The organism is Glaciecola sp. XM2, from assembly GCF_018595715.1.
Classification (GTDB): Bacteria; Pseudomonadota; Gammaproteobacteria; order Enterobacterales; family Alteromonadaceae; genus Glaciecola.
In genome coordinates this window covers 519,044-749,729 of sequence record NZ_JAHEOJ010000020.1, presented here as the reverse complement: position 1 = coordinate 749,729, position 230,686 = coordinate 519,044, and the positions used below count along the sequence as shown (strand labels likewise).

Annotated in this window: 187 protein-coding genes, 1 tRNA gene and 3 pseudogenes (1 of these 191 only partly in view); 78 read left to right on the top strand and 113 right to left on the bottom strand. The window is 44.1% G+C overall.

The genetic code is table 11. From position 1 onward, the window contains the following. From KJ365_RS07885 to KJ365_RS07830, 12 genes are all read right to left on the bottom strand, one after another. Positions 1-1,510, bottom strand: the 5' portion of a protein-coding gene (locus tag KJ365_RS07885) for a FlgK family flagellar hook-associated protein (RefSeq protein ID WP_214451067.1). It extends 638 nt beyond the left edge of the window; only the first 1,510 of its 2,148 coding nucleotides appear in the window; it begins with the start codon at positions 1,508-1,510; its stop codon lies beyond the left edge, outside the window. Continuing rightward, on the bottom strand, positions 1,507-2,457 hold the full coding sequence (gene flgJ / locus KJ365_RS07880) for a flagellar assembly peptidoglycan hydrolase FlgJ (protein ID WP_214451326.1): 951 nt from the start codon (positions 2,455-2,457) through the stop codon (positions 1,507-1,509). The genes KJ365_RS07885 and flgJ overlap by 4 nt, the downstream gene beginning before the upstream one ends. Positions 2,458-2,476: 19 nt before the next feature. Further along, positions 2,477-3,544, bottom strand: coding sequence for a flagellar basal body P-ring protein FlgI (locus KJ365_RS07875; RefSeq protein ID WP_502793486.1), 1,068 nt, complete (start codon positions 3,542-3,544; stop codon positions 2,477-2,479). 59 nt (positions 3,545-3,603) lie between these two features. Next, positions 3,604-4,290, bottom strand: coding sequence for a flagellar basal body L-ring protein FlgH (flgH, locus tag KJ365_RS07870; RefSeq protein ID WP_214451065.1), 687 nt, complete (start codon positions 4,288-4,290; stop codon positions 3,604-3,606). 10 nt (positions 4,291-4,300) lie between these two features. Continuing rightward, positions 4,301-5,089: a flagellar basal-body rod protein FlgG gene (gene flgG, locus KJ365_RS07865; RefSeq protein WP_214451064.1), complete on the bottom strand. Its 789-nt coding sequence runs from the start codon at positions 5,087-5,089 to the stop codon at positions 4,301-4,303. Between the two features lie 31 nt (positions 5,090-5,120). Further along, a complete protein-coding gene (gene flgF, locus KJ365_RS07860; protein WP_214451063.1) occupies positions 5,121-5,864 on the bottom strand; it encodes a flagellar basal-body rod protein FlgF in 744 nt (247 codons plus the stop codon). Between the two features lie 161 nt (positions 5,865-6,025). Then, positions 6,026-7,411, bottom strand: coding sequence for a flagellar hook protein FlgE (flgE, locus tag KJ365_RS07855; RefSeq protein ID WP_214451062.1), 1,386 nt, complete (start codon positions 7,409-7,411; stop codon positions 6,026-6,028). Between the two features lie 10 nt (positions 7,412-7,421). Next, positions 7,422-8,114, bottom strand: coding sequence for a flagellar hook assembly protein FlgD (locus KJ365_RS07850; RefSeq protein ID WP_214451061.1), 693 nt, complete (start codon positions 8,112-8,114; stop codon positions 7,422-7,424). A gap of 31 nt (positions 8,115-8,145) precedes the next feature. After that, positions 8,146-8,568 carry a flagellar basal body rod protein FlgC gene (gene flgC, locus KJ365_RS07845; protein WP_214451060.1) on the bottom strand — a complete coding sequence of 141 codons (423 nt, stop codon included), beginning with the start codon at positions 8,566-8,568 and terminating at the stop codon, positions 8,146-8,148. Then, the gene (gene flgB / locus KJ365_RS07840; protein ID WP_214451059.1) at positions 8,568-8,987 is read right to left on the bottom strand and encodes a flagellar basal body rod protein FlgB; all 420 of its coding nucleotides are present in this window, start codon (positions 8,985-8,987) and stop codon (positions 8,568-8,570) included. The genes flgC and flgB overlap by 1 nt, the downstream gene beginning before the upstream one ends. Positions 8,988-9,086: 99 nt before the next feature. Next, positions 9,087-9,917 carry a CheR family methyltransferase gene (locus KJ365_RS07835; protein WP_214451058.1) on the bottom strand — a complete coding sequence of 277 codons (831 nt, stop codon included), beginning with the start codon at positions 9,915-9,917 and terminating at the stop codon, positions 9,087-9,089. Beyond that, complete coding sequence (locus KJ365_RS07830; protein ID WP_214451057.1) at positions 9,918-10,856, bottom strand: chemotaxis protein CheV; 939 nt, start codon at positions 10,854-10,856, stop codon at positions 9,918-9,920. A 129-nt stretch (positions 10,857-10,985) separates the two neighbouring features. Between KJ365_RS07830 and flgA the strand changes: the two genes are divergently transcribed. From flgA to KJ365_RS07815, 3 genes are all read left to right on the top strand, one after another. Beyond that, positions 10,986-11,693: a flagellar basal body P-ring formation chaperone FlgA gene (gene flgA, locus KJ365_RS07825; RefSeq protein ID WP_214451056.1), complete on the top strand. Its 708-nt coding sequence runs from the start codon at positions 10,986-10,988 to the stop codon at positions 11,691-11,693. Positions 11,694-11,972: 279 nt separating this feature from the next. After that, positions 11,973-12,299, top strand: a complete 327-nt coding sequence (gene flgM / locus KJ365_RS07820; RefSeq protein ID WP_214451055.1) for a flagellar biosynthesis anti-sigma factor FlgM — start codon at positions 11,973-11,975, stop codon at positions 12,297-12,299. 12 nt (positions 12,300-12,311) lie between these two features. Beyond that, positions 12,312-12,743 (top strand): flagella synthesis protein FlgN, encoded by a 432-nt coding sequence (locus KJ365_RS07815; RefSeq protein WP_214451054.1) that lies wholly within the window; start codon positions 12,312-12,314, stop codon positions 12,741-12,743. 73 nt (positions 12,744-12,816) lie between these two features. On the opposite strand, the gene KJ365_RS07810 is transcribed toward KJ365_RS07815, so the two are convergent. Then, positions 12,817-13,320: an LPP20 family lipoprotein gene (locus tag KJ365_RS07810; protein WP_214451053.1), complete on the bottom strand. Its 504-nt coding sequence runs from the start codon at positions 13,318-13,320 to the stop codon at positions 12,817-12,819. Between the two features lie 168 nt (positions 13,321-13,488). Here KJ365_RS07810 and KJ365_RS07805 point away from each other — a divergent pair, with 168 nt between their 5' ends. Continuing rightward, a complete protein-coding gene (locus KJ365_RS07805; protein WP_250884072.1) occupies positions 13,489-14,709 on the top strand; it encodes a flagella assembly protein FlgT in 1,221 nt (406 codons plus the stop codon). Positions 14,710-14,726: 17 nt separating this feature from the next. Here the strand turns inward: KJ365_RS07805 and KJ365_RS07800 are convergent, their stop codons facing one another. Further along, the gene (locus tag KJ365_RS07800; protein ID WP_214451052.1) at positions 14,727-16,361 is read right to left on the bottom strand and encodes a polysaccharide lyase family 7 protein; all 1,635 of its coding nucleotides are present in this window, start codon (positions 16,359-16,361) and stop codon (positions 14,727-14,729) included. A gap of 556 nt (positions 16,362-16,917) precedes the next feature. Between KJ365_RS07800 and KJ365_RS07795 the strand changes: the two genes are divergently transcribed. From KJ365_RS07795 to KJ365_RS07785, 3 genes are all read left to right on the top strand, one after another. After that, positions 16,918-17,961 (top strand): polysaccharide lyase family 7 protein, encoded by a 1,044-nt coding sequence (locus tag KJ365_RS07795; RefSeq protein ID WP_250884071.1) that lies wholly within the window; start codon positions 16,918-16,920, stop codon positions 17,959-17,961. A 233-nt stretch (positions 17,962-18,194) separates the two neighbouring features. Further along, a complete protein-coding gene (locus KJ365_RS07790; protein WP_214451051.1) occupies positions 18,195-21,218 on the top strand; it encodes a TonB-dependent receptor in 3,024 nt (1,007 codons plus the stop codon). A 163-nt stretch (positions 21,219-21,381) separates the two neighbouring features. Continuing rightward, positions 21,382-25,032: a VCBS domain-containing protein gene (locus tag KJ365_RS07785; RefSeq protein WP_214451050.1), complete on the top strand. Its 3,651-nt coding sequence runs from the start codon at positions 21,382-21,384 to the stop codon at positions 25,030-25,032. Between the two features lie 306 nt (positions 25,033-25,338). Here the strand turns inward: KJ365_RS07785 and KJ365_RS07780 are convergent, their stop codons facing one another. The 4 genes from KJ365_RS07780 to uxuA are packed head-to-tail and all read right to left on the bottom strand — an operon-like array spanning position 25,339 to position 30,428. Next, the gene (locus KJ365_RS07780) at positions 25,339-26,616 is read right to left on the bottom strand and encodes an Nramp family divalent metal transporter (RefSeq protein ID WP_214451049.1); all 1,278 of its coding nucleotides are present in this window, start codon (positions 26,614-26,616) and stop codon (positions 25,339-25,341) included. A gap of 24 nt (positions 26,617-26,640) precedes the next feature. Further along, positions 26,641-28,119, bottom strand: coding sequence for a mannitol dehydrogenase family protein (locus tag KJ365_RS07775; RefSeq protein ID WP_214451048.1), 1,479 nt, complete (start codon positions 28,117-28,119; stop codon positions 26,641-26,643). 13 nt (positions 28,120-28,132) lie between these two features. Then, positions 28,133-29,230, bottom strand: coding sequence for a class I mannose-6-phosphate isomerase (locus tag KJ365_RS07770; protein WP_214451047.1), 1,098 nt, complete (start codon positions 29,228-29,230; stop codon positions 28,133-28,135). Continuing rightward, positions 29,223-30,428 carry a mannonate dehydratase gene (gene uxuA / locus KJ365_RS07765; protein WP_214451046.1) on the bottom strand — a complete coding sequence of 402 codons (1,206 nt, stop codon included), beginning with the start codon at positions 30,426-30,428 and terminating at the stop codon, positions 29,223-29,225. Before uxuA ends, KJ365_RS07770 begins: the two co-directional genes overlap by 8 nt. A 494-nt stretch (positions 30,429-30,922) precedes the next feature. Here uxuA and KJ365_RS07760 point away from each other — a divergent pair, with 494 nt between their 5' ends. The 13 genes from KJ365_RS07760 to lldD all read left to right on the top strand — a co-directional run bounded on the left by KJ365_RS07760 (position 30,923) and on the right by lldD (position 48,046). Further along, entirely contained in the window at positions 30,923-33,955 is a 3,033-nt protein-coding gene (locus KJ365_RS07760) for a TonB-dependent receptor (protein ID WP_214451045.1), read from the top strand. Positions 33,956-34,061: 106 nt separating this feature from the next. Beyond that, entirely contained in the window at positions 34,062-36,311 is a 2,250-nt protein-coding gene (locus KJ365_RS07755) for a heparinase II/III domain-containing protein (RefSeq protein WP_502793483.1), read from the top strand. Between the two features lie 250 nt (positions 36,312-36,561). Continuing rightward, on the top strand, positions 36,562-37,440 hold the full coding sequence (locus tag KJ365_RS07750) for an NAD(P)-dependent oxidoreductase (protein WP_214451044.1): 879 nt from the start codon (positions 36,562-36,564) through the stop codon (positions 37,438-37,440). A 6-nt stretch (positions 37,441-37,446) separates the two neighbouring features. Next, on the top strand, positions 37,447-39,699 hold the full coding sequence (locus KJ365_RS07745; RefSeq protein ID WP_214451043.1) for a polysaccharide lyase 6 family protein: 2,253 nt from the start codon (positions 37,447-37,449) through the stop codon (positions 39,697-39,699). Between the two features lie 24 nt (positions 39,700-39,723). Then, complete coding sequence (locus KJ365_RS07740; protein ID WP_214451042.1) at positions 39,724-40,068, top strand: cupin domain-containing protein; 345 nt, start codon at positions 39,724-39,726, stop codon at positions 40,066-40,068. Beyond that, positions 40,061-40,996, top strand: a complete 936-nt coding sequence (locus KJ365_RS07735; RefSeq protein ID WP_214451041.1) for a sugar kinase — start codon at positions 40,061-40,063, stop codon at positions 40,994-40,996. Before KJ365_RS07740 ends, KJ365_RS07735 begins: the two co-directional genes overlap by 8 nt. 36 nt (positions 40,997-41,032) lie before the next feature. Next, positions 41,033-41,653, top strand: coding sequence for a bifunctional 4-hydroxy-2-oxoglutarate aldolase/2-dehydro-3-deoxy-phosphogluconate aldolase (gene eda / locus KJ365_RS07730; RefSeq protein ID WP_214451040.1), 621 nt, complete (start codon positions 41,033-41,035; stop codon positions 41,651-41,653). A 189-nt stretch (positions 41,654-41,842) separates the two neighbouring features. Beyond that, on the top strand, positions 41,843-42,838 hold the full coding sequence (locus KJ365_RS07725) for a TRAP transporter substrate-binding protein (RefSeq protein ID WP_214451039.1): 996 nt from the start codon (positions 41,843-41,845) through the stop codon (positions 42,836-42,838). Continuing rightward, positions 42,835-43,401 (top strand): TRAP transporter small permease, encoded by a 567-nt coding sequence (locus tag KJ365_RS07720; RefSeq protein ID WP_214451038.1) that lies wholly within the window; start codon positions 42,835-42,837, stop codon positions 43,399-43,401. The genes KJ365_RS07725 and KJ365_RS07720 overlap by 4 nt, the downstream gene beginning before the upstream one ends. Next, positions 43,401-44,690 carry a TRAP transporter large permease gene (locus tag KJ365_RS07715; protein ID WP_214451037.1) on the top strand — a complete coding sequence of 430 codons (1,290 nt, stop codon included), beginning with the start codon at positions 43,401-43,403 and terminating at the stop codon, positions 44,688-44,690. The genes KJ365_RS07720 and KJ365_RS07715 overlap by 1 nt, the downstream gene beginning before the upstream one ends. Before the next feature lie 323 nt (positions 44,691-45,013). Further along, a complete protein-coding gene (locus KJ365_RS07710; RefSeq protein ID WP_214451036.1) occupies positions 45,014-45,751 on the top strand; it encodes a FadR/GntR family transcriptional regulator in 738 nt (245 codons plus the stop codon). Positions 45,752-46,108: 357 nt separating this feature from the next. Further along, positions 46,109-46,184: transfer RNA gene (locus KJ365_RS07705), tRNA-Arg, on the top strand. A gap of 722 nt (positions 46,185-46,906) precedes the next feature. Then, positions 46,907-48,046: an FMN-dependent L-lactate dehydrogenase LldD gene (lldD, locus tag KJ365_RS07700; protein ID WP_214451035.1), complete on the top strand. Its 1,140-nt coding sequence runs from the start codon at positions 46,907-46,909 to the stop codon at positions 48,044-48,046. 103 nt (positions 48,047-48,149) lie between these two features. Here the strand turns inward: lldD and KJ365_RS07695 are convergent, their stop codons facing one another. Next, a complete protein-coding gene (locus KJ365_RS07695; RefSeq protein ID WP_214451034.1) occupies positions 48,150-49,121 on the bottom strand; it encodes a peptidylprolyl isomerase in 972 nt (323 codons plus the stop codon). A gap of 306 nt (positions 49,122-49,427) precedes the next feature. Between KJ365_RS07695 and KJ365_RS07690 the strand changes: the two genes are divergently transcribed. Then, positions 49,428-51,662: an NADP-dependent isocitrate dehydrogenase gene (locus KJ365_RS07690; RefSeq protein ID WP_214451033.1), complete on the top strand. Its 2,235-nt coding sequence runs from the start codon at positions 49,428-49,430 to the stop codon at positions 51,660-51,662. A 122-nt stretch (positions 51,663-51,784) separates the two neighbouring features. Here KJ365_RS07690 and KJ365_RS07685 read toward each other — a convergent pair whose 3' ends face one another. The 4 genes from KJ365_RS07685 to KJ365_RS07670 all read right to left on the bottom strand — a co-directional run bounded on the left by KJ365_RS07685 (position 51,785) and on the right by KJ365_RS07670 (position 55,678). Next, the gene (locus KJ365_RS07685) at positions 51,785-53,452 is read right to left on the bottom strand and encodes a bifunctional protein tyrosine phosphatase family protein/NAD(P)/FAD-dependent oxidoreductase (protein WP_214451032.1); all 1,668 of its coding nucleotides are present in this window, start codon (positions 53,450-53,452) and stop codon (positions 51,785-51,787) included. Between the two features lie 9 nt (positions 53,453-53,461). Next, positions 53,462-54,316, bottom strand: coding sequence for an MBL fold metallo-hydrolase (locus KJ365_RS07680; protein WP_214451031.1), 855 nt, complete (start codon positions 54,314-54,316; stop codon positions 53,462-53,464). Between the two features lie 13 nt (positions 54,317-54,329). Further along, entirely contained in the window at positions 54,330-55,142 is an 813-nt protein-coding gene (locus KJ365_RS07675; RefSeq protein WP_214451030.1) for a sulfite exporter TauE/SafE family protein, read from the bottom strand. Positions 55,143-55,429: 287 nt separating this feature from the next. After that, entirely contained in the window at positions 55,430-55,678 is a 249-nt protein-coding gene (locus KJ365_RS07670) for a hypothetical protein (RefSeq protein ID WP_214451029.1), read from the bottom strand. A gap of 207 nt (positions 55,679-55,885) precedes the next feature. On the opposite strand from KJ365_RS07670, the gene KJ365_RS07665 reads away from it, so the two are divergent. Continuing rightward, a complete protein-coding gene (locus KJ365_RS07665; protein ID WP_250884069.1) occupies positions 55,886-58,405 on the top strand; it encodes a CehA/McbA family metallohydrolase in 2,520 nt (839 codons plus the stop codon). A 292-nt stretch (positions 58,406-58,697) separates the two neighbouring features. Here the strand turns inward: KJ365_RS07665 and KJ365_RS07660 are convergent, their stop codons facing one another. Both KJ365_RS07660 and KJ365_RS07655 read right to left on the bottom strand, forming a co-directional pair. After that, positions 58,698-60,653, bottom strand: coding sequence for an alkyl/aryl-sulfatase (locus tag KJ365_RS07660; protein WP_214451028.1), 1,956 nt, complete (start codon positions 60,651-60,653; stop codon positions 58,698-58,700). 164 nt (positions 60,654-60,817) lie between these two features. Beyond that, a complete protein-coding gene (locus tag KJ365_RS07655) occupies positions 60,818-63,805 on the bottom strand; it encodes a TonB-dependent receptor domain-containing protein (protein WP_214451027.1) in 2,988 nt (995 codons plus the stop codon). A gap of 382 nt (positions 63,806-64,187) precedes the next feature. Between KJ365_RS07655 and KJ365_RS07650 the strand changes: the two genes are divergently transcribed. Both KJ365_RS07650 and smrA read left to right on the top strand, forming a co-directional pair. After that, entirely contained in the window at positions 64,188-64,832 is a 645-nt protein-coding gene (locus KJ365_RS07650) for an HAD family hydrolase (RefSeq protein ID WP_214451026.1), read from the top strand. A gap of 113 nt (positions 64,833-64,945) precedes the next feature. Continuing rightward, positions 64,946-65,530 carry a DNA endonuclease SmrA gene (gene smrA, locus KJ365_RS07645; protein WP_214451025.1) on the top strand — a complete coding sequence of 195 codons (585 nt, stop codon included), beginning with the start codon at positions 64,946-64,948 and terminating at the stop codon, positions 65,528-65,530. Positions 65,531-65,560: 30 nt separating this feature from the next. Here smrA and purL read toward each other — a convergent pair whose 3' ends face one another. Continuing rightward, entirely contained in the window at positions 65,561-69,439 is a 3,879-nt protein-coding gene (gene purL, locus KJ365_RS07640) for a phosphoribosylformylglycinamidine synthase (RefSeq protein WP_214451024.1), read from the bottom strand. 172 nt (positions 69,440-69,611) lie between these two features. Here purL and mltF point away from each other — a divergent pair, with 172 nt between their 5' ends. Continuing rightward, on the top strand, positions 69,612-71,093 hold the full coding sequence (mltF, locus tag KJ365_RS07635; RefSeq protein WP_214451023.1) for a membrane-bound lytic murein transglycosylase MltF: 1,482 nt from the start codon (positions 69,612-69,614) through the stop codon (positions 71,091-71,093). A 278-nt stretch (positions 71,094-71,371) separates the two neighbouring features. Then, positions 71,372-71,506 carry a hypothetical protein gene (locus KJ365_RS16905; RefSeq protein WP_284731258.1) on the top strand — a complete coding sequence of 45 codons (135 nt, stop codon included), beginning with the start codon at positions 71,372-71,374 and terminating at the stop codon, positions 71,504-71,506. A gap of 29 nt (positions 71,507-71,535) precedes the next feature. On the opposite strand, the gene tadA is transcribed toward KJ365_RS16905, so the two are convergent. Further along, on the bottom strand, positions 71,536-72,075 hold the full coding sequence (gene tadA, locus KJ365_RS07630; protein WP_284731257.1) for a tRNA adenosine(34) deaminase TadA: 540 nt from the start codon (positions 72,073-72,075) through the stop codon (positions 71,536-71,538). 270 nt (positions 72,076-72,345) lie between these two features. Here tadA and KJ365_RS07625 point away from each other — a divergent pair, with 270 nt between their 5' ends. Then, positions 72,346-72,582 carry a hypothetical protein gene (locus KJ365_RS07625; RefSeq protein ID WP_214451022.1) on the top strand — a complete coding sequence of 79 codons (237 nt, stop codon included), beginning with the start codon at positions 72,346-72,348 and terminating at the stop codon, positions 72,580-72,582. A 9-nt stretch (positions 72,583-72,591) separates the two neighbouring features. On the opposite strand, the gene KJ365_RS07620 is transcribed toward KJ365_RS07625, so the two are convergent. Then, positions 72,592-73,161: a demethoxyubiquinone hydroxylase family protein gene (locus KJ365_RS07620; protein ID WP_214451021.1), complete on the bottom strand. Its 570-nt coding sequence runs from the start codon at positions 73,159-73,161 to the stop codon at positions 72,592-72,594. 151 nt (positions 73,162-73,312) lie between these two features. Continuing rightward, on the bottom strand, positions 73,313-75,280 hold the full coding sequence (locus KJ365_RS07615) for a monovalent cation:proton antiporter family protein (RefSeq protein ID WP_214451020.1): 1,968 nt from the start codon (positions 75,278-75,280) through the stop codon (positions 73,313-73,315). Positions 75,281-75,452: 172 nt separating this feature from the next. Between KJ365_RS07615 and KJ365_RS07610 the strand changes: the two genes are divergently transcribed. Continuing rightward, entirely contained in the window at positions 75,453-76,355 is a 903-nt protein-coding gene (locus KJ365_RS07610; RefSeq protein ID WP_214451019.1) for a GGDEF domain-containing protein, read from the top strand. A gap of 12 nt (positions 76,356-76,367) precedes the next feature. On the opposite strand, the gene tilS is transcribed toward KJ365_RS07610, so the two are convergent. From tilS to rpsB, 17 genes are all read right to left on the bottom strand, one after another. Then, positions 76,368-77,747, bottom strand: a complete 1,380-nt coding sequence (tilS, locus tag KJ365_RS07605; protein WP_214451018.1) for a tRNA lysidine(34) synthetase TilS — start codon at positions 77,745-77,747, stop codon at positions 76,368-76,370. 16 nt (positions 77,748-77,763) lie between these two features. Further along, positions 77,764-78,720, bottom strand: a complete 957-nt coding sequence (accA, locus tag KJ365_RS07600) for an acetyl-CoA carboxylase carboxyl transferase subunit alpha (protein ID WP_214451017.1) — start codon at positions 78,718-78,720, stop codon at positions 77,764-77,766. Between the two features lie 35 nt (positions 78,721-78,755). Beyond that, entirely contained in the window at positions 78,756-82,220 is a 3,465-nt protein-coding gene (dnaE, locus tag KJ365_RS07595) for a DNA polymerase III subunit alpha (protein ID WP_214451016.1), read from the bottom strand. Positions 82,221-82,238: 18 nt separating this feature from the next. Next, a complete protein-coding gene (rnhB, locus tag KJ365_RS07590; protein WP_214451015.1) occupies positions 82,239-82,844 on the bottom strand; it encodes a ribonuclease HII in 606 nt (201 codons plus the stop codon). Next, positions 82,841-83,998, bottom strand: a complete 1,158-nt coding sequence (gene lpxB / locus KJ365_RS07585) for a lipid-A-disaccharide synthase (RefSeq protein WP_214451014.1) — start codon at positions 83,996-83,998, stop codon at positions 82,841-82,843. The genes rnhB and lpxB overlap by 4 nt, the downstream gene beginning before the upstream one ends. 14 nt (positions 83,999-84,012) lie before the next feature. After that, a complete protein-coding gene (gene lpxA / locus KJ365_RS07580) occupies positions 84,013-84,783 on the bottom strand; it encodes an acyl-ACP--UDP-N-acetylglucosamine O-acyltransferase (RefSeq protein WP_214451013.1) in 771 nt (256 codons plus the stop codon). 1 nt (position 84,784) lies between these two features. Continuing rightward, positions 84,785-85,231: a 3-hydroxyacyl-ACP dehydratase FabZ gene (gene fabZ, locus KJ365_RS07575; RefSeq protein WP_214451012.1), complete on the bottom strand. Its 447-nt coding sequence runs from the start codon at positions 85,229-85,231 to the stop codon at positions 84,785-84,787. Positions 85,232-85,358: 127 nt separating this feature from the next. Beyond that, positions 85,359-85,874 (bottom strand): OmpH/Skp family outer membrane protein, encoded by a 516-nt coding sequence (locus KJ365_RS07570; RefSeq protein ID WP_250884068.1) that lies wholly within the window; start codon positions 85,872-85,874, stop codon positions 85,359-85,361. Between the two features lie 88 nt (positions 85,875-85,962). Next, a complete protein-coding gene (bamA, locus tag KJ365_RS07565; RefSeq protein WP_214451011.1) occupies positions 85,963-88,434 on the bottom strand; it encodes an outer membrane protein assembly factor BamA in 2,472 nt (823 codons plus the stop codon). Between the two features lie 44 nt (positions 88,435-88,478). Further along, positions 88,479-89,825, bottom strand: coding sequence for a sigma E protease regulator RseP (rseP, locus tag KJ365_RS07560; protein WP_214451010.1), 1,347 nt, complete (start codon positions 89,823-89,825; stop codon positions 88,479-88,481). After that, positions 89,825-91,027 (bottom strand): 1-deoxy-D-xylulose-5-phosphate reductoisomerase, encoded by a 1,203-nt coding sequence (ispC, locus tag KJ365_RS07555; RefSeq protein WP_214451009.1) that lies wholly within the window; start codon positions 91,025-91,027, stop codon positions 89,825-89,827. The genes rseP and ispC overlap by 1 nt, the downstream gene beginning before the upstream one ends. Before the next feature lie 5 nt (positions 91,028-91,032). After that, positions 91,033-91,896, bottom strand: coding sequence for a phosphatidate cytidylyltransferase (locus tag KJ365_RS07550; protein WP_214451008.1), 864 nt, complete (start codon positions 91,894-91,896; stop codon positions 91,033-91,035). Then, on the bottom strand, positions 91,890-92,624 hold the full coding sequence (uppS, locus tag KJ365_RS07545; RefSeq protein WP_214451319.1) for a polyprenyl diphosphate synthase: 735 nt from the start codon (positions 92,622-92,624) through the stop codon (positions 91,890-91,892). Before uppS ends, KJ365_RS07550 begins: the two co-directional genes overlap by 7 nt. Before the next feature lie 52 nt (positions 92,625-92,676). Then, positions 92,677-93,234, bottom strand: a complete 558-nt coding sequence (frr, locus tag KJ365_RS07540) for a ribosome recycling factor (protein WP_214451007.1) — start codon at positions 93,232-93,234, stop codon at positions 92,677-92,679. Positions 93,235-93,243: 9 nt separating this feature from the next. Beyond that, positions 93,244-93,987: a UMP kinase gene (gene pyrH, locus KJ365_RS07535; RefSeq protein WP_214451006.1), complete on the bottom strand. Its 744-nt coding sequence runs from the start codon at positions 93,985-93,987 to the stop codon at positions 93,244-93,246. A gap of 182 nt (positions 93,988-94,169) precedes the next feature. Continuing rightward, entirely contained in the window at positions 94,170-95,042 is an 873-nt protein-coding gene (gene tsf / locus KJ365_RS07530) for a translation elongation factor Ts (protein ID WP_214451005.1), read from the bottom strand. A gap of 70 nt (positions 95,043-95,112) precedes the next feature. Continuing rightward, entirely contained in the window at positions 95,113-95,841 is a 729-nt protein-coding gene (gene rpsB / locus KJ365_RS07525) for a 30S ribosomal protein S2 (RefSeq protein ID WP_214451004.1), read from the bottom strand. A 353-nt stretch (positions 95,842-96,194) separates the two neighbouring features. Here rpsB and map point away from each other — a divergent pair, with 353 nt between their 5' ends. The 4 genes from map to KJ365_RS07505 are packed head-to-tail and all read left to right on the top strand — an operon-like array spanning position 96,195 to position 100,966. Continuing rightward, complete coding sequence (map, locus tag KJ365_RS07520; protein ID WP_214451003.1) at positions 96,195-96,992, top strand: type I methionyl aminopeptidase; 798 nt, start codon at positions 96,195-96,197, stop codon at positions 96,990-96,992. A gap of 6 nt (positions 96,993-96,998) precedes the next feature. Next, a complete protein-coding gene (glnD, locus tag KJ365_RS07515; protein WP_214451002.1) occupies positions 96,999-99,632 on the top strand; it encodes a [protein-PII] uridylyltransferase in 2,634 nt (877 codons plus the stop codon). Next, positions 99,629-100,453 (top strand): 2,3,4,5-tetrahydropyridine-2,6-dicarboxylate N-succinyltransferase, encoded by an 825-nt coding sequence (gene dapD, locus KJ365_RS07510; RefSeq protein WP_214451001.1) that lies wholly within the window; start codon positions 99,629-99,631, stop codon positions 100,451-100,453. Before glnD ends, dapD begins: the two co-directional genes overlap by 4 nt. Before the next feature lie 60 nt (positions 100,454-100,513). Continuing rightward, positions 100,514-100,966 (top strand): acyl-CoA thioesterase, encoded by a 453-nt coding sequence (locus tag KJ365_RS07505; RefSeq protein ID WP_214451000.1) that lies wholly within the window; start codon positions 100,514-100,516, stop codon positions 100,964-100,966. Between the two features lie 8 nt (positions 100,967-100,974). Here the strand turns inward: KJ365_RS07505 and KJ365_RS07500 are convergent, their stop codons facing one another. The 3 genes from KJ365_RS07500 to truC form a co-directional block, all read right to left on the bottom strand. Then, entirely contained in the window at positions 100,975-102,018 is a 1,044-nt protein-coding gene (locus KJ365_RS07500; RefSeq protein ID WP_214450999.1) for a GGDEF domain-containing protein, read from the bottom strand. Positions 102,019-102,235: 217 nt separating this feature from the next. Beyond that, entirely contained in the window at positions 102,236-102,685 is a 450-nt protein-coding gene (locus KJ365_RS07495) for a flavodoxin domain-containing protein (protein ID WP_214450998.1), read from the bottom strand. Positions 102,686-102,772: 87 nt separating this feature from the next. Further along, positions 102,773-103,615: a tRNA pseudouridine(65) synthase TruC gene (gene truC / locus KJ365_RS07490; RefSeq protein ID WP_250884067.1), complete on the bottom strand. Its 843-nt coding sequence runs from the start codon at positions 103,613-103,615 to the stop codon at positions 102,773-102,775. Here truC and KJ365_RS07485 point away from each other — a divergent pair. Together KJ365_RS07485 and KJ365_RS07480 are read left to right on the top strand one after the other, a co-directional pair. Beyond that, complete coding sequence (locus KJ365_RS07485; RefSeq protein ID WP_214450997.1) at positions 103,614-104,663, top strand: DUF3549 family protein; 1,050 nt, start codon at positions 103,614-103,616, stop codon at positions 104,661-104,663. The two genes, truC and KJ365_RS07485, sit on opposite strands and share 2 nt — an antisense overlap. After that, on the top strand, positions 104,663-104,986 hold the full coding sequence (locus KJ365_RS07480; RefSeq protein WP_214450996.1) for a DUF3301 domain-containing protein: 324 nt from the start codon (positions 104,663-104,665) through the stop codon (positions 104,984-104,986). Before KJ365_RS07485 ends, KJ365_RS07480 begins: the two co-directional genes overlap by 1 nt. A gap of 504 nt (positions 104,987-105,490) precedes the next feature. On the opposite strand, the gene KJ365_RS07475 is transcribed toward KJ365_RS07480, so the two are convergent. Together KJ365_RS07475 and KJ365_RS07470 are read right to left on the bottom strand one after the other, a co-directional pair. Continuing rightward, the gene (locus KJ365_RS07475; protein ID WP_214450995.1) at positions 105,491-106,132 is read right to left on the bottom strand and encodes a GNAT family N-acetyltransferase; all 642 of its coding nucleotides are present in this window, start codon (positions 106,130-106,132) and stop codon (positions 105,491-105,493) included. A gap of 231 nt (positions 106,133-106,363) precedes the next feature. Further along, complete coding sequence (locus KJ365_RS07470; protein ID WP_214450994.1) at positions 106,364-106,738, bottom strand: DUF3192 domain-containing protein; 375 nt, start codon at positions 106,736-106,738, stop codon at positions 106,364-106,366. A gap of 187 nt (positions 106,739-106,925) precedes the next feature. On the opposite strand from KJ365_RS07470, the gene KJ365_RS07465 reads away from it, so the two are divergent. Then, positions 106,926-107,231, top strand: a complete 306-nt coding sequence (locus KJ365_RS07465) for a hypothetical protein (RefSeq protein WP_214450993.1) — start codon at positions 106,926-106,928, stop codon at positions 107,229-107,231. Here KJ365_RS07465 and syd read toward each other — a convergent pair. Further along, positions 107,188-107,757, bottom strand: a complete 570-nt coding sequence (gene syd / locus KJ365_RS07460; RefSeq protein ID WP_214450992.1) for a SecY-interacting protein — start codon at positions 107,755-107,757, stop codon at positions 107,188-107,190. The genes KJ365_RS07465 and syd overlap by 44 nt on opposite strands. Positions 107,758-107,942: 185 nt before the next feature. Here syd and queF point away from each other — a divergent pair, with 185 nt between their 5' ends. The 5 genes from queF (at position 107,943) to KJ365_RS07435 (ending at position 113,287) form a co-directional block, all read left to right on the top strand. Next, a complete protein-coding gene (gene queF, locus KJ365_RS07455) occupies positions 107,943-108,752 on the top strand; it encodes an NADPH-dependent 7-cyano-7-deazaguanine reductase QueF (RefSeq protein ID WP_250884066.1) in 810 nt (269 codons plus the stop codon). Between the two features lie 20 nt (positions 108,753-108,772). After that, positions 108,773-110,287: a GGDEF domain-containing protein gene (locus KJ365_RS07450; protein WP_214450990.1), complete on the top strand. Its 1,515-nt coding sequence runs from the start codon at positions 108,773-108,775 to the stop codon at positions 110,285-110,287. Then, positions 110,288-111,658, top strand: coding sequence for a nucleotide 5'-monophosphate nucleosidase PpnN (gene ppnN, locus KJ365_RS07445; protein ID WP_214450989.1), 1,371 nt, complete (start codon positions 110,288-110,290; stop codon positions 111,656-111,658). It abuts the gene before it with no gap. A gap of 110 nt (positions 111,659-111,768) precedes the next feature. Next, positions 111,769-112,776 (top strand): isocitrate dehydrogenase, encoded by a 1,008-nt coding sequence (locus KJ365_RS07440; RefSeq protein ID WP_214450988.1) that lies wholly within the window; start codon positions 111,769-111,771, stop codon positions 112,774-112,776. A 208-nt stretch (positions 112,777-112,984) separates the two neighbouring features. Further along, positions 112,985-113,287, top strand: coding sequence for a ComEA family DNA-binding protein (locus KJ365_RS07435; RefSeq protein WP_250884065.1), 303 nt, complete (start codon positions 112,985-112,987; stop codon positions 113,285-113,287). Between the two features lie 84 nt (positions 113,288-113,371). On the opposite strand, the gene galU is transcribed toward KJ365_RS07435, so the two are convergent. From galU to KJ365_RS07330, 21 genes are all read right to left on the bottom strand, one after another. Continuing rightward, positions 113,372-114,262: a UTP--glucose-1-phosphate uridylyltransferase GalU gene (galU, locus tag KJ365_RS07430; RefSeq protein WP_214450987.1), complete on the bottom strand. Its 891-nt coding sequence runs from the start codon at positions 114,260-114,262 to the stop codon at positions 113,372-113,374. 22 nt (positions 114,263-114,284) lie between these two features. After that, entirely contained in the window at positions 114,285-115,628 is a 1,344-nt protein-coding gene (locus KJ365_RS07425; RefSeq protein WP_214450986.1) for a UDP-glucose dehydrogenase family protein, read from the bottom strand. Positions 115,629-115,754: 126 nt separating this feature from the next. Then, positions 115,755-117,713 (bottom strand): polysaccharide biosynthesis protein, encoded by a 1,959-nt coding sequence (locus tag KJ365_RS07420; protein WP_214450985.1) that lies wholly within the window; start codon positions 117,711-117,713, stop codon positions 115,755-115,757. 136 nt (positions 117,714-117,849) lie between these two features. Next, positions 117,850-119,061, bottom strand: coding sequence for a DegT/DnrJ/EryC1/StrS family aminotransferase (locus tag KJ365_RS07415; RefSeq protein ID WP_214450984.1), 1,212 nt, complete (start codon positions 119,059-119,061; stop codon positions 117,850-117,852). A 45-nt stretch (positions 119,062-119,106) separates the two neighbouring features. Next, positions 119,107-119,745, bottom strand: a complete 639-nt coding sequence (locus KJ365_RS07410; protein WP_214450983.1) for an acetyltransferase — start codon at positions 119,743-119,745, stop codon at positions 119,107-119,109. Next, on the bottom strand, positions 119,738-120,334 hold the full coding sequence (locus KJ365_RS07405) for a sugar transferase (RefSeq protein ID WP_214450982.1): 597 nt from the start codon (positions 120,332-120,334) through the stop codon (positions 119,738-119,740). The genes KJ365_RS07410 and KJ365_RS07405 overlap by 8 nt, the downstream gene beginning before the upstream one ends. After that, positions 120,318-121,556 (bottom strand): glycosyltransferase family 4 protein, encoded by a 1,239-nt coding sequence (locus KJ365_RS07400; RefSeq protein ID WP_214450981.1) that lies wholly within the window; start codon positions 121,554-121,556, stop codon positions 120,318-120,320. Before KJ365_RS07400 ends, KJ365_RS07405 begins: the two co-directional genes overlap by 17 nt. A 53-nt stretch (positions 121,557-121,609) precedes the next feature. Then, positions 121,610-122,722 carry a glycosyltransferase gene (locus tag KJ365_RS07395; protein WP_214450980.1) on the bottom strand — a complete coding sequence of 371 codons (1,113 nt, stop codon included), beginning with the start codon at positions 122,720-122,722 and terminating at the stop codon, positions 121,610-121,612. Then, positions 122,715-123,869, bottom strand: coding sequence for an N-acetyl sugar amidotransferase (locus KJ365_RS07390; RefSeq protein WP_214450979.1), 1,155 nt, complete (start codon positions 123,867-123,869; stop codon positions 122,715-122,717). The genes KJ365_RS07395 and KJ365_RS07390 overlap by 8 nt, the downstream gene beginning before the upstream one ends. Continuing rightward, a complete protein-coding gene (locus tag KJ365_RS07385; protein ID WP_214450978.1) occupies positions 123,866-124,624 on the bottom strand; it encodes an AglZ/HisF2 family acetamidino modification protein in 759 nt (252 codons plus the stop codon). Before KJ365_RS07385 ends, KJ365_RS07390 begins: the two co-directional genes overlap by 4 nt. Then, positions 124,611-125,249 (bottom strand): imidazole glycerol phosphate synthase subunit HisH, encoded by a 639-nt coding sequence (gene hisH, locus KJ365_RS07380; protein ID WP_352109353.1) that lies wholly within the window; start codon positions 125,247-125,249, stop codon positions 124,611-124,613. Before hisH ends, KJ365_RS07385 begins: the two co-directional genes overlap by 14 nt. 8 nt (positions 125,250-125,257) lie before the next feature. Continuing rightward, positions 125,258-126,400 (bottom strand): glycosyltransferase, encoded by a 1,143-nt coding sequence (locus KJ365_RS07375; RefSeq protein ID WP_214450976.1) that lies wholly within the window; start codon positions 126,398-126,400, stop codon positions 125,258-125,260. Between the two features lie 33 nt (positions 126,401-126,433). Beyond that, entirely contained in the window at positions 126,434-127,534 is a 1,101-nt protein-coding gene (locus KJ365_RS07370; RefSeq protein WP_214450975.1) for a hypothetical protein, read from the bottom strand. 361 nt (positions 127,535-127,895) lie between these two features. Next, on the bottom strand, positions 127,896-129,011 hold the full coding sequence (locus tag KJ365_RS07365; protein WP_214450974.1) for an N-acetyl sugar amidotransferase: 1,116 nt from the start codon (positions 129,009-129,011) through the stop codon (positions 127,896-127,898). Between the two features lie 19 nt (positions 129,012-129,030). Further along, complete coding sequence (locus tag KJ365_RS07360; RefSeq protein WP_214450973.1) at positions 129,031-130,275, bottom strand: lipopolysaccharide biosynthesis protein; 1,245 nt, start codon at positions 130,273-130,275, stop codon at positions 129,031-129,033. 3 nt (positions 130,276-130,278) lie between these two features. Then, positions 130,279-131,343, bottom strand: coding sequence for a DegT/DnrJ/EryC1/StrS family aminotransferase (locus KJ365_RS07355; protein ID WP_214450972.1), 1,065 nt, complete (start codon positions 131,341-131,343; stop codon positions 130,279-130,281). A 6-nt stretch (positions 131,344-131,349) separates the two neighbouring features. Next, the gene (locus KJ365_RS07350) at positions 131,350-131,931 is read right to left on the bottom strand and encodes an acyltransferase (protein ID WP_214450971.1); all 582 of its coding nucleotides are present in this window, start codon (positions 131,929-131,931) and stop codon (positions 131,350-131,352) included. Continuing rightward, entirely contained in the window at positions 131,928-132,890 is a 963-nt protein-coding gene (locus KJ365_RS07345; protein WP_214450970.1) for a Gfo/Idh/MocA family oxidoreductase, read from the bottom strand. The genes KJ365_RS07350 and KJ365_RS07345 overlap by 4 nt, the downstream gene beginning before the upstream one ends. 14 nt (positions 132,891-132,904) lie before the next feature. Beyond that, on the bottom strand, positions 132,905-134,185 hold the full coding sequence (gene tviB, locus KJ365_RS07340; RefSeq protein ID WP_214450969.1) for a Vi polysaccharide biosynthesis UDP-N-acetylglucosamine C-6 dehydrogenase TviB: 1,281 nt from the start codon (positions 134,183-134,185) through the stop codon (positions 132,905-132,907). Between the two features lie 258 nt (positions 134,186-134,443). Beyond that, positions 134,444-135,391: a Wzz/FepE/Etk N-terminal domain-containing protein gene (locus KJ365_RS07335; RefSeq protein WP_214450968.1), complete on the bottom strand. Its 948-nt coding sequence runs from the start codon at positions 135,389-135,391 to the stop codon at positions 134,444-134,446. Further along, complete coding sequence (locus KJ365_RS07330) at positions 135,391-138,000, bottom strand: SLBB domain-containing protein (RefSeq protein ID WP_214450967.1); 2,610 nt, start codon at positions 137,998-138,000, stop codon at positions 135,391-135,393. Before KJ365_RS07330 ends, KJ365_RS07335 begins: the two co-directional genes overlap by 1 nt. 260 nt (positions 138,001-138,260) lie before the next feature. Between KJ365_RS07330 and KJ365_RS07325 the strand changes: the two genes are divergently transcribed. From KJ365_RS07325 to KJ365_RS07310, 4 genes are all read left to right on the top strand, one after another. After that, positions 138,261-139,751: a peptide MFS transporter gene (locus KJ365_RS07325; protein WP_214450966.1), complete on the top strand. Its 1,491-nt coding sequence runs from the start codon at positions 138,261-138,263 to the stop codon at positions 139,749-139,751. Between the two features lie 86 nt (positions 139,752-139,837). Beyond that, on the top strand, positions 139,838-140,140 hold the full coding sequence (locus tag KJ365_RS07320; RefSeq protein WP_214450965.1) for a DUF6170 family protein: 303 nt from the start codon (positions 139,838-139,840) through the stop codon (positions 140,138-140,140). Then, the gene (gene galE / locus KJ365_RS07315; protein WP_214450964.1) at positions 140,137-141,162 is read left to right on the top strand and encodes a UDP-glucose 4-epimerase GalE; all 1,026 of its coding nucleotides are present in this window, start codon (positions 140,137-140,139) and stop codon (positions 141,160-141,162) included. The genes KJ365_RS07320 and galE overlap by 4 nt, the downstream gene beginning before the upstream one ends. Before the next feature lie 287 nt (positions 141,163-141,449). Then, positions 141,450-141,659, top strand: coding sequence for a cold-shock protein (locus tag KJ365_RS07310; protein ID WP_214450963.1), 210 nt, complete (start codon positions 141,450-141,452; stop codon positions 141,657-141,659). A gap of 94 nt (positions 141,660-141,753) precedes the next feature. Here the strand turns inward: KJ365_RS07310 and KJ365_RS07305 are convergent, their stop codons facing one another. The 10 genes and pseudogenes from KJ365_RS07305 to ccmA form a co-directional block, all read right to left on the bottom strand. Beyond that, the gene (locus KJ365_RS07305) at positions 141,754-142,560 is read right to left on the bottom strand and encodes an MlaA family lipoprotein (RefSeq protein WP_352109338.1); all 807 of its coding nucleotides are present in this window, start codon (positions 142,558-142,560) and stop codon (positions 141,754-141,756) included. Further along, positions 142,560-143,843, bottom strand: a complete 1,284-nt coding sequence (ccmI, locus tag KJ365_RS07300) for a c-type cytochrome biogenesis protein CcmI (protein ID WP_214450962.1) — start codon at positions 143,841-143,843, stop codon at positions 142,560-142,562. The genes KJ365_RS07305 and ccmI overlap by 1 nt, the downstream gene beginning before the upstream one ends. Further along, positions 143,844-144,359: a cytochrome c-type biogenesis protein gene (locus KJ365_RS07295; RefSeq protein ID WP_352109336.1), complete on the bottom strand. Its 516-nt coding sequence runs from the start codon at positions 144,357-144,359 to the stop codon at positions 143,844-143,846. It lies immediately after the preceding gene. Beyond that, positions 144,352-144,960 (bottom strand): redoxin family protein, encoded by a 609-nt coding sequence (locus KJ365_RS07290; protein WP_214450961.1) that lies wholly within the window; start codon positions 144,958-144,960, stop codon positions 144,352-144,354. The genes KJ365_RS07295 and KJ365_RS07290 overlap by 8 nt, the downstream gene beginning before the upstream one ends. Beyond that, the gene (locus KJ365_RS07285; protein WP_214450960.1) at positions 144,957-146,984 is read right to left on the bottom strand and encodes a heme lyase CcmF/NrfE family subunit; all 2,028 of its coding nucleotides are present in this window, start codon (positions 146,982-146,984) and stop codon (positions 144,957-144,959) included. Before KJ365_RS07285 ends, KJ365_RS07290 begins: the two co-directional genes overlap by 4 nt. Further along, positions 146,984-147,451: a cytochrome c maturation protein CcmE gene (ccmE, locus tag KJ365_RS07280; protein WP_214450959.1), complete on the bottom strand. Its 468-nt coding sequence runs from the start codon at positions 147,449-147,451 to the stop codon at positions 146,984-146,986. The genes KJ365_RS07285 and ccmE overlap by 1 nt, the downstream gene beginning before the upstream one ends. Next, entirely contained in the window at positions 147,448-147,651 is a 204-nt protein-coding gene (gene ccmD, locus KJ365_RS16765; RefSeq protein ID WP_284731271.1) for a heme exporter protein CcmD, read from the bottom strand. Before ccmD ends, ccmE begins: the two co-directional genes overlap by 4 nt. Positions 147,652-147,789: 138 nt before the next feature. Further along, a pseudogene (locus KJ365_RS07275) lies at positions 147,790-148,515 on the bottom strand (heme ABC transporter permease); the annotation flags it as partial. Next, positions 148,515-149,180, bottom strand: a complete 666-nt coding sequence (ccmB, locus tag KJ365_RS07270) for a heme exporter protein CcmB (RefSeq protein ID WP_214450957.1) — start codon at positions 149,178-149,180, stop codon at positions 148,515-148,517. The pseudogene KJ365_RS07275 and the gene ccmB, both read right to left, overlap by 1 nt. After that, entirely contained in the window at positions 149,180-149,809 is a 630-nt protein-coding gene (gene ccmA, locus KJ365_RS07265; protein WP_214450956.1) for a cytochrome c biogenesis heme-transporting ATPase CcmA, read from the bottom strand. Before ccmA ends, ccmB begins: the two co-directional genes overlap by 1 nt. 159 nt (positions 149,810-149,968) lie before the next feature. Between ccmA and fliK the strand changes: the two genes are divergently transcribed. Next, a complete protein-coding gene (gene fliK, locus KJ365_RS07260; RefSeq protein ID WP_214450955.1) occupies positions 149,969-152,329 on the top strand; it encodes a flagellar hook-length control protein FliK in 2,361 nt (786 codons plus the stop codon). Positions 152,330-152,337: 8 nt separating this feature from the next. Beyond that, complete coding sequence (locus tag KJ365_RS07255) at positions 152,338-152,655, top strand: EscU/YscU/HrcU family type III secretion system export apparatus switch protein (protein WP_214450954.1); 318 nt, start codon at positions 152,338-152,340, stop codon at positions 152,653-152,655. Positions 152,656-152,663: 8 nt separating this feature from the next. Here the strand turns inward: KJ365_RS07255 and recA are convergent, their stop codons facing one another. Then, positions 152,664-153,707: a recombinase RecA gene (gene recA / locus KJ365_RS07250; RefSeq protein WP_214450953.1), complete on the bottom strand. Its 1,044-nt coding sequence runs from the start codon at positions 153,705-153,707 to the stop codon at positions 152,664-152,666. Between the two features lie 325 nt (positions 153,708-154,032). Next, positions 154,033-154,533, bottom strand: a complete 501-nt coding sequence (locus KJ365_RS07245; protein WP_214450952.1) for a CinA family protein — start codon at positions 154,531-154,533, stop codon at positions 154,033-154,035. A gap of 178 nt (positions 154,534-154,711) precedes the next feature. On the opposite strand from KJ365_RS07245, the gene mutS reads away from it, so the two are divergent. From mutS to KJ365_RS07215, 6 genes are all read left to right on the top strand, one after another. Further along, positions 154,712-157,360, top strand: coding sequence for a DNA mismatch repair protein MutS (gene mutS, locus KJ365_RS07240; RefSeq protein WP_502793482.1), 2,649 nt, complete (start codon positions 154,712-154,714; stop codon positions 157,358-157,360). A gap of 269 nt (positions 157,361-157,629) precedes the next feature. After that, positions 157,630-159,261 carry a CTP synthase gene (gene pyrG / locus KJ365_RS07235; RefSeq protein WP_214450951.1) on the top strand — a complete coding sequence of 544 codons (1,632 nt, stop codon included), beginning with the start codon at positions 157,630-157,632 and terminating at the stop codon, positions 159,259-159,261. 66 nt (positions 159,262-159,327) lie between these two features. Continuing rightward, positions 159,328-160,620 (top strand): phosphopyruvate hydratase, encoded by a 1,293-nt coding sequence (gene eno / locus KJ365_RS07230; RefSeq protein WP_214450950.1) that lies wholly within the window; start codon positions 159,328-159,330, stop codon positions 160,618-160,620. A 135-nt stretch (positions 160,621-160,755) separates the two neighbouring features. Next, on the top strand, positions 160,756-161,385 hold the full coding sequence (locus KJ365_RS07225; protein WP_214450949.1) for a hypothetical protein: 630 nt from the start codon (positions 160,756-160,758) through the stop codon (positions 161,383-161,385). A 27-nt stretch (positions 161,386-161,412) separates the two neighbouring features. Then, positions 161,413-163,167 (top strand): ABC transporter transmembrane domain-containing protein, encoded by a 1,755-nt coding sequence (locus KJ365_RS07220; protein WP_250884062.1) that lies wholly within the window; start codon positions 161,413-161,415, stop codon positions 163,165-163,167. A 166-nt stretch (positions 163,168-163,333) separates the two neighbouring features. After that, positions 163,334-165,898, top strand: coding sequence for a zinc-dependent metalloprotease (locus KJ365_RS07215; RefSeq protein ID WP_214450948.1), 2,565 nt, complete (start codon positions 163,334-163,336; stop codon positions 165,896-165,898). Positions 165,899-166,017: 119 nt separating this feature from the next. Here the strand turns inward: KJ365_RS07215 and KJ365_RS07210 are convergent, their stop codons facing one another. After that, complete coding sequence (locus KJ365_RS07210) at positions 166,018-166,647, bottom strand: hypothetical protein (RefSeq protein WP_214450947.1); 630 nt, start codon at positions 166,645-166,647, stop codon at positions 166,018-166,020. Positions 166,648-167,164: 517 nt separating this feature from the next. Here KJ365_RS07210 and KJ365_RS07205 point away from each other — a divergent pair. Next, positions 167,165-167,731 (top strand): hypothetical protein, encoded by a 567-nt coding sequence (locus KJ365_RS07205; protein WP_214450946.1) that lies wholly within the window; start codon positions 167,165-167,167, stop codon positions 167,729-167,731. A gap of 97 nt (positions 167,732-167,828) precedes the next feature. Here the strand turns inward: KJ365_RS07205 and KJ365_RS07200 are convergent, their stop codons facing one another. Together KJ365_RS07200 and KJ365_RS07195 are read right to left on the bottom strand one after the other, a co-directional pair. Next, on the bottom strand, positions 167,829-168,845 hold the full coding sequence (locus KJ365_RS07200; protein ID WP_214450945.1) for an NAD-dependent epimerase: 1,017 nt from the start codon (positions 168,843-168,845) through the stop codon (positions 167,829-167,831). A gap of 101 nt (positions 168,846-168,946) precedes the next feature. Beyond that, positions 168,947-170,194, bottom strand: a complete 1,248-nt coding sequence (locus tag KJ365_RS07195; protein ID WP_214450944.1) for a nucleotide sugar dehydrogenase — start codon at positions 170,192-170,194, stop codon at positions 168,947-168,949. A gap of 276 nt (positions 170,195-170,470) precedes the next feature. Between KJ365_RS07195 and KJ365_RS07190 the strand changes: the two genes are divergently transcribed. From KJ365_RS07190 to asnB, 3 genes are all read left to right on the top strand, one after another. Beyond that, positions 170,471-171,619, top strand: a complete 1,149-nt coding sequence (locus tag KJ365_RS07190; protein ID WP_214450943.1) for a glycosyltransferase — start codon at positions 170,471-170,473, stop codon at positions 171,617-171,619. After that, on the top strand, positions 171,598-172,785 hold the full coding sequence (locus KJ365_RS07185; RefSeq protein WP_214450942.1) for a DegT/DnrJ/EryC1/StrS family aminotransferase: 1,188 nt from the start codon (positions 171,598-171,600) through the stop codon (positions 172,783-172,785). The genes KJ365_RS07190 and KJ365_RS07185 overlap by 22 nt, the downstream gene beginning before the upstream one ends. A 94-nt stretch (positions 172,786-172,879) precedes the next feature. Next, positions 172,880-174,850, top strand: coding sequence for an asparagine synthase (glutamine-hydrolyzing) (asnB, locus tag KJ365_RS07180; protein ID WP_214450941.1), 1,971 nt, complete (start codon positions 172,880-172,882; stop codon positions 174,848-174,850). 67 nt (positions 174,851-174,917) lie between these two features. Here the strand turns inward: asnB and xrt are convergent, their stop codons facing one another. The 6 genes from xrt to KJ365_RS07150 all read right to left on the bottom strand — a co-directional run bounded on the left by xrt (position 174,918) and on the right by KJ365_RS07150 (position 181,961). Beyond that, entirely contained in the window at positions 174,918-176,411 is a 1,494-nt protein-coding gene (gene xrt / locus KJ365_RS07175; RefSeq protein ID WP_214450940.1) for an exosortase, read from the bottom strand. A 181-nt stretch (positions 176,412-176,592) separates the two neighbouring features. Then, complete coding sequence (locus tag KJ365_RS07170) at positions 176,593-177,828, bottom strand: glycosyltransferase family 4 protein (protein WP_214450939.1); 1,236 nt, start codon at positions 177,826-177,828, stop codon at positions 176,593-176,595. A 1-nt stretch (position 177,829) separates the two neighbouring features. Continuing rightward, positions 177,830-178,939, bottom strand: a complete 1,110-nt coding sequence (locus tag KJ365_RS07165) for a glycosyltransferase family 4 protein (protein ID WP_214450938.1) — start codon at positions 178,937-178,939, stop codon at positions 177,830-177,832. 3 nt (positions 178,940-178,942) lie between these two features. Then, positions 178,943-180,061, bottom strand: coding sequence for a glycosyltransferase (locus KJ365_RS07160; protein ID WP_214450937.1), 1,119 nt, complete (start codon positions 180,059-180,061; stop codon positions 178,943-178,945). A 195-nt stretch (positions 180,062-180,256) separates the two neighbouring features. Next, entirely contained in the window at positions 180,257-181,345 is a 1,089-nt protein-coding gene (locus KJ365_RS07155) for an acyltransferase family protein (RefSeq protein WP_284731270.1), read from the bottom strand. Continuing rightward, a complete protein-coding gene (locus tag KJ365_RS07150) occupies positions 181,335-181,961 on the bottom strand; it encodes an SGNH/GDSL hydrolase family protein (RefSeq protein WP_214450935.1) in 627 nt (208 codons plus the stop codon). Before KJ365_RS07150 ends, KJ365_RS07155 begins: the two co-directional genes overlap by 11 nt. 298 nt (positions 181,962-182,259) lie before the next feature. Between KJ365_RS07150 and wecB the strand changes: the two genes are divergently transcribed. The 6 genes and pseudogenes from wecB to KJ365_RS07125 form a co-directional block, all read left to right on the top strand. Beyond that, positions 182,260-183,387, top strand: coding sequence for a non-hydrolyzing UDP-N-acetylglucosamine 2-epimerase (gene wecB, locus KJ365_RS07145; protein WP_214450934.1), 1,128 nt, complete (start codon positions 182,260-182,262; stop codon positions 183,385-183,387). Further along, a complete protein-coding gene (wecC, locus tag KJ365_RS07140; RefSeq protein WP_214450933.1) occupies positions 183,388-184,665 on the top strand; it encodes a UDP-N-acetyl-D-mannosamine dehydrogenase in 1,278 nt (425 codons plus the stop codon). 200 nt (positions 184,666-184,865) lie between these two features. Continuing rightward, positions 184,866-184,943: pseudogene (locus KJ365_RS17020) on the top strand (hypothetical protein); the annotation flags it as partial. Positions 184,944-185,252: 309 nt separating this feature from the next. After that, positions 185,253-185,540 carry a hypothetical protein gene (locus tag KJ365_RS07135; protein WP_214450932.1) on the top strand — a complete coding sequence of 96 codons (288 nt, stop codon included), beginning with the start codon at positions 185,253-185,255 and terminating at the stop codon, positions 185,538-185,540. Positions 185,541-185,602: 62 nt separating this feature from the next. Further along, positions 185,603-187,255, top strand: coding sequence for an asparagine synthase-related protein (locus KJ365_RS07130; protein WP_214450931.1), 1,653 nt, complete (start codon positions 185,603-185,605; stop codon positions 187,253-187,255). 121 nt (positions 187,256-187,376) lie between these two features. Further along, positions 187,377-187,526 (top strand): annotated as a pseudogene (locus tag KJ365_RS07125) (IS66 family transposase); the annotation flags it as partial. Between the two features lie 116 nt (positions 187,527-187,642). Here KJ365_RS07125 and KJ365_RS07120 read toward each other — a convergent pair. The 9 genes from KJ365_RS07120 to KJ365_RS07080 form a co-directional block, all read right to left on the bottom strand. Beyond that, positions 187,643-188,893, bottom strand: coding sequence for a glycosyltransferase (locus tag KJ365_RS07120; protein ID WP_214450930.1), 1,251 nt, complete (start codon positions 188,891-188,893; stop codon positions 187,643-187,645). A gap of 76 nt (positions 188,894-188,969) precedes the next feature. Then, positions 188,970-190,103: a glycosyltransferase family 4 protein gene (locus KJ365_RS07115; protein ID WP_214450929.1), complete on the bottom strand. Its 1,134-nt coding sequence runs from the start codon at positions 190,101-190,103 to the stop codon at positions 188,970-188,972. Positions 190,104-190,436: 333 nt separating this feature from the next. Further along, the gene (locus KJ365_RS07110) at positions 190,437-192,290 is read right to left on the bottom strand and encodes a DUF5123 domain-containing protein (RefSeq protein WP_214450928.1); all 1,854 of its coding nucleotides are present in this window, start codon (positions 192,288-192,290) and stop codon (positions 190,437-190,439) included. Between the two features lie 173 nt (positions 192,291-192,463). Further along, positions 192,464-193,714 carry an O-antigen ligase family protein gene (locus KJ365_RS07105; RefSeq protein WP_214450927.1) on the bottom strand — a complete coding sequence of 417 codons (1,251 nt, stop codon included), beginning with the start codon at positions 193,712-193,714 and terminating at the stop codon, positions 192,464-192,466. 41 nt (positions 193,715-193,755) lie between these two features. Further along, entirely contained in the window at positions 193,756-195,210 is a 1,455-nt protein-coding gene (locus tag KJ365_RS07100; protein WP_214450926.1) for a lipopolysaccharide biosynthesis protein, read from the bottom strand. A gap of 52 nt (positions 195,211-195,262) precedes the next feature. Then, positions 195,263-196,267, bottom strand: coding sequence for a polysaccharide deacetylase family protein (locus tag KJ365_RS07095; RefSeq protein WP_214450925.1), 1,005 nt, complete (start codon positions 196,265-196,267; stop codon positions 195,263-195,265). A gap of 90 nt (positions 196,268-196,357) precedes the next feature. Continuing rightward, on the bottom strand, positions 196,358-197,761 hold the full coding sequence (locus KJ365_RS07090) for a FemAB family XrtA/PEP-CTERM system-associated protein (protein ID WP_214450924.1): 1,404 nt from the start codon (positions 197,759-197,761) through the stop codon (positions 196,358-196,360). A 90-nt stretch (positions 197,762-197,851) separates the two neighbouring features. After that, the gene (locus KJ365_RS07085; RefSeq protein ID WP_214450923.1) at positions 197,852-199,228 is read right to left on the bottom strand and encodes a glycosyltransferase family protein; all 1,377 of its coding nucleotides are present in this window, start codon (positions 199,226-199,228) and stop codon (positions 197,852-197,854) included. Between the two features lie 670 nt (positions 199,229-199,898). Continuing rightward, the gene (locus tag KJ365_RS07080; protein ID WP_214450922.1) at positions 199,899-200,996 is read right to left on the bottom strand and encodes a glycosyltransferase; all 1,098 of its coding nucleotides are present in this window, start codon (positions 200,994-200,996) and stop codon (positions 199,899-199,901) included. A 433-nt stretch (positions 200,997-201,429) separates the two neighbouring features. Between KJ365_RS07080 and KJ365_RS07075 the strand changes: the two genes are divergently transcribed. Beyond that, positions 201,430-202,167, top strand: coding sequence for a hypothetical protein (locus tag KJ365_RS07075; RefSeq protein WP_214450921.1), 738 nt, complete (start codon positions 201,430-201,432; stop codon positions 202,165-202,167). A gap of 255 nt (positions 202,168-202,422) precedes the next feature. Then, entirely contained in the window at positions 202,423-202,785 is a 363-nt protein-coding gene (locus tag KJ365_RS07070; RefSeq protein ID WP_214450920.1) for a fibronectin type III domain-containing protein, read from the top strand. A 156-nt stretch (positions 202,786-202,941) separates the two neighbouring features. Here the strand turns inward: KJ365_RS07070 and KJ365_RS17015 are convergent, their stop codons facing one another. Next, positions 202,942-203,337 (bottom strand): hypothetical protein, encoded by a 396-nt coding sequence (locus KJ365_RS17015; protein ID WP_214450919.1) that lies wholly within the window; start codon positions 203,335-203,337, stop codon positions 202,942-202,944. On the opposite strand from KJ365_RS17015, the gene KJ365_RS07060 reads away from it, so the two are divergent. Further along, a complete protein-coding gene (locus KJ365_RS07060; RefSeq protein WP_214450918.1) occupies positions 203,327-204,295 on the top strand; it encodes an immunoglobulin-like domain-containing protein in 969 nt (322 codons plus the stop codon). The genes KJ365_RS17015 and KJ365_RS07060 overlap by 11 nt on opposite strands. A gap of 11 nt (positions 204,296-204,306) precedes the next feature. Here KJ365_RS07060 and KJ365_RS07055 read toward each other — a convergent pair whose 3' ends face one another. From KJ365_RS07055 to KJ365_RS07045, 3 genes are read right to left on the bottom strand one after another with little or no spacing between them, the layout of a single operon-like run. Beyond that, positions 204,307-205,440 (bottom strand): GNAT family N-acetyltransferase, encoded by a 1,134-nt coding sequence (locus KJ365_RS07055; protein ID WP_214450917.1) that lies wholly within the window; start codon positions 205,438-205,440, stop codon positions 204,307-204,309. Between the two features lie 8 nt (positions 205,441-205,448). After that, positions 205,449-206,273 (bottom strand): XrtA system polysaccharide deacetylase, encoded by an 825-nt coding sequence (locus KJ365_RS07050; RefSeq protein WP_214451312.1) that lies wholly within the window; start codon positions 206,271-206,273, stop codon positions 205,449-205,451. Positions 206,274-206,311: 38 nt separating this feature from the next. Further along, positions 206,312-207,721, bottom strand: coding sequence for a TIGR03013 family XrtA/PEP-CTERM system glycosyltransferase (locus tag KJ365_RS07045; protein ID WP_214450916.1), 1,410 nt, complete (start codon positions 207,719-207,721; stop codon positions 206,312-206,314). Between the two features lie 254 nt (positions 207,722-207,975). Between KJ365_RS07045 and KJ365_RS07040 the strand changes: the two genes are divergently transcribed. From KJ365_RS07040 to KJ365_RS07025, 4 genes are read left to right on the top strand one after another with little or no spacing between them, the layout of a single operon-like run. Continuing rightward, entirely contained in the window at positions 207,976-208,611 is a 636-nt protein-coding gene (locus KJ365_RS07040) for an XrtA/PEP-CTERM system exopolysaccharide export protein (protein WP_214450915.1), read from the top strand. An 18-nt stretch (positions 208,612-208,629) separates the two neighbouring features. Next, the gene (locus KJ365_RS07035; RefSeq protein ID WP_214450914.1) at positions 208,630-210,204 is read left to right on the top strand and encodes an XrtA system polysaccharide chain length determinant; all 1,575 of its coding nucleotides are present in this window, start codon (positions 208,630-208,632) and stop codon (positions 210,202-210,204) included. Beyond that, positions 210,201-211,211, top strand: coding sequence for an XrtA-associated tyrosine autokinase (locus KJ365_RS07030; protein ID WP_214450913.1), 1,011 nt, complete (start codon positions 210,201-210,203; stop codon positions 211,209-211,211). The genes KJ365_RS07035 and KJ365_RS07030 overlap by 4 nt, the downstream gene beginning before the upstream one ends. 2 nt (positions 211,212-211,213) lie before the next feature. Beyond that, positions 211,214-212,947, top strand: coding sequence for a porin family protein (locus KJ365_RS07025; protein WP_214450912.1), 1,734 nt, complete (start codon positions 211,214-211,216; stop codon positions 212,945-212,947). Positions 212,948-213,065: 118 nt separating this feature from the next. Here the strand turns inward: KJ365_RS07025 and KJ365_RS07020 are convergent, their stop codons facing one another. Beyond that, positions 213,066-214,124 carry an XrtA/PEP-CTERM system-associated ATPase gene (locus tag KJ365_RS07020; RefSeq protein WP_214450911.1) on the bottom strand — a complete coding sequence of 353 codons (1,059 nt, stop codon included), beginning with the start codon at positions 214,122-214,124 and terminating at the stop codon, positions 213,066-213,068. A gap of 219 nt (positions 214,125-214,343) precedes the next feature. On the opposite strand from KJ365_RS07020, the gene KJ365_RS07015 reads away from it, so the two are divergent. After that, positions 214,344-214,682 carry a GIY-YIG nuclease family protein gene (locus tag KJ365_RS07015; RefSeq protein ID WP_214450910.1) on the top strand — a complete coding sequence of 113 codons (339 nt, stop codon included), beginning with the start codon at positions 214,344-214,346 and terminating at the stop codon, positions 214,680-214,682. Here KJ365_RS07015 and KJ365_RS07010 read toward each other — a convergent pair. Continuing rightward, positions 214,653-215,561, bottom strand: coding sequence for a DUF350 domain-containing protein (locus KJ365_RS07010; protein WP_214450909.1), 909 nt, complete (start codon positions 215,559-215,561; stop codon positions 214,653-214,655). The two genes, KJ365_RS07015 and KJ365_RS07010, sit on opposite strands and share 30 nt — an antisense overlap. A 113-nt stretch (positions 215,562-215,674) precedes the next feature. On the opposite strand from KJ365_RS07010, the gene glnE reads away from it, so the two are divergent. Next, a complete protein-coding gene (glnE, locus tag KJ365_RS07005; RefSeq protein ID WP_214450908.1) occupies positions 215,675-218,626 on the top strand; it encodes a bifunctional [glutamate--ammonia ligase]-adenylyl-L-tyrosine phosphorylase/[glutamate--ammonia-ligase] adenylyltransferase in 2,952 nt (983 codons plus the stop codon). Here glnE and KJ365_RS07000 read toward each other — a convergent pair. From KJ365_RS07000 to KJ365_RS06985, 4 genes are all read right to left on the bottom strand, one after another. Continuing rightward, a complete protein-coding gene (locus tag KJ365_RS07000) occupies positions 218,613-219,212 on the bottom strand; it encodes a TcpQ domain-containing protein (protein WP_214450907.1) in 600 nt (199 codons plus the stop codon). The two genes, glnE and KJ365_RS07000, sit on opposite strands and share 14 nt — an antisense overlap. Before the next feature lie 2 nt (positions 219,213-219,214). Beyond that, positions 219,215-220,147, bottom strand: a complete 933-nt coding sequence (gene lpxL, locus KJ365_RS06995) for an LpxL/LpxP family Kdo(2)-lipid IV(A) lauroyl/palmitoleoyl acyltransferase (protein ID WP_214450906.1) — start codon at positions 220,145-220,147, stop codon at positions 219,215-219,217. Between the two features lie 50 nt (positions 220,148-220,197). Continuing rightward, entirely contained in the window at positions 220,198-220,455 is a 258-nt protein-coding gene (locus KJ365_RS06990) for a DUF3081 domain-containing protein (protein WP_214450905.1), read from the bottom strand. A gap of 100 nt (positions 220,456-220,555) precedes the next feature. After that, positions 220,556-221,128, bottom strand: a complete 573-nt coding sequence (locus tag KJ365_RS06985) for an outer membrane beta-barrel protein (protein WP_214450904.1) — start codon at positions 221,126-221,128, stop codon at positions 220,556-220,558. A 516-nt stretch (positions 221,129-221,644) separates the two neighbouring features. Here KJ365_RS06985 and KJ365_RS06980 point away from each other — a divergent pair. From KJ365_RS06980 to KJ365_RS06950, 7 genes are all read left to right on the top strand, one after another. Further along, positions 221,645-223,888: an acyl-CoA dehydrogenase gene (locus KJ365_RS06980; protein WP_214450903.1), complete on the top strand. Its 2,244-nt coding sequence runs from the start codon at positions 221,645-221,647 to the stop codon at positions 223,886-223,888. Between the two features lie 297 nt (positions 223,889-224,185). Next, positions 224,186-225,595: a hypothetical protein gene (locus KJ365_RS06975; RefSeq protein ID WP_214450902.1), complete on the top strand. Its 1,410-nt coding sequence runs from the start codon at positions 224,186-224,188 to the stop codon at positions 225,593-225,595. Between the two features lie 218 nt (positions 225,596-225,813). Then, positions 225,814-226,398, top strand: a complete 585-nt coding sequence (locus KJ365_RS06970) for a thymidine kinase (RefSeq protein WP_214450901.1) — start codon at positions 225,814-225,816, stop codon at positions 226,396-226,398. A 213-nt stretch (positions 226,399-226,611) separates the two neighbouring features. Then, complete coding sequence (locus KJ365_RS06965; protein ID WP_214450900.1) at positions 226,612-227,832, top strand: acyl-CoA dehydrogenase family protein; 1,221 nt, start codon at positions 226,612-226,614, stop codon at positions 227,830-227,832. 1 nt (position 227,833) lies between these two features. Beyond that, on the top strand, positions 227,834-228,898 hold the full coding sequence (locus KJ365_RS06960) for a phosphotransferase family protein (protein ID WP_214450899.1): 1,065 nt from the start codon (positions 227,834-227,836) through the stop codon (positions 228,896-228,898). A 5-nt stretch (positions 228,899-228,903) separates the two neighbouring features. Then, complete coding sequence (locus tag KJ365_RS06955; protein WP_214450898.1) at positions 228,904-229,650, top strand: SDR family oxidoreductase; 747 nt, start codon at positions 228,904-228,906, stop codon at positions 229,648-229,650. A 2-nt stretch (positions 229,651-229,652) separates the two neighbouring features. Then, positions 229,653-230,522, top strand: coding sequence for a bile acid:sodium symporter family protein (locus KJ365_RS06950; RefSeq protein ID WP_214450897.1), 870 nt, complete (start codon positions 229,653-229,655; stop codon positions 230,520-230,522). Positions 230,523-230,686 lie beyond the last annotated feature (164 nt).

The following is a 230,686-nucleotide window of genomic DNA, read 5'->3' as shown; positions in this document are numbered from 1 at the left end:
TGCCGTCAAACGCAGATGCATTTAAGGTGCCTGGCGCAACCTCAGTATTAGTCGCTCTGGTCGCGATAACTTGCGCGTCGCCTAAATTATCAATACTGCGATTTATACGAATCGGGCTGGCAAATGCCCAGTCCTCAGCGCGCGTGGTCGCTAAACTTAAATTAACGGCACCCACTCGAGCAGGTTGTAACAAGAAACTGTCGCCGGCTTGATAAGACGCGCCTTGCGCAAACTCTATTTCAACGCCCCCCATTGCAGCGTTATAAACCCCCTGCCCTGCGGTAACGGTAATGGTTTGCGTGATTGGCACACCATCGGTATCTAATTGCGGACGCCCGTCATTTTGAAGGGCCGCAATTTCCACATCATATCGTGGTGGCGTACCAGAGGGTGGCGTTAGAATAGTCACTCGATAATCATTGTTGGTAACATCAGCACCCGCGCCAGGGGTAATACGCCCTTTCACCCCAAGCGACAAATCGCTATTTTGAGGATAATTGATAGCCCTGAACTCCGGAATATTGAATATATCACCACCAAATTGACCATCATAATCCATACCTTGACGGTTTTGCGTGTTGACCGCATCGGCTAATGCAATGGACAGTTTACCCAAGCTTCGCTGGGCTGGCTCCAATACTTCCTCTCTATATTTAAACAAGCCGCCTAAACCGCCACCAATGTTTTCCTCAAGAATATTGATGCTTGATTCGTTTTTGGTGGGAGAATTAAACTGCGTCTGCAGGGTTAATTGGCGATTTGTAAAATCGGGTTCACCCGAAACGGCAAATACATTGAAGGTGCCGTCTGCCATCACCAGCGATTCGCCAGTCGTTAGGTTGACGGTTAACCCGCTATCACCATTTGGACTATTGCGCACTTCAAGTGAGACAATTTCGGCGAGATCTAAAATCGCTTGATCTCGCTGATTTAATAGTTTTGAAGGTGTATCAACAACGCTGCTGCCACTAGCAACGGCAATCGCTTCATTTAAGTCACCAATTTGATTAATCAGACTGTTAGCTCTTGCCACCGACTGTTCTATTTGCAGTTCAGCTTCGTCTTCTTTTGCCTTAATAAAATCGCCTAACTGCGTCACGCGATTTAGCATCGCGCTCGCTTCGCCCATAATAGCGTCGCGCGCGGGCATGCTCGTTGGGTCATCGGCGGCGGTTTGAATGGAACCAAAAAAACGTGTCATTGATTGCGAAATACTGTTCGCTTCGCTTGCCAATACTCGGTCTAAGCCCTCTACTGCGCCATAAAATGCCTGCGCCTCACCTACGAGCGATGTATCACGTCGCAATTGGTTTTGTGCAAACACGTCAAACACACGGTCGGTGAAGCCAAAATCCACACCTCCATTTAACCGAGAAGTGAAGGTGGTACTCTCGCGCACATATCCTTCGCTATTGACGTTTGCAATATTGTTACTGGTAGTATTGAGCAAGCGATTGGAGGCGTTAATACCGCTTTTCGCTAAAGTAAATAAATCCGCATTTCGAATCATGGCAATAAGTCACTCATGGTACGGCTATTGTAAACTGACATAATTTTGTCAGCGTATTTTGGGTCGGTTGCATACCCTGCTTGCTGCAAGGCTTTAAAATAATCGTGGGGCTGAGCGGTATTTTCTATCGCTTGCTGATACCTTGGACTTGACGATACAAAGTCAACATAATCGTTTAATGAAGCTTCAAAACTATCGTAACTCCTAAACGCAGCTTGCTGCTTCTTAGGAATATTGTTGGTAAATTCGATAGTATCTACGACGGCTTTATCGCCATCCCAACGCTTATCAGCCTTGATGCCAAATAAATTATGCGCGTTGTTGCCGTCTCCTTGATGAATCATATATTTGCCCCAACCGGTTTCTACTGCCGCTTGTGCAATTAGTGCTTTCGCCTCAATTCCTAAGCGCTGCGCAGCTTCCTTGGCTTTTGGATACAGTGCACTGATAAATGATGCGGGTGATTCAAAAGCAGCTTGCTTAGTCGCAGGCATTGCACCTTCAGAAGGCGCAGGAGCAATGATATTCTCTGCGTTTTGACGCATCATCACTGCATTTCGATTCAAAATAGATAAATCGGCATCACTTCTTACTGCACTGGCAGGCATGACCCCTTTGTTAATGCTCATTTGCTGAACAATGACATCGGCCAGGCCAATACTGCCTTTTGTTGAGAGGTCGGTCGCGAGCTGTTGGTCATGCATATCACGGTAAAACTTTACTTGGTCAGAGTTAAACGGACTGTCTTTGTCAGCCATTGCGTCTTGTGCTTTGCGCATGGACTTTAAGAGCATCTGCACAAAAATGGCCTCAAACTGCTTAGCGGCCTCTTCTAGCGCGCCGTCATCGCCAGACTTCGCAGCTTCACGCAGGGTGTCTAGGCTTCCTAGATCATGTACGCTACGCGACATCTCTAGTTTAGACTTCATGTTTGCAGATAAATCCATCGTCATTAGAGCGATACCTTTAAATCACAATGAGCTCGCCCTGCAAGGCACCGGCCTGTCGCAAAGCTTCTAAAATTGCCATTAAATCGCCCGGCGCTGCGCCAATTTCGTTGACGGCACGAACAAGCTCATCGAGCGTGACACCTGGGTCGAACTTAAATATGCGGCTGTCATCAAGGGCAACGTCGATAATAGACTGTTGCACTACGGCCGTATCACCGTCACCAAATGCATTAGGCTGGACTACGAGCGGGTCTTCGGTAATCGTAACGGTCAATCCACCATGCGTAATTGCCGCTGGCATCAAGCGAACATCTTGGCCGATAACAATCGTGCCCGTTCGGCTATTTACCACAATGCGCGCTGGCGCTTTAGCGGGCACAAACTCAAAGTTTTCGATGGTTGCTAAAAAGCCTACTCGCTGACCTACTTCACGCGGCGCCATTACTTTGACAGACGCAGCATCCATTGGCGTAGCAATCGCATAGCCGTTTTTCGGATCAGCGCCTAAGCGGCGATTGATTTCATCAGACATTGCTTGTGCGGTAGTAAAGTCTGGCGTATTTAAGTTCAATACAAGATAGTCGTTTTGCATCAATCCGCTTGGCACAGAGCGTTCAACTAATGCGCCATTTGCAATCGTTCCAACGGTCGGAGTGTTGCTGACAATACGAGAGCCATCATTACCCTGAACACCAAAACCCGAGACCACAAGTGAGCCTTGAGCCACTGCGTATATTTCGCCATCAAGACCGCGTAAAAACGTTTGTAGGAGCGTTCCGCCTTGCAAGCTTGCTGCTTCGCCAACAGATGACACGGTTACATCAATCGTCTGACCAGGTTTGCTAAATGCCGGAAGTTCAGCATGCACAGCCACCGCGGCGACGTTGCGGATCATAGGACGAACATTAGGATCTAAGCTGATCCCAAAGTTGGTCAACATGGTTCTAAAAGACTGCTCGGTAAAAGGACTTGTCTCGCCTGTACCAGGTAATCCTACTACCAAGCCATAACCCACTAATTGGTTTGCGCGCACGCCTTGAACGCTTGCTAAGTCTTTAATTCGATTGGCACTAAATGCAGGCATGCTTGCTGTAACAACTATAACTGCGCTAAGTAACCAAGCGCTTAAACCTTTATGTACCTTCATAGCGGCCACCACGAAGATGAGAAAAACTGGGTTAACCAACCTTTTTCTTGAGCTCTAGCAAAGCTCCCTGTGCCGCTATATTGAATACGTGCATTGGCTATTTTGTTCGATTCTATTTCGTTGGTCGGTGTGACGTCTGCTGGGCGAATCACGCCGGTGAGCCTAATATATTCATCACCGTTATTAAGGGTTAACCATTTTTCGCCACGAATAATCAGGTTTTGATTGGGCAGTACATCAACCACCGTGACCGATATGTCGCCTTGTAGTGAGTTTCGTTGGGTTGCCTGTGAATCTCCGGAGAATTCGCTGCTTGAGTCCACACCTAACTGAATTTCTTCCGTACCTATGCGAAGGGCATTTGAGCCTAAGCCGACGATGGGTTGAAGATCGACGTTTGAGTCACGAGAAGTCGTGGTGCCAGCGCTTTTAGTGGCGTTAGTGTTTTCGCTTAAACGCACGGTAATAATATCACCCACGCGACGAGCCGTTACGTCAGAATAAAGGCTATCAGCCATTACCGCGTTAAACAAACTGCCATTTTGCGCAATTTGATCACGCTTATCTACCGGTACTGCAGGCGCATAAAATGGGTCATTTGCCGCAATCGGCTCAACCATAGTGCTATTGCAACCACCCATTAATAGGGAAGCTAAACACAGAAAGACTGCATGCAATTTCATTGTAAACCTCTTATAACTGCTGAATCACCTGACCAAGCATTTGGTCAACTGAAGAAATGACTTTTGAGTTCATTTCATATAAACGTTGAGACTCAATCAAATTTACGAGCTCTTCGGTGACGTTAACATTCGACGTCTCTAATGTGCCTTGCGCAAGCGTGCCTAAGCCCTCAAGCCCAGGTACACCTTGTACAGGCGCACCCGACACAGCTGTCTCTACGTATAAGTTTTGCCCAACAGGTTGCAAGCCCGCAGGGTTAATAAAATCAGCAATGTTGATTTGCCCAAGTACCTGAGGGTCTGCTTGGCCACGTAACTGAGCAGAGACTTCGCCGTCTTGCGAAATCGTGACCTGTTGAGCATCGTTAGGTAATGTAATCACCGGCTGTAGCACAAACCCTGCACCAGGGGTCACTAACTGGCCCTGATCATTGAGGGTAAACTGCCCATTACGCGTATAAGATTGACTACCATCTGGCATTTGAATTTCAAAAAAGCCACGCCCTTGAATTGACATATCTAGCGCGTTGTCTGTGGTTAACAAGTTACCCTGCGTATGCGTTTTTTGCGTAGCAACCACTTTAGAACCTGCCCCAAGCATTAATCCTGAAGGAAGCTCGGTATCAGCTGAGCTTCGACCGCCCGGCTGATTAATATTCTGATATAGCAAGTCTTCAAATACCGCGCGGTCTTTCTTAAAGCCAACCGTGCTGGCGTTTGCTAAGTTGTTAGATACGACGGCAACGTCTGTTTGCGCTGCGTCTAGTCCGGTTTTACTTATCCATAGAGCTGGATGCATACTAAGTACCTTAAGCGAAGTTTATTCGCGGTTAAATAATTCTAAGTAACATGTTGCCGCGCATCGAAAGTTGATCCGCTTTGTTCATTAACTTGACCTGCATTTCGTAATGACGCTGCAGTGAAATCATTTGCACCATTTCATCAACGGCATTCACATTTGAGCCCTCAAGCATGCCGGAGCGCACGCTTACGTTGAGGTCTTGCTCAATGAATCCACCGTCTTTGAGATCAAACAAGCCATCGGTGCGACGCTTGATTTGATCTAATTCTGGGTTGGCTAGCTTAAGACGACCCACTTCTTCAATAGCGCTCTCAGGTGCACCCTGCAGGCGAGTAGAAATGCGGCCATCGTTACCAATGGTGATGTTTTGAATAGGTATCGGTAGAAATATAGGACCCGCTTGTCCCATGACCAAATTACCTTTGGAATCTTGCAAAGCGCCGTCTGCCGACATAGTAAAGTTGCCGTTGCGGGTCAATGCCTCTTCGCCCTCTGGCGTTTGAACACTAAACCAACCATTCCCCTGAACCGCCACATCTAATGGGCGATCGGTCGTGATCATTGGGCCGCTTTCGTAGTCATTTGTAGGACTCTCGGTCATGCTGAACACACGAGACGGCAAACCTTCGCCGAAAGCCGGCATTGCTCTTGCCTGTTCGAGCTGCGCTTTAAAACCGTTAGTTTGTGCATTCGCCAGATTGTTGGCGCGCAAGCTAGTGGCCATCAAGTCTTGATTGGCGCCGCTTGCTGCAATGTAGAGTAACTTGTCCATTCCACTTACCTTAAGATGTCAAAAATTGACCTTAGTTAAGGTAAAGCAATAAAAGTGCCAAGTGTCTTAGTTGATGCGTATAAAGAAGGTAAAGCTAATGTGGGTATTACTTGGCTGACCCTTTTTAGGTGTCAGCCAAGAAGTTCAATAGCGACGAGGGACTATCGAATGTTCAGTATGGTCTGATTAAGCTGATTATTGACTTCAAGTGCTCGTGAATTTGCCTGGAAATTCCGCTGCGCGATAATCATGTCAATCAACTCCGTAGTCAAATTTACGTTGGCTTGCTCAAGGGCCGATGAGTTAATGTCACCAAAGGTACCGGTGGTTGCCTCACCTGCTAGCGCCTCACCAGAAAGAATACTCTCTTTCCACTGCGTACCACTTTGCTGTGTTAGACCCTGCTCATTTGCAAATCTTACTAGAGCAACACGTACTATCGGCTCTGATGTACCGTTTGAAAACGTTGCTCGGACCAAACCATCGGGTGAAATATCAATACCTGTCAGTCGACCTACTGGCAAACCATCTTGCTCAAGAGATGTCACTTCAAATGCCGATGCAAACTGAGTTGGCTCATTTGGATTTGCGCCTGTTGGATCTAGATTAAAGTCTATCGCGATTTGCTGCGTGGCGTCTGAGCCATTAGAAAGGATCGTGCCACCAAGTGCTTCAGTTACAATCTTACGGTCGAGCTGCGGCTGACCATCTGCAGACTCTAGGCCGATAAAGTCACCACCGTCACTAAACCGCATTTTTGCCGCTGTTACCGCGTTACCTGACGCGGTACCTAATGAGTTTACTGCCGTCGAAGGGTCTGCATTTGAACCGTCAGAGTTGGTAATATCTACCAATTGATCATCAACCGCGGCTGCAACATACCATTCATTTACCGCAGTTGGGTCGCTGTCCTTAATAAAGTAATAAGTCATAACGTGGCTGTCACCTAGGGAGTCATATACGGTGACAGACGTCGCTGCGTTATAAGTTAACGGGTCTGTTGGGTCAAATTCCGCGGGATCTTTAACTTGATCACCTGCCGGTAAGTTAAAACGCAAATCCACTTCAGAAGTTGACTGCGGAGAGCCTGACGAATCTGGAATGCGCACAGGCACGGTAGTACTTAACGCCACAGATGCTGAGGTACCGTCTGGGTTAACTGGGAAGCCCAATAAGTTATCACCGGCTGAATTAACCACAAAGTTGTTGTTGTCTAGTTTAAATTGGCCAGCGCGTGTAAAGGAGAAGTCTCTCGACGTTAAGTCAGGTACGGTGGCGAAAAAACCGTTTCCGGTGATGGCCATGTCTAATGCGTTATTGGTAAAACTTAATGAGCCTTGAGAAAATTGTTGAGAAACCTCTTGCGTCAATACACCGTCACCGACTTTTGTTCTGCCTGACGATAATAATGAGGCGGCATACACGTCGCCAAACTCAGCACGCGACTCTTTGAATCCCACGGTATTAACGTTTGCGATGTTGTTTGCCGTTGTGTCTAAATCTCTTTGTGACGCAGATACACCACTTAATGCGATATTAAAAGACATTTACTTTCTCCTATGAATTACCGATTTGAATGACGTCGTCTAATCTAATGCTGACATCACCATCTAAATTAAGAACCACACCCTGACCCGAGCCGGTTAAGCTCACACTGTCAACGTGTCTGTTAATTGCTGTAGGCAAGGCGGTTGCCTCGCCAAATACGTTTCCTTGGGCTTGGACAGCATAGTCACCAGGCGGCAAAGGATTGCCGCGGTTGTCGGTACCATCCCAAGTAAATTGGATGTTGCCGGCAGCTTGTGTGCCAACTTCCATCGTGCGCACCACTTCTCCGGCGCCGTTAAGTATATTAATTTGCGTTTCTTGCGAGGTCTGCTCGTTAATAATGACCCCAGTGATGCCAGCATCAGCGCTGTCTTTGTAGCCAATATTACCCGACACCAAAACTTGCTGACCGATTAAGCCCGACGCCTGAAGTGCTTGGTTTGAGGTCATAGAAGCGGCAAAGCTACTGAACTGTTCGTTTAACTGTGAAATACCGTCGGCCGTTGTAAACGATGTCATCTGCGCCACCATCTGGTCATTATCTACCGGCTTAGTTGGGTCTTGGTTAGCCAGTTGCTCAGTTAGCAAGGCGAAAAAGTCTTCCTGCTTGAGCGTTTGTTCGGTCCCGTCTGAAACCGGTACTTCTGGCTCTGTGTTCCAGAACAAGTTTCGATTAAGGCCCTGTTGTTCTAATACATTCATAAGAATATCCTCTTAATGGCAGCTATGCTGCTTACTGCCCTTGACCAAGCTGTAAGACTCGGCGAAAAATTCGTTTAGTCGTATCTGCTACTTGAACATTGGTCTCATATCCTTTTGACGCTGACATCATATCCGCCATTTCTTGCACAATATTCACGTTTGATTTGTATATGTAACCATTTTCATCCGCCATGGGATTGCCTGGTTCATATTGAATTTGAAGCGGTTTTTGGCTCTCGACAATGCCTTTAACCTCTACCCCAACGCCCTTTGATTGATCCGCTGACGCTTGTTGTAAGGCGGCGGCAAAGACCGGATGACGAGCACGATATGTATCTTCGTAGCTGCTGCTAACGCTGTTGGCGTTGGCAATATTACTCGCGGTGGTATTCAAGCGGACATTTTCTGCCGCCATGCCAGTGCTTGAAATATCCATTACTCTAAATAGGCTCATTATTGACCTCCGCTACTAAGTGCTTTTTTCATTCCGCTAAACTTGCCGTTCAATAACATCAAACTGGCTTCATATCGCATGCCGTTTTCCAAAAATGCGTTTCTTTCTTGTTGCACATCCACCGTATTACCGTCACCCGTATCAGGTTGGTCTGGGATTCTAAAATCTACGTCGAACTGCGTTGTTTTCCCGCTCTGTATATGCTTCTCGTGGGTGCGAACCATTGACGATGGCCCCCCTTGAGATGCTTGAGAATCTTTCATTGCGCGCGTCATCGCACTTTGAAAATCTATGTCTCTTGCTTTATATCCAGGTGTATTAGCATTTGCTAAATTTCCTGCTATTACTTCCATCTTATCTGCGCGAACTTTAAGCGCATTGTGATGAAATCCTGCTAAGCGGTCTAAGTTAATGGCCATAAACAAATACCTGAGTTGTTGTCTTGCTCAGGTAAGAGCAAATGCTATGCCAAAACAATATGAAGTTGGAAAATTTATAGAAAAAGAAAGTGGGAGGGGTTAAGCGCGCCGAGCGTAGTAAAGGCCTCGAGGACATTTTTGCATTTGTAGAACATGCTGTGCACCAGAGATTGACTCAGCTGCCCCTAATATAAGAGCACCGTCAACTGGCAATAAAGCGGTAAGTTTTTGCAGTATGTTTGCCTTCATCTCGTTGTCGAAATAAATCAATACGTTGCGACAAAATATAACGTCAAATTCGCCAAGAGAGGCAAAGTTGTCCATCAAATTGATGCGTTTAAAGGTTACCATATTGCGAATATAGTCAACGACTTCAAGGCGTTTGCCTGTGCCTTTAGTAAAGTACTTTTGTTGCATTGCCGCAGGCAAACCTCGTGCAATGGCCAACTCATCGTAGCTGCCTTTTTGTGCCTCAGTTAATACTTTTTGTGATATGTCACTGGCAATAATTTGGACGCCATGTTTAAAAGCACCAGGATGCTTCTGCATGTATTGATGAATGATCATGGCAATCGAATATGGCTCTTGCCCATAAGAACAAGCACTGCTCCATATACGTAGCTTCTTGTTATGATTCGCTAAGGCCGGCAACAAAGTGTCGTTGAGAATCTGATAGGGGTATTCATCTCTAAACCAAAACGTTTCATTTGTGGTCATCGATTCTAACGCGCGGTTTGTCAGCTCGGCATTTCTGCCCGAGGTCACCGTGCCGATAAAGCTATTAATATCGGTCGAGTCAAATTCGCGCATAGCAATTACAAGCCTACTTTTAACTAAGTATTGTTTGTTCTCACCGAGTGTAATACCAAGGCGCTGTGCCAAAAAACGTGCAAACTCAGCATAGCGCGCCTCACTTAGCGCAATTGTCACTTATTGTTTGCCTTTTAAGTCTGTTTGTAGCCATTTTTGTACTGCAGTGGCTAACTCATCGGGGTGAAATTTCGCGATAAAGTCATCAGCACCGACTTTAGAAACCATTGCTTGGTTAAAAACACCGCTTAATGAGGTATGCAGAATAACGTGCAGTCTCGAAAGCTCAGGCGTATTTTTAATTTCTGCGGTAAGCGTGTATCCATCCATTTCTGGCATTTCTATATCAGATACAAGAACACCTACCTTGTCGGTGACATCACCCGTCTCTGCAGCGATTTCTTTTAATCGTTGCAGCGCTTCAAAGCCATTCTTTGCCATCTCTATTTCTAGACCAAGGGTTGTTAGGGCCTTTTTAACCTGATTTCTTGCCACTGAAGAGTCGTCGGCAATAAAGATTATCTTACCGTCGCTTTTAGATACATCAACGTTGTTGGCGATTTCGTCAGACACGTCAGTTGAGAGCGGCGAGATTTCATTCAAGATTTTTTCAACGTCCAAAATCTCGATAAGCTCATCGTCGACCTCGGTAACCGCGGTGAGGAAGCTGGCTTTGCCGGTGCCTTTTGGTGGCGGCATAATCGCATCCCAATTGGTATTAATAATACGCTCGACAGAGCCTACTAAAAACCCTTGTACCGAGCGATTGTATTCAGCAATGATAATAAACCCAGTCGACACATCCTCAATAGGCGCACCACCGGTGGCCATCGACAAGTCGATAACTGAAATAGTTTGACCGCGAATGTGCGCGACTCCGCGCACTAGCCGATTAAGTTTAGGGATAGATGTTAATGGCGGACACTGCAATACTTCACGCACTTTAAACACGTTAATACCAAAACGCTGACGCGAGTTTAATCGAAAGAGTAAAAGCTCTAAACGATTTTGTCCGACCAGTTGCGTACGCTGGTTGACTGAATCTAAAATTCCTGACATGAATCCCCCGATATAGTTCGGCACGATAGTTGCGTATCTAGCATATAACGACCCTTTTCTGGTGGGCATCGACAATAAAATGACGATGTTGGTGTTCCCAGAACAGACTTAACAAGCAGGAAGTCAAACATGCGATACATGACACATATCTCGTTATCGACCAAAGTAAGCATAGTCTTTACTTTATTTTTAGTCAGTTTGTATGCAACCGCTCAAACTGACCAACGCGATATCATCAAGGCGCAAACCGCTGAGTTTGTGCGCTATTCACTTTTGAATAACCCTGACGAAAACACACAAATTAATGTGCGAGATATTGACCCTCGTATTCAAATACCAATCTGTCCAGAGGGGTTTGCGTTTGAAAGTCCTAATTATGATGTCCGCCTGAGTAATGTTTCTGTCAAAATCTCATGCCCTAGCAATAATTGGTTTTTATTTTCTCACGTTGCGATTCAAAGCTTGCAGCAAGTTGTAGTAAGTACCCAAGCATTAAGCCCAGGCGCGTTACTCAACTCAAGAAATATCGCTGTGGCCGATATAGATAAGAGCAAAATAAGAGGCAGTAGTTTTTTAAGCGTTGAGGAAATAGTGGGTGCAAGGATTAAACGCCGCGTTCGTGAAGGCAGCATACTAAATGCGTCTATGCTGTGCTTTGTATGCAAAGGGGACCGCGTTACGATTAGCGCTGTTACCGGCGGATTAAGCATTCAGGTATACGGTATTGCCGAGCAAGACGGTACGCTTGGTGAGACCATACAAGTGCGCAATATGTCCAGTGATAAACGGGTGTTTGCCACCGTGGCAGGCACCGATGAAGTACAAATTAAGATTTAAATTTAATAACTTGGTATAAGAGTTGCTAATTGGTAATCATGCATGATGTTTTGCGTTGGCTTTATGACACCTCACAGTGCGCCAATGATACGTAAATAAATGTTTTAACGAGTGTTTTTAAGTAAATATGTTTTTATCTAAGGTTTCGGTGACTCGTAAATTGTCAAGAAACTGCTACTATTAAGCATAGTGACAAAAAAATGTCAGCATTAGCACTAAAGAAAGTCAAAGTGCGGCCGATAGATAGGTGTAGAGGTAATTTTATGGTGGTTAAACATTATGTCAGTAAATAACATAAACAATGGAAACAAAGCGCAACTAGATGCGACGAAGCTAGGCCAGCAGCAGGCGCAAGCGCAGTCATCGAAAGCAGCGGATCAAGCAGCGACACAAAGTGCGCCTGCGAAACAAGATTCTGTTTCACTTACTCAATCTGCACAGCAACTTGCGAATGTGCAGAAAAAAGGAAGTGAAGCGCCGGTCAACCAAGAAAAAGTTGAGCGCTTGAAAAAAGCAATCACAAGTGGTGAGTACCGAGTTAACCCAGAAGTGCTCGCTAATAAAATAGCGGTGCTTGAATCCCAGATTTTGGGCGTGAAATCATAAATAGGTAATTGTATGACGACTAGTCTTGAGAATGCGATTAACAAACAGCTGTCACTTTTAAGCGAATTAAAGATTTTGCTCGAACAAGAGCTTCATTTAATAAGTTCACGAGAGCCAGAGACGTTGATGCAGCTGCTTCAAGAAAAAGAAGTCTTACTTGCGGATATTGAATCGCAAGACCAAGCAGTCGAAATAATGTATGAACGTGTGGCACAACAATCGGAAATTCCGGAGACCTGCACTGCGCTATTAGACGACTGTAAAAAAGTGCTTAATGAATGTAAGTACCTCACACAGATAAATGCCAAGTCGGTTGAGCATGGTCAGCTTCGCTTAGTCCATTTGCGCAATATGATGATGGAGCTGCGTGCGAAAGAATCAATGACCTACGACAGAGCCGGACGCACCACCGGTGAGAGTCCAGGAAAAGGTATCAGCGCCTAAATAAAACAATGACATTACTCTACAAAAAAACGCATCCTTGAGATGCGTTTTTTTATGGTCGGATACTTTGCGTTTAGTAATAGCTTACTTTACGAATCTTCTGTGGTTTTGCTGTCGCTAGATACAGGTCATACACAATGGCCATATCTAACTGAAGCTCTGTTGCGTACGTGTCATCGCCTACCGGATAGGTTTTAACAACCCGAGCACCTCGAATAACACCCTCGACCGACGTTTGCAGTTGATTGTTAGTCAACACTAGATTGGCTAGCGATTGTTCGCCGTCAACTTTTTGTCCATACACTTGTTCAGCGAGCTCTCGATATGCATCTAACTTAGACGCTTTCATCGCTTGTAGTCTTTTACTGGATAAGTCTAAACCTAATTGTGCGTCAATCGGCGCATATCCCACAGCATTGAGTATAGGATAGTTCTCAGGCTCAATGGTTTCCCATTCAACGTGCTTGGTAAAGGGTGATTGGCAAGCACTTAGGCCAAGGCTTAAACCCACTACACAAAGGCATGTACGAGAGAATTTTTTCAATCTTTGTGATGTTTTTCGCTCATTAGCTAGCATTCACATTCCTCAACTTCATTTATCGCTATTGATTGACGATAAACAAAGCAAACCTTATGCCACTGCGCCAAGAAACACTAAAATATCTAAGCGCTCGTTTTTATTCAAAACATTTGATTATTCAGCATAACTGGCATGTAACTTGATTGTAAATTGCTAGAAAGATGTATGTGCCAACAACAGTGTATCGGTATTTTACATCGATGGTTTTTACTGGAGTTAGATATGTTGAATATGTTGTCGTCCCTTACCCGACCTGCTTTTATCATTGCATTGTTTATTGTGAGTATGCCTAGCATGAGCGCTTGGTTTTCAGCCACAGGTCAGGCGGTGGTGATTAATGGCGATAAACAAACTGCTCGCCAACAGGCAACTCAAGAAGCCATTAAACAAGCTTTATTGTTTGCAGGCGCATCGGTCACTAGCGTACAGCAGATCGCCAATGGTCTTTTACTCGACGACCAGCTCGAGGTTCGTGCCATGGGTGAGGTATCCTCCGTTGAATTGATTGATGAAGTTTACCAAAATGGCATCGTAAGCGTGTCGATTCGAGCCGACATATTTGCACAAGACAGCAAATGCTCAGCAGCCGATTACACTAAGCGTATTGCTACTACCTACTTTCCCATTCGTTATGAAGGTCAAGCCGCTAATGGGCAAGTTCACAAATTAGGAAAAGAAGTGGCCCTTAAATTTCAAGGGATCATGAACAAAATGACGCCGGGGCTAAACCTCTCTCATATTGAGCCCTATGTGTTTGAATGGCATCGCGCCAATCTTCCCTTGCAAGCTGCGTCTCTTGCTAATAAGACAAATGCGCAATATGTGCTCACCGTGACTTTAGATGATATATCAGTGCAAAAGCAGCGAGGCTCAGCACTCACCTTTTATAAAGGCGACCAATACATGCGGGCATTTGATTACACTCTTGGTTTAATCAACGGTGCCACCGGCGAGCAATTGTTTCAACAAACCTATCGCTCGCAAGCGCCTTGGGACTTTGCCTTAACCGCGCAAGTAGATGTAGGCTCTCAGGCGTTTTGGAAAAGTTTGTATGGACAAAATATTGTCAGACAAATACGCACAAGCATTGCTGATTTAGAAGAAAACGCTCTTTGTGAACCCACCATGGGACGGGTACTTGCAGTGGCAAATAATCAAGCGCAAATTAACCTTGGACGTAACCACAAGGTGCAAGCTGGCGATACCCTAACGCTGTTCAACGTGAAGCAAATCAGTGATACCTTTGGCCAGCAATATAAACAGTTCGTGCTCCACCCTACCACCATGGTAGTCAAACAGGTATTTGCCAGCACCGCTACCATTGCACCGGCAGACAATAGTTACTTAGGTAATGTGCAACCTAACGATTATGTAGCACGGCAGTGAAATTGGGGCCTCTTAAATTACTGAGGCCCATGAGTATTTTGTAGATAGTAAAACGTGACTTGGTCAAAATCAGAGCCGACACCATTTGCATCACCGCTTTCACCGGTGTTGTTTTGCGAGTATGCGCCGGCTTTAAAGTAGTTCCACTCTTCTACTACATCGTAACCGCTATTTTCTTCAATCATATCCACATACTGATGCGCGATGATAGGACCGTTCAAATCCCCGCGACGAATAATCACGTCGATTCGAGCGCCCTGCTGATCAATCTCGTAAGAAAATATCTCACCTAAGGCAATACCTTGCTCTGGGTTACTGGTATATATTGGCTGGTTATCTTCATTGGTATGGGGAGGTCCAAGCACCATCTTCCAGATATCGTCCCCATTTTTTATCTCATGTGCAAAATATAAATAACCACGATCGTTATTCGGAAACTTTTTGAAGTACAAACGAATCGGCTCATCGTCATCTGCATGAATTTGCCCAATGACCACCCGCCCCGTATGTGATTGACTGCCTCCCACTGTGACTTTGTCTACTTTAAGCGTAGCTTGCAGTAAACCACCTCTACCACCTACCGGTCGCCCAGGGTCTGGCTGATAACCTAAAATCCAATTATTTCTGTTAACGCCTTGCGTGCTGATTCCCGTGTTTCCGCGTCGTAACATTTCGCGCAATTCACTTCGGGTAAAGCGTGTATTTGCTGAGGTGGTTGCGCCAAAAATAGTTGCTACGAAGACCATACCACCATCGTCAGCGGTATAAAAAAAGTCGTCATCTTCAAAGCCGTTATCCAAATCTCTTTCACTGGCACGCAACGCAAAACCATCATCAGGATCGGTACGCGGCGTATCAAGGGCCCATGTGAGCAAGTCGAAATTCTCCCCAGGAGGTGCGTTCGGGTCGAGATTATACTGTGATATATCGACACTTTGCGTTTCTATGGGCGCAACAGCTACATCTAAAGGACAGCCGAAAACTGCGATTTCACTCAGCACGATAGGTAAACTCTCGCTATTTGTATTAGCCACCAAACGAACAAATCTAGCAACGGAGTTGGTAACTTCAAATCGCTCAAATTGCTTGGTGTGTCCACTGCTCGTCTCGTTAGTTAGCAGTTGCGTATATGTCGCACCATTTTCAGATACCAAGATGTCAAAACTGCTTCGACTTTCATCACCATTAAACCATGCCGTACCAATCTCTTTGACTAAATGGCGATACCCTAAATCGAGGGTAATTTGTGCACCATCTTCACTCGGCTGCCAGCTATTTTCTTCTAACAAACTGTTATCAATCGCCTTTTGAGCCTCAAAACCGGTTTCTGTCAATGCATCGCTTTGAGCGCTTAGTACATTCAGAAAGTCCTTCCCCGAACAACTTGTAACGGATAAGTCTGGCGGAAAAATAGGATCGGAAACAACTGGAGGCTGTGGTGTCGGTGTTGGCGCAGGCGGTGTTGGCGGTGTTGGTGTTGGCGGTGTTGGTGTTGGCGGTGTTGGTGTTGGAGGTGTTGGCGGTGTTGGTGTTGGCGCAGGTGGCGGTGCAACGGGCGTAACAGGCGGTGTGACTGGGTTTTCTGGACCTGAAGAAGAGCCGCCGCATGCAACTAAAAGGCATAACAATGACAAAACAATAACACTACGCATCACACAATATCCTCTAAACAAAACACCCGTAAAAAATTGGACAGAACAATATATAAAAATTACCCTTACCAAAAAGTAGAAATGCGAAGTTAAATTGTAAGGCAAACATTGTCAATATGTTAACAAGTGTAATTTATTGAATAAAAGTGAATAGCATATAAAAAGTTTGAAAGCAGAACCGTATTACAGTGAAGGCGCCTGCGTTGAAGCTCAGTAAAATAAAGACATCACTTGATAAATATAAGTAATTTACAAATCAATATGTAACTCATACAGAACATACGGCTAGTTTTACTGAGCTTATTGTAACTCAATCGATATGACTCAAAACACCGTCAAACGCCGCACCATGGTAAGGTCACAAACGCCATATTGGTTGACAATGTAGTTACATATTGGTTACATTTGCGTTTTTAAGACATTCTCAATTCGTAAAATAGCGCGGACAGGATCATGCAATTTATACTCGAAATGAAGACACGCTTCTTTTCATCTATAAAGGGGAATTGCTTGTTATCCATTGAGAAAACACACGTCGATTATAGGGATCAATAATATGAAGCGCCTCTCAGCTCTCAACGCTCTCCATGCAAGCCGTTTACTTGATAAAAGCTCGGCATTTTTAATGCCCTTAGCATTAGGATTATTTGTAGCAAACCTCCTACCTTTAGCACAAGCGGCACAAGATGAACCCCCTATCTCCAATCCTCATCAAGCTCTCAGCGAAGGAGTCTTATTAGGCGACTTGACAAACTTAGATCCAAACAAAACACCGGGAGAGAATTTTGACTTGCTGGATTGGTCGCTGACCCTACCTACAGATCTCAACAAAGATAAACGAGCCGACACCATTTACGAAAAGGCCTTGAGTGAAGGCTTTGAGCTAAAACCTTTGTTCTATACCGCGGAGGATGGCGGATTGGTATTCGCATCTCCTAATGTTGGTGCCAAAACATCAAAAAACACCAAATATGCCAGAACTGAACTGCGCGAAATGCTGCGCAGAGGAGACAACAACATTAAAGTGCGTGGCATCACTGAAAACAATTGGGTGTTTGCCGGCGCACACGGTGCTGTCAAGCGCAAGGCGGGCGGAATAGAAGGCTCACTGGAGGCGACACTGGCGGTTAACCGAGTATCGGTCAGTGGTGATGAAAAGATGGTTGGCAGAGTTATCATTGGTCAAATTCACGCAACCGATGACGAGCCAATTCGTCTCTATTACCGAAAGTTACCTGGCAATACTAAAGGCGCTATTTACTTTGCCCATGAAATTAACGGCGGCGACGATGTTTGGATAAACATCATTGGATCGCGCTCGCACACATTGTCAGACCCAGAAGACGGGATTGCTTTAAATGAAAAGTTTTCCTACAAAATCACCGTTGAAAATGAGGTTTTGTTTGTCACTCTTATCAGAGAGGACAAACCAAATATCACGAAATATTATGACATGAAAGACAGCGGTTACAGCTCTGGCAATCAGTTCATGTATTTCAAAGCCGGTGTATACAATCAAAACAATGGCGGTGTGGACGGTGATTTTGTGCAGGCCACTTTTTATCACCTTCATAACACGCACCAAGGATACAGATATTAAATTTACGCTAGCATTGAGCCTCAATGCTCACGAGGCTCACGAGGCTCACAAAGTAATTCACGCACCACAATCTTGGTAATTACTTTTGGTAATAAACTTTATTAAAGTTTGGTTAACTTTTTGGTTGATGCCTTGGTTTTATTTCAGTATATTATTAATAACAAAATAGTTACATCTATATAACAAGCGAATTGCAAGTGCATACTCGCACCACACAAAACGGAGAACTCGATATGCCGTCGATATCAGGGAAATACAAAGAGTCACTTAAGCAACATGAAACATTTACACTCTCACCTGTTGCAAAGTTGGTTAAGCTTGCAGTTATTGCCAGCGTCGCTAGCTCATTCTCTTTCTCTGCTTCCGCTCAAGAGCCGCAGACTGAAACAACCGCCAACCCTGACACCAACGTAGAAGTCGTTGAAGTTTCAGGAACTCGTAGAACGATCCAAGACCAAATTGCGATAAAACGTGAATCAACCACCGTTGTAGACGGTTTATCTGCTGAAGACATTGGCGACTTGCCAGCACTCTCTATAGGTGAAGCATTAGAATCCATCACCGGCGCAGCGTCCCACCGTGAAAATGGCGGCGCAACTGAAATCACCATACGTGGTTTAGGACCATTTTTAAGTGCAACTCATATTAACGGGCGCGAGGCGACTAACGGAACCGGTGACCGTTCAGTTAACTTCTCTCAGTTTCCCTCTGAATTGATGAAAAAGGTCGCTATATATAAAACGCAAGATGCCTCAATGATAGAAGGCGGTGTTGCCGGCGTTATTACACTAGAAACCCTCAAGCCATTAGATTTCGGCAAGCAACGTTTTCAAGCAGAAGTAAAAGCAAACTATAATCCCGACGAGGGCAGCGTTGAAAACTCACTGCATGGTGATTTAGGTTATCGCGGTACCCTTAGCTATGTTGACCAATTTGAATTTGATAACGGTCAGGCCATAGGCGTAACGGTTGGATGGCAACGTCAGGACATCTCTCAACCAGAGGGCGAATATCGGAGTTCGAGTCCTACTGGTTCGTCTTTATGGGCATGTTTAAATGATCCTACAAACACCAATGAAGGCTTTTTTAAGAGCGTTGCTGGCGATTGCGAAGACCCAGGTAACCGAGGATATCAGACGAGAATAGATCCGACTACGGGCCGAGCCGAAAGTGCGGGTACACCTTACGCATGGACAGGCTCTAGTCGCAGTTTCCGTCAAAACGAAACATCAGACGAGCGCGATGCACTTTTCTTAGGCCTGCAATTTCGCCCAACAGACGCTTGGGACATTAATTTGGACGCGCAGATTTCAGACCGCACCCAAGCGGAAGCTCGACACGATTTGATATTTTTACAAAAACGCGCAACGCCGGGTGTTACCGGCCAAAGCCTAGTAACCAATGATGTTGGCGGGATTTTACAATGGGCAGGTGAAGAGCGCATTGAATCAGCCGGGGAACAGTTCTCAAGGGAAGAGAACTATCGTGGCGGTGGCATACAAATCGAACACTTCTTCAATGATGCATTAACCATCAACGCTGATTTCTCTTACTCTCAAACCAAACGAGAAGAGTTACAAATATCTAACCGCGGGAGAACTGCTAACCGCCCGCTCTTATCTTGGGAATTAGGCGACTATATTCCTAATTTCACGGTGACTGATTTTGATGTCACAGACATTAACAACTTCACTGATAGCTTGCGCACTCGCATCGATCGTGAAAACGCTCGCGAAAACGAAATAATAGGTGCGCGCTTAGATTTTGATTACGCGTTAGAGCACGATATTTTCTCAAGCATTCAAGCTGGCTTGCGTGTATCTGAGCTTACTTTCTTGCAATTTGGTGGTAATCAGGGCAACGGATCAAGAAATGAGTTTCTCTTAAACGAAGGCGTTGCTTCCGCCACTGATGTGCTGCAAGGTTGTCAGATAGACTTCCCAGAATCAGGGTTTTTGTCTAACGTTTCAGACGGCGATCTTATAACGAACATCGACGACAGAGGCAATGTCGTCTCTTCTGGCACCGGCTCTTCTTGGGCAACTTATGACAACGTGTGTTTCTCTCAAGCGCTCGTTGCCTCTCAAGGGGGGGAGTTTGCTTATCCTGAGCTAGAATATGAAAACGCAGGCACGATTGACGTGACCGAAAAAACCCAATCAGCTTACGTTATGGCCAATTTCGATACTGAAATGTGGGGCAAGTTCATTAGGGGTAACTTTGGTGTCCGCGTAGTGAGCAGTGAAGTCACATCAATCGGCTTTAGACAAGGCTTCGATGTATTGCAAAATGAGCTAGGCATATTCAGTTTAGTGTCTAACGACACAATTGAACGAATTGTTGGCGGCGGCGATTACACTGAAGTATTACCGAGTTTCAATTTAGTCGTCGATTACTCAGACGATATCCTCTTAAGAGCAGCTATCTACCGAGGCATGTCTCGAGCGAACCCGTCTAACCTTAGCTTTAGCAGAACCTTCCAAATCGATGATGATGAAGCGCCTGAATCTATTGAAGATTTATTGGTCGGGATCAACGGTTCAGGCAACCCTGATACACAGCCTCTGATGTCATGGAACTACGACGCCGCATTTGAATGGTATCCCAATGAAGATTCAATTCTTGCCCTTGGTTTTTACTACAAACAGTTCAATGGCGGCTTTCAGCAACAAACAGTGCTTGAAAACTTCAATATTGAGGGCGTAGATATTGCATTGCCTATTACTAACTCCGTCACTACCGATGAGAAAAGTGACTTAGTAGGCTTAGAGGCATCCATCGCCTACCGCTGGGATAATGGTCTTGGTGTGAAAATAGGCTACAACTACGCCGACACCAACTTTGAGTTTGAAGATAGCCTTTACGGCGACACCTTTGTTACTGATTTGGACGGGGTGACGACGCAGCTCACCGAAGGCATTATTCCACCTGGCGCAGTACCCGGCTTTTCAGAGCATGTTTTTAGTGGTCAACTTTATTACCAAATTGGTGAGTTTGATGCTGCGTTAATTTACAAGTATAGAAGTGAGTACTTTCAACCCTTTACAAGCAACGGCACAAGACTTCGCTTTGTTGATGAAGTAGGTGTTTGGGAAGCTCGCGTTTCTTACCGAGTTAATAAAAACATACGTGTGAAATTCGAGGCGATTAACTTGTTAAGCGCACCACGTTCTGATGACTTCTTTGTCCAAGGTAATCTCGGACAGGTTAGTGACTACGGACCGCGTTTGTTTGCAGGCATTAGCTTTAAATATTAAACCACCTCAGCGTTTTTTAAAAAGCGCTAAGACATAGATGACCGCCGCTAGCCAGATGGCTAGCGGCTAAAAGTACACATACAGTCACCATAAGCATAATAAAAATAGAGCAAATAGGTGGCTGCTAACACTTAATAAAGTGAAACTTTCAGGAGTAGAAAGCATGTTCAAAAAATCACTCATACTCGTTGCCCTCGCGACAGCCTTGGTTGGCTGTGGAAGCGGTGACAACGGAGAAGTAGAAGGCAATAATCGCGGCGTAATTACTATTACGGGAAGCGATTTTGTTGCAGGTGGTCAACTTGTTGCATCGGTGACTGATGCAGATGGAATTCGAGAAGACACGCTTGTTTATGCATGGTCCACAGGCGCAACAGGCACAAGCTATACAATCACTGAGGCTGATGAAGGCACGGTAATTACCGTCTCAGCACGTTATACAGACCAAGCAGGCTTTACCGAAGGTGTAGGCGCATCTACACCGACGATTTTGCCAACCTTGAGCGTAAGCGCTAGCGTTGTGAAGGGGCCGATTGAAGGCGCCACCTGTAATATCTTTGAAATTGGCGAAGGCGGTTTTGCACTTACTCCTGGTCAAGCATCCGCGGTTTCTGATGCTACTGGTGGTGTCACTTTTACCAACGTGAACTTTGAAGGCGCGGGTCTTATTTCATGCGCCGGCGGCACGTACATAGATGAATCTACTGGCGAAATTTTAGACGCTCCGGTGTTGCGCTCGGTAGTTGAGGTTGTTGAAGGAGACGCTGATTCCCCTGCTCCGTCTTATGTGATATCGCCTTTAACAGAAATGGCCGTGCAAGCCGCTGGCAGTGATTTAGGTGGTTTTGCAGATGCAGCTAGTGCGATCAACGAACGCTTTGGTATTCGTTTTGACACCACACAAACGGCTCCAACCAATGTAGGCGTCATTGCACTTGGCGCGCAAGGTGCAGCAGATGCTGACCGTTACGGTTCAGTTTTAGCGCTACTATCCCAAGTGGATGCCGACGATTCAGATAGAGATATCGCCGCCATTTTAAGTGATGTCGCAGCAGACTTAGCAGACGGTTCATTTTCTGAAGAAACATTAGATGTATTTGAAACCGCGCAGCTAAACCTGCAAACCACATCAATGGTCGCAATGGACGTTGACGTTGCCTTGCTTGACGCTATCGGTTCAGCCGTGGGATACAACAACGCTCCGGTCACTGCCATCATTGGCGGAGACCTAAGCGTCACCGTTCAAAACACTTTTGATCAGCCATTTAACGGACAAGTCACCGTTATCGACCCTAACTTTGATGAAGATGCAATCGTCCCTCAAAGCGATGTCGCACTCGATTTTGGAACATTTAGCATTGACGATGACGGCAGCTGGTCGTACAGCGTTGATTTAACTAACGAGACTGTGTCTAGTCTTGAGGTTGGAAACTCTGTCAATGATATCGTTACCATCGCGTCGGTTGATGGCACAACAGCTGAGATTAACATTCGTGTTGCTGCGTTAACGCAGGTGGCAAAAATCTCTGATATCGGCAATGACACCGGCGAAATTCGTTTTAGTGTAGATAATTTGCGCCAAGGTAAGCTTAGCGCTTCTTTTTCCAAAGACGTGGCCCTTGGCAGTGATGGTAATAACAAAGATGCCTACATCACGCTGTATGGTTCGTCAGGTAGCTCTAGCGAGTCTCTCATCGATTTGCGTATTCAAGGCGAGCAAACCGACGCAGATGGCAATGTTATAGCGCCTAGATTCTTAGTGCGTAACACCGACAGTCCTGATTATCCCGGCAACATTATTACCGCACCATTTACTGAAAATCAGTTTTACGATGTGGAAATTACATGGGATTTAGACGCAAATGAGCAAATCACGGTAACCATTGATGGTGAAGTAATCGGTGGTGGTTCGTTCTCTACCGCAGCGGTCGTTGACTCTGATTTTACAGATTTAGACCAATGGTTTGTTGACGGCATTAGAGCTATCCAATTTAGATTTGGTGATAACGACAGAACCATTCCTTTTGGCTCTTATTTTGTGGATAACATTGTCGTAACTTCTGATACTGCGGGTACTGAAGTGGTATTTGAAGATGACTTTGAAAGCTACGGCGTTGGCGAAACTCTTGATGGCGTAGGCAGCTTATACAGTCTTGCGATTTATTCAGAAGTGACTGTGTTTGATGTAGGCGACGGAGAAGAAGAACAAATCCCAGCAGTCTTTTTCGACCTAGGTGCTGCCGTTTCAAGCGACACTACCGAACTCTTAACCGGCTCAGTGAGCGTAATTGACCCTAACGAAGGTGAGGCGGTGATTGTTGCTTCTACCTTAACCGGTACATTTGGCACACTATCGATAGACGAAGACGGCGCTTGGACCTACGACCTTGATACGAGTAACGCTGTGATTGCAGCACTGATAAGCGGCGAACGTGAAACCGATACCTTTATCATCGAATCTTTTGATGGAACCACAGCTGAACTTGTGATTACGATTACCGGTGTAGGCGGCCTTCCAACTGGCGCAAACAACGTAGCCGTTATTGTTGATACCTTAGATAGTGATACTGGAGAGTTACGATACGCACTCGGCGACGACGGCCCACTGGCTCAAGGTAGAGTCGAGGTGTCGGTTAAACGCTTAGATGATGATCTGGGTAATGGTGATGCATTTATTACCCTGTTTAATTCTGCTACCAATAATGCTGGTGCCATTTTGGACTTACGCATAAAAGATGACAGCTTTGAAGTGCGCAGCCCAAGCGGTGTTGATACCTCAGCGGCAACGGTACTACTTGATGAGTTCATGGATGTTGTTATTACGTGGGAATACCCAGGTGGCGACTTAGCAACACTACCACTTGTGACTGTTGAAATTGATGGCGTAAGTTTTGTTGCCGAAGGCTTCACGCCAGATAACAGTGCAACGGGTGGTCTTACGCATGTAGCCTTTAGATTTGGCGACAACAGCGGCGTACGTGAAGCGACAGGCAAATTCACAATCGATGACCTGTTTATATTCTCTGACACTGCGGGTACCACTGAAGTATTCTCGGATGACTTTGAATCCTATGCAGATGGTGATTCACTTGATACTGACAACCCTGCTTCACCATACAACTCAAGCACCTCAGAAGCGACAGTTGAAACGATTGGAGAAGTTGGCGGTCCAGGTACACCAGGTAATAAGATTGCAGAAATTCGCGATACCGACAGCGGCGATACCGGAGAGTTACGTTACGCTTTAGATGATGCTGGCCCATTAGCGCAAGGCCGCGTAGAACTTGCAATCAAACGACTGGATGACGACTTAGGTAATGGTGATGCATTCATTACCCTGTTTAATTCTGCTACCAATAATGCTGGTGCTATTTTGGACTTACGCCTAAAAGACGACAGCTTTGAAGTTCGCAGCCCCAGCGGCGTCGATACTTCAGCGGCAACGGTTGTACTAGACCAGTTCATGAATATCGTCATCACATGGGAATACCCTAACGGCGATTTAGAAATGTTGCCACTGGTAACCGTTGAAGTAGATGGCGTTCGCTTTACAGCAACAGGCTTTACCCCAGATAATTCAGCAACTGGCGGCTTGACGCATGTAGCAATACGATTTGGCGATAATTCAGGTGTAAGAGAAGCCACAGGAGTTGTTTCGGTAGACAACCTAGCGATTTACTCCGACACTGCTGGCACCACCGAGGTGTTTTCAGATGATTTTGAGTCATATGCTGAAAATGATTCGCTTGATACAGATAACGCAGTATCGCCTTATAACTCTTCTACTTCTGAGGCGGTTGTTGGGGTTGAGTAACATTTTTCCCTAGTGTGAATTAGCCTGCCCTTTGGGGCAGGCCTTTTTTTTGCCTGTTAGTCTGCGCGATTGTTATTACTTTGTCGTTTTAACGCCATTTTGATAAGAGGCTGCAATTGAGCATTCGTGATCAACATCAAGTTAATACACCACACTCAGTTTCATCGAATAGCATTCTATGAATTTTTAAAATATCCACTCACCACATCTTGAACAAGACGATACCAAATCGTTGATCATGCCTTGACTACCGCAATTTCCAACTTAAGAATGCAACTAACCCGTTGTTTATAAACTTCAAAAGCCTTACACCACAAGTTGCAATACGCCTCTTATACCTACGTAAGATGTGAATAAAGAGAATAATAAAATGGCAACAAGTACTAGGTTATGCGCGATGTTGTTTCGATGCTCTCCCATTAAGTGCTTGCGAGTGGTTAGATACAAAATGCACAAAACGGTTAAAGGCAAAATAACCGCGTTGAAGGTTTGTGAGACCAACATGACCAGAACCGGCCTTGCACCAAACAGCGGTACAACGAGGCCAAGCAGAGAGATGAAAAACACAACAATACGATACTTCGGTAAGCTCATATCACGCTTTTGACCAGTATAATCGCACCATAACCAAGGCAGCATGAGTACATTTGGAAACTGCGATGATACGCCAGCTGCTACAAGACCAAACGCAAATAGCGCGGTGGCAAATGAGCCGGCAAGGGGTTCTAGTATCCCGATGAGCTGAGAAGTTTTTGTTAACGTAGTATTCGTTTCAAATAAGGCGCCTGCTGCAGCTGCCATAATCGATGCGCTGATAACAAACATCAAGAACACCGAAAACATGGCATCACGTTTTTGTTGCTTGTAGTCAGCTAAGTTCCAACCGGCCTCTTTAACTAAGGTGGTACGTATTATGAACAAGCCTGAAAAGACCGTTGTACCGACCATCGACGCAATCACAAGCAAAGGGTCTTTGCCTTTAGATAGCAACTGCTCGGGTATATTGGGAAGCAAACCAGACAAAATGGCACTCGGGCTAGGCATCATAATAAAAAAATTGAGTAAGAAGCACGCCGACATGATCGCAACGATGGCCGCCAAGCTTCGCTCGAATACGCGGGTATTGCCTTGCCAGAATATGTAGTACACCAAAGCAACAAAGAATATTGCAAAATATAAGGGGGGTATGCCGCTATCTACTAGTGACTTAGACCATTCAAAACTAACATCGGCAACGATTCCCATGACTCCCATCACGCTGCCACACACTCCCGTTGTAAGCGCGACAATAAAGAAAATCCCTACGCCGGGGTGAATATGTTTACGAAATGCTTGAAGAGCGGTTTCGCCGGTAACCAGAGTATATTTTCCGTATAGATTAATCATAAAAAAGGTACACAGACACGACGCAACAATCGTCCACAATAACGACATGCCATAGTCAGCACCTGCCTTTGCCATTGCAGTCACACTGCCTGTACCAATGTTAAATCCGAGTAAAAAGATACCGGGTAAAAACAACGCTAATCCATTGGTAAATTTTTGCTTCAAGCTTGCGCCTTGCGATGCATTGGAATTTTGCATTATCTACTCCAGTGATGACCTAAATTAGGTGAGTTCAACTTCTTTTGTTGAGAGAGTGTTTATCGTTTCAAAAATGCCGTTCTTGTCAATCTGGGCGCGAAAATCAATCAGCTTTTTGATAAATATTTCATCATTGATAAATTCACATTGATGGACTTGCGCAATACTCAAACAATGCAACAAATCGAAAGACTTATTGGATGATAAGCGCTCATTAAATTGCTCTTTTTGAACATCGTTTAAGTCGCCCTGATCGAGGGCTTTGCGAATAAAGCATACCCAAGCAGCCAGAATGAAGGCTAAACCATCGGTATCTTGCTCTTGCGCTAAACTTGCGTCGACTGAAGGAAAAAGCCGCTGCTGTATTTTTTGCGAACTATCAGTGCCTACCTGCATGACTTTATAAGGCAATCGTGCATTAGCAAAACGCGCAAAGATGCTATCGATGTAATCATGGGCGTTAATTTCAGATGAAACAGATGTTACCGGAAGCACTTCTTCGATAAGTACGTCTCGAGTAAATTGGGCGAACGCTTTGCGCTGCAAGGCTTGATGAATGTATTCATCATCCGCCAGATACCCCAGTATCGAGAGCATAGTATGGGCGGCATTTAAAAATCGTAACTTTACGCGTTCAAAGGCACCTACATCTTTTGAAAACACCGCGCCAACCTTATCAAAATCGGGGCGCTTACCTGCAAAATTATCTTCAATGACCCATTGGCTAAAAGGCTCTGTTGATACCGCAGCATTATCCTCCACTCCCAGCACTTCTTTCACTTGCTCAGTAAAGGCTTCGCTATCGGCAGGCGTAACACGGTCGACCATTGACGAGATAAAGCTTACGTTGGTATTTAGCCATGCTAGTGTGTCGGTGTTGTGGATTTCAAGCAAAGCTTTAACCCCGCTTTCTATTATTTCACCGCCGGCGCTAATGTTGTCACAACATAGAATCGTAAGTTGACCATTCTCGGTTGAACGACAAGCAGAAAAGCGCTCAATCAGCCCTGCCGCAAGATAGCCATAAATGCTCTGTGGCGCTTGGATTGATGCCATATCATGTTTTATAGATACGTGCTCTAAATCTAGCTTTCCATGCGCAAGGCAATACCCTTTTTCAGTAATGGTAGTGGTTATTAGTTGTGTTTCTTGTTTAGCAAATTGCTTTAATATTTCGCCGCATTCCTCAACAGCAAACAGCACACGTTGAAGAGCGCCAATCACACGATATTCTGTGTTTTGATCAATCAACGCGAGGGTATAATAGTAATCTTGCTTTCTAAGCACATCACGAACATCGGGCGAACGCATCGATACGCCGGTAATCCCCCATTGCAAGTCTTTGAGGTTTAACAAGGCATCACAATAAACCGCTTGGTGAGCGCGATGAAAGTTGCCCACGCCAAAGTGTAAAATACCGCTGCTCACATCCTGTGAATGATATTGCGGTGTACTCACTTGCTTACCCAAGGTTGATAGCGTACTTCTATTTAATGTGGTCATGTTCGCAATGTCTTCATTGATTTGTTGGCAAAGAGGTGGAGCCGGCATAGCATTCGATAATAGTCATTTCACTTGTTGGGTCATACATAAACTCCGCCTCACCTGCTGGGAAAAAGAATCGGTCCCATTGTTTTAATTCAGTCGTCTGCTCTCCAATAGTAATGCGCCCTTCTCCCGCAGCGACAATGCCGTAAAAGAACCCGTCGCTTTTTCGCCTATAGATGCCGGTGACGGTGCTTCTCATAATGCGAAAACACGCTGTTTTGTCGGCACCTATAAGCTCTTCTAACTTATTGCCTGCATTATCTGCTTCGATAAGTGTGGGTAAGCATCTAAATTCGTCATCAATCTTATCTGCGGTGACTGGAGAGAAGTTAAACGCATCTAACGCTAACTCAATATCACGGCCCATAAATCTCGCCGCCTCAGGAATTTCATAACCGCCTCGCTCAAACTCAAAGCGAACCGCTAAATCTGATGGCTCCATCACCTCTAACATCAAAATACCTTCACCTAGGGCGTGGGGACGGCCACCGGGTACTAAAAATACATCACCAGGTTTAACGGGTATGCGGTCAAAACATTTTTCGATGGCGCAAATATCCTGCTCTTCAATCCACGTTTTTAAATCTTCCCTGCTAGGCGGGCGCTGAAAACCGGCATAGATATAAGGCTCAGTGACATCATCTCGAATGGAGAGAATGACGTAGGCTTCAGTTTTGCCACGTGGCTTACCGAGCCTTTGTTGGGCAAATTCTCGCGTTGGGTGAGCTTGAAAGTGCAGTCTTATGGCACTGTCTAAGTATTTAACTAACGGCACATCATCAAGTGTGCATGGTTTGTCGTCTGAGTGCCCCAGATAATACCTGCTATTTTGGGTGAGTAAATCGCGAAACAAGACGCTATTGCCTTGCTCGTCGCCCACGTGCGCAAGTCCTTCGCTAATATGCTCACGGCCAATGTTATTTGCCTCAACAATTGAGCCAATCCAATCTTCTGGAAAATGTGTGTCTTTTGGTGTTGGCTGTTGTTCTATCTGGTCTAAGAGCTTTCCGCCTTGGTAAGTCCGCCAAACTCGATTCGCGCCAAACTTTAGCAACTTTTTATTCATAAGCATTGACCACTGAAAGCGCCTTTATTACGCCCCGTATTTCGGCTAAGCCCTTCAACCGACCAATACCCGAATACCCAGGATTAACTTGCTTACCAATATCACCCATCATTCGATGTCCATGATCAGGGCGAATGAAAATAGGAATAGCCTCTTTATCTTTTTTACGCTTAACTTCTTGTTCTAGCAAAGCTTGAATGACGCGCACCATATCAACGTCACTATCAAGGTGGCCTGCTTCAAAAAATGTGCGTTGTTCGTTTGGGTCGAGCTTTACGCCACGCAAATGCGAAAAGTGAATACGTGAACCAAAGTGCTTAGCCATATAAGGTAAGTCGTTGTCAGGTCGGCTGCTGAAGGTTCCAACGCAAAGCGTCACGCCATTAGATGGTGACGGTAGTTGATGAAAGAGAAGATCTAGGTCATCAGCAGTACATACAACACGAGGTAATCCAAGCATGTCGCGCGGTGGATCGTCTGGGTGAATACCAAGCTTAACGCCAAGCGCCTCTGCACGCGGCAATACCTTTGCGAGAAAACTAAATAAGTTATCGCGCAGTTGCCTGCCATCAATATGTTTATAGCGCGCGAGCATATCGCGAAAATCATCTAGCGTATAAGCATCGGTCATCTTCCCTGGCAAACCTGCAATGATATTGCGGGTTAATAAGCTTCGCTGCTCTTCTTCCATAGCATCATAGACGGCTTTTGCCGCTTTGCGCTCTTGCTGCGAATACTCAGACTCTGCGGCTTCCCTTTGCAATATATACAAATCGAATGCGGCAAATTCGTTTTGGTCAAAGCGCAGTGCATATGCACCATTAGGCAATTTAAAGTCTAGATCGGTACGAGTCCAGTCAATAACAGGCATAAAATTATAGCAAATCACTTTGATACCGCAGGCTGCCAAGTTTTCCATGGAGGTTATCCAATTATCAATAAACACTTGGCAACCACTTTCGCCTAATTTAATAGACTCGTGCACTGGGATACTCTCAACCACACTCCAAGTAAGCGGAGAAAGCCCCTCATTGTTTTGCTCAATTAAAGACTGATGCTCACCAATGGCATCTTTTGTCCAAACCTCTCCGGCAGGAATATTATGCAAAGCAGAGACAATATCTGTTGCTCCTGTTTGACGTATTTCATCTAGCGTCACAGGGTCGTTTGGACCAAACCATCGCCAAGCTTCACGCATTTCACAAATCTCCGATACTTTCATGAACATAAAAACATGTGTAAGAGCTTAACGCTTTGTTGCACTAAATTGAACCAATTTAAATTACCAAATTGTTAACCAAGGCAACATATAAGGCTATTTATTGCCGTAAACAATCCATTTAATTACGACCATGGTCTGACGCATCTCATTATAAAGCAACGTTATTTTTTGCTACTCAATCAAAATAAAGGGCTTAAAAACAAAGCGTTATTGATACTTTCTGCGATAAACAAGAGACAATTCACAAAAAACATTACCAATATAATTCAGAACCTATAAAATTTGGTTAACTAAATGGTTGACCTTTTAATTAAAAATTGTAATCATCACGTTAATGGATTGTAACTTTAGTAAAAGTATTTGATTAAAACTAGTTCTACCTAGCAAAGCGATGATTGCAACCGGAAGGTAACCCCAGCACGAACCGCTCGATGTTTGCATAGATTAGGCAACCACACACAGGAAAAATTATGACACACAAGCTTTCAAAAATTACGCTGGCGTTGCTTTCGGCAACGACTATTGGCATGGCCAGTAACGCAATTGCGCAAGAAAATGCTGCAAGCACCGAAGAATCGGTAGAAGTTGTTGAAGTAACCGGTATCCGCGCATCTTTATCAAGCGCTCTAGCTGAAAAGCGCTCCGCTCCTAACCTTATTGAAGTTATTGAAGCAGAAGATATTGGTAAGCTACCCGACCAGAACCTTGCTGAAGTGCTTGAGAATATTACCGGTGTTCAAATCACGCGTACCGCAGGTGTTGGAACAGGTGTACAGATTCGTGGTTCAAATGCCAACAACGTTTTAATTAATGGTGTAGAGACTGTTGGTGCGGGCACGGGTCGCGGCGGTATTAGTTTTGAAGATGTTTCAGCTTCTATCATCGCAGGTTTAGAAGTCACAAAAGCAGCGCAAGCTAAAACGATTGAAGGCTCAGTTGGTGGTACCGTAAATCTTCGTACCATTCGCCCGCTAGAATTAAATGACACCCTTATTAACGTAAGAGTACAAGGCGAAGATAGTAGCCTTACTACCGATGGCGTACAGCCTCGCTTTTCAGCCGCTTACGGCGATAACTGGGATACCGACTCAGGTATTTTTGGTTTTGTATTTAGTGGCAGCATTACACAACAAGAAGCAACGTCATTTCGTCCACGTGTTGACCGAGACGGTAGTTTAGTAGAAAACTGTAATGCCGAAGTGGTTCGTGGTGGCAACGTTGAAGACGTAGCTAATCGTCCAGTGTGTCAAGATTTTGATTTCTTGGGTATTCAATTTTTAAACCAAGAACTGGAAAATTTTGAATACGATACAACCAACATTTCAACGACGTTTGAGTTTGCGCCAAACGATAACACTAAGTTTTTCTTTGATGTTGTATACACAGATCAAGAGCGCCGCCAAGACTCAACGCGCGTGCAAGGTTCTGGTGTGAGCAGCGTGTTGAACTATAACCTACCTACACAGTTTGAGACAGTTAACTTTGGCTCACTCGACGGTGTAAACCTTGGTAGTATCCAGGCAGCTGTGCGCGGCACAATTGAGCCAGATTTATCAGTTGATGATGATGATCCCAACTTACGTTTCAACAGTGATACTGGCGCACGTTTGACCGATACCACCTTATTTCGACTAGGCGGCGAGTGGCAAGGAGATAACTTATTTGTCAGCGCAGAAATTTCATCTGCCAAGTCTGATACTGTGAACCCAAATTTGAGCACTCAGCTTAATTTTATCAACCCAAATGCTCCCCTTGATAACTTAGATGCTGATGGTAACCCTACCGCAAGCACTAGTAATGATAACGCAGTTCCATTTATTTATGACTTAACCGGTGGCTCACTCACGTTTGGTATTAACTTTGATTCTCCATTTGCACCGTCTGTTGCAGATTTGCTTAACCCAAATAACGTTGTTCTTGACCAAGTCGATTTGGGCCGCAACACCACTGAAAACAAACTCGACGCCTTACGCACCGACTTCACCTATTACATAGATGATTCTATCGTGACTTCGGTTGACTTTGGTTATCGTTACAGCAAACGCGAAAGCACATTTAATAACGTCACAGACCGTATAGGAGGCTTTAGCCGACTAGCCGATAGCCCGAACGGCAGCTTATTTGCTGACTTGTTAGTGGCAGGTCCAAGCAACTTTGGCGACGCAGATGGACGTGAACTTGCATTGCGCAACTTCTTAATTGTTGACCCAGACTTATCATTTGATAATCCTGACTTGGTACTTTCTACCTTAGAAGCTGCTCTGATTGCGCATGACGCAACACCGGATTTAGCAAACTTAGTACCATCTGCTGCTGCTTTCTTTAACATCGAGGAAGAATCGCACGCCTTATATGCTCAAGCTAACTTCGAATATGAGTGGATAATGGGTAACATTGGCGTGCGTCATATCCAAACAGATGTAGACTCAACAGGTAATACTGTTACAAGTGATGGTGCGAATTTAACCACCATTTCAGGTGATTATAACTTTACCTTACCTCGTCTTAACCTTGTGGCTACTCCACATGAAGACGTGGTATTGCGTTTAGGCTGGGGACAAGATATCCGTCGCCCTGATTTCAACGACCTAAATACCTCAGTGAGCTTGATAACCAACGTTAATGCGTCGGTTAATATTGGTAACCCAGGTTTAGAGCCTCAAGAGATCACCACCCTTGACTTGACTGCTGAGTGGTATTTTGCCGACGCAGCAGTGGTAAGCATTGGTTACTTTGACAAGGAAATCACGAATCTATTTGTCGACCAACTAAGCAGCGCTCCAGTCGACGGTAACGGATTCCGCAGCACTAATCCTGCCTGTGCTGGCGGTGGTTTCTTTAACCCAATCGCTGAGGGTGATGACTTCCTTGCACCATTGGGCACAACAGGTATATGTGTAGATTTGCAGTCTAGAGTAAATGATTCGGCAAAAACTAGCCAAACTGGCTGGGAAATGGCGGTTCAATATGACCTTTCAAGCTTTGAAGATGAGCTAGGCTGGGCTTCTGGATTTGGTGTTATTGCTAACTACACCATTCAAGAATACTCAGGTGGCTCGATTGTGAATGAATCAGCAACTCGCGGTACTGATATATTTAACGCAATTAATGGTATTTATGATAGCGCTGACTTTCAAACGGTTACTGCAGTTCAAGGGTTATTGGACTTCTCTGAGAATGCATATAACGTAACTGCTTATTATGAAAAATATGGCATTAGCGCACGTCTTCGTTACACATGGCGTGAAGCGTTCCGTACCGACGATACTGCAGCAGGTGCGTCACGTAACTCAACGCTTGGCTTCCCAGTGTATACAGCTGACCGTGGTCAGTTAAATGCCAGCATTAGCTACGATGTTAACGAACAGTTCAATATCGGTGTTGAAGCGGTTAACCTAACCAAAGAAGGCATTACGCAATCTTGTGTAAATGATGGCGCATTGCTTTGTTTTGAAGGTTTAGCTGACCGTCGTATTACCTTTGGTGCAAGTTATACTTTCTAAATCTAAGCGTTAACAAACAAAAAGGCATGTCGCAAACGGCATGCCTTTTTCAATCTACAATGACTTACAGCAAAATTTAACTGCGTATAAAGTGAGGATGCACAATATGCTAAATAAAATATTTACAATAACGCTAATCGCATTTTTTGCGATGACTTTGGCTTACGTTGCGCAAGCAAAAGAGCATCCCCGTTTAATACTCACAAAAGAGGGCGTTGAACAAATACGCGAAAACTTGGGCAAAGTGCCTCTTTTTGACGCCAGTGTCGAGAAGATCAAAGCCGAAGTAGATAAAGAAATACAAATGGGAATTGATACCCCCATTCCAAAGGACTTTTCAGGTGGCTATACACATTTTCGCCACAAACAAAATTTTATCATTGCGCAACAAGCCGGTGCGCTCTACCAAATTCTAGAAGATGAGAAGTACGCTAAATACGTACGCGATATGTTGTTTCAATATGAAGCGATGTACAAAAACTTGCCTGTACACCCGCAAGTACGTTCATATGCGCCAGGTAAACTATTTTGGCAGTGTTTAAACGACAGCAACTGGTTGGTGTATATGGCTCAAGCCTACGACACTATTTACGATTATTTATCGAGTGAAGAACGCCAAACACTTGAAGATAACCTGTTTCGCCCTTTTGCAGATTATATTTCTTTAGCCAACCCTCAGTTTTATAACCGCATTCATAACCACAGCACATGGGGAAATGCTGCGGTAGGCATGATTGGCTTGGTAATGGATGATCAAGCGCTTATTCAGCGCGCCCTTTACGGTATTGAAGACGATGGCTTAGCGGTCGGCGGCGTAGACGATGATGGCGGCACAATTAAAGCTGCTGACCAAAAGCGCGGCTTTTTAGCCAACCTTGAACAGCCCTTTTCACCAGACGGCTATTACACTGAAGGTCCGTATTATCAGCGCTATGCAATGTATCCATTTTTGATATTTGCCACTGCGATGCATAATACCTACCCAGAGTATGGCGTGTTAGAACATAAAGATAATGTGCTGCTTAAAGCCATCGACGCACTGCTTAACTTAACAGATGCTGACGGCGACTTCTTCCCGCTTAATGACGGTCAAAAAGGCATGTCGTACTTTACCCCTGCTCTCATTACCACTGTGAACATTGGTTACTACTATGGCCAACAAGATCCAAAGCTTTTAAGCGTTGCGCAAAAGCAAGGTGAAGTCTTACTTGACCAAACTGGTTTGGCGATAGCACTAGACCTCGAAGCTAACAAAGCCGTTCCTTTTACAAAGCAGTCTGTAAATCTAAGCGATGGCGCACTCGGTGACGAAGGCGGCGTTGCAGTGCTTAGAAGCGGTAACGAAGAGTTAACGGCGGTATTTAAATATGCCGCACAAGGCTTAAGCCATGGCCACTACGATAAGCTTTCGTATTCACTATACCGACAAGGCGAAGAAGTACTGCAAGACTATGGCTTAGTGCGCTTTGTTAATATTGGCCAAAAAGGCGGTGGTAACTATCTCAAAGAGAATACGACATGGGCAAAATCCACTATTTCTCATAATACGCTTTCTCAAGATCAGAGCATTCATTTTGGTGGCGATTATCAAACCGGTAGCCAACATCATTCAGATTTCTACTTCTACGCCGACGAAAACCCGCAAGTACAAGTCGCCAGCGCCAAAGAAACCAATGCTTACCCGGGTACTGAAATGCACAGAACAGTTGCCTTGATTAAACCAAGTGATGCTGACGAGCCATTTATGCTCGATATCATGAAAGTAGATGCGCAAGGTACTCATGATTACGACCTGCCCTTTTATTATTTTGGTCAAATCATACAAACCAACTTTGCATACACGCGTCCACCAACTCAAGAGCCGCTTGGTAACAAAAACGGCTACCAACACCTTTATTTAGAAGCGTCTGGCTCGCCATCTTCTGACACCACACAGTTTTCATGGTTGAACAAAGGGAAGTTCTATACATTGAGCACCCTTACTCACGACGAAGATAATATTATGCTGACACGCATTGGCGCTAACGACCCTGAGTTTAATCTTCGCAATGAACCGGGCTTTATGCTTCGCCGCCCAAACACTCAAGATACTGTGTTTGTATCAATTGTTGAGCCTCACGGGTCATATAGCCCAGTAACCGAGCTGTCTCTTAATTCTAACAGCAGCATTGCATCCATAAACTTGATGCACGACAGCGACGCTTATACCGGGGTAGAAATTGTAGGTGTAAATGGTGAATCACAAATATTTATCGTTGCGAATCTAGATGCTCAAGCAAATAGTGAACATACACTTAACGTAAACGGCCAGGAGTATAAGTGGACCGGGCCATATTGGTATGCAAACGCAGAATAAAAGGCTGCTTGAGCGCAGCGTATGCCGCGCTCAGCTTACCAGTGCATCATTACATTTTAAGACAACAAACAAAGATCTATCCAATATTTTATTTTTGGTTGACAAATTGGATAGGTAAATATAATGTTTGTGTTATAAAATTGTTAGCCAAGAGTTATACCGACGTCATCAGCTCAATGGTATTCGATATCAAGAAAAAATAGCATTGGGTCGGGTCGGTTTTTCTAAGGAATTTAAGAGGAATATTTTTATGTCTAAACCAAGTATTGGCTTTATCGGCCTAGGTCTAATGGGCGGCAACATGGTCCAGAACTTATTAACTCGAGGCTACCCAGTCTGTGTTATGGATTTAAACCCAGATGCTGTAGCTGCATGCACAGCAAATGGAGCAACTTCTTCAACGTCAGCAAAATCACTTGCCGAATCTGTTGATATCGTGATGCTTTGCTTAACCACATCAGCAATTGTCGAGAAAGTTATTTACGGTGAAGATGGCATTTTGGCAGGAATTAAAGAAGGTAGCGTGCTGATTGATTTCGGTACGTCTATACCCGCATCGACGCGTAAAATTGGCGCAGACCTAGCCGCTAAGGGCGTTGGCATGATTGACGCCCCTCTTGGACGCACCCCTGCGCATGCAAAAGATGGCCTGCTCAATATTATGGCAGCTGGCGACAAAGAAACATTTGAGAAGGTAAAACCGGTACTAGAAGACCAAGGTGAAAATGTATTCCATCTAGGCGAGTTGGGTGCAGGCCATACCACAAAACTGATCAACAACTTCATGGGGATGACAACAGTATGTGCCATGTCTCAAGCGTTTGCGGTTGCTAAAAAAGCAGGCTTGGACGGACAGCAGTTGTTCGACATTATGTCAACGGGCCCATCTAACTCACCCTTTATGCATTTTTGTAAGAACTACGCAGTAGATAATGTGAGTGACTTAGGCTTTTCTATCGCCAACGCGAACAAAGATTTAGGCTACTTCTTACAAATGGTTGACGACCTAGGCACCGTTTCAAAAATTGCGGAAGGCTCATCAGCCAATCTACAGGCTGCATTTGACGCGGGCATGGGTAACGGTAACGTACCTGAAATCTTTGATTACTTTCAACAATTAAGTAAGTAAACGCTTATGATAAATACACTATCCAAGTTAGGCAGCCTGCTGTTACTACTCGTGTTGTTTGCTTGCTCACCGCAAGCAAACGAATACTACATCGATAGTAAGGATGCATTCTTTAAAGTAGCTTCAGATCTGAAAGCAGGCGATACACTGATTTTAAAAGATGGTGTGTATGTAGACTTTGAGATTTTGCTTAGAGGGAATGGCACAGAAAATTCGCCTATTACCTTAAAAGCAGAAACACCGGGCAAGGTAATCTTGTCTGGTCAGTCTAACTTACGCCTTGCAGGACAGTATTTGGTTGCCTCTGGTTTAGTGTTTAAAAATGGCTATACGCCCAGTAGTTCGGTTATTGAGTTTCGCGAGAGTAGAGGCAAGTATGCTTATCACTCACGCGTTAGTAACATGGTCATTGATAACTTCAACAACCCCGACAAACAAGAATCTGACTATTGGGTTGCGCTGTATGGGAAACACAATCGCTTCAACCATAATCATCTTGTAGGTAAGCGCAACAAAGGTGTGACTGTTGCGGTTCGTTTAAATAGCGAAGCTAGCCAAGAAAATTATCATCGTATTGACCATAACTACTTTGGCTATCGCCCTACTTTTGGCTCCAACGGTGGCGAAACACTGCGCATAGGCACTAGCCATTTCTCATTAACGGACTCATTCACCCAAGTTGAAAACAATTACTTTGAAAAGACCAACGGCGAAGTTGAAATCATCTCTGTGAAATCTGGCAGTAATACGATACGCGGTAATGTGTTTTATGAAGCACGCGGCACGCTCACCATGCGTCATGGCAACGGCAACATCATTGAAAACAATGTCTTTTTAGGTAATGGCATTGAGCACACTGGCGGTATTCGTGTTATTAATAAAGACCAGACGATTCGCAACAACTATTTAGAAGGGCTTGGCGGGTACCGTTTTGGCAGTGGCCTTACGGTTTTAAATGGCGTGCCAAACTCCCCTATCAATCGTTATCATCAGGTCGACAATGCGCTTATTGAAAACAATTCTTTAATTAACGTTGAGCACATTCACCTCGGCGCTGGGAGTGACGCAGAGCGCAGCGCAGTGCCTATCAATAGCAAAATGGCACACAACCTTATTTATAACGAAAACAATCAGCAGCCGTTTACCTTATTTGACGACATGAGTGGCATCGTGTTTGAGCACAACGACAGCAACGTCGACGTGCCAAGTGAGATAAGCGCCGGATTTCAGACAATCGAGCTTTCCTTAGTAAGAGCAGAAAACGGCTTGTTGTACCCAAGCGACACCAGCATCACAAGTGGCGTTAGCCGTGACCTCACCATTTTGAATAAAAACGATACGGGCGTAGCCTGGTACCCGAAAACACCTGCGACTGTTGCGTTCGATAGTGGCAAAGTGCGACAGGTGAGTGCCGATGCTAGTGCTTTATTAGAAGCAATAGAAAACGCTGGCGAGGGCGACGTGATAGAAATTGCGCCTGGCGATATCGTCATTCCTAAATTAGCGTTTATTGATAAGACACTCACGATCAAAGCAGCACAACCAGGGCAAACAAAAATCGGATTTGAACGCTCTGCCCTTTTTGAAATTCGCGACGGCGGCAGTTTGAAGCTACAAGGTTTGCACATTACCGGTGAAAGCAGTCCAGACTCGCATGGAAACACCGCGATACGCACTAAAAAGTGGGGAATGGTAAATAACTATCGTTTTGAAATGCACGACTCGGTGATTGAAAACTTAGATGTGAATCACTCGTTTCATTTCTTTAGCACCGGTAAAGGCGCTTTTGCCGACAAAATCATGCTATCAAACAACACCTTTACAAACGTCACCGGCGATATCTTACAACTAAATACCGAATCTGAAGATTTAGGTATTTACAATGCTGAATACATTACTTTGCGCGGCAATACGTTTACTAATATCGATGGTGGCATTGCCAAAATCTATCGCGGTGGAACAGATGAAAGTACCTTTGGCCCTCTATTATTGGTAGAAGACAACATCCTATCAGACGTAGGCTTAGGTTCGCGTAATAAAGATTTAGCAAGCTTCTATTTGCATGGCGTGCAGCGCACACACATGTCTGGTAATACATTTACATCTTCTGCGCCACTTGTGGTTGAGCATACGGTAGGCGAGCCTTCAACAACGGTTATCAATAATGTATTTAACCAAACCCAGCCGCCAAAAGTGACTGAACTGCGAGTAAAAGGGCCACATACGGCTGAGCTTCGCGACAACACTATCAACGAATAATAGTAGATTTATAGGAATAACCCCATGCAAAAACAAAGCGAACACTTCTTGTTTGGCGATCAAACAGAAATTGAAGATTTAGGTAACGGCCTTAAACGTCAAATGCTTGGCTTTAATCATGAGCTAATGGCGGTTAAAGTTTGGTTTGACAAAGGTGCTGAGGGTTATGTGCACAAACATAGACATTCTCAAGTCACATACGTTGAACAGGGTGAGTTTCACTTTAATATCGGTGGTGTCATCAAAATTCTAAAAGCGGGCGATAGCTGTTTAATTCCCCCTCATGTAGAGCATGGGGCGGTTTGCCCAACGGGTGGCATATTGATAGATACCTTTAGCCCTGCACGCGAAGACTTTGTCAGTGAATAGGGTTCATTTTTTAGGTGAGTGCATGATTGAGCTGCGCCATGGTGAAAATGGCGTAATGCATCAATCATTTTCGGGTGATGTGTATAACTCGGCTGTCTATCTAAAACGCTGCTTTGACAACGTTGAGTGCTCCATCGTGACCGCTGTAGGTCAAGATGCGCTAAGCGACGAAATGCTCAACACCTTCCATAAAGCTGACCTAAATACTGAGTTAGTCTTTAAACACCCCACTAAACACGCTGGCTTATATATCATTAAAATAGATGATAAAGGCGAGAGAAGCTTTACGTACTGGCGCAGTGATGCCGCTGCCCGCACTATCGTAAATTTTTTAAACGACGATGTATTGTCGAAGTTTAAATCGGGCGATATGTTTTTCTTTTCAGGGATATCACTGGCTGTTATTGAGCCTGAAGCTCGCCCTCTTTTTTGGCAAAAACTGGAGCAGTTAAAACAAGCTGGCGTGATATTAGTATTTGATCCCAATTACCGTGCCCGCATGTGGCATAGTGAAGCCGATAGCAAAGAAGCTTTCAACAGAGCATTCGGATTGGCACAAATCGCCCTGCCGGGCATCGAAGACTTAGAGCAGCTTTACGGACTTCACACAGGCATTGATGTGATTAAGTTTTGTCAATCATTTGATATTGAGGAAGTGATTGTCAAAGATGGACCTAATGCAGTGCTAAGCCTAGCAAACAATCAAATTGAAAAGCATGAGATCACGCCATGCGAAAATGTCGTTGATACGACCTCTGCCGGAGATGCGTTTAACGGTGTTTATTTAGGTGCACGAATAAATGAATACTCTATTGCTAAGTCGATAGCGCTTGCTGCTCAAGCTGCAAACATCACCGTTCAACATCCAGGGGCAATTGCGCCAAAACAAGCATTCATGTCTGACATGTCTGCTCTACTCAATACCTAACCATCAATTAATCACGAATGCTATAAGATAGGCACTATGAAACGTTTTTCTGAACTTATGTCTGGGCAAGTTTTACTTCCTATAATTCAAGCGTGCACCGTAAACGAAGGCGTTTTGGTTGCAAAAGCAATGGCAGATGCCGGCCTTAACTCCGTCGAAGTCGTACTGAGAACCCCCGTATCGCTCGAGGCGCTCAAAGCTATAAAGACTGAGGTACCTACTTTGCAAGTTGGTGCGGGGACGATACTTTCAAAACAACATTTAGACAATGCAATGGCAGCAGGTGCTGATTTTATTGTTACCCCAGCGGTATCGCCTACTTTGCTCAATGCACTAAAGAGCTGCGAGGGGCCGGTGGTGCCGGGCGTATCGACCATGGGCGAAATACTAGCTGCTTATGAAGCAGGGTTTAGAGAGCTCAAGCTGTTTCCTGCAACACTTGCCGGGGGCGTTAAATTTTTAAATGCAATTTCGTCAGTATTTCAAGAGGTAACATTTTGCCCTACCGGTGGTGTAAACCCCGACAATAAACGAGAGTTTTTAGCTCTCGATAACGTATTTGCCGTTGGTGGGACTTGGGTTGCGCAAAAACAATGGATAGAAGAAGGAAATTGGCCCGCAATTATAAGTGCGTGCCGTGAAGCTAATTCCGCCTAAAAAAGTCATCCGCTTTTAGAGGTTATCCTTTACATGGTTTAACATAATTTAACAGTTACTTTACAAAAAACATTGTAAAGAAGCCCGTATATTGGTAATGTTTTGTAAGTTATTTTGGTAATAGATATTTTAAATTTTGGATAGCGAAAAGTGTAAACCATCGCAACCAAGTCATTCAGGAAGAGGTGTATGGCAAACCGTTACAAACTATTATTGTCACTGTTATTAATCGGAACACTCATATCTGGTGTAGGGCTATTTTTTAACGTCCAAACACAGAACACCGTCATAATAAGACTCGGACACGTTGTCGATCTCGAGCACGCCATGCACAAGTCACTCGCCTATTTTAAAGAGCAGCTCAATGATATATCTGACGGCCAAATGGACGTTCAAATTTATGCTAGCGGCCAGCTTGGTGCTGAACGTGATTTAATCGAATTAATGCAGATTGGCAGCTTAGACATGGCGCAAGTATCTGTGGGTCCTGTGGAATCGTTTGTCCCTGAGCTACAAATATTCAGCTTGCCCTATGTATTTGACGATGAAGACCATTTTTGGCGGGTTATCAACAGCGAACTAGGCCAAGAATTGCTGCTATCACCGCTAAATGTAGATTTACGAGGTGTCGCATTTTTCGATGCTGGTAGCAGAAGCTTTTACACCTGTCCCAAACCCATTTATACCCCCGATGATTTAGTAGGAATGAAAATTCGTACCATGAAAAGCCAATCGGCCGTGGCGCTCATGCGTGCGCTAGGCTCATCGGCGACGCCTATTTCATTTGGAGAAATCTACACATCGTTACAACAAGGGGTTGTAGACGGTGCAGAAAATAGTCCGATTACATACTATAAAACAAGACATTACGAAATTTGCAAGAACTTTACCCTAGACGAACACAACACTATTCCTGGTATCGTTATGTTCAGTGAAAAGCGCTGGCAAGGTCTTACCGAGCAACAGCAGGCATGGGTACAACAAGCGATGGATACCACCGTTACCTATCAGCGAGCGTTATGGAAAGCAGATACCGACGTGGCGATGGAGCAGCTAAAGCTTGCAGGAGTAAATATCATCATTCCTGACAAAACCCCTTTTCAAGAAAGTGTGCAGAGCTTTAAGGATAGTTTTCAAGGGACCCCCGTTGGTGACATTTTAAACCGAATTGAGGCGAAAAAATGAGTATGTTTAAAACTACCCTAGGCGTCCTTGACAGCATACTTACGCGATTCCTTCAAAGCTTATTGGTCATCGTGACTATTGTGGTCAGCTGGCAGGTATTTTCGCGTTATGTGCTAAATGATCCAAGTTCATTCACCGAAGAGCTAGCAAGATTTTTACTTATATGGATTACATTGCTCGGATGCGTTTTCGCCTACAGACGTAATAGTCATCTAGGCCTTGATATGGTGTATTCCCAAGCAAGCTTAAGCTATCGAAAGTGGGTATACCGCTTTATTCATGTATGCGTGGCAGCGTTCGCTGTTTGCGTGATGATGATTGGCGGCTTTTCGTTGATGAACATGACTGAGCAACTTGGCCAAACGTCACCGGTAATGGGCATCGATATTAGCTGGGTGTATTCAGTCGTGCCGTTCAGCGGCCTGTTGATCTTGCTCTACTCCATTGAGTTTCTTATTCAACCCGATTACAACGTTGTTTCCCACGATGAGTATGCGCACACCGTAATGCTCGACGAAGACGACGCGCAAGCTCCATCAAACACAAAGAAGGAAAATAAATAATGACTGTCGTATTTTTACTCTGTTTATTCTTTCTTTTATTGTTTTTAAACGTCCCTATTTCATTTGCCATTGGGCTTTCAACGTTTTTGTTTATGATGACGTCCATCGACTTTTTGCCCGCGGCGACTACCGTTGCTCAACGCATGACCAATGGTGTTAACAGTTTTGCATTAATGGCCATCCCGTTTTTTATCTTGTCTGGACAAATCATGGCGCAAGGCGGCATCGCTAAACGACTTATAAACTGCGCTATGGCCTTACTCGGCGCTTTTCCCGGCGGACTGGCGCTGGTAAACGTATTGTCGTGTACTTTATTTGGCGCTATTTCTGGGTCTGCAGTGGCCGCGACATCTGCAATAGGCAGTTTTATGGTACCGCAGATGAAGAAAGCCGGATACAGCCCTGAGTTTTCCGCTTCAGTCACCGCAACCGCTTCAACCACAGGTTTGCTTATTCCCCCTAGTAACATTCTGATCATCTACGCTATCGCCAGCGGTGGTGTGTCCATTTCTGCTTTATTTTTAGCCGGCTACATTCCCGGTTTACTTGTAGCGTTATCGCTGATGATTTTTTGTGTGGTCTACGCAAAACGTAAAGGTTTTGCCAGTGCTGAGCGCTTGCCATTCTCAGTTGTGTTAAAAAGTGTTTGGCAAGCAGTGCCTAGTTTAGCGCTTATTGTTATTGTTATGGGCGGCATTATCTCAGGTATCTTTACGCCTACCGAGGCTGGTGCCATCGCGGTCTTGTATGCGTTAGTCCTTGCTGCCGGTTTTTATCGCGAAGTCGACATGGAAAAATTTGGTGTCATTTTAATCAAAACAGCAGAGACAACCGCGATTGTACTATTCCTTATCGCAACATCTTCCGCTTTATCATGGGTACTTTCTTACGAGAATTTGCCGCAAGCGCTAACCGATACTTTATTGGTCATCAGCGACAACCCGCTCATTATATTACTTATCATCAATATAATTTTGTTATTGATTGGTGCATTTATGGACATGACACCTGCCGTACTTATTTTTACGCCAATATTTTTGCCTATTGCCGTTTCTATCGGTATTGAGCCTTTGCAGTTTGGTATCATGATGATTCTCAACCTTTGTATTGGTTTATGCACGCCGCCGGTAGGTGCCATACTATTTGTAAGCTGCGCGGTATCAAAAACGAAAATTGAGAAGATGGTGAAACCGATGTTACCGCTTTATGTAAGTATGCTGGTGGTGTTGTTCCTTGTTTCTATGTACTCACCAATCAGCACGTTTTTACCAAGTCTATTAGCACCTTAAGGACCAAAGCGAATTCATTGCAGCATCAATCTACCGATGTTGATTTTATATTAAACTGCCGCATCTGCAGCATAAAAACAGATGCGGTAACACAGCCAAAAGTCCAGAGGTTTTCAGCGTGTTTTGAGAGTCTCAGACAAAAAAACAGCGCTTTATGAGACTAGATGCCTATAAATTGCTGTTTTTTATGATTACCAATTGATTTAATATTGGTAATAATTCAAAAAAGAAGTATTCTTTATCAAAGGCTTATCCAAAGGCCTTATGGTTTGACCAAGTTGAGTATTACGGTTTACAAGCCGAAGAATAAAAAAGGTACACATATGAAAACCCGTCGCATGTTTTGGCAAGTTGCTGAAAAAATTGAAAATCTTATTGATTCCGGTATGTATCCTCCTGGAAGCCGTCTGCCGCCAGAGCGCGAATTAGCAGAAAGCTTTAATGTGAGCAGGCCTACTATCAGAGAAGCCGTGATTGCTCTAGAAGTAATGCAACGCGTTGAGGTTAAAACAAGCTCGGGGGTGTATGTACTTGAGACACGCAAAGATAGAGAGCAGCAAACCCTTGAAAAGGTGAGTGCATTTGAGCTCACTCAAGCTAGAGCGCTAGTTGAAGGCGAGGCTGCAGCGTTGGCTGCACAGTCTATTACTGCCGAGGAGTTAGCGCAGCTAAAATCTACGCTAGAGGCAATGGAGTCAGGTGTTGGCGCTGAAGCGGCTGATAGAGAGTTTCACTTAATTATTTCACAAGCGACAAAAAATCACGCTATTTTGCTTGCCGTCGAAAAGTTTTGGGAGTTACGCGACACGCTCCCTCAAGTGAAGAATGCTTATGCAAGCGTGTGTAGTCAGTCTGATAAAGACCGCTTGCTTGAACACAAAGCCATATACGAAGCCTTGAAAGTGCGTAATACACAGGCCGCTCGCTTGGCCATGCATGCTCACTTTAACCGTTTAATTAATGCACTTTTTGATATGAGTGAGGCGCAAGCACTCGAAGAGATTCGCAAAAAGACAACCGAAACTCGAGACTTGTACTCTTTGAATCATTTAGTGGGTTAGTAGCATCCGTCGCATTGTCAGGCTAGCGTTTGCCCCTTTATCTCGCAATGATAAACGAAGGCATAACATAGCTTAACGCTCTTATCTGGATTGGATAAGTTCACCCCTTAGTTTAAATCGATACAACAAGGATCTCCAAAGGAGCAGTTATCCTTACTATTTTGTACGAAGGTAACGGCTACCCCTTGTTTTGATGCTTCGCATCACTCAAAATACGATGATTGCTCTCGGCCCTTAGTTCAACTGGATAGAACGGCTGCCTCCTAAGCTTACGGTCCTCCATGAAATTGGTCACGAGGCTTCGATTCATTCTTGTATTAAGTTTCGGTTTGTCACAAAATACCCGCAAGTCAGCCACACCCCTTAGTTTAACAGGATAAAACGAGGACCTCCTAAGTCTTTGATAGTGGTTCGAGTCCACTAGGGGTGGCCAATTGTTGTACTTTTTTGACTTGTAGCTTTTGAGACGGATTAGGCTGTGTTTTGGGGACTGTGACCGTTTTGAGACCAAGTGTCATAAAAACAATTTTGGAGTTATTAAAATTGCGTTTAATCGATTAAAAATAATTAAACCCTGTGGATATGCGGAACACTCCTTGTGCGTCCTCTGAGCCAAAATATAACGCGGTTCAGCCCTGTCGATACGGGGAACACGTTTATAAGGTTACGACAGTGTTCATTAGGCGGCGGTTCAGCCCCGTGGATACGGGGAACACTCATTATTGCCAACACATGCATGGGACCACCACTAAATGGGACCATCCAACCAGCGCTATTTAATGATTTTGTCATTCAGCGAGATTTCGACTTTGGGGCTTAAACATCAGCCAACATGTAGGGATCTTAAAAAAATTAGGAGATATTAACCCAGTGGTCACGGCCTAATTATGTGACCAATCCGTGGCCCAATGTAAATGTAGCTAAATCGTTATCTCAACAAGCGGCATTCGGGGTTCATCACTTTTGCGATGATTACTGATCAAGCAATCATAAAATGCTGTTGGAAGGCCAATCAGACTAATTGCTTACTATCTAATATAAATCCAATGTCTACACTGTAATATTGCGCAATCACTAAAGTCATTTAGCCAGAGCACGACACAATAGCAATAGCTGATAATAGGCGAATGGCAACATATTAAAGGACAGGTTTGGATGGTCATATCTTCAACCACTGATTACCGGAAAGCCGCACAAAAAAAGCTCCCACCCTTTTTATTTCATTATATAGATGGCGGCTCTTACACCGAAACTACGCTTCGAAATAACATCTCAGATTTGCAAGATATAGCGCTCAAGCAGAAGGTGCTCAACGATATGTCCTCCCTCAGTTTAGAGCACAAGATGTTTAATGAAACCCTCTCAATGCCAGTTGCCTTATCTCCTGTTGGTTTGACAGGCATGTATGCAAGACGAGGTGAAGTTCAAGCGGCAAGAGCGGCTGAGAAAAAAGGCATCCCTTTTACTATGTCCACCGTTTCGGTGTGTCCGATTAAGGAAGTGACAAGTAAAATAAAAAGACCAATGTGGTTTCAGCTATATGTATTAAAAGATCGAGAATTTATGAAAGATGCTTTAAGGCGCGCTAAAGCTGAAGGCGTCACTACTTTAGTATTTACTGTGGATATGCCAACGCCGGGCGCCCGCTATCGCGACTTGCACTCAGGCATGAGCGGCCCCTATGCAGAAATACGAAGGATGTTACAGGCCATGACGCATCCTTCATGGGCACTTGATGTGGGTTTGTTAGGCAAACCTCACGATTTGGGTAATATTTCAACTTACCGAAACAAAACCACAAAGCTTGGCGATTACATTGGTTGGCTTGGCGATAACTTTGACACTTCTATTTCATGGAAAGACCTAGAGTGGATAAGAGAATTCTGGGATGGGCCTCTCATCATCAAAGGTATACTAGACGTTGAAGATGCTAGAGACGCGGCAAGGTTTGGTGCTGACGGCATTGTTGTGTCTAATCATGGTGGGCGTCAACTAGATGGCGTTATGTCTTCAGCCAAGGCGCTGCCGATTATCGCTGATGCAGTGAAAGGAGATATAAAAATTTTTGTCGATTCTGGTATTAGAAGCGGGCTAGACGTGGTTCGTATGCTAGCCTTAGGCGCTGACTGCACGATGATAGGACGCTCTTACATATATGCGTTAGCTGCGAAAGGAGAAAAAGGCGTAGAGCATTTACTCGACCTATACGCAAATGAAATGCGAGTTGCAATGACATTGACAGGCGCAAAGCGTATTAGCGATATAGGCAATCAATCTATCGCAAGAATCGTATAGCCAAGATACATAAGTAATGCAACAAGTCCAGCGCAGGACGCCATATTGCCTGGTCATGATGCCAGAGAGTGGCGATACCTATTATCAGCACAAATCATGTGTATTATCTAACCGGCACCGCCACATTGCACAGCTCGATTTTACCCGTAGGCTCAATAAACCAGTCTTCGTTACGTGTGGCTCTTAGTTCAACATAGCGGGCAAATTCGGGTGTATCGGTTTTCATCACCTCAATCACACGGCCCTCTTCTAAAAATCTGACCGATTCGATAGGCGTGGTCTCTTCAATCGTGCCATAAAACCCTAGCGCTTGTGTTCCCCGCGGTAGGCTCGACAGGTGTTCAATGCCTTGCCAAACCTTTCCAACGAGCGTGACATTTAAATCTAGATGGCGCGGCGCGTGTCCTGTTACCGCATATAATCCTGTACCGTTACCGCTGTTGCTTTCATTGCCCCTTGAGACGCCGACCATACCGTAGCAATGCGTTAAATAATGTCCTCGGTTGTTTTTCGCGGTGGGCAGACCATCGGTGAATCCTACTTGGTCAGCGTAGGCGTCGCGACTTACAATCGGTTGAAACGATGATGGCGTAGATTGCGCGTAAAATTCTACTTCGACTTTGTCTTTTGCAGACCCAATCGATTTTAGTTCAACGTCTTGATAATCGGGACTGAGCTCTGAGATTTCCCCCCACTGTGCAACATAATTGTCGTGAGAGCGAATCACACGGTTACCGTCGTAATATTGTTCGCTCACAAGGGTCTTAATATTGGTAACGTGAATGGGAGCAAATTGCTGTGCGAGCTCAATAATGACCTCTCCGTTTGGCAGAGTCATTACGATAGTGTTTTCTGGTTCAAGCTGGCGCCATGCGTTATCGTTAAGCGAATCGATTAAGGCGGCAGATGATGTGTACGCCGACAGCTGTGCACCTATTTGTGCCTCGTTGTCGATGCTGACATCTTCTTTTTCCAAACTGGACGGTGAGTTATCGCTTACCACAGCAGAATTGACCTGAGGTTCACAACCTGACAATAAAACGCTTAATGTAACGACCGCGAGTGGCGTCTTCATAAATGACTCCTATAGGCAGTTTTGCCATCGTATTTTTGAAAGGCGAAGCACAACGCATCAGTAAGCTGAAACAAAGCGTGTATGAATAGTATGGCAAACCAAGTGAAGTTTTCCTCGCTAGTCGCAAAGGTCTAAGTTACGCTCTTTTTTTGAGCCTGTAACCCTCAATTAGTGTAAATATTTCACGCACATAATGTTATTATTAAAAAACATATAGCTTTTGGTAGTAACAAGCACCAAATCCTGTTGAATAATGACTACAATACATTTATTTTTCGTCCACTAAAATAAAGGAATTCCTCATTCATGTCAGATAACAAACAAAAGATTATCTATACTTATACCGATGAAGCACCGCTATTGGCAACCGCTTCTTTGTTGCCCATTGTTCGCAGATTTACGGCTGCTGCAAATATCGAGGTTGAGTTAAGTGATATTTCTGTTGCCGCGCGAGTCATTGCAGAATTTCCTGAATTTCTTGAAGAGCACCAGCGCCTAAATGACAATCTGGCTGAATTGGGTAGACTAACGCAAGAACCCGACACGAACATCATTAAATTGCCAAATATCAGTGCATCTGTTCAACAATTGAAGACATGCATTAAAGAGTTGCAGAGCAAAGGCTACGCATTACCTAACTATCCAGATGATCCAAAGACAGACGAAGAAAAAGCGATTCGCCAGCGCTATGGTAAAAGCCTTGGAAGCGCTGTAAACCCTGTACTACGCGAAGGTAATTCAGATCGTCGTGCACCCAAAGCGGTAAAAAACTTTGCGCGTAAATTCCCGCATTCCATGGGCGAATGGAAGCAGTGGTCAAACACGCACGTTTCTCACATGCATAAAGGCGACTTTTACGATGGTGAGCAATCTATCACCTTAGATAGTGCGCGCACGGTAAGAATGGAGCTATTAGCCGACGATGGAAAAATTGAGGTATTAAAACCAGAACTTCCACTGCAAAAAGACGAAGTAATCGATTTAATGTTTATGAGCAAAAAAGAGCTTTGTGAATTCTATGAGCGCGAAATGGATGATTGTCGCGACGCAGGTATCTTGTTCTCATTGCACGTAAAAGCAACCATGATGAAGGTGTCTCACCCCATTGTGTTTGGTCACGCAGTTAAGATTTACTATAAAGATGCGTTTGAAAAACACGGAAAGCTATTTGACGAGTTAGGTATTAACGTAAACAACGGCATGGCAAACCTTTATGAGAAAATCGCAACTTTATCTAGCGCAAAGCGCGAAGAAATAGAGCGTGATTTGCATGCTTGCCAAGAAAACCGCCCTCGCCTTGCGATGGTTGATTCTTCTAAGGGCATTACAAACTTCCATTCACCAAGTGACGTAATTGTAGACGCATCAATGCCGGCGATGATTCGCTCAGGCGGCAAAATGTGGGGCGCTGACGGCAATCCATACGACTGTAAAGCAGTTATGCCAGAATCAACCTTTGCGCGCATATACCAAGAGATGATCAACTTCTGTAAATGGCACGGTAACTTCGATCCAACCACTATGGGTACCGTTCCAAACGTTGGCCTCATGGCGCAAAAAGCAGAAGAGTATGGCTCACATGATAAGACCTTTGAGTCAGCATCTGCAGGCGTAGCTCGCATTGTTGATGTAGACACTGGCGAAGTATTGCTTGAGCAACGTATTGAAAAAGGCGATATCTGGCGCATGTGCCAAACTAAAGATTTACCTATCCAAGATTGGGTGAAGCTAGCTGTTAGAAGAGCACGTGAATCTAATACACCGGTTGTATTTTGGTTAGACCCATACAGACCGCACGAAAATGAACTTATCAAGAAAGTGCGTAAATATCTTAAAGACCATGACACCTCTGGTTTAGACATTCAAATTATGTCGCAGGTGCGAGCTATGCGTTATACCCTTGAGCGTGTTGCGAGAGGTTTAGACACTATCTCTGCAACAGGTAACATATTACGTGACTATCTCACCGACTTGTTCCCTATCTTAGAGCTTGGCACCAGCGCAAAAATGCTTTCGGTAGTGCCATTAATGAAAGGCGGCGGTTTGTTTGAAACCGGCGCAGGTGGCAGCGCACCTAAGCACGTGCAGCAGCTCATTGAAGAAAACCACTTACGTTGGGATTCACTAGGTGAGTTTTTAGCCCTTGCAGTATCGATTGAAGACCTTGGTCAAAAGCATGGTAATGCCCGTGCTAAGATCCTTGCAGATACACTCGATGCGGCTACCGGGCATTTACTAGATAATGGTAAGTCTCCTTCTCGTAAAGTAGGTGAAATTGACAACCGCGGTAGTCATTTCTACTTGAGTTTGTATTGGGCAAAAGAACTGTCTGAGCAGACTGTTGATGCCGAGCTTGCGGCGCACTTTAAACCACTGTACGACCAGCTAAGTGCAAATGAAGACGTCATTATGAAAGAGCTAAATGAAGTCCAAGGCCAAGCGGTAGACATTGGCGGTTACTATAAAATTGATGACGAAGCTTGTGCAAAAGTCATGAGACCAAGTGCGACATTTAACAGTATTTTAGACGCTGCTAAATAACAACGCATTCATCAAAAAGCCCAGTGAAGACTGAGTCTTCACTGGGCTTTCTTTATGACGCTATCTTGTCGAGAGCGACACCCTATTAACAGATGCCTCTAGCTATCAAGCAATGTAAGGCGTTATTTAGGCACCTGTGGTTTTGCTAACCATTCGCGCCCCTTTAGCATGCCTTGCCAATATATAGGTGGCAGGATGGTCTCTTTTAGAAACCACGCCAAGCGAGATGGGCGCTTGCCGTTAATCAACCATGTTGGCATGCTATTTAAGATTTTGCCGCCATAGCCAAACTCCGCCAACACTACTTTGCCTCTTTCTACGGTAAGTGGGCAACTTCCGTAGCCATTGTAAATGGCTCTATTGCTATTATGGCCGCGCGCATATAGTAAGTTTGTGGCAACAATTGGAGCTTGCATGCGGGCAGCGGCCGCTGTTTTAGCATTCGGTGCATTGATCACATCCCCCAATGCAAACACATTTTCATAGGTTTTGTGCTGTAAAGTAGATTGATCAACATCCACCCAACCACTCTCGTCCACCAAAGGACTAACTCTAATAAAATCTGGCGGAGATTGCGGCGGTACAACATGTAACATATCAAACTGCTGTTTGACAATTGACTTGCCGCTATCAGACGTTACTTCAAACGTTGCTGTTTTGGTCTCACCGTCCACGGCAATCAACTCATGGGAAAAATGGAGGTTTGCACGATACTTCTCAACGTATTCCATGAGTGCAGGTACGTATTCTTTCACCCCAAAGAGCACCCCACCAGCATTATAAAAATCGACTTCAATATCAGCTAATGATTGGTTGCGATACCAATGGTCACAAGACATATACATGGCTTTTTGTGGTGCGCCTGCGCATTTTATTGGCATTGGCGGCTGAGAAAATATCGCCTTGCCCTTTTTCAATCCTTTTACCAATTCCCACGTGTAGGGAGCTAGGTCAAAGCGATAGTTAGAGGTCACGCCATTGCGTCCGAGAGTTTCAGATAAGCCTTCAATTTTGTTCCAATCAAGCTTGATGCCTGGGCAAACGACCAATTGTTCATATTTGACGATGCGGCAACCGTCAATAATCAAGGTATTCTCTTTTGGTAAAAAGGCGGCGGCCGCGGCTTTAATCCACGTTACTCCTTCAGGAATGACCGAGGCGGTGGTTCTAACGGTTTCGTTAGGGTCAAATACACCGCAGCCAACCATGGTCCAGCCAGGCTGATAATAATGTACTTCTGCAGGGTCAATAATCGCAATATCAAGCTCTGGTGAACGTGACTTAAGACTTGATGCGACCGCAATCCCAGCAGCGCCTGCCCCTACGATAACAACACTGTGCGTGTATTGCGCGTCATCAGTAGGCGTATCCCCGCCATTCTTTAAGCGCCTTACTACGCCAGATAAATCATAGCCCGCTTTTTGCGAGAGAGATAATATCTCTTCGAAGGTATGTTTTTTCGTAGCAGACATAGCCCACAGAGTTATCGAGCGCGTACCGGTGCGACAATATGCCAAGGTTGGGCCCGGAAGTTCACTTAGGGTTTGCCCAAACTTATCTACGTCGTCTTGCGTCACTTTGCCGCTAATCGCTGGCACATAAGCGCAAGCGAGACCAAGCTTTTCAGCTTCTACTTGAATTTCTGTGAAGGTTGGTTGATCCGCCCCCTCTCCATCAGGGCGATTACAGATAACTGTTTTAAAACCTAACGCCTTCAGCGTTTGCAGATCTTCGGGCATAATTTGTGGTGCAACGCCAAGTAGCGGGGTGACCGTTTTAATATCTAACATAATTATGTCCTATAGCACGTTGACTGGAATTTTAATAAATTGCTTACCGCCTGCTGACACTTCACCAAATTGGCCGTTTCTTAAATTTGCCTGCAAGCCAGGCAGCAGTAGCTTAGGTACCGCAAGTGTGGCATCTCTCGCCTCACGTTTTGACACATATTCTTCGAGTTTGGTGTCAGGTTTAATTTGTACATTTTCTTGCTTAGCTTGTCCAATGGTCACGCTTGATGTTGGGTCATTGCCTTCTGCTGGATAATCATGACCAAGGTGAACCACTGTTTCATCAGGCAAAGTAAACAAGCGTTGAATGGTTTTATACAGCATGGTTGCGCTACCGCCGGGGAAATCGCAACGAGCGGTACCAAGGTGCGGAGCAAACATGGTATCACCTACAAATATGTGTCCCTGTACTAAATAACTTACGCACGCTGGCGTATGACCAGGTGTTGACCAAACCGACACTTCTAGCTCACCGATATTGAAAGTTTGCCCCTCGCTAAACAATACATCGAACTGGTTGCCTTCTAAACACACATCCTTTTCAATTTCAAAAATGGGTACCCAAAGCTCCAACACATCTTTGATATGCTCGCCAATGCCAATCTTGCCGCCGATCTTGGTTTTCAGATAATGGGCAGCGGTAATGTGGTCGGCATGCACATGGGTCTCGAGTATCCATTCATTGCTAAAGCCACTTTTTTCGATATAGTCAATCACCGCATCTGCACTTTGCGTCGTGGCTTTACCTGCATATTGATCATAGTCTAGTACCGAGTCTATTACGGCGCATTTTTTCGTTTTAGGATCGCTGACAACATAGGTAAAAGTGGCGGTGCTTGGGTCGTGAAACGTTTTAATGTTCATATTATTTTCCTTACTAAATAAGTTCTTTGGTAATAATGAAACATGCAATTACCAAGGTAAAAACGGCAAAGATTTTTTGCAGTGCCGTCCCATCTAATTTGCCTGCTATTTTGGTCGATATTGCCATACCTAAACAGGTGGCTAGCAACATCAGGGGAAGTAACGGTACTTCTAATTCAATTCCGGCTTGCAAGTCGCCGGTAAAGCCAAGTAATGATTTAAGCGCAATAATGAAAAGTGATGAGCCAACGGCGGTTTTCATTGGCATATTCATAAAGAGCACTAAGGCAGGAATAATCAAAAAACCACCCCCCGCGCCCAGTATGCCGGTCACAACGCCAACTACCGCACCCTCTAGTACGATAAATACAAAAGACGCTTGTTTTTTCTCGGTCGCAACGTCGGCACTAGGAGTAGGCTCTTCGGTTTTTGCATAAGCTTTACGTAACATCAACACCGCAGAACTGAGCATTAATAACGCGAACAACACCATAATAGCCATGTTCTTAGATACGGTAAAAGGCGTGCTAATAATTTCATTTGGTATGGCCGGCATTAGGTATGCCCGCGTCAAATAGACAGCGATAATAGATGGGATCGCAAAAATGATGGATGCCTTAACGTCAACCAATCCATCTTTAAAGTAACGAATAGCACCAAATGCCGCTGTTGTGCCTACAATCAACAAGGAGTATCCCGTGGCTACCGTGGCATCAATGCCCATCAGATACACTAAAATGGGCACGGTTAGAATAGAGCCACCACCCCCGATAACCCCGAGAACAAGGCCCATCACAATGGCCGCCAAGTAACCTAATATGAACATCTTTACCCTATATTCATTAATCGTATATGTTATACCATAAAGACATATACATAATCTTTCAAGGCTTGCGTGTATTTTTTTTGCGCAAGATCAAGATAAATGAGAACAAAAAGATTGAGGGGTTGACGCAACCGATGCTTGCAGGGAGTGCAAGATAAGTCAGCGCACTGACGGTAACGCTTGTTGAGCCTAGCGAGCACCTTGGCACTGTCTGCTTGCGGCCATTGCGATGCTCCTTAACAGAAGGTGGTCAGTGCATGAGGCACGTATATTTATTTTAGGGTTCTTTATTTTAGGTTTCTTTCTTTTAACACCCTTTCAAGGACGTCTTTTTGCGCTGAAGGTTTTACAAGCTTATAAATCAAAAATAAAGGAATCAATGTCACCAGGCCAATACTATTGGCAAAAACACTGAACAAGATAATGCCCGCTAAAAACCCAATTAAAAACGCATGGGTAATTGCACTCGATTTTGCTTTTTTTGCCTCTACCAGAAGTTGTTCATCGCTTAGCTCAGACAGTGCCTCATAGTCCATGAAAGTGCTCCTTTGCGTTCATTACAGTTGCCAATATTGCCTTTTATCATCTTCTAGTCAAGATAGGCGATATGTATTGCCCTCATGACTATGTCAAAAAACAGCGCCGTTGTAGGCTTGAAAAAGCAATAAATTACGAGATCCGCTAGTGTTTATGACAAAAACATCGCATAGTAAAACCATATGTTACTTTAAGGGTTGTGGATTATGTATCGTAGTTTATTTCTTTTGCTCACCAAGCGTAGTTACAACTTACGACTGCGTTCACCGGCCAAACTGCCTATGCGGGGTTTTTCCCTATCCGTTTTTTGTCTGAGCTTCGCTTGCATATTTGCCCTTAGCACACCCGCTTATGCTCAGTGGGTCAATCAGTATCCCAAACTGGACGACTTTGGACATCAAATCTATCTAGAGCAACATGAGCTGCCCATCCATGCATATGGTATCACCGACCCTGCCCCCTCACCTGATGGTAAGCGCATTGCCATTTCTTCAAAAGGTTGGATTTGGTTAGTAGACATTGATACCGGTGTCGCGAATCGTTTAACTTCTGGCTCAGCCCAAGACTCTCGGCCACGATGGTCAAGGGACGGTCAACAACTCGCCTTTGTGCGCGATTTTGGCGACGACACCGCGGTGGTATTAAAACACCTCTCAAGTGGCAGCGAAATGGTCATCAACAGCCCCGCTATAGACTTAGATCCTGAGTTTTCTCATGATGGTAGCGTACTGTATTACACCAGCGGAAAGTCTGGCTCCCTCGAGCTTTACCAACGCAATATCGCCGACGGTAATGAGCAGCAAATCACGCGTTTGCCCCAAGTGGTGAGAAATGCTCGGCGCGTCGCAAACGGTAAAGGGGTGGTTTATCTACATGGTAATCGTGAGCATCGTGTGCTGCGGCATCGTGACTTTATAAGCGGTGAAGATAAGATAATTAATGCACAAACGCTTACCTATCATTTCACGTCAGACATGCATCCATCGCTTGATTTGCTCGTGTACAGCGCGCCTATTGATAACGACTATCACCTGTACACAATGAATCTTTCTGATCTCGGTGTTAAAAAAAGACTGACCTACCACACAAATTACGCAATGACGCCGGCATTCAGCGCCGATGGCAACAGCATTTATTTTGTAGATATTGGTGAAAACCGTCAGTTTGAACTCAAACACATTGCCACTGTGGGTGGCGAAATTAGCACGGTAAATATTACGCGTTGGGACTATGGTGTTGCTACCGGTCAAATGCGCTTATCGGTTTCTAATAATGAAGGCTTACCCAGTACGGCTCGCGTTAGCATTGTATCAGCCGATGGCCACCCAGTAACAAATCCCGCAGGCGCAAGCTTTTTTGATGCGCAAACCGCTCGCTCGTACTTTTATGCAGACAAAACGATTACCTTGAATTTACCGGTTGGTGACTATGCTTTGCTTGCAACGCAAGGTCCAATGGCTGAAGTCTTTTCAGCGAACGTCACCGTTAAATCAGGTGAGACGGCGTACGTCGATATTACCAACGACCTTGTATTCAATAGTCAGCGCTATGGGTATCAGTCCGCTGACTTTCATGTTCATTTGAATGGCGACGGGCATCAGCGTGCAAACCATGATGATGCTCTGGTGCAAATGCGCGGTGAAGATCTTAACTACCTCGTTCCGATGTCATGGAATAGATGGGAGCGGTTGATAGACAGCGACATTGTCGGAAAACACACGCAACATGATGCACAACATGTCGTGCAAGGCCAAGAGGTGCGCTCTCACTTTCATGGTCATATTGGCCTACTTAATGTAACTGAGCCACACCATCCTTGGTTTTTTGGTCACCTGTTTCCTATCTTAGGTGACCCCAATGTAAGCAACGCAGGCGTATTTGCTTACGCCAACAAGGTTGGTGCGTTTGCCACCTACGTGCACCCGGTCGGTGATGATGGCGACCCGTTTGCCGATGAGAACCTCACCAGCATACCATTAGAGCTTGTGTCTGATGGCGTGCTTGAAGCAAAAATGGGACTGGAGATTGTATGCGCATGGACTAGCCCAATTGCCAACGCACAACTGTGGTATCGCTTATTAAATATTGGTCGCCCGGTGAGCGCCATGTCGGGCACCGATACGTGGATAGATTTTCACAGAGTACCCACCGTTGGCACCGGACGCGCCTATGTTAGACCTCTTGAAACCCCAGACATGAAAGATTCAGTATTAGCCGGCGCCATTGCAGGGCGAAGCTTTGTGACTACCGGGCCGAGTCTTTTGTTTAGCGTGGGTAATGCCAAGCCAGGAGACACAATAGACGCGGGCAAGCAGACGTTTTCACTTGATATCAGCTCTACCGTTGACCTAGATGTAGTAGAAATCATCGTTAATGGCGAAGTTGTTGAAACCTTTTCGGGCGTAGCGGCTGGCAAAACAACAAACTTCAGCGGCAGCCTCACCTTACCTGAAGGTGGCTGGATTGCTGCTCGAACAATGACCTCTGAATTAAAGCAAGATAGCTGGCCAACCATGCACGCCCGCCCGTTCGCGCACTCATCGCCTATTTGGATAAATGAAATAGGCAGTATCGAACAAACTGCAAGAAAGGCCGCAGCGCAAGATTTGATAAGAGCTATCAATGCCTCACAGCAACGAGCAAAGGATGCTTATAAAGAGCAAGATATGCCAAAACTGTACGAGCGTTTTGAGCAGGCTCGCCAGAGGCTTCAAGGTATGCTTTGAGGCTACATACAGTAGGTCATACAAAAAGCATCCTCGGCCTTTGTTGAACAGTATATGTCACCCAGGTAAATAGACGCGGAACACGTATTGTATCCACTACGGTCGCATATTATTGTAAAGTGCTAATTTAAAGTGCTTCATGGGCCCCGCTCGCTTAGCTATGGTCAACCCGCAACAAGTGAGAAACAGCAGTAAGCGTTAGGTGTTTAAGCATCTAACGTGCCCTTGGCTTGGCGATGAAAAATCGTCAAGCCAGTTTTTCAACTAGCACGTTAAAAATGCGTTTAAACACTCAAGGGGTGACGATATTAAACTTGCCCTGTGGCTTATCAAACAAACTGAAAAAGCCAATTAAATCCAATAGACTGCCATCGATACTCAAATCATCTGAGAGCAATGTCTCTCTAACGCCCGCTTGGTTAATCAGGATATGCACAAACAATTCGTGGGTAAGAAAAAGTGTTGCATCTACCTCAGAGCCGTCAAAAACGCGATGATGCAGGACAGAGTTTTTCACTTCTAGCAAATAGCGTTCATCTAAATCTGTGAACACTAATGCCACTCGGTAGTGCTCACCGTCGGCAGAGTCGCTATTTAGCCTTACCGACATCGATTCAAAGAATTTTTTTACGGGGGTGTTAACTAAAATCCCTTTCATCAAAGCCAACTCAATACCGCGCTCAGAGCGCCCTTGCATTAATTCTTGTGCGCCAGTGAGATAAAAATTACGCCATGGACCTGATTCTGCTTGATACGCTAATTGTTCATAGGTTTTTGCCAATAGCGTTTTTGCTTGGGTATTCTCAGGCTGGGCGAATACCAAGTGATTGAGCAATTGCGCTACCCAACGATATTCACCGTTGTCAAAATCTTGCTGAGCAGCAAGCAGAATGTTCTCAGCGCCCCCCATCATTTGCACATATTTGACTGCCGACTCAGCTGGCGGCAACGGATTCAAATTGGCCGGGTTTGCATCAAACCAACCCATGTAAAATTGATAAACCGCTTTCGCATTATGGCGTAAGGTACCGTAGTAACCTCGATTTGCAAAATATTCGTTTAGCGTGCTTGGAAGAACAATTTGCTCAGCAATTTCATTTGCTGTGAGCCCCATATTCATTAAACGCACGCTTTGGTCATGAATAAATTTGTAAAGGTCGCGCTGATTAGCTAAAAACGTGCGCACCTCTTGATTACCCCACACCGGCCAATGATGACTGCCAAAATATACCTCGGCATCACCAAACATTTGTAGGGCTTGATCAATTTCAACGCTCCAACGAAGCCCATCTCTCACTTGTGCACCGCGCAATGTATATAAATTATGCATATTGCGCGAAACTAACTCCGCCCCTGCAAATGCCTTAAACTGGGGTAAGTAGAAGGTAAATTCTGCAATAGACTCTGTGCCTGATGCATCTTGAAAAACAAAGTCAATGCCGTCTATATTTAACGCGGTATCGTCTGCGCCGATGAGCTCGGTAGGCGTAGCAATGGTAAATGTGCCAAATGCAGGCGATTTACCTAAGCCGGAACCTAAGGCTCCGGTGGGCGCTTTTTCAAGGTTTTTACCATACATATAGGCTGAGCGCCTCGCCATCGCGACCCCGGCAATAATGTTCTCACTGGTGGCCGCTTCCATAAACCCATTAGGTGCGATAACGCGAATACCTTGCTGCGTAATTTCTTGCGATGAAGCGATGCCTAACACGCCACCAAAATGGTCTATGTGTGCGTGGGTCATTAAAATAGCCGTGATGGGGTGCACGCCCAAGTGCTTTTGGGCAAATTTGAGTGCCGCATTGGCCGTCTCAGCAGAGGTCAATGGGTCGACAATAATCCATCCACTGTCACCTTCAATAATCGTCATATTAGCCAAATCGAAGCCGCGGATTTGATAAATACCGTCTACCACCTTAAACAAACCACTGATATTATTGAGTTTTTCTTGTCGCCATAAACTAGGGTTAGCCGTGGCTGGCGCGTCGCCTTGTATAAACTGATAAGCACCATTATCCCAAATAAGAGTGCCGTTTTGATGATAAATTTTTAAGTCTTCGGCACTTGCAATAAGACCTCTATTGGCCTGTTCAAAATCCACTAAACTGTCGATATCAAGTGCTGCGCTTACTTTCTTTTGTTCCTCTATGGTATGCGAGGTAGCGCTACTTGTGGATGCGGTATTTTCAGGTACAGAGGGTTGGCAAGAGAATAAGAAAAAAGTAGCGACAAGAGCGAAAAAGCGCATATAAACCTCGTGGCAAAAACGTATACAAGAAGTTTATCACGATAAGCGTAAGTTGCGGTATAGTTACATGCCTTTTCAGTAAAGATGCGCCATTTACAAAAAAGCTCTAAATCACACAGTGGTGATTTAGAGCTTCAACAAGCAAAGATGAAATGCAAATGCGCTTAGAAACGTGCCTGTACATCCAGATAATAGCTACGACCTAAGTCACTATGAGCGTCTACAAAGTAACCAAAGGAGCCGTCTGCCAAAGGTGCTCGCTCATCGGTTAAGTTACGAATGCCGAGTCTGAATCGGGTATTTACATCACTGATCTCAACACGGTAGTCAAAGGTAGCATTGTAGGTGGTCATAGATGGCAAGATATAGCGCGTACCGTCATCTAAAGTCAAATCAGCGTCATAGAAGCTGCCAATCTTGTTGCCGCTTAAGGATGCACCGAACGCCTCTTTACGCCAGCTTACGCGCATTGAGTGGCGCTCTTCTTGATTACCATTTTGACCAATCAGATCAGCAAATCCTGCCACTGGGAAGTTGGCGGGTACTAGCCCTGCTTCTTGCGCCTCTACCAGGCGTGATGAATCTCCACCAGCGGCTTGCTCGAACTTGTCAATAAAAGAGCCGTTATAGCTGAATTTAAAGTCACCAATATCGGTATCTAAATCATAATAAATACCAATGTCGTAACCTGCTAATTCACGGGTATCTAAGTTCAAATACTGATCATCGATAAACTCAATGTCGCCCGCAGGACAAATACCGGCTGCTAAGTAGATTGCGCTTTCACCCGCGCCCGCTTCTTGTCTTGATACTGCAGGGTTAAAGGTCGCACCCGCACAATTCGCTGTACCTGCTTGTAAGCGTAAAAACAGGTCGAGTACCGTGTGGTTTTCTTCTCCAAACAAACCAATAGTGTTTTCTTTTTCGATGGACCAGTAGTCGAGCGTAAAAGTCAAATTGTCAGTGGGCGTCAATACGAATCCTACTGAGGTATTGGTGGATTCTTCCGGGTCTAACTGGTCGCTTCCTTGTGCAATACGCTGCACGGAGTTAACACAGTCTAGCGTTGTTTGGTTAGGATCACCGCCATTCTCTGCTGCGTACAGGCACGTAAAGTCAGTGCGCGTGTTATTACGAGCAACAATGCTCTCATTGATAGTGACGAGGTTAGGTGCACGAAATGCTTCTGACCACGAGCCTCTCAACAAAAACATATCAGAAGGGCGCCATCCGAATGCAAGTTTACCTACGGTTGTATCACCCACGTCAGAAAAATCTTCATAACGTATTGCCGCTTGGACGTTTAAGGTGCTGTGTAAAGGCAGGTTAAATTCTGCAAACAATGAGGTGACGTCACGCTCTCCTTCGCTATCGGGACTCGGGCTTGAGTTCACCACATCTGATACAAATGGATAGGTATCGCCTTCATAATCGGTAAACTGGATGGTCCCGTCTAGGCGGTCGTCGCGGTCGTCAATAAAGGTTTCTTCACGATATTCTAGACCTAGCACGAAACCAACAGGACCAGCAGGTAAGGTAAAAATCTCTGGGTGAGCAAACTTCACATCAAAGGTGGTTAGCTCTGTTTCATTGTCACGACGCACGTCAATTAAAGCGCGTTCAATGTTTGAGTTCTCCACACCGGTGAAAGGGTTGTATGCCGCTGGCGTTGGGTCAAATAATGCTTCAGAAATCAAGATATTTGATACGCGGTTACGGGTAATATCTTCTTTTGTTGCTTTTGAATAAGCCAAGGCAGTTTCCCAACTCCAATCGCCAAACTCGCCTCTAAAGCCTTGTAAGATTCGATAAGTATCACCGTCATTGTCTACAATGCGCGGCACTTCATCAAATCGGTAGTTGTCAATTTCGAGCTCAAGACCATCGCAAGAGATATTACCAATGAGCGACGCATCTAGTCGATTAGGAGAGCCGCACGGCCCTAATGGATTGTAATAGTTAGCTGCACCAACTCGCAGACGAGATGTTGTAAAAGGTGCTGAGCCTTGGCGAAACAGGTTCGTTTCTGACTGATAGTATGAGAGCTCTGTGAATCCTTCAACACCATTTGCAAAGTCATGATTGATAAACACAAACAAGTTATGTCGAGTCAATTCAGATACCAAATCACGATTTGCATTTAGATTACTTCTAAACGTACCTTGCCCGTCAACGCCACCACAGGTCGTCGCGTTGATCGTATATTGACAACGGGGATCGCCTAACGGGTAAGTTTCAAACTCACCAGAGTTATCGGTGATCACGCCTCGAAGGCTTGCCGGCGCAGAGCTGATAATATCGAACTGTCCGAATATAGAGTTAGCACTATCGTTGCGCCAAGCAGCTAAACCAAACCACGGTGAATCAAGGGGAACCCGCTCGCTTAAGTCGGCGTTTGCCCATCGAGGATCATCTTGAGAATTGACTCTGTCGCGTGAAAAATAACTGTAGAACGCACTCACATTAGTGCGGCCGTCATTTAAGTCTTTACCCCATTCCACGGTAATGGTTTGATCATCACGCGGCGTGTTGTCATATTCAGCCCAACGTCCGGTCACGGTAAAGCCGTCAAAATTTGATTTAAGCACATGGTTTACCACACCCGCCACCGCATCAGCTCCATAAATAGCTGATGCACCATCTCGTAATACCTCAACACGACTCAAGCCGTGCACGGGAATAGTATTGACGTTGACAGAATTAACCGGCACAAAGCTACCACCGACTTCCTCAGTTTGATAAGAAGCTGAGTTAACTAAACGACGACCATTTAATAATACAAGCGTATTACCGGTACCTAAGTTACGTAAGTTGTAGGTTCCAATGTCGCCGCGCGCAGCATTGACACCACCGCTTATATTCGCGGCTTCAGAAAAGAAGTTTTGTCCATTTTCTGGAATAAGCTGTAACAATTCATCAACTGAATCGAGACCTAGGTTTCCAATGTCTTCCGCTGAAATAACAGATACTGCTAGCGCCTCTGCGACCGCGCCACCTTTAATGTGAGTACCGACTACTGCAATCTTCTCTACTTCTTCTGACGGGTCGGGTGTTTGTGTTTGTTGCGCAAAAACAGAGCACGATAGCGTAGCTGCAATTGAGAGCGTTAAAAGTTTGGGAATAAATGTGGGGTAAGCGTTTTTATTAGTCATGGCGACCTTCTTCTTATATGCGATACATGATAATCATGCGTTAAACGTTTTGCTTACTGCATGCCCCCAGAATTAGGGGTTTGAGCAAGCAAACTCAGATCTTACAATGCGTTGGTCAAGCAAAAGAGCTGAAGGGAAGATTGCCGTAAGTTCAATTTTTTTAAAGCAAATTATTTTACACGTGAGGTAAACTAATTTTTAACCAGATAAGCAAAACATTAGGCTTGTTGCCATCTTATTTTTAACAAACCCTTAAGGCCTTTCGTTTTTTCTATTTGCCCTCAATCTCTGCTATATTTATGCTCTACAGAAGTGAAGTTGATGTTGTGCTAATCAAAGTGCACTCTTCATATAAACATAACTAAAGAGCGATGCCATCCCTATGCAGTTTGACGCTATTCTTTTTGATAAAGACGGTACGATTTTCGACAGCGAACACAGCAATAAGAGTGCTTGGTTAGCATCTACTAAGGCCTTTGGCATTGAATATAACGACGCTGACTATCAGCGCTTTGTTGGCTTGCCTACACAAGCCTGTTTTGATATGGCGAAACGAGAATTTCCGGCTGACTTTCCATGGTCCGCTTTTTTAGATGACTTGCGTGAACGTTTACGCACCAACTTTGCTAATGGCGTGCCATTTAAAAAAGGATTTGAAGCCTTTTTTGCCCACGCAAAGACGCTCAATATCCCCTTAGGCTTAGTGACTTCAGCACAGCGCACCGGCACTGAGCTGAGCTTTCAACATAGTGGGTATTTAAACGATTTCTCGGTAATCGTCACGGTAGATGATGTAAGCGAAGCAAAACCCTCACCAGAGGCGTACCTGCTGGCATGTTCTAAGTTACAAGTGGACCCAGCAAAGACACTTGTGTTTGAAGACTCTAGCGTAGGGGTGCAGGCCGCCGTTGCAGCAAAATGTGTGACCGTCGCCATCCCTGATTTTACGGCTATTGACCCTGCATTAGTCGCTCAGTGTCATGCTTCGTTAGCAAATTTTGAGCAGGCTTACCGGTTATTTAAGTAAGCCACTGACCACTTTATAAATTAACGAAGAGCCAAAGCAGGCGTATTCCCGTAGTCATAAAGCAATAGGTAGTGAGGACTGATTCTGTCATCTGCGCATAACGGGAGGTAAATATGACGCAACAAAATGATGAGCTTTCTTTTATGGAGCAGATGCAAGACGTCAAACCCCTTGCGCAAAATAATCGTGCTGACTTACAAGGTAAGCACCAAGAAACGCTGGCGCAAAAACTCAAACGCGAAGCCCTAGAAAAACAAGTCGCACTAGATGACAACGGACTGAGTGTCGAATACGTTAACCCAGTGGACCCCCATGACTTTATTACCTACAAACAAGATGGCATCCAAGAAGGCGTATATAAAAATCTGCGCTTGGGAAAATACGATATCGACTCACGCTTAACGCTTAAGCACCTGTCTTTTGAAGATGCTCGCCTCACCATTTACAACACCTTGAGCGACTGTCATGCCCGCGGGATTCGCAGTTTGCTGATTGATCATGGTTTAGGTCTCAATAGTAAGCCGTTTCCGGGCTTTATGAAAAGCTACGTCAATCAATGGCTCAAAGAAATGGATATCGTGATTGCCTTTCACACCGCGCTCAAACAGCATGGCGGCCTCGCTGCGGTGTATGTGTTATTGAAAAAACACCCTAATCAAAAGCTTATTAACCGCGAGAGGCATCAAAAACGCGCTTAAATTAGCGCGTTTGTTAACATGCCTTAACCACTAGCCGACAAAGCGCCTAGCATTTCTAAACATACGCATCCATGGACTATCTTCTTGCCAGTCGTCTGGATGCCATGAATTTGTCACCGTTCTAAATACACGCTCGGGGTGAGGCATCATAATCGTGGCGCGGCCATCTAAAGAGGTTAAGCCTGTTATGCCTGCCGGCGAGCCATTTGGATTAGCCGGATAACGCTCAGTCACCTTGCCAAAATTATCAACATACTGCATAGATAGTTGATTGTTTTGAATGATTTGCGCCAGCTGATTGTCTTGTGCGAGCTCTGCGCGCCCCTCACCATGAGAAACCGCAATTGGCATACGCGAGCCTTGCATATCGGCAAGCATGACAGAGGGTGATTCAACAATCTCTACCATCGCAAAGCGCGCTTCAAATCGCTCAGACTCGTTGGTCACAAAGTGCGGCCATAATTCAGCACCTGGGATTAACGACTTCAAATTTGACATCATCTGACAGCCATTACACACGCCCAGCGAAAACGTAGATTTACGATGGAAGAAAGCTTCAAACTGATCGCGCAGCGCGTTGCGATATAAAATCGACTTCGCCCAGCCCTCACCTGCACCTAACACATCACCGTAGCTAAAGCCGCCACAGGCAACTAGACCATTAAAATCTTCTAAATTGGCTCTGCCACTTGCCAAGTCGCTCATATGCACATCGATGGCCTCAAATCCTGCTCTGTGGAAAGCGGCAGCCATTTCGAGATGTGAGTTCACCCCTTGCTCCCTTAACACGGCAAGTTTTGGTTTATGCCCACGAATAATAAAGGGGGCCGCAACATCTTCATTTATGTCAAAACTTAGTTTTGCGTGTAAGCCTGGGTCTTTTGCATCTTGCTTAGCTGCGTGCTCTTGCGCGGCGCACTTAGGGTTGTCTCTAAGGGTTTGCATAGCATGAGTAGTAGAAGCCCAAAGGGTTCTGTAATGCACTCGTGTGTTTTGCATAATGGTCTTACCATTGTGCACTATGCGAATCTCGTCTTCCGCGTTTAGCTTGGCTATTGAGTGGAAACACTCTGATAAACCATGGGTATTTAATATGGCCGTCACCGCATCAATGTTTTCATCTGATATTTGTAATACGGCGCCAAGTTCTTCGTTAAACAAACTAGCGGCTGCATCTGTGCCTAATCCACTCACGTCTATATCTAAGCCAGTTTTTGCCGCAAAGGCCATTTCTACTAGCGTGGCAAAAACACCGCCATCAGAACGGTCGTGATACGCCTGAATAAGTCCTTTTTCATTCATACTCTGCACGGCGTTAAAAAAGCTTAGTAAATCAGCTGCGCTGTCTACGTCTGGTGCTTGGTTGCCAATAGCTTGATAAACTTGCGCTAAACATGAACCACCTAAGCGCTGTTTGCCACGAGCAATATCAAGTAAATACAGGGCCCCTGCTTGGTTGCTTGTATCGAGCTCTGGCGTTAAGGTTTTGCGCACATCACGTACTGCGCCAAAGCCTGTAATCACCAGCGATAGTGGCGCGGTAACAGACTTATCATCCCAAGCGGTCTTCATCGACATGGAGTCTTTACCTACTGGAATGGCTAAGCCTAGCGCAGGGCATAATTCTTCGCCAATGGCTTTTACCGCTTCATATAGGCCAGCATCCTCACCGGGATGACCGGCTGCTGCCATCCAGTTAGCAGAAAGCTTGATGCGTTTGATGTCGCCAATATAGGCTGCAGCAATGTTGGTAATGGTTTCTCCCACCGCTAAACGCGCAGATGCGCCATAGTTAATGAGTGCAACTGGCGTGCGCTCGCCCATTGCCATCGCTTCCCCCTGATAGGAGTCAAACGCGCTGGTGGTCACCGCTACATCGGCAACGGGTACTTGCCAAGGGCCGACCATTTGATCTCGAGCGACCATGCCGGTCACGCTTCTATCGCCAATGGTAATAAGAAAGGTTTTTTCAGCGATGGTGGGGAGCTGCAGTAAGCGCTGGGCAGCATCGTTTAAGTCGATTCCAGCGGTGCTGAAATCATCGCCCTTTGCTGTTGTTGAACTGACATCGCGATGCATTTTAGGCGGCTTGCCTAACAGTACATCCAAGGGCATATCAATGGGTTTATTGCCAAACAAACGGTCGCTCAAGGTAAGGTGAAGGGCTTGTGTTGCCTCGCCTACTACCGCAAACGGTGCGCGCTCACGTTCACAAATCTCGGTAAATAACGCCATATTCTCAGGGGCAACTGACATAACATAACGCTCTTGGGACTCGTTACACCAAATTTCTAAAGGCGTCATGCCCGGCTCATCACAATGGATATTGCGGATTTCAAAGATGCCACCACGGCCGCCATCATTGACTAGCTCGGGGAATGCATTCGATAAACCACCTGCGCCAACGTCGTGAATAAACTGAATCGGGTTGTCTTCGCCCATTTGCCAGCAGCGGTCTATCACCTCTTGGCAACGACGCTCCATTTCTGGGTTATCGCGCTGCACCGACGCAAAGTCTAAATCTGCTGAGCTTTGGCCAGAGGCAACCGACGATGCTGCGCCGCCGCCCAGACCAATATTCATTGCCGGGCCACCGAGTGCAATTAACTTAGCACCGACGGTAATTTCACCTTTTTCGATGTGTTCACGCTTAATATTGCCCAAGCCGCCCGCGAGCATAATTGGCTTGTGATAGCCACGTACCTCAAGTCCGTTGAATGAGTTTACTTGTGCCTCAAAGGTTCTGAAATAGCCCAAAATATTAGGGCGGCCAAACTCGTTGTTAAACGCGGCGCCACCTAACGGACCGTGGATCATAATATCAAGAGCCGAAACAATTCTGTCAGGCTTGCCATAAGGCACTTCCCAAGGCTGCGTTTGTTCGGGCAGATGTAAATTAGATACACTAAAACCGACTAATCCCGCTTTGGGCTTAGAGCCACGCCCCGTAGCTCCTTCATCACGGATTTCGCCGCCAGACCCCGTTGCTGCCCCAGGGAATGGAGAGATTGCCGTGGGGTGATTGTGAGTTTCTACCTTCATCAAAATATCAATGGGTTCATGGTGGTAATCGTAGCGATGGCCATGCTCGGTTCGCTGCGCATAAAAGCGTCCCGCTTCCCACCCTTCCATTACTGCGGCATTGTCTTTGTAGGCGGAATAGACAAATTCTGGTGTCTGTTCAAAGGTGTTTTTTATCATTTTAAACAGCGATTTGGGCTGTTGTTCTGAATCTATCGTCCAATCAGCGTTAAAAATTTTGTGGCGACAGTGCTCAGAGTTGGCTTGCGCAAACATGTAAAGCTCTATGTCGTTTGGATTACGCCCTAGTTTAATAAAGTTCTCTACCAGATAATCCACTTCATCATCTGCGAGCGCCAAACCTAAGGTGGTATTCGCTTCTTCTAATGCAGCCTTACCCGCGCCTAACACGTCCACTTGCTTAAACGATGTGGCTTCAGTGTGAGCAAACAAATGCTCCGCATTATCCAAGGAATGCAATACGGTTTGGGTCATACGGTCGTGAAGCAAAGGTGATACATCATCAATATTAAAATCAGCATCTGCGTCAATGAAATAAGCAATGCCCCGTTCAATTCTGCTGATCTCGGTTAAGCCACAGTTGTGTGCAATGTTGGTAGCCTTGCTCGACCACGGCGAGATTGTTCCTGCTCTTGGTACCACCAGTAATGTGGGCGAGATATCGCTACCGGCGCTATCTGCAGGACCATAGGTCAGTAGTTTTTGTAAGGTATCGAGTGCATCTTCGTTCAAAGGTTGCTGACAATCAACAAAGTGAACATAACGCGCGCTAATGCCTGTTAGAGAAAGACCTTGTTGGCGTGTATGTTGCAATAATTTTTGCTGATTAAACAAAGAGAGAGCCGAGGAGCCAAACAAAGTAAGCATAGTGCGAGTCCGTATGAGCAAGTACATTGCTAGTTTAAGTACTAGCAATTGGAGAAAGTGCGCGAATTATAGTGGAATACGACACATTTTATAAGCCAGAAAAGGTGCTAATTCGCGATTTTTTAAAAAAGTATACTGGATAATATTTGTGCTTTTGTTCACAATGCCAAACATGCAAGAAAAACTCTGGTTATATCGCGCACTGCGGATACATAACAACACATTCGGTCGCCTGTTTTGGTTAGCCGTGGCTTTGCTTACCCTGATGAGCTGCACCCCTCATGTAAAGGACTCCACACTCGGACGCATTTTAGACGAAGGCGTAATTAAGGTTGGCTCAGTCTATGGCCGCACCACCTATTACAACGGCGCGACCTCTGCAGAAGGCTTTGAATACGAACTGGCGGTTGGCTTTGCAGATTATTTAGGGGTAAAACTAGAAGTCTACCCGTATTATGATTTTGGTGAAGTGATTGCCCAGCTAGATGAAAATCGCGTTGATTTGGTTGCCGCGAACATTACCATGACCGATAAGCGCAGACAGAAGTACAAGTTTGGGCCGGCGTATCAAGAATTAAATTTTGAGTTAATTTACAAAAAAGGGCAAAACCGCCCGCGTAACATTGAGCAACTCGATGGCGAACTCATGATCATTGCCAACGACCTTTATCGGGAACCTCTAGAATACGCTGCGGCTACTGCCGATAATGTGAATTGGAGTGAAACTTCCGACAAAGATATTGAAGAGCTCTTAGAGATGGTGTCAAACGATGAGCTTGATTACACCATTTCAGATTCTAATATTTTGGCTGTTGCCCGCAGACGTTTTCCGAATTTAGGGATTGGGTTTTCGTTGACCGATACACTGCAAATCGCGTGGCTGATGAACAAACAAACCGATGACTCGTTGCGCGCTGCTCTACTCGACTACTTTGGAAGTATGCAGTCAAGCGGAAAACTTGCTGCGCTCGAAGATAAATACTTTGGCCATGTGCGCACCTTCGATTTCGTAGACACTCGCGCATTTATGCGAGCAGTTAATACTAAATTACCTGAATACCGAGAGATGTTTGAAGCGCACGCAGGGGAGCTCGACTGGCGCCTATTGGCGGCAATGGCCTATCAAGAAAGTCATTGGGATCCTGATGCGGTATCACCCACAGGTGTGCGCGGCATGATGATGCTTACCCGCGGCACTGCAAAAGATATGGGCGTTGACAAGCGTACCGATGCCGAGCAAAGCATTAGTGGTGGCGCAAGGTATTTTGCGAGCCTATTGCGTAGGATCCCCGAGCGAATTCAAGAGCCCGATAGAATTTGGATGGCAATGGCGGCATACAATGTTGGCCTTGGGCACCTTGAAGATGCCAGGCGGATAACCGAGTCCCTTGGTTATAACCCCGACTTGTGGATAGACGTCAAACAGCACCTGCCGCTACTTAGACAAAAGCGCTATTATCAATTCACACGTTTTGGATACGCCCGCGGCGACGAGGCGGTCAATTACGTTGATAACATCCGCCGTTATTATGACAGTCTGCTGTGGTTAGAGCAGCAAGAAACGCTTCCCACCATTCCAGATGAGTTGTTAGACGAACCTGATGAAACCCCGATACCCCTCGAAACGGCTCAGATCCTTGAGACGGACAACTGAGTAAATCACCGACTGTAAAGACATCGTAACCCATTATCCCGGCCTGCGACTGCACAACTTGAACTTTTTGGCGATACATTGTCATATAAATGCAAGAAAGATGTAATCTGATTGGAACATAAATTGCTTATCTTTTAAGCGATGCTTTTTAAAATAGAAAAAGCATGTAAACATTAGGTATTGAAAAGAAACAATACACATAATAAACATAAAATCATCATTGCTAAGGCATAAGACCTAGATTAGTAGAGGTGAACAAAATGAGAAGAACAACATATATGAGAAAACAAAGAACGCTAAAAAATAACACCAAAAGACGCATCCTGTTGAAGAAAATTCATCAGCGCGTATTGGTAAGACGCAAGCAGTTTGCCCTTAACGAAATGCAACAGGACTTCCAAGAAGCCTGCTAGGTGATTGCGTAAATGCAATCACCGGCGTCTTATTGACCAACCTTCCCCTCTTTTTTCATCGCCTTTTTTTGAGCCCTTTTCAGCGCAAAGAAATCTGACAGCAAAGCTGAGCATTCGTCTCCTAACACGCCAACTGTGCATGGTATTTGGTGATTAAAGCGTGCTTCTCCTACGACGTTTAACACACTGCCACAAGCACCAGTTTTGGGGTCTCTTGTGCCAATCACAAGTCGTCCTATTCTGCTGTGCACAAGCAAACCCGCACACATAGCGCACGGTTCAAGAGTGACATAAAGTGTTGTGTTTAATAAACGGTAGTTACCAATATGGGCGGCGCCTTGCTTTATAGCGAGCATTTCAGCATGCGCGGACGGATCTAATAGGGTAATGTTCTGATTTCGTCCTGTGCCAATAACTTCACCATCGAGCACTAAAATAGCGCCCACCGGCACTTCATCATCAGCGCCAGCAAGTTTGGCCTGCTCTATCGCCAAGCGCATCATTGCCTCATCCACGGCTTTACTTACGGCTTCGCTTGGTAAGTTTTCAGTAACGCTTTGCTTTCCCAATGGTTGTCCTTAATTGCACGGTGTATTAAACGCTCACAATATAGTGTAATTGACCAAACATTGCGACATTACTTAAAACATAAAATGCGTAACATTAATAAATTCAATGAGTTAAAATTTGGTCAGCACTTTGCATTGAAGGTGTTAAAAGCGCATGGTCAGTGCGACTATATTTGCTTTTATCGCGGATAAAACATGACTTATCACCTATGGTGAGAGTCGCAAATATCTGTTTTAATTGCATCATTAACAAAGACTAGGAGTCATATTATGGATTTAACCGCTATCATCATTGTCGCTATCATCAGTGGCACGATTGTCAGTATTATTAAAGTGTTTAAACAGCAAAGCACCAAGGAAGCAAAAACTGGCAGTAAATTTAAAGAGCACGAGCAAAACGTTCAGCAAAAAATCAACGAGCTACAAGAGCGTGTTGCGGTGCTAGAGAAAATTGTGACAGAAGACAAATACTCTTTAAATAAGGCGTTTTCAGACCTAAAAGATTAAGGTACGGTACTAAATAACCTGCGCTATCTTTACCGCAACAGATGAGCCCATACCGATAAGCTTGCCCCATAGACGCATCAAAGCAGTGGGCCGGCGGCTCATCGCATTTAGCGCTTCATCTCTGTGATGCACTTCATCGGCATGAAAGCTGCGCATAGATGCTCTAAAACTGACAATCAGCGGAGCATTTTGCACATCAAACATCTGCAACTGCTCGCGATAGTGTTTATCTACAAATGACTCCACACAAAATATAGTGTAGTAGACCCAATTACGGCCAAACAATGCTGGAAATGCGCCGGTAAGAAAGCCTGCCACCGCCCATACTAATAGTAAGAAACTGCCCCGATATTCATGAATAATCTCTTCATAGGCTGCTAAATGCTCTTTCTCTGCCGCCATGTGCTCTTTAGCAAATGACGCTAACGCTTTGTCACCTCTAAGTGTATTGACCAACAAAATACCTCGATAAATCCATACCGCGCCGAACTCTCCGGCATGACTGGCACGCAGCTGTGCACGAATATCACGTGGGAGGCGATGATTTTGTGTGACGGTCTCTACGGCTTTGGTCTTCATACAGCCCCTTAGGCTTGATTAGTAAATCACCTAGGTAGGTATGAAAGGCGTGTGAGCGAAGATCAAATGGGTATGGTTAGCACAGTGAATAAAGCAAAGAGTGCGTAAAATGAACGGTACGCATGCCTTGGTGTTTATCAATGGCGCTCAACTATCCGCCATCTAACAGATACTTTTCAATGCGCTCAACGCGGCGAGGCTTACCCGATATGACAAGAACGTCATCGGCTAAAATAGTGGTACTTTCTTCGGGCGTTTCGATTTCTTCACCATCACGACGAAGCGCCATTACTTTGATTCGTCTTCGCGTAATGTCTAGCTCTTCAATGGTTTTGCCCACCGCATAGGCGCTCTCTGTAATCACCACCGCATGCATAAACTCTAATTTATCTTGAGTGTCATAGCTGAGTTCGGTGGTCTCTCCCGGATAAAAGCCATGCATGTGGACATAGCCTTTTTTCCGCTCGTTGCGAATACGCTTTAATATTCTCGACATGGGGATGCCTGAATAATGCAGCACCTGAGATATCAGCATCAAACTGCCTTCCTGCATCTCTGGCACAACTTGCAGCGCACCGGCTTCATACAGGTCGTTCATTTTATAATCTTTGCGTGTACGCACGATAATCGACACTTCAGGGTTGATACTCTTTATCATGGTTATCACTTTAAGTGCCTTTTCATGATCGTCGAACGTAATAATGACCAGCTTAGCTTCATTCACGCCTGCATTGATCAAGATGGATTTATGGCCCACATCACCGTACAAGGTCATTTCCCCAGCTGCACGGCTTTCTTGCACCCGAACAGGATCACCATCAATCACTTGATAAGATAAGCCTTCAAGTTTCATCATTTTGGCGATAGTTTGTCCAACACGACCAAAGCCCAAGATCAACACTGAGCTTTTTTGTGCTGGCAAATCGTCTAGACTGTCACCAGAAAACGGTGGTTCAGGAAGTTTAGCAATTCTCCCGGCGATGGTGCCGCTGTGACTAATTAACCAAGGTGTTATGGCCATACTAATGACCCCTACACATATAATGTATGAAGACGTAAATTCGTCAATAATGCCGTTTTCTAGCGCCAGCGCGGCAATAACAAACGTGAACTCCCCCATTTGCGAAAGCTTTAAGCCGGCTGCCCATGCATCTTGAGCGTCAGACTGATACACGTAGGCTGCTACCCGAACCATAGCCACTTTTAATACTAACAATACGACCAAGCCTAACAGCACCCAATGCAGCTCAAAGATAAGTATCATGATGTCTAACTGCATGCCTACTGTGATAAAGAATAGGCCCATCAGAATGTCTCGGAAGGGGCGAATGTCGGCCTCTAGCTGATGGCGATATTGCGATTCACTCAGCATCATCCCCGCTAAGAAGGCACCTAGCGCCATAGATAGCCCAAATGCAAAGGTGGCGCCAGCCGCAAGCAAAGCGATAACAAGGGTACATAACACAAATAACTCATCGGTGCGGGTGCGCGCAATTTCGTTAAAGATACGTGGTAAAAACCATTTACCGATGGCCAGTAAGAACGATACGACAATTACCCCCTTGAACAAGGCAAACATCATCGCCGACATGATGCTTTGTTCTGCGGTGGTAGCGAGCAGCGGAATAACAATAAGTAGCGGCACCACAGCAATGTCTTGGAAGAGCAAGATACTCACCGCAAGCTGTGAGCGCTTTGTGTTTAGCCGCCCTTGATCATCAATGGTTTTAATCACAATAGCGGTAGAGGAAAGCGCAATCATCGCGCCGATAATAATTGATGAGGTAATAGATTGCCCCAATGCCATGGCAAGGGCGGCAAAGACTGCCGTAGTGAGCAGCATCTGCCCTGCACCTACACCAAACACGAGACGGCGCATGGCAATGAGCTTCGCTAACGAGAACTCTAACCCGAGTGTAAACAACAAAAAGACGATGCCAACTTCACCCATTAAGTCCATTTGATGGGTATCAGAGAAAAGATTGAGCAATTGTGGGCCTGTGACTAATCCTGCGCACAAGTACGCCAAGATTGGCGGTAAATTAATGCGCTTAAATTGCCATACTAATGTGGCTGCGATCACCATCAGCAAAATAATGCTCACAAATTCCTTATCCACACACTCTCCAAACAAAAATTTAGATTTAGGCACAATCCTTGCTAACTACTTAATTCTAGCAGTATTGCAGAGCAAAAATACCTACTCACGTTATTAAAGGGTAATAGATAAGTGAGTACAAAGCTATGCAGTGACAGAATTATGACGGCATTACCTACATTTGGAGCATTATATGGAAGTCAGCACTATGGCGCATGAGACACAAACAAACGCTTCGTTGCTAAGCAATGAAAACGACATTGCAGTGTTAACAATGGCAGAATCTGCACACATTATGCGTGCCATGCTATCGTCAATTGATTTAGAGGAGTTAATTAACGACTACTTCATCATACTTGCCGACAAGCTGCCTTGCTGCTCTTTAAAGCTCAGCTTTGCTGATAAAGTACTTAAAACGGGCAAGTCGAAAAGTCGCTCCCGTATTATGAAAATTTCCATTTATTACGGACACCCTTTTGGCACTCCACAGCATGCGCAGTTAGCTTATTCGTTTGCAAAAGTTTTGACGCCCGTTCAGCGCAAACTGTTATCTGAAATTCACGGTATCTTTGCAATGAGCCTGCGCCATGCTCTGGAGTACTATCGCATTAGCCAACTGGCAACAAAAGATATGTTAACCGGTTTGGACAATCGCAATAGTTTCAGTGAAAGCATCAGCAAACTCATCAGTATCAGTACGCGAAATGCAGACACCTTCGGTTTACTCGTGTTTGATTTAGACAATTTTAAAAGTGTTAACGACCGTTTTGGACATCAAGAGGGTGACCTAGTGCTTATCGCGTTTGCTGAAGTATTGCGTCAAAGCCTACGTGATTCAGATTATGCGTTTAGATTTGGCGGCGACGAGTTTTGTTGCTTGCTAATCGACAGCGACCCTAAAGCAAATGAACGTGTCGCAAAACGTATCACCAAAGCCATTCACAATCACCCGCTGTTTATGCAACATGGTGTATCGAGCAGTGTTGGTGCAACATCCTTCATTGATGGCGACTCTTGTGAAAGTATTTTCCAACGAGCTGATACTGCGCTATATCGCGCGAAAGAAGCCGGTAAGAACCTGTTTATTGCAGCCTAGCCCTCCCGTAATCTAGCTGTTTTGGCCCACTAATTCGATGTATGCGAAAGTGGGCTTTTTTGTGTCTGGCGTAGAGTCAGATTTTACCACAGCGGGATGTAAGCCAACCGCTAAAATATTATCTTCCTGAGATAATATTGGTACGTGCCCTCTTTCCCAAGGCGGAATTTCCCACTCCTGCAGATAAGATTTAATGGCTTTACTCGGTCGCTTTTCATCAAGCTTGCAAACCCGTTGAAAGCCGCCAAAATCAATGCGTAATGGTTTGTCGGTAATGGGGATTAAAATACCGCTCTCACCTACCACAGCATCTGCAGGAGCAATAAATGCTATAGAGTAAGGCAGTGTTGCATGACGATATAGCGTTTGCTCTGTAGGCTTAATCTCTAATGCTTCATAGGGCGTGTGGTCATCACTAAGCATGCTAGCGTTTAACACATAGAGCCGGTCTTTATAGCGCCTAATTGCGTTTCCTTGCCATTGGCACTCACCTTGCGCGTCTGACTTTGCGCTAACAATTTGTTTAATTTGTTGGATAATCGCGGTACTAGGCGCTTGCTCACCGTGTGCTTGCAAAAAATGACGCAACAGCATGTTTTGCTCGGCTTTAGAACTGTCGTTAAATAGCGTTAAATTGAGTCGCCCTTGGGCATCGATTTGCTTATCCGCTAACAGCGCCACATATTGCTCTGCTAATTCAACATAATCTGCACAGTGCTGGGCACTTCGCGCAATCGATTCAGTAATGGATGGCCAACGCGCACGCAGCCCTGGCATCACCTCATGGCGCACAAAGTTGCGTGCAAACCGAGTATTTTGATTGGATTCATCCTCAACCCACACCAGCTTAAATTGCTGAGCATATTCGCTTAATTGCGCGCGGGTAAAATCAAGAAGCGGACGGATATATCTAACCGGGTAGTTTTGCTTACTATCTTTGGGCATAGCACTTAGGCCCTTAGGACCAGCGCCACGGGCTAATTGTAAAAGAAAGGTCTCCGCCTGATCATCTTGGTGCTGTGCTAACACGACTACGGAATTGTCTGATACTGCATCAGCAATCGCATGATATCGAGCGGCCCTAGCCTGCTCCTCTAAACTGGTTCGATTTTGAGTACTAACCGATACGCTACGACAGATAATATCGATATTCATATCAGCACAGAGCTTTATGCAGTGTTGCTGCCAGTGAATGGCGTTGTCACTTAGCCCATGATTAATATGCACTGCATTTAAACAAAGGTGTGTATTTTTGCTGCGCAATCGAGAGCATAAGTGCAGTAGGACAACAGAATCGAGACCGCCGCTCAATGCTACGGTAACGGTATGATGTTGTTGTAAGCTTTGCTCTACCGCGTGCAGCAAACGCTCATCTAAAGAGCCGATTTGCATATTGCTGCAACCATATTTAGCAGTAGCCGAAAGACATTAAACGCTCATAACGTTCCTGCATCAAGGTTTCAACTGATAACCCTGATAATTGCGCTAGTTGCTGTTTAATAGTGGCTTTTAGATTAGCGGCCATGGCTTTGTGATCACGATGAGCGCCACCTAGGGGCTCCTCAATAATCGTATTAATTAAGCCTAGCTCTTTTATTTGCGGGGCCGTTACGCCCATTGCGGCGGCTGCTATGGGAGCCTTTTCGGCACTTTTCCATAATATTGAGGCACAACCCTCTGGGGAGATGACCGAGTAGGTCGAATACTGCAACATATTGACTCTATCGCCCACACCAATTGCCAATGCGCCGCCTGAGCCGCCCTCACCAATCACGGTGCAAATAATCGGCACTTTGAGCTCAGCCATCACTTTTAAGTTCATCGCAATGGCTTCACTTTGACCGCGCTCTTCAGCGCCAACACCAGGATATGCACCCGGCGTATCGATAAAGGTCAGAATAGGTAAGTTGAAACGCTCCGCCATGCGCATTAAACGCAAAGCCTTACGATAACCTTCCGGCTTTGGCATACCAAAGTTACGTTTGATTTTTTCGTGCGTATCACGCCCTTTTTGATGGCCTATTACCATCACTGGCGTACCGTCAATGCGCGCTAAACCGCCAACAATGGCCTTGTCATCGGCAAACGCACGATCCCCTGCAAGCTCATCAAATTCAGTGAACATATTAGCAAGATAATCTTGGGTGTAGGGTCGCATAGGGTGACGAGCAACCTGAGATATTTGCCAAGCACCAAGACCAGAGAAAATTTTACGCGTCAGCTCAGCGCTTTTTTCGCGCAACCGAGAGATTTCTTCTTCTATGCCAACGTCAAACTCACCGCCCTGATTGACGATGCGTAATTCTTCAATTTTTGCTTCTAATTCTGCTATAGGTTGTTCAAACTCTAAAAAGTGTGACCCCATTTAAAATTCCTAATTATTCTTTTTAACTGTCGTTGTTATTGAAAATAAAGACTGACATTTTCTTCGCCGAGCTCATGGCTCAAACTACTCAATAATTCATCTTTTGGCTCTACGAACCACGTCGCTGCCGCTTCTAATGTGCCTACTGCATCTGGGTGCTCTACCTGTATGTGTAACGGACAGGTTCCCCCTCTATATGGTTGCAGTATAGCCTGAATCTTTGCTACTGACGATACGCTTAATGTCTCACACTGCACCTTTACTTGCAGTGAGGTCGCATATTTGCTGCGAGCCTGCATTATCGTCATCACTTCAGCGGCGTTCATTGTATTGCCACCACTGTATTCATCAAAGCTGACCTGTCCTTTTATCCATAAAAGATTGTCAGCGGTTAATATCTCTTCAAAGCGCTCATAGACTTCTGGATAAAAGCGAATGTCCATGCGCGCTGATTTATCGTCTAAAGTAACCAGTGCCCAACGCTTGCCTTTCTTGTTGGTCATGACTCTTACGCCAAGCACTAAACCAAGGGTGCTCACATAATTGTCTCGTCCGGTAGGCTTTAAATCAACCAAACGAGAATCGGTATATCGTTTAATTTCATCCACATACTGATTAATAGGATGTCCGGTTAAATATAGGCCAAGGGTCTCTTTTTCGCCATCTAACCATACTTTTTCTGACCATTTGGGCACTTGTTTGAACGCATGCTCGGAGCTTTGCGGCCCTTGAACATCCATTCCAAAAAGGTCACCCTGCCCAGCCGCTGCGGCTCTTGCGCTTTGTAATGCGGTATCAAGTGCATCTTTAATTGATGCCATTAACGCTGCGCGGTGCGGACCTAGATTATCCATGGCACCTGATAACACCAGCTTTTCAAGCACGCGTTTATTGATTTTCTTCACATCAATTTTTTCGCAAAAATCGAATAGATCGGTAAACGCACCCTCGGTTTCTCTAGCATGAATAATCGCCTCTACTGGGCCTTCACCTACGCCTTTGATAGCGCCGATGCCATACACAATCTGACCTTCTTTGTTTACCGTAAATTTATACTGACCAGCGTTTAAATCTGGCGGCAGGATCGTCAGGCCCATGCGGTTGCATTCGTCCACCAAGGTCACGATTTTATCAGTGTTATCCATATCAGCAGAGAGTACCGCTGCCATAAACTCCGCCGGATAGTGCACTTTTAGCCATAAGGTTTGATACGAAACCAGTGCATAGGCGGCTGAGTGTGATTTGTTAAAGCCGTAGCCGGCGAACTTCTCCACTAGGTCAAAAATCTTAATGGCCAACTCAGGATCGATGTTGTTATCGGCTGCACCCTTTTCAAAACTGACGCGCTGTTTTTCCATTTCTTCGGGCTTTTTCTTACCCATGGCGCGACGCAATAAATCAGCGGTTCCAAGAGAATATCCTGACATCTCTTGCGCAATCTGCATGACCTGCTCTTGATATAAAATAATGCCGTAGGTAGGCTCTAGAATTTCCTTTAAACATTCATGCTGATATCTTTCATCAGGGTAGGAAATTGCTTCGCGTCCGTGCTTTCGGTCAATAAAATTGTCTACCATGCCAGATTGAAGGGGGCCGGGCCTAAATAAGGCCACAAGTGCGATGATGTCTTCAAAACAGTCGGGTTGAAGGCGCTTTATAAGGTCTTTCATGCCCCGTGATTCTAGCTGGAAAACCGCCGTTGTTTCAGCGCGCTGCAATGACCTAAAACATTCTGGGTCTTCTAGGGGGATTTGGGTGATATCAATATCGGTGCCATGCACCTCTTTGACCATTTCTATGGCCCATTGAATAATTGTAAGCGTTCTTAGCCCCAAAAAGTCGAATTTGACTAAACCGGCGGTTTCAACGTCATTTTTATCAAACTGTGTGACTGGATTTGAGCCTGTATCGTCACAATAAAGCGGCGAGAAATCGGTAATAGTTGTGGGTGAGATAACCACACCACCGGCGTGTTTACCGGCGTTTCGAGTGACGCCTTCTAAAATTCGCGCCATGTCGATGAGTTCTTTTACCTCTTCATCGCTATCATACGCCTGCTGCAAACGGGGCTCGACATCGAAAGCTTTTTTCAGCGTCATGCCCGGATCGGCAGGAATAAGCTTAGATATCCTATCTACAAATCCATAGGGGTGCGCAAGCACTCTGCCCACATCCCGAATTACCGCTTTTGCTGCCATGGTACCGAAGGTTATGATTTGCGAAACGGCATCACGCCCATAGATTTGCGCAACATGTTCAATCACCTCGTCGCGCCGGTCCATGCAAAAGTCGATATCGAAATCAGGCATAGAGACACGCTCTGGGTTCAAGAAACGCTCAAAGAGCAAATCAAACTCTAGCGGGTCAAGGTCGGTGATATCCAACGCATAGGCAACTAAAGAGCCGGCACCCGAGCCACGACCGGGACCAACAGGAATATTATTGTCCTTACTCCACTGGATAAACTCCATGACGATCAAAAAGTAACCTGGGAAACCCATGTTATTAATCACTTCTAACTCTATCTGCAGGCGTTCATCGTATTCTGGGCGTTTTTCTTCTCGCTCTTTGGGATCTGGGAAAATTTTCTCAAGACGTTTTTCGAGCCCTTTTTTCGACACTTCAATTAAAAATGCCTCGGTGCTCATTTCGCCAGTTGGAAACTTAGGTAAAAAGTACTCGTTTAGCGTCACTTCAACGGTGCATCGCTTGGCTATCTCTACGCTATTGGCCAGCGCCTCTGGGATATCCTCAAACAGCTCACACATCTGCTGTGGAGTGCGCATAAACTGCTCGGCGGTATATTTTTTAGGGCGACGATTGTCATCTAAAGTGTAGCCGTCACTGATACACACTCTCACTTCATGAGCATCATAGTTTTCAGGTTGCAAAAACCGCACTTTGTTAGTTGCAACAACCGGCAAGTCTAGCTGTTGGGCTAATAGCACTGCGTTTTGAATGTAGCTGTTTTCATTCGCATGCCCTACCCGAGTTAACTCTAAGTAGAAGCGGTCTTTGAAGTGTTCTTGATAAAAGCTCACAATCTCTGTGGCTAAGGGCATTTTGTTCTGCGCTAGTGCCATGCCAAGGTCACCATCTAGGCCACCACTGAGCACAATTATCCCTTCGTTATGCTCGGCTAACCATGCTTGTTGAACCACTACTTGATGCTGAATGTGTCCTTGCAGATAGGCTTTAGAAATGATTTGAGTGATGTTTTTGTAACCCTGCAAATTCATTGCAAGTAAGGTGAGCTGGACAATTTGCTCGTCCAATGTTTCACTCATCAGGTTAATATCACACCCAATGATGGGTTTAATGCCTTTCGCGAAAGCCGAAGAATAGAACTTCACTAAGCCACACATATTCATATGATCGGTAATCGCTACAGCCGGCATGTTCTGATTAACCACTTCATCGAGAATGGGGTTAACTTTATTCAAACCGTCAATCATTGAATAATCACTATGCACATTAAGATGCACAAACTTGGTGGTCACGCCAGCGTTCTCCTCTTACTACTTTATTTTTACTTTTGGATGGGTGCGATGTTGCTCTAATAATACTTGCTGGACAGGCTTAAAGCTTTGTCGATGTTCATGCAACGCGCCATATTGTTGTAAAGCGGCCATATGTGCAGCCGTTGGGTATCCTTTGTGTTTATCAAACCCATACTCAGGATGTTGATTGTGCAACTTAAGCATCTCATTGTCACGCGCCACTTTGGCAATTATCGATGCGGCGGCAATTTGAGGGTACAGCGCATCCCCTTTGACGATTGCTTCGCTACTATAATCCCAAGCGGGGCAGCGATTGCCATCAACTAAGATATGATCAGGCCTAACAGACAAGCCATCCACCGCTCGCTTCATGGCCAACATAGTGGCATGTAGAATGTTCAAGCTATCAATCTCTTCTACCGAGGCCCGTCCGATTGACCAAGCTAACGCATAGGTTTTAATCTGCTCGGTAAGAAATTCACGCTTTGTTGCGCTTAGCTTTTTAGAATCTTGTAAGCCTTCAATGGGGTGCTTTAGATCTAAGATGACCGCAGCGGTTACCACATCCCCTACAAGCGGACCACGCCCGACTTCATCCACTCCTGCGATCAATGCATTATTCATTGATGCGCAACACCTACAAGCTCTAATACCGCCTTAGCGGCCTGAGCATCGGCATCCGTTCTAAGTACCTCATGCAAATCACAGTAAGCCTGCTGTAATGCATCTTGATCGCGCTCTTGCTGCTCTAATAGCTTGTCACATAAATTGGCGGGGTTGACTTGCTCTTGGAGCAGTTCAGGCACCAGCATTTGTTCAGCAAGTATGTTGGGTAGTGAAAAGTAATCAGGTTTGTATAGCCGCTGCATGATCTTATAGGTCAACGCAGACATCTTATAAGCAACCACCATAGGGCGTTTGCACAACATGGCTTCAAGGGAGGCGGTGCCTGATGTCAACAGCACCGCATCTGATGCAATCATTGCATCACGCGCAGGCTCATCGGTTACCATGACTTCAAAGTCGATATGGCTGAGGGCTAACACTTCTTTTATTTGACGCTGACGCGCGGCATTTGCCGCTGGAATAACCACCTGTAGCTTGTCACGATGGCCTTGATAGAGAGTCGCGGTTTGCAGAAAGGTTGGCAACATACTGGCAATTTCTTTGCTACGTGACCCCGGCAAAATTGCCAATACGTGTTGGTCGTGGGCTAAGCCAAGTTTTGCTCTCGCCGCATCGCGGTTAACCTTAACAGGAATAGTATCGGCGAGGGTATGGCCAACATAACGATAGGCAACACTGTATTTATCGAATATAGGCTGTTCGAAAGGGAAAATACCCAACACTAAATCAGTGGCTTTGGCGATTTTATGTATCCGCCCTTCTCGCCATGCCCATATGGTAGGGCTAACATAGTGCACGGTCTTAATACCATGTGTTTTAAGCTTTGTCTCAACAGGCAAGTTAAAGTCTGGCGCATCTACACCAATGAATATATCAGGGGGATTATCTAAGAAATGCTGAACAATCTGTTTTCGAATAGAGAGCAAGCGCGGCAAATGTTTTAACACCTCAAATAAGCCCATGACCGAGAGCTCATTGATATCAAATAATGAACGCACTCCTTGCTCGATGAGATGCTTACCACCGATGCCGCTTATCTCACAGTTTGGGTAAGCTTGTTTAAGTGCCCTAATCAAACCCGCCCCAAGCACGTCGCCTGAAGCTTCACCGGCAATAATGCCTATTTTTAAGGTTTTGTTTGTTTCGGCCATTATGCTGGGCGTAACTATCGAGCGATGCCGCGGTTAGCCTGTTTAAGAAAATCAGCCATTACGCGTAATTCTTCAGCAGAGTTGGCCATATCTTGAATAATGTCGCAGGCCTCATCAAAGGTATTGCCGTTTCGGTAAATCACCTTGTAAGCGCGTTTGATATTGCTGATCATATCAGAGCTAAACCCACGACGTTTTAACCCTTCGCTGTTTATGCCCTGGGGGATATGCTTAATACCGCTGAACATCACATAAGGAGGTAGATCTCTCAGAAGTACCGCGCCACCACCCGTGAATGCGTGAGAGCCAACATGACAGAACTGATGCACTGCGGTCATACCGCCGAGGATCACGAAATCCCCTATATGCACGTGCCCAGCTATCGTGGCATTGTTTGCCAGAATATTATCACTGCCAATCATACAATCATGTGCAACATGTGTGTTGACCATCAATAGGTTACGATTGCCAATGCGGGTAAGACTGTTATCTTGCGTCGTGCCGCGATGAATAGTGCACGATTCGCGGAAAACGTTGTCATCGCCAATCTCTAAGTAGGTGTCTTCTCCGGCATATTTTTTATCTTGGCAGTCTTCGCCCACTGAGCAAAACTGAAAAAAGACATTGTTCTTGCCTATCTTAGTGTGACCTTTGACAACCACATGACTTTTTAAAACGCAGCCATCGCCAATTTCTACATTATCACCCACCAAACAAAACGGGCCGATTTCCACGTTCTTTCCAATGACAGCATTTTCAGAAATCACAGACGATGGATGAATCATATTACATATCTCTCATTGCACACATAAATTCAGCGATGCAAGCTTCTTTGCCATCGACTTTAGCCACACCCGAAAACTTCCAAATGCCGCGGCGTTCTTTTAGCAACTTGACTTCAATATCCAATCTGTCTCCCGGTTCAACAGGGTGTTTGAATCGCGCCTTGTCGATACCCGCATATAAATACAGTTGGTCATTATTACCCATGGTTTTAAAGCCCAGAATTCCTGCGGCCTGGGCCATGGCCTCGAGGATCATGACACCTGGGAAAATAGGTCTTTCAGGGAAATGCCCCGTGAAGCAAGGTTCATTAATGGTAATGTTCTTGTATCCGTGCAAATAATCATTTAATTCGTAGTCCGTCACTCTATCTATTAACAAAAACGGATAGCGATGCGGAAGCAAGGACATTATTTCATTGATTTCGACGGTATTAAGCGGATTTGCCAAGCCATTCTCCTAAAATTTACGGCTATAAGTCCATTTTTGGACGTTCTCGCGCTATAAGATAAGGTGTTGAGGGGTAAAAAGAAATCAGACCAACGCATGTTGGCCTGATTTTTTGTAGATTTTAGACTTAGTTCGCTTTGCTAACTTGGTCTAAGACTTTTTGAGAAATATCAAACTCGTCTTTTGCAAAAGGCACCGATTGGGCATTAATCACCATATCGTAATCTTCAGCAGCCGCAATGCTGTCAACAGCTTGCTTAATCAGACTTAAAAGCTTGTTGCGCTCTTCAGTGGTACGGTTTTGCATATTCTGCTGTAAAGGGCCACCTTTCTGCTGCATGGTTTGGCTCAATGTTTGGATTTGCTGACGAAGGGCTTCTTGTTGCTCTTCGCTCATCGTTGCCGCTTCACGCTGTAGCTTTTCTACCAAAAAACTACCTTCTTCACGCATTGCTGTCATTTCTTGAATTTGCTCTTGAAACTCTTCGTTGATGGTTTGCTCAATTACCGCTACCTGAGGAAGAGATTGCAATACTAACTGGACGTCTACCACAGCCACTTTTTGCGCTGCATTAGCCATTGCCGAGGTTAACGCTAAACCAAGAATTGCTGCAATTGACAGCGCTTTATTTAAACTTTTCAATGTAAACTCCTTTGCTTTTATAATACGTGTCACATGTTTTGATAATTCGTGTCACATTTCTTTCGTAACTGCGCAGATTATACCTCTTCTAGAAGGTTGATCCAATGTTGAAAGTGAAGAATCTAGCATCATCCCCAGGTCTTTCTTGTAACGCTCTAGAAAAACTAAATACCATAGGCCCCATTGGCGATATCCATTGGACAGAGAGACCTGCAGAACTTCGGTATAACTTCCAATCTGAGTAGTCTGCTAATGGGTCACTGTTGACGTTGACGTTGAGATTTTCGTACTCTTCAAAATTAAACTCCGTGTCCCATACGTTACCAACATCAACAAAAAGGCTGGTTCGAATGGAATTATCGAAATCTTCCTCTAAGAAAGGTGTCGGTACAATTAATTCGACCCCACCAAGTAACATGGCATTTCCGCCCAAGCTTCTTTGCGACAAGAAAATCGTGTCTTGGCTAGGATCATTGAATATCGGCACGCCAGAAGGGGTCGTACCGATAACGCTTGGTATACGCTGCAACCCTCGAGGACCAACGGTGTTGTTTTCAAATCCGCGCAAGGTATCGGCACCGCCGGCAGTAAAGTTCTCGGTGAACGGCAGGATTTGCTCTCTACCATTGGTATCGCCATAACCGTTTCCATAACCTGCACGTATACGAGCTAGTACTGACCAACGCTGCGATTGCGTAAGTGGGAAATACCACTTGGCATCACCTACAAATTTAAAGAAATTAACTTCCGAATTAGGTGTAGTTGCGCTAAACGAAGCACGCTGAGAAGAACCCGCCGTTGGGAACAAACCTCTGTTTAAGGTATTTCTGCTCCACGTTACCGACGCTTGGAAGCTATCGTAGTTTACCGGTGCATCTGGGTCGTTAGCATCTGCAAACTGTTCATAGAAACGACGCGTTTGCACAAAGTTTGTATTATCACTCTCTAGTTCAACGTTAGAATACGTTAAACCAAAGCTAATACGGTTTACCTCGTTAATCGGGTAACCAATATTCGCGCCTATCGACCAACGCTTAGAGTTGTACTGAATAACACCAAAGTCACCACCGTCAAACTCGCTATACCCGATACTTCCACCGAGGCTAATACCGTCGATAGTAAAAAATGGGTCTAAGTATGTGATTTGTGCACTTTTTTGATAAGACACGGTAGAAATGTTTGCACCAACACGCTTACCGGTACCAAGGAAGTTATCCTGCTGAATACCTGCTTGCAAACTAAGGCCTGTCGCATCGCCATAACCGATACCGGCATTGAATGAACCAGATGGCTGCTCTTTTACCGTAAATTCTACGTCGACTTTATCGTCTACCCCAGGAATACGAATGGTTTCATACTCGACAGTTTCCATGTACGTCAGTCTTGAAAGCTGTGCTTTTGAGCGCTCAAGCAACGGATCTGACAACCACGTGCCTTCCATTTGATTGACATTTTGTCTTAATACGGCATCTGAAGTGAGCGTATTGCCGGTGAAGTTCAATCGACGAACATATACGCGCTTACCAGGGTCAACCGACAAGGTTAGCTTAACCGTATTATCTTCTTCGTTAATTTGAGGAATGGTGGTAACCGTTGGGTAAGCATAACCAAAGCGGCCTAAATAGTTCGCAATAAACTCTTCTGTGTATGTTACTTCCGCTTGGTTATATAAGTCGCCTTCACGCAGTGGGACCACTTGCGCCAAGAACTCTTCAAAGCCTAACAAATCACCCACTAATTCGACTTCAGAGATAGTAAAGATTTCACCCTCAGTGACATTCATTGTGACGTAAATAGCGTCTTTTTCAGGGGTCATTGAAACTTGGGTAGAGTCAATTGAAAACTGCAAATATCCGCGGTTTTTGTAGTAGCTGGTGATGGTTTCCATATCACCTGACAATGTTTGCTGTTGGTATCGCGTTTCGGATAAGAAATCCCACCACGGTGCACCAAATTGAAGCTCCATTTCATTAAACAGCTCTTCATCTTCAAACACTTCGTTACCAACGATGTTGATCTGTTGAATTTTGGCGGCATCGCCCTCTTCAAATAGCAGTTTTAAGTCAACACGATTACGCGGAAGTGGCGTGACAATCGCAGAAACGTCAGCATTATACTTACCAATAGAGTAGAAGAAGTCTTTAAGACCATTTTCAATGGAGGTGATAACGGTTCTGTCTAGGGGCTCGCCCACGCGAATATTTGAATTGTTTAAGCTATCTTGGAGCTGCTCGTCTTTGATGTCGTCATTACCATCAAACACGATATTACTGATAGTAGGTCGCTCTGCAACCTCAACAACTAAGACATTGCCGTCACGATATATTTCGACTTTCTCAAAGTGTGTTGAGGAATATAGTGAACGTATAAGCTGCGTTACCCTGAAACGATTCATCGCGTCGCCACGTTGCACAGGCAAATACGTAAGCGCTGCACCTAAGGCTACTCTTTGCAAACCTTCCACGCGAATATCTTCGACTACGAAATCATAGGCGGTTTGCGCGAATGATGGTGAAGAAAAAGCCAATATGGCTGCTAGAACTAGTTTATTACACTTCATTAACTGTCTATATTCCAAGATACAATTGTCAGACCTTATTATGATTATGTATTACGTAGAACATCGTTGATGATTGCTGTTGCCATAACCGCGAACAGTATCACCCCACCGATTTTAAATCCTACTTCCTGAATCGCCTCTGACACCGGCTTTCCAGTAATCCATTCGATAGTAAAATACATCAGATGCCCGCCATCGAGAATGGGTAAGGGCAAAAGGTTAATAATACCAAGATTTACGCTAATTAGCGCCAAAAAACTTAAAAATGCAACAATTCCTATGCTAGCACTTATTCCTGCACCTTGAGCAATCGATATTGGGCCACTCAAATTCTTTACCGACACGTCGCCAGTCAACAATTTCCCTAGCATTGTGAGGGTTACCCCCATCAAGCGCCACGTTTGCTCGGTCCCTTCAACTATTGCATCTATTGGACCTAACTTACGGTTGAGGACATATTCTTCTGGCCACGTATCCTGATAAGGAATAACACCTAGATAACCTTGCTCAGGGTTGTTGGGTTTTTCACCAAACGTTACGTTCAATTCTACACGTTGCCCATCTCTTAGCACAGTCGCCACTGACGTTTGATTAGGACGCTGTTCAATGAAGCTGACTATTTGTCCCCAATTTTCTAGGGTAGTTCCATCTAATTTTTCAATCTCATCATCTACTTGAAAACCTGCCCGCGAGGCTGGCGTGTTTTCATCTATAAATCCAAGCTTTTTAGTGACAGCGGGTCGAAACGGTTGAAAACCTAAGGCAGTGAACAAATCCGCCTCATCAGGATCGATTTTCCAACCATCAATGGGCAAGTTAACGTCTTGTGTAACGCCATTGGCGTTTTTGACTGTAAGGGGAATACTCTGTTCACCACTGAAGGTGGATAACTCAATGGCAACATCTCGCCATGTGCTAATGCGATGGTTATCGATTGCTAAAATTTCATCACCCACCGAGAGCCTCGATTGAGCCGCAAAACTATCTGGCGCAATGTCGCCAACAATCGGCTTGGGCGTTTGTTGGCCAATCATACCGATTGCCGCCATAGCAAAAATGGCAAAGATAAAATTCACCATCGGGCCGGCCGCAACAATCGCAATACGCTGCCACACCGGCTGCGTATTAAAAGCAACATGCTCGTCTTGTGGTGCCACATCATCTACTCGACCATCAAGCATGCGCACGTAACCACCGAGTGGGATCATGGCAATGACAAACTCCATGCCACTGGAGGTTACTCGCTGATATAGCGGCTTTCCAAAACCAATTGAAAAGCGCAGGATTTTTACTTTACAGAGTTTCGCCACATAGTAGTGACCCCACTCATGCACCGCCACTAGAATCCCAAGCGCGATGACGAAGAAGAAAATATTACGGATGATTTCCATTAACGGCGTACTCTAGTTATTACGTCTTCGGCCATGTCACGACAAACCTTGTCGTGGCTTAAAATGGCATCAATACTATCTAAGGTGATGTTCGCTTGCGCGTCGACCACTTGTTTATTTACCTTATAGATGTCGGTAAAGCGAATTTGTTCATTTAAAAATGCCGCGACAGCGATTTCATTTGCTGCATTAAGCGCGGTCGTGGCGGCCTGTCCGATGCGACTTGCCTGCATCGCCAAAAATAAATTGGGGAAGCGATCTTCTCGAGGCTTCTCAAAACTCAAATTCGCTTGCTCAAAAAAGTTAAGCGGCTCAACGCCAGAATTAATGCGTTCAGGGAATGCTAAGGCATGTGCGATGGGAGTGCGCATGTCAGGATTTCCCATCTGCGCGATAACCGAACCGTCTTTGTACTGCACCATTGAGTGGATGGTACTTTGTGGATGAATAACCACTTGGATGCTATCTTCATCAACGCCAAACAGCCACTTTGCTTCGATAAACTCCAAGCCCTTATTCATCATAGAAGCTGAATCGACCGAGATTTTTTGTCCCATATCCCAATTAGGATGGGCGCACGCCTGACTCACTGTGACACTTTCAAGCTCCTGCGGTAAAGACTCCCTAAAGGGTCCACCAGAGGCGGTTAAAAGCAAGTGGGACACACCTGAGTCACCTGGCTTACCGTACTGATAATTAAGCGGCAAGCATTGAAAAATAGCATTATGCTCACTGTCAATGGGAATAAGCGTCGCGTTGTGTTCACGCACTGCTTGCATAAACAACTGACCAGACATGACCAACGATTCTTTATTAGCCAACAGGACTTTCTTGCCTGCTTTTACCGCAGCTAGGGTTGGCAGAAGACCAGCAGCGCCTACAATTGACGACATCACCGTGTCAACGCCTTTCGCGCTGGCAATGTCAGCTAATGCATCAACACCGTGACGAATCTGTACCTGGGTATTTTTCGGCAGTAGGCTATGTAACTGAGCCGCATCTTGCTGGTTGTTAACCACAATACATTTAGGCGCAAATTTCAAGGCAATATCGGCGAGCTTTTGCAGCTGAGAATGTCCGCTGACGGCATATACACGGTATCTTTCAGGATGCTGCGAAATAACATCAAGGGTACTTGTTCCAATAGAACCCGTTGCGCCTAAGATGGTAATCGTCTGAACATTTTGCGAAGCTTGCTGCACGAAACTTAAGCCATCCAAATCATGTAACAAAAGGCAAACACTGGGAAGGCTGCCGTTAGGCTATCTATTCGGTCCATCACACCGCCGTGGCCAGGCAGCAGCTTTCCACTGTCTTTGATGCCAGCGCAACGTTTGATCATCGACTCATTCAAATCGCCCAAAGCAGATACTGCAACGGTGATCATACCAATAAGCACATGGACGCCAATGCGGGACTCTTCAAATTGATAGTGCATGGCGGCAAAGGCAATAATTGCCATAGACGCAACAACACCTCCCACTAAACCTTCAACCGATTTACCCGGCGACACGTTTGGTCTTAATTTATGCTTGCCAAATTTTACACCCACAAAAAAGGCGCCAATGTCTGCCGCCCAAACGATACCCAGTACGTAAAACAATAAAGACGCACCGTATACTGGCGTGACGTCATACAAGCTGGTACGCAGACTAACGATGGCAACCCATGTTGGAATTAAAGTCAGCACGCCAAAGAAGGCGCGAATTGGGATGCTGCTTTTCCAAAAGCTACTGTATTTAGGGTAAGCGAGTATCATAAAGAAGGACGCTGCCCACCAAAACGCGGCTACCCAAAGGATGAAAGCGAAGATAGGGTTTAATTCACCCTGCACCCAAATACTTTGCGCGTCGACCAAAAATATTAATACCGCACATATGCAGCCAATAAATATGGTAAACCAGCCTTTGAACAAGCGAAGGGTAATGCCCGACATATTGGCCCACTCGTATGCCCCTAGGCAAATGACGCCGGCAACGGCAAGTTTAAACCCTTCAATAGGTAAAAAGAGAATAGCTATAAGCGCTAATGGCGCGAGAATCACGGCGGTTAAAATACGCTGTTTTAACATGCTTTTGGCTCTACTTCTGCGGTCATGATTTGCTCACCGGTTAAGCCAAAGCGACGTTGCCTTTGGGCAAAGTCGTCTATCGCCGTTTGAAACACACTTTCGTTAAAGTCAGGCCACAGCGTTTCAGTAAAATAAAACTCTGCATAAGCGCACTGCCATAATAAAAAGTTGCTAACGCGGTGATCGCCACCCGTTCGGATAAGTAAATCCAATTCTGGAAATTCGTGTGTACTAATATGCTTGTCAAAGGCAGCTTCGGTAATATCGTCCAAGCCAATGTCACCACTAGCGACTGAACTTGCCAAGCATTTTGCGGCATTGACGATATCCCACCTTCCGCCGTAGTTCGCAGCGATATTAAGCACTAAGGCATCATTATTCGCTGTGAGCGCTTCAGCCGCACTGATTTTTTCTTGCAGTTTGACGTCAAAACCACTTAAGTCGCCAATCACTTTGAGACGGATATTGTTCTTGTGTAGTTTTTTGACTTCGCTTTTCAACACAAAATGAAACAAGTCCATCAACACGCCAACTTCTTGCTTTGGGCGCTGCCAGTTTTCACTTGAGAAGGCAAATAAGGTGAGTGATTTAATACCCTTTTTACGTGCAAACGTCACTGACGAACGCACAGCTTCAACGCCAGCCTTATGACCGAAGGTACGCAGCTTATTGCGCTGCTGTGCCCAACGGCCGTTACCATCCATGATAATAGCAACATGGCGCGGCATTTTTAGTGCCGCACAAACCTTGTCACTGCTGTTAGCGTCTGGATTTAGCAAACTAGACTTCCATCAGCTCTTTTTCTTTATCGGCTAAGGTCGCGTCGATAATTTTGATGAATTCATTGGTCAGAGTTTGGATGTTCTCTTCGCCTGCATGCGCTTCATCTTCACTGATTTCTTTTTCTTTTAATAACTCTTTAATGTCGCTGTTAGCATCTCTGCGGATATTTCTCACCGCTACACGACCTTGTTCTGCTTCGTTCCTAACCACCTTGATCAGGTCTTTTCTGCGCTCTTCTGTGAGTGCTGGCATAGGAATGCGGATGGTCGTACCTGCGCTCATAGGGTTTAAGCCAAGATCAGATTGCATAATCGCTTTTTCAACGGCTTGAATAGCAGACTTATCAAACACCGAGAGTGCCAACGTTCGGCTGTCTTCGGCAATCACGTTCGCAACCTGTTTAAGAGGGGTGTCGGCACCGTAATATGGCACCATGATGCTGTCTAATAAACTAGGATGTGCGCGTCCGGTGCGGATTTTACTCAATTGACCTTTAAGTGCGACAATGCTTTTTTCCATGCGCTCACGCGCGTCTAATTCAATTTCATCTATCATAACAATCTCTTATTCTTGTATTCTATCCACATTAGCAATGACGGTGCCTTCATCGTCACCGAACACAACCGCTTTTAAACAACCTGGCTTATTCATGTTGAATACTCTAATGGGCATATTATGGTCTCGGGCAAGTGTAAAGGCCGATAAGTCCATTACCTTTAGCTCTTTTTCGAGCACTTCTTGGTAGCTTATTTGAGATAATAACACGGCTTCAGGGTTTTTCACCGGGTCTGCACTAAATACGCCATCTACTTTTGTTGCTTTAAACACCGCATCCGCTTCAATCTCTATACCGCGAAGACATGCAGCCGAATCAGTTGTGAAAAACGGGTTTCCTGTACCGGCGGCGAATATTACTACTTTCCCAGACTTTAATAAACTGATTGCGTCGGTCCAGTTATACGCATCGCACACACCGTTTAGAGGAATGGCAGACATCAAGCGAGCATTTACATAGGCTCTGTGCAGGGCGTCGCGCATTGCTAAACCATTCATCACCGTTGCCAGCATACCCATGTGGTCGCCTACTACGCGATTCATACCTGCCTTGGCGAGGCCTTCGCCTCTAAACAGATTGCCACCACCTATGACCAAACCCACCTCAACACCGAGCTCTACAATCTCTTTTATTTCTTGGGCCATTCTGTCGAGCACCTTGGCATCGATACCAAAATTTTCATCCCCCAGTAGGGCTTCACCAGAGAGTTTTAATAATATGCGTCTATAGGCAGGTTTAGGTGAATTACTCATGTGCAGGTATATCCTCTTGTTTATTATGTGCTGTGAACATGCTTTTTATGACCAATGCGCTTATTGTGCTGGGCGCTAGTAAAATAGCGTGACCGAATATATTTTGGCCATAAAAAAGCACCCCATTTGAGGTGCTTGATAGTGTATAGGAACATCGCGTTTTGCAAAAGCGACTTGCTAAATTATTTCTTAGCAGCAGCCATTTGTGCAGCAACTTCTGCAGCGAAATCTTCCGTCTTTTTCTCAATCCCTTCACCCACTTCAAAACGTACGAAGTTGATAACGTCAGCACCTTTGCTCTTAAGCAAGTCGCCTACGCTTGTGCTTGGATCTTTCACGAACGGTTGACCCGTTAAGCTGATTTCGCCAGTGAATTTCTTCATTCTGCCCGATACCATTTTCTCTGCGATGTCAGCAGGCTTGCCAGACTGAACGGCGATATCAAGTTGAATTTCTTTTTCTTTAGCTACGACTTCTGCAGGTACGTCGCTTGGCTTAACAAATTGAGGGCTAGAAGCTGCAACGTGCATTGCTACATCTTTTGCAAGCTCTTCGTCACCGCCTTGTAAAATAGCGATAACACCAATACGACCGCCATGCACGTATGCACCTAAGTTGTCACCTTCAACGCTGATTACGCGACGAGGAGAGATGTTTTCACCAATTTTAGCCACTAATGCATCGCGAGTATCGCTGATAGATTTACCATCAAGCTCTGCTGCGTTTAAAGTGTCGATGTCGTTGATGCCGTTTTCAGTGGCAACCGCTAAAATCGCGTTACCAAATGCTAAGAAACCTTCATCACGTGCTACGAAGTCAGTTTCACAGTTAAGCTCAAGCATTGTCGCCTTGTTGCCAGAAACGTGCGTTAAAATTACACCCTCAGCGGCAATACGACCTGCTTTTTTAGCCGCTTTTGCTTGACCAGACTTACGCATGTTCTCAATCGCTTGTTCGACGTCGCCATCAGTTTCAACTAAGGCTTTTTTACAATCCAACATGCCTGCGCCTGTGCGCTCGCGTAATTCTTTAACCAGTGCTGCTGTCACTGCCATTGTTCTTTTCCTCAAAATTTAGTTGATAAAAAGGAGACATAACGTCTCCTTTACAAAATATTGTTTAAGCCTATTCGCCTTCTACAACAAACTCGTCTGTTGCAGCTGCGCCAGCGTCACCATTACGACCGCTAAGTACCGCGTCAGCCACAGCGTTTGTGTATAACTGAATTGCGCGGATTGCATCGTCGTTACCAGGAATGACGTAATCTACGCCGTCTGGGTTAGAGTTGGTGTCTACAACACTGACTACTGGAATCCCTAGGTTACGAGCTTCAGTGATAGCGATGTGCTCATGATCAGCATCAATAACAAAGATCACGTCTGGAAGACCGCCCATGTCTTTGATTCCGCCCAAGCTGCTTTCAAGCTTGGTCATTTCGCGTTGTAGTAAAAGGACTTCTTTTTTGGTTAGCTTGTCGAAAGTACCGTCTTGGCTTTGGCTTTCAAGTTCTTTTAAACGGTTGATAGACTGACGTACGGTTTTCCAGTTAGTCAACATACCGCCCAACCAGCGCTTGTTTACATAGTACTGACCGCACTTGATAGCTGCTTCTTTCACTGCTTCGCCTGCCGCACGCTTGGTGCCTACAAACAATACTTTACCTTTGTTATGAGATACGCCAGTTAAGAAAGAAAGTGCTTCGTTGAAAAGAGGAACGGTTTTCTCAAGGTTGATGATATGAACCTTGTTGCGAGCGCCGAAGATGTACTGACCCATTTTCGGGTTCCAGTAACGAGTTTGGTGTCCAAAATGCACGCCCGCTTGGAGCATGTCACGCATTGATACGTTTGCCATGATTAATAATCCTATTGTAGGGGTTAGGCCTCCACATATCCCTTCTTTCGATCCGAACCGGTGATGTTTACAAAGCTTTGTAAATAAACAAACCCACCGCTACAGACACCCCGAAATCAGTGTCGATATGTGTGTGTATTTAAAGTATGTACTGCCTCATATGAAAACAGCGCGCGCTTTATATCATCTAACAAGCGCAGAGGCAAGGAATAATTAGGATTTACGTGTATAAATACGCATATTGGAAAACGCCAGCAACACAAAGTTATAAGTCGAATCAATGAGTAATATTGAAATGCCACGCATGTGGTATACTCTTGGGCAAAACTGAACAAACGTAACGAGGAAATGCGTTGAGTATCACCATCAAAACTCAAGACGAAATTGAAAAAATGCGCGTCGCCGGCAAATTGGCGTCAGATGTACTTATGATGATAGGCGAACACGTCAAAAAGGGCGTTACTACAGACGAGCTTAATCGTATTTGTCATGATTATATTGTTAATGTGCAAGATGCCATTCCAGCACCATTGAATTATGGCTACCCGCCCTTCCCTAAGTCTATCTGCACATCGCTTAACCACGTCATTTGTCATGGCATTCCAGCAGATAAAAAACTAAAAGATGGCGACATCCTAAATATAGATGTGACCGTCATCAAAGATGGTTACCATGGCGATACATCAAAAATGTTCGTAGTGGGTAAACCTAGCATACTTGCTGAGCGTCTGATTCGCGTTACTCAAGAGTGCCTCTATAAAGGCATTAAAATGGTAAGGCCAGGAATGCGCCTTGGCGATATTGGTCACGCCATTCAAACCCATGCTGAAAATCATCATTATTCAATTGTTAGAGAATATTGTGGTCATGGCATTGGTGCAGTATTTCATGAAGACCCGCAAGTGGTCCACTACGGGCGCCCGAACACTGGCGAAGAACTTAAAGCCGGGATGTGCTTTACCATTGAACCGATGGTTAACGCTGGCAAACGCTATTCCAAAATTCTACCCGACCAGTGGACCGTCGTAACCAAAGACCGCAGCCTCAGTGCACAGTGGGAGCACACCTTGCTGGTCACCGATACCGGTGTTGAAGTATTAACATTAAGAGATGATGAAGATTTGCCTCGCATTATCAACAGCGAGGCCTAAAGCAATATGATGCTCGACAGTATGATAAGCAGAGTGCAAGCCATTTCATCTCTTAATGACATTGCAGAGTTTAAGGCATGCGTCTCACAGAACTTTACTTGGCTACAAGATAATTTCCATGCAATACACGTGGATGAGTTGGTTGTTGCTCGCTCAAAGTTCACTGACGCCCTGCTATGTCATGCGTGGCAGTTGCTTAGTTTGCATAAGCAAAAGCACTTAACGCTTTGTGCTGTTGGTGGTTATGGAAGAGGTCAATTGCAACCTTATTCAGATATCGACCTACTGATTCTCAGTAAAGCGAGCATTCCCACAGAAACACAAAATGCGCTTAGTCAATTTATCACCTTCTTATGGGATATTAAGTTAGAAATTGGCCAATCGGTTAGGACCATCAAAGAAACCCTCGCACAAGTAAAGGGCGATGTGACCATCGCAACAAACTTAGTCGAAGCAAGAAGACTTTGCGGCTGCGAAGATACCTTTGATGCCTTAATGGCAAAGATAAAGACGCAAAAATTATGGTCTAGTAAAGACTTCTTTTTAGCCAAGATGGACGAGCAAAGCAAACGCCACCGCAAGTTTAACGACACATCTTATAACTTAGAGCCAAATATCAAAGAAAACCCAGGGTGCTTAAGAGATATTCAAAACATTGGTTGGGTGGCGAAAAAGCACTTTTATGAATACGATGGCATGACCCTCATCGGGCACGGTTATTTTACAGAGTTAGAACATGCTGAGCTCATTGAATGCCGCTCAAACCTTTGGAAGATAAGGTTCGCCTTGCACCTGGTCGCTAAGCGAAGTGAAAACCGCTTGCTGTTTGATTATCAGCCAGAGGTTGCAGAGCTACTTGGGTATGGTGAAGGAAAGCCAGCCGTTGAAAAAATGATGAAACATCTGTTTCGCATTGTACGGCGCGTGACAGAGTTAAACAGCATGTTACTGCAGCGCTTCCATCAAGATATTCTTGGTATTAGCCTCGCTAGACCGGTTAACATCAACGGCGACTTTTACATCAAAGATGGCTTAATTGGTCCGCGACATGAGCAATGTTTTAGCTCACCATTATCCATTTTGCAGTTCTTATCGCTTATAAAAGATCACCCTGAGGTCACCGGGCTCGATGGTGACTGCATTCGATCATTGCGCAACGCGCGTAGAGACTTTCAATCGACTTATTATATCGAGATCCCAGAGTGCAGAACCGCCTTCATTGAATTAGTCTCCGATCCTGCATTTTTTGACCTTGGCTGGGATATCATGCATCGCCACGGTATTTTGCAGTCCTATATTCCCGAGTGGGATAAAATCGTGGGCATGATGCAGTTTGATTTATTTCATGCTTACACGGTCGACGAGCACACTCATCGTTTGGTGAAACATGTTAGACGCTATTACACCGAGCCAAAAGAATTTCCGCGCTGTTCGCGCATCGTCAAGAACCTTGATGAACCAGAAATCTTATTTATCGCCGCTATTTTTCATGACATCGCAAAAGGACGTAACGGCGACCATTCAAAGCTCGGTGCTAAAGACGTATATGATTTTTGCGCGCGCCACGACGTGCCACAAAAGCATCAAGATATGATTGCTTGGTTGGTACAACAGCATTTATTAATGTCGGTGGTCGCTCAACGCCGCGATATTTACGATCCAGATGTGATAAAAGATTTTGCAACCGAGGTAAAGAGCCATACTCACCTTGATTTGCTCTACGCCCTGACGCTAGCAGATATCCGCGCGACTAACGATAATCTATGGAACGACTGGAAGGCATCATTATTACGAGAGCTTTATTTGCTAACTCAGCAAGCCCTCGACAACGGTTTAGAATGCCAAAGTACTATCGTCGATAGAGTATCTGAGCACAAACGTCAGGCATTGGTGCAACTAGATGCCGCGGGTTTAAGTGAAGAAACGGTGATGCCATTTTGGCAAAAGATGAGCAACGATTACTTTGCTCGGTTTAAACCTAAGCAAATTGCATGGCACACACAAACTGTTATCCACGCGGGTGAGTTCGATGAACAAGAAATCATTGTGGCCGCAAGCAACGAAACGACTCAAGCCGGCACTGAGTTACTCATATTTTGCCATGACCGACCGGCACTTTTTGCCCAAATTGCCTCTGTATTAGACAGCCGTAATTGCTCAATACACGATGCACAAATTGTCGTGACGCAAGACGGTTATGTATTTGACTCCATGATTATCCTTGATCACAACAGTGAACGCATAGAGTCAGACAATAGAGTGCAGAACTTAGCCACTGCGGTAAGACAACAACTGCTAAAACCAGGACGTTCTCACAGCAACTCAAGACGCATGTCTAGACGCATGAAGCAGCTTGACGTTGCAACTAAAATCCGATTTTTTTCGAGTCATGAAAACGCTACGCTGGTAGAATTGGAAGCGCTCGATGCGCCAGGACTCTTAGCCCGAATTGGCCATCTATTCGTAGACTTAAATATTACGCTTAAAATGGCAAAAATTGCCACCATAGGTGAACGAGCAGAAGATATCTTCATTGTGTGTAACGAAGATGGCAAAGCCCTCACCCAATCTCAACAGGTGCTGCTCAAAAAGCAGTTAATTATGAAACTCGACCAACCGGAAGTGAACACCGCTATATGAACAAGCTAGCCCAAACCATTGAACACGCATTTGATACTCGCGACAGCTTTACCGCCCAAACGGCCTCCAATGAAGTGAAAACCGCTGTCGCAGATGCCATTGCCCTATTAAACTCAGGGCAAGCCCGCGTTGCTGAAAAAGTAGACGGTAGCTGGCAGGTCAATGAATGGCTAAAAAAAGCCGTTTTGTTATTTTTTAAACTTCACGATAATCAAGTCATGCCAGGTGCAGAATCAACCTTTTATGACAAAGTGCCGTTAAAATTTAGCGACTATGACGCTGCACGCTTTGCTAAAGAAGGCATGCGAGTGGTTCCACCTGCAACGGTTCGCACTGGCACTTTTATTGGCTCAAACGTCGTGTTAATGCCCTCATATGTCAATATTGGCGCCTACGTTGATAGCGGCACAATGGTCGATACATGGGCAACGGTGGGTTCATGTGCTCAAATCGGCAAGAACGTTCACCTTTCTGGCGGTGTAGGCATAGGCGGTGTATTAGAGCCGCTACAAGCGAGCCCAACCATTATTGAAGATAATTGCTTTATTGGCGCACGCTCAGAAGTCGTAGAGGGCGTGATTGTTGAAGAAGGTGCCGTTTTATCGATGGGTGTTTACATTGGCCAAAGCACGCGTATTTACGATCGTGAAACGGGCGAAGTACATTATGGAAGAGTACCTGCTGGTGCGGTAGTCGTGCCTGGTAGCCTGCCCAGTAAATGTGGCAAGTACAGTTTGTACGCAGCAATCATCGTCAAAAAAGTGGATGCCAAAACACGCGCCAAAGTGGGTATAAACGAACTGCTTCGCGGCGCTGAATAAACATCGTGTACGAGCATGAGTCTTCATGCTCTTTTTTCATTTGCTACAGTAAAATCCGATATGACCTATTGCGAAAAAAATGATCTTACGCTTTACCTGCGCGCTCGCTATGGTGAGTGCGATGCGCAAAACGTGGTTTTTAATGCACGCTACGCAGACTATGCCGATATTGCGGCCACTGAGTATTTAAGAGCCTTGATAGGCGATTATAGTAACTTGCAGGCTGCTAACTATGAAAACCAAGTAGTAAGCCTTAATATCGACTGGAAACGCTCAGCCGTATTTGACGATGTACTGGCTCTTAAAGTACATACTTCGCATGTGGGTAATACATCGTTTCAGTTTACAGTGGATTGTACAAAAAAAGACAATGGACAGTGGCTTCAAGTAGCACAGATGCGCATTACCTATGTCATGGTAACCACACCTAATTACGAAAAATGTCAGATACCTGCGCTCTTAAAAGAGGCGTTTGCAAAACCGTTTAGCCGAGTCGTGGACCAAGCTGGATAGTAGAGATTTTATTGGCTGAACGCCGGTTGCATTGTGTCGATTAGCGGTATTATTTTGTTTCTGCCATTAGCTTTTGCATAATAAAGTTCTTTATCAGCCGACTTAATGGCATGGTTAATATCGTCGCCCTGATCAATTTCAGCTAGGCCAATACTTACGGTCATAGGCTTACCGATTAACGACGTTATTTCTTGATGATTTTGAATGCTCTGCCTAATTTTTTCAGCGGTAGCATACGCATTATGCAACTCACAATGCTTAAGAATCACTAAAAACTCTTCCCCGCCCCAACGAATCGCAAAATCGGTCGCTCGAATGGCACTTTGTAGTGTTTCAGAAAAATGCACAAGGATTTCATCCCCTACCAAATGCCCGTGATCATCGTTAATCACCTTAAAATGATCGATATCGAGTAACAGCAATGTCGATTTTGTGACCGAATCACGTCTCGCTGCTTTTTCACCGAGTACGGTACTGATCACCCCTCGATTATAAAGTCCGGTAAGGTTATCGGTGATGTTTTTTAACTCAAGGAGCTTGTTCGTATTGTCTTGTATTTTTATCAACACGAGGGTGAGTGCACTTAGTGCCATACTAGAAAATATATAGCGAGAGCTAACCACCTCGCTATAGTCGACAATCCAACTCACGCTTTGCGAGATGGAAAACAGGTAGGCCACTGACACAATGTAAACCACCGAAAAAACAAGGGCCTGAAACACGCGTAATATAGCAATGGATATCATCAGCAAAGGAAAGGTCCATAACAGGCCTGTTTCATCTTTGCCGCCTAGTATCAGCAACACAAAACAGATAAATGCACAGATGATAGAAAGGTTAGGGGTAGTTAGGTAGCGATATTTTGTATTTAGCAGAACAATATTTATAATGCCAAATAGCATCGCTGTTAGCAGGCAAACGCTTAATATGTAATTTGAGTTGAACCAGCTTAGGATGCCAAAGACGCTTAAAAACACACAACCGACTAGCGTCATCGAAAACGTTAACGCCAAACTTAAATCATGCTGAAGCCTTTCACAGAAAGCCTTCATCAGCGGTTATTCCCGCCTTTAGTCACGTAAAGTGTATGCACAATAGCCCCGATAACTATCCTTTAGTCTAGTAAATATCGACAAATAGAAAGATTGCTTGATTGATTGTTTATTGCACAATATCAGTGGGGACATTGAGAAACAGGAGAGTTACTGGCCCGCCATCAGGCGCTTGTTAGAGCCAAACACGTTGACCCTAACATAATGAGATAAGTACTTATTGCGTCAGCGCTTCAATTTGCCCTTTAACCCACGGCACTACCTCTTCTTCTGGTGATAAGGTCTCCATGGCGTCAACTTCAAATAGCTCACTTACTGGCTTACCTTGTAATTCGGTCAACAATTCAAAGAACTGTCTGCCACCACCACAATAAGAATCGCCATAGCTGCTGTCACCAAGCGCGACAACGGCAAATGGCTTGCCATCCATCAACGGAAAGGTATCGCGTAATTCCGAGTGAAAGAACTCTAAATTGGGGGGAATGTCGCCTTGGCCGGTAGTTGATGTTATGACCAATACCGACTCGGCATCAGAGAAGTCAGAGGTCGCTGGGTCGGTAAAAACTTCGCAGTTAACACCTTCGGTTTCTAACATTGTTTGCACTTCCTCAGCCACGTGTTGCGCGTTGCCATAGACTGATCCGGCGAAGATACTCACACTGCGCATGATAGTTTCCTTTTATTGTACGGTAATAATGTTGCAGACCCTTGCCTGCGTGAATGCTTAGTTGTACTGAAATAGGGATAAAAACGATTAAAACAAGGCTAAAGTATTTAATTCGTCGCTGACAAATGTCGAATAGGATGCAATAAGTTCGCTCACTTTTTGCATGGAGGTATCTAAGGTGGTTTTCACATTTAGCATTTCACCGGTGACAGGGTGGGCAAATTGCAGCTGTGTTGAACACAAGGCTAAGCGATCAATGTGCATGTGGATCGACGCATAACGATTTTGCTTGCCATCGCCATGCGTAGTATCACCCACAATAGGATGGCGTAAATGGGCCATATGCCTGCGCAGTTGATGCTTTCGTCCAGTTTGTGGCATAAGCTTCATTAAACTAAAACGTCCCGTGTTATACCTTGCAACGGCAAAAGGCAGCTCAATGCGTGCCAGCGGCTCGATGTGAGTAATGGCACTTTTTGCTTCGTTTTGCTTGTTTAGGTCATCGGTCATTTTATCGAGCTGTTCGACCAAGGGGTAATCGATTATCTGAGGCTCATTCACATATCCCCTGACCAAGGCGATATAGGTCTTGTCGACTTTATGCGCTTCTAGCGCCTGACTCATCAACCTCGCAACATGTGAATTTAACGCTAGGATCAACAAGCCCGAGGTAGGTTTGTCGAGTCGGTGTACCGGATACACATATTGACCAATCTGATCTCGTACCATCTGCATCAAAAATTGTGTTTCGCGCTTATCGATAGGGCTACGATGGACCAGCAAGCCGGGCGGTTTATGCGCAACAATGAGGTGCTCATCTTGAAAAACGATCGAAATTTGCGTCACATCAAACAATATACTTAGGGTACAATGGCGATAGAATAACATGATGTAAATACGCATTCGCCCTAAAATAAGTAGTTCAAGCATGACAACAAACTCATCAAACGGCACCATCAGCGAGTTTCTATTAAACGCGGGTACCGAATATTTTGTGATTGACGTAAGCCGCACCCGTCAAATCATGGACAATCAAGAATTTTTTGAATGTGAGCTCAATCAGCAGCCTTTCCCGCGTCCAAGACAAGGGCATGCTTGGTTGTGTGTAGTGTTTTGGAATAAACAGCTTAATCATGAGCACTACATATGGTTTATTAAACTGCCAGTAGACGAGCAATCGTTGCTTATGCCGGCGGCACGCGACCAATTTTTACATATTGTGGTGCAAGCACTGGGCAGAGAAATGGAGCAAATGCAAAACCAGCAGGGCGAACTTCCTGAGAATCCGTTTGTATTTGCGCCAAGTCAGCAATTGTTGGCAGACTGCAATGCCACTATCCGCAAGCACTTGGGGGTTGCTAACCGTCCTGAATTGAAAAAGGCTATTGATTATTTAAAAGCCCCAAGTGTGCAGGCCTGGGATAATTTGGCGGTGCAAGATATTTCTGATGTGGCGGTGAATGTTGACGACCCGCAGATTCGCCATGCGATTGAACAAAACCTAGAAGTATTGCCGCACGCAGTCAACACCTGTTTGTTAAGTGGCTTAGAAAGCACACAACTCGAAGACTCAACGATTGATGCCATCTTAAGTTATCACTCACGCTGCGAGCAAACCTTAGCGCCTATGTTGCTAAGAGCTTTAGGCAATACCCAAACTGCACAAGTCCAGCAGTATATTCATCAGCTTATACAAAGTGAGCAGAGCCTCGATGTGGAAACCCTCGTGGTAATAGCAGGCAGGCATTGGCATGCGTTAATACCGGATGTATCTGGTAATCAGCAGGCATTAGCGCAATACTTTGAAAAGCTCGTGCAGGCAGATGCATCTTATGCACTTTTTCGTGGCATATTTGCCGACTTAGTCCAAATCCCACAGCTTCGAGTCTTTGTGCTAGCGACGCTGCGCGCACCTAAGCAAAGCGAAGATGTGAGTAAAGCCATTGCGAGTCTCTTCGAACAACAGGCGAAACCTTAATGGACATTTACGGACTCATACTACTGATGGTGATATTTGTTGTCGCGCTTCAATTTTGGCGACTGCGCGGCATTGCAGAATCCACCGTCAAATATGCGCGCATGTATTGTAAAAAAGAAGGGCTACAGTATATTTCGTTGGCACGCGTTAACACTCACTTTCGCATTCACCGAGGCAAGCCCGACTGGCTGTTAGATTATCAGTTAGAGTTTAGCAGCGATGGAGAAACACAGTACAATGGCATCATACAAACCCATGGGCGTGACATCGTCAAAGTCGAGTTACCTGTGTTTAGAATGGTCGATAGTGACCGCTTGCAATAGTTGTTTTTAAATTTCAAGCATTAAAAAACAGGCCCTAAGGCCTGTTTCTTAAAATTTTGAGCATCCCTCTCGGCGTTCCATTGCTAAAGCATCGTCCCGATCAAATCCCTTACATCCCTTTCCTTTTTACTCCCACTCATCCTAAGCAGGCAACACATCCTGTGTCGATCCCTTTTCCTTTACCCTTACTGCGCCATCCCTATGTGCAGAAGTAATCCTGATACTTATTTGCTTCCCTGCCACAAATTTCCGTATTTGCGGTGTCTCTGCCAACATCCTGTTGTTCCTTAAGACGCAACTAGAATACCTAATCTTTGATTGAATAAGTTGAGCGACATTTATTTTATTTTTGAAAATTTCTATCCGAAAAACAAAGGCAGACTTAACCAACTGATATATATAGACTTTATAAAATAGAGGCGAAATTAATCTGCTGATAAAAGGAGAAACACCGACCCCTTTGTAAGATATCTCTTACAAAGGAGCGGGCAAAAAAGAGGATAGTTAGACTTGTCGGGGGCGGAACATCACCTTACCGGTAATGCTACCCACTTCAATATCTTTGACATGTTCAAATTTAGCATCTTCAAAAAAGCTCAGACACTTTGGCAAAGTGACCAATACACCAATACCCTCTGACTGAGTGTCATCCTCAAGCAGTCCAATCATCGAACTCATCAGGATATGTCCTAGGCCAAGGTCTTGCAGATCGGTATGCACGCCAATTAATGAAAGCATGTAGTAGTTTTGTGCAGGTATTTGATCACGCACTTTCTCTTCTTTGACGATCATTTGTTTAGTACCTATGTAACCGGCGGTCAGCAACATCTTTAAACGCCAATGCCAAAACCGCCCTGCGCCAAAGGCTGCATCAGGTCCAATCATACAAGAGACTGCGACAAGTCTATCCTCATCGTAAAGTCCGATAAGCGGCTGCTGCGCATCCCAAAAGGTGCTCACCTCTTCGCGAATAGCGGCGCGTAACCTTGCCTCATAACCCTCGCGATCTACTTTAAAAATATCTTTGAACAAAGGGTCATCAAAATATGCTTTATACAAAATTGAAGCGGCGACCTTCAAATCTTCTGCCTTTAAATAGGCAGCTTTGACTTGGTTCAGGTCAGGTTTGTATGCAGAAACAGTCATTTAGCACTCCTAGCGTGCGGTTGTACAAACGTATTGAGTCAACGCGTTTGTAATGAGCTTAACATCATCGTTAAAGTGTAATGCAACTGAGGAGTTTAGTAACAATTATTTTACAAAAAATCGTGCTAATTTGATTTTTATCAATTTAATGGCCGCCTTTGTGAACTTGGATTACATACGAAAACGCCTGCACAATTGCAGGCGTTTACAAAATTTAGCAAAGGCGCAAAACTAAATATTTTGAAGAGCGGTATCACCCCAGCCCATTAATTCGCCGTTTTTAAAGACCAATGGTGTGCATTCATCTTTTGTTGTTATACCGTCGCCGTCACGACGTTGGGTGCGATACCAAAGCACCTGATATTGGGCATCGCCCTTTTGCAGTGCTTCATTAAAATCGGCAGCGCCCATTTCATCTATCACCGATTGCGTTGATGTGCCAAGCACCAGTGCCGCAATATGTTCACGATTTTCTCGTTCCATCTGCTGCCAGCTAGTATGCTCTGGGTAATAATCACCGTCAAAATCGTCATCATCAATTGAAATAACACAGCCACTTAATGCTAATGCTGAAACAAGTACGACAGGTAATGCTATTTTTTTCATTATTTTCCCTCAATATGTGTGATAAATATCTGTTTAAGGTTGTATAACCAATCTTTGTGCCAATTTATAAAAAACAATATGATTCAAACACTTAAACTTAAACCCCTATCAAGCAGTAAATTTTAGCTTGTGATTCGCGCTAATATTTGCGAGTTTTTGCTAATTATTAGTCGTTTCAAAATACTGTATGACCACAGACCTACAAACCATCTTGCATATCTGCCAACGTCTGAGCAAAAAAGGTGTTGAACCTACCACAGCAATGATCCGAGCAAAACTTGACCGACGAGTGCCGTTACCCATGATCATACAAGGTCTAAAACGATGGCAAAACGATCCTCAGGCCGGTGAGTCGGACCACCACGATGACGCACCTCAGAGCGGGCATAACAAACAAAGTGATGCTCAAGAAGCGTTACTCAATAGAATTGCTCGACTCGAAGAAGAAGTTAAAGCGTTACAAGCTGAGGTTGCGGCGTTAAAGCAGCGATAAAGCTTGCCAAGTCTGGGGCAAGTACCTCGGGGTTGTCTTTCCCAACGCGCTCCAGCACAACCGCTTGGCTCTCTAGCTCAATAGAAATGATAAAGTCCTCCTCGTCGGTAAGCGCAAAAAAAAGCGTTTCGGGCTGCTTTAGTCGCCGCTTCATCAATACATGAGCAATTAAGTTCTTCTGCAAGCGCTCATAGTCTTGCTCGTTATAGACCTGCAGAAGGGTAACTGGCCCGCGGGGATGCAAAGCATTTAAGTCTAGACTGAAATAACGACCAAAGAATTGCTCTAGACTTTGCGGTATCTGAATCTCCAGAGCAGCGTTTAAGTTTTCCATGCTCGCTGGCGCTTTGCGCAAATGCGGTTTCCATGCTATTTCATCCCCGTCGCTTGCGTCATTATGTACTGATAAACAATCCGATGGCCATTGTGAGTCGTATTCAGTTACTAAGCCTTTGTTTTGCTTAGTCGATTGAGCAATGTATTGTTCAACAAAATGGTCAAAAGCAGAAATAAATGAAGTAGGCATGAGGTATCTTTGCAGGTAAAATTTGGTGGCATAGTATCAGCGACAAGCGCGTAAGTTAACAATCAAACGTTATATTCTTCGCCCTTGTGCGTTTTTATACGATAGTCCGCTCACAAACACTGATGTACGCCGAGCGATGCGATACAATACCACGCGCAAAAAACAATCGAGATAAGAGAAAAAATTTGGAAGATTTGGTACTTGGAAAAACCGTAGGCTACGCCGACAAATACGACGCAAGTTTGTTACAGGGCGTTCCTAGAAGCCTCAGTCGTGAGCAGATTAAACTCCCTACTCCACTGCCTTTTAGCGGTGTTGATATTTGGAATGGGTATGAGCTGTCTTGGTTAAATGAAAAGGGTAAACCGATGATTGCAATTCTACGCTGCTCAGTTCCCATCACCTCCCCTAACCTAATAGAGTCAAAATCTTTTAAACTGTATTTAAACAGCTTTAATCAAACATCATTTAGTTCAAGTGACGTTGTTGCGCAGCATCTAACCGATGATTTGTCGAACTGCGCAGGCGAGTTGGTTGAGGTTGAAATTATTCCATTCAGTGCTTTTCAAGATGTCCAGATGGGGCAGCTAGACGGTGTATTATTAGATGATTTAGATATTCATGTAAAAGAGAGCAAAATAGTTCCAGAGCAATTAAAAACCGCCGATACCTATGTTGAAGAAACGGTTGTTAGTCATTTGCTTAAGTCCAACTGCCTTATTACGCATCAACCCGATTGGGGGAGCGTGCTTATTAAGTATGCCGGACCACAAATAGAGCATGAAAGTTTGCTACAGTATTTAATCTCTTTTCGCCAACACAATGAGTTTCACGAACAGTGTGTGGAGCGAATATTTCACGATATACAAACCCACTGTCGACCTGAAAAATTGACGGTTTACGCGCGCTACACCCGTCGAGGCGGGCTAGATATCAACCCGTTTCGTTCAAACTTTGAACACGCTTATCCAGATATACGACTTGCTAGGCAATAAACAACCATGAGATACAAGTAATGAGTAGCACTGCATCGCCTAAACAACAAGTTATGATTGCTCGCCAGCAGCTTGACAAGCTAGCGATATTTATCACTAGCCTTATCGATTTTTTTCAAGGCGCCAATCCAAAAGTTGACGCAGAGCTCAAGCAAATCAAAAAGTTACTCGCAGGTAAACCCGATTACCAAGGTGCCGGCGAGCTCAGCATAGTGATTAATTCGCAATTAAAGCATGAGCGCAAATTCATGCAGCAAAAGCGAGCCGATACACTTACGCAAATAGAGCAATCTCTTCGCTCTATCGCTGAATTAGAAGCGGTCCCCAGTGAGACCAAGCAAGAGATAAAAACCTTTTTGCAAAGCCTAGCGCCTGAAAAGGGAGACACCTCGTCTCCAGTAGCGCAATTTGAACAGGCACTTAAACTGTTTCGTCAGGCCTTGTCTAACAATGCGGTGATGCAATCACAAGAGAGCGTAAAACAACAAAAAGAGCTCCATTATCAAATCACCCAAGAGCTCCAAGAATTATTGACGCCATATTACACCCAGCAAAAAGAAGACAAACGCATCATTGAGCTGCGCAAAAAACTCAATTCGGGTTTGGAGCACAGTGAGCTGCTTGAGTGTTGTTTGGCTTTGATCCGCTTTGTGATCAGAGACGTCATGAAGGAGGCCAGCGCCGCCAATCGCCTAATTCATGATATTCACGGTAGTTTAGGCAAGATTAATGTTGGCATTAAATCAACCATCGCCACCTCTAAATCTCGCTTAGAAAAGCGCAGTAAACAAAACGAACGTATTCAGCAGCAAATAGCTGCCATTGAAGCCTCACTGAGTGACTCAAAGAAACTCGAGGACCTCAAGATAGAGGCGCAAACCCATTTGAACAAAATGCAGTCGAGTATTCGGGCGTCTGAAGCCGACGAAATTGCCGAACAAGAAAAAATGATTTCGCTGTTAGAGACCATGCAAAAGCGCATCACAGAGCTTGAGACAAAGGCCGACTCCTATAAGCAAAAGCTCATTGATCAGCGCGTTAATAGCATGACCGATTCGTTAACTAAATTGCCTAACAGAATGGCCTATGAAGAAAAAGTAGATAGCGAATATGCCAAGCAGAAACGCACCAAGACCAACTTGTGTATGGCGCTTATCGATATTGACCATTTTAAAAAAATCAATGACAGCTACGGCCACTCCGTAGGTGATAAAACCCTTCAGATCATCGCATCACAAATCAAGAAACACCTCGCGCCAACGGATTTTGTGGCGCGCTGGGGCGGTGAAGAGTTTGTTGCCTTATTGCCAAACACCGAGTTGCAAAGTGGCTTTGAACGCCTTGAGGTGATGCGCGAAAAAATTTCAGGCTTACCTTTTATGTTCAAAGGCAACCGTGTTAGCGTTACCGTGTCTATCGGCTTAATCGATACAGGGCAAACTAACTCAATCGAACAAGCCTTTGAATCTGTCGATGCGCTTTTGTACGAGGCAAAGCAAAATGGTCGCAACCAAACCATCAAAAAGGATGCTTAAATGAGCAATACCTATCAGCTCCAGCCAGTGGGCTGGATGAGCCAGTTATCTCAACTAGAAGTTAATCAGCTAGCCACATCTACCTCCAAAGACCTGTATCAAGTATTTCGCAACTGTTGTTTGGCGGTATTAAACAGTGGCGTTGAACAAGACGATTCCCACGCCCTCTTTAAACAGTTTAAAGACTTTGATGTAAGACTTGTGCGCAGAGAGCGCGGTGTCAAAATGGAGCTGATCAATCCGCCACAAGTCGCTTTTGTGGATGGCAAATTGATTGCAGGCGTTCATGAGCATTTATTCGCCGTATTGCGCGATATGCTATACATGAGCAGCAAACACAAACAACCCATATTTTTAAAAGAGCAACCAGCAGAAAGTGAACTTATTACGCACATGGTCTTTGACATGCTGCGCCATGCAAATGCTCTTGGTTTGTCTGAGCCAGCCAATCTTGTGACATGCTGGGGAGGTCACTCCATTGGCCTAGAAGAATACAAATATACGAAAGCCGTTGGCTATGAGTTGGGTTTGCGCGGGTTTAATATCTGCACCGGTTGTGGACCCGGCGCGATGAAAGGACCAATGAAAGGTGCGGCCATTGGCCATGCCAAGCAACGCATTAAAACGGGTCGATATGTGGGTATTTCAGAGCCATCGATCATAGCAGCAGAGCCACCTAACGCAATCGTTAACGAACTCATCATTATGCCCGATATCGAGAAGCGCCTAGAGGCGTTTGTAAGGGTATCCCATGGCATCATTATCTTCCCAGGTGGTGTCGGTACTGCAGAGGAGCTCTTGTACTTGTTAGGCTTACTTTTGCACGAAAAGAACCGAGACCAAGAAATTCCATTAATATTGACCGGCCCCGCTGAAAGACGCGAATACTTTGACGCAATAGACGCATTCGTAGGCGCCACCCTTGGCAAAGAAGCGCAAGACAAATACCAAATTGTTGTAGGTGACGAGCAAACCGTTGCTAACATTATGTGTGACTCTAAAAAGGCCGTTCAGCAATATCGTAAAGCCCATGGCGACTCCTTTAACTTTAACTGGCGACTGCATATCCCTGATGACTTTCAGCAGCCTTTTGAGCCAACGCATCAGAGTATGGCAGAACTCAACTTGCATCTTGACCAAGAAATATGTTCACTTGCAGCCAATCTGCGCAAGTGCTTTTCAGGTATTGTTGCAGGGAATGTAAAAGCAGAAGGCGTATCGCTTATACTAGACAAAGGTCCATTTGAAATCAGTGGCGACCCGTCACTGATGGAAAAAATGGATACCTTGCTTAGCTCATTTGTCGAGCAAGGTCGGATGAAGCTCCCTGGAAGTGAATACCACCCGTGTTATCGGGTAAAAGGGCTTTGACGTCTAGTAGTTTAGTATAATTACGCGCAATGTTGGCTATTGGCACTACCTCTCGCTAGTCTGCTAGGGTAAAATACCGCGTCGCAAAAACGCTACTGCAAGGAAATATAATGACACAACAAAGCATCACCGTTATACGCGGGGACGGCATTGGCCCCGATATCATAGACGCCGCAATACAAATTCTCGATAAAGTTGGATGTAACTTCGCATACGACTATGCAGATGCCGGCTTAATGGCGCTTGAAAATCACGGTGAACTTTTACCAGATGAAACCAAAGAATTGATTGCGAAAAACAAAGTCGCATTAAAAGGCCCCTTAACCACACCTGTCGGTGAAGGGTTTACCTCTATCAACGTGAGCTTACGTAAGCAATTTAAACTATACGCAAACTTGCGTCCTGTGCTTTCTTTTAAAGGCACAAAAGCACGCTACGAAGACATCGACATTATTACCGTGCGCGAAAACACGCAAGGTATGTACTCAGGCTTAGGCCAAACAGTATCAGCTGACGGCGAAGAAGCTGAAGCGATGAGTAAAATCACTCGCGAAGGTGCTGAAAAAATCGTTGTGTTCGCATACGAGCTAGCTCGCCGCGAAGGACGTAAAAAAGTGACCGCTGTTCACAAAGCAAACATTCTAAAATCCACCTCGGGCTTGTTCTTAAAAGTCGCCAGAGAAGTGGGCGAGCGTTATCCCGATATTCAGTCTGACGAAATGATTGTAGATAACTGCTGTATGCAGTTAGTGATGAATCCTCACCAGTTTGATGTGATTGTCACCACTAACCTATTTGGTGATATTTTATCTGATTTGTGTGCAGGACTTGTAGGCGGCTTAGGTATGGCACCTGGCGCAAATATAGGCGAAGATTGCGCTATATTTGAAGCAGTACATGGCTCGGCACCTGACATTGCCGGTAAAAACTTAGCTAACCCTACATCGGTAATTTTGGCATCTATTCAAATGCTTGAATATTTGAATATGGGCGACAAAGCCGAGAAAATCAGAGCTGCGTTGAAAGACGTCATCGAATCAGGCGACCGCACTACCCGTGATTTAGGTGGCGAGCATGGTACGAGTGATTTTACTGAAGCGGTGTTAGAGCGCTTGTAAGCACTTGAAAACGATAGCAGCCCGCCTGAAACCTCGTTAGGCGGGCTTTTTTGTGCCTACTGATATAATTTATCGCAAGTTTGCTCTGTAAAAACACATTAGGTGTGAGGTAAAAAACAATACTAGTAGACAAGTATGCAGAGTTGTTTTGGCAAATTATGATATCTCCCGTGCATTGGGCACATCGATTTTAATCAAGGAGAGATTTATGAAACTGACTACTTTACTTAAAGCGGCTATGTTTGCTGCTATCAGCACTGTCGCATTCACCGGTTCTAGCTTTGCAAATGAGCAAGTTACACCTGCTAGTGCAACGATTACCCTCGTGAACATCAATACCGCAGATGTTGCTACTTTAGTTAGCCTGCCGGGTATTGGCGAGAAAAAAGCGCAAGCTATCGTTGAGTATCGCGAACTAAACGGTAATTTTAAGCAAACAGCTGAGTTGTCAAACGTGAAAGGAATTGGCGAGAAAATGGTTGAGCGCTTAGCAAAAGCGGTCACCATCTAAGAGGCTGTAGCGAGAAGTCGGCTGCTATCACAGTAGCGATAGCAGCCGATGTCGCCCGATCTTCACTCGCGCGAAATGACGCGGCTATGAAAACGTTTTTAAAAAGGCTTTAAACTCATCACCCAACTCAGGGTGGCGAGCCGCATATTCAACATTAGCCATCATGTAACCGAGCTTACTGCCACAGTCATGACTTTTGCCTTTCATGTAATATGCATCAACTTGTTCATGCTCCATGAGAGCATCAATTGCGTCTGTGAGCTGCACTTCACCACCGGCGCCCGGAGGCGTTTTAGCGAGTATGTCCCAGATTTTTTCAGCTAATACATAGCGACCTACTACCGCTAAATCTGATGGTGCATCTTCAAGCGCAGGTTTCTCAACCATCTTATGCATTTTGGCCGATTCGCCTGGCGCTAATTCCCTGCCCTCTAAGTCTACAATGCCAAATTTGGGCACATCTTCTTGAGGCACTTTTTCAACCATCACCTGACTCACGCGGCTGGTGTTAAATTTTGCCACCATATCAGCAAGATTGTCTTTTTTAGGATTGCTATGCGCATCGTCAATGATAACGTCGGGTAATACCACTGCAAACGGGCTATCGCCTACTAATGGCAAGGCACAGAGGATTGCGTGGCCAAGTCCTTTCGCTACGCCTTGACGTACATGCATAATCGTTACGTCTTTCGGGCAAATTTGCTGCACCGCTTCGAGTAACTGACGCTTAACACGTTTTTCTAGCGTTGCCTCAAGCTCAAAGGAAGTATCGAAGTGGTTTTCAATGCTATTTTTACTGGCATGGGTAACTAAGATGATTTCTTTTAATCCAGCCTGAATACATTCGTTAACCACGTATTGAATAAGGGGTTTATCTACGACTGGTAGCATCTCTTTGGGGATGGCTTTTGTGGCTGGCAACATTCTCGTGCCCAGCCCTGCAACGGGTATCACCGCTTTTTTTACTTGACTCATGTGTGTGTCCTAATTGGTCCGTTTAATTGACTGAATGGACGGACTTTCCGCGTCCTATTGCGTAGTAATGCAAGCCGTATTCCGACATTAACGAAGGCTCAAATAAATTCCTACCATCAAATACCAATGGGTCGGTTAGCTTATTCTTAATGAGGTCAAAGTCGGGAGCTCTAAACGCCTGCCATTCGGTACAAATCACCAAGCAATCAGCACCGTTTAATGCCGACTCTTTGGTACCCATTAAGGCTAAATCGTCTCTGTCAGCATAAATACGCTGAGTTTCTTCCATCGCCTCTGGGTCGTAGGCCTGCACCTTCGCGCCCTGCTCCCACAGCTTCTCCATAAGCACCCGTGAAGAGGCTTCGCGCATATCATCGGTGTTAGGCTTAAACGACAGCCCCCAAAGCGCAATGGTTTTACCGTTAATATCGTTGTTGTAGTGGCGCATAATATAGTCGAAGAGCTTTTCTTTCTGGCGATAGTTTACTGCCTCAACCGCTTCAAGTACTTTTGCTTGATAACCAACAGCCGTTGCACTACGAACGAGCGCTTGCACATCTTTGGGGAAACAAGAGCCGCCATATCCACAACCTGGATAGATGAATTGATAGCCAATGCGTGGGTCGCTACCAATGCCCTTACGCACGTTTTCTACGTCGGCGCCAAAAAGCTCGGCTAAATTTGCAATCTCATTCATAAAGCTGATTTTAGTTGCCAGCATGCAGTTTGCAGCGTACTTGGTAAGCTCAGCACTTCGCACATCCATCACAATAATCTTATCGTGGTTGCGGTTAAACGGCGCGTATAGCTCTCGGAGTTTCTTTTCTGAACGTTCACTCGTGGTGCCAAGAATAATGCGGTCAGGTCGCATACAGTCGTTTACCGCTGCGCCTTCTTTTAGGAATTCGGGGTTGGATACTACGTCAAAGCTCACGCTTTTATTTAAGTCTTGCTGCACTTGATTGATTTTTGCGGTGACTTTGTCGGCAGTACCGACCGGAACGGTAGACTTGTTGATCACGATTTTATGCGACTCCATGTGCGTCGCAATGGTTTGCGCCACAGCAAGGACGTATTTGAGATCTGCTGAGCCATCTTCATCTGGAGGTGTACCCACGGCGATAAATACAATATCTCCGTGTTTAATGCCTTTAGCAGCATCGGTAGTGAACTGAACGCGCCCTGCCTCAAAATTGCTTTTTACCAAGGGCGTAAGGCCCGGCTCGTAAATCGGAATAATTCCTTTCTCTAGGTTATCGACTTTGTTTTGGTCAACATCCACACATACCACGTCGTGGCCTACCTCGGCTAGTACTGCGGCTTGTACTAAGCCTACGTAGCCGATTCCGAATACGGTTACTTTCATTTATGGGGTCCTTTATCTTCAATCACAGAGAAGCAAATAGCGCAAAAGAGCATTAGATCGCGCTAAAAATAACGTTGGGAATATATCACAGTTTTTTGTGGGGCTCTATTTGTAAGAGCCCCTCTGCTATTTGATTACGTTTAGTTTTGGCTTGCGAGGGTCGCGAGACTCCGCCGCAGCTTCTGGGTTGCGCTGAGTCCATACCAAATCGCAAATTCCGTCGGTAGGATTAAAGCCTGTTGGGGCGGTCAATAGTATTTCTCTTATGACTTCATGATCAAAGTTATGGCAGGCTTTGTCGAGTCTATCAAGAATAGGAGATAAATCTTCCCAAGAGAGCATCGCCTCATTGGCGGTCAGAATTCTTTCGTGGAACGTTTCTGAAACGTTATCGCCAATCAATAACTCCTCATACAGCTTTTCTCCAGGACGAAGGCCTGTGCACTTTATTTCAATGTCGCCATTAGGATGGTTTTCATCTTTAACCTCAAGACCTGATAGGCGAATCATTTTTTCAGCCAGCGACTTTATTTTCACCGACTCGCCCATATCGAGCACGAACACATCGCCGCCTTTACCCATTGCGCCCGCTTGAATGACCAATTGAGCCGCTTCAGGGATGGTCATAAAGTATCGGGTGATATCTTCATGAGTTAGCGTTATTGGCCCCCCCTCTTTGATTTGGCGCCTGAACAAAGGAACAACGGAACCTGAAGAACCCAGTACATTACCAAAGCGCACCATACAGAATTTAGTGCCAGTGTTGATTTTTGCTTGAGACAAAGCCTGCAACACTAGTTCAGCCATACGTTTTGACGCGCCCATTGTATTGGTAGGGCGAACGGCCTTATCTGTAGAAATAAGCACAAAGGTTTCAAGACCTGCATTAATAGCAGCTTTTGCAGTGTAATAAGTCCCAAATACGTTGTTGCGCACACCTTCAACCACATTATGCTCGACAAGCGGCACATGCTTATAAGCCGCCGCGTGATAAACAGTATGCACACCAAAGCTTTTCATAACCGCTTCAACCCTATTAATACGCTGGACCGACCCCATAATTGGGAACAGCTTTGTGTTCAGGCCGTTTTTATAGATGTACTCTGATAGGTGCTTTTCAATAATATAAAGCGCAAACTCAGACAGCTCAAACAAAACAAGGTGAGAGGGTTTGTATTTTAAGATTTGGCGACATAGCTCTGAACCAATAGAGCCACCCGCCCCCGTTACCATGACCGACTTCCCTGTGATATGCTGCGCCATAAGCTGTGGCATTGGTGTTACCGGTTCACGACCTAAAAGGTCGTCTATGTCGACATCTAAAAGCTCGCCGCTGGAGAAATTTCCTTCAACCATATCTCGAATGCCGGGGATGGTTTGTACTTTGATTGCAAGACGCTCTAAGTCGTTTATGATTTCGTTGCGCCTAGCTCTTGTGGCACTTGGCAAAGCAAGCAATACTTTCTCGGCTTTTCCATCAATAATTAACTGGCGAAGCGCTTTTGGACTCACGACGGGCACGCCTTGGATAACAGCGTGTTGCTTGGCCGTATCATCATCTATAAATGCGGTCACATAGTATTCACCACCAGCTGCTAAGCCTAAGGCTAGCTGACGTCCTGCAGAGCCGGCTCCATAAACAACCACTGGACTCTTATTTCCGCCAGAAAACTGAGTAATTAAAGCGCGCATAATCAATCGTGCGCCACCAACCGATAAAAGAATAAGCGCAGCATAAATGAGAGGCATCGTCCGCGGGATTTCTGTGCTGGAAAAAAACGCGATTAACACTAAAGCCGAAGTCGAAAAAGCAGTGCCGGCAACGATAGCCCACACTGCTTTTGAGCTCATGTAGCGGAGGACTGCTCGATATAACCCTAGGCGAATGAACACTATAATACTAATGGGAAGTACACATAAAAGTACAACCCAATAACTAAAGTTAAGGATAGGGGCGCTCGTATCCAGACGAATAAAAAGCGCAAGCCAGTAGGACCCCACAATTGATATAGCGTCTACGGAGAGTGTGATTAGTCGTTTAGTAGCGCGAGTAGACTCAAAAATTGATTTTAAAATTCTCGCCACGTAAAGCCTCGCTGTATGTGAATCGTCCTTGACCACTGAGTTCTTCCCATTAATTATTGCTTACCGCTGAAATTATAATCATAATTGAAGAAAAAACAATATTTTAAGGAGTACGCTCGCCTCTAACATTCAGACTTTATTTTGCCTCGACCTCCGTCAAGACCTCTTGTAAGACTGCGCAAGTCAGTTCTATTTCACTTTTTGTCAAGGTTGGGTGGACCAAAAACATGAGGCTTGTTTCCCCTAAAAGCTTTGCATTAGGAAGTCTTTGAATAGGTCTAAACGTTGTATTATCGAATGCCTTTTCTAAGTAGACTTCTGAACAAGAGCCAGAAAAACATGGCACTCCCCTAGCTGAGATTTCATTCATAATGCGATCTCTGTCCCATTGACTATTGAGCTTACTGTTGTCAACGAAAGCGTAGCATTTATAAGCCGCATGAACACACCGTTGTGCAGGCTCACAATTTATTAGGCAGTCTTCAAAGCAATGGCTCGGCACTCTTATAAAGTCAAATTCTTGAAGGGTAGACCTGATTTTACTAGCGTTTTCGTTTCTTAACTCTGTCCACCTTGGCATTCGTTTTAACTGAAGGCGCCCAAGTACGGCTTGCATTTCGGTCATGCGCCAGTTAGTACCAAAATTATCATGTACCCAACGAAAGCCAGGCGGATGCTCTCTCTCATATACAGCTTCGTAACTTTTACCATGATCTTTATAAGACCACATTTTAGACCATAAGCTTTTTTCGTTGGTTGTGACCATGCCCCCCTCACCACCAGTGGTCATGATCTTATCTTGGCAAAAGCTCCACGCGCCAATATGACCAATTGAGCCTACAGGGCGGCCTTTGTATTTTGCACCATGTGCCTGTGCACAATCTTCAATGACGGCAAAATTATATTCTTCAGCTAACGCCATAATTGGGTCCATATCAGCGGGCATTCCAGCTAAGTGAACAACTATCACTGCTTTTGTTTGGGGTGTTAGAACGGCTTTTATGGACTCAGCGGTAATATTTTGTGAGTTTACATCTACGTCAGCAAATACTGGCGTGGCGCCTGCAGTCACTACACTTGATACAGAAGCTAAAAAGGTTCGTGGAGTTACAATAACATCATCGCCAATACTAATGTTGAGCGCTTTAAGGGCAAGGTCTAAGGCTAGGGTACCGTTTGCTACCGCAATAGCGAATTCACTGTTTGACCATGCTGCAAATTCTTTTTCAAACTCGCGGCATTCTCTGCCTGTCCAGTAATTTACCTTGTTTGATAAAACAACACTACTTACGGCATCTGCTTCATCTTGCGTGAAACTAGGCCAGGGGGAAAATGGAGTATTTAACATGGTGTTCCTACTTATTACATACTAAAAAAATTACAACGCATGTTTCTAATTGCTTTCTTTTACCACGGCGGGAGAGCCAAACGCCGTTGCATTATCGGGTATATTTTTCACAACTGTACTACCAGCACCAATCATACAGTTAGTACCAATTTGTATTAACTGCTTCACTTGACTGCCAACTCCTATCCAACTACTACTACCAATAATAGAGCCCCCTGCAATCGCTGCATTTGGGCAAATGTGCGCAAATTCATGAATTCTGCAATCATGCTCAACAACGGCTGAAGTGTTAATAATGCAGCCAATACCTATCTTAGCAAATGGATTAATAATAGCACCTGCGCAAACCACAACCCCCTGCGAGACTTCTGCATATTGACTCACAACCGCTGTAGGGTGAACCAAAGTAATAAGATTGAAGCGATTATGTAGTAGTAGCTGTGTTATTTTCTGGCGAGTTTCATTGTTACCTATAGCAACAACAGCGTCGTGACTAATCAAACTATCAGTATTCATTAAGGCTAACAAATCTGCACAGGTACCGTGTATTGACCAATGTTCAATATGGGTTATAGATGGATAAGCATCATCATAAAACTTTACAGTAAAACCTAATTGCTCGGCCATATCAGCGATTACTTTTCCGTGACCACTTGCACCGACGATAGCTAACTCTTTAGTCATTATTAGAACCTTTAAAGGGCTCAATAGTTACATGTCCCTCAGCGCTTATTCCGTCACGAACAAATACCTTCTTAACCGTGAGCAACAATATTTTTATGTCGAGTAAAAGACTTTGATTCTCCACATACCAAATATCAAGCTTAAACTTTTCATCCCAACTAATTGCGTTGCGACCATTTACTTGTGCCCAACCTGTAATACCGGGGCGCACATTATGCCTACGCGCTTGCTCATCACTATAAAGAGGCAAATACTGAACTAATAACGGTCTAGGCCCAACTAGGCTCATATCCCCTTTTAATACATTAAATAAACCGGGTAGTTCGTCCAAACTGGTTGAGCGTAGAAATCTCCCAAATTGAGTCATTCGATGATCATCTGGTAATAAGTTTCCATTTTCGTCTATGATGTCTAGCATCGTTCTAAACTTCATGATTTTAAATATTTTTCCATGTAGACCAGGACGGTTTTGGGAAAATATAATCGGTGAACCTAGGTTTACCCTGACTAATACAGCAATTATCACAATGATTGGTGACAGCATTGACACACATACTACTGTAAACAATAAATCAAAAAGCCGCTTCATTGAACAACTCCATGTATTTTTTACCCAATGCATCAAAGCTTCTTTTATTAATCAAAAACTGATACCCACGCTCTCCGAGCTTCTCTCTTTCAATGAAATCCATACCTTCATATTTTCTAACTGCTTCTGCAAACGAGTTGCTATCTTCCGCGGGAGTAAATTCACCGCATCCAGCTTCGTCTAACATTGATGGAAAACCAGAATACATACACACAATCGGTTTTTTAGAATACATGTAATCAACAAATTTATTTAAAGAGATACCATACTTATAAATTTTTTCATTGCGCACAGAGGCGACCAACAAATCCGACAAACTAAGCAAATGCTGAATCTGCTCTTTACGTATCTTGGGAGCAAAAGTTATATTATTAAGTCCTTTAGCACTATTAACCAATTCCATTTTTAAATAGCCGTCCCCAACCAATAAAAAATGTATATTACTTAAGTGCTTCAGCTTTCTGGCCGCAGTCACTATATATTGTAAAGCGTTTGCCTCTCCGAAAGTTCCAGTATAAGTTACGATAAATTTATCATTTGGAATATACTTCTGAATATAATCAAGCTCTAAGTTTTCTTGATTGTTTTGATAAAAACCTAAATCTATACCCTGCGGAATACAGACTACTTTAGAGCCTAAACCGACTTCACTTTCAACATGTAGTCTTAAACCTGGCATAGTGCCAACAATAGCATCAGAGTACTTATAACCGAACCGTTCAACACATTTTAAAAACCACACTAAAGGGTGATTTGCTCTAAAGCCTTTTAAATCGATTAATGTTTGAGGCCAAATATCTCTTACTTCGAATATGAACTTTGCCTTGTAAAACTTTTTGAAAAAACAACCAGTTATTACGGTAAACAGCGACAGTGACGATGCAATAAAAACATCGGGTTTTTTATATTTTTTATTGAATGCCATCATTAATACAAAAAAATCAAACCAAAGCCAACTCAAAATCCGCTTGATACTTGCAGGTTTTGAGTATAAAAAAGTATTTACCCAAGTCACTTTCACGCCGTTACTCTTCATATCGTAGTAACGGCCTTTAAAACCCGGTAAATCATTAAAAAGGTGGGAAGAATTCGACGTAATTAGCCTTACGTCATAACCGGATTTTTTAAAGGTACCACAAAAATTAGCTTGCCTAGTGTTGGCGCCATATTCTTTGATATTCGCATATTTAGATACATACCAAATTGTTTTTGATTCAGTCATTAGTTACTTTTTGAAATGGGTAGTTTTATGTTCTTAAGTTCATAATTAATATGCTACGACTTAATTATTTTCGTATAAAGTGAAGCTAACTTAACCATTTCTATGTCCCAATTATATTTTTCAATTATAGCTTCTCGACCATTAGCGCCCATCGCGTGAGCCACATCTGGATTATCTGCAATGTAATTAACAGCATTAGCGATTGATTTTGGATCCATTGGGTCAACACAAATGCCACAACGATTAGATTCCAGTATTTCTTTCCATAATGGAAAGTCAGAGGCTATAACCGGAAGACCACAAGCCATATATTCAAACATTTTAACCGGCAACGAATCTAAATAGTTAATAATTGGATGTAACGTAACGATGCCCGCCAGTGATTGATTCAAAACCTCACTAATACCAGCACGGTCAAGCCACTTCTTATCTACAACATCAGGCCATGACTTGTGACTTTTGATATCGCGTTCAAAATTACTTTCTGTAAACTTGCCACCAATCACGAGCTTCAAGCCATCGTTGTAATGCTCAACAGAGCTGACTATTTCACGAATACCGCGCACCGCATTTAGACCGCCTACATAACAAACTTGCCGGTTTTTATCATTCCAATCTTTATTGGTGATAAACAACTCACTCAACAGTGGATAGTTATTTACGTCTACCGAATATATTTTTTGTTTTAGAAATTTATCGCGTATAAACGGCGTTGCTGACACCACTGCATCTATTTTTTTACAAGCATATGTTTCATATTTCGAAGAAATTACTGATAACGCTTTTTTAACAATAGAGTTTAAGTATGGTTTAGCTAATATTTGTTTTGGAAAATCTTCGTGAGCATCAAATATGACCTTTTTACCTAATTTTTTTAGTTTCAAGCCTAACGGAATTAACTCTGGGTCATGCAAATGAAATATTTCAGCGTTTAATGTTAAAGCCGTTTTAAGTATTTTTTTTGGGGTTTTTATTATTCGGTTAAATCGGCTTGTAGCTTTACCTACATCGATGATGTTGACATCCTCAGTACTTTGATTCCCCTTACCGTCAGCTACTATTAAATAAACATCGTAACCCGCCTGACTCAGAGAGCGGCATTGTTTCCAAAAAATACGAGTGTCAAATCTTGGATGAGCTGACGTTAAATGTGCGACTTTATGCATATTTGCTAACACTTTTACCTAAGTATTTCTGCAACACTTTTTGTATGCTTTTAAGCCTCTTATAGCGACTGTCCCAGTTCTTGTAATCTGAATACGGGTGCCCTGGGGATGCAATTAGTTCGTCCAACTCTGATTCTGACATACCGAGCTTCTTTGCAACATAAAACTTATCTTCTTTGAGCTCATTTTGCTCGTATAACGGCTTTGAAAGAGCATCTAGGGCTTGATCACGTGTTATCTCGCCCGACAAAATTTGACTAGCAAGGTGCGGGCGTCGTTTATCTTGGTTGAATTTTAACGGTAGGTAGTAATTTTGGAAAAACTTTGTGAAACGCGACTCTCCATGCTTGCGACCATATTCTTTATAGCCAACTTTGTCTTTGAGCGCTGATAAGGCAAGGTTCTTGCTATATGGTAAATAATTAAGAGGCCTCACCGGCGTCATTTTTCTAACAAATGGGTAATATATGTAGTATTTCCAAAATGAAATGGTTTTATACGTCTTTAACTTGGTTTGCCCAAAACGCCTATGAATATCATGAATATTAATAGCATCCATAGCTGAATGATGCCATGCACTTGGAAAAACAGATTCCGTTGCGATGTTGCCGCCATTAATCACGTACTTAATGTTATTTTTCATGGCAAACTGGTAAAGCGTGGAGAAAAAAGCATGATCCTGAATAACATCTTGATTGGCTACTCCAGCTTTCAAATATGAGATTTGTAAATCCTTTATTTCCTCCCAGTTCATAACATACGTATACAGTTCGAAATCACAGTACTTCACGATTTGCTCGATGTTGTAAACAGCAAGCTCACTATTCCAGCCTGCATCTACGTGCACGACTAGCGGTCGAAGGTTATACTCTTTTAGAACGAGCGCTAGATAGGAGCTGTCTAAACCTCCACTAAGACCCAGTATGCAATCATATTCATTGTTCTTACCATCGTTCTTAACTTTTTCTAAAAGCACTTTTAATCGCCGCTCACCCTCAGCGTTCGGAAACCATCTTTTTGAAGTCTCTTCATCAAATTTTATACAATGATTACAGACCCCTTCAGAATCAAATGTAATTTCAGGATCGCTCGTATCCATTACACAACGGGTGCAGACTTGATAATTCTCATCGCTCTTATTATTCAAAATAAATTCTCTAGTTCTTTATATTTTGGGTAGGTAATCAATACGGCTTTGTGTTTACCGTAAAAAACAAACATATCTCCAGCAGCGACACTCGCCGCATGTCCCTTATGATAAGCATCAGCAAAATCATTTAAGGTTCCGGCTCCTCCAGATGCAACAACCGGGATATCAACAGCATCTGAGATAGTCTTTAGTAGCTCATTATCATACCCCATTCTTTTACCTTCATTTGCAATATTGCATACAATCAATTCACCGGCACCCAGCTTTTCCATCTGCACAGCATATTCAACAGGATCTTTTTTTGTATTAACTTTTCCATTCCTGACATAGACAGAATATTTTCCAAACATAGAGCGTTTGACATCTATCGACACAACAATGCTCTGACTACCAGATATCTTACTTGCCGCACTTATCAAATCGGGCTTATGGTACGCTGCTGAGTTGATAACTACTTTTTCTATACCAATAGAGAATAAGCGAGTAATTTGTTCAATATTTTCTATTCCACCGCCATAACCAAAGGGCATAAAAGCTTCAGAGGCAATGTGTTTTAACAACTCAAAGTTTGGCCCCTTACCAGATTCGGTCGCCCCTATATCTAAAAACACGAGTTCATCAACCTCTTTTTCATTGAATATTTTTACTGCATTTATTGGGTCTCCAACATATTTATGATTTTTAAATTGAACGCCTTTTACTAAACCTGCATTTTTTAACAAGAGTGTTGGTATAACCCTAACCCTTAACATTAACTAACTCCAAAAAATTCCTAAAAAGCTGCATGCCAAATTTATGGCTCTTTTCTGGATGAAATTGAACACCATAAATATTATCGCTAATAACTGCGCATGCAAACTCGTAACCGTAATTTGAGCGCGCCATTACATTAGCGTCATTTTCACAGTCTACCGCATATGAATGCACAAAATAGAATCGAAGCTCCTCCGCTATGTTAGAAAATAAATGTTGCTTACCATTAGGGTGCACCAAATTCCACCCCATGTGCGGAACCTTTAAACGTTTTGATTCAGGTAAATGCTTTGACTGACTAAAATTAAATTTTTTCGCTTTCCCAGCTATCCATCCTAAACCGGGCTCTTTTCCTTCCTCGCTGCTACTCATTAACATCTGCATACCGAGACACACCCCCAAAAAAGGGACTTTTTCAACAAGTACTTTTTTCTCTAACGTATCCAAAATACCCAACTCTCTGAAGCGAGTCATGCCATTATCAAATGAGCCAACACCGGGTAAAATCAAAGCTGTCGCATTTTTAATACTGTCAATGTCGGCCGTAATTATTGCCTCTCCACCTACTCTGCGGATCATATTCAAAATAGAGCCAGAATTTCCGATGCCACAATCTAAAATCACTATCAATGTTAGCCCCCTGAAGCTAGTTGCCGGTAACAGGCATTCAATTTATTCTCTTGTGATTCCCAACAATATTTCTCACTGGCTGCTTTGCAATTCTCATAAAAAGAAGCCTTTATCGTAAGGGGTAATTCATTGATGCAATCAACCAAACCTTGAGAAGAGAACTCCTTGAGAATAAAGCCCACACCGTTGTCATTCACATACCTGGCCATTTCAAGCATGTTTGAACAAATACTCGGTATACCCGCCATCGTATATTCAAACATTTTATTTGGCATGCAGTAATAATAGGACAAACAAGTATTTTCTATCAGTGATAATCCATAATCCGCAGCACAAGTGTAGTTTAAAACTTCATCCGGAGGTACAGCCGGATGGTAAAAGATGTTTTTGCAAGAAGCGGCTGAAGACTCAATGTAATCTTTAAGGGGTCCATATCCCATAAAAACTACATAATTTTGGGTTCCAACCAAACTTTCAAAGGCATTCACAATCAACTCTATCCCGCGTCCCTTTGACAAAATGCCTTGATACAAAAAAACTCTAGCGTTGTCTTCAATATTCAGAGCACCCTTAAAGTGATTATTTTTATCTCGTATCATTAATGGTGGAGAGTTTAACACTACTAAAGGGCGGCTCATTTTGTAATTTTGTTCATACCAATGAGCTATGGACTCACTCACAACGATGGTCTTACTCACATACGGAATCAAAAAACGCTCATTAATCTTAGTTAAGATTTTGCGCAAACCCTTTAGTCCATTTCTTTCAGTTTCCAATTCGTGCGCGTCGTAAACTAACTCACATCGAAAAAGTAACTTTAACGATACACCTATGGGTAACAAAGCACTCGAATGAATAGTAACGACAGAAATTTTTTCCCTACGATACATAAGAAAAACTTTCATCCAAAATTCAAAATATTTAATGATTTGGCTCAGTAGATTTGAACCGAACTCTCTGCTTCTTAACCTTATACGGCGCAAAAAAACTCTATCGGTTATCTTTTTATATGTATCTAAGCCCATCTCATGTAACGCGACTATGTGAATATGTCGAAAAACATCCGCGTTAGATAACGAATTGACTTGTTTGAGCACTCGACTCTCGTTCTTAAATTCAGTCAATGATATGTGTAGATTATTCATTAAGGTATATTCTTAATATAAGCCAACTACGACTCATGATTTTACTTTAAAACTAATGACACATAAACCAATACAGAACCAAAATGGCATCCATGTAAAGAATGAAGAGAAAAGTCCAAACATACCGACTGAAAAAAAGGCAAACAGTTGGTAAAGCTTATACCCTTTATGCGCGGTCATATTATTTTTGAAAGCAACAGAGTTTGAGCGCGTCACATCTCGATAACTGAAATATAAGAATAAAAGAAAAAGCGTAAAGCCCAAAATACCATAATGAGTCAAAACAGAGATTGAGCTGTGGACATAAGTCCCTGGTCCGGTAGTTAATGTATCAACCATGGAATTCCCAAAAAATGGGCTATATAGGAAATGCGTTAGAAAATTTGCCATTAACAACTCTAAGCGACTATCGACTGACGAAATATTACCGTCACCAAAACCCACAATCCTAAAGGTTTCTATATCAATTCCGGCTGCGTCCAAAGCATAACCCAGTAATGAAATAGTAAATATGAACCCTAACAGGACTATTGCGAGTACATGCAAGCTGACCCTGCTAAACAGCAAGCTTTTTATTTTTAAATATGTCAGTTTGTTAAGAATGTTTTTGTCCATTCGATAAACTATAATATGGGTCAATAGCACCATCCAAAAGGCACCCACAGTCACTAGGCCGGCGTTACTACCAATTAGCTGTGACGTCAACATTAGTGCCACAGCGACTCCCGTGAGCGACATAAAAGCCAGAAACAAAACCGTGGAGGTGAATTTAGTCGATTTATTCTCCACAAGAAATAAAGATATAAACCAAGTCGATAACAATAAGAATAGCATAAACATAAATGCAGCCGAACGCTGATAAAAACCATCTTGCTCAACGATTAGAAACACATCTGACCGTATTTCTGCGAGCTTCATACTTAAGGTTTGAAAACTAAGTAACAATGTTAATACACAAGCGATAAACAAAAACGTTGTAGAGAATATATAAATGCTCCGTTTTTTATTGGAAAGATCATTAATAGTGATTAGCGATATGGACGCAATTGAGCCCGCTATAAGTGAAAAAACCATACCATTAGTAGTACCAATAGATATTTTTTTTAGCTCCTCGAAGCTAAGGCTATCAAACATAACTTTGAAAAAAACGTAACTAAAAAACAGAATTAGGAAACAATGCGAGGCTCTTATTTTTGTAAAGTCAAACAATTTGTATGAGCACAATAGCAAGACGGCTGAAGAGGTCGCTGATGCAATAAACAAATGGTAGCTTACTCCTCTCCCTAAACTAGCGATATTGTCCAAGAAGTACATTAGTAGAAAAAAGCACGTTACCAAGGCAATTATTAACCTAATCCATTGCATCTTAAACTTATTACCTTGATGAAGGGGGAAGTGTCTCGCCCCATATAACTTACATTATCAAAATTAGCCATATAGCCGGGTTTTAGTCCAGTGATGAGCGACGTTATATAAAAAAAGTAAACACAATAGATTACTTTCGAACAATGCGCTTAACATTCCTTAACCCATTTAATAAAGATATTTGATTAGGATAGTCGCTATAGTCTTTATTCGGTAATGACAAGAGGTTGTCAAATTCCTCATCAGTAATCGCAAGCTTTCTAGCTATGTAGCGCTTATCCTGGACTAGTTCAGACTCATCGTACAAGGGCTTAGTCAACTCGGCTAGGGCTTGCTCTCTTGTGATCTGTGCAGACGCAATCATGCTAGATAAATGCGCTTTACGTTTGTCAAATCCGAATTTTTCAGGCAAATAGTAAGCTTGGAAAAACTTTGTCCATTTGGACTCGTGATGTTTTCCACCATAATATCTCCAGCCGTAATTTTCCTCTAAAAATTTAATGGCTTTGTTTTTATCAAAATCAATGAGATTAAGAGGGCGCACAATCTTCATCTTTTTCACGTATGGCCAATAAACTCGGTGCATAAAGAAATTCATCTTTGGGTATGTCTTCAGTTTCTTCGTACCAAACTGCTTGTGAATCCCTAATATATGTTTTAAGTCGCTAGCATCATAGCCCCAGCTTTGTGGGAGAATTGACTCGCTAGTCAAGTTACTACCGTTGATTATGTATTTGATATCATTTTTCGCAGCATAATCATATAGTTTCGCAAAAAACGAATGGTCTTGTGGTATATCTTGATTGGCAACACTGGCTTTCAAAAATGAAAGCTGCAAGTCTTGCATCTCTTCCCAATTGACGACATAGGTGAATAAATCTAAGTCAAGAGCCTTGACCAATTGCTCTATGTTCTTAACGGCTATCTCTGAATTCCAGCCAGCATCAACATGAACGACTAAAGGTCTGAGTTTCATTTCGTGCTTGGCAACATGTAAGAGGTAGGAACTATCAACTCCTCCGCTAACTCCAATTATACAATCATATTCTCTTCCTTTGCCGTGTTGACGTATTTCATTAGAAATAGCTTCAAGTTGCTGGCGACCTTCGTCACCCGGAAACCATCCTTGTTCAAGCTTTACTTTAGCTTCATGACAATGATTGCAAACCCCATCAGCATCAAATGAGATGTTGGGATCTGTACTATCCATAACACAACTCGAACACACGGTAACTTCCGAAAACATATTTACAAACCCTTAAATCTTATTTAGCTAACCTATAGCACGCAAAAAATTGAACAACGTATTTGAGAATAAACGATAGCGCGTAAGAGTATAACGCAATTTCTAAACTACTTCTGAGAACTGCGAAATACATACCAGAACCTAATGTCGTTATAAGTAAAACTTGAATAGCAAAGTCATACTTTTGATTTTGCTTCAAATATAAAAGCCCAGCTAATGGACTGACAACAAATGCAAATAGAAAATTAATAGCAAGAAAGCTCGCAATCTCTCCAGCTTGCAACCATTCATTGCCTAAAACAAAAACGAAAATTGTGGGTGCAAAGAAAAACAAAGTAATAGTAATTGGAAGTCCAATGATAAATAGAGTAATGGCAGTTTTGATAAATAATTTTCTACAACTTTTTTCTTTTCTAAAAAGCTCGCTAGCCTCTCGCTTGAATACATCGCCTATAGCATTCCCGATTATACTAACCGGAAGGCCTATAACTCGGTTGTAAACTCCCATGGCGCCTGCAACGGAATTACCAAAAAAGTTTGAAAAAACAAATATGTGAACCTGAGATGCGACCCTGTCAAGCAAGGTACTTGGGACGAGGTAAATAGGGAAACGCTTCAAACTAATAGACAGATAAATTAAATCCTTTATGGATGTTTGAGCTAGCGATGCAATTGAAAAGTTTACTTTGATGATTAAATATAACGCATTGCAAAACATCCCAACCAGAGCGCCAATAACTAAACCATTCACGCTTTCGATTGGACTTAACCCGATTGATATGGATACTAATGCGGCAGAAACGGCCGCATAGATCCTCCCCTTTGTCATGTATCCATATTTTTCAGTTCGATTGCACCAATAATACAATGAAGTGAATATATTTGTGGCGATAATTGCAAGACCGACACACAACAACATTATGAAATCCAACCCAAATATATTGACATTGTATTTGTACAAAAAACTCATAACAACGATGAGTGGCACTAATACCAAAACGCATGATGCAGCGGTGAGTTGAGTACATTTCTTTGCTAGCTCGTTGTTACCTGCATCTAAAATCGAGTTTTCATACTTCAACGTTGAAATTGAAGTAAGTATTGCGACGCTCGCTAAAAAGACAGCAAAAACGCCAAAGTCACTTGGTGAATAAAGCCTTGTTAAAAGTGGCAATGTAACAATATTTATTATCTGCGCTAGCGCGGTTCCGCTTGCAAGTTTACTTACTTGTTTAACAAACCGCGAATTAAAGTCGAAACGCATGTTTCATAAATATCCATGCATTGGCAAACTAAAAACTGACTTTGCTAATCTTTCAGCAACAGGAAACCCCTCGGGACGACATTGAGTGTCAATAAAAGCTGTTTGCTGATGCATACATGTACCATAATAAATCATAGTAGGAATGCCATGCTCTTTATACCTTGCCATTTCCTCATCACGACGCTCAGAAACTATTGTGTACTGCGCCCATGAACTTGTGTACCCCTCTGGTACTTGTGGCGTTTTGTATTTACCAGCTAACGATTTTTCATAGTTTGCAGCGGCCTTGTTACGATTGACCAGTTCTGTAGGGAACTCAGCTAGTTTCTCAAGGAGTATTGCTGCCTGAATAGTATCTAAGCGTGAATTCATTCCTATGCGGACATTGTCATATTTATCGTTACCTTTACCATGAACACGATAAGATTTAAGTAGCTCTGCGTACTCATCGTTGTTCGTAAAAATTGCGCCGCCGTCCCCATAACACCCTAACGGTTTAGCAGGAAAAAAACTGGTCGTTGCTATATCGCCGAAACTACAAGCTTTTTTACCATTAATGCTACCACCAAACCCCTGGGCTGCATCTTCTACTAATTTTAGATTGTATCTTTCAGCAATTTTCTCTATTTCTAGATAATTAGCCGGCAAGCCAAACAAATCAACAGCGATAATCGCTTTTGGGTTTAACTTACCTTCAGCTATCGTTGTTTTTATTTGCTTTTCTAAATCGACAGGGCAAATGTTGAAAGTTTCTTCGTCTGAGTCTACAAAAACAGGCGTTGCGCCCTCGTAGGCAATCACTTCTGCAGTAGCAAAAAAAGTAAATGTTGGGCAAAAAACAGCATCGCCCTTTTCTATATTGAGCACCATCATTGCAAGTGTTAGTGCATCAGTACCATTGGCACATGTAACGGCATGTTTGACTCCTACGTACTTAGCCAATTCATGCTCAAGCTCCTGCACTTCTGGCCCCATGATGTAGTTACCATGGTCGAGTACAGTTTGAATTCGTTTATCTATCTTTGTTTTTAAATGTTGATATTGCGCGGCCAAATCGATAAATTGCATTTTCTACTACTCGCTAATTAAAGTCAGTACAGAGCCAGATAGGTGGTAACAGTCGTTAGTATGTATACATTTTTCAGTCCCTGTACCGCTAACCGGAAGTTTTAACTGCTCGCCATATTTACTTATCCATGCAATTTGTTTAGCCGGCACTCCAACCATTAAAGCAAACGCTGGTACATTTTTGTTAACAACAGCGCCAGCACCGACCAACGAGTATTCACCAATCGTTACTCCACATACTATTGTGCAATTAGCTCCCAAGGTCGCGCCTTTTTTGATCAACGTATCTCGGTACTCTGCTTTACGATTAATAAATGAGCGAGGGTTATAAACGTTTGTAAACACCATGCTCGGCCCACAAAAGACATCATCTTCAATAGTAACGTTGTCATATACGGAAACGTTGTTTTGAATTTTCACATTATTCCCAATGACTACTTTATTACCAATAAATACATTTTGGCCCAAAGAGCAGTCTTTACCTATTTCTGCACCGCTACATACATGCACAAAATGCCAAACTCGGGAGTTTTCGCCGATTTGGGCTCCATCATCAACTATCGCAGATTCATGAACTTGATTTATCATTTTTTTAGAACTCTTGATAGAAGAGGATGAGCTCGAGAGCCGGCATCTACTGCTGGTATCTCACGTATTTTTTCGACTGTTTCAATAGCCACTCTGTTTTCATCAATACCGAAACCATTACCATCCAATATATTTTGATAGCTTTGAGTATGTAAGTCGGTAAAACCGCCGGAAAACTCAAGCTCAGTTGACTCTTTGTCATCACTAATAGTGATACTACGATATGTTACTTTTTCTCCAGCCACCGCATTTTCAGGCAAGTTAGTTGCATCTATTGATAAAAACCACTTCACACGGGCTCTTTCATATTCGAGATAACCACTGGCAGTCTTGTCATCAATAAAATGCACTTCATTCTGCTTTAGCTTGCCAAAAATAAAATGCAACATATCGTAAAAGTGCACACCTATATTGGTCGCAATACCGCCAGATTTAGCGTCAAAACCTTTCCAGGATTTCAAATACCACTTACCACGAGAAGTCATGTAAGTTAAATCCACATCAAAAACTGTACCTGCGGGTGCAGCTGCTACTTTTTCTTTTAATGCAATAATTGATGGGTGCAATCTTAACTGCAGAATTGAGTTAACGCTTGCGCCATACTTTGCCTGGTACTCTTCAAGTGTATCCATATCTTTTGAATACAATACCAACGGTTTTTCACAGATAACGTCAATACCATTTTTCAATGCATATTTCATATGCGGAGCATGCAAATAGTTTGGACTGCAAATTGAAATATAATCAAGTTTTTGCCCCTGCATTGCACAATCTTCCACAAAAGCCGTAAAGTCTTCAAACTCCGTAAAAAACTCAGCTTCCGGAAAGTAGCTATCCATTATTCCTACTGAATCATTGATATCCATTGCGACAAGAAGGTTATGCCCTGTCTCTTTTATTGCTTTTAAATGACGAGGCGCGATATAACCCGACGCACCTATTAATGCAAAGTTTTTCATTCGAGGCTCCTTCATTATAAGCGAATATCTGAATCGTGAGTGCCGAACACATGCTTCACGTCATATAGCACATGATTAGCTTTACCCAACTTACGGATGGCAGCAACGCCCATGTCTTTAAACTCACTATGATCCACGGCTAGAACCACTCCGTCATAATTGCCTTCGATCAAATTACTTACTAATAATAAGCCATACTCAGCCTTTACCTCTTCATGGTCAGCCCACCCATCATAAACGTCAACTGACATATTGAAATCTTTTAATTCATTTACAATATCTATAATTTTCGTATTACGCACATCAGGACAGTCACCTTTAAAAGTGAAACCAAGAATCAGAATTTTTGCTTCATCTATATGGATTTTCCTACTTGAGAGCTTCTTAACTAACTGGGTTGCAACGTACTCACCCATCCCATCATTGATACGACGCCCAGCCAATATCACCTCAGGCCTGTAGCCAACTTCTTGTGCCTTATGAGTCAGATAGTAAGGGTCAACGCTAATGCAATGCCCCCCCACCAAGCCTGGTTTAAACTTCAAAAAGTTCCATTTTGTCCCGGCTGCATCAAGAACCTCTTGGGTATCTACACCCAAGCGATTAAATATTTTAGCAAACTCGTTAATTATCGCGATATTTAAATCACGCTGTGTATTTTCTATAACCTTAGCAGCCTCAGCCACCTTCAGTGAGCTCGCAAGGTGCGTTCCAGCGGTAATAATTGACTTGTAAAGTTCGTTTACAAAACGACCTACCTCGGGCGTTGAACCAGAAGTAATTTTAACAATTTTTGTGAGTGTGTTCACTTTATCACCTGGATTAATTCGCTCAGGTGAGTAACCAGCATAAAAATCTTTATTGAATGTTAACCCAGATACTTTCTCAATAATGGGCAAACATATTTCTTCGGTTGCTCCAGGGTAAACAGTGGATTCGTAAATGACGATGTTACCTTTTTCAACAACTTCGCCCAATAGCTCTGAGGCCTTTTGCAAGGGTGTTAGATCAGGAACATTGCCCTCATCAATCGGGGTCGGCACTGTCACGATATAAATACTACAGGGTTTCAGTTCTGACTTGTCGTATGAATACGACAATTGTTTGATGTCTGTTAGCTCTTTATCACTGACTTCAAGCGTCGAATCGTGACCAGCTCGAAGCTCGTCGACTCGTTTTTGATTTATATCAAACCCGAGCGTTGGGTACTTTTTCCCAAACTCGACAGCTAAAGGCAAACCAACATACCCCAAACCAATAATACCTATTTTAATATTTTCTTGAGTAAAAACCATTTATATTCCTGATTATATTTAGCTAATATATTGCTGGCTCTTTCAACCTTAGTTCGGAAGGTGTTGTTAAAATTGAGAAAGCCTACAAAAATTCTACCTGTTAAGTCAAAACACGCGATCCTTGTTTTATTCAAAACGCGTTATCTTCATATCGCGTTAAATACAGCAACTTATCGCTGAAATTCGCAACTGTAATCCTGAACAAGCTCATCGTAACACTGAGCTTTAATCCGATAACGCAAAGGGCCAAGTCTACTTCTAATTTCCAGGACTTGTTACCAGAGTATTTTTACGAAAGTATTTGATTAATGCTATAGCAATACCAAATACACCTCCAAGAAATGCGCCAAGAACACAAAGTATTGCGCGCTTTGGACCAGATTTTTCTTCTGGCACTAATGCAGGGTCAATCGTCTTAAATACGTACTCATCCCGTACATTCGCAAACATAATTATCTTAGCCTGCTCTTCCACTAACCTATACAAAATCTCTCGAATGTCAGTAATTTTCGTTTCCGCTAACTGACTCGAGAGGAAAGATGTACTTTTGCCCGCCTCTTCTACATCCCTCATTTTCATCGTTTCATTAATTTCCTTAACAAGCCAATCAACCCACTGCTTTGCCACAAACGGAGATAGATGCTCAATACTTAGAGAAACCATTCCGGTTTCTTTGTCAGTAACAATGCTTAAATGTTGCATAAAAACTCTGTACGCCTCTTGCAATGAAGGTTGAGGTTTGCGCGGTAAAGAAACGTCTCTTACCCACTTTTTTGCTACCTCATCGTACAATTCTGGGTCATAATTGACTTTGTTCGACACCATATTCCAAGATTCAACAGCCATTAAGTCAGGCAATATTTCGTACTTTTCAATAAACTCACTGACAAAGGTTCTCGACTGTAAAATTTCAATAGCAAGTTGCGTTTTATTACTTGATCCGCCGCCTAAGTTAATCCCTGCAAGGCTCGCTAAGCCTCCTAGTTGACCTTGTAAGCCTGCTAAAGACTGATCTTGTTCGACAGGAGCGAGTAACGCTTGCGATGTATAAACATTAGGTTGTTTGATTGCATAAAACACAGCGACGACACTAAACAGAAAAGTAATAATTATAATGAGCCACTTGCCCTTCCAAATGGCAACGAACAACTCTCTCAAATCTATCTCTTCATCGTTGCTGTATCGCGATACGTTTTGCTCACTCATTACAAACTCCCAATCGCTGCTACCGCAATCGCGCTTTGGTAAATAATCTGTGTAATTCCCTGCCACAAGCTAATGTTGTCGTAATTTGTAACATCTCTTGGGACTACAATCGTATCACCTGGCATGAGCATCGACTCGCTATCTGAGTTAAACCAGTAAGTCCTTTGAGGAACCATTACGCTACCATCCGCTCGCACAATGTATATCTTTGAGGTGTCGGCGTATTCCCGCGCCCCACCCGCGCGTTCAATATAATCGTCAATACTCAAACGCTCATCAAAACGATATGTGTTGCTTACAAATACTTCACCAATAACAGATATTGCTGGTGTAACATTAGGAACGGTTAAAACGTCTCCCGTTTTCAAGGTAACGTCTTCGGACTTCACGCCCGCCACAATATCTTCAAGGTTAATAATCATGCGACCCACAGGCTCTACATCTGTCAAATCATTCAACACTCGGGTTGCATTGTCATAATCAATAGTGCGAGAGAACTGACTATTGGAAAGGTTATTGTTTGCTAATTGTTCGCGCAAATCTTCGATGGCGCGCTCGATGTTTTCACGCTCTCTTTCTTTTAATTCGTTACGTGTAAATATGGCTGCATTAATGCTAGCATCTTGAGTTAAGCCACCCGCACGCTCAATGATGGAGGCCAAGGTTTCCCCTCGAGAGATTTGATAAACACCCGGGAATACGACCTCACCTTTGAGCTCAACGGTTTCATTATCGTACCAATTAGGAATGCGCAACACACTTAGCACATCTCTGGGCTTTAATCGCACTTGCTGAGCCTCTGGCATTGCTAACTGATTTAGCAAACTAATCTGCTCGTGTTTGGTTTGCGATTGCCCGCTTTCCACAACAAGCTTGCTTATTTCAGCCATTTCTAAATGCGCAGCTTCGGTTAACCCACCCGCGGCTCTTATCATATTTTGTAGGCTGGCGTCCTCGGGGAGAGGATATACACCTGGGTACTTTACTTGCCCTTTGACTTCCACCAATCGCATGGAATGCTCGTTTGAAGATTCGTTCCTTAGCCGAGCAATTAGCGGGGCTAACAAGGTTTTTCTCGAATCGGTTACGCTGCTCGGCGCAGAAAATGCCTCAGGAGAAAAACGAGAATTCTCTTCATTTTCTAAGAATTCACTTTCTTCTTCGGCTATATCTTCACCAACGTCTTCAAACTTATTATCTGCAACCTGTTGCGCTATTCCGTCTTCTTCGTTATTGGCAACGCGATTGAATAAAAACACCTCATCAAAGGCTTGTAAGTTAATATCAGCGCTGCCTTGAATAATCTCGTTAGGGACAAATTGCAGTATCTGTGTTTTTGCGTCCAGCCGGCCGCGCCTGGCTACAATGCCGTAGTCTAAATCTGTATTGGCAAGCACGGTTTGGGAAGACAGTATGTCTGATAAACGCAAGCGTCCGGTATCAGCCATAATTGTAGGTACATTGATTGCGCCTCGTACTTTAATGGCATTGCTGAATTCAAGCGTGGCTTTTGGCACTCGAACAAAGTCACCATTACGCAAGCTAATTTGCTGCGCCTCGCTCGTATTTAGGTTAACCGAGTTTACGGAAAGGCCTTTGCCGCCCGCAGCACTCACTAACTGAACGGCGCTGGTATCTGCACTTGGCAAGGTTCCGCCTGCTAAACGCATGAGCGATGCCAAATTGTCCCCTTCAAGGACTTCGTAAAGCGCGGGGCGACGTACTTCGCCGTCTACCGACACTATGCGTTCAACGGTGGGTACAAAAATCACATCACCTTGTTCTAGGCGTATGTCGTTTGATGTATCACCATTGACAATGAGCTCGTACATATCGAAGGTTGCAACAGTTTTGCCGCTGCGTTTTAGTTCAATTTCTCTAAGCGAGCCTATTTCGCTTACGCCGCCACTGTTGATAAGCGCAGTGGTAATAGTAGACAAACTATTGATCACTAAAGGACCGGGCCGAAAAACTTCACCCACTAAAAATACCTGAATGGAGCGCAACTGCCCCATAGAAACAAATGGCGTCACGCCAATTTTTTGCTGGTTATACTTTTCGTTTACCAACTGCTTTAACTCTTGAAATCCAACTCCCGCTACCTGCATGGGGCCTAAATCAGGTACATCGATATTCCCTTCGTTGTTTACGCTCAGCTCGAAACTGCCTGTTTCTTTCCCAAATAATTGCAATTTGATTGAATCACCGGGACCAAGCACGTAATTTGGCGGTACAGGCATGTTAGATAGCGGTGCGGCGGCTGCTTCTCTACTTTGAAATAGCTCAAAACCAAAAGGCTTTAGCTCACGGGCTTGGTTTTGCACCACGCTTTGGCGTGCGCGCTGCTCAGAAATTTGCGCCTCGTCAATTTCCCGCTCAACAAGTTCAGCTTGGTTTGTGCTGTTAGCGGCCTGCGTGCCACCTTGGCCTTGCTGTAGAATTGATATGTCAAATCCCATTTGCCGAGCCAACTGCTCCTGCTGGGCACGAGGCAAGTTTTTAAATTGCTGAATTTGTTGAGCCGACGGCATATCGCTTTGAGCGTGGGCATAACTGCCGTCAACTACAAGCAATAAGCTTAGAAGAAAAACAGAGGTAATTGATCGCATATCTTGAAGATTCATCTTTGAATTATGGGTTCCTTTGCCATTGAGAAATAGGTTAATCAATTAACCAAACTTGCAAGTCTAAAGTCTAACGAAAGGTTAGACCAAAGTCACTGATAATTCATGTAATTAAGCCCCAGTTGTAAAAAAAACCGACATTCAAGCAAATGCTCGGCAAAAATTAACAAGCTTGCAACTTTGCGGCTACTGCATGCATAATCGAGCGAGTCAAATAATAACAACAATAAAAATAAGGATTTTTTATGCAACCCAAACTTTCCGAAGACACTCGCTTCTTCGGCCACCCCATGGGCTTAATGACGCTTGCAGGCACCGAAATGTGGGAGCGCATGAGTTATTACGGTATGCGCGCCCTACTCGTTTTATTCATGATCCTCGCCCTAGAAGAAGGTGGTTTAGGCATGACGATGGCAGTTGCCTCTGCTATTTACGGATTGTACACCGGAGCGGTGTACTTTTTTGGTCTACCTGGCGGATGGATAGCCGATCGGCTAATTGGTGGACAAAAAGCCGTTTTTTATGGCGGCGTAATCATTATGATTGGCCATATTATCTTGGCCATTCCCCACGAATCATCTTTCTTTATCGGCCTGATATTTGTCGTGCTTGGCACCGGATTACTTAAACCCAACATCGGCGCTATGGTTGGGCAGTTATATGAGTCTAAAGATGCGCGCCGTGACAGTGCCTACACCATCTACTACATGGGTATTAACATTGGGTCGCTTATTGGTTATGGCGTGTGTGGATGGTTGCAGGTAAATATGGGTTATCATTGGGCATTTGGCGCAGCAGCCGTTGGTATGGGTATTGGACTCATGCAGTATAAGTTAACAGCAAACAATATTGCTGGCGTGTCAGATAAACCCGTGGTGCCGCTAACCCCTGCGGCCCGACAGCTAGCGATTTCAGCAATCGCTGCATTTGTGGTAGCAGTGGCTGTTATTACGGTGCTCATCTATTCAGGCGTAATTACCTTTGACCCGGTTGTTGTTGCTAAAAATGTAGCGGTCGCCATTACGGCAATTTTCTTAATTTACTTTGCCTACATCTTTTTTGGTGGCAATTTAGATCACGATGAGAAACGCAGAATGGGCGCGCTTTTCCTTATCTGCCTAGCATCGACTTGCTTTTGGGCGGGTTTTGAGCAAGCAGGCTCTTCTCTAAACGTTTTTGGTCTTGAGTACACTCAACGCATGGTCGGCACGTTTGAAATTCCACCGGCGTGGTTTCAGTCTGCAAACTCAATATTTATTATTATTCTATCTCCATTTTTTGCTTATATGTGGATGACGCTAGGCAAGCGATTAATTGAACCAAGTTATAGCGTTAAATGTGCGGTTGGTTTAATCATTATGGCAAGTGGGTTCATTGTTATGTTTTTCGCAGCACAATTAGCCGCAAGTGGATTAAAAGTAGCGCCCTACTGGTTGGTGGCCACTTACTTTTTGCATACTGTAGGTGAGCTATGGTTAAGCCCCGTGGCATTGAGCGCTGTATCAAAACTATCTCCTCAGAGGTTTGCTGGGCAGATGATGGGCGTATTTGTATTGACCTATTCAATGGGAAGCATCATTGCCGGTATATTTGCGGGTAAATTTGACCCTGAGCAAGTTGATCAAATGCCAGGACTATATCTACAAATCACCTACTTTAGTGTGGCTATTGGTATTGTTCTGTTGTTGCTTTCATTTAAAACAGGAAAATGGGAAAAGCTTGCTGAAAAGGCTTGATCGGCAAACTTAATTTAAAACAAAGGGCGATTTTAATCGCCCTTTTTTGTACACTTTCGTACAAAGCAATAAAGGTATGAAAACGCGTGAAAATATACACCTCTACCAAAAACATCCCCGGCCTTGAAAACAAATCCCTGCCTGAGCGCATGGATATACTCGAGCAAGCGGCAAAAAAGATGACTGTGCCTGAAAAGACCTTGCTCAATATCATTAAGCTGTTGGTCATTGTTCCTGTATTTGCACTGTTATTGCGCGTAGTTGAAAGTTGGTGGTCTTTGGCATGGGCAGGTTTAATCCTTTTGTTGTATCCTTTATTTGTTAAGCCATTGCAGTATTCGTTGAGCGCAAAGTACTTACCATCGAACGTCAATAAGGATGAGGAATGAACACAATATTGGTCACCGGCGGCAGCGGTTACATTGGTAGCCACACTGTTTTGCAACTATTAGAAAGCGGATATAAAGTCGTTGTACTCGATAATTATTCAAACTCATCTGCCGTCAGTTTAGAGAGAGTGTTTGAACTCACTAATAAAACGGCCGATATCATCGAAGGTGACATCCGCCATTCAGATTGCCTCAACCGTGTTTTCACCACATACAACATTGACGCCGTTATCCATTTTGCTGGCCTTAAAGCAGTAGGCGAGTCGGTTGAAAAACCCATGATGTATTACGAAAACAACGTATACGGCACGCTAAATTTATGTAAGGCGATGCAAGCTCACGGCGTTAAAAATATCGTATTTAGCTCATCGGCCACGGTATATGGCGACCCGACTGAACTGCCCTTGCACGAAAATCTCCCCACTGGCACCCCGACAAACCCTTATGGGATGTCCAAGCTCATGGTCGAGCATATGCTTACCGATATTTATAAAGCCGATAACAACTGGAATATGGTGCTGTTGCGTTACTTTAATCCGGCTGGTGCGCACCCTTCTGGCCGTATTGGGGAAGATCCGAACGGTATTCCAAACAACCTTATGCCCTTTATCACGCAAACCGCCACTGGCAAGCGTGAGTTTTTAAGCGTGTTTGGTGATGATTACGACACACACGACGGCACAGGCGTACGCGACTATATTCACGTTGAAGACTTAGCCGACGGGCACCTTAAAGCGCTGCGTAAAATTGACAGCAAGGCTGGGCTCTTCATTTGCAATCTTGGTACAGGTCAAGGTTACAGTGTGCTAGACATGGTCAAGGCCTTTGAAAAGGCCAGCGGCAAAAAAGTCCCATACAAGATAACGCCTCGGCGCACGGGTGATGTTGCCGCATGTTATGCAGACCCAAGTCTTGCACAGAGTGAATTAGGCTGGAAAGCGCAAAAAGGATTAGCTCAGATGTGCGAAGACTCTTGGCGTTGGCAAAGTGATAACCCAGATGGGTATCCAAAGAAAGCATAATTCGTGGGAGCAGTATGTTGGGAGCAATAAGGCTTTGCTCCATCGCCATTTTCGAGGCCTAATGTGATTACAGCGCTCCTTTTAGATAGTTTATCAAATGAGCAGTGGACGCGGGGGTAGAATCAGTCTATAGTTATAGAAGCTTCAAAGATGCAAACATTTACAATCTTCACTTCGTTGTTTTACTCGTAACACCTCGTCCTGCAGTTTCTAAGTCTTAGTTCCATTTTTCAGCTATTCAAGCCTCTTGAAGGCACAACTTTATTTAAATTTCAGGATAATATTATATGTCTAATACAACTACAGGAACCGTTAAGTGGTTCAACGAAAGCAAAGGTTTTGGGTTTATTGAGCAACAGTCTGGTCCAGACGTATTTGCTCATTTTAGCGCAATCGTAAGCGATGGATTTAAAACATTGGCAGAAGGTCAAAAAGTACAGTTCGCTGTAACTGACGGCGCCAAAGGTCCACAAGCAGAAAAAATTGTAGCGATTTAATCTACAAACAAAAATGAAAAGGGGCGTGGTAAATACCAATACCACGCCCCTTTTTTTATTTCTTCAGACAGCTATTGTGAAGTTAAGCTTTGTTTTAAGGAATATCTTCAAACAAAGACTCAAAATCTTCAAAATCATCGGCTTCTTGCTCAATTTCTTCTTGGCTACGCTCGGTGATTTCACCATCGCTCACCTCAAAGGCGACGCGCTGAAAGTAAGCATCTCTGACAAACAGGTATTCATCGAGTGAGCGCTCTAAGTTGGCCTCTTGGTCAAGCAATGTGGCGCGCGTTTCTAATAAACCAACAACGGCAGCACTAATGGTGTAAGGATCTTCAAGCACTGTTTCAGGCCAATAAAAACGGTCTACGTAAGTACCCACAAAGTCTCTAACATCACTTGGGCCTAATGCTGGTAACATTAAATAAGGTCCGGTGCCAAAACCCCATACCCCAAGGACTTGGTTAAAATCTTCTTCTTGTCGCGGCACGCCCATCGATTCAGCCACATCAAAAATCCCTAACACTCCAACAGTCGTGTTGATTAAAAAACGACTTGTACTGGCAAAAGACTCGGTAGGCTTGCCTTGCAATAAATTATTAATAGCATTAGCGGGCTCTGCGATGTTTTCAGATGCGTTTAGCAGCCCAGTTCTGACCGGCTGGGGCATTACCGCCACATATACCTGGGTGGCAGGCTTCACTAAAAAGCGGTCGAGTACATTACGGTTAAAGTCCCACATCACACGGTTTATCGGCTCAAACGGATCTGATACGCCCTCATCTTCCTGCACGTATTGGGCAGACTCGTTTGATGCAGATTCCACTTGTGCTTGAGGGTTTGCTGCACATCCCGATACCATAACGGCAATTAACAACAATAATGCATTACTTACTTTCACTAAATTTCCTTGTTTATGAGTATAACCGCCGAGACTTGCTCACCTTGGATTAACTCTAGTTCATTTATTTCACCTTGCAACTCACCGGGGCTTGGCATTACGTCTGCATCCATCGAAATACGTGCCGTTAGCCTGACGCTTGAAGCGGTTGCTAAAGTCATGCTAGGCATCATCGCATCGCTTTGTGACAATACCATTGAAAACGGAAATTCACCTAAACGATAACGTGCCACCGCTAGCGGCACTCGGCTTTCGCTTTGTGCGTTTTGTGCAAATACAATTAAGTAACCATCTTCAGGCAGATTCGCTTCAAGGGATGGGTCGAGCATGATATCAACACCAATGCTTGTGCCTTGAACTTCAGGTGCTGGCACTTCAACCACTGGTTGGGAGGCGGCATCTGGACGCAATAAGCTTTCAGGGGCACCAATGTTTATCAGCTGTGCCACTAACGATTGATAAAAGTTACTACTGGGCGATAGTTGCCCACGGATCATTAAAAAGTTCTCAACGGCGACATCGGTATCACCTAATTGCGTTGCTACAACCGTTAGTAATAAACGATAGTCGCGATTATCAGGTGCAATACTCACCAGATAGTCCACTTGACGCTTTGCGTTACCTAGGCTCTCTTCGGTACCGGCCGCCATAAGTGCTTGCGCATAGCGCTCTCGTATTTCTAGGTCATCTGGAGCTAACCTTAAGGCTTTTTCAAATGCGGCGATGGATTCATCCATTCTGCCTATAGACATCTGTACTTGCCCTAATAGACGCCAACCTTCAACGTCTTCAGGGGTTTCACGCAGACGCTTTCGAATGACCAAAGCAAATTTCGCATAGTCATTAGGGGTCACTTCACCACCGGTTTGACCTTGAATGCGCTGAGTAAGGTCTGCTGCTTGAGATTGCGCCATTACATATTCTTGTAAACCTGTAAGTTGATTGGATGTAAAATAAACCCAAACGCCCACGGCGATTGCAGGCAAAGACAATAAACCCACCACTAACCAATTTACAGTTTTAACCGGCGCTACCTGACCTTTTTCAAGACGCTCCGATTCTTCAACCAACGCTAGCTTGAGCTCTTTAACAGCCGTTAGCTTATCTTTTTCAGAGATCAAACCTTCTTCAACTTCACGCTCTAACTCTGTAATGCGCTGTTTTACTACGTTTGCATTGGTTATCTGTAGCTTTGCTTGTTTTGCTTTTCGCAGTAAAGGCACGAGCACAAAAAATACAGACACTACGACCAAAGCGATCGCATACAAATAAAAATCAGTCACTTATTCTTCCTTTAACAACTGTTCTGCTCTGGCAAGGCGAGCTTCTATGTCGTCATCATCAACGACTTTTCTGCGCTTGATAAACACCGCTAACATGATAAACGCAAATAACACTGGCGCTAACCAAAGCCACATGGTCACTGCGTTCACGGGCGGTTGATAATGCACAAAATCACCATAACGCTGCTTCATCCAGCCAATCACCTGCTCCTCGTCGTTACCCTCTTTCATCAACTGATACACCTTACGGCGCATGTCGTGTGCAATAGGCGCATCAGAATCTGCAATGTTCTGATTCTGACATTTAGGGCAACGCAGCTCGGCGGTCAGCTTTAGAAAGGTTTTACGATCGTTAGCGTCGGTAAAAGCATAGTTTTCGGCATAATCTTCTGGTACTACCCGGTTTTGTTCAGTGCTTTGAGCCGGCGCGGGTGATTCTTGGTTCTCTTGCGCGTGCGCTGATGAAAAAGCCAACACACCTATACATACAAAAATACTTAGAAAATACTTACTCACTGGCCAACTCCTCCACCACAGGCTGCGCTACAACACCCTGCAGTTCGTCTAGCACAGGCTTAAATTTAGCCGCCCATACCCTTTCGTTAACATCGCCTAAATGATGCACGCGGATAACGCCATTTTCATCCACTAAGAAGGTTTCAGGCGCGCCAGTGACTCCTAAATCCAGTGAGGTATCGCGGTACACATCAAAGATATTAAACTCGAAGGGGTTGCCCGTGCGGCTCAGCATTTCGTTTACTTCAGTGCGCACGCGCGTGACGGTTTTAATACCAAAATCAGGGTCAATATCTTGGTCGTAGTAAAGCCCCACAAAACGAATCCCCTCTTGGCTGAGCTGTGTCAAGTATGGCAACTCAATAGCGCAGGTAATGCACCATACGCCCCACACATTCACCACAGTAATTTGGCCGTCGAAGATGCTGTTGTCGTAGATGATGGTCTCATCCATTAGATCAGGAAGTGAAAACGCAGGGAAAGGCTCTGCTAACACTTCAGACTCGCGCTCCATCGGATCGGAGTACAATCCTTTGAACAAAAACACGCAAATGGTCAAAAACAATATCAGCGGCAATAAAAACCACGCGAGTCGACTCATGCTTGCGCCTCGCTGGTTTTAGTTTGCACGGCTGCATCTAGCTCAACCTTTGCCTTAGGACGAAGGGCGGCTTTCACTTTAGCAATTTTGGTAATGCGGTAGCGCTTGTCGGTAATCGACAGCACGCCGCCTACGCTCATGATAAACGCACCTAACCAAATCCAAACTACAAAGGGCTTGTAGTATAAACGAACTGCCCAAGCGCCATTTTCAAGAGGCTCACCTAGTGCAATAAACAAATCCCGCGTAAGGGTGGTATGAATACCTGCCTCGGTCATGGTCATACGCTGCACCGTGTAAAAGCGCTTCTCTGGCTCAAGATGCGACACAAGCTCGCCATTTTTAAATACGTCAAAAATGCCTTTGTCGGATATATAGTTGGGGCCTTGTAGCTCAACTACGCCAGTAAAGAGCACGTCGTAATCAGCAATTTGCACGCGCTGATTAGGCTCCATACGAACATCTCTCTCAAGCTCATAGTTGCTCACCAGCGTGATGCCAATTAACGAAACTGCAAAGCCAACGTGACCTAAGATCATGCCCCAATGGCTGCGCGTTAGCTTTTTAAGGGATGACGTAATCGATTCTTCAGAGGTTTGGGAGACCACGCGCTGCCTAACTTCAAGCACGGTAGAAATCAAAATCCAAAAGCTCATTACCATACCCAGCATCGCCATGTACGACTGCTCTGAGTACGACGCAATCACTAAGAACCCAGCGCTAAGCGCTAGCAAAAAGGCAACAATAAGCTGATTACGTAGGGCCGAAGGCTGCTGACGCTTCCATCTTGATAACGGCCCAATGCCCATAAACAATACAAAGGGCACAATCAATAAAGTAAACATCTGATTAAAAAACGGCGCACCGATTGAAATCGTGCCTAAGCCAATTTCTTTATGCACAAGCGGGAAAAGCGTGCCCAGCAATACTACAATGGTTGCAGCAACGAGCAATACGTTGTTGCCCATCAGCATCATCTCGCGTGAGAATGTGTCGTAACGTCCAACGCTTTTTAGTTGCGAGGCGCGCACAGCATACAGTAGCAATGAGCCGCCAATAACGACTACCAGCAAACCTAATATAAACAAGCCACGAGACGGGTCGCTTGCAAACGAATGCACCGATACCAATACGCCTGAGCGCACTAAGAACGTGCCGAGCAAGCTTAACGAAAAGGCTGCAATAGCAAGTAACACGGTCCACGATTTAAAGACTTTACGCTTTTCGGTCACCGCTAGGCTATGCATTAATGCGGTGCCCACAAGCCATGGCATAAATGACGCGTTTTCTACTGGATCCCAGAACCACCAGCCGCCCCAACCGAGTTCGTAGTATGCCCACCAGCTGCCCAGTGCTATTCCCATGGTTAAGAAAGCCCACGCGGCAATGGTCCACGGACGTGACCATCTTGCCCATGTTGAATCAAGCTGGCCGCCAATCAACGCGGCAATCGCAAATGCAAAGGCCACCGCAAAGCCAACATAGCCCATGTATAAAAGCGGTGGGTGAATTATCATGCCAAAATCTTGCAGCAGTGGATTCAGGTCTCGCCCATCCACCGGGAAGAACGGCAGCATGCTGTCAAACGGATTAGAGGTAATCAGCATGAACAAATAAAACGAAATGCTCACCATTCCTAATACCGATAGCACCCGCGCGAGCATCGCTTCGGGTATGCCTTTAGAGAATAGCGCTACCGCCAATGTCCAAATCGCAAAGATCAGTACCCACAGTAAAAATGAGCCCTCATGCCCCCCCCATACTGCGGTGATTTTATAGTAAATGGGCAACATGCTGTTGCTGTTTTGTGCAACGTAGTTCACGCTAAAATCGTCGGTGACGAACGCGTATGTCAAGCACATGTAGGCAATAAGGGTGAAAGCAAACAGACCATAGGTGAGTGGCCGAGCCATCTGCATTAAGGTTTGATTATTGGTTTGTGCACCATACAGCGGGTACACCGCTAGCAGTATGGATAAAACCAGCGCAATAACGAGGGTGACATTACCAAGTTCGGGGATCATTAGTAGCCTGCCTCCTCTGGCTTTTTATGCGTGATGCCAAGCTTTTCAGCCAACTCTGGCGGCATGTATTCTTCGTCGTGTTTGGCGAGCACTTCATGTGCAACAATCAAGGTAGATTCGGTAAGCGTGCCGGTAGCAACAATGCCCTGCCCTTCGCGAAACAAATCGGGCAAAATGCCGTTGTATTCAACCGTAACCGTTGGTCCTAAATCCATTAAATCAAAACGTACCGCTAAGCTCTCGCTATCGCGCTTTACACTGCCTGGCACCACTAGTCCGCCAATACGAATTCGTTGACCTATGACGGGCATTGCGCCGGTTGCGTCTTTACCTTCATGAATTTCTGAAGGGGTATAAAACACGTCAATACTGTCGTTTAATGTGTACAACATTACGCCAATCGCTGCGGATATGAGAACTAAAATGCCTGATACCGCAAAAAGTCGCTGTTTACGTCTTACATTCATGCTTTGCTGCCCTGAGTAGATTCTATATTCTTTTGCTTACGTTTAGCGCGCGCTGCAATGATGCGCTGCGCTCTCGCTTGTTGTGTGCTTACATAGGTTTTTACCGCTTTGCTCATATACAAGCTCTGCGCGGCTAGTAAAACCATGGCCAACAAACTTACGCCAAATGACAGCCATACATAGAAACCACGGTTACCCATGTTCCAAAAGGCTGCCATATCATCAAACTTGAAACCTTGCTGGGCTGCGTAAAACACCCCCGCAATAAATAAAATAAGACCCGAAACCAAGGCAATAGTTCTGCCTGGTATGCGATGTAATTTGTGCCCTGCATCACCTAAAAGCTCAGCCACCCAAGGGCGGTGTGCATCGCGTTTAATCAGCTCGTACTTAAGGCGAATGATCACTATCGCGCCAATAAACCCAATCATCCCAAAGATAGAAATCACCAGCGGGATTGCCATATCGGGCGGCATCGACGGCTTGTCAATTTTACTGATGCTCGCAGGCTGGTGTAGAGTATTCCACCACTCCACCGAGTACTTTATGATGGGGATATTAATGACGCCCACCATCGCCATAATCGCGGCTGCTTTGCCGCCTTGCTGCTTGTCGTCAAATGATACGTAAAGGGCAATCACCCCTAAATATAAAAACAGTAAAATCAGTTGCGAGGTTAATCGTGCGTCCCAAATCCACCACGTGCCCCATGTAGGCTGGCCCCAGACTGCACCGGTAAATAGCGATATAAAGGTAATCACCGCACCCACAGGCGCAATGGCAATCATGGTGGTAAGCGCGGTTCGCCACTGCCAAACCACACCCACAAAGGCCGCAACGGCCATGGCAATGTAAGTGGTCATCGACTGTGTGGCCGAAGGCACATGGATGTATATGATGCGGTAAACATCAAACTGCTGGTAATCGGTTGGCGCAAATGCCAATCCCCACAGCATGCCCACCGGAAATGCGACAAACATCAGCACTAAAAACCAAGGCAAAAGCTGATTGCAAAGCTCATATGCCTTATCGGGTTTTGCGTAAGAATTAATCCACTTCCACATTAATGTTGACTCACTCTTAAAGAATATGAAATAGCCGCTGGCGCCGCCGCCAATGCAAATAATAACAAGGCCGCCATCATACCAAGTTGAAAGCTATAAGGTAATTGCAGAGACGCCGAATCTATTGCCGAAGTGGCAAAAATTAGTAACGGAATAAACAAGGGAATTAACAACAACGCCACCAATACCCCACTACGCTGCAAGCCAACCGTAAGCGCCACGCCTATGGCGCCAATCAAGCTAATGACGGGCGTGCCTAACACCAATGTTGCGATAAGCGCTTTATACATCGGCATATTCATATTTAAAAACAATGCTAGCAGCGGCGATAACAGCAGCAAGGGCAAAATATGGATAAACCAATGTGTGAGTACTTTGGTAAGCACAATCATATACAGCGGTGTGGGCGAAAGGGTATATTGCTCCAGGGTTCCGTCGTTAAAATCATCCCTAAACATGCGCTCCATACCTAGCAACAACGACAAAATCGCGGCCACCCAAATGACGCCGCCACTCACGCGCTGCAAAATTTCAGGAGACGGGCCAATCGCCAGCGGAAAAAGCGTGATCACCATCATGAAAAACATTAAGGGCTGCATCAGCTCCGCTCGTTGCCGGTATGCCAAGGCAATATCTCGCTTACAAAAAGACCATACCATGCTCATCACCAACGATACTCCAGCTCAAACTCACGAGAGGGGTGGTCGATTGATACACGTTGATGGGAGGTCATGATGACGCTGCCGCCGCTTTTTAAAAATGCCGCAATATGCGCTTCGAAGTGACCGACCATATTTACATCAAGGGCTGTCATGGGTTCATCGAGCACCCAAAGGGTTGCGTCTTTACTTAGCCACAAGCGCGCCAGCGAAACCCTGCGCTGCTGTCCGGCAGATAGATGTTTCACCGAAAGGTATTCGAGCCCTTCTAAACCGAGAGTGTCGAGCACAGCAATGATATCAGCGTCGGTAGCCGCAACATTGTGCTGTTTGCACCAATAGCGAAGATTTTCAATGGGATTAAGAAGTGCACTCACGCCAAGTTTATGACCAAAGTAGATAAGCTTTTCGCTGGCTTGATTGGTTTGCGAGTGGGCATCGAATTCGCCGATGGTAACACTGCCAGTTTGCGGACTACTCAAGCCCACTAAAATTCTCAGTAAACTGGTTTTTCCAGCCCCGTTTTCACCCCGCAACAGCAACAGCTCACCTTCCTCAAGACTGAGGCTAAGATGTTCAAACAAAATACGATCTTGTTTTTCACAGCTAACGTTGTGGGCGGATAAAACGGTCACTTACTTACTCAAATTTCAAAAATCGCGAAATATTACCATAAAAACAAGGTATTAACCTACCGTTACTGGTCCATTAATTGGTCGAAAAAAGCGTTTAATTGATTGGAGTCAAATCGAGGTATTTTCTTAAGGGAAAAGGTATTTTGCCGATAAATCAGTATGGCACAAAATACTATTCCTGCTCTCAAAGCCCTAGCCACTCTGACTGAAACAGCTTCGTCGGGGCAGCGAGCCATTGCCCAAGATAGTGCGGCAAAAGTTACCTTAGCTAAAAGTGCTGTGAGTTTTACGGTGGTGGCGAGCAACGCCAATCAGATTTTATTGCAAGATAACGCAAACAAACAAAAGATAGCCTTGGCAACCAGCGCTTTGCAAAGCGCTGTATCTCCAAAAGCAGGCGACACACTTGTGCTAGTGAGCGCAAACGACCAGAGCATTAATTTCAGACTGCTCAAACAATCCCAAAATCAGAACGCTAATGTAAATCTTCCGGTGCAGCTTACCCGCACGCTTGCACAAAGCTGGCCTGATGTAGGGTTAAGTGCGCTTAACAAAGCACCGGTGAGTGTTGCCGCGCAAGTTCAAATTAGTAATACCAGCGCTGGCAACGACAACAACTTGATAGCCCTTGCTAAATTAATTACCCAAAGTGCTAGCAGTGCTGGCAAACCCAGTATCCAGTTGCCTATTTTAGGCACCATCAAAGCCATGCCAGTTTCTTCTCAGGTGAACGCAAATGCAACGGTTAGCTTATCATTAGGCAATGGCAAAGCGATTGAGCTTGCGTTGCCTTTAAACGCGGTGCTGCGTGCCAAAATCAAGATTGGTTCGCCGGTAGAGCTTGTGCTCTCGGGTAATGCGCCATCCAAGGGAATTATTGCGGCCGCTGTGCAAAATACACCATTATCCAAAGCCGATATTGCGGCCTTTAACCAAGCCAATAGTGCGCTTAAGCAAAAAGTCACCAGCATCATTGAACAATCTTTATTGAGTCCTAATAAAGCGATTAAGGGTGTGGGCGGGTCTCAAAACTTCACGCAAGCGGTTTATACCATGGCGCTTAACAAAGCCGCACTGAATGCCTTGCCCGAGAGTTTTGCTCAACAAATTAAGCGCGCTATCGCACCTAATTCGCTAGATGACGCCCAGCTCCTTATAAATAATGCAAAAAGCGGCCGTGCAGGTAACGCGGTAAGTTTGTTTGCGATTGAAAAGCCTGTCATGGTAAAAATCAATACCGCAGGGCTGCAGGCAAATGCGCAAAGTGCGTTAACTCAAAACAACAATGACGAGCTTAGCACGATGCTCAAAAATGAACGCGGAGAAGCGCGAGCTTCATCCTCGCTAAATAATTCAACATCGGCATCAGCATCTGCTGCTACTTCGGCATCCGTATCGACATCTGCAAATTCGAAGGTGCAAACGGCAGACGCCTTATTACAGGCGATCAAACTCAACACCTCGCCGCAAAAATTACTCGAGCTGCCTGGCAAACTACAAACCGCACTGCAGCATACGCTGAGCCATAGCGCGCCATCGGCCCAAAGTATCGATGCGGTAAGCGCCACACTAGATAAAGTGCTAGCGCAGAGCTCTATCGAAACAAAACAGCAGTTCACGCCACTGCTGCAACAGCTAAAGAGCCTTACGGATTACAAACAAAACCTTAGTAATTCTGCAGCGATTGCAGCTACACAAAAAAGTGCAACACAAGGCACGCTTCAAAACGAAGGGAACAGCGAAGGCAACAGCGCGCTAACAGAAATCATCAAGCAAACCATGGCAAGCGAGGCGGTCACGCAAATTACCAACCCCCAGCCACAAGTAAACCGCGGGGCATCAAACAGCTTTATTGAAGGACTGGTGAATTTATTAAAGCTCAGCTTGGCGGCCAACATTGCCTCGCGCGCCGATGCACAATCTCCGGCAAGACAAACCATGCTGCAAACCAGCCTACCGGCTTTTGTGGCGAGCATTATCAAACCCAACACAGCGCAAAACACAAAACAACAACCCATGAAAGTGCTGCAAGATATTAGCCGAGCAGATCCAAAAGGCGGCCTTATCAGCGAGATTGGCAAACTGCTTAGCACCCACAACACACAAAAGCTACGCAGCGCCGAAACGACCTTACAAGGTAATGATACTTATTATTACGCTATTCCTAACTTACTGAACAAAAACGGGCAAGACATCGAACTGGTGGTTAAACGCGAGCAAGACGAGCAGCGAGACAACAACCAAGATTCAGCGTCGCAAATATGGAAGCTCGACATAAAGCTCGATGTTGGCAAACACGGCAAGGTATTAGCAAAAACCAAACTGCAAAACAACATAGTAGATTTACATTTATACGCCAGCGACGAAGCCCTTAAACAAAGGGTAGAAAAGTACCTTCCCTTGCTTCACGCCCGCCTAACATCATTAGGCATAGATATAAATTCACAGCGTTGCGACATTGGCAAGGTGTCTGAAACGCTATTGAAAACAAAACTCAACGTAATGCACGCATATGCATGAGGTAAACCATGACATACACTAAGCCTTCACCCAAAGCGGTGGCATTAAAGTACGATAGTTTATCGCCTAAACAAGCGCCGAAAGTCGTGGCGACGGGCACGGGCACCTTGGCAGAAGAAATCATTGCGCTGGCCCAGCAACATGGCATTTTTATTCATCAAGATGCGCATTTGAGCGAGATTTTAAGTCAGCTAGATTTAGGACAAGAAATTCCAGAAACGCTCTATCATGTGATTGCAGAGCTTATTGCGTTTTCGTTTGTAATGCAGGGGCAATTCCCTGATACATGGAACAACATGCATCAGAGAATTGATTTTAAAGAATAGCCTTGGGATTAGGCTTTTTCAGTTTCGTTTTTGTCGGCAGTTTCGCTGTCTTCCACTTTAGGCATTAATAGCTCAGCGCGTAACTTATCTTCAATGTCTTTTGCAAGCTCAACATTGTCTTTAAGGTACTGCACAACATTTGCTTTACCCTGACCAATACGGTCGCCGTTACAGCTGTACCAAGCGCCGGCTTTATCGATGAGTTTATGCTTCACGCCTAAATCAACGAGTTCTGCTTCTTTGCTTATGCCTTGGCCATACATAATTTGGAATTCGGCTTGTTTAAACGGCGGGGCAATTTTGTTTTTCACTACTTTTACGCGGGTTTCGTTACCTACAACTTCGTCACCCTCTTTTATTGCACCAATGCGGCGAATATCTAATCTTACCGATGCATAGAACTTAAGTGCGTTACCGCCGGTAGTGGTTTCAGGGTTACCAAACATTACACCAATCTTCATACGAATTTGGTTAATGAATATCAGCATGGTGTTGCTGCGTTTAAGGTTACCTGTGATTTTACGCATGCTTTGCGACATCATACGTGCAGCAAGACCCATGTGTGAGTCACCAATATCACCTTCAATTTCAGCTTTTGGTGTAAGTGCGGCAACGGAGTCAACCACAATCACATCTACTGCGCCAGAGCGCGTTAACATGTCACAAATTTCTAATGCCTGCTCGCCGGTATCTGGTTGAGAAACCAATAGCTCGTTGATGTTTACGCCAAGCTTTTTCGCATAAATGGGATCCAATGCATGCTCTGCGTCAACAAAGGCGCACGTTTTACCTTCGCGCTGGGCTTGAGCGATTACTTCGAGGGTTAGCGTGGTTTTACCAGAAGATTCTGGGCCGTATATTTCTACAATCCTGCCCATGGGTAAGCCGCCAGCACCTAGCGCGATATCTAAACCAAGTGAGCCGGTAGAAATGGTCTCAACATCCATGGTGCGGTTCTCACCAAGTTTCATGATGGAGCCTTTACCAAACTGCTTTTCGATTTGTGAAAGGGCTGCGTCTAGTGCGCTCGCTTTATTTGCATCAGTTTTCATATTAATTTCCTTTATTCGTGCTGGCAAAACCACATCGTCCAGACTTATCAAATTCGTTGTTTTTGTTTTATTCTGTGTACCAATTTGTGTCGATAAACTGATTCACGCCAAGCAACATGCAATCATTTATATCGGAAGTATACTGTATAGCTATACAGTTTCAACGATTTATTTGCACTTTTTTATAACTGTATGAATTTACATGTAAATTATTTTTTTGGAGGTGTTTGGTACCGAATTATTGTATTTAAGGTAGCGCTTATAAACAGTACTTACTGTTGTTACGCAATCAAACCCAACGCCACATATTATGTCACTACACCTTTTATGCTTGTACTACACGCTGGATCAGTTTTTCGAGAGCTAATACGATTGCTTGCTCTCTCACTTGCTGCCTATCGCCTGAAAAACAACGACTAAAGGTGCTCAGCCCTGCCTCGCAATCAATCGCAAACCATACCAAGCCAACGGGTTTGTCTTCGCTCCCGCCGCCCGGGCCTGCAATACCACTTATTGAAACGGCATAATCGGCTTTCGCACGGGCTCTGCCGCCACGCGCCATTTGTGATACCACTTCTTGTGACACCGCCCCAAACTGCGTCAACACCTCGGCATCCACGCCCACCAACTGCGACTTTGCCTCATTGGAGTATGTCACCCACGACTGATTCATCCAATGTGATGAACCCGCAATATCGGTGATTGCGAAGGCCACACCGCCGCCCGTGCACGATTCAACAGTACAAACGCTGGCATTTTGCGCAAGCAGAGCGTCACCGAGTTGTTGTGCAAGCTGAAATTTCGTTTTTAATTGCGTATTGAGCATGCAAGCCTTTTTATTATTATGTATTTTTGCTTTACACTATCGAGATAGAACAGAGAAAGCGTTTAGTGCGCCTACAATATCAAATTGTACGCACCCGAGTCGATGCATATAATGATAAATTCGCGAGCACCAACGCGTCGTATGTTTATCATCCTAACTGGCGAGTAAAATAATAATAATGCACACCCCTCAGCCTGAAAAAAGTGAGGCTTTAAAAGCGTCATCTAAACCTAGTACCAGCGGTCATACCCCTATGATGGCGCAATATTTAGGCATAAAAGCGCAGCACCCAGAGATTTTGCTTTTTTATCGCATGGGCGATTTTTACGAACTGTTTTTTGACGACGCAAAAAAAGCCGCCAACCTGCTCAATATCTCACTGACCGCCAGAGGCAAAACCGCAGGCGAACCTATTCCAATGGCCGGTGTACCCTATCATGCCGCTGAAAATTACCTCGCCAAACTGGTCAAAATGGGCGAGTCGGTTGCTATTTGCGAACAAGTGGGCGACCCAGCCACCAGCAAAGGCCCAGTAGATCGCCAAGTTGTGCGCATAGTCACGCCTGGCACGGTGACCGATGAAGCCTTACTTGATGATAGGCAAGACGCAGTGCTTGCCGCGGTAACCGAACATAAAAATGTCTTTGGCATTGCTTATATCGACCTAGCAAGCGCCAGATTCCACGTACTCGATTGCGTTGGAGAAGATGCGTTTATGGCCGCCCTTGAGCGCATAAAAGTGGCAGAGCTTTTATATAACGAAGAATTTAGCCATGTGCATTTATTAGAGCGCTTTAAAGGCAAGCGCCGTCGCCCAGTATGGGAATATGATCAGCAAACTGCACTGACCAAACTTAACGCCCAATTTAACACCCTAAGCCTTGAAGGATTTGGCGTAGATGAAGACATGCTCGCCATTGGCAGTGCCGGCTGCGTATTGCAATACGTGCAAGAAACCCAGCGCACACAGCTTGCCCATATCAGCGCCATTACCCACGACAATCAAAGCCAAATTTTGTATATGGACGCAGCCACCCAGCGCAATTTGGAGCTAACGCGGAACCTGTCGGGTGGTAATGAAAACACCTTACTCAGCGTGATTGACAACACTTCCACCAGCATGGGCTCACGCTTGTTACAGCGTTATTTGCACCAGCCGGTTCGCGACCAGCAAGAAATTAAACGCCGCCATCACATGATAAACGCGCTTCAGGGCGCAAGCTTCGACGCCATTCAGGATTGCCTTAAAGAAATTGGCGACATTGAGCGTATTTTAGCTAGAGTGGCGCTACGCAGTGCAAGGCCACGTGATTTCGCTAGGCTCAGTCATGGATTAAATCAACTTCCTCTGCTTAACCAGCAGCTCAACGAACTTTGCACAAATGATAACGTTAGCGACCTGATCGGCGAATATCAGCAGCAAATAAGCCTATATCCCGACCTTGCAGACTTATTACAACGCGCCATTATTGAAAACCCACCGGTAGTGCTGCGCGATGGCGGCGTAATCGCACCAGGCTATAGCCAAGAGCTAGACGAGCTAAGAGATTTAGCACAAGGCGCTACCGCCTATTTAGATGCGTTAGAAATACGCGAGCGGGAACGCACCGGCATTGCGACGCTAAAGGTCAATTACAACAAAGTACATGGGTTTTACATTGAGGTGAGCCGTGCCAACAGTCATTTGGTGCCGGCAGATTATGTGCGCAGGCAAACCCTTAAAAACAATGAACGCTACATCATCCCAGAGCTTAAAGAGCATGAAGATAAAGTACTCACTAGTCAAAGTCGCGCCCTTGCCTTAGAAAAGCGCTTGTATGAAGCCTTGTTCGACGACATCATGCCGCAGTTACAACAATTGTTGAAAAGCGCTTCGGCCATTGCCAAACTCGACGTGATGGCCAACTTTGCCGAAAGAGCCCACAGCTTAAACTTAAATGCGCCTGAGCTCTCAAGCGACAACGTAATAGAATACGATGCCGGTAGGCACCCGGTGGTAGAAGCGGTTATGAATACGCCGTTTATTGCCAACCCGCTATATGTATCAGATAGCGCCAAAATGCTGATGATCACCGGCCCAAACATGGGCGGAAAATCAACGTATATGCGTCAAACCGCGCTGATCGTGCTGCTAACGTACATTGGTAGTTATGTACCCGTTGCCAGCGCCACCATCGGCCCCATCGACCGAATCTTTACCCGTATCGGTGCATCAGACGACTTAGCCTCTGGCCGCTCTACCTTTATGGTGGAGATGACCGAAACCGCCAATATATTAAACAACGCCACCGCCAACAGCCTTGTGCTGATGGACGAAATTGGCCGCGGCACCAGCACTTACGATGGTTTATCGTTGGCCTGGGCATGCGCTGAATATTTAGCCGAGCACATCTGCTGCTATACTTTATTTGCCACTCACTACTTTGAGCTCACCACCCTTGCAGAGCAATACGCTCACATTCAAAATGTACATTTAAGCGCCATCGAGCATAACGACGACATTAAGTTTATGCATCAAGTGCAACAAGGGGCGGCGAGTAAAAGCTATGGTTTGCAAGTGGCAAAACTGGCCGGCGTACCCAACGCGGTGCTAAAAGTGGCTAAACAAAAACTCTCGCAGCTTGAGCAAGCCACACCACAACAAGCAACCCCAAGCAAAACTACATCTAAACCGAACAAACGCGAGCCCTTCACCGAAGAGCAGCTCAGCATCGATTTAGATACCGAGCATTGGCTTGCACAAAAACTTAAAACCATTGATTTAGATGAGTTAAGCCCCCGCGAAGCACAGGCACTATTGTATGAATGGCGAAAAGCGTTGAAATGACATTTTGAGTTGGGAATGACCTAGGTTGATTCTCAACTCAGTACTCATTTTGGCGACCAACCCCAAAATAACTCACATTTCTAATTTACTCAGCAGGGTGAATCTAGGTATACTATGCATCCAACAAAGGTGATGTTCTTATCACCGCTTTTGCAACTTAGATTTACACGCCACTTTCAATTTCAATCGCCCTATCGCATTGAAATGAAAGTGTTTTTGCTGTGAGTTAAGTTTGCATGCCAATATAAACGCTAAACACTAGGTTCAACATGACAAACTATATATTCGTCACCGGTGGTGTGGTTTCATCATTAGGCAAAGGTATTGCCGCAGCGTCACTTGCTGCTATTTTAGAAGCCCGCGGCCTTCAGGTCACCATGCTCAAGCTCGACCCGTACATCAATGTGGACCCTGGTACCATGAGTCCTATCCAACACGGAGAAGTATTTGTTACCGACGACGGAGCAGAGACCGATCTTGACTTAGGACACTACGAGCGTTTCATTCGCACCCGCATGACCCAGCGCAACAACTTTACCACCGGCCGTGTATACGAAGAGGTGTTAAAACGCGAGCGCAGAGGCGACTACTTAGGCGCAACCATTCAGGTTATCCCGCACATTACCAACGAAATTAAACGCCGCATTATTGCAGGGGCCGAAGGCAATGATGTTGCTATCGTAGAGATAGGCGGCACCGTAGGTGATATTGAATCACAGCCGTTTATTGAAGCGATTCGTCAGCTTGGTACCGAAGTGGGTCGTGAACGCGCCATGTATATGCACCTTACGCTCGTGCCGTTTTTAGCCGCCTCTGGCGAAGTCAAAACCAAGCCCACCCAGCATTCTGTAAAAGAATTACGCTCGGTAGGTATTCAACCTGATATTTTGGTGTGCCGCTCTGAATGCGCGCTGCCAAACAACGAGCGTGCAAAAATCGCCTTATTTACCAACGTCAACGAAAAAGCCGTTATTAGCTTAAGAGACGCCGACAGTATTTATCGCATCCCCGCGGGCTTAAAAGCGCAAGGCATGGATGAGCTAGTGGTAAAACGCTTTGGTTATGACTGCCCTGAAGCAGACCTTACCGAGTGGGAGCAAGTACTCTACGCAGAATCCAATCCAACCGGCGAAGTCAACATCGGCATGGTCGGTAAGTATGTTGAATTACCCGACGCCTATAAATCGGTTAACGAAGCGCTCAAGCACGCAGGCTTAAAAAACCGTAAAACGGTTAATATCCACTACATCGATTCACAAGATATCGAAACCAAAGGCATACATATTTTAGAGCATTTAGATGCCATCTTAGTGCCCGGCGGATTTGGCGAAAGAGGCATTGAAGGCAAAATTGCAGCCGCCAAATATGCCCGTGAAAACGACGTACCTTACTTAGGCATATGCTTAGGTATGCAGGTCGCCTACATTGAGTTTGCGCGCAATGTCGCTGGTATGGAAAATGCCAACAGCACCGAATTTAATCCTGAATCACCTTACCCGGTTGTGGGCCTTATTACAGAATGGCTTGATGCAGACGGCAGCACAGAGGTCAGAGATGTCTCTACCGACTTAGGTGGTACTATGCGTCTTGGCAGTCAGCTTTGTTATTTAGAAGAAGGCAGCAAAGTCGCAAAAATGTATGGCAAGACCGAAATCTACGAGCGCCATCGCCATCGCTACGAAGTGAACAACAACTTACGCCAAGCCGTTGAAGATGCCGGCCTAAAAGTAAGCGGCCTGTCTACCGACAAACGCTTAGTAGAAGTCATTGAGCTAGAAGACCACCCTTGGTTTGTTGCAGGGCAATTTCACCCAGAGTTCAATTCTACGCCGCGAGACGGTCATCCGTTGTTTACCGGGTTTATTGCTGCGGCAAGCGAGTACAATAAAAAACATCATTAAAGCGTAATTTTATCTGCCCTGAACTTTGAATATTCAGGGTAATTCACTACTCCAAGAGGACAAGAAATGGCCAAGATAAGCCGAATAGTTGGACGAGAAATACTAGACTCACGCGGTAACCCTACTGTAGAAGCAGACGTTTACCTAGAGTGTGGTGCCATGGGAAGAGCAGTAGCTCCATCAGGCGCATCAACAGGCTCTAGAGAAGCACTAGAATTGCGTGATGGTGATAAAGCTCGTTATCTTGGCAAAGGCGTTTTAAAAGCAGTTAGCGCAATTAACGATAAAATAGCCGGCGCACTGATTGGTCAAGAAGCTCAAGAGCAAGCAACTGTTGACCAAATCATGATTGATTTAGACGGTACTGAAAACAAAGAAAACCTAGGCGCCAACGCTATTTTAGCGGTGTCGCTAGCCATAGCAAAAGCCCAAGCGATAAGCCTAGGCAAGCCACTGTATGCGCACATTGCCGACCTTAACGGTACCTCAGGGCAATACTCCATGCCAGTGCCCATGATGAACATCATCAACGGCGGTGAGCATGCTGATAACAATGTCGATATTCAAGAGTTTATGGTGCAGCCAGTGGGCGCGAAAAACTTCAAAGAAGCCCTTCGTATGGGCGCTGAAATATTCCATTCACTTAAAAAGGTACTAAGTGCAAAAGACTTAAACACAGCAGTGGGTGACGAAGGCGGCTTTGCGCCAAACTTAGAATCAAACGCAGAAGCACTTGCCGTTATTGTGACTGCAGTTGAAAATGCCGGTTACAAAATGAATGAAGATGTAACCCTAGCCTTAGACTGCGCAGCCTCTGAGTTTTATAAAGACGGCAAATATGTACTAGGCGGCGAAAACAAATCTTTCGATTCAAACGGTTTTAGTGACTACCTCGCGCAACTGGCAAGCGACTACCCTATCGTGTCGATTGAAGATGGCTTAGATGAGTCAGACTGGGACGGCTGGGCGTATTTAACTAAGATTTTAGGCGACAAAGTGCAGCTGGTGGGCGACGATTTGTTTGTAACCAATACCAAAATACTCAAGCGCGGCATAGACAACGGCGTAGGTAACTCCATTTTGATCAAGTTTAACCAAATTGGCTCACTCACCGAAACGCTAAACGCGATAAAAATGGCAAAAGACGCAGGCTTTACCGCAGTCATATCGCACAGAAGCGGCGAAACCGAAGATGCGACCATTGCCGATTTAGCCGTAGGCACCGCAGCAGGCCAAATTAAGACTGGCTCACTTTGCCGTTCAGATCGTGTGGCCAAATACAACCAACTGCTTCGCATAGAAGAAGAGCTTGGTGGAAGTGTCGCTTACAACGGACGAAGCGAAATCAAAGGCCAGTAAGCGCCAACGTTATGCAACATAAGCCCAAGTAGACGTATTTACTTGGGCTTTTTTATAAGAAAAATGGAGTAAGCTCCCCCTTTTAGGTACTATGCATTTTTACGACTCGTTAACTGGGATCTAGCCTTACATTTCATGGCCGCAGAACTTCACGACCAAACGGATATTTTTAACCTCAGCATTAAATATCCCAATTTTGCCGAACTCAGCAATGCTCTCTACGAGAGGGAGTTGACACATTTAGCGAACAGTAACATCTCCGATCCAGCACTACTAAAACGCAAAATCAAAGGGCTCAGCCACCACGTTAAAAATGCCGCAATGCACCTGCTTGAAGGCGGTGCGCCCATCGATGTAGACGTTCACAACGGCAGTTGGCAAGCCAAACAGGCCGCCAAGTGCCCTATTGCCACACAATCTACCGACAGCACATTAAAGTGGTATGGCGCTAACGCTCGCTACGGCGCGGTGGTGGCTATTTATGTAGAGCATTTGGGCGAAGAACACATTGAGCTCGACAGCATCGATATGCTGGCGTCTGACCGAATGCACCTAAACAAGTTTGGCTGGTTTTCTAAAACCGGTGAATACTTTGAAATTGTGCCTAAGCAAACCCGCTATCTATTATTAAAACCCACAAAAGCCGTTTTAATTGCTGCGTGCGGCGGTCATAGATGGACGCCAAAAGGCCGCGCTATTCCACGTGCCCTCTCGTTAAGAGAATTGCTCTTATCGACCGACATTGATTGGAAAACCTTTAAGTAACCCCCATATACACGCAAACAAAGACGGTTGGCACTCATTATCAAAACCCAATACACCAGTTCGCATATTCTAAAATGGCTCTTTAATCATTTACGCCCCTACAAATGGCAGGTGATTGGTGCCCTTACCGCCCTTGGTGTTGGCGCGCTTACGTGGTTGTTACTCGGTCAGGGTATTCGCTATGTTATTGATAAAGGCTTTATGGCCGACAACCAAGCTGTACTAACTCAAGCGCTTTGGGTGGTGATTGCGGTCGTGGTAATTGGCAGCATTGCCACCTACATTCGGTTTTATCTCATGGTGTGGTTGGGCGAAAGAGTCTCTGCCGATATTCGCAAAGCCTTATTCAATCATTTAGTCACGCTCTCCCCTGCTTTTTACGCGCAATCCCGTACGGGCGAAATCATCAGCCGCTTTACTAGCGACACCACCTTATTGCAAAGCGTGGTGGGCACTGGCGTATCTATGGCCCTTCGCTCCACAGTCATGTTTATTGGCGCGTTAGTGCTAATGGGCTTTACCAGCTTAAAACTTACCTTATTTGTGTTTATTGCCGTGCCGTTCATCCTCGCGCCTATTCGCTTGCTTGGCGCTCGGGTAAGGGCCTTTTCAAAAGAAAGCCAAGACAAAGTGGCCGATATTGGTGGCGTGGTAGATGAAAGCCTGCACGAAATACATATGCTGCAAGCGTTTAACCACGAAAAGCGCTCTATGCAAACCTTCTCAAGCAAAATTGATGAAGTGATGCACGCCGCTAGCAAACGCATTCACTACCGCGCATTGCTTATATCCACCGTAATGCTCATTAGCTTAAGCGCCATCTTTTTTATTGGTTACTTAGGGGCAATTGCGGTAATAGAAGGCACCATTTCTCAAGGCCAGCTGGTAGCCTTTGTGTTTTACGCCGTGCTAGCAGGCGGTGCCATTGCTACCATCAGCGAAGTGATTGGCGAGCTGCAAAAAGCAGCCGGTGCTAGCGAGCGCATTCTCGATTTAATGTCTGAAACCTCTGCGATAGAAGATTTGGGCACTACCCATGCTATTGCCAACAACAGCGATGTGGTCATGTCGGTTGAAGATATTCACTTTGCCTATGAATCTACGCCTGTCATTAAGGGCATAAGCTTTGACGTAAACATTGGCGATAAGGTCGCCATTGTTGGTCACAGCGGCGCCGGTAAATCTACTCTGTTCGATTTGCTGATGCGCTTTTACGACGTCAACAGCGGGGTTATTCGCGTGCAAGGCCATGAGCAAAAAAGCCTCGGTGTTGAGACCTTAAGAAATCAATTTGCGCTGGTCTCTCAAGACCCTGTGATATTTGCCACCAGCGTATCTGAAAACATCGCCTTTGGGCGAGAACACGCAAGCCATGAAGAGATTGTTGAGGCGGCTAAATTAGCCCATGCCGACGAATTCATTCGCGAACTCAACCAAGGCTACGATACCGATTTAGGCGAACGCGGCATTAAACTATCTGGCGGGCAGAAACAACGCATTGCCATCGCCCGCGCCATCCTTGCCAAGCGCCCTATCCTATTGTTAGATGAAGCCACAAGTGCGCTCGATGCAGGCAGCGAAAAGCTGGTGAAACAAGCCATCGACTCGCTCATGCAATCTACCACCACACTTATCATTGCGCATCGACTGTCTACCGTACTAAACGCCGACAAAATACTGGTGCTTGAAAAAGGCCGGTGCATTGCTCAAGGAACGCACCAGTCACTGTATGAAAGCAACGACACCTATCGCGAATTTGTCGATTTGCAGCTCACGCAATAGCAAGCATTTTTACCTAAGTACTCAGTTTGTATCAGCCTTTGCGGCTCACTTGTAAAATTCTGTAACATTTAATTCGCTATCAAAGCACTGAACTTAGGTTTCACGCGTAGTAGTATGCAACAAGGCAATTAGCCTCGACAGAACTTATCCGCGGAGAAACCATATAATGAAAAGAACAATCGGCCGATTGTGGCTTGGTCTATCAATTCTGAGTCTCGCCAGTACTGCACATTTTGCAGTGGCAGAAGAAGAAGCAGAAAAAGACGATAAAAAAGAAACCCTCGTAGAAATTCTCGAAAAACAAAATGCCTATGAAGGCTTTTTTGACGTTTATCGCGACAAGGAAGATGGTGAAGGACTCGTTGTAATAGAAGAGTCAGACTTAAATACGCCATTTTTATACATCGTTAGCACGGTAGACGGCGTAGTATCAGCCGGTACCTTCAGAGGCGCATACCGTCAGTCGCGTTTACTAGAATTTAGACGTTACTTCGACCGTATTGATGTGGTTGCTTCAACCCCGCGTTTTTACTTCGACCCTGAAAACGCAGTAAGCCGCGCGCAAGATGCAAACATCAGCGAATCGGTATTAGTATCGACCAAAATCAAGCATGAAGAAGACGGTAAAATCGCGTTTTCACTACAAGATTTAGTGAAAAACGAAAAGCTGCACAGAGTAGCGCCTATGCCTTCTCGCGATCCGGCTGCCGATAAAAACCGCTTTAAGCCTGGTAAGTTTTCAAAAGATAAGTCTCGCATCGCAGACATCAATAACTTCCCTGAAAACACCCATATTGTGGTGGATTATGTATATGAAAACGACACGCCCACAGTCAGCGGCGGTCGCGAAATTGCAGACCAGCGCTACACCACTTTAAGCATTCAGCATGCCTTTGTAAAAGCCCCTGAAAACGACTTTCAGCCGCGCCGCGACGACCCTCGCGTAGGTTACTTTTCGCAGCAGTTTGACGACTTAACGTCTGACCAAACAGCCAACTACCGCGACGTAATCAACCGCTGGAGCCTAGTCAAAAAAGACCCAAGCGCAGCGGTATCAGACCCAGTTGAGCCAATCGTATGGTGGATTGAAAATACTACCCCTGTAGAGTGGAGAGACACCATTCGCAATGCCGCCCTTGCTTGGAACTCTTCGTTTGAAAAAGCAGGCTTTAGTAATGCCATAGTGGTTAAACAACAGCCTGACGACGCCGATTGGTCTGCAGACGATGTACGCTATAACGTATTGCGCTGGACCTCATCTCCTCGCCCTCCGTTTGGTGGTTATGGGCCAAGCGTTGCGCACCCTTTAACGGGCCAAATACTAGCGGCCGACGTTATGCTCGAATACAGCTTTATGAAAGGCAGATGGTTAGCCGGTGAAATGTTTACCGATGGTGCCAGTGCACTTACCAGCGCACTTCCTGAAAACACCCTGTTAGATGACCAAATGCACGCTTGCTCATTAGGCCACGGCTTACACATGGGTATGCAGTTTGCTCAATATGCAGGTTTGTCTCAGGGCATGGGCGATATTGAAAAAGAGCGTTTACTTCGCCAAGCCATGCACTACTTAATTCTTCATGAAATTGGTCATACTCTCGGTTTGAACCACAACATGATGGCTACGCAAATGCATGACCATGTAGATGCACACAACATCGAAGTTACCCAAGGGATCTTGGCGGGCTCGGTAATGGATTATCCGTCTGTTAACTACGCACCAGTAGGACAGGAGCAAGGCGACTTTTATACCGACAAGCCAGGCCCTTACGACGATTGGGTAATTGTATATGGTTATTCAGAAGCCCTGCCTGACGCAGAAGCAGAAGAAGCGCGCCTTACCGAAATATTACAGCGTTCAACCGAGCCAGATTTAGCCTTTGGTAACGATGCTGACGATATGCGCGCCCCTGGCCGCCACGTAGACCCACGCATCAATATTTTTGATATGTCGAGCGACTCGATTGCTTATGCAAACGACCGTTTTGAACTCATTGATCATGTTGCCAGCAACATCAAAGATAAGTTATTGGTAGATGGCCGCACCCACAATGACCTAGTAGTAGGTACTAACATCTTATTTGGTGAATTTGCTCGCCAATCAAACGTAGTTAGCCGCTTTGTAGGCGGTGTATATCTAAACCGCGCCTTTGTTGGCCAAGAAGGCTATACACAACCGCTTACACCAGTGCCGCTTGAAACACAAAAGCGCGCAATGAGCACCCTAGCCAACAACTTATTTGCTGTAGACGCCCTCGATGAAATGGAGCCACTGTTTGCTTACCTTCAACGTCAGCGTCGAGGCTTTAGCGGCAGCGGAAGAGATGAGTCACCTAAGGTGCACGACATGCTACTAGGCGCACAAAAACGCGTGCTAGACCACCTAATGCATCCAAACGTAACCATGCGCTTAACCGATACCGCTACCTTTGGCAATGAATACACGCTTGATCAAATGATGAACGATTTGACCAACGCCATGTTCAGCGCAGACATCAAAGGCGACGTGAACACCTACCGTCAAAACCTACAAGTGGAATATGTTGAGCGTCTTATTGCGGCCTCTGGCTTAGAAAACGACAGCAAGTACGACAACATTACCCGCGCTACCGCAATGCATGAGCTTAAGCGCGTGCTAGATATGGCAGATAATCGCCGTGGTAACAACGCGAGTAAAATCCATAAAGGGTTTATTGTGGATAGGATTGAGCGGGCGTTTCAGAGAAGTTAATTACGCATTGTTCACTCAATAAAAAAGCCCGCTAACTCAGCGGGCTTTTCAACACTCTTCATTAATTGGTTATTCAACGCGCCTAACACTAAATAAGACCAATAACGGCTATATCCAATCTAGCAGGCAACCTTTCTAGCTCTCAACAAGCCAACTACCGCTAGAAAACTAAACAAGATTAACGTAGAGGGAGCAGATACTCTGCTAATAGTAACACCCACTATCATGTCATCGTGATTGTCATCTTGATTCGCACCAGAATCATCCCACAATAAAATCGCATCGTAGCTTACGTTGTTAAATGTACTGTTCAAAATAGTTGCGAATGATTGCTCAGAACCAATGCCAAAGTTACCGCCATTGCTGACCGTTCCCTTACCGGTTGGACTAGTCACACCAAAAGTGAACTGGAGTAGATCGCCAATTGATACAGAGTTCACCATTACGGTAATTGAACCGTTGATAGGAGTTTCTGGAAGACTTTGACCATAAGCACTGAGGAAGTTATTCCATCCTGACTCTTGGGCTAATGCGGTAAATGTAATCTCGAAGTTACCAGCAACATCAAAAAGCACATTGCTTCCGATATCATACTGAGATGCCCCTAGGTTATTCTTAAAATTATTGCTATTAACAATATTGTGCGTCGCGCCATCATCATCCAGTTTCAATAGTGAAGCGTTTGCACTGGCACCAACAATCAGTAATGCAGCGACGGCAACATAGTGCTTTAGAGATGTAAGTTTCATGTTTCATGTCCTTGTTTTGTTACTTTTGCATAAGCTCTCTTAGAAAGCTTCTTACCCACCTCAGCAAATTATACGCCAAAACTTTAAGGTTATGATTACATTAAATTTTCTACAAACATTCTTCCTTACAAAATAATGCATGTAAAAAATACTGACAGTGATAAACCTTTTAGGGTTATTGCTGCGTTGTATTATTGAACACCGCTTATGATTCTCGGAGTTCCAAACATCTAAAGCCTTTTCGTCACTGATACCTTTGGTAAATTGAAAAGCATTTGACTAACGACACATGCCTTTTTTATGTGGATCGTTAAAGAATTTCACGTAAAGTCTTCTTATTGCATCAGGTCCCATTCATGAGGCCTTTTCGCTTATGTCAGATACTTTTACACCTAGAAACACATAACCTTCAAATAAATTCTAACCTTATGTTTTATATATATTTTTTATTTCGGCGCGATTTTTGCTAGATTGGTACTAAACAACATTAGCAACAATACTCTAACGGAATAATAAAATGATAAAAAAGATAGTTTCAGCAGCCGCATTGTTTTTTATGGCAACGATAGGCGCCAATGCAGCAACCATTCAAGTCGAAACTGCCGATTTAGATGCTAACATCGACACAGCATTGCTAGTTGATTTAGCTGGATATTGGGACACATTAACGCCGTCAACATCAAACACGTTTGGCTTACCAACGGGCTTGATTTTTAACGGTGCTAGCAACAACAACACCATCTTTAAGCTCACTGCTACCTTTGATGAAACCGAGGCTAGCGAAGTTGATTTCCAAGCCGGCTTAGATGCTGGTTACGGTGCTGAAGTATATGTTAACGGAACGCAAGTGTTTAACACCGAAAGCAACCTTTGGTGGTCTAGAAACTGGAATAACAATGCAGTTATCACGCTCGACACGATTAACTTCTCAGCGGGTGTTAACACTATCGAAGTTTATTGGGCAGAAGATAGAAACAGCGGCGGTAATAGCTTTAGAGCCAATGTAAAAGTATCTACTCCTGGTGTATTGTCTATCTTTGCATTAGGGTTGATTGCATTGGCGTTTAGCCGTAGCCGCAAATAAATATAGATATCATCATAAAAATAAAGCCCGCAAATTCAGCGGGCTTTTTTATGCTTCTCAATTGCGATTGTTGATGTTCAGTTATTAGCCAAGGAGCTTACTTACCGTAAAACCCCTTATACCAATCCACAAACGCATTAATACCTTCCTCCAATGAAGTTTCAGGCCTGTAACCTACGTCACTTGCAAGCGCTTCAACATCCGCATAAGTCGCTTCAACGTCACCGGGCTGCATGGGTAGCATGTTCTTTTCAGCGGTTTTGCCAAGTGCTTTTTCAATTAGTTCAATAAAGGTGAGTAAATGCACCGGCGTTTGTGCACCTATATTATAAACCTTCCAAGGCGCCTTGCTACTGCTAGGCGAAGGGCTTTGTCCGTCCCAAGCTTCATTACCACACGCGATATGCATGGTACTTTGAATGACGCCTGACACAATGTCGTCAATGTAAGTGAAGTCCCGTTTATGATTACCGTAGTTGTATACGTCTATTGCCTTACCCTCACTGATGGCTTTGGTAAATTTAAAAGGTGCCATATCTGGGCGACCCCAAGGGCCATACACGGTGAAAAAGCGCAAACCTGTGGTGGGTAATTTATATAAATGGCTGTAAGTATGTGCCATTAGCTCATTAGCTTTTTTACTGGCGGCATAGAGTGATACCGGGTGGTCTACATTATCGTCTACTGAAAATGGCATCTTTTCATTTGCGCCGTATACCGAACTGCTCGACGCATAAACCAAATGCTCCACCTGATTATGACGGCACCCTTCTAGGATATTCATGAAACCCACAATATTCGCATCAACATACGCATGCGGGTTTTCGATGGAATAGCGCACACCGGCTTGGGCAGCGAGATGTATAACGCGGTCAAACTTTTGCTCTTCAAAAAGCGCTTCCATGGATGGTCTGTCGGCAATGTCCATTTTAATAAACTCAAAATGGGCAGCATTACTATGCTCAGCAATCCAGTCTAGGCGAGCTTGTTTTAATGACACATCGTAGTAGTCATTGATATTGTCTATCCCAACAACATCATGCTCTTGGCTCAGAAGTTGTCGCGCGGTGTGTGCGCCAATAAACCCTGCCGCTCCGGTAACTAATATTTTCATAAACTCTTATTTTAGTTGTTGCTCAGCATCTGATGTAAGCTATCTAATAACAACGTACCTTATTCATAAATTGCTAAAATCCATGTTTGTATACTAACGCGCTAGCTATCGAGTATTTGCTTGAAGTCGTAAATAAAGCCCGTAGAAAACGTAAATTCATTGTTTTTTAGCTTGTTGACAATGGTTTCGTGCCCAACGGCCAATAGCGCCACATCGTAATGAGAACCCACGTCGTCAACAAGGCTTATACCTAATTCTTCTTCTACCACTTCTTGAGGAGCAAGTGGGTCGTAAATATCGCAGCTTATCCCAAGGTCGACAATTTGATTATAAACATCAATTACCTTTGTGTTCCTAAGATCTGGACAATTTTCTTTAAACGTCACGCCTAAAATAACAACCTTTGTAGTGCACGGATTAATTTTTCGGGTGATGAGCTCGCTCACAAACTGCTGGGCAATAAACACCGGCATGGTGTCGTTAATTTCTCTCGCCGAACGAATAAGGTCAGGAATGTATCCAACACTTTCAGCTTTGTGTAGCAAATAATATGGGTCAACACTTATACAGTGTCCGCCAACCAAGCCAGGATATAGCTTCATAAAATTCCACTTGGTGGCCGCGGCATCAATCACGGCTTTTGTATCAATATTGAGTTTTTCAAATATATGAAAGAGCTCATTAATAAGCGCGATGTTGACGTCTCTTTGTACATTTTCAATAACCTTCGATGCTTCAGCAACTCGAATAGTCGGCGCTCTGTGTGTGCCCGCTCTTATGATTGAATTGTAAAGTGCATCGACCACGTCGAGTGTTTCAGGAGTAGAGCCTGAGGTCACCTTTTTGATATCGGGCAGTCTTTTGGTTTTATCACCAGGATTGATGCGCTCTGGCGAATACCCCACAAAGAAATCGACATTAAACTTCAAACCAGAGTTCGCCTCAAGCAGCGGCACGCACACCTCTTCAGTTACACCGGGGTACACCGTTGACTCATAAATAACAATATCACCTGCGCTTAATACGCCGGAGATTGCGACGCTCGCCTTCTCTAAAGGCGTTAAATCAGGCTGGTTATTACTCGTAATTGGGGTGGGTACTGTCACAATAAAGACATTACAATCAAACAAGCCATTCATGCTCGACTCATAACGCAAATGGGAGGCCTCTTTAAGCTCCTGCGAGCTCACCTCTAAGGTAGAATCGCGCCCAGCTTCAAGCTCTTTGATTCTGTGCGGGTTGATATCAAACCCTACTGTGTCGAATTTTTTCCCAAATTCTACAGCTAGCGGTAAGCCAACGTAACCTAAACCAATAATGCCAATTTTCTTTGATTGTAAACTACTCATATATATCCTATTAACCTGAGTGAACTTAGCGCTCCATTGTAGAACTCGGTGGGCCATAACGTGAATCTTAACACCCTATTGATAATACAATGTAAATTCACTTAGAGAAAGCGAATGAACGATAGAAACCGTTTGAACACCCTGTTTTTGGGCTAGCTTCGAGCTTTTTAAGTCCACAAGGGCTATTTATTGGGTTGCGATATCACTTGGCGTTGATATACTCATAACCGCTCATACGCATAGTGATATTGAGCAGACTGCAATTGGAGAAAGGCTTTGCAAGGTGTTTTTTGGGTTTCATTATTTGGTATTGCATACAGTTACTTTGTTTATCCGGTGCTGCTTTTTATCCTCTCAAAACTTGTTAGAGCCCAACAAGCGCCGTTAATTTGCGAGTCAAACAAAGCCTATCCTTCCATATCTTTGATTATCACCTGTCATAATGAACAGCATCGCATTAAAGAAAAAATAGAAAACACACTTGAGCTTGAGTACCCAGACGGCAAGCTTGAGCTGATAATCGCGTCAGATTGCTCTACGGATGATACCGACGATATTGTTAAGTCATATGCACAGCAAGGCGTTAAACTCGTGCGCGCCGATGTACACAATGGTAAAGAGTACGCTCAAAAGCTCGCAATCGATGCGGCTGATGGCGAGCTTTTAGTATTTTCAGATGTTGCCACACAAATACCAACTGAGGCACTTAAAAAAGTCGCAGATAAGTTTCATGACCCACGCGTTGGCGCAGTATCAAGCGAAGATAAGTTTATTAGTGACGATGGCACAATCGCAGGCGAAGGCGCCTATGTTAAATATGAAATGTGGCTTCGCGCATTAGAGACTAAAACAGGCGGCTTAGTTGGCCTTTCGGGCTCCTTTTTTGCCGCGCGCAAAGAGGTGTGTCAGCAACACTGGGATATAAAGTCCCCCAGCGACTTTAACACCGCGCTAAATTGCGGCAGGTTAGGCTACATTGCTATTTCGTGCGACGATGTTTTAGGTTACTACAAAGACGTAAAAGACCCTCAAAAAGAATACGCCAGAAAGGTTCGCACTGTGCTACGCGGCATCACCGCAGTATCGCGCAACCCCGACGTACTCAACCCAGTTAAATTTGGAGTCTTTTCGTTTAAAGTGTGGAGCCACAAAATAATGAGATGGGCCGTGCCTTGGTTTATGCTGCTCGCCCTGCTTTCAAACTTAAGCATTTACAGTGAAAATGGGTTTTACGCACTTACCTTCTACCTTCAAGCTATTGGCTATATTTTAGTTTTATTGACTTGGAAGTTACCCAGCTTACAAAAAAACACCCTGCTAAAACTAGGCTTTTTCTTTGTTCAGGTTAATCTTGCCATTGCGCACTCCACGGTGAATTTTTTAATGGGTCGTAGAATGGTTACTTGGACACCGTCGAAACGATAACTATGGGTTTATCTGCGCTAGCGCCTACTGGCAATCGAGTTAGGTTCACCCCGTCTAACAAACAGCTAGAAAGCTTCTTTAAAGGCTATACGGTCACGCCGTGCGCTTCGGGCACAGCAGCACTGGCCTTAGCCATTGAGCAAGCACGCTTGGAGCGAAACGTTACTCAACCTGAAGTCCTGCTACCAGCCTATGGTTGCCCTGATCTTATTGCGGCGGCTGAGTTTGCTCAAGTAAAGCCCATCCTCATCGATGTTCAACCTTCCACTCCTTGGATGAACTTAGATTTAGTTGCCAGCGCGATTAACGACAACACCGTTGCCATTGTTGCCGTTACCTTTCTTGGCATACGAGAGCGCATTGCCTTATTACAAGAGCATATTGGCAAGCGCAATATTGCGTTAATTGAAGACAGTGCTCAGTGGTGCCCTAGCCAAACCACAGAAACATATAATACCGAGATTGCTATATTAAGTTTTGGCAGGGGAAAGCCCGTATCCATGATGGGGGGAGGCCTATTACTAAGCAAAAACAAACTTCACCCATCACCATCAATTGACGAGCTAAAAGCGCAGCCATCAGCGTCTGCATTAGAAGCACTGAAATACAAACTAAAAGCTCGCGTGTTTAACACCATTTTGCAACCGCTAGTGTACGGGCTTGTTTCGCGTTTGCCGTTTTTGTCTATTGGCGAAACGCAATACAAAGCATTAGATGATATTGAGCCTATGCAGGCAACCGCAAAGTCGCTTTTAAGCGCCAATATTCAGCACTATCAAACTAAATATGACCGCAGCGAACAGCTTCGCACCATTATGGCAAACCCAAACCTTAAGGCTGCAGGCATCGTAGACCTTGGCTCTCAATGCGGCTTAAGTGGCAAGGCCAAGCAACTTCGCTTTCCAATATTGTTCCCCAATACTCAGCTTAGAGATGATTGCTTACAAGCCATGGCTGCAAGCGGTTTAGGTGCCAGTGCTATGTATGGGAAGGCGCTGTATCAAATTGATCAGGTTGAGCCTAAAGCAGCACTGCATACAAGCGATGCCATGGCGCAAGACTTTGCAAGCAGAGTACTTACCCTGCCAACGCATGAATTTGTAAACGACACGCATTTGAAAAAAATTGAGCAAGTACTAACGGGTCTTGCAAACTCAATACAATAATCAATTTTGTTATGGTGGGTAACCGGTATACTATTGAAAGCGTTGCCAACTTAAACCTTAAAATTTTTCGTATAACCTATGGAGCCTTTGCTGTATGTGCGGTATTGCCGGAATAATTGATCACAGTGCAAGTAGAGAGTCATTACAAGCACTTGGCCCTAAAATGGGAGACGCAATACATCATCGAGGGCCAGACGATTTCGGTTATTGGCAAAGCGACGACATTCCTCTTTTATTTGTGCACCGACGCTTATCGATTCAAGATTTATCGCCACTTGGACATCAACCCATGTCGTCAAATAGTGGGCGCTACATGATGGTGTTTAATGGCGAGATTTATAACTTTAAACAGCTCACTAAAGAGCTTGAAGCACTTGGTCATGCATTTCGAGGCGGTTCTGATACTGAGGTAATGTTAGCGGCGTTTGAGCAATGGGGCATTGCCGACTCGGTCAAAAAATTTGTTGGTATGTTTGCTTTTGCACTCTTTGACCAGCAAAACAAAACCCTCACACTCGGTCGCGATCGCATGGGAGAGAAGCCGCTTTATTATGGCTGGATAGACAAACGTTTTGTATTTGCCTCTGAGTTAAAATCCATTACCGCGGCGTGTGAAACAAAGCCTGATTTAGATGAAGGTTCAGTAAGTGCCTACTTTCGGTTTGGCTACATACCAAGCCCGTACTCAATATACAAAAACATTTATAAATTAGAGCCAGGAAGCTTGCTTGAACTCCCTGCCCTTTCTATTGAACAAACAGATGACTTTTCTCCAATTGTTGACGATGCTCCTTTGTCTCCTAGCGCCTACTGGTCTGTATTAGCGTCGATGACCGGCGGGCAAGAGCAGTTATTCACAAACGCTGAGAACGCCGTAGATGGCCTCGAAACGTTGTTACAAGATATTATTCGCGACCAGTCAATAGCCGACGTACCAACGGGAGCGTTTTTATCGGGCGGTGTAGATTCCACAACCGTTACCGCCATTATGCAATCGTTAAGTCAGTCTCCTATAGACACCTTCACCATTGGCTTTAAAGAAAAAGAATTTGACGAAGCGCCATACGCAAAAGCGATCTCGTCGCATTTAGGTACAAATCATCATGAACTATATATATCAGCCAACGATTGTTTAGACGTTGCAAACGATATCGCGCGATACTGGGATGAGCCATTTGCCGACTCTTCACAAATTCCAAGCTACATGGTGTCTAAATTTGCAAAAGAAAAAGTCACCGTTTGCCTCTCTGGCGATGGTGGAGACGAGCTTTTTTGTGGTTACAACCGCTACATTGCAACTAATAGCATGTGGGGCAAGATTGACAAGCTTGGGCTGCCACTTCGTAAAGTCATGTCTAAGCTTTTGTTATCAGTATCACCCAATGTGTATTCGAGCGCCTATGCTCGCATACAACGGTTACGTTCAAACTCAGCCACACAGGCCAATGTAGGGCTAAAGGTTCATAAGATTGCCGACCTACTACAGTTTACTTCTATACACGATGCCTATAAGTATTTGATGTCGTATTGGAACGACCCTTTAACCATGGTGAACACTCAGTTAGAACACCCTTCGATATTAGATCGCCTTAAACCATCCTCTGGTAGCTTTGTAGATGATGCGATGTGTTGGGACCAGCTCGGCTATTTACCCGACGATAATCTTGTAAAGGGCGACCGCTCAAGTATGGCCTCAAGCCTCGAAATGCGGCTGCCGCTGCTAGACCATCGCTTGGTAGAATACTCATGGCGCTTGCCGCTTAACATGAAGTTTCAACAAGGTATGAGCAAGTGGGCGCTGCGGCAGGTGTTGTATCGCTATGTGCCACAAGAGCTGATTGAACGCCCTAAAATGGGCTTTTCGGTGCCTGTAAGTGAATGGCTGCGAGGGCCACTTAAACAATGGGCTGCGGATATGTTTTTTGATGGCTCTGGCGATGATGCACTATTAAATTTGCATGAAATCACGCGAATATGGCAAGAGCATCAGTCGGGTAAGCGCGACCATGGGAATAAGTTGTGGACTTTGGCTATGTTTAAGGCTTGGCAGTCTCACTATTTTTAAGCACTAAACAATCTCGTAGGCCACGTGCAAAAAACTCCGCACTATTTAAAATATGCCCCTAATGCTTTTATTGCCCTACTGTTACGCTACGCAATTGCTCAAGGAGCGTTAGGGTTTCGTCAGCATTTAAAACGCTATTACAGTCAGACCCACAGGGTAACTTGAGTATTAAGGCAAGTGCTGGGGCACTTTCAAACATGTACTTCACCTGAGTTGCTTTTACGCTAGCTGACGTGAGTGCTTCAGATTCGCCTACACGGTAGAGCCAAAATACAAGGTTGTCTTCTTGGCCTTGCTCAATAGCATAATTTATTGGAGCATCGCCAACATTGAGCGTACTTTGGCCGATTAAGTTTTCACCCACCTTGTTTTTATAATAAATCATTTCTTTTTCTTGGCTTTGTGTTTTATACAAAACAGCATATGCGGTGTATTCAAGCTCGCCTTTTTCACCCGACACCTTGCGTGCTTCATCAGCCCCCAGAAACACAACACTGTCTTGATTTGTATAATCTTCGATTAATGCTCCTTCAAAGCTCTCAGGAAATGAAACGCTCATACTGGCAAGAGAAGCTTCATCAGGCTTAGCAATACCTGCGTATATAGGCGCAATAGCAATTGCAATTGCTATCAACAAAGGACTAGTACTTTTAGCAAAGCTAACATTGCTATTAAGTTGTTGAGAGCTTTGTTCGTCGCTAACCGCACTTTCTGACGGCTTACTATCAAACCGAGCTTCAATTTTCCGCATTACGAACAGATAAAACACGAAGATAAATGCGAAGATGATCCAGCCCATAAAACCGTGCTCAGCAACAAGCGGGCTTTGCATTTTTGAGTCGTAAGCGACTACCACTAAAAGAAACACTCTTATCCAATTGGCAATCAACGATAAAATAACGATAAACACCAAAGAAAATGCAACCACGCGCTTCCGTCGAATACTCATAAATGAATATATCATCGCAAAGGTAATACCCGCGCTTAAATAACTTAGGCCTGAACAGCTTGTATCAACATGCAATATCCCATGTGGTAGCGTGATGAAGAATCCATCGATAAATGCCGTGATGTCAGTCATTTTCATCATGTTTGACACCACTAACACAGTGAGCACTTGTAAGAACTCGTTGACGTAACTAATGATTGGCAAAGCGCAGAATAATGCCGCGATAGGCAACGCAAACGTTAATGAACGCTTCCAACCTACACAAGTAACAATGAATAAAAATAAAATGGCGGGGAGTAATAAGTATTCGCCCAATTTTACGTTAACGCTGTTTGTCGCCGTCCAGGCAAGCCCCACTACGAGTGCTAACGGCACTGGAGACAAAGTGGGCTTAAAAACGAATAGATCGCGCCTTTCATAAAAGCTATACAAAATTAAACCGAGGACTAGATACCCATGAGAATATGACTCATTGTTAAATTGCCAAAGTGTATTGAGGCTTTGAAACGTTTCGAATAAAACGAATGCCAAAATAACCAATGCAAGTACTAGGCAGAACGTATAAGTTTTCTGCTGCTTAGTAAGGTTTTGGCTCAACTGTAAAAACTGCATAACTCCCTCATAAATTGTTTGGTGTGCCGTAATTACTTCCTAATAATTACAGTTTGAAGCCGTATGGTAGGGTTTTCATTTTCACGCCAAATGAACAACCTACATAGTACTCATAAGCTTACTGTATTTTCAAATGCTTGTTTTGTTTTAAGCATCTTTTTCACCCTGTGGGTCGAATATCTTATGATTTTGTTAGCGCCATAAAATGATCTGCGAGTTGCTTGCCAATAGAGCTAAACGAAAAGTGATTCTCGGCATGCGCTCGAGCATGTATCTCTAGCTCTTGTCGCAGCGCTTTATCGTTGATTACTTTTTTGATTTGCTCAACATAGGTCTCTGGGTCATTAGCAATAAGCACTTGCTTGCCATCTTCTACTCTTAGCCCTTCACACGCCACTTGGTGTGCAACAACCGCTTTGCCAGATGCAAAGGCGTCTAGTAATTTCAGTTTAGTACCGCCACCATCATCAATAGGGCATACATATGCTGTGGCATTATCAAAATAAGGTTTTAAATCATCCACAAACCCCAACACATTGAAGTTTTGTTCTGACTCGCTAAGTTTGATTAAGTCACTCGGCGCGCCAGCACCAATAATATTGACTTCTATATTAGGAATTTGTGCTTTTAGTTTTGGCCATATTTCGTTGGCGATATATCGCACTGCTCGAGTATTAGGGTACCAGTCTAGGGTACCTATAAATATTAAACTTGCGGGTTTAGGCTCTTGCTTTGCGGGTGTAAAAGCATTGATATCCACGCCATTTGGTACTTCTGTAAAGCTTGCATTGGGGCAAAACTCTTCAAAGCGAACAGAATCTAGTTCAGAGCACGTAAGGTTGGTATCAAATTTAGGGCAAACTTCTTGTTCGTATGATTTTACTCTCACGCCTTCTTGCCAAAAATAAAATCGTTTTAGCAAGTTGCTGTCTAGTTGCGCGCGCCTGGTTAGCATATGAGATTCTACGTTGTGATGATCAAGGCTTAGTAGGCAGTTTTCAATATCGTCAACATATGGCGCTAAACTGATCGTATCGCAATGTATAAGGTCGTAGTTTTCTTCTTGGTGCCATTCTTTAACCATTGCGCCATAGGCTGGATCACTCAACCAATTTATGTTGTAAGGGTGTTTCGAAAATAGGCTCTTAAGTGCACAAAGTGGCTTAGAAAGTGAAGACTTATCCATAGGGCAATCAATAAAATGCACGCGCTCACATATCTCACGCATTTTGTCGTAGGCAACTCGAGTGCCGTGTTCATAGCTATCAAAGTAAGGCTCAATGAGTGTCTTTTGATTAAACGCTATTAAATGCACCTCGTGGTGTTTTGCTAGTTCGTTTACCAAATGGTGAGAGCGAAGCAAAACACCCGCTTTAGGGGGGTAAGGAACGAGGTGCGATAGCCAAAGTATTTTCATATTAACGTTTTTCACTTGTTTGTTTGTAAATGGCGAGATGGCGCTGTAAGAATAGCTCTGAATTGTATTCCGCCTCTACTAGGTTGCGACTTTCATCGCCCATTTTCTGCCTAAGTTCAGCATTTTGAATCAGTACTTTTATGTAATCGGTTAACGAAGATGGCTGATGATCTTCAATCAGATACCCATTTTGGTCGTGAATGACTAAGTCTTTGTTACCGCCAACATTAGTGGCCAATACTGGTAAGTTTGCGGCCAATGCCTCTAAGATGCTCTTAGACATTCCTTCGGTTTCTGAAGTAAGAGAAAATATGTCAGATGCTGCAAGCAATTCTTCTACATCATCACGCTCTCCCAACATGGTGACCGTGTTGGTAAGGCGATGCTGTGAAATAAGTTGAGCAAGCTTATCTTTTTGTGGCCCGTCTCCAACAATAAATACTTTTATTGCCTCGTGATTGGGTAGCTTTGCGATTGCATCAATCAAAATGTCAAATCGCTTGAGTTCAACTAAGCGACCTACTGAAATAATCGCAATATCTTGGGGCGCTAAATCAAGCGCCTCTCGGAGAGCTTGGCGGTTATTGAGGTACTCATTGAATTTTGTACAATTGGGTATATAGGTAATCGCGTCTTCTTTGCATTTAAGTGTTTTTACATAAAACTGCTTCATTGGGTTAGAAACGGTCACCAGCTTGGCGTTAAAGAACATTGCTAACTTTAACAATGCAGCACGGTGGGGTGCGCCTTCAACCATGTAAACATCATGAAGTGTGCCTATAAAGGGGAGTTTTATCATCCAGGCCAAGGGGGCAAACGCCACAATAGGCCCAAACAAATGTGCATGCAAACAATCTAAGTTCAGCGCATTAACAAACGCTTTCGTTTTAAACGCAAAAAGCGGTAGTAAAAGTGTTTTTTTATAAAAACGGCGATTGGGAATAACATGTTGCTCTATTTGCTCGTGTGCGCAAAAGCTCTCAACGTAGGCGCTGCCAAAATGCAATAAAATAGGCTTATGGCCATTGCCTTTAAGTAGCTTTGCGGTTTCAAAAACCATAGTTTCGGCTCCGCCGATATTGAAGGTGTCGATGATGAGTCCAATTCTCACAAGCTACCTGCTTTGTTCGTTAAATAATTGATTATAAATAGCAACATTTGCACTTGCCATCGCGCTTGAAGAAAACGCATCTACCACCCGTTGGCGGGCGGCTTTACCCATGCTGGTAATAGTATTTTTATTTGATGCTAACTCTACCATTGCATTGGCTAAGGCTTCTTCATCGCCAGGCGCGACTAATAGGCCATTGTCTTTATTTATTACCTTTGGTACGTCACCAACCGTGGTGGCAATAACGGCTTTTTGAGCTGCCATGGCCTCAAGCATTGCCATGGGCAGGCCCTCGCTTAAAGACGGCAACGCAAATATGTCCATAATGTTAAGCACATTGTTAATGTCGCTACGCCGGCCTGCAAAGGTAACGGCGTTTGTAAGCTGATACTGTTCCGTTAACGCGATTAAATTATCTAATTGCTCACCGGCACCCACCACGAGTAAATGGATATTCGGTAAAGTTTTTTTAGATTTAGCGAAGGCGGCAATAGCATGCGCAATGCCCTTCTCAACGGTTAAACTGCTTAAGGTACCAATCACGATATGGTCTTTCGGTATATTCAGGGCCTCCTTTAGCATGTTTGCATTTGCAACAGGCTGGTAGTTAGCTGGGTCTATTCCATTGGCAATCACCGTTATTTTTTGCTCGTCAATGCCTTTTTCGAGCATATCTTGCTTTACGGGCTCAGACACCGCAACAATAGCGTTAAAGCGCTTGAGTATATGTGCATCTAAGGCGGCATATAGTTTGAGTTTTAGAGTAGTACGCTTCCATAAATGATTAGTGGCCACTAGTTTTGCTTGTGTTTTACTAAAGAGGGCGTAGAAGTCTTCGCGGTAGCCATGAGAGTGAATAATGTCAACATGGTTGTCTTGCACAAATGTTTTTATGGTTTTTAGTGCGGCCATGTCAAAGGCGCTTTTTACGGGGAACAGTGCTACTTCGTACCCTTGTTTTTGTGCCGTTTCGGCAAACTCCGGCACTGGATGATTAAGCTCGTAGGGCACACCAATTATAGGGTGATAATTAAGATCAGGAAGGTACTTTGCGACTTCAAGAATCACCCTCTCTGCTCCTAGGAGTTGCCCAGATGTTCTTAACAGTAGTACCTTTCGCATTAGTGTAGAGTCTCAATTACATCAATAATTCATAATGTTAACAGTTTTGACGATTAAATCGATGCTTATAAACATCGGATTGTGACTAGGTTTGGTTGACGTATCCTGATCCGTTTTCGAGTTAGGGAAAATATGGCGTAGTAGAGGGCAATCTCCATAAAACCCTCGCTATAAAATACATACTAAACGAAAAGCCTATCTTCCATTAAACATGAAGCGTAAGCGAGAAACACGCATGATAACAAACTGATGTATTGCTAAGCTGGATATGAAAACTAAAGCTACCAAGCAAGTGAACAGTATTGCCGGGTGTGCGTTTATGCCATTAAGATTTATTAAAATGACAAACGCAACTACCAATATGTGATGGAACAAATAAACTGTATACGATGCTTCGGATAAGTACTTCATAACCTTGCTAGACGCCTTTAATAAACGAGCAAAAAACGACCACAAAAATAAGCAGATTAACAATATGCTGATTGTTTCCAAATACTCGCGGCCTATTTTTAAAAAAATACCCTCCGGCTCTGCAGGGATCATTTCGAATAGCGAACCCATTACTAATAATGCGGCGATAGTTAAGCTTAAATATATAAAACGATTCGTTTCTATCAACTCTACCCAAGGTTTATACAAAAATATAACCGCTCCAAATAAAAAGAAGGCTAAATAATACATAAATGTAACCGGCTGGCCTAAAAGCACTAGATCTTCATAAATATGCACACCTAAATTACCTGCGGCAAGAACGCTAATATTAAAAATTGGAAATATTAATACTGCGGCTAAAAAGGCTTGCTTTGGTAACCTTAATATTTTGACTTTAATACGCAAACTACGCATTACCATTATCCCCAACCATAAAAGGATACAATAACCCATTAAGTTAACTAAAAACCAAAGGTGTGATATTGAATACTCGATAAAATAATTTTTTGGTGCTTCTAGTTGTTGGTAATACATGCTCATTAGTAAGTTTTGAAATGGGTTGAGCAATAAAAATGCACTAATAAATGGGACAACAATTCGGTTTGTTCGGTTAGTTATAAACTTGCGAGTTTTATAACGCTGCAATAGCATTAGCGCAAAAAAGCCTGCAATCATAAAAAATAAAGGCATTCTAAAAGTATGGATGGTCGATATTAACCAATCAAAATATATGGATGTTCGTTCGTAACTCACCAACCAATATTCGTGGGTCGAAAATACCGCAGCACTGTGCAACACAATGCCGAGCATCATGAGTATCGCGCGTAAATTATCAAGATGCTCAAAGCGCATCATTGCAAAACCGATTGGCACTTTTAGCAAGCTGATTGTAGCCAGTAGCATTGAGGTGAACACCGTCGCTCACGTACTCTGTTGCTGAAACAAGTTTATGCAGCGGCAAAATATATATCGTTCGTTCCTCTTCCTCTTTTTTTAAAAGCATTTGATTATATGCTTGAAATTTCGAATGAAATTGTGCTCTCGCTGGCGAATTTTTTACGCTCATAAAAGCGATATGGCGTATGTTTTTTTCATAGGACAAAGCTACTAAGTCCTGTACATCGCTCAGCAGTGTTTGCAAATCAGAGCCGTAAACAATATCGTTCTCACCCACATAAAATACAGCTGCTTGCCACTTACCAACTGGGGCTTGCTCTAAATAAGATAATACATGTGAAATAAGACCATTTTCAAAACCGCGAATACTGACCTTACCGCACCCATAAGCTAATTGTTCAGGAAATCTCGCGATAGTTGAGCTGCCAGCAAACAAAGTGTGTGACTCACCAACTAATAATCGATCGGCAAAATAATATTGCAGCTGCAGTTTGGTATTGCGGTCTGTCTGTAAGATTGCAAAGCTTGCTAAAGCAACAAGCAAAACAAATCCGCCAGCGAAATAAAACATGGAAGTCTTTTTAAGTGTCATGTACAAATTGGTATAAAGGTGTAATTTTTAAACTATAGCTTTTAGGTGTAAAAAAAGCTATTGACTGACTTGTCTCTACATTCACAAGAAAGACTTAATGATATTGTGGAATCCTCCTCTAAAATAGTAGCTGAACTAGGTTGACCGAAATATGTCGGGCTTCTCTGCTACGGGGATAGTAAATAGCTGTAATTCTTCTTATACTCTATGATTGTTTTGAGTAGGATCTATCTTCTGAATTCCAACTCACCCAGTTCAAGTAGGAATTAAGTATTAAATGAAAAAAGTCCTTTGTGTATTTGGAACTCGGCCAGAAGCTATAAAAATGGCGCCCTTAGTAAAGTTTCTTCAGTTAGACCCGCAATTCGAATCTAAGGTGTGTGTTACCGCGCAGCACAGAGAAATGTTAGATCAGGTATTAGAGTTATTTGAGATCACCCCTGATTACGACCTAGACTTGATGAAGCACAAACAAACCTTGAACGACCTAACGGCTAAAATACTGGTGCAAATGAAGCCCGTATTATTGGACTTTGAGCCAGACGTAGTACTTGTTCATGGCGACACAGCTACCACCTTTGCTGCCAGTTTGGCCTCTTACTACGAACAAATCGCAGTGGGGCACGTTGAAGCAGGACTCAGGACTGGAAACATATATTCTCCTTGGCCAGAGGAAGCTAACCGCAAACTTACAAGTGCTATTACCACTTACCACTTTGCGCCTACTACACAATCTGCCAACAATCTATTACGTGAAAATTATCCAAAAGAAGCCATTTCAATAACAGGTAATACCGTGATTGACGCATTGCTATTGGTAAGGGATAAGTTAAAAAATGACCTCGATTTACAAACAAAAATGTCTGCCAAGTTTGCATTTTTAGATAAATCAAAAAGATTGATATTGGTGACAGGACACAGACGAGAAAATTTTGGTCACGGTTTTGATAACATTTGTAAAGCATTGGCGAGCATTGCGACCAAGTACAATGATGTTGAAATATTGTATCCCGTTCATCTTAACCCTGCTGTTTCAGAACCGGTAAATAGACTCTTATCTAATATTTCAAATATTAAGTTGATCGAGCCACAACAGTATCTTGAGTTTGTCTATTTGATGGATCTTGCGACAATTATTTTGACTGATTCTGGCGGCATTCAAGAAGAAGCGCCTTCTTTGGGTAAGCCGGTTTTAGTTATGCGAGATACAACAGAGAGACCAGAAGCGGTTGCTGCTGGGACAGTCAAATTAGTTGGGACTGATACAAATAAAATATGTATCGAAATTGATAAGTTGCTAAATGATAGCGAAGCGTACAAACAAATGAGCTTCGCTCATAATCCATATGGTGACGGTAAAGCGTGCGAAAGAATTGCTGAACAACTTTCGAAAGGAACTAAATAGATGTCATTTAAAACAATATCAGTGATTGGATTGGGTTATATAGGTCTTCCAACAGCAGCTATGTTTGCAGAAAGTGGGATAAACGTGATCGGTGTTGATGTTAATCACCATGCGGTTGACACCATTAATCGTGGTGAAATCCATATAGTTGAGCCCGGTTTAGGTGAAATAGTAAGTAAGGCGGTAGCTGCAGGAACGCTGAAGGCGGTTACTACTCCAGAGCCTGCAGATGCCTTCTTGATAGCCGTGCCTACGCCTTTCCTGAAAACAGACTCGTCGGTTCCAGTGCCCGACATAAGTTATATTATGAAAGCATGTATAGCAATTGCGCCGGTATTGAAAAAGGGAGATTTAGTAATTTTAGAGTCTACATCTCCCGTTGGCGCTACCGAAAAGGTCACCGAATGGTTAGCCGATTTAAGACCCGAATTAGTGTTCCCTAAACACGGAACAGAAAATGCCGATGTAAACGTATCACACTGCCCTGAGCGTGTATTACCAGGTAAGGTCATAGAAGAATTAGTCTCTAATGACCGCATCATTGGAGGCATAACGCCCCTTTGTTCTCAACGTTCAGTAGAATTATATAAAATATTTGTCAAAGGTAATTGCATTGTTACAAATGCTAGAACTGCAGAGATGGCAAAGCTTACAGAGAATGCCTCAAGAGATGTCAGTATAGCGTTTGCAAATGAGTTGTCTATGATATGTGACGAAGCTGGAATTAACGTTTGGGAGTTGATTGAACTAGCAAACTTGCATCCGCGAGTAAACATTCTGCAGCCTGGGCCCGGTGTTGGTGGCCACTGCATAGCGGTTGATCCGTGGTTCATTGTAAGTAAGTCACCTGTTACCGCTCGATTAATAAAGTCAGCAAGAGAGATAAACGATAGCAAGCCAAAGTGGGTGGTACAAAAAGTAAAACAAGCGGCGGGGGAGTTGTTACTTGAAAATGTAGCAGCTATGAAGTCGAAAGTCACAATAGCCTGTTATGGCTTAGCATTTAAGCCTGATATAGATGATTTAAGGGAGAGCCCATCGCTCACTATCGCAAAACTTTTATCAACATTAGGGGATATTAACTGTATTTGTGTGGAGCCAAACATTAGTTTGGATACGCAAATTGAAGGTATCAACCTTGTATCTTTAGATACAGCTTTAACTGAAGCCGACATACATGTCATGCTGGTCGATCACAAAGAGTTCAAAGTGATAAACAAACCAGTGGGTAAGATCATCGATATGAAAGGGGTTTGGGAGGGGTATAGACGGAGCTGATTGAGCCTGTAACAAATTCGGTGCAACTACCATTAGTTATTATATGCTCTTCGACGCGGTGTATTGCGTGAATGAGCCGGATACCTCAAAAAAGGATTAACACCTGCACTGGAGGTGAGACATAACTAAATGACGGTATAAACGCTATCCCGACGATTTAAAACTAGAAACGATAGCATTAGTGACCCGAACAGGGTTATTCAGTTGTTGAAGCGGCAGCATCAGTAGGGATTGCCGATAAGCTCTTATACAACTGGATGGCTGAGTATAAGATATAGCCAAGAAGACGTGTTAGCAAGTGATAAGAGCGCTGATTTGATAAAGCTTCGAAGAGAGAATAAACGTCCACGGGTAGGGAATGAAATCTTAAAAAAGCGTCACAAGTTTTGCAATGGAAATGAAGTAACGTAATATTTTATCTCGAGTTTAGACGATAAATACCCAGTTTCTATCGCGCACCAAGTGATGCAAGTCAGCACTTTCAGCTTATTGCGAATGGTGGAGGCGGCCGACTAAAGTGTTCAGTGTTAAAACACTGCGCTTATTTCGTAAAGCTAAGGCATTATTTAAAGACAGTAGAAACTTTTTTGGGCAGTCGCGAACTCCCTAAAAAACTACGTGAAGAAATGATTGAAATGACAAGAGATTGCTTCATCAACCTAATGAAACGATTGAATTTATTAGTGAATCAGCGCTTTGCGTATAAAGTGAATACTAAGCGAAAACACAGCGATGCCGTTGCAGTCAACTCGTTGAATATGAGCTTCAACTCGGTTGCACCGAATCAAGTGCGGATTGGAGACATGAGTTACCTAACAACAGGCGGCAGCTGGCTTTATTCAGCTCTTGTGATGGACTTGTACGATTGTCAATGACAGCGATGGCAGTCCAATCTAAAAAATGCTGAGAATATTATGCAAAGTCAAAGAGAAAAAATATGAATATTTTTGCAGGTGTATTTAGTTTAAAGAAAATAAATAATCCGTCTGAGAAGATGGGAGCAATAATTTCATTATTTAATAGCAAAATGGGATTAAAGCTTACTAAAACCAATATAAATGACAACTTCGTTTTTTATACCGAGCAACCCCCTCACTATTCATCGAGCAATTCTGCAATAAGTGGGCAATTGTTATTAAGTAATTCTGAAAATGAATACAATTTAGTCGATGAGTTAGATGAAAAAGAGCGTTTATTCGAGTTGCTGGCGAATTCTTCTGGTGATTTTTCTGGTTTTAAATATTTTGGAGATAAACAACAGTTACTTTTATTTACTGATAAATCTGGGATACGTCCACTGTTCTATCAAAAAATAAAGGACCGTGTGTTTTTTTCAACAAACTTCCAATTTTTTATGTTATTAAATCGAAGATCTTTAGAGTTTGATCCTCAGGCTATTTTAGAACAAATTGCTCTTGGTTATTCATTATCTAATAGAACTGTCTTAAGCGACGTCAAGAGACTAGATAGTGCACAATGTCTTATTTTCGGGCCCTCTGGTTCTGAAACTTTTAATTACTGGAATAGAAAAAACATACGTTTAATTAAAGACGTAGATAAGTCTCACTTTGATGATTTATATGATTCATTTACGCGTGCAGTAAAAAAAAGAATAACTGAAACGAATAAGGCAGTGGCTTTTCTAAGCGGCGGTTTAGATTCAAGAGTGATAGTAAGTCAATTAGTTTATGAAAAGTTAGAAGTCTCAGCTTTTAATTTTGGTACAAAAAAATCACAAGATAATGAGTTTGCGAGAATATTCGCCTCAAAACTGAATTTGAATTACTTTCCAACCTTACTCAAAGAGTTAAATTTCCCGAATTGGTCGCAGTTGATCTCGGACACGATGAAAGAGAACGAGTTTGAGTATGATGATACTATTAATGGTAAACCAGTATGGTCTGGCGATGGCGGCAGCGTTTGTGCTGGCGCTGTTTATTTAAATACAGAGATACAAAACGCTGTCCAAGAAAATAATCTTGAAAAAGCATTAGACATATTTTTTGAAAATCAAAAAATAATATTACCCATCAAGTTTTTGAGTTCCGAGCTCCGACAAATCGCGAACAGTCAATTCAAGAAGCAGGTTCTTGAAAATTTAAGTATAGATCATAACGAAAAAGATAAAGCGTTTTATGATTTCCTTATAAAAAATGATCAAAAACGTCATCTTGATCGTCATTTTGAAACAATCCACAGTCATAGAATTGATCTAAAACTGCCTTTTTTTGACTCGGACTTTATGGATAATCTTTATGCCTTTCCAGTAAAAGAGCTACTTTTTCATAAACTTTATATGAAATGGTTTCAACGCTTTCCTACTGCTGCTAGATCTACACCTTGGCAAACTTACCCTGGTCATGAAAAATGCCCTATCAAGGTTGCTAAAGATTATTCATATCAGTGGGATAATCAACATAAAAGTCCAAATATACAAAAGGATATGGACATATACGATAACTTTAAGAAAACAGCATTATTTAAAAAATGTTTCAGTCCCTTTAGAGTTAGAATTGCAATGTTGCTACATAAACACCAAATTAAGAAGTTTGGTTATTTAATTAATATGTTTAGATCGCTGAATGAATGAAGTGTCGAGCACGAGACGCTATGAAAACGGCAGGGAAAACCAATGGGCTGCGCCTTACGATTGCATCGTGAGCGCCTAGCTATCCTACCTAGCCCTTAGCAAACCAAATCGACCAGACTTTGCCATTCAATATTGTTTAAATCAATGGGAAAAGCTTGAGCGTTATACGCTTGATGGCAGGCTCAGTATTGACAATAATCGCGCAGAGCGCTCAATCAAACCCTTCGTGAATGGCAGAGAAGCTTGGCTGTTCTCACAAACTGCAAAAGGTGTGACCTATCCCCGAGATTAGTACCAATCCACGGATGAGATTTTTCATACTATGCTGAACCAAACACTCTAAACAACATCGGCTGCAAAATGTTTCTTATATCGAAATTAAAATCGTCAACTTAAACGAAGAATATCAGAACGTCTATCATCCGTCAGTAAACTTGTTCGTGAGAAAGCTAATTTTACTCTTGATACTGTTAACAAGCGTTCACTATCTGACTTATCATAATAGGTGGCTTCTGGAGAATTCACTTTAACAGCTATGTCGGTAGTCCAATCTTCACCAGCAGCTTTTGCAAGTGCTTGTAGATGTCTATTTAGTTTTTGAGTTGTCACTTTTGGAGATATGTTTTGCAACGCCCATTCACGAGGTACATATTGATGTGTTTCTTGCATAAACTCGAGTAACGTAGACTCTAACTCGTAATCATAAATCAATCGTCCCGTTTCGCGGTTTATATAGCTCTTGTTGACACCAATGTTTTCACGAAGAACTATTCCAGGTGTACCAGAGAAGAAACCTTCAAAAATTGCTCTGTTACTACCCTCTTTTAAAGAAAGTAAAACATTAACTTTTGAGCGTTCCATCAACCTAGCTAATGCAGTTGGGGAGAGTCCTTCATATACGTCTACATGTTTAATTACGCCATAATATTTGAGTAGGTTGTAAACATCGTTCTTCCATTCACCATATGGAGTACAAACCATTGCGGCTCTAAAGCCATGCTTCTTCAGATGCCTCACAGCTTTGAAAAAACGATGATGCCTTTTGACTACGTTGTAACTTGCGACAAAAATAGCATCGTAATCCTTTTTTGAATCAGTGGGTGAGAAAATTCGTTCATCTACCCAATCGCTTGAGCCATAACTAACCGGTTTAAGATTGCTATTCATTGAATTTATGAAAGTTAGATCAGCTACTTCCGATGACTGAATGATAATCGGACTATTTTTATACCGCGCCCAATGTAACAGTTCTGGTGCGCAGTAATTAGATGAGCTTGGTTCAATAACTAGCCAAAACCATTGAAGAAGGGCATCACAATCTAGGTCCCTTATTACGAATGGTAGAGTGGTACTGAACTTAACTAAAAAAACTCCTTTTTCAATTTTTCCATTGTTGACAATAGGGTTTTTTAACACCAATGAACGTAGTTCGGTCCAGTCCTTATCATTTGGGTTTTCATAGCTAAAAAACCTTTCACACGACCATGAAATATTGTCGAGGTTTTTTTTGACTAACTCATCTAAAAAGCTCGTCCTATAATATCGATGAGCGGACATTAAATATTTATAGGCCAATTTTGAGCCAAAAAAATTCAAAATATAATAGAGGAACAACATTAAGGCACTTGCAAAAACCATAAGGTGCCGACGCGTAAAATCGTACACTTTGAATTTCAACAGACTAATTTGTCGAGTAATCAACGTCTACCCCTCTTTACAGCACAGACTTCAACATTGCTGCATACCTGTCTGCATATTGTTTTTCTGTGTATTCGCTACGCACCATTCTCTCCCCATTAGAAGCAATGTTCAATCTGAGCTTATCATCTTCTAAAATGCGCGAAATACATTTAGCTAAAGCACCCGCATCACCCGACTCGAATATTAATCCATTAATTTCATTTTTTACATAATGAGGAATACCATCAGCGTCTGATGCAATAATTGCTTTACGATGAGCCATCGACTCTAACAAAACCCTACCCATCGCCTCGGTTCTCGATGGGAGAATGAAACATTTACATTCACTAATAAGAAGCTGTGCATCGCTATGTTTAACGGGTTTGCATATCTGAATATTCTTATTGCCGTTTGCCAAACTTTCTAGATATTTATGCCCTCCGCGAGGAAAATAGCCAACCACTTTGAGAGTTATATCTTTATGGTGCTCAGCAATCATCACAAACGCTTTTATCAACAAATCAAATCCTTTAATAAACCATGGGGAACCCAATGCTAGTAAATAAGGCTTACAGTTGTTAGAAGGCATAATGTTTTCTACTTGGGTAAACTCATGAAAACAAAAAGTTTTTCTCGACAAGTCTTTTAATCCAGAATAAGGCTGAAGTTGCCATGGGTAAAGGACTCTAATAGCTCCAGCTCGATTTAATACAAAGGGTATCAGCCGCATCACTAATGCTCTCTTAACTGCAGAGACTAGATTATAGTTTTCCTCTCCCCAAACAACCTTACTGCTATAATTTCCGTTCATCTCAACCAAAAGGGGTAATCTTAATAGCCGACTAACGAAAACCGCAATGACTCCCGCGACAATGGGCTCTCTTGCAACTATGGCATCGTAGCCTCCAATAGAGCGGTGTCTTTTGACTGCACGAAACAACATATTGGATATTATCCACGGGTAAGCTAATAACTTTACTCTACGCAAAAACTTCGGCACATAACATCCTAACAGAGTGCCCCCCTGCACATCTACTTGATGAAGCTGCCTATCATTGACAGTATGGGTCATATCACTAAAAAAGTGTCTTGATAAGTAACGGCCTTTTGTTGAATTTACTCCGGATAGTGATGTAACTAATCCTACGCTTATAAATAGTACTTTCATATTAAGCCCTTTGTGGTGGCTTTAAAATTGAACAACGAGCCTAGCTGAGTGAAGCAACAGCATTAGTAGACACTTATAGTGGCATATACAGACACGATATCATGTATATTCAAACATACGCCAACGATATCATAGTTAATCAGCCCTTTTGTCTTCAATTGACGGGGTGAGGTGATTATATTTGATTCGCGCTGCCGTTCAATTAATCTAAACGCTTACTGATTTTAAATCTCTTTGCCGTGCACCTCACGCGCCATCGGTTTAATAGTATTGACGCTTTATGCCAGAAAGGTCAACACTATTTCATATGAAATATTACCCTTAAGTTATGAGTCACGAAATTACCGTCACTTCTGGTGAATCCATCTTTGCAGGAGCTAAGTAGGGTGAGTTATCAGCACCTATTCTTTCTATACCACTTAAATAAACCCCCATATTTGTCCCATCTACCCCATTCCCTATGGCTGGCGAGTTACTTTTAAGTTTAAAGTTATCATTAGACGTGTTTAAAAACTGAGGGGCAATCGCCAAGCTATTAGCTTCAAATGCAGTTTCATCTTTAACCGCTTGCAAGCCCGCAAGGGGGCTAGAAAGAAAGAAGTTAGGCTGTTTTGTAAAAGCTTCATTGTGATAAAGATTATAATTTATATATTCTGGTGCACTAACACCATTGCTAAAACGCCATCCTCTCACTACATCTTGAAAAATATTGTTGTATATTATAAGTCCTTCCCACCCTTCTCTATCCACAGAGATAACAGCGTCCGAAGAACCTGTTTCATGATTATAAAATACATTGTTGGATATCAACTGCTTCGAACTAGATATTACCGTGGAGCTTGAAGTAAAACGAATTGGTGGTGTAAAGCTTCTCTGAGAAGGGCTATTAAAAACATTGCTTTGTACTATTTGGAAATCCAGCGCGTTTAGCCCGTCTTGGGTTGCGTAAAGGACTTGACTCGTATCAAATATATTGAAGCGGACACTCATTCCGACCTTGTTGCCATCAAGACCCTCTTTCTCATAAATTCCACCGCTTGTTTCAGTGAAAGAGCATCTTTGTATTGAGACATTATCTGTGTTGTAACATTGAAAAGCGAATAAAGACCTATCATTTAGCGATAGGTACTCCGCATTTTGTATGTGCCAACGCCACATTTTTATATTGCTAGCAGAGTTGCATTTAAAAACTGCTGTTGCGGAGCTTTGGCCTGATAGAATACCATCCACCGTAATATTTTCTGCTGTAATGTGAGATATAACATCAGTTTCACCACCGAATAAAAGAATACCAAACCCAATTGAAAGCTCAGGATTAGGCCCGACTGTGTTATCTAAATTGATTATTGATAAACCCTTGAACGTAACGTATTTTATAGAGTGAGTATCGGTTGAAGCGCCATCCAACACAAACCCGGTAGTATCGTTAGCCCCATTACCAGTAATACCCCCTGTAAATGTAGGCCAATTTCTAATGACGAGCCTTTGCGATTCAGTGTTTCGCCCGTCAAAAGTTGTCTTTAAAGCAAAGTGTTTTTGATTTACTCTCGCTGATTGCACGCTACCGTCCGTATCATCAGGTATCATCAAGCCCTTGATGTAAATGACCCGCGTAGTAGTAAGCACAGCGTCCCTGGCAGAATACCAATTATTGTAAGGATTACTCTGACTTCCATCGCCATCTGTCGTTGCGTCTGCGTCTATAAAAATAGCGTTAGATGTTGCAATGGTATCATCATCAATAATGCCATAAGCTACCGTGCTGTCTCCGTGATGAAGCACAGCGCCGCCAGTTGGATTGGATAGCATAACATAGATACGGTGTTCGCCATCGGGTTTGCTGGGCACGTTTACCTCAAACGATTTGATATCTAGCGAGTCGTTTGCCCAACTTAAATCACCTGTTGCGAGTTGAGTGCCATCGGCACTGTCATATGCTGTCCAAGTACAACTCACTGCACCTTGTGAGCCATGAGTTCTTGTCGCATAAAACGTGTGTGTGCCAATAGTATTTAGCTCTGAGTAGTCTATGTAAAAGCCCAACCTACCAGCACCAGAGAGGCTGAGTCTAAGAGATAAAATCAAATTCTGACTGCCAACTGTTTGAGCGTGTAAATCAGGTAGCTTGTATAGATTTGTTGCTGCAATAGAAGCAACTATAAGTTTAAGAAAAAATCGCCTTTCCATAATATTGAAACCTTCAGCCTAAAACTATAATAACTTCACGATAATACATTATATCATTGACACATATCGTATACAGGATTATGACTAAGTATCTAAGACCATCAAAAAGCATAGAGCTATCATATTTACCAAGACAGTGCCTCTGTTTAGTTCCTAGTTAAATTTCCATAGGTTTACGGCAATACTCCGTTACATGTCTTCTTTATAACGCTAATCGTAATTGTATACATAGTCAGCCAGATGAACACATGCGGATAATAAGCTACTGATATAAACAAACCTGCTACCGCATAAACTGCCATAGAAGCGATGAGTGCTTGGCAGAACAACTTTATCTGAAGCTGCTCAGGATCCGAGTTATCCATTCTCTTGGAGATACGTAATAACTTTAGTGGCAATATACACATAATATAAAAATATATTAAAACACCAACCAGCCCTAGATCAGGCAGAACTTGGAAATAAAGTGAGTGAGATTCTCGACCACTTAGCGACCTTTCAGCACCTGTCCACCAAGAAGTTTTGTGTTGATATAAGTGAACATTGTTTGGAAAGTTGCGAGCTCCAACACCTAAAATTGGATTAGCTTTAAACATCTCCCAACTAATCTCCCAAGTTCTTAACCTCTCAATACGCGTGCTATTTTGTGTATCGCTAATGCTTTGCATGTCTTCTACATAGTCTTGTGGAATGAATGATAAAAATGCACCACCAGCGATCAGCGCACCTAAAAGCGTAAACAATGCGACTTTTAATCGACTTTTACTCATCCACCAAATAGCCATTAAGCCAGCAATCAAACCTAAAAACCCCCCGCGGGAGCTAGTTGCAATTATCCCTAAAAATAATAGAGTAAGCACCGTACAATAAAAGATACGACGTTTGATACTCAAGTTTTTTGTGTGCAGGGCATAAAAAGCAAATGGTATACCCATACCCAGTGCTAAACAGGCATCGTTGGCATCATTTGTGAAATCACCAGGGCCAGACGGAGCATTCTTGAGCGTAAATATCGCCATAACAAAATATATAACTACCCAATAATGATGTAACTTTTTAAACTGGGTAACCGACGAAAATGCAACTACCAACACCACGCATTGCGGAAATATCTCGAATACCCATTCTATACTCATTCTATATGCAACTACACTGATCGCTCCAATGCCTGATATACCAAACAAAATGCCTAACCAAAAAATAAGGCTAACGTGCATCTTAAAAAAATTTGTTTTGATTGTGAGCAACAATACAATGCCAACAATGCTAATTACTAGAAATAGCACGCCAACCCAAGGAATTACACTTAATCCAGGAATGTTATCCTGAATTCTTGTGTAATACACAAACAAATATGCGTATGCCAAGAAGACGACATATTTCGGTATGGGAGACTGTTCATTCGGTATTAATTTTTTACTCAAAGCTAAAACTCTGTGTTCCGCGTTAGTCTGTGCATTTGGACTTATGTTTTTTTAAAAGTACTAACCATTATTCTCTTAACATCAGTCATATAAGATCTAGCAAATGCATAAGTCGCGGTAAAAAACACTATCATGCCTGATATCGACATTAAAATTAATTGCTGAATTTTGCTGAGGTCTTTAAAAGCAAGCTCCGACAATCCATAGACTGTAGTGCACATAAATATTAGACATGCGCCGAGTGGTAGATACATTTGAACTACTTCACTTAACTGGATTTTAAGCTTTTTCGTTATTTTGCCTAAAACATAAACGTATACAATGGGTGACGACACTAACCAGCAAATGAGCATACCATATAGCCCCCAATTGTATACACCAAACCACATGCTAGCACCGCAAATAATAATCGCATATACATGATAATTAAAAGTCACGCGTGCATCTCCAAGACCTTCGATTGCACGAGTTATAAACAAAGAGCTCATTTGAAACAAAGCGATAATACAAATAATTTGAAAAGGCAATATGATTGGGAGCCATGAAGAAGTCAATACCACATGAACAAGTGGCTCTGCTACCAAGGCTAAACCTATAAAAATGGGCGTAGTCACAAATAGCAAAGAAGTGTGCATTTGTATGAACGTCTTCTTAGCTAGCTCTTTGTCAGTTTTAATCCGAGATATTGCAGGAAAAATAAGATTACTAAATAATGTACCCACTTTATTAGAAGGCAATGAACCAAATGTGTGTGCCATTTGATAATGACCCGTGTTAGTAGTGCTTGTATAGAGGCTAAGTAGTAATAAAGGGATGTTACCCGAGATATATTTTAATCCACTTGCAAATAGCAAAGTTATACCAAAGCTCAGCAGGTCTATTATTGACTTTAACCTAAAAACAAAGTTAGGAATGTATTTGTAAAAAACAAAATACGTTACTGTCATAAATAGTTCGGCAGCCAGTGTCCCGACTATTAAGCTCCAGTATTTGTAACCCATAATTGCCATAATTAAGGTAACTACTATTCCTGTAAAAGCGCCGAACATCCCATTTAACGATATTAGCTTATAATCTAACGCTCTTAGCGCGATAGCTGACGGCACTACTTTTAGGGCACATAGCAACACCATGAGTCCAGCTACTTTAATTGCGTTTGCAAGCTTTTCCTCTTCGTAAAATTCGGCGGCCACATCTGCTAGCAAAAACAAAATGCCGTACAAAGCACCACCTAATACAAATGAAAGCCAAAAAACCGTATCTAACTCTGCTTTGCTAATATTAACTCTATTGACTACTCCGGCAGCAAACCCAGTAGTAGCCAGCATTATAAAAATACCGGTAAGTAAGCCCGACATAGCAACCAATCCATAGTCTTCCGGCACTAATAAACGCGCTACCCAAATCGTAGATACCCATGAAAATATCTGTACAAACAGTTTTGTTGAGGCCTGCCATGCAAAGCCTTTAACCAGTTTGTTTTTAAAATCATCCACTGCAATAACTACTCGGTTCTTATTAGGTGTTGTCTGGTTAAGAGCACCTAAGTCAAGTTGGCCTAAATTGGCTTTTAAATGATTCTATCCACGTTGCATACTGAATGAAATCTTCTTTCGTATCAGGGTAACTAAAGCGTGGAATAGAGAAAAGGCTCCTAGAATCTCCTATATTGGCTGCACCGGGCTCGGAGCTTATTGCGCCTGTATAACCCAACCTTTTCACAAAAGCGACTTCACGCTTTGAAAAGTCTTGCTGTCGCCCTACCGGATAACAAAACACCTTTGACGGATTGTGCAGCTGCTCATTGATATGAATCGTAGATTGCTTAATCTCAAATTCTGATACATTCTCGCTCTCGTTACTTAATATAGGATGGCTGTATGTGTGAGCCCCTACCATCATACCGCGTTTTTCACTTGCCCTTAAACTTTCCCAAGAAGTTGCCTGAAACCCATTGGGAGCACGCACTGGAAGGGAAAGGTTAATTTCAGCCGCGGCAGCGCTGATCACATTATTAATTCTATCAAGTGGGCAAGTTTTCAAATATTCTATAATGTGGCTTAAACATACAGACTTTTCTGCACTTTTTGATACAACATCTGAAAATACTGCCATTACCTTATTTAACTCAGCGTCATTGCAATTATTTAGTAAAAAATGAACCTTATCGGCCCAAAACCATAAGTCACCCTCCACAAAGCCCGTACATACATAAAATGTAGCTGGGCAATCAAATTCAGCAAAAATATTGGTGGCAATTTCAACTTGCTCTAGGTACCCGTCATCTATTGTAAACGCCACCGACTTCGGCGGAAGCGTGGATTGTGTGCTTATAGCACGGGCCACATCATCTATCGTGACAAAATTAAAATTATGGGTTCGTAAAAACGATAGAGACTGGCGCAATAGCTCAGGTGAATGCCCGCTTATGCCTAAGTCAGCACATGCCATTCTATGCAACATAAAAACAGGGACTTTATGCTGATACAGCTTGCTACCCAAAGAAACGAGTGGCTGCAAAGCTAATGCGTTTATAAATGCTTTCTTAATCAAAGGCTTTCATTCCGTGCTGATTAGTTTCGGTCTTAAGACGACATATACAATATCTACATGCATCATAAATCAACATGATGCGGATTAGTACTACGGTATACTTTTAACTATGTGCGGGCCAATAATATTTGCCAACCATACGGGTAAACGCTTCCATACAGCAATTAAAAAACGATACTTTGGGTTGTTTGGGTTAGTTTGTGGTAGCTCACCCGATTTAAGCAAATAATACCAATGATGCGCGATTGGTTGGGCCCGCCACTGTTTCTTGAATTTGTAGGTACTAGCATCTATGGTTGAGCGCCCGAAGTCGAAGTACTCATAACCTAAATCGATCGCTTTTTGTAAAATCATGCGGTACATCCACATATTCGCATCGTATTTGTTGGCAGACTTTACAGTAGATGCCCACGGGATTTCCAACATATCTCTATACCCAGTTAAAAATGCTACGGACACAGGTTCATTATTTATTTTGACTACACATAAAAACGAGCTAATGTCTTCGTTTTGCAAAATTTTCATGAACAGCGCTTTGCTATAAACCGGCGTACCTAAATCTCGCATGTTTCTGGCAAATACTTTGTAAAAGTCGTTCAATAATTCTAATCCACCGAATACGACTTGCGGCTTATATGCATTTGCTTTCTTGTACTGGGCTCTTACTTTTGCAGTAAGCTGCTCTTCTAATTGTGCATTGGTGCTTGGCAATCGAAGAACCATTGAGGACTTTTCAGATTTTACAGGTAAGTTAAGCTCAGGAGATGTTGTTCTAAATTCAAAGTAATCAATGTTTTGCTCCGTGGCCCAATTTTTCATATGGGCAAACAATTTGGTAGTAAGTTCGCTCGAGTATGAGACCATTCCACCATAGTTCACATATGGCACTGACACCATACTTTTACCAAACAGAAAACTCTTCATAAAGAGCATGGGAACGCCTGCGACTATCTTATCGTCTAGTTTAAGCACAAAAAGAAAGACCTCAAACCCTGAGTAATCGCTTAGAACTTGCAACCACTGAGGTCTGTGATAAGCGCTATGTTGCTCAATTTCAGAGAGAAACTGACTCCACTGTACTTCCCACTCATCTTGCAATTGAAGAACAGCAAAAGTAAGTGGGGCGGTACGGAACTGCTCAGTTTTGCTGACAGTAAACTGGATTGGTAATTGTTGAGCTTTTGATGCTGACAATATTTCGCATAGCCTAAACTCTCTCTCTTTTAGCTCGGACTCTGTGTGCTTTATCTCACCCGATATTTCAGCCACTTGAATTTTAAGACCCGCACGCTCTTGTTCTGAGAGTTGATTTTTAAATTTTTGGGTTATTTTTGACTTTTCTTTTATTTTAAATTTTATGTTCTTTAAGCATTTTTGGGATGCAACAACTAACAGCTCGATTTCTTCTCGCTCTTGTTTTGAAAGGTCAACCTCTAATTCACTAACAGAAATCTTTCTTTTTACTAGGCTCTTCGCGGTGTTGATGTAGGTCATTCTTTGAGTTCTATCGGTTTATTTTATGCTGGGCCACTCGTGTAATATGGCCAAAAGTACAAATACTAAACATAAGTTAATGAAAAACAGTTAATCCAGTAGTAAATGTTCTATTTTTTTAGAAATATTCTTTATATCAAACTGGCTTTTATGTTGATAATTACACTTCAAATATCCTAGTTCTTGTTTTTCTTTCGCTTTTTCGAAAAGGTATTTAGATATAGATTCAATATCTTCGGGAGAAAAAATGTCGCCAAACGAATACCTCTTTACAAGTTGCCCCAAAGCCCCGTCTAAAGGAGCAATTGTTAAAATAGGCTTATCTAAGTAGATATACTCATATAATTTAGACGGTATTTGTGTTTTTGTTTCTGGTTGTATAATTAACAGAATGTCGGAGGCTGATAATAGTTGTAAACATTTGTCATAAGGAACGCTCCCAAGATTTTTAAACTTACCGACGACTCCCAAATCTCTCACTTTTTTATCTAAATCGTACCCTAGACTAAAACCACCTATTTGCTGCAGCATTACCTTGTCCATTACATTTGAGTCATACTCTTTAATTCCATTTGAAAGTGCTTCAAGGACTGAGCTCGGATCTCGTAATCCATATAATAATCCCGCATGAGAGACTACCAACGTATCCTCGCTGTACGCCTTATCTAAAGACTTTGTATCAAAATTAAGATGCTCCGCAAGCTCAGAACTATCAAAACCATTTGTAACGGTAACGAATTGATTTGAATTCTTATTGGGATAGCGCGCAACAAATTCTTCGCGCAAGTGCTCTGTATTTAAAAATACAAAATCAGCTGCGTGCACGACCTTTTTCTCAAAAAATGGATCTAGCTTGCGTCTTATGAGTGAATCTTTAGAATCAAATGGATTACCTACCCAAGGGTCACGGAAATCAATAATTAATTTGGTATCTTCACCTTTCAGCAATAAAGCAATTATTAATGATGACCACGGTTTGCCAGTTGCAAAAATAAAATCAATCCGCTCTTTCTTTAAAATAGCTCTACCTTTCCTAAATGCTGGAATGATCCAAGCACTTTCCAAATCGGGATATCTCAAAACATCAGATATCAAGTCCTTCCCTTTTTGATAAATACTTTTATTTTGAGAGGTTTTATTATTCGAGCCTTCATTCAACCTTGTTGAATCTTTATGTTGTGTGTCTCCTGCTATTTTCTGTCGGCTCTTGAAAACGTTTTTAACTGAAAGAAGAAACTTAAAGATATCAAATGTGCTAGTTCGATAAATAACTTCATTATTTATGGGGAGGGGAGATGGATAATCCAAGGACACATAGTCTACATAATCTTCTGGCTTGACAGTTAGAACCACTTTTTCTAGACGTTCTATATTCCTAATAAATTTTACACTCCTGTTAGTCCCAGGTAAACCTTGCCCAGCAACAGGGGGATAGAAGTAAGAAATAAATAAGATTTTTTGTTTCATTCAATTAAGTCTAAGTTAGTTTTATCATACCAAAAGATACTCCCATGGACTATCTAGGGCTGCATAAGCAAAGAGTGCAAAAATAAATTTCAAAGAAGACGACTACTGCCTCAGTTCTGAACGTTTTTTCTTCCATGCACATCTCACATGCTTCATTACATTTGGTCAAGCTTTGAGTAGCTCAACATTAGTTTTTCAATGTTTTGCGTCAAATTATTTTGGCTCTATATCAGGCTATAGTCACTTGTACTCTTTAGAAAATCAATCACTCAATAAGTATTAATTTATTAATGGTTCTCTATCTGCCTTTTTAATCGGCGCCCTTTCATACATGAGGTAGTGCGTATAATCACCAGTATCCGACATTAACTTCGTTTAATTCTCCGCTACACTATTTACGTTTGGCAAGAAGCTAAGCGTGTATATGCCTATGATAAAAAAGTATGCCTAAAGTTGACCACCAACTTTAGATGCCGAAATCTCGCCACATTTGCTTCCGGCAAGGCGGCAATTTTACATAAAATTATTTGTTAATGCTTAAAAAAACGGGCAGATAACTTTGCAGCATAAAAAAGTAGTATGTTATTTTTTGAATGCATACATTTGATTTCAATACTTTAAAGAATAACTTAACGTTTTGATTAACGAGCTTAGACTCTGCTCTACCCCGCTAACTTAATAGTGCTAAACTTAATTGCATTTCAAACCTCTCACGGTTTAGTTTTTGTCTGGCCAACTCAAGGCTATTTTGCTTATACAAATGTAAACGCTCTGAGTCGTGAGTAAGGTTTAAAATCGTCTCCTGCCACTCGTATACAGTACTTGCAAAATCGAGCAAATATCCATTAATACCGTTTTGTACAAATTCACCTTGCGCGCCTGACTCTCGCGCAATAATAGCTAATCCTAGAGAAGCAGCCTCACACAATACGAGCCCAAGCTCATCTTTCCAACTCGGAAATAGAAAAATATCTGACTGGGCCATCAAAGAGAGCAGTTCAGAATTAGGCATGCCATTAATTACTGTAACGCCTTTGCGTTTAGGTAGGTTATTCACTTTAGGGTCGGTCGACACTATCATTAGATCAGCAACCTCTGCGCATGCATCATTAAACACATCTAATAAAAACGGCCCACCTTTTCTTTCCCAATCGTTACCAGCAAAGATTAGCTTTAAACGAGAGTCGGTTTTTTTAGGTTCTTGGATGATAATATTGTTTGAGGGCAAATAGGTGACCAATATTTTACTCTCGGCAATGCCATAATCACGCACTAGCGACTTTTTAACCAGTTCGGTTCTGGCAAGAAACACATCAACGTGCTTAAAAATGCGCTTAAAAAACAGAATATTTAAAGCTTGGGTTAACATTACGTTGACGAGGGAATAAGGAACCACACTTCGCGCTTTTAAATTGTGTTGCATGGCATTTACTGGCGTCGAATCAAGTGCTAGGACTGTATACTTTTTTTCGATCAGCGTTAAAAAGAAAAGCGTTAGGTGATAACTTTGAAAAAACACCGTGTCAAACTCATTTATATTCGAAACTTCGTCTTTATATTTTTGTTTAATGCGCCAGCCTGATTGAAGAGAATCACTAAATCGACAGTAAAAAGGAGGCTTATACTTTTTGAAGATGGTGTTGTCGTAATTTACATAACTAACCTTCGCAAAGTTTGTTGACGCGATATAATTTTCGAGCTCTTTTGAAAAGGTTTTACCCCCTAAAATCCTCGTAAATATGCACAATACGTTGCTTCCTTTTTTCAATTCGCCTTCCTGCCAATGTTTTATTTAATTTGTTAGCACTTGTATCTGCACTAATAATACATAAGTAACAGTCAAACAACAAAACCACGTAGTGTCATACCGATGTCAGTTATTACACAAAAGTGTGTTGCGCTAAGGAACATAGCAAAAATGATGAGATATAATTATATTAAAGAATGTTTTAAACAAGAGCTATTAACGCTACACACCTGTTCTGCCTCTATAAGCGCAACATAAACACATTTAATAAGCCTACAAGCGTCTACACTCAAAACGTACGAGCGTCCAAAATAATTGTCAATATATTTTACACAAAGCCAGAAAGCGAGAATAGAAAAACGAATAAATAATTGAAATTTATAGCTTTTATTGAACTGGCACTTAACTTGCTTAGAGTGCGTAGATGATAAATCTGACAATTAAGGAAATCACCATGAAAAACATATTAAAGATAGGAGCACTCGCTGGAAGCTTGTTTGCTGCAACTGTTGCAAATGCCGGCATTATAACCGTAACACACAACGCGACATTAGCTGATGAAGCGAATCTTCAAACATTAATGAATACGTTCATTACTGAAGACTTCGACACCATTGGGGATATCACATGTGTGGCGTCTTGTAGCCCAGCAAGCGCCGATTTTGTGCTTGCAGCTCCTGCTTTTGACACAAAAGTAGGCACGTTCACTCAAGTCCAAGCAGATGGCACAGGTTCTGAACCAGCAGGCCAGTTAGATCAGCTTCAAATTGAAAATGGTGGTTCTGGTGAGTTCGGACGTGAAACGCCATTTGCTAGCAACTGGTTAGATTCAAACGATTCTGATCAAATCGTGTGGGACATTGACGCAGGCTTTAGAGTAAATGCCTTTGGGTTCTTCTTATCGGATGCTAATGACCAAGGCGCAGTGCTTACATTAACCTTGGATAACGGAACTACTGTATCAGCAAGTCTAAATGCAAATTTGGGCAATGGTAACTTAGCTTACGTTCGTTATGTGGGTAACCCACTAGACAACATCATTGGCGCAACCTTAACGTTTGACAACGGCTCGGACAACAATGATGGCTTCGGTATCGATAACGTAACTCTTGGAACAGTTTCTGCTCCTCACACAATATTGTTGCTGTCTCTTTCTATTCTTGGTTTAATCGCACTTCGTAAGCGCGCTTAAACACAAAAATATAATAAAGTTATTAAAAAACCTGGCGCATGTCAGGTTTTTTTACATCTGTAACACTAGACATGGTTAAACCAAACTTGCCCTTTAGCTAATTTTCGCAACTATCATCGTTTGCACAAATACTAAACCAGCCAATCGGTGATAAATACCGCAAAACAAAGTGACAACACTCCTTCTCTCAATTACCATATCAATCTCTCAATATGCCACGAATGTGTAATGTAACGTAAGCGGGTGAATGTTTTCTTGAACAAGTTTTTAACTTTTGTAGTGCTTCTAATATTAGCAGGTTGCGGAGGTAGCGAAGATTTTGATGAACCAGTATCGGCACCAACACTACCGTTAAAGTACAGTGTTAAACTTGAGTGGACTAAACCACAATTCAGACTAGATGGCGCACCGATTACACCTAACGACATTGCACAATACAATATCTACATGGGCCAAAGCGAGAATGACATGAGCTTGTTAAAGTCGATAGACGAAGCAAGCACCACTTCAACGGTAATCCCTGATTTACTCAGCGGCGTTTATTACATATCAATATCTACAGTCGATATAAACGAGCTAGAAAGCCCCCAATCTGACCCTACTAGAATTCAGTTATAGCAAAAGCCGACGCAAACACGGAGTACTGCCGCACGTTATGCTCTTTACCTACCAATTTATAGCTTTGAGAAAGCTGAAAACTCTCTTACCAAACATATTCAAACTTATACCATTCCCGCCGACATAATAACCACTATCAAACGAAATTCGTTTAGCTTACACCTCATCGAGAAGTAGCGCTTTTTGCAACACAGCGCAGTGATTTGAAGTGGTGGTAAAACAGATGAAGGCAATGAATCGATTATTATGTATCTTGGTGTGTACCTTTACGATTTCTGCATGTGGCGGTGGTGGAGGCGAGGAGTCGAGCGCACCTGCTGCTCCAGCGCCAACACCTGCTCCGGCACCAGCGCCTGCGCCAGCACCGACACCAGCGCCTACGCCAGCACCGACACCGGCACCTACTCCGGCACCGACACCTGCGCCTACTCCTACACCAGATCCAGCGCCCACGCCAGACCCAGCACCGGAACCTGCGCCTACACCACCGCCTTCGCCTGCGCCTTCACCAAATCCGGCTCCTGCGCCAGCGCCTACGCCCGTGCCAGACACTACACCGCCGTCTCTTCTTTTATTAGGAAGCCCGAGTATAACGTTAGAATATGGTGATACCTTTACCGACCCAGGCGCCACAGCTACAGACAACGTAGACGGAGTTTTAGAGGTCACAGTAACGCAACCCAACCTTGAGCAACTTGGTGTTCAGTTAATTGTATATCAAGCAATAGACGCTGCCGGTAACGCCGCCACGTTAGCGCGAGAACTCACAATTGTTGATACCACGCCACCGGTAATCACGTTGATGGGCGCTCAAAGTATGACCTTGGAATACGGCGATACGTTTACCGACCCAGGCGCCACTGCTACCGACTTAGCAAATGGTGCTATAGAGGTCACGGCAACATCCCCTAATCTAGAGCAACTTGGCGCTCAGGTGATTGTGTATGAAGCAACCGACGCTAACGGCAACGCCGCTACACTATCAAGAGAGCTTGTTATTCAAGATACAACGCCACCCGCTATTACCATCGTGGGCGCTGCGTCTATTACCATTGAGCTGGGCGAAACATATTTTGATGACGGTGCAACAGCCACCGACAACTTTGACGACACCATAGAAGTAGATGTTGATTTAACACAGATAAATGCCGACCAGCTTGGGGAATACGAGGTGCTTTACACCGCCATCGATTCGTCGGGCAATTTCACTAGCGTTGCACGTACCCTGATTGTGGAGCCAGTACCAGTATTTACCATCAGACTCGATTGGACACCACCAGAGTTTAGGCAAGACGGCGCACCGTTAGATGTAAACGACATTACTGCCTACAAAGTGTATATGGGTAGCGACGATGAAAATATGGATGTAGTAGCCACCGTCAACCAATCTGATATCACCACTACCGATATTGAGGATTTAAACCGCGGTGTATACTTTATTTCAATCTCTGCGGTAGACCACAACGATTTAGAAAGCCCAATTTCAGACCCAGTGAGAACCATTCTTTAAAAACAAAAGGCTCACCTTTGGGTGAGCCTTCTTAAATATCTAACCCCCAACACTAACGTATCTTCCAACCAAAACTTGTACTTATCACAACGCCTCCTAACTACCAAGTTCTCCATCCACTCTACTTTGTTACTTAAACTTTGTTTGTAGTGTGTGGTGCCGGCTAAAAAGTTATATTGGCGAACGTTGAGCGAAAAATACTCTGCCATTATCAGCCAGTGGCTCACATAACCTGGCTTTAGCTTGTTGTCACTTTCGTAACAAAACCCCGACTGTATATTATAAACAACGCCTTTGTAGCTGAGGTTGTATAGATAGCCAATAGCATGCTCTCCAACCGAAATACAATAAAGTTGGGCTATGCCTGCATCAAAGCTATTTTCAATCAGCTTTTTGTTAAACGCTACCCATTGCTTGTTGGCAAACGCGCCGGGTGCTCCTTTGCCAGCCCAATAGCTGGTGTGCAGGGCCTCTAACTCAGTAAAATACGCCAGTGCCTGGTCGTTGCTTGTGGCCGCAGTGCATATAATCTTGCCGCCGTATTTAGCTTCGTATGCACGAATGCTTCGGTTTATTTGCCCGCGTTTGTTTTTACTCAGCAAGGCCTGCTGAGCATCTTGCCATTGGGTTTGCGCGGTAAAATCGGCAGTGCATATTTGGTGCACGGCGTCTTGTTGATAGGTGTAGATGTCACTTTGCTCATTCACAGACGCCTTTACCCAGCCGCTAGAGGTCTCGGGCAGCGCATTAAAATGCACTTCATCCCATTGTTGAGCATCAAGAGCGTTCAAAAAGGCGCTCCACGCTTGCGCTTCATGGCCTTTTAAAACAAGTAAGCCGTTGTATTCAATTACCATATTGTTGTGTGAAATGGGCAACTCGTTGAGGTATACAATGGTTCTTTTAAAAAACATACGACGAGTTAGCGTGGTGCTGTGCAGCAAACCTAGGGCGATGAGTTGATGGTTGTCGGTAATCTTTACAAGGGAGGTGTTTAAGTGAGGCAGTGCTATTTGTTCAAGCCAAGGCCCTATCCAGTGCCAACTAATAAAAGGGCTGGCGTTTGCTTGCTGCTCTAACGATTGCCATAGGGCTTTGAGTGTTTGCAACTCTTGTAAGCCCGCTATTTCAACCTGCAATGCCATAGGGTAGGCTATTTACCAGCGAGTACGTCGGCATATACCTCTTCCATGCTCGACCACCGATAATCTTGCATTAACTTGGTGAGCTTTTTTTCCATTACGTGCAAGTTAACGTAGTGCCGTAATTTAGACTTAAACGGCGCGTTTTGCACGCGAGGCTGATCGGCATCAATTTCCCAAGGGTGAAAGTAAAAGTTATAAGGTTGGTCGTTGCTGCGCAAATACGCTTCTATACGGCGCTTTGATAACCAGTATGGATACAGTCGAAAGTAACCTCCGCCGCCTATGCCCTTATTTTTATCGTTGTTGCGCATAGTGGGTATGGGGATTTCAACGATGCCCTCTTTTCGCGTATAAGCAAAACGCGGCCACTCAGGCACGCCATACAAATCGTGTTCAATTGGGTACGTGCTAGACGAATATGTAAAACCAAGCTCTTTGAGTATCTCATACACCCACTCATTACTGGTATTGACCGAGAAACTCGGTGCTCTATACCCCTTAATGGCCTTCCCTGCTGCTTGCTCAAGCAAATCTTTGCTTTCTTTAATGTCTGCAAACACCTGCTCGCGCGTCATGGTGGTGTTGCGTCGATGGTTTGTGCCATGGCTGGCCAGCTCGTGACCTTCATCTACTATGCGCTTAACCACGTCGGGGCAATGCTTAGCAACCCATCCGAGGGTAAAAAAGGTGGCTTTTACACCATGTTCATTAAACAGGTCGATTAAACGGTGAGTGTTTTTACCTACGCGGGGTTCAATACCCGACCATTCATCGGTAGAAATAACCCCGTCGAATGCCGAAACGTGAAAGTAATCTTCAACATCCACAGTCATTGCGTGAATTCTTGTCTGCGTCTTTGCGTCTTTCACGCTTATCTTCCTTTACCAAACAACACCACTTCAACGGTGCGTATTAAAATTAATATATCGAGCAGTAGACTCTGATGCTTTACGTAGTATAAATCAAATTTAAGTTTTTCGAGTGAATCAGCAACACTCGCGCCATAGGGGTAATTAAGCTGCGCCCACCCTGCTAGCCCAGGCTTTACATTATGGCGCTGAGCGTAATACGGCACCTCTTTCATTAGCGTCTCGACAAACTCTGGGCGCTCTGGTCGTGGCCCAATAAATGACATATCGCCGCGTATAACGTTAATCAGCTGTGGCAACTCATCTATTCGATATTTGCGAATAAATGCACCTATGGACGTAACTCGGCTATCTTCTTTAGAGGCCCACTTTGCCCCGTCTTTTTCAGCGTCGGGCCGCATACTTCTAAACTTAAGAATGTTGAATGGCTCTCCGTCTTTACCCACACGCTCTTGCTTGTAGAGCACCGAGGCGCCGGTGCGCCTGCCGTCGTCAAGATAAATAACAAGTGCTGTAATAAGCATGATGGGCCAGGTAAAAAACAGCAAGATAAAGGCGAGCGTTACGTTTAACCAGTAATCCATGGTTTGTCTAAAATAATTTTGTGACTCAAAGCCGTTAGAATTAATCACCCAACTTGGGTACATCAAGTCCACAACAATTTGCCCCGTCTCGCGCTCCATAAAGTCGAGCAAATCACTTACTTGCACGCCTTTTAAGCGAGCGGTAAAGAGGTCTCTAATGGGTAACGTGCCGCGTCGTTGATCGCATGCAATCACAATTTCGGCAATTTCATTCTCTGCTATGTAATCAATAAACGTGTCGTCGAGTGCGACATTTAATATCTTCTCGTTCTGAATGCCGTCGTTCTTATCGTCGCCCGCTACGGGTATAAACCCTACTAAGGAAAAGTTTGCACGGTCTACATCGCGGCGCATTCTTCTTTCTATGACCGACGCTCTCACTCCTGTGCCAAGTACTAGTAACTTAGGGCGGCTGTAGAAAGCTTCCGTGTTGTGAATAAAGTAACGGAAGATGACTAGGGCCAAAATGATTAATGGCACTGCCATTGGTGCATATAATGGGTGGGGCGCTAAATCACTCACTAGCACATTAGAAATAATCGCGAGTGCGAAAAAGCTTAAGGTAACACTTACAAATATCCGGCGCATAATGCCACGAAACGGCTCACGTAAGCGCCCTTCGTAAAGGCCAACCGACAAATTGATGATGACAATCGAAAGCGTAAATATGGTGACATTAAAAAATGTAACCGCACTATGAGCGCTATAAATGATATCGAGCCATTTAAGGCCAAGCGCGGTAAAATAAGCAACATAGGCGATAATCGCGGCTTCACACACAACTAACTTGTATAAACGCCGACTCTTTACTTGCTTTGATTTAGCCATAGCTTCCCTATTGGTGCTGATTAACGGCGAGCCTAACCTAAGAGGCAATAATCTTTATGGTATAAAATTAATGTTACAGTAACAGTAAAATTCTATGCGCTGTGCATTATAGTGAAAATAAGTGATTGGTAAACACTCAATTTTGATTCACATGTAGTGAAATTCGCTTTTTTTTCGTGCATACTTTGCAGGATAATAATTCATCGGGTTTGCGCCAACGCAAATGGCGATGCTCATGCATTAAGGAAAATAACATGAAACACTCGCGTCAATTGTTAACTGCTATATCGTTAATAGTCGGTAGTTTAGTATTGGGAGGTTGCAGTAGCAATACGGCATTACCTAGCGCCACTTCAAGAGCATCTCTCACTACCGACGTGAACAACTACCAGTACCTAATTGGTCCTGGCGACACCCTAACTATTTTTGTATGGCGTAACCCAGAGATTTCAGGCAACTTCACGGTTCGCCCCGACGGCAAGGTCACCACGTCGTTAGTAGAAGATGTTGAGGTAGCCGGGCGCACCCCCACTATGCTGGCGCGCCAGCTCGAAGAGCAACTATCTACATATATCAATAATCCCCGAGTAACAGTATCAGTTCAACGCTTTGTTGGTCCTTTCAGCGAGCAGGTGCGCGTGATTGGAGAGGCAACCAACCCACAAGCCATCAACTACATTCAACATATGACCCTGCTCGACCTTATGATAGCGGTTGGCGGGCTTACCGAATTTGCTAACGGAAACAACGCAAAGCTTGTAAGAGTGGTAAACGGTGAGCAGCGTTCATTTGAGCTGGATATTGAAGATTTAATCACCGAGGGTGATATTTCAAAAAATGTCGACATTTTACCCGGCGACATCATCATCATTCCTGAAGCTTGGTTCTAGACACTATTGAGAGATTAAATGCAAGATTTACAAGAAACCATCCAACTGATCCTCGATTATTTTAGAGGCATTTGGATACGTAAGCGGTATCTTATTATTTCCTCTTGGTTGTTATGCCCTATAGGCTTTGTGTTTGTGGCTAACTTACCAAATACATACGAATCGAGAGCGCAAGTATTTGTAGATACACGCTCCATGCTCGCACCCTTACTCCAGGGTATTTCGATATCTAGCGACCCTGAGCTTGAAGTGCAAATGATGACTCAAACGCTACTAAGCCGCACCAATGTTGAAATCATCGCACGTGAGTCTGATTTAGATATTACCGCTCAAACAGAGCGTGAATATGAGCAACTCATCATAGATTTAACCCAAGACATTCAGCTTAGACCAGTTGGACGAGATAACGTTTTTACGATTTCATATACAGCAAATGACGCTATATTGGCTCGCACAGTGGTGCAAGAAACCCTTGATTTGTTTGTTGAAGGCTCACTCGTAAACAATAGGCGCGACACCGACACGGCAAATCGCTTTTTAGATGAGCAAATTGCCGATTATGAGTCTCGCTTGGCTACAGCAGAACGAGACCGCGCAGACTTTAGACGCCAGTATGCCGATATATTGCCACTGTCGGGTACCTTTCATAGCAATCTACAAAATATGAGGGAGCAGCTTGCGCAAACTCGCCTAAGCATTAGAGAAGGCGAACAACAAGCAGAGTCGTTGAAAGCAAGGCTCACTGGCAAACGCGCAACCTCCGATAGTTTTTCAGTGCGCGAAGATGGCGCCGAACCTGCCATTACCTCTCGCTTTGATGAACGCATTATTGCCCTAGAAGCAAACTTAGACTTTTTACAGCTACGTTTTACCGACAAGCACCCAGACGTGATTGAAACCATTCAGCTTATAGACTCTTTAAAGGCGGCGCGCGAAAGAGAAATACAAGCCTTTTTGAACCAAGAAGATGGTGACGATATTCCTCTCAATACGCTTAACCAAGAAATCACGCTAGAAATTAGCAAACTAGAAGGCACAATTGCTTCACTCAAAGTGCGTGAGGCAGACTACGTCAGTAAAATAGAAGACCTGCAAAGCAAGATAGATTTGGTACCGCAAATTGAAGCTGAAGGCCAATCGCGTAATCGTAACTACGATATTATAAAAGACAAATACGAAGAACTGCTTGCGCGCAAAGAGTCGGCAGATTTAACCCAACGCGCAGACGCCTCTTCTAACGATTTGCAGTTTAGGATCATACAACCGCCATTAGCACCGCAGGAGGCTACCGGACCTAATCGCATGATTTTTTATACGGTGGTTCTAATTGTAGGTTTTGGTGTTGGCGGAGGTGTCGCGTTTTTACTTAGCCAGATTACCCCTGTGTTAGTTCGCGGCACGCAACTAAGCACCGTGAGCAACTTTCCTATTTTAGGCGCAGTAACGCATCTACAAATAGACGATATTAAGCGCAGGAATCGCTGGCGTATGGTGGTATTCGCTCTCTCCTCAGGCACTATTTTTCTTATCTACCTCACGTTTGTGGTCACCGACCTGCTAAACATTAACCTGCTAAGCGAGATCTTGCCATGAAAAGTACTATAGAGAAGGCCTTGCAACGCCAGCGTGAACAAGAAGCTGCGCGCAAACAAGCCGCAGGCGAGCAGGCCGAAGACAATACCTCAACGTCGCAACCGATGACCGATGATGTGGGCGCCTCTTCAAGTCAAGATACATCACTTGAAAAAGCCGTCAGCATGCAACAGTCATCAGCTCATGAACAAATTGCAAACAACGCCACAGACGGTCAAGCTAATCAAGCGGGGGCTGACAAGGCTGCGCCTAATGGCGTGTCTTCAAAGTCATTGACAATAGATGTTGAAGCCCTAGAAAAGCAGGGCTTTGTAACCCTTAGCAATGCAAGGCGCCAAATTAACGAAGAGTACCGCGAAATAAAACGCAAGTTACTGTCGAACGCGTTTGGCCCACTTTCAAAAACCTTGCCTAATAGCAATATCATCATGGTGAGCAGCCCAAGGCCCTCGGAAGGGAAAACATTTACCGCCGTAAACCTTGCAATGAGCATCGCTGCCGAACAAGACAAAACAGTACTCTTAGTCGATGCAGACGTGCTCAAATCTAATGTGCTCAGAACGCTGGGCGTTGACGAACAAAAAGGCTTGATGGACTATTTGCTTGGCAACGTAACAGCCTTAAGCGATGTGATTTATAAAACCAACATACCTAAACTACGCGTAATACCCGCTGGCTGTGAGCATCACTTGTCTACCGAGTTATTAGCCAGTGGCAGCATGAATGACATTGTGAATGAGTTTTCGACTCGCTACTCCGACCGCGTGGTCATTATTGATACCCCACCGATTATCGGAATCAACGAGTCGGCCATACTGGCAAGCTTTGCAGGCCAGGCGGTTATGGTGGTTGAAGAAGGCCGCTCAAAGCTACAAGACATTCATGAAGCGGTGAGACGCTTAAACCCCGACATGGCCATTGGCTTTGTGGTCAACAAGTCTATCGCCGAATCAGAATCTGGCGGCTATTATGGCTATGGCAGCTACGGCGCCGAGCGAGACAGCTAGTCATGCAAGCAAACCTCAAGGAAGGGTTAGGCAACAAATTGGGCTATAAGTTAGCTCTTTTGCCACTGCTGTGCGCCTATGCGCTCCATACTCATGCCGACGTGAATATCAACGCAGGCGTAAGCACTGAATTTGTGAAGCAAACGGTAGACGATGTAGACCGCGCCGTCACCTTGGATTCTGACAACATCATTGTTCAGCCATTTTTGAGCCTAGCCTATGGCGCGCGAGATATAGATGCCTTCATCAGTATTGAGCATAATCACGTTAGGCGCTCTCTTGAAAGCGAAGACGTCACAAACAACTTTACAGACTTTAGGTATCGCACGCAGTATAGAATGCTGTCGAACCTTTTAAGTTTGAATGTTAGCGGTGGCCAATCGTACCGCTCGCTTCGGGAAAACTCATTTTTGGTCGATGACTTTTTGTTTAATGAAGGTAACTTAAGTAAAAACACCACCAATCGGGCGTCATTAGATTTTATTCTCCCTGCGGGCGAGATTGTGGGTATTCGCTCAAGTTTGGCCATGAATTCGTTACGTTCCACACCAGAAAACCCCGAGGTTGACCCTAGTTTCATTGGCAACTTAGACAGTGATACTTACAGTGCAAATGTTGGCTTTACGAGCGGACGAGATTTACGCCCTTTTCTTTACCGCCTCGACCTACAGGCCGCAGAAAGTAAACGAGAGCGTCAGAGTGATTTTCAAACAGAGTCAGTCGATTTAACACTAGGTACAAACATATTCTCAGATTTCAGCATCCGCTTGTTAGGTTTTGTTGAAAACAACGAAGTATCAGATGACAACGTAGGCGAAGAGCAAAGCCAAATACTTCGCGAGTTTTACTCCTATGGCGTAGGCATAGCCTGGCAACCTAGCGAAAACCGATTTATTGAGCTGGGCTTCAATCGCTCCACAACCTCTAGCCAAAGCTTCACCGACGAAGAGCCCCAGCCAGATGAAGAAAACGACTTTTTAAGCCTAGACATGAACTGGGCATTTTCTGGGCGTACAAACCTAAGCGCCAACTATGCGCGGCGTTTTTTTGGTGACTCAGCACAGCTAGACTTTTCTCATTCGTTACGAAACTGGCGAAGCAGCATTACCTACCGCGAAGATGTAAATACCAACTCTCAATTGTTTTTAAACCAGCAACCTGGCGTGTTGGTCTGCGCCAACGGCAGCACAGATATATCAGACTGCTCATTATCTGAAAATATCAACCCCGACAACTTAGCACCCGGTGACTTTTTATTGCCTGTGGTAACGTCGTCGTTAGATTTGAACGACCGCGTCATCATTCGTAAAAACTGGACGGCGCAAACCTCGTTTGACCGCCGTCGCACTACCATCACCGCATCGGTAACTGCCAGCGATGACGAAGAAGTGGAAATTCAACGCAACGCCAATACGCTCTCCGGCCGCTTGGGCGCCGTCGTTAAGATCAGCCCACGCTCTAGCATTAAGCTAAATGCCCAGTACTTTGACGTTGAGCAAGAATTTGAAGGCGAGCTTTCAGACTCCATTACCAAAGAATTTGAGCTTGAGTTTGAGCGCCAATTCTCGCGCCGACTATTTGCGTCAGTAGGCTTTCGTTATTTAGATAGAGATGGATTTATACAAAACGTGTTTGGCGGAGTCGGAGGCGGTGCGCAACTATTCGGCATCAATGGCCCGTTCACCGACCGACGCATTTCAGCTGAAATACGCTACGAGTTCGACTCTAGTCGCTAAACAAAAAAGAGCATCGATTATGATGCTCTTTTTGTATATGGCTTATTTGTAAATGGCGAATCGTATATGAGCCAGTCACCTGCAGCTTGGTTGCTCGCACATAACCTGCAAACTCCCCCTAGTCGTCTTTTTTCAACCGCACATAAGCTTGGTACTTCTGCTTCAACATCTTATCGATATACTGCGTCAGCTTTATCTTATGCTTAATTGCGTCGTCTAATGCATCTACCAACTCGCCAAGCATCTCTTTGTAGTACTTTGCGTCTTGAATGGTGTTGCCATTAGGGGTAATAAACGCTGTTTCGGGGCGCTCGGCTGGGGCAGCATGGGTTTGTTGGCGCTCATCCACAAAGCCTGCTTTTGAAATAAACATCTCGGCTTTGACTTCTTCAATCACTTGCTTAACCGGTTCAAGCTCAAACGTTTCGAGCTCTTCTAAAAAGCCAAACAACAAAATACGATCCATAAGCGTATTCACTTTGCGCGGCACGCCGTTGGTAAATTGATAAATTGCGTCGAACGATTCTTGCGTGATCAAGTCCTCTCTTTCACAACCTGCAAAGTGCAAGCGGTGCTCAATATACTCCTGCATTTCTTCACGGTTAAGAGGCGTAAGGTGGCACGACGCCACAATGCGCTGTCTAAACTGCTCCATATTCGGCGCACGCAATATGGGCTGCAGCTCTGCTTGTCCGAGTAAAAAGCTTTGTAGTAGAGGTTTGCCATTTAGCTGAAAGTTAGACAGCATACGCAGCTCTTCAATTGTCTCAAGCGGGAGGTTTTGTGCTTCGTCCACTAGTAACAGGGCTCGCTTGCCGTTGCGGTTAAGTTGCTGCAAAAACTTTTGAATACTCTCGAGTAAATCTGATTTTGATTTATCTTCGGCGGGCAAGTTAAATTTAGATGCCACCATTTTTACCAACTCGTCGGGCGAGAGCTTTGGTGTCACAATTTGGGCGGCGTAAATGTCTTCTTCTATGTTACTGAGTAAGCTATTGGCAATGGTGGTTTTGCCGGTACCTATATCGCCGGTGATAACGATAAACCCTTCGGCTTGCGACAACCCATATTGCAAATAAGACATCGCTCTTTTATGCAGTTTACTGGCAAAAAAGAACTTAGGATCGGGGGTGAGCTGGAATGGTTTAGAGTTGAGGCCGTAATAACTTTCGTACATATTTAATTTCCAATACCTGATACAAACTGGCTACTTGGCAAGCTTCCTTGCTTTAAGATGCGCAGGATTATACACCAATTGTGCGAATAAAAGGCAATTGTAAGAGAGGATTTTTGGATGTTTGGCTACTGCAAAACGGCAAAAAGCTCGATTTTACTAAAACGCAGGGTATGATGAGGCTTTATCAACGTAAACCAACCGCTTAAACCGAGTAAATTATTGGCCAATTCAACGCAAGTAAAACCGTGGTTTTTGTATCTTGTGCAAAACGTACAAAACAGCCTATACACAGGCATCACCCTCGACGTTGCAAGACGCTTTGCTGAACATCAAGCGCAATCTACTAAAACCGCTAAGGCGCTAAAAGGCAAAGCTCCTTTGCGCTTGATGTATGCGGCGCAACTGCAAAGTCATGGCGATGCCCTGCGCGCTGAAATATGGGTAAAAAAACAACCGAAAAAAACCAAGCTAGCGCTGATTGCAGGCGCCCAAGCCTTGCCTTTTGACCATATTGTGCAAAAACTACCTTTACCCAACCACCAAGATATTGCTAAATAACAAGGCAATACCCATCGCTAACACCGCCTCTATGCTTGCCACACCTACATTGTGTTGCAGAGCTACCTCTCTACGAAAGTTAACTCCATATAGCACTACACGCTTGGTCAGTGAACTCAAAAGCATTAATAACAAGGCCATACTCAAGCCAACAATTAACCACCCGGTGATATTGCTCACATAGGCCGTTGCGTCGTATTGTAAAATGTTACCGGCGGCCGATACGGCAATGGCCGTGCCGATTAAGTTACCGCTGTGTTGCACAGCAAGGGCAAGCTGCCCCTTACACAATGTGCGCTGAAAGGAGTTGTCTTGATTGTATTCGGCATAACGATATTCGTACAGGCGCGTGACCATAAGTAAGACCAAAAGCACTACCGCGGTGCCAGATACGATTGCCACAATGGCATTCATGTCGCTACCTTGTGCCCACTCTATAATGCTCTTGGTGATAATGGCGCAAGAAACGGCGCTTGCCGCGTCGACTAGTGCGACAGACACATTTTTCTCGCTAATCATTTTGTCTTTGTCAAAGCGATTGAGCACAATTTTGTCGTGACCCCAGCGCCCTACTTTTACCAAGAAGATGCCTAAGGTACCAAACATGAGCATGCCCATTGCAGCCACGTCATACCCCATTCCAACATGCCGCCCTACTACCGCCGACAACACAATGGTCAGTGACAACATGCGCCCGGCGATACTAATGCCAAAGGCAAAATTATCACGCTCGCCTAGCTCATCTCGCACGCTGATTTTTGAAAACACCGCAGCCAAAGCGCGTATCGCTAACAGCAGTACGACTGCTATGCCGATATCGATAGCGAGATATAAGGGTAAATCTGATGAAAGCGAGTTGAGTGTAACTAATTGTTCCATATACATCCGAAGGTTAACATTAGCGCGAAGACTGTGTATTCATAACGCTGAATATAATATGATGGATACACTTATTTCGCAAAGCCTCATGCAACTTGTGGTGTTTATATATCATGCCTTCTGCTCACGTTAAATCTGCCTTACTCAGTTTGAACAATGCCATGCGCGCGCTCAATAACGACGCTAGCGATGATAATGAAACGCTACAGCACACTGAAGCGACATTTGACGAAGACCTTGTTCACGTTCTTCATTCCAGTGACTTTGTTTGTCGCACTTGTGAGCGCTATCCTGCGGGTATGTTAGCGATTTTTGAGTCTATCGAAGATGCATCGCACCAGACCTTACAGCAGTTTAAAACACGATATCAATCCGAACTCAAAAGCGCATTAGAAGCCTGTGACACCGAAGCGGCGATGATGGAAGCGATTCGCCATTACCGTCACCTGCAAATGGCACGTATCGGTTACTTAGATTTACTGCACAAGCAAGATATTGTGCAGTCGATGCACGCGGTCTCAGCACTGGCCGATGAGCTTGTGTCGCAAACCTATATGTGGCTATTTCAACAAGCGGTAAACAAACATGGCTTGCCCCAACCCATGCAGCATTTGCAAATTATGGCCATGGGTAAACTCGGCGGACACGAACTTAACTTCTCATCAGATATCGATCTTATTTTTGCATATCAGCAGGCCGGCACTACCACCGGGCATTCACTTTCGGGTAAAAGCAAACCCTTAGAGCATCAAGTATTTTTTACGCGTGTCGCACAAAAGCTCATTTATGCCCTTGATCATATTACCGAGCACGGACGCTGCTACCGAGTAGACATGCGCCTGCGCCCTCTTGGCGAGTCTGGCCCCTTGGTGATGAGCTTTGCCGCCTTTGAAAGCTATTATCAAGAGCAAGGCCGGGCATGGGAGCGCTTTGCCATGCAAAAGATGCGAATCATCAACCCCGATCACCATAGCGACGAACTTCACGGCTTAGTACAACCCTTTGTCTATCGACGTTATGTCGATTTCACGACCCTAGACGCTATTCGAGAAATGAAGCACCTCATCGAAAAAGAGGTCAGACGGCGCCAGCTCAAGCAAAATATCAAGCTCGGTAAAGGCGGCATTCGCGAAGTGGAGTTTTATGTGCAGGCGCTACAGCTGATTCATGCGGGGCGCGAGCCACAATGCCAGTTAGTCAGTACGCTAGGTGCATTAAAAGCCTTAACTGAGCACCAGTTTATTGACCCAAAAGAGGCCAGTACGCTTGAAAGTCATTATTGCTATTTGCGCACCGTTGAGCACTACCTACAAATGTTCAACGACCAGCAAACTCAAGTACTCCCGGATAATGACAAAGACCAGCAGCGTTTATGTACGCTCCTCTCGCTGCCTAATTTTGAGGCTGTGCTGGCAAAAATTGAAACCACCATGCTGGGTATCAACGATATCTTTATGGCGTTAATTGCCGACACCAATGAAACCATTCAGATAGACGACAACACAGCTTCGGGCCATACGTTTGACGACCTTTGGGATCTTGATTTAAGCGAACAAGAGGCCATTGCGCTTTTTGATGAAGCGCTTGAACATGATGACATTGTGTTTTTACGCACCCACATCCATGAGTTTAAACAAAAGCTAGAGGTCAACGCGGTGAGCGAACGAGGCTTGCGCTCCATCAATCGCCTACTGCCGGTTATATTAAATGAGCTAAGCATCGATGAAAAGGCGCTCAGCCAAGCGCAAGTGCGCGGTGTTTTTGGTATTTTACTGGCCATTACTGGCCGCACAACCTATGTGGATTTATTGCTCGAAAACCCAATGGTAAGAAAGCGGTTATACGATTTGAGCATAAAGAGTCACTGGGTGGCCGAGCAAATAGCCTTACACCCTATGCTGCTCGACGAGCTACTTCAACCGGTATACTTGCAATCTGACCAACTCAGCCTCGCCCAGTGGAAAAGCCAGTGCCAAGATGAGCTCAGGCGAGACATGCTGCGCATCGACCCACAGGACATCGAAGCGGTCATGGATGGCCTGCGTCAGTTTAAAAATGCTGCGCAGCTTCGTATTGCCGCGGCCGATTTAAGCGGCACGCTGGCGATTAATCAGGTGAGCGATAAACTGACCTTGCTGGCAGAAGTGATTCTTGAGCGAGTGCTCGATTATGCATGGCAACACACCACGCAAAAGTATGGCACACCCCAAGGCCAGTCTTTTGAAAATAAAGGCTTTGGCATTGCCGCTTACGGTAAGTTTGGCGGCATAGAGCTAAGCTACGGCTCTGACTTAGACATCGTATGTTTGTATGATGCAGATAGGCAGGGCGAAACCGACGGCCTTGGCTCGTTGAAAAAGCTCTCCACGCAAGACTTTTACATAAAGCTTGTACAGCGCCTTACCCACCTTTGCATCACCAAGTGCTACCACGGTATTTTGTATGAAATAGATTTGCGACTGCGGCCATCGGGTAATTCTGGCCTCTTAATCAGTCATGTCGATAGCTTTGCAGAGTATCAAAGCGACACTGCATGGACTTGGGAGCATCAGGCCTTGGTGCGCGCTCGGTATGTGATTGGCGGTAGCGATTTACAAACCCGGTTTGATGAAATACGCAAACACACCCTTGCACGAGAGCGAGACATTCCTGAGCTACGTAAGCGAGTGTTTGAAATGCGCGAAAAAATGCGCGAGCACTTGAACAAAACCAAAGGCGACGAGCTTGATGTCAAACAGTGTAGCGGCGGCATTGTCGATATTGAGTTTATTGTGCAGTTTTGGGTATTAGCTTACTCATGTGAGCATTCAGCACTGCTTGAATGGTCAGATAACCTTAGGTTACTTGAAATTATTGAGCGTGAAGTGCCCGGGCATGCTCAAGATGCTGCGGTGCTTGCAAAACATTACCTTGCGCTGCGCCATGTCGCGCATCGTATTCAATTGTCTCAGCGTAACTTTGCGTATAGTGATGAAAAGCTAATGACAAAACTCTCTGCGGTAGCGCAGATATACCATCAGGTGTTTGAGCAGCAAAGCGCTGTGCAGCATACTAAAAGCGTCTAACGCGTTTGCATAACCTGTCGAGGGCGGGGTCTTGTTGGTCGGTAATGACCATAACGCGCTGGCCTTCACAGTAGTAGACTTTCACTGCGCCTAAAAAGTTAGAGTCTATTGCCCCGGCTAGTTCGTTCAGCATTCCCACTACGGTGTTTTCAGATAAAAAACGGCCTGAGATAATAAAATCTTGGCTTAAGTGCCATACCAAATCCATACCTTCTGCTTGCACGTGTGCAATTGTGTTTTCTTTTAGCGTGCTATCTACACTAAACGAACGAACTTTGTAGGTGCCACGCCAATTAAACGCGCGGCCTGGGTTTGGGTTGGGTCGCGTTGCGGCTATAATTTGTTGATCTAGAGATGTTTCTGGAGGGGGCAGTAAAATGACGTTTTCACCAAATTTCTCGTCTATTTTTTTATCTGACACCATGCCAAACTCTTCATAAAAGCTTGCCATGTTGGTTTCGATAGAGCGCTTTTCAATGGGCATGCCGTTTTCGTCAAGCGCAGGCTCCGGCATAAATTTGATCACCAAAAAAGCGCCTATCACCACAAATACAATGATTAAGATTCGTTTTGCCCAAAAACCCATGTTTACTCATAAAGTGATTGCGGTGCTGACTCAGGCCGCGTTTTAAACCTTTTGTGCATCCAAAGATAACTTTCCGGTTGCTCTTTGATGAGGGTTAATAAGTCTTCGTTTAACCGAGTTAATGCACGCTCTTTATCTTTATCGACCAAATAATTATTTACTGGATAGCATTTGATGGTATAGCCAGACTTGGTGTATTGAGAGCTGATTAATACCGGCTCGCAGTTTGCGCGCTCAGCAAACATAAGCGTTCCGGTAGTGGTCGCGGTTTGTTCAACGCCGCCAAACGGGACAAAAATACTTTGCGCCGCGCCGTAGTCTTGATCAGGCAAATATAGGCCAATTTCACCTTCGTTTAACGCCTCAATAAGGGCTTTAGCGTTGCGCTTGTGGATCATATATTTGTTAGCGCGATTGCGGCCATGATATTGGAAATAATCCATCAACGGATTGTTATGCTTGCGATAAAACGCAATGCTCGGATGACTGTAGCCTATTGCTCTGCATGCAAACTCTAAATTGACGTTATGCAGCGCCAGCCCAAACACCCCTTTGCCTGTGGCCAAGATATTGTCGATATGCTCAAAGCCTTGAAAGGTAATATGTTTTTTCACTCGCCAATCGGGCCACCACCAACCCATGGCGGTTTCAAACAAGGCCATGCCGGTGCGATCGATGTTCATTTGAAAAACTCGGTCAACTTCTTGGGGTGACCACTCGGGGAAGGTCAAGGCAATATTGCGCCGCGCGATGGCAACACGTTTGGGCGCTAACACGCCTAGCAGACGCCCAAACCCTTTACCTAGCAATAAGATAACGCGATAAGGCAGCCACGTAATGAGATACAACACACCGGCGCCAAGCCACACGTGCCAAAAATGAGGAAGTAAAAAACGCGCCTCAAATTGAGGGGCTTTGATAGAATGTTGAGACAAGATAAACCTATGAATGCCAATCGTTTAGCGTCATAGATTAGCACAAATGCTTAAAAAGCGCTGTCGATAGATTTAAGCTTTTTTTCGAACGCCTCGTAGTGACTGCTCGACTCGTAATCGAAGTGGTATTGGTTATGAAATCCAAAGCTCAATTTTACCAATGCATCTTCGAGGTACACGGTATATCCGTCAAAATCGGTATAGGCCTTTACGCCTTGCAACGTATAAGCCTCACCCATGTGGTCGCCGTGCTGACGAATTTTGTCAAACACGCGCAATAGTAGTTTTGAATCTAGCTCGTTTTTCACGTTTGCTCCTATTGATGTAGGGGTTATCTATCGCAAAAACGCTCGCAACATGATGACCTTACACACTAACTTGTTCGTTGTCAGTGCCGGCATAGATCACTTAAAAGTTAAGGCGCACGCCAATATGGGCCGCGTTAGCATTGTAGCCTTGTTCGCCATTAATATACTCCACCTCAAAGCGAACCATTGCACTTCGAAACACATGAAAATCAAAACCCAGTCCAATGACACCTGCGATAATACCTTCATCAATTTCACACAAACCTGGGGTAACGATATTTGGCTCACATACTAGCTGACCAACGCTTTCAACTTGCGCATTAACATGCGCCACGCCGACTCGATAAAAAAGTTCACCATACTGATTACGTGCTTTTCCAAGCGCCGACACCGACAATGCGTAAAAGTCTGACGTACTTGAACCAAATTCTGGAAACGTGCCAGAGTCCTCGTTACCTAGGCCTTGAAAGGTACCTTCTACATACCATTGTTCAGTGAGTTCATAGCCCACACCGAGCTTGTAGCTTAAGCCTTCTGTTTCAAAGGTGTCGATATCGTTGTTTGCATACCCCAATGAAACAACACCATACATATTTTGCTGTGCAAAGGCGCTGGAACAAAACGCGACTAGCGCAATGAGTAGTGCGTAAGATGTAAAAGTTTGTTTGATCATGTGGCAATAGCTCTCTTTAAGTGTTGAGTAAAATATGTAAATTATCCTTTGAACCCAGTCTTCACTACTACGGCGCGGTGCGTTAACGCCATTTTAGTGAGGTTGCGCTCTGCTATATCTTTATTTACGCCAAAAACCCGTCTTTTTCTGAATATGAAGAAATCTGCGTTCGTTTGTGTATTTTTTACGCACGTTTCATACCTTTTCGTGCTTTTTAGCGGCTTTTCGATGCTTTTTTCTTTGCACGCTTGTGTACTTTATTAAATATTTTGTACTTTTTTGTGCTTCTAAAACTTAAAGCAAAATCTTTGCCAACTTCTGTTCTAAATATTTTGCCAAATCAGCAGACATAGTTACCGCGAGAATGTGCGCGCCATACATCAGTATAGAACAACAAGCCCTACTTTCACGTGGAATGTGTACATTACATTGTGCAAATATCAAACAATTGACCTTTTAATTGTTTTATGTTTTCATACACCAAACCAACTGGTCAGATGAGCGGATAAGTTAATTATGAGTATTAGAACTAGCCTTAAAAAAGTATTACCTCCTATTTCAGTCACAGAGCAGGAAGCACTCGATGCGGGCGACGTTTGGATTGAATCGTCAATTTACCAAGGCAAGCCTGACATGCATGCATTGCGTCAATTACCGCAAGCTAAGCTTAGCGCCGACGAGCAAGCATTTATGGATGGTCCAGTACAGACCCTTTTAGAAATGATCGACGATTTCGAGCTGCAAAACTCTGAGCACATTCCTCAGGAAATGTTAGATTTCTTGGGCAAAGAGAAGTTTTTCTCGATGATCATTCCGAAGAAATTTGGCGGTCTAGAGTTTAGCCCGTACGCAAACTCAACCATCGTAGCGACTATCGCTGCGCGCAGCGGCGCAATTGCTGTTACTGTAATGGTCCCTAACAGCTTAGGCCCAGGCGAGTTGTTAATGCACTACGGAACTGAAGATCAGCAAAATTACTGGTTGCCACGCCTAGCCGTTGGCCAAGACATTCCATGTTTTGCATTAACCAGCCCAGAAGCAGGCTCAGACGCCGGCTCTATCCCAGATGCAGCCATTGTGACCAAAGGCCAATGGGAAGGCGAAGAAGTCATTGGCCTTCGCGTATCTTGGGACAAGCGCTACATCACCCTTGCACCTATCGCAACGGTATTAGGCCTAGCGTTTAAAGTATTCGACCCAGACCAACTTTTAGGCGAGAAGCTTGAGCTCGGTATTACTTGTGCACTGCTTCCAAAATCTCACCCGGGTGTTGAGCTTGGTAACCGTCACGACCCAATGGGCGTGCGTTTTTATAACGGCACAACACGCGGTAACGATGTATTTATTCCAATGGACTTTATCATTGGTGGCCAAAAGAACATCGGTAAAGGTTGGCAGATGCTAGTGAGCTGCTTAGGCGCAGGCCGCGGTATCTCACTTCCAGCAATGGGCGTAGCAACGGCACAAGCTGCGTTTAAATCTACCGCTGAATATTCATTTGTACGTGAGCAATTTGGCGTGCCCATTGGCCGCTTTGAAGGCATTCAAGACAAGCTTGCCGATATTGCCGGTAAAACATTCTTGCTAGAAGCGATGCGCGTATTAACCACTGAAGGCCTCGGCGAAGGCATTAAGCCATCGGTTGTGACCGCAATTGCAAAGTATCACATGACCGAACTTGGTCGCGACGTGATGAACTCAGCGATGGACGTACAAGCAGGTAAAGCGATTCAACGCGGGCCACAAAACACCCTTGCTAATGGCTATGCTGCCCTTCCTATTGCCATTACGGTAGAAGGCGCGAATATCCTTACTCGTAACCTCATGATCTTTGGTCAAGGTGCAATGCGTTGTCACCCACATTTGAAAGAGATGGTTGACCTTATTCATAGCAACGACAGCAGTGCAGACGGTGCGTTTAACAAAGTACTAGGCAAAACCGTTGCCTTTAGTGTTAAAAATGCCTTCCGCAGTAAAGTAAACAGCTACTTGCCGTTTATGCGCAATGCAGAGTCTAGCTTGGTAGAAGTGCGTCCATACGAAAAACGTTTGAATGCATTGTCGGCAAAACTTGCACCACTTGCCGATTTGTCGCTATTAGTACTTGGCGGCGACCTGAAAAAAGCAGAGCTTTTATCTGCTCGCTTAGGTGACGTAATCAGCTATGTCTATGCTGGTATGGCTGCGGTTCGTTTTTACGAGCAGCGTGTACAAGACCGTCAGCAAGCCCTTCCATTCTTTAAATATGCGATGGAATGGTCATTGCAACAAGGCGAAAAAGCGATTGTGGATTTTGTAAACAACTTCCCGAATATGCCTACTCGCTTGTTAATGCGCGGTTTAACTAACACTTACACGTCTTCTGTTAGCGGCATCAGCGATGACTTGATCAGAGAGCTATCGAATGCGGCACTGCAAGACACCAGCATTAAAGCGCAGCTAACGCACCTTGTTAAGCCAATTGCAGGTGATGGTAACGACATTAACGAACAAGCATTTAAAGCAAAACATGCTGCAATGCCGTTATTGTCTAAAGTACAAAAGGCCTTGCGTAAAGCGCCGGTTGTACCGTTTATCTCGTTTGAAAATGCCGTTAATAAGCTACATGAGAATGGCGATTTAACTGAGCAAGAGGTTGAAACCTTGCTAAGTTACAACGAAAAACGCAAGTTAGCGGTACGAGTGGATGAGTTTACGTTTGATATGGTCGACGTTAACACACTCGAGCAAAGCCCTGAAAAGGATGCAGACGCAGCGTAAGCCGCCATCTGCTAAAAGCCTAAAAGTAGAATGCCAGTCAGCTAAGCTGACTGGCATTTTTTGTTTCTCACGTGCAAACACCTAGCAAAATCTCAGCTTAGGCTTAGCCCCCCAAACAAACGCATATTGAGCACTTTTTAAACATTGCGTCTACACGCCTTTTCGTTACATACTAAGCCTCGCAGTTGCTTTTTAAAAGAGCGCGTGGGCCCTTGGTTTCAAGCTATCATCACAATTCGATTACCAGTGTCGCATCGGCGCAAATAACAACAATAAATGTAAAAGGAAGATTACCCCATGTCGAATGATGCTCAGGCCGCCAGTACCCAAGAGCAAGTGCTCACTCCTGGCAATAAAAAAGCAAAGCTAGTCACTGTGCACGGCACTGGTGCTGGAGATGTGACTAGCTCTGGAGATAAGTGGTGGCAGTTGGGAAGTGTATTTTTAACCGACTTGCAAACACGTCTTGAGCTTGACCCAAAGCGAGTAGAAATTGTGCCCTTCCAGTGGGATGTGGGCCCTAACAGTGAAGAAAAACGCCGCGCTGCCGGCAACAAACTCAAAGACTTATTGCACAGCTATGACAAGGCGGGTGATGACTATTACTTAGTAGGCCATAGTCATGGGGGCTCGGTTATTTATCATTCTTTGCTTCAATCGGTTGCGGACAAAATGCCGTTTGCAGGCCTTAAAACGTGGTGTACTGTCGGCACTCCATTTCTTGACTATCGACCTAATACCTTCCTGTTTCAACGCTTGAAAAGTATAGGCCTGACATTTTGTACATCAGGTATTGTGTCTTTTGTGCTCGGTCTGTGGATCATGCTGATGACCATTACCCGTGAGTCGGTTAATCAATCGGTGATAGAAATGGGCCATGCTATGTTGATATATGGCGCCATCATCTATTCAATCTTGTGGGTTTACGAGCGGCGCAAAAAAACATGGTTTACACGGGCCCAAAAAAAAGAAGTAGAACAAATATATAAAGACCGCTGGTGTGGTTTGTGGCATCAAGAAGACGAAGCCATCAGTGCACTGAGCAATGTAAAAGCGATTAACGCTCCAATTATCCCTCACACGTTTTTGCAACAAATCATCTCGTCAATCCAATTTGCTGTGGTTATCATAATTGGCGTGTATTACGCCGCGGATCTTGCGTTTTTTGAAGGCGAACAAATAGGCAAATTGGCTGAGTTTTTTCTGGAAGATACCGAGGGAGGCTTAGGCTGGCTGACTTATATGACAACCTTCATGATAGCCGTGTATATTTTAGCATTTTGGGTGTTAATCAAAGGCCTGAGTGTGCTGGCATTGGCCTTAGGTCGTCCGCTGGCGTTTTTATTGAACAATGTCGTTTGGGCGTCTATCAAGCAGCGCGCATGGGGAGACGACCTGCTCAAAGAAGACGTGCACAGCGTTAGCTCACAGCCACCAGAGTTTGCGCATACATGCGATTTTTTATGTGAAACCATTGCTAGTCCGTTACGGGAGCACAGTGAAAAAAATGCAATAAAAACCCTGCACAAAGTGCGGATGGTGCTGGGCATGACTGAGAACGCCAGTCGCTCACCAGACTTGCGAACTGAACTCAGCGAGAGCCTTAATTGGCAAGAGCTGATCCATACCTCGTATTTTGAAGTGCCGGCCTTTGTCGATTTGCTTGCAAAGAACCTAATTGATGCGGGTATCAATCAGTACAAATAGCCATTAGGTTCAGTGATGATGCTTTGCGTTTGTATTCCTGCACCTTTAGTCACTTTAAAAAGTTATGGTTTCTCGCGTGTGGGAATAAAACACTGTTGGTAGATATTGGCGAAAACACTATAGATTTTTGAGGCCTGATTGCTTTGCAAGCGGTCTTTGAAAAGGTAGTATTCACTGCACTAACAATAACAATAAACACCTGCGGTAATTTACCTACTATGGCCCAACTTTACTTTTATTACTCTGCGATGAACGCAGGTAAATCTACATCCTTACTTCAATCTGCGTACAACTACAAAGAAAGGGGTATGAATGTCGCGCTTTACACGGTTGCCTTTGACGATCGTTTTGGTGAAGGCAAAATAGCCTCTCGTATTGGCCTATCCTCCCCTGCGCATTTATTTGGCCAGCACACCAATATGTTTGAAGAGATTAAAGCACTGCACGAATCCAGCGCGCTTGGTTGCGTGTTTATAGATGAAGCACAATTTTTAAATAAAGCACAAGTTCAGCAATGCTTAAAAATCGTCGATGAGCTTGACGTACCAGTACTCGCCTACGGTCTTCGCACCGATTTTCAGGGTGAAACCTTTGAAGGTAGCCTGCATCTATTAGCTTGGGCAGACAAACTCTCAGAGCTTAAAACCGTTTGTCATTGCGGCCGTAAAGCGAACTTCGTTGCGCGTTTAAATGCTCACGGTGAGGTAATTAAAGATGGTGACCAAATTGAAATTGGCGGCAATGACAAATATGTATCGCTTTGCAGAAAGCACTTTTGCGAAAAAACAGGGTTTAATCAATAAGCCCTATTTGCAAATCTAAGCTGCTGCTAACGCTTTATAAGGCAAAGCATTTAGACAATAACAAAGACCGCAAACGCAGCCTGTCTAAAATATCCATCACCCTATTTAAGTTTTCGCATCAGTTTGAGTGATACTTTTATCATCATCAAACCAATTATTTCTTATAACGCGTATACTCTAGAATAAAGGTAATTTCAGTGTGGAGATGCAACCATGGATTTTTCTTATAACAGCACAACCCAAGATTATTTAACACGCCTTAAAGCCTTTATGGCAGAGCATGTAGCGCCAATCGAACAGCAAGTGTATGAGGATTTAGAAGAGCTCAACCCTACCGGCGATTGGAAGTCTTGGTCGGTGCACCCTGCTATTGAGCCACTAAAAGCGAAAGCGAAAGAAGCCGGTTTATGGAATTTGTTTTTGCCCGATGCCGATTTAGCCCAAGGCCTCACGTGTACCGAATATGCTCCCCTTGCTGAAGAAATGGGCCGCATTCCCTTCTCTCCTGAAATATTTAACTGTAACGCCCCCGACACCGGCAATATGGAAGTGCTATATCACTTTGGTAACGATGCGCAAAAAGCCAAATGGTTAACGCCTTTACTAAACGGTGAAATTCGCTCGGTATTTGGCATGACAGAGCCTGATGTGGCCTCTTCAGATGCAACCAATATGGCTGCTACCATTGAAGCCGATGGCGATGAGTTGGTGATTAACGGTAAAAAGTGGTGGTCTACAGGTTTAGGTCACCCCAACGCAAAAGTCATGATTTTTATGGGCCTGTCAAACCCAGAAAACGATAAGCACAGTCAACACAGCATGGTCATTGTACCGCTGGACACGCCAGGGCTACACATTAAGCGCATGCTTACCGCTTATGGCGACTACGACGCGCCCTTTGGTCATGGCGAAGTGCATTTTGACAACGTACGTGTACCCAAAGAAAACTTACTTGTTGGCATGGGTAAAGGCTTTGCCATTGCCCAAGGGCGCTTAGGCCCTGGCCGCATTCATCACTGCATGCGCGCCATTGGTATGGCTGAAAAAGCCCTCGAGCTTGGCATTAAACGAGGCCTGTCACGAGTGGCCTTTGGGCGTCCAATCATTGAATTAGGCGGCAACAAAGAACGTTTAGCACAGGCACGTATGGCGATTGAACAGTCGCGTTTGCTAACGCTTCAAGCGGCATGGAAAATTGATAATTTAGGCGTAAAAAATGCGATGGTCGATATCTCTGCCATCAAGGTGGTAGTGCCCAATATGCTACAAGAAGTCGTTGATATGGCGGTTCAACTGCACGGCGGTGGCGGCATGTGTAACGACTACCCGCTCGCCCGCTTAGCCGCAGGTGCTCGCGCCCTTCGACTCGCCGATGGCCCAGATGAAGTGCACATGGCCATGGTGTCGCGCCTTGAACTGAAAAAGTATCGTTAATATGAGTAGCTCTATTATCGATAAAGCCTCTTCGGTTAGACCAGGAGAAGAGCTTCCCATAGAAGCGTTACGCCAGTGGTTAGACGCTAACATAGGTGGTTTAGAGGGTGATATGCACATCACCCAATACTCTGGCGGCGCGTCAAATTGGACGTATTGCTTGCAATTTGACAACCGCTCGGTGATTTTAAGGCGCCCACCTAAAGGCACAAAAGCCAAAGGCGCTCACGACATGGGCCGTGAATATCGCTTGCAAAAATCACTTGCTCCGGTTTACGACAAAGTGCCTACCATGCTCGGTTACACCGATGATGAAAGTGTGATGGGCGCTGAGTTTTATGTGATGGAAAAGCTCGACGGCATTATTCCTCGCAAACATTTTCCAAGAGGCTTAGAGATTAGCGCCGAGCAAGCCAATAAGCTTTGCGAAGTGGCGCTAGACGAATTAATTAAACTGCACAATGTTGATTATAAAGGCGCAGGGCTTGACCATATCGGTAAAGGCGAAGGGTATACCGAGCGCCAAATCAGCGGCTGGATCAATCGCTACAATAAAGCTAAAACGTGGAATGTGCCCAGCGGCAAAAAAGTCATGCACTGGCTAGAGGCGCACTTGCCGGAAAAAGAAACTATCTGCATTACCCACAACGATTATCGCTTTGACAACCTAGTGCTCGCGGCCGACGACCCAACCAAAATTATTGGCGTATTGGATTGGGAGCTAGCGACTCTGGGCGACCCGCTTATGGATCTTGGCAACACCCTCGCTTATTGGGTGCAGGCCGACGATGACTTTATGGCCAAAAACACTCAGCGCCAGCCTACCGACATCCCCGGTATGATGACGCGCCAAGAAGTGATCAACTACTACTGCGCCAAACAAGGTTTAGAGCCACGCGACTTCGATTTTTATGAAGTGTATGGCTTGTTCAGACTCGCCGCGATTGTGCAGCAAATTTACTATCGATATCACCATAAACAAACGCGCAATCCGGCGTATAAGAATATGTGGGTGTTTGTGCATTATTTGCTGTACCGTTGTAAAAAAATAATGAAAAGAAGGTAGACCCCGTGCGCAAAAACATATTAATCACAGGTGCCAGCTCCGGCTTAGGCAAAGGCATGGCCATTGAATATGCGAAGATGGGCCGTAACTTAGCTTTATGTGCACGTCGCGTTGAACGACTCGAAGAACTAAAGACTGAGCTACTTGCCATCAACCCCGATATTCAAGTGCTGATCAAGTCACTCGACGTAAACGATCACGACGCAGTGTTTACAGTGTTTGACGAGTTCAACCAAGAAATGGGGCAACTCGACCGCGTCATCGTAAACGCGGGTATGGGTAAAGGGGCTTCTGTTGGCACTGGGTATTTTCATGCAAATAAAGAAACGGCTGTCACCAACTTTGTGTCGGCCCTCGCCCAGTGCGAAGCAGCGATGGGTATTTTTAGAGCGCAAAACAGCGGGCATCTTGTGACTATTTCATCGATTAGCGCGGTGCGTGGCTTTAGGCGTGCGCTAACTGTTTATGCCGCGACTAAAGCAGCGATTACCGCATTAAGTGAAGGCATACGCGTTGATTTACTTAACTCTCCGATAAAAGTCAGCACGGTTCATCCTGGGTTTATTCGCAGCGAAATTAACGAAAAGGTTGAAAAGGTCCCGTTTATGGTCGACACCGAAACAGGATGCAAAGCCATTATCAAAGCCATTGAAAAAGAGGGGGCAAATAGCTACGTACCCACTTGGCCGTGGGCGTTTTTGCAGCTAGTCATGCGCATTGCGCCGCTGTCTTGGCTTAAGAAAATGAGCTAAGCATGCAGGCAACCATTTTCACTCAGGCGATTTTACCTGGCGTTTTGGCCATGATCATGTTTGGTATGGGTTTAAGCCTGACCAAAGATGACTTTACACGCTTAGTCAAAATGCCAAAGCCAGTGCTAGTTGGCTTAGTAGGTCAGCTTGTGTTGCTGCCGTTGCTAGCCTTTTTTATTGCATTAGCACTTAATGCATCGCCTGAAATTGCGGTGGGCTTGATGATACTCGCTGCGTGCCCAGGTGGCACTACCTCTAACCTGATCAGTCATATCGCAAAAGCAAACCTAGCTTTGTCTGTTTCTCTTACCGGTGTAACCACCTTAATTTGTGTTTTTACCACGCCGTTATTGATTCAATTTAGCATAGGCTTTTTCTCAGAGTCGGCGTTAGCGTCGTTTTCGTTATTAAATACGTCTCTAGGCTTACTGGTAATTTCTATTATTCCGGTGATATTAGGCATGATTGTTCGCAAGTTTTTTTCCAAAGCAGCCAGACGAGCAGAGCCCAAATTCCGTGCATTATCGACCATTTTTATGTTGATGCTCATTGTCATTATTTCTTATCAAGAGCAAGAGATGATGATGGAAGCCTTCCCATCGGTCTTTTTAATCGTGATTGCTCTTAACGCAGGTGCGACATTATTGGGCGTGGTATTAGCCCACCTCACCAAGCTTGATGGGCGCGATGGCGTAACCTTAGGTATTGAGATTGGTACACAAAACGCAACCCTTGCCATACTCATCGCGGTGAGTTTCATAGAGCAGCCTGCGTATGCTGTCGCAGCTGGCGTTTACGGCGTAATTATGTATTTTGGCGCCTTTGTATTAGTAATGTTACGCCGCCAGCATTTAGGTGAGCGCCCTAGCTGATATCATCAGCATAAATGCGGTGATTAATCAGTAAATAATGCGAATTTTAAATAAAATCACACCTAACTCCGTTAAAAACTAAACATCTTTGGCTGTGCCTGTTAATATAGCCGCGTATTTTTTAGTACGATGTTTGATTTGCAGTATTGTTTCAGGTTTTTAGG

Bases quoted from the DNA above. Each gene is read 5' to 3' on its own strand.
- flgJ (WP_214451326.1), bottom strand. From the start codon at position 2,457: ATGGATTTATCTGCAAACATGAAGTCTAAACTAGAGATGTCGCGTAGC.
- KJ365_RS07875 (WP_502793486.1), bottom strand. From the start codon at position 3,544: ATGCCTGCATTTAGTGCCAATCGAATTAAAGACTTAGCAAGCGTTCAA.
- flgH (WP_214451065.1), bottom strand. From the start codon at position 4,290: ATGAAATTGCATGCAGTCTTTCTGTGTTTAGCTTCCCTATTAATGGGT.
- flgG (WP_214451064.1), bottom strand. From the start codon at position 5,089: ATGCATCCAGCTCTATGGATAAGTAAAACCGGACTAGACGCAGCGCAA.
- flgF (WP_214451063.1), bottom strand. From the start codon at position 5,864: ATGGACAAGTTACTCTACATTGCAGCAAGCGGCGCCAATCAAGACTTG.
- flgE (WP_214451062.1), bottom strand. From the start codon at position 7,411: ATGTCTTTTAATATCGCATTAAGTGGTGTATCTGCGTCACAAAGAGAT.
- KJ365_RS07850 (WP_214451061.1), bottom strand. From the start codon at position 8,114: ATGAATGTATTAGAACAACAGGGCCTTAATCGAAACTTGTTCTGGAAC.
- flgC (WP_214451060.1), bottom strand. From the start codon at position 8,568: ATGAGCCTATTTAGAGTAATGGATATTTCAAGCACTGGCATGGCGGCA.
- flgB (WP_214451059.1), bottom strand. From the start codon at position 8,987: ATGGCCATTAACTTAGACCGCTTAGCAGGATTTCATCACAATGCGCTT.
- KJ365_RS07830 (WP_214451057.1), bottom strand. From the start codon at position 10,856: ATGTCAGGAATTTTAGATTCAGTCAACCAGCGTACGCAACTGGTCGGA.
- flgA (WP_214451056.1), top strand. From the start codon at position 10,986: ATGCGATACATGACACATATCTCGTTATCGACCAAAGTAAGCATAGTC.
- flgM (WP_214451055.1), top strand. From the start codon at position 11,973: ATGTCAGTAAATAACATAAACAATGGAAACAAAGCGCAACTAGATGCG.
- KJ365_RS07815 (WP_214451054.1), top strand. From the start codon at position 12,312: ATGACGACTAGTCTTGAGAATGCGATTAACAAACAGCTGTCACTTTTA.
- KJ365_RS07810 (WP_214451053.1), bottom strand. From the start codon at position 13,320: ATGCTAGCTAATGAGCGAAAAACATCACAAAGATTGAAAAAATTCTCT.
- KJ365_RS07805 (WP_250884072.1), top strand. From the start codon at position 13,489: ATGTGCCAACAACAGTGTATCGGTATTTTACATCGATGGTTTTTACTG.
- KJ365_RS07800 (WP_214451052.1), bottom strand. From the start codon at position 16,361: ATGCGTAGTGTTATTGTTTTGTCATTGTTATGCCTTTTAGTTGCATGC.
- KJ365_RS07795 (WP_250884071.1), top strand. From the start codon at position 16,918: ATGAAGCGCCTCTCAGCTCTCAACGCTCTCCATGCAAGCCGTTTACTT.
- KJ365_RS07790 (WP_214451051.1), top strand. From the start codon at position 18,195: ATGCCGTCGATATCAGGGAAATACAAAGAGTCACTTAAGCAACATGAA.
- KJ365_RS07785 (WP_214451050.1), top strand. From the start codon at position 21,382: ATGTTCAAAAAATCACTCATACTCGTTGCCCTCGCGACAGCCTTGGTT.
- KJ365_RS07780 (WP_214451049.1), bottom strand. From the start codon at position 26,616: ATGCAAAATTCCAATGCATCGCAAGGCGCAAGCTTGAAGCAAAAATTT.
- KJ365_RS07775 (WP_214451048.1), bottom strand. From the start codon at position 28,119: ATGACCACATTAAATAGAAGTACGCTATCAACCTTGGGTAAGCAAGTG.
- KJ365_RS07770 (WP_214451047.1), bottom strand. From the start codon at position 29,230: ATGAATAAAAAGTTGCTAAAGTTTGGCGCGAATCGAGTTTGGCGGACT.
- uxuA (WP_214451046.1), bottom strand. From the start codon at position 30,428: ATGCGTGAAGCTTGGCGATGGTTTGGTCCAAACGACCCTGTGACGCTA.
- KJ365_RS07760 (WP_214451045.1), top strand. From the start codon at position 30,923: ATGACACACAAGCTTTCAAAAATTACGCTGGCGTTGCTTTCGGCAACG.
- KJ365_RS07755 (WP_502793483.1), top strand. From the start codon at position 34,062: ATGCTAAATAAAATATTTACAATAACGCTAATCGCATTTTTTGCGATG.
- KJ365_RS07750 (WP_214451044.1), top strand. From the start codon at position 36,562: ATGTCTAAACCAAGTATTGGCTTTATCGGCCTAGGTCTAATGGGCGGC.
- KJ365_RS07745 (WP_214451043.1), top strand. From the start codon at position 37,447: ATGATAAATACACTATCCAAGTTAGGCAGCCTGCTGTTACTACTCGTG.
- KJ365_RS07740 (WP_214451042.1), top strand. From the start codon at position 39,724: ATGCAAAAACAAAGCGAACACTTCTTGTTTGGCGATCAAACAGAAATT.
- eda (WP_214451040.1), top strand. From the start codon at position 41,033: ATGAAACGTTTTTCTGAACTTATGTCTGGGCAAGTTTTACTTCCTATA.
- KJ365_RS07725 (WP_214451039.1), top strand. From the start codon at position 41,843: ATGGCAAACCGTTACAAACTATTATTGTCACTGTTATTAATCGGAACA.
- KJ365_RS07720 (WP_214451038.1), top strand. From the start codon at position 42,835: ATGAGTATGTTTAAAACTACCCTAGGCGTCCTTGACAGCATACTTACG.
- KJ365_RS07715 (WP_214451037.1), top strand. From the start codon at position 43,401: ATGACTGTCGTATTTTTACTCTGTTTATTCTTTCTTTTATTGTTTTTA.
- KJ365_RS07710 (WP_214451036.1), top strand. From the start codon at position 45,014: ATGAAAACCCGTCGCATGTTTTGGCAAGTTGCTGAAAAAATTGAAAAT.
- lldD (WP_214451035.1), top strand. From the start codon at position 46,907: ATGGTCATATCTTCAACCACTGATTACCGGAAAGCCGCACAAAAAAAG.
- KJ365_RS07695 (WP_214451034.1), bottom strand. From the start codon at position 49,121: ATGAAGACGCCACTCGCGGTCGTTACATTAAGCGTTTTATTGTCAGGT.
- KJ365_RS07690 (WP_214451033.1), top strand. From the start codon at position 49,428: ATGTCAGATAACAAACAAAAGATTATCTATACTTATACCGATGAAGCA.
- KJ365_RS07685 (WP_214451032.1), bottom strand. From the start codon at position 53,452: ATGTTAGATATTAAAACGGTCACCCCGCTACTTGGCGTTGCACCACAA.
- KJ365_RS07680 (WP_214451031.1), bottom strand. From the start codon at position 54,316: ATGAACATTAAAACGTTTCACGACCCAAGCACCGCCACTTTTACCTAT.
- KJ365_RS07675 (WP_214451030.1), bottom strand. From the start codon at position 55,142: ATGTTCATATTAGGTTACTTGGCGGCCATTGTGATGGGCCTTGTTCTC.
- KJ365_RS07670 (WP_214451029.1), bottom strand. From the start codon at position 55,678: ATGGACTATGAGGCACTGTCTGAGCTAAGCGATGAACAACTTCTGGTA.
- KJ365_RS07665 (WP_250884069.1), top strand. From the start codon at position 55,886: ATGTATCGTAGTTTATTTCTTTTGCTCACCAAGCGTAGTTACAACTTA.
- KJ365_RS07660 (WP_214451028.1), bottom strand. From the start codon at position 60,653: ATGCGCTTTTTCGCTCTTGTCGCTACTTTTTTCTTATTCTCTTGCCAA.
- KJ365_RS07655 (WP_214451027.1), bottom strand. From the start codon at position 63,805: ATGACTAATAAAAACGCTTACCCCACATTTATTCCCAAACTTTTAACG.
- KJ365_RS07650 (WP_214451026.1), top strand. From the start codon at position 64,188: ATGCAGTTTGACGCTATTCTTTTTGATAAAGACGGTACGATTTTCGAC.
- smrA (WP_214451025.1), top strand. From the start codon at position 64,946: ATGACGCAACAAAATGATGAGCTTTCTTTTATGGAGCAGATGCAAGAC.
- purL (WP_214451024.1), bottom strand. From the start codon at position 69,439: ATGCTTACTTTGTTTGGCTCCTCGGCTCTCTCTTTGTTTAATCAGCAA.
- mltF (WP_214451023.1), top strand. From the start codon at position 69,612: ATGCAAGAAAAACTCTGGTTATATCGCGCACTGCGGATACATAACAAC.
- KJ365_RS16905 (WP_284731258.1), top strand. From the start codon at position 71,372: ATGAGAAAACAAAGAACGCTAAAAAATAACACCAAAAGACGCATCCTG.
- KJ365_RS07625 (WP_214451022.1), top strand. From the start codon at position 72,346: ATGGATTTAACCGCTATCATCATTGTCGCTATCATCAGTGGCACGATT.
- KJ365_RS07620 (WP_214451021.1), bottom strand. From the start codon at position 73,161: ATGAAGACCAAAGCCGTAGAGACCGTCACACAAAATCATCGCCTCCCA.
- KJ365_RS07610 (WP_214451019.1), top strand. From the start codon at position 75,453: ATGGAAGTCAGCACTATGGCGCATGAGACACAAACAAACGCTTCGTTG.
- tilS (WP_214451018.1), bottom strand. From the start codon at position 77,747: ATGCAAATCGGCTCTTTAGATGAGCGTTTGCTGCACGCGGTAGAGCAA.
- accA (WP_214451017.1), bottom strand. From the start codon at position 78,720: ATGGGGTCACACTTTTTAGAGTTTGAACAACCTATAGCAGAATTAGAA.
- rnhB (WP_214451015.1), bottom strand. From the start codon at position 82,844: ATGAATAATGCATTGATCGCAGGAGTGGATGAAGTCGGGCGTGGTCCG.
- lpxB (WP_214451014.1), bottom strand. From the start codon at position 83,998: ATGGCCGAAACAAACAAAACCTTAAAAATAGGCATTATTGCCGGTGAA.
- lpxA (WP_214451013.1), bottom strand. From the start codon at position 84,783: ATGATTCATCCATCGTCTGTGATTTCTGAAAATGCTGTCATTGGAAAG.
- bamA (WP_214451011.1), bottom strand. From the start codon at position 88,434: ATGAAGTGTAATAAACTAGTTCTAGCAGCCATATTGGCTTTTTCTTCA.
- rseP (WP_214451010.1), bottom strand. From the start codon at position 89,825: ATGGAAATCATCCGTAATATTTTCTTCTTCGTCATCGCGCTTGGGATT.
- KJ365_RS07550 (WP_214451008.1), bottom strand. From the start codon at position 91,896: ATGTTAAAACAGCGTATTTTAACCGCCGTGATTCTCGCGCCATTAGCG.
- uppS (WP_214451319.1), bottom strand. From the start codon at position 92,624: ATGCCGCGCCATGTTGCTATTATCATGGATGGTAACGGCCGTTGGGCA.
- frr (WP_214451007.1), bottom strand. From the start codon at position 93,234: ATGATAGATGAAATTGAATTAGACGCGCGTGAGCGCATGGAAAAAAGC.
- pyrH (WP_214451006.1), bottom strand. From the start codon at position 93,987: ATGAGTAATTCACCTAAACCTGCCTATAGACGCATATTATTAAAACTC.
- tsf (WP_214451005.1), bottom strand. From the start codon at position 95,042: ATGGCAGTGACAGCAGCACTGGTTAAAGAATTACGCGAGCGCACAGGC.
- rpsB (WP_214451004.1), bottom strand. From the start codon at position 95,841: ATGGCAAACGTATCAATGCGTGACATGCTCCAAGCGGGCGTGCATTTT.
- glnD (WP_214451002.1), top strand. From the start codon at position 96,999: ATGATGCTCGACAGTATGATAAGCAGAGTGCAAGCCATTTCATCTCTT.
- dapD (WP_214451001.1), top strand. From the start codon at position 99,629: ATGAACAAGCTAGCCCAAACCATTGAACACGCATTTGATACTCGCGAC.
- KJ365_RS07505 (WP_214451000.1), top strand. From the start codon at position 100,514: ATGACCTATTGCGAAAAAAATGATCTTACGCTTTACCTGCGCGCTCGC.
- KJ365_RS07500 (WP_214450999.1), bottom strand. From the start codon at position 102,018: ATGAAGGCTTTCTGTGAAAGGCTTCAGCATGATTTAAGTTTGGCGTTA.
- KJ365_RS07495 (WP_214450998.1), bottom strand. From the start codon at position 102,685: ATGCGCAGTGTGAGTATCTTCGCCGGATCAGTCTATGGCAACGCGCAA.
- KJ365_RS07485 (WP_214450997.1), top strand. From the start codon at position 103,614: ATGACAACAAACTCATCAAACGGCACCATCAGCGAGTTTCTATTAAAC.
- truC (WP_250884067.1), bottom strand. From the start codon at position 103,615: ATGCTTGAACTACTTATTTTAGGGCGAATGCGTATTTACATCATGTTA.
- KJ365_RS07480 (WP_214450996.1), top strand. From the start codon at position 104,663: ATGGACATTTACGGACTCATACTACTGATGGTGATATTTGTTGTCGCG.
- KJ365_RS07475 (WP_214450995.1), bottom strand. From the start codon at position 106,132: ATGACTGTTTCTGCATACAAACCTGACCTGAACCAAGTCAAAGCTGCC.
- KJ365_RS07470 (WP_214450994.1), bottom strand. From the start codon at position 106,738: ATGAAAAAAATAGCATTACCTGTCGTACTTGTTTCAGCATTAGCATTA.
- KJ365_RS07465 (WP_214450993.1), top strand. From the start codon at position 106,926: ATGACCACAGACCTACAAACCATCTTGCATATCTGCCAACGTCTGAGC.
- syd (WP_214450992.1), bottom strand. From the start codon at position 107,757: ATGCCTACTTCATTTATTTCTGCTTTTGACCATTTTGTTGAACAATAC.
- KJ365_RS07450 (WP_214450990.1), top strand. From the start codon at position 108,773: ATGAGTAGCACTGCATCGCCTAAACAACAAGTTATGATTGCTCGCCAG.
- ppnN (WP_214450989.1), top strand. From the start codon at position 110,288: ATGAGCAATACCTATCAGCTCCAGCCAGTGGGCTGGATGAGCCAGTTA.
- KJ365_RS07440 (WP_214450988.1), top strand. From the start codon at position 111,769: ATGACACAACAAAGCATCACCGTTATACGCGGGGACGGCATTGGCCCC.
- KJ365_RS07435 (WP_250884065.1), top strand. From the start codon at position 112,985: ATGAAACTGACTACTTTACTTAAAGCGGCTATGTTTGCTGCTATCAGC.
- galU (WP_214450987.1), bottom strand. From the start codon at position 114,262: ATGAGTCAAGTAAAAAAAGCGGTGATACCCGTTGCAGGGCTGGGCACG.
- KJ365_RS07425 (WP_214450986.1), bottom strand. From the start codon at position 115,628: ATGAAAGTAACCGTATTCGGAATCGGCTACGTAGGCTTAGTACAAGCC.
- KJ365_RS07415 (WP_214450984.1), bottom strand. From the start codon at position 119,061: ATGTTAAATACTCCATTTTCCCCCTGGCCTAGTTTCACGCAAGATGAA.
- KJ365_RS07410 (WP_214450983.1), bottom strand. From the start codon at position 119,745: ATGACTAAAGAGTTAGCTATCGTCGGTGCAAGTGGTCACGGAAAAGTA.
- KJ365_RS07405 (WP_214450982.1), bottom strand. From the start codon at position 120,334: ATGAAGCGGCTTTTTGATTTATTGTTTACAGTAGTATGTGTGTCAATG.
- KJ365_RS07400 (WP_214450981.1), bottom strand. From the start codon at position 121,556: ATGACTGAATCAAAAACAATTTGGTATGTATCTAAATATGCGAATATC.
- KJ365_RS07395 (WP_214450980.1), bottom strand. From the start codon at position 122,722: ATGCATAAAGTCGCACATTTAACGTCAGCTCATCCAAGATTTGACACT.
- KJ365_RS07385 (WP_214450978.1), bottom strand. From the start codon at position 124,624: ATGTTAAGGGTTAGGGTTATACCAACACTCTTGTTAAAAAATGCAGGT.
- KJ365_RS07375 (WP_214450976.1), bottom strand. From the start codon at position 126,400: ATGAATAATCTACACATATCATTGACTGAATTTAAGAACGAGAGTCGA.
- KJ365_RS07370 (WP_214450975.1), bottom strand. From the start codon at position 127,534: ATGTTTGATAGCCTTAGCTTCGAGGAGCTAAAAAAAATATCTATTGGT.
- KJ365_RS07365 (WP_214450974.1), bottom strand. From the start codon at position 129,011: ATGTTTTCGGAAGTTACCGTGTGTTCGAGTTGTGTTATGGATAGTACA.
- KJ365_RS07360 (WP_214450973.1), bottom strand. From the start codon at position 130,275: ATGCGTTTCGACTTTAATTCGCGGTTTGTTAAACAAGTAAGTAAACTT.
- KJ365_RS07355 (WP_214450972.1), bottom strand. From the start codon at position 131,343: ATGCAATTTATCGATTTGGCCGCGCAATATCAACATTTAAAAACAAAG.
- KJ365_RS07350 (WP_214450971.1), bottom strand. From the start codon at position 131,931: ATGATAAATCAAGTTCATGAATCTGCGATAGTTGATGATGGAGCCCAA.
- KJ365_RS07345 (WP_214450970.1), bottom strand. From the start codon at position 132,890: ATGAAAAACTTTGCATTAATAGGTGCGTCGGGTTATATCGCGCCTCGT.
- tviB (WP_214450969.1), bottom strand. From the start codon at position 134,185: ATGGTTTTTACTCAAGAAAATATTAAAATAGGTATTATTGGTTTGGGG.
- KJ365_RS07335 (WP_214450968.1), bottom strand. From the start codon at position 135,391: ATGAGTGAGCAAAACGTATCGCGATACAGCAACGATGAAGAGATAGAT.
- KJ365_RS07330 (WP_214450967.1), bottom strand. From the start codon at position 138,000: ATGCGATCAATTACCTCTGTTTTTCTTCTAAGCTTATTGCTTGTAGTT.
- KJ365_RS07325 (WP_214450966.1), top strand. From the start codon at position 138,261: ATGCAACCCAAACTTTCCGAAGACACTCGCTTCTTCGGCCACCCCATG.
- galE (WP_214450964.1), top strand. From the start codon at position 140,137: ATGAACACAATATTGGTCACCGGCGGCAGCGGTTACATTGGTAGCCAC.
- KJ365_RS07310 (WP_214450963.1), top strand. From the start codon at position 141,450: ATGTCTAATACAACTACAGGAACCGTTAAGTGGTTCAACGAAAGCAAA.
- KJ365_RS07290 (WP_214450961.1), bottom strand. From the start codon at position 144,960: ATGAGTCGACTCGCGTGGTTTTTATTGCCGCTGATATTGTTTTTGACC.
- KJ365_RS07285 (WP_214450960.1), bottom strand. From the start codon at position 146,984: ATGATCCCCGAACTTGGTAATGTCACCCTCGTTATTGCGCTGGTTTTA.
- ccmE (WP_214450959.1), bottom strand. From the start codon at position 147,451: ATGAATGTAAGACGTAAACAGCGACTTTTTGCGGTATCAGGCATTTTA.
- ccmD (WP_284731271.1), bottom strand. From the start codon at position 147,651: ATGGGTAACCGTGGTTTCTATGTATGGCTGTCATTTGGCGTAAGTTTG.
- ccmB (WP_214450957.1), bottom strand. From the start codon at position 149,180: ATGAGCATGGTATGGTCTTTTTGTAAGCGAGATATTGCCTTGGCATAC.
- fliK (WP_214450955.1), top strand. From the start codon at position 149,969: ATGGCACAAAATACTATTCCTGCTCTCAAAGCCCTAGCCACTCTGACT.
- KJ365_RS07255 (WP_214450954.1), top strand. From the start codon at position 152,338: ATGACATACACTAAGCCTTCACCCAAAGCGGTGGCATTAAAGTACGAT.
- recA (WP_214450953.1), bottom strand. From the start codon at position 153,707: ATGAAAACTGATGCAAATAAAGCGAGCGCACTAGACGCAGCCCTTTCA.
- KJ365_RS07245 (WP_214450952.1), bottom strand. From the start codon at position 154,533: ATGCTCAATACGCAATTAAAAACGAAATTTCAGCTTGCACAACAACTC.
- mutS (WP_502793482.1), top strand. From the start codon at position 154,712: ATGCACACCCCTCAGCCTGAAAAAAGTGAGGCTTTAAAAGCGTCATCT.
- pyrG (WP_214450951.1), top strand. From the start codon at position 157,630: ATGACAAACTATATATTCGTCACCGGTGGTGTGGTTTCATCATTAGGC.
- eno (WP_214450950.1), top strand. From the start codon at position 159,328: ATGGCCAAGATAAGCCGAATAGTTGGACGAGAAATACTAGACTCACGC.
- KJ365_RS07225 (WP_214450949.1), top strand. From the start codon at position 160,756: ATGGCCGCAGAACTTCACGACCAAACGGATATTTTTAACCTCAGCATT.
- KJ365_RS07215 (WP_214450948.1), top strand. From the start codon at position 163,334: ATGAAAAGAACAATCGGCCGATTGTGGCTTGGTCTATCAATTCTGAGT.
- KJ365_RS07210 (WP_214450947.1), bottom strand. From the start codon at position 166,647: ATGAAACTTACATCTCTAAAGCACTATGTTGCCGTCGCTGCATTACTG.
- KJ365_RS07205 (WP_214450946.1), top strand. From the start codon at position 167,165: ATGATAAAAAAGATAGTTTCAGCAGCCGCATTGTTTTTTATGGCAACG.
- KJ365_RS07200 (WP_214450945.1), bottom strand. From the start codon at position 168,845: ATGAAAATATTAGTTACCGGAGCGGCAGGGTTTATTGGCGCACACACC.
- KJ365_RS07195 (WP_214450944.1), bottom strand. From the start codon at position 170,194: ATGAGTAGTTTACAATCAAAGAAAATTGGCATTATTGGTTTAGGTTAC.
- asnB (WP_214450941.1), top strand. From the start codon at position 172,880: ATGTGCGGTATTGCCGGAATAATTGATCACAGTGCAAGTAGAGAGTCA.
- xrt (WP_214450940.1), bottom strand. From the start codon at position 176,411: ATGCAGTTTTTACAGTTGAGCCAAAACCTTACTAAGCAGCAGAAAACT.
- KJ365_RS07170 (WP_214450939.1), bottom strand. From the start codon at position 177,828: ATGAAAATACTTTGGCTATCGCACCTCGTTCCTTACCCCCCTAAAGCG.
- KJ365_RS07160 (WP_214450937.1), bottom strand. From the start codon at position 180,061: ATGCGAAAGGTACTACTGTTAAGAACATCTGGGCAACTCCTAGGAGCA.
- KJ365_RS07155 (WP_284731270.1), bottom strand. From the start codon at position 181,345: ATGCGCTTTGAGCATCTTGATAATTTACGCGCGATACTCATGATGCTC.
- KJ365_RS07150 (WP_214450935.1), bottom strand. From the start codon at position 181,961: ATGTTTTATTTCGCTGGCGGATTTGTTTTGCTTGTTGCTTTAGCAAGC.
- wecB (WP_214450934.1), top strand. From the start codon at position 182,260: ATGAAAAAAGTCCTTTGTGTATTTGGAACTCGGCCAGAAGCTATAAAA.
- wecC (WP_214450933.1), top strand. From the start codon at position 183,388: ATGTCATTTAAAACAATATCAGTGATTGGATTGGGTTATATAGGTCTT.
- KJ365_RS07130 (WP_214450931.1), top strand. From the start codon at position 185,603: ATGAATATTTTTGCAGGTGTATTTAGTTTAAAGAAAATAAATAATCCG.
- KJ365_RS07120 (WP_214450930.1), bottom strand. From the start codon at position 188,893: ATGGTTTTTGCAAGTGCCTTAATGTTGTTCCTCTATTATATTTTGAAT.
- KJ365_RS07115 (WP_214450929.1), bottom strand. From the start codon at position 190,103: ATGAAAGTACTATTTATAAGCGTAGGATTAGTTACATCACTATCCGGA.
- KJ365_RS07110 (WP_214450928.1), bottom strand. From the start codon at position 192,290: ATGGAAAGGCGATTTTTTCTTAAACTTATAGTTGCTTCTATTGCAGCA.
- KJ365_RS07090 (WP_214450924.1), bottom strand. From the start codon at position 197,761: ATGACCTACATCAACACCGCGAAGAGCCTAGTAAAAAGAAAGATTTCT.
- KJ365_RS07085 (WP_214450923.1), bottom strand. From the start codon at position 199,228: ATGAAACAAAAAATCTTATTTATTTCTTACTTCTATCCCCCTGTTGCT.
- KJ365_RS07075 (WP_214450921.1), top strand. From the start codon at position 201,430: ATGAAAAACATATTAAAGATAGGAGCACTCGCTGGAAGCTTGTTTGCT.
- KJ365_RS07055 (WP_214450917.1), bottom strand. From the start codon at position 205,440: ATGGCATTGCAGGTTGAAATAGCGGGCTTACAAGAGTTGCAAACACTC.
- KJ365_RS07050 (WP_214451312.1), bottom strand. From the start codon at position 206,273: ATGACTGTGGATGTTGAAGATTACTTTCACGTTTCGGCATTCGACGGG.
- KJ365_RS07045 (WP_214450916.1), bottom strand. From the start codon at position 207,721: ATGGCTAAATCAAAGCAAGTAAAGAGTCGGCGTTTATACAAGTTAGTT.
- KJ365_RS07040 (WP_214450915.1), top strand. From the start codon at position 207,976: ATGAAACACTCGCGTCAATTGTTAACTGCTATATCGTTAATAGTCGGT.
- KJ365_RS07035 (WP_214450914.1), top strand. From the start codon at position 208,630: ATGCAAGATTTACAAGAAACCATCCAACTGATCCTCGATTATTTTAGA.
- KJ365_RS07030 (WP_214450913.1), top strand. From the start codon at position 210,201: ATGAAAAGTACTATAGAGAAGGCCTTGCAACGCCAGCGTGAACAAGAA.
- KJ365_RS07025 (WP_214450912.1), top strand. From the start codon at position 211,214: ATGCAAGCAAACCTCAAGGAAGGGTTAGGCAACAAATTGGGCTATAAG.
- KJ365_RS07020 (WP_214450911.1), bottom strand. From the start codon at position 214,124: ATGTACGAAAGTTATTACGGCCTCAACTCTAAACCATTCCAGCTCACC.
- KJ365_RS07010 (WP_214450909.1), bottom strand. From the start codon at position 215,561: ATGGAACAATTAGTTACACTCAACTCGCTTTCATCAGATTTACCCTTA.
- glnE (WP_214450908.1), top strand. From the start codon at position 215,675: ATGCCTTCTGCTCACGTTAAATCTGCCTTACTCAGTTTGAACAATGCC.
- KJ365_RS07000 (WP_214450907.1), bottom strand. From the start codon at position 219,212: ATGGGTTTTTGGGCAAAACGAATCTTAATCATTGTATTTGTGGTGATA.
- KJ365_RS06985 (WP_214450904.1), bottom strand. From the start codon at position 221,128: ATGATCAAACAAACTTTTACATCTTACGCACTACTCATTGCGCTAGTC.
- KJ365_RS06980 (WP_214450903.1), top strand. From the start codon at position 221,645: ATGAGTATTAGAACTAGCCTTAAAAAAGTATTACCTCCTATTTCAGTC.
- KJ365_RS06975 (WP_214450902.1), top strand. From the start codon at position 224,186: ATGTCGAATGATGCTCAGGCCGCCAGTACCCAAGAGCAAGTGCTCACT.
- KJ365_RS06970 (WP_214450901.1), top strand. From the start codon at position 225,814: ATGGCCCAACTTTACTTTTATTACTCTGCGATGAACGCAGGTAAATCT.
- KJ365_RS06965 (WP_214450900.1), top strand. From the start codon at position 226,612: ATGGATTTTTCTTATAACAGCACAACCCAAGATTATTTAACACGCCTT.
- KJ365_RS06960 (WP_214450899.1), top strand. From the start codon at position 227,834: ATGAGTAGCTCTATTATCGATAAAGCCTCTTCGGTTAGACCAGGAGAA.
- KJ365_RS06950 (WP_214450897.1), top strand. From the start codon at position 229,653: ATGCAGGCAACCATTTTCACTCAGGCGATTTTACCTGGCGTTTTGGCC.